This is a genomic window from Cellulomonas dongxiuzhuiae (genome assembly GCF_018623035.1).
In the GTDB taxonomy this organism is placed as follows: domain Bacteria; phylum Actinomycetota; class Actinomycetes; order Actinomycetales; family Cellulomonadaceae; genus Cellulomonas; species Cellulomonas dongxiuzhuiae.
On record NZ_CP076023.1, the window covers coordinates 336,890 to 566,238 of the forward strand.

Genomic DNA, 229,349 nt, shown 5'->3' on the forward strand with positions numbered 1-229,349 from the left:
GACGATCATCGACAGCTCGGCGTCCTCCTTGGGGCTCTCGCGCAGCTCGGTGCGCAGCGCCGCGTCCTGCGCCGGCGTCGCGCCGCGCGGTCGCGTGCCCTTGATCGGGCGCGTCTCCACCTCGCCGTCGCGCAGCCGGAGGAAGCGCTCCGGGGAGGTCGAGACGATCTGGTGGTCCCCGGCGTTGACGTAGGAGAAGAACGGCGCCGGGTTGGCGGCGAACATGGCGGCGAAGCAGTCGAAGGGGTCGCCGGTGACGGGCGCCGTGAAGCGCTGCGACATGTTCACCTGGTAGACGTCGCCCTCGACGATGTACGCGCGGATCGCCTCGACGGACGCGAGGTACTGCTCGCGCGAGAGCGTCGACGTGAGCGGGCCCGTCGCCGCCACCGTCCCGGCGGGGGGCGCCGGGGCACGCAGCGCCGCGGTGAAGCGCGCCACGCGGCCGTCGACCGCGTCCGCGTCGTCGTCCTCCAGGTGCATCACGACCAGCGTCGTGGTGCCGGCGACGCGGTCCCGGACCAGCAGCACGCTCGGCGCGACGAGGTGCAGGAGCGGCAGCCCGAGGTCGTCGACGCTCGTGCGCGGCAGGACCTCGAGGCAGTCCTTCAGGTCGTACGCGAGGTAGCCGAGCAGGCCGCCGGCCAGCGGCAGCCCTGCCTGCGCGGGGACGTGCACGCGGTCGAGCACCCCGCGCAGCGCCGTGAACGGGTCCTGGTCGAGCTCGGTCCGTCGCGAGCCGTCGACGAGCGTGGTCCGCTCGCGGTGCCCGGTGAGCGTGAGCCACGGGTCGACGCCGAGGACGTCGTACCGCGCGCTGTCCTGCTCGCCCCCGCTGAGCAGGGCCACCGTCCCGGGCAGGTGCGCGAAGCGCCGCACCACGTCCACGAAAGGCTCGTCGAGGTCCACGGGCTCGCGGTGGAGGCCCGTCACCGTGCGGAGCGGGGACGGCGGGCGGTCGGTCACGGCAGTCATGATGGCTCCTCGGTGCTACAGCGTGGTGAAGCCGCCGTCGACAGGCAGGTACGTGCCGGTCATGAACCGGGACAGGTCGCTCGCCAGGAACACGACGGCACCGGCCATGTCCTCCGGCAGGCCGTTGCGGCGCATCGGGGAACGCTCCGCGACGGACTCCTTGACGTGGGGCGCCATGGGCATCGCGGCGTCCGTCAGCGTCAGCCCCGGCGCGACCGTGTTGGCACGCACACCGTGCGGACCGAGCTCGGTGGCGAGCGAGCGCATGAACGCGTCGACCGCCGCCTTCGCGGTGCTCTGCGCGAGGAACCCCTCGTTGCTGCGCTTGGACAGCGTGCTCGACACCGCGATGATGCTGCCGCTCCCGCGCCGGACCATCTCCGGTGCGACCGCCTGGCACGGGTGGAACACGGCCTTGAGCTCGTCGGCGACCTTGCGCTCCAGGTCCGCCCAGTCGTACCCGAGGAACGGCGCGTGCCGGAAGTGCATGTGCGCGTTGGTCACCAGCACGTCGATGCGCTCGAACCGCTCGTGCACCGCGGCGACCATCGCGGCGACGGAGTCGGGGTGCGTGACGTCCGCCCCGAAGATCTCCGCCGTCCCGCCGTCCGTCTCGATGAGGTCCTTGACGTGCCGGGCCTGCGCCTCGCTGTCCCGGTAGTTGACGGCCACCGTGGCGCCCTGCTCCGCCAGCAGCAGCGCCGTGGCGAGCCCGATGCCGCGGCTGCCGCCGGTGACCAGCACGACCTTGTCGTGGAGCAGCCCGCTGCCGGACGTGCGCGAACGCGGCACGCGCGCGGCCCGGCGGGACGACGCGCCGCGCACGCCCGCGGGCAGGCGGGCGATCTCGCGGTCGACCACCGCGGCGAGCGCGTCGAGGCGCGGTGCGTCGAACACCTCGGAGAGGCCGAGCGCGACCCCGAACGCGTCCTTGATGCGGGCCAGGACCCGCATCGCCGCCAGCGAGTGCCCGCCGATCTCGAAGAAGTGCGTCCGGCGCCCGATGCGTGCGGCGGGCACGTTGACGACCAGGCCCCAGATGCCCGCGAGCGTGCGCTCGGTCGCGGTGGCCGGCGCCTCGTAGGCGCCGCTCTGCTGCAGCTCGCCCTGCGTCTCGCGCAGCGCGCGCCGGTCGAGCTTGCCGTTCGGCAGCTGCGGCATCGCGTCGAGCAGGACGAACGCGTCGGGCACCATGAAGTCGGGCAGTCGCGCCTGCAGGAAGGAGCGCAGCGCCGCGACGTCCACGGCCCGTCCGGGCAGGCACGTGAAGAACGCCACCAGCCGGTCGCCGCGCCCCACGACGGCCCGGGCCCGGATGCCCTCGAAGCCGCTCATCACCTCCTCGACGTGACGCACGTCGAGGCGCGAGCCGCGGACCTTGACCTGGAAGTCCCAGCGGCCGATGAAGTCCAGCGTCCCGTCGGGCAGGTACCGCACGACGTCGCCGGTGTTGTAGAGCCGGTCGCTCGGCTCGGTGCCGAACGGGTTCGGCACGAAGCGCTCGGCGGTCAGGGCGTCGAGGCCGTGGTAGCCGTCGGGCACGCCGACGGAGGCCACGTGCAGCTCGCCGGGGACGCCGTCGGGGACCAGGCGGCCGTGGCGGTCGAGCACGTAGAGGCGGGTGTTGGCGATGGGGGTGCCGATGGGGACGAACTCGCTGCGACCGTCGTCGCCCGACGTGTCGTGGTAGGTCACGTCGTTGAGCTCGGTGCACCCGTAGTTGTTGACCAGTCGCGCACCGGGCACGAGGTCCCGGAAGGCGAGCACCTGCGCCCGGGTCAGCGGCTCGCCCGCCGTGACGACGACCCGCATCGCGGGCAGCCGCGCGCCGCTCGACGCGAGGTGCTCCAGGAGGCCCGCGAGGTGCGACGGGACGATGTTGAGACGGCTGACGTGGTGCTCGGCCAGCGCGTCGGCGAAGGCCGCCGTGTCGCGCACGGTCGCGTCGTCGAGGACCACCTGGGGGCACCCGTTGAGCAGGCCCGCGAACAGCTCCTTGACCCCGACCGCGAACGCGGCCGTCGTCTTCTGCGCCACGACCTCACCGGGTGCGAACGGCAGGCTGCGCTCCAGCGAGGTCAGCCAGTTGACGAGCTGGCGGTGCGGCACGCGGACGCCCTTGGGCGTCCCCGTGGACCCGGAGGTGTACATGACGTAGGCGAGCGCGTCCGGGTGGATGCGCTCCCACGGCGCCGTGGCGGCCGGGTCCGCGTCGCCGACCTCGTCGATCAGCACGCACCGTGTGTCGTCGACGCCGAGCAGGCCGCGGTGCGGCGCGTCCGAGACGACGGCACCGGGGCGCGCGTCGGCGAGGATCTGCTGCAGGTAGGACGCCGGGTAAGCCGGGTCGAGCGGTACGTACGCGGCGCCCGCCTTCCAGACGCCCAGCAGGGTGGCGAGCAGGTCGCCGCCGCGCGGCAGGCAGACGGCGACGAGCTCGCCCGGTGCGGTGCCTCGCGCCGTGAGCGCGTGCGCGACCCCCTGCGCCCGCCGTGCGACGTCCCGGTAGGACCACGTCCCGTGCCGGTCCCGGCACGCCACGGCGTCCGGCGTCCGCTCCACCTGCGCGTCGAACCGCTCGACGAACGTCCACGCGGGCGCCTCGGTGACCGCTGCGCCGTCGGAGCGCCCCACGAGCTCGGCCACGTCGGCGTCGCGCAGCAGCGGCAGGTCCACGACGCGCGCGTCGGCGTCGGCGACCATGCCCTCGAGGACGCGCTGGTGGTGGGCCAGGAGCCGCTCGACGGCCTCCCGGTCGTACAGGTCCGACGCGTGGACCACCTCGACCTCGAGCCCGTCGCCGTCGCCCGCGTACGACATCTCGATCTCGCACCGGGCGGGGACGTGCTCCTGGGCGAGCAGCGTCAGCAGGTCCTCGTCGGCCTCGTCGGGCTCGGGGAAGCCGCGGAACGTCACGCCACCGGGCAGGGGCGTCTCGAGCGACGTGCGGGGGAAGTTCTGGTGCCGCATGACGACGGGCACCAGCGGGTTGGCGCTGCCGCGTCGCGCGACGTCGGTGGCCTGCAGGATCCGCTCGAAGGGCACGGGCCGCTCGAACGCCCCCAGCACCTGGGCGCGCACGGCCTCGAGCAGGGCCGCGACGGTGGCCTGCTCGTCGATGCGCACACGCAGCGGCAGGATGTTGACGAAGAACCCGATGAGCGGCTCCAGCGCGACGTCCGGACGGTCGGACGTCGTGGTGCCGATGCACAGGTCGTCCCTGCCGGTGTAGCGGCTGAGCGTGACGCCCAGCCCCGCGAGCAGGGTCATGAACAGCGTGCATCCGTGCCGGCGGGACAGGCGCTCGAGCGCCCGGGACAGCTCGACGGGGTAGCGGTGCACGACCGTGCCGCTCGTCGTGCCCGACCGCGGCTGCCGCGCGCGCACGGTGGGCAGCTCGAGGCTGTCCTCGTAGCCGTCGAGGGTCGCGCGCCAGTACTCCAGCTCGTCCGTCACGTCGGCCGTGCGCTGCGTGCGGGCGAAGTCCCGGTACTGGACCGTCAGCGGCGGCAGGTCCGGCTCCTCGCCGCGGCACAGGGCCCCGTAGGCGCGGTGGAGCTCGCCCAGCAGGACGGCCTTGAGGGACCAGGCGTCGGCGGCGATGTGGTGCACGTTGAGCAGCAGCAGGTGGCGGTCGCTCGCGAGCCGCAGCAGCCGGGCGACCACGACCGGCCCCCGGTGCAGGTCGAAGCGGTGCTCGAGGAACCGGTCGAGCTCCTCGAGCAGGGTCACGCGGTCGACGTCGACGACCGGCAGCGGCACGTGCCCGGGCAGTGCGACGAACTGCCGGGCCTCGCCCCCGTCCGTCTCGCCGTAGGTGGTCCGCAGGACCTCGTGACGGGCGACGACGAGGTCCACGCTCCGCTCGAGCGCGGAGACGTCCAGGTCGCCCCGGACGGTGAGCAGCAGGGGCAGGTTGTAGCTCGTCGTCCCGGGGTTGCGACGGTGGTGGACCCACAGCCGCTCCTGGAACCACGACAGCGGGGAGCCGCCACCGGTCGACGCGGGGAGCGCCTCGAGGCCGGTGGCGACGTGCAGACTCTGGTCAACGGCCATGCGTGTCTCCTGTACCGGGGGAGCCCGCACGGGCGGGCCATGTCCGAATCATCCCGTTCCGGGACCCTAATCGCGAAACGCGCAGGTCGGGGCGCGCACGCGGGCTCGAGGTGCCCCGCCGCGCGTCCGGGCGCACGATGGAGACGACGGGGGATCCCCCGGTCACCACCACGACAGATCGGTGCGGAACCTGCGGCAGGCGGCCGGGACGTGCGCCGCCGACGGACGTGGCACCGAGGGGCAGGGGCGCCACATGTGCACAGGCATCAGGTTCTCGGACGGTAGCGGTCACCTCTACCTCGCACGGAACCTCGACTGGACCAGCGGCTACGGGGAGCGGGTGGTGGCGACGCCCACCGGGTACTCACCCAGGTCACCCTTCGGTGCGGTGCCGGCCATCCGGCACGCGGTCATCGGCATGGGCATCGTCGAGGAGGACACCCCGCTGTACTTCGACTGCGGGAACGACGCCGGGCTCGCGGTGGCCGGCCTGAACTTCCCCGGCTACGCGCAGTACGCGACCGGGCCCGTCGACGGCGCGACCAACGTCGCCGCCTTCGAGTTCCCGCTGTGGGTGGCCTCGCAGTTCGGAAGCGTCGACGAGGTCGAGGCCGCGCTGCAGACGGTCGCGATCGTGGACAAGCCGATCAACGAGAAGTTCCCGAGCTCGCTGCTGCACTGGATCATCGGCGACGCGAACCGGGCGATCATCGTCGAGTACACGGCGGACGGCATGCACGTCTTCGACGACGACGTCGACGTGCTCGCCAACCAGCCGGGATTCGGCTGGCACCACGAGAACCTGCGCAACTACCTCAACACCTCGCCGCACTTCCCGGAGGAGACCGTGATCGGCCGGGCGAGCCTCACGCCGTTCGGCTCCGGGTCGCACATGCGCGGCATCCCGGGCGACTACTACTCGCCCTCCCGGTTCGTCCGTGCGGCGTACGTCCACGCCCACTACCCGACCAAGAGCACCGAGGAGGACAACGTCAGCCGCGCGTTCCACACGCTGCAGCAGGTCGCCATGGTCGACGGCAGCGCCGCCATGGGCTCGGGCGAGTTCGAGAAGACCATCTACACCGGGCTCTTCTCGTCCCGGGCGACGACGTACTACTGGAACACCTACGACGACCCGGCGATCCAGAGCGTCGCGCTCGCGGACCTCAAGCCCGACGGGTCGGAGCTGGTGGTCGCCTAGGGGCGGTGGCCGACCGCGCCAGGTCGGTCGTCATCCGCGCCGTCGCCGCGCGCTCGGAACGGCTCGGGCGCACGGCGAGCAGGGCCCACAGGATCGTCGTGAGGTCCACGGCCTCCTGCAGCCAGGCGCCGGCGAGAGCGGGCAGCGCGCCCGCGGCGGCGACGAGCATGAGGCCCACCGACAGCACGACGCCGATGCCGATGGCCTGCCACGCGACCCGCAGCGTGCGGTCGCCGATCTGCACCGCGCGCGCCACGCGGGACAGGTCGTCGACGGTGACGACGACGTCCGCGGACTCGCTCGCGGCGCTCGCCCCGCGCGCGCCCATCGCGATCCCGACGTCCGCCGCCGCGAGCACCGGGGCGTCGTTGACGCCGTCGCCGACCATCATCACGGGACGACGGGGGGCGGTGCGGATCGCGTCGACCTTGTCCTGCGGCAGCAGCTCGGCGCGGACGTCGTCGATGCCGGCCTCGGCCGCGACACGGCGCGCGACCTGGGCGCCGTCACCGGTCAGCATCATGACGGTCCCGACGCCCGCACGGTGCAGGGCCGCCATGGTCGCGCGGGTCTCGGGGCGCAGCTCGTCCGCGAGCGTCAGGTGGCCCGCGGGGCGTCCGTCGACGGCCACGTGGACGCCCGTGGCGCCGTCGGCCTGCGGCGGCGCGACGCCCGTCTCGCGCGCGACGTAGCGGGCGCTGCCGACCACGACGACCCGGCCGCCGACCGTGCCGCGCATCCCGTGCGCGGGCACCTCGACGACGTCCTCGGCTGCCGGGACGACGAGGCCGTCCTGGCGCGCGCGGTCGACGACGGCGTCGGCGAGGGGGTGGCTCGAGTACTGCTCCACGGCGGCGGCGAGCACCAGCAGCTCCGCGGGCGTCATGCCCTCGGCGTGGACCTCGGTCACGCGTGGCTCTCCGTGCGTGAGCGTGCCCGTCTTGTCGAACGCGACCGTGCGCGCGCGGGCCAGCTGCTCCAGCGTGCCGCTGCTCTTGACGATGATCCCGGCCCGCGCGGAGCGTGACATGCCGGCCATGAACGCCACGGGGGCGGCGATGATCAGGGGGCACGGCGTGGCCACGACGAGGACCTCGGCGATGCGCGACGGGTCGCCCGACACCAGCCACGCACCGACGGCCAGCGCCAGGGCGCCGATCGTGAACGGCACCGCCACCCGGTCGGCCAGCCGCACGAAGGGCGCCTTCGAGTCCTGCGCCTCACGGACGAGCGCGACGATGCGCTGGTACTGGGAGTCGGCCGCCGCCGCGGTGGCCCGCAGCTCGATGGCCTCGCCACCGTTCACCGAGCCCGACAGCAGGGCGTCGCCCCGGGCGTGGTCGACCGGGAGCGACTCCCCGGTCAGCGACGACTCGTCCAGGGTCGCGTCGGGGGACTCCAGCAGGCCGTCGACGGGCACCGCCTCGAACGGGCGCACCAGCAGCCGGTCCCCGACGACGACGTCCTCGACCGGGACGTCCGTGGGCTGCCCGTCGGGCCCGAGGCGGTGCGCCGTGCGGGGCGCGTTCTGCAGCAGCCCGGTCAGCTCGCGCTTCGCCCGGCCCGCGGCGTAGTCCTCGAGGGCCTCGCCGCCGGTCAGCATGAGGCACACGACCAGTGCCGCCCAGTACTCGCCGACGGCCACGGTCGAGACGATGGCGGTGACCGCGAGCAGGTCGATGCCGTGGTTGCCCGCACGCAGGTCGTCGACCATCCCGCGGGCCTGCACGAGCGCGACGACGACGGCGAAGGCGGAGACGACCCAGCGGGCCGCACCGGCGGGACCGGTCGCCTCGAGCAGCCCGCCGACCGCCGCGACCGCGAGGGTGGCGAGCACGAGAGGGTGGGCGAGGACGCGCCCGACGAACGTGCGCATACCTCAGTGGTACGCCGCCGCGCAGCCGTCGACAAGCAAGGAGAGGCAGTCCTGACCTGCGTCGGAGCTCCGTGACGACGGCCGCCGGCCAGCCCTGCATCGAAGGATGGAACCCGCGGGGCCCCGTCGCAGGAGGCTCGATGGGGACCCCTGCTGATTCCTAGGTTCGAGAGCGACACCACAGCCCTCGACCACAGGAGCACACCATGAGCACCCTGACCACGGCCGAGGCGACGCGCACCGCCGTCCGCCTCGTCGACATCCACAAGACCTACCCGGCCCGCGAGCCCGTCCACGCGCTGCGCGGCGTGTCGCTGGAGCTGCTCGCCGGCTCCGTGACCGCGATCGTCGGGCAGTCGGGCTCGGGCAAGTCCACCCTCCTCAACTGCGCCGCGGGGCTCGACACCCCCAGCCGGGGCTCGGTCGTCGTCGGCGGCCACGACCTCACGACGCTGCGACCCGACGACCTCACCCGGTTCCGTCGCGAGCACGTGGGCTTCGTCTTCCAGGCGTACAACCTCATCGGCCACCTGACGGCCCGCGAGAACGTCCGCCTGCCGCTCGTGCTCGCGGGCCGCAAGGTCGACGAGGAGTGGGAGTCCCGGCTGCTGGAGTTCCTCGGCGTGCCGCACCTCATGGACCGGCTGCCGGGAGAGCTGTCCGGCGGGCAGGCCCAGCGGGTCGCGATCGCCCGTGCGCTCGTCACGCGGCCGGCCGTCGTCTTCGCCGACGAGCCGACGGGCGCGCTCGACTCCCGCACCGGGGTCGCCGTGCTGCAGGCGCTGCGCGACACGGCCCGCGAGCTCGGGCAGACCGTCGTCATCGTGACCCACGACGCGGGGGTCGCCGCCGCCGCGGAGCGTGTCGTCGTCCTCGCGGACGGGCTGGTCGTCGACCAGCTCGAGCGCCCCACCGCCGAGCAGGTCACCGCTCGCCTCCTCACGAAGGGTCGGTGAGCACCATGTGGCAGCTCGCGTCCTCGGGCGTCCGCGCCCACCGCGGTGCCTTCGTCGGCACCGCCGTCGTCCTCGCCGTCGCCGCGGCGGTCCTCGCCGTCACCGGTGTCCTGTTCGAGTCGGGCATGCACCTGCAGTCCGCCGGGGACGCCGCCTCCGGGGGGCTGCTCGTGTCCCTCGCCTCGTCGTACGCCGGCACGCTCATCGTCGTCGTCGTGATGGTCGTCGCGGCGACCGTCAGCCTCGCCCTGCGCAGCCGCCGCCGCGAGTTCGCGCTGCTGCGTGCCGTCGGCGCGACCCCGTCGCAGGTGCGGCGCGCCGTCACCCTCGAGGTCGGGGTCGTCTCGCTGGTCGCCGCGCCGCTGGGGGCCGTCGCCGGCCTGTTCGGTGCACGCCTGCTCGACCCCGTGCTCGTGCGCAGCGGCATGGTCGGGCCGGACTTCACGTCCTCGCTCTCGCCGCTGCCCGTGCTGGTCGCCGTCGCGCTCATCGCGGTCACCGCGGTGCCCGTGGGCCGGCTCGGCGCCCGCGAGGCCGCACGCACCGCCCCCACCGCGGCGCTGCAGCAGAGCGCCGTCGAGGACCGTCAGGTCGGGCTGGGACGCCGGCTGACCGCGCTCGCCATGACCCTCGGCGGCCTGGGCATGGCGTTCTCGACCCTGTGGATCCCGGGTGTGACCGGCAGCGCGATGGCCTCGCTGTCGGCGTTCCTGCTCGTCGGTGCGGCCGCACTCGCCGGTCCGGTGCTCGTCGGCTGGATCTTCGACCGGGTCGCACGCATGCACCCGGCCGGTGGTCGCCCCGCCACGATGCTCGCCGTGCGCAACGTCCGCGGCTTCTCGCGGCGCCTGACCACCGTCGTGGTGCCGCTCGCCCTGGTCGTCTCCGCCGCGACGATCCAGACGAGCGTGAACCGGGCCCTGACGACCGCGACCGAGCAGGAGTTCGTCGCCTCGGTCGCCGCAGACCTCGTCGTCACGCCCACGCAGGACGCGGCGCCGGACCTGACCGCACAGGTCGCCGAGGTGCCCGGCGTCGCCGCCGCCGTGCCGCTCGCCATGATCCCGGCGGAGGTGCGCACCGACAGCGAGGGCGGCGCGCTGGCCTGGGAGGCCACCACGCTGCGGGTCGTCCCCGCCGGCACCACGGCGCTCGACCCGGACGTCGTCACGGGCTCGCTCGCCGACATCGACGCCCCGGACACCGTGGCCGTCAGCAGCGACACGGCGTTCACGTCGGGTGCCGGGCTGGGGGAGACGCTCACGCTCCGCCTCGGGGGTGACGAGGTCGACGCGACCGTCGTCGCGGTGTTCTCGCGCGGCATGGGCGTCGCGGGGGTCATCACGGGTCCGGCGACGGCCGAGGCCCACGGGCTGCCGGTCGTGGCCGACACCCTCCTGGTCGACCTCGCCGACGGCGCGGACGCGTCCGGCACGACCGCGGCGATCACCGCGCTGGGCGCGACGGCGACGGACCCGCAGACCCACATCAGCACCGCCACGGGCGCGGCCGGCAACGAGAACGAGGTCGGGACGGCGCTGCTCCTGCTGCTGCTCGCGGTCGTCGCGGTCGGGGCGGCCAGCACGCTGGCCATGACCACGGTCGCGCGGCGCGACGAGCTCGCGCTGCTGCACCGCACGGGCACCACCCGTCGCCAGCTCATGGCGATGACAGGCGTCGAGGCGGCGATCACGGGCGTGACGGCCTGGGTCGTCGGGACCGTGGCGGTCGTCCCGGCACTGATCGGCGTGAGCGCGGGGGTGCTCGACGGGCCTCCCGTGGTGGACGTGCCGGCGTACGGCGTCGTCAGCGCGGCCGTCGTGGTGTTCGCGCTCGTCGCGACCGCACTGGCGGCCCGCCGCACGACGCAGGTGGCGACGGCCGTGGCATAGCCACGCGGCACGGGACGTGCGCTGGGTGCGGGCCGAGGCCTCCGCTCAGCGCACGTCCGTGCCCACGGGCGCCGTCGGGTCCGGGACGGGCGGCACGCGGGTGGTCAGGACGAGCGCGTCGGGCTGGACGGGCGTGAGGCCCCAGTGCCGGTAGGCCACCGCGTGCCGCGCGTCCGCCGCGTGCGTGCCGATGGTCTGCCCCGGGGCGACGCGCTCACGCACCAGCTCGGCCACGGCGAGGAGCGCGTGCTCGCCGGGTTCGGCGGCCAGGCCGGCGACGAACCAGGTGACGGGCGGCATGCGCACGATGAGCGCCTTGTGCGCAGCGAGCACGAACCACGGCACCAGGATGACGGCCAGGGGCGCGGGCAGCACGACCCAGAACCACAGCCAGACGGCGAGCTCGGCACCGAAGCCGGCGTCCGAGGCCATGGGGAACACTCCGGCGAGGGTGAGGGCGACGCCGGAGAGCCAGGCGCCGCCGATGCTGGCGGCGCCGGCGACGACGCCGGCGGTGCATGCGCGCACACCCATCTGAAGCTGCCCTCGGGCGTCGACCCGGGCGAGCTGGACGACCACGCGCCGGTCGCGGTGGAACCACCCGGGCAGCACGACGACCATCACGGCGATCGAGGCGACCAGGACGCGCCGTGCGAACGGCCCGCTGCGACGCGGGGAGTGCGCGAGCACAGCGGTCGCCATCAGCCGGCTCAGAGCGGGGACGTCCCGGAGAGCGGGCGGTCGCATGCGGTGGTCGGGTCGCATGGGTGCATGTTCGCAGGCGGCGCGGGCGTGCCGGGGTCGAATCGACCACGATCCCGGGGTGCGACCCCCGTACGCGCGACTACGCGCGACGGTGCGCCGGCGTCGGGGTCACGCCGTGGCGGGTGACGTCACTCTCGCGCCCTGGGCGATCGTCGGCGGTGCCGAGTTGAGCTGCTCGATCGCGAAGCCCGCGGCCGCCTTGTACCCGGCCATGAACGCGGTGCGCTCGGGCTCCGGGACGACGTCCTCGATGTCGTCGAAGTCCCCGCCGCACCGCTCGTCGACGAGGTCGAGGAGCCCGAACGGCCCGGCCCCGCGGTTGCGCAGGACCAGCTGGGAGATCGGGCCGCACAGCTGCGCGTCGAACGCGCCGAGCGCGTCGGCGCCCACGCCGTGCCGCACCATCGCGGCCCCCAGGTGGCGCGCGTCCATGATCGCCTGGCTCGCGCCGTTGGAGCCCGTCGGGTACATCGCGTGCGCGGCGTCCCCGACGAGCAGGACCGGGCCGTCCCGCCAGGTGGGGACGGGGTCGCGGTCGATCATCGGGTTCTCGTAGACGACCTCGGCGCGCGCCAGCAGGTCCGGCACGTCGAGCCAGTCGTACGTCCAGCCGTCGAAGTGGTGCGCGAACTCCTCGACGCCGACCTGCCGGAACCAGCCGCTGCGCTGCCAGGCGGTGTCGTCGACCGTGAGCTCGGCGATCCAGTTGACCGTCGCCAGGCCCGTGACGGGGTCGGCGGGGGAGATGGGGTAGACCACGACGCGGTGCCGGGCGGAGCCGAGGCCCACGAACGACGAGCCGGTGCGCACGGGCACGGCCTGCGTGGTGCCGCGCCACATCATCGTGCCGCCCCAGTGGATGGGCGGCTGGTCGGGGTGCATCTGCGCGCGGACGGCCGAGTGGATGCCGTCGGCGCCGATCAGCAGCGTCCCGTCCTCGCGCCACGGCGCCCCGTCGGGGTGCTGCCCAGTCGCGGTGACCGAGCCGTCGGCGTTCTTCTCGTACCCGGTCACCCGGTGACCCAGCCGGATCGCGTCGACGCCGGCGCGGTCCTGCAGCGTCTGCGCGAGCAGCAGCTGCAGCCGGCCGCGGTGCAGCGCGTACTGCGGCCAGCGGTACCCGGCGTCGAGCCCGCGCGGCTCGCTGTAGATGTCGTGGCCGTTGCGCCCGACCAGCGCCCACTCGCGCGCGGGGACGCCGATCGTGTCGAGTACGTCGGGGCCGATCCCGAGGTCGTCGAGCTCGCGCACGGCGTTGGGCTGCAGGTTGATGCCCACCCCGAGCGGCGCCAGCTCGCGCGCGCCCTCCAGGACCGTGAACGGCACGCCGATCTGGTGCAGCGTCAGTGCGACGGCCAGCCCGCCGATCCCGCCGCCGGCGACGAGCACCCGTGGTTCCGTCATGTCCGAGGTCCTCATCCCACGCTGTAGAGGTCGATCTGCACGGTGCTCGCGTCGCGCGCGCCCGTGCCGACGAACACCATCCGGTTGAGCCACCGGTAGTCCGGGTGGCCGCTCTCGAGCCGTGCCGTCGAGCGCATGTAGTACGACTCCGGCGGCGTGGGAGCGCCGGACGCGAGCTGTCGCATCACCTCGGCCGGCCCGTGGCGGTAGCCGGTGTTGACGATCTCGACGATCGCGCCGTCGGGCGTCTCGAAGGCGTAGCGCGCGTGCAGCTCGGCCACGTCGTCGTGCGTGACCGACTGCCAGTCGGCGCCGAGGTTCAGGATCGTCCCGCTGACCCTGCCGGTGACCCGCCCGCCGACGATGGGGATGATGCGCCGCTGGGCGAACCGGCCGAGGCCGAGGTCCATGATCGGCGCGAGCTCGACCTCGAGCGTGCAGAACGGCTCCACGTCGGGTGGCGGCAGTGCCAGCACGGTGTCCTCCGGGGCGTCGGGTGCACGGAACCCTACCGGCGGGCCGCCGGGTCCGAAGAAGGAGATCCGCGAGCTCCGGTCGAGCGGGAGCGGCCCCAGTGGCAACGTTGGTGCCGACCGCGATGAAGAAGTCCATCGCCCACTCGGTGTTCACCGTCATGGCAACGGCGACAGGGCGGTCTTTGAACCAGTCCGGGTCGAACGTCGTGCCCGTGCTCGCCTCCCCGTCCTGACTCACCCGGTCCCCGGCGATGTCGGACCCGCGCGACAGGCTGACCGCCATGAGCACTCTCCGCGTCGCTGTCACCCAGCCGACCGCCAGCCCCGACCCGCGCCGCAACGGCGCGGTGACCCGCCAGCTGATGCGCACCGCGGCCGCCCAGGGAGCGCGCCTGGTGCTCTTCCCCGAAGGACACCTCTCCGGCTACGCCAAGGAGCAGGTCAGCGACCTCGCCGACGTGGACTGGTCGGTGGTTCACGAGGAGACAGAGGCCGTGGCCGAGCTCGCAGGCGAGCTCGGCCTGTGGGTGGTCCTCGGCTCTAGCCACCCGCTGACGCCACCGCACCGACCCCACAACAGCATGTACGTCATCTCCGACACCGGTCGGGTGATCGACCGCTACGACAAGCGCTTCTGCTCCGCCGCTGAAACCTTGCACCACTACACCCCCGGCACCGATCCAACGACGTTCGAGGTGGACGGGTACCGCTTCGGCATCGCGGTGTGCGTGGAGATCAACTTCCTGAACGTGTTCACCGAGTACGCCGCGCTCGGGGTGGACTGCCTGCTCCTCCCCGCCTACCCGATCGATGCGATCTTCCGGACCAAGGCGCAGGCAATGGCCGCCATCAACACCTACTGGGTCGCCGTCTCCTCCGTCGCACAGAGGCGCCAGCTCGTCCCCGCGGAGGTGTTCGGCCCCGACGGCACGTCCCTGACTGCGGCTGCCGGCGACGAGGCGATCGTCCACGCCGACCTGAACCGCGACGACCCGCAGTTCCACATCGCCTTGGACCTGGCTCGCCCCTGGCGAGGCAGTGCTCACGACGGCAGCTTCTACCGGGGGTACCTGGTGGACGACCCTCGCAGCAGCGTCAAGACCGCACTCTGACGCGGCGCTCTCGCCACCAGCAACCCAGGCTCCCCGGTCCCTGCCCCCCCACGCTGGCTCTGAGCCCGGCGCCCGCGGATGTGGGCACTTCTTCGCGCCGCGATCACGAGAAGTGGGCACATGCGTGACCTCTTTCGCGCCTCGGCGATCGCTTCGGGGGTGCGTCGGCTGCCACCATGGCCCGGTGACCGAGCCGATCGACCTCGCCCACCACACGGGCTACCTCGTGCGCCGGGCGCAGCAGGCGCACCTCGCCGCGTGGGCGCAGGAGGTGGGGTCCCGCCTGACGAACGTGCAGTTCGGCGTGCTCAACGTCCTGCACACCCGGGGGGAGGCCAGCCAGCGTGACCTCTGCGACGACCTCGACCTCGACCGGTCGACGGTCGCCGGGCTCGGCGCACGGCTGGAGGCCCGCGGGCTGATCGAGCGCGTGCGGGCGGAGGCGGACCGACGACGCAACGTCGTGCGGCTCACGGACGAGGGTCTCGCTGCGCTCGCCGAGCTCGTCCCGGCGGCCACCCGCGTGGACGACGTCCTGACGTCCGCGCTGACGCGACAGGAGCGCGAGACGCTCCAACGGCTGCTCACCAAGATCCTGGTGCAGGAGCGTGCGGCCGCACCGGCCGTCTCCTGACGGCAGGCGAGCGTCGGACCGCCCACCTCTGCCGAGCCGACGACGGGATCGACGCGTGTCCGTCGGCGGCAGGGCACCGCCTGGCAGGATCGGCGGATGGTCATCTACGACGAGATCGGCCGGACGTACACCTCCACCCGCGCGGCTGACCCCCGCATCGCTGCGCAGATCCACAGAGCTCTCGGGGACGTGTCGACCGTCGTGAACGTCGGCGCCGGCACCGGGTCCTACGAGCCGCCGACCACCGTCGTCGCCATCGAGCCGAGCAGGACGATGATCGACCAGCGGCCCGCCGGGTCCGCGCCGGCCCTGTGCGCGGTGGCCGAGTCGATCCCCCTCGTGGACGACGCGGTGGACGCGGCCCTGGCGGTCCTCACGGTGCACCACTGGACCGACCTGGAGCGCGGGATCGCCGAGCTGAGACGGGTCGCACGCCGTCGCGTCGTGGTCCTGACCTTCGACGAGACCGTGACCCGTGACTTCTGGCTGCTGCGCGACTACCTCCCCGCGGCCCGCGAGTACGACAGGGCGCACGCCGTCCCGATGGAGCGTCTCGTCGCGGCACTCGGCCCGTGCGAGGTGGAGCCCGTCCCCGTGCCCCACGACTGCGTCGACGGGTTCGCCGCCGCCTACTGGAGGCGGCCGGCCGCCTACCTGGACCCGTCGGTCCGGGCGGGGATGTCGGTGCTGAGCCGAATCGGCGACGCGGAGGTCCGCCAAGGACTGGATCGGCTCGAGAACGACATCGCGACGGGCGTGTGGGCCAGGACGTACGCCGACCTGCTGGACCTCGACGAGCTCGACGCCGGCTACCGTCTCGTGACGTCGGACCTGTAGGCGGCCCGCGCGCGGAAGCCGTCACGGAGCCGTCCGCGAGGAGCCCGGGTAGCGTGGCGGGATGCCAGCCGGAGATCCGCCGCGCCGTCTGCTCGCGTGGTACGCCGACCAGCCACTGCTCCGGGCGGTCCTGCCCGGCGTGCTGCTCGTGGGGGTGGGCCTGCTCGTCTTCTGGGGCATGTTCGACGCGGTCCAGGAGCGCGACGACTTCTCCCTGTGGGACCGGCCGGTCCTGGAGCTGCTGGTGGGTGCCCGCAGCGACGTCGTCACCGCGGTCCTCGCCGCGCTGACGTTCGTCACCGGTCCGACGGTGCTGCCGGTCATCATCCTGGTCGCGTGCGTGGCCTGGGGCCTGCGCCGGCGCGAGTGGTGGCGGCCGCTCCTGCTCGCCGGCGCCATGATCGGCTCCACGGTGCTCTCGCTCCTCGTCAAGGGCCTCGTCGCCCGGCCTCGCCCGCCGGAGGAGACCATGTACATCCCCGGCTCGGAGACGACCGGGTCGTTCCCGTCCGGCCACACCATCGGGACGGCGACCTTCCTGCTGGTCGCCGGGTACCTCGTGGCGAGCCGGCACCGCACACGCCGGGTCGTCGTCGGCTGGTTGGTCGTCGGTGTCGTCGGCGTCGCGGCGGTCGCGCTCAGCCGCCTGTACCTCGGCTACCACTTCCTGACGGACGTCGTCGCGGCGGCCGGTCTGGCCGTCGTCGTGCTCGGCGTCGTCACCGTCGTGGACCGGATCCACGTGATGCGCGGCCTGCCACCGAGCGAGCCGGAGCCCGGTTGGAGCCCGCAGCCGCCAGCGGGGCTCACGCAGGCGTCGCCCGGTACCTAGGTGGTGCGGCTCATGACGTCGCGGTGACGCCCTCCCGACGGTCGGGGACGACGAGAGCATCAGCACGCGCTCGCCCAGGTACACCGACTCGTCGATGTCGTGCGTGACGAACAGGACGGTCACCCCCAGGTCCTGCCACACCCGCCGGACCAGGTCCTCCAGGTCGGCACGGGTCTGGGCGTCGACGGCCGCGAACGGCTCGTCCAGCACGAGGATCTCGGGCTCGTCGGCCGCGGCGCGTGCGATCGCGACGCGCTGCTGCATGCCGCCGGGCGGAGACGGTCTACCGGTACTGACGAGCCACGAGGACGGCGGCCCCAGCGGCGCGCCCCCTCAGCTGCCCTGGCCCATGCTCCACATCGCCCAGAACTGCGTCCGCATCTCGCGCGGCTGCTGCAGCGTCGTGACGATCGCGTGGGCGACCATCTCCGGGCGCAGGTAGTCCGCGAGCGAGGGGTCGCCCTCGGTGCGGCCCCTGCCGATCGCGAACTCCGTCTCGACCCCGGCCGGGTTGATCGTCGTCACCCGGATGCCCTTCTTGCGCAGCTCCCGGTCGATGGACCCGGCGAAGCCCTGCTGGGCGTGCTTCGTCCCGGCGTACACGGCCTCGTCGGGGCCACCACGGAAGCCCGCGACGGACCCGACGATGACGATGTCGCCCCCGCCTGCCGCGAGCATCGGCGGCAGCGCGGCGCGGACCGTGAAGACCGTGCCGGTGAAGTTGGTGTCGACCATGGTGCGGATGTCGTCGTCGCTGCCGTCGAGGACCGAGCCGTAGGAGCCGATGCCGGTACAGGCGACCACCGAGTCCAGCCGGCCCCAGGTGTCCAGGGCTGCCTGGACGAGGCGGGCGTTGTCGGCGGGCTCACGGACGTCCATCTGCACGGGCACGACGCGGTCGCTGCCCAGCTGCTCGGCGAGCTCGGTGAGGCGCTCGAGCCGGCGGGCGCCGACGACCACGTCGGCGCCCGCCGCGACCAGGGCCTCGGTGGTGGCACGTCCGATGCCGGCGGAGGCGCCGGTGACGGCGACGACGGTCCCGGTCAGGTCTCGGGGCTGCATGAGGGTCATGCACGCGACGGTAGTCACCCGGGGGGAGTGGCGCGCGGCGGCGCCCGGACCGGGGTCGAGCTGCCCTCGCGCGTCGGTGGGGGCGGGCGGGCGGGTCAGGGTGACGTGATCCGCTGCAGGGCCGCGACGTGCTCGTCGAACGCACGTCGACCCGCGCCCGTCAGGCGCACCCAGACGATCTGCCGGCGGTCGTCGCGCTCGTCGGACGAGGAGCGGGTCGTCGTCGTGTAGCCGGCGTCGGTCAGCACCCGCAGGTGCTTCGAGAGCGTCGGCCTGCTCAGCCCGAGGGTCTCGCCGAGAGTCGAGAACGTCAGTGCGTCGACGGGTCGCAGCAGGCCGCAGATCCGCAGGCGGACGAGGTTGTGGACGATCTCGTCCGGCTGCGGCTCACCGGCCACGGTGCAGGGCCCGGCGCCCCGCGTCGTCCACGGCGCGCACGCCGGCGACGGTCGCACCGAACATCAGCACCGTCGGGACCGCCACCCACCACCCGAGGCCGAGCGAGACCAGCGCGAGCGCCGTGCTGTAGAGCAGCAGGCCGACCACGACGAGACCCAGGTAGGCGGCCCAGCCGCGTGCGCCGACCGTGCGGAGCCTGACGCCCGTGGACCGGGTGGCCGTGAGGACGAGGAGCATCGCGACGACGAACAGGAAGAACGAGGGGCTCGTGCCGTCGGGGCGCGGGGTGAGGCTCGTGGTGACCCACGTGGCGGTCACGGCGCCGAGCGCCGGCGCCAGCCAGGCGGGTCGGCGTGCGCGCCGGGCGAGCGCGGCCCGGTCGGCGTCGAGCGCCGTCAGGGGCGCGTCCGGCGTGGAGGTGGCCAGGAGGTCGTCGCTCATGGCGGTGACGCTACGTTGTGTGTTGCCGTACAGGCAACTCACTTCGTCGTGCGTCCGTCGCCAGGGTGACGGCGCGTCGCCGCGACGCGCGGCGGTGCACGCCGGTCGTGCCCGGAGGAGGACGTGCCGCTCAGCGGGCCCGGAGGAAGGTCTCCAGGTCCGTCGGCGGGACCCCCGTGAGTCGTTCCACCGCGTCGGAGGGCTCCGCCATGACTCCGCTCGCGATGGCGGTGTAGGTGCTCACCCACGCCGCGACCTGCCACGGCGGCGCCTCGTAGGGCGCCCGGGAGGCGTACGCCTCCTCGACCGTCTCGTCGTGGAACGTGACGTCACGGCCGTCGACGTCGCTGATGACGCGGGCCACGTCGGACAGCGAGAGCCCCTGCGGCCCGGTCAGGTCGTACGTCGCGCCCGCGTGCGCGTCGGGCGCCATGAGCACGGCGGCCGCGACGCGCGCGACGTCCGCCCGCGCCACGAACGCGCAACGCCCGTCACGGGCAGGCCCGCGGATGACGCCGTCCGGCCCGACGAGCTCTGCCATGAGGTCGAGGTAGAAGGTGTCCCGCAGGAACGTCCACGCCATGCCCGAGGCCTTCAGGTGCTCCTCGGTGGCGTAGTGGTCGCGCGCGAGCGTGAACGTCGCGTCCGGTGCGGCCGCGGCGAACGACGTGTAGACGACGTGCTTGACCCCCGCGTCGGCCGCGGCGTCGATGAACGTCGCGTGGTCCGCCGCACGGGTGGCGCTCTCGTGCCCGGACACCATGAGCAGGACGGAGACGCCCCGCAGCGCGACGACCGAAAGGTCGTGCTCGGCGTAGTCGACGCGCCGGACGCCCGTGACCGACGCCGGGTCCCGCAGCCGCGGGCTGCCGGGCGAGCGCACGAGCAGCCGCTGCGGGCGGCCGGCAGCGTCGAGGTGCCGCGCGACGAGCCCGCCGATGTGGCCGGTCGCGCCGGTGACACCGATGGGTGGCGCGGTCATGGGGAGTCTCCGTCAGGTCGGTTCTCCTCATGGTGCGCGGATCGGGGTGAGCGTGCGACCCGTGCGCGAGCGCGGTCGGGCCAGGCGGTCAGGCGTCGGCTGCCGGGCGCCGTGAGCGGGTCGGGGGAGCGCCGCGTGCGGCCCTCGTCGGGCCGTTCACGGTGAACTCACCGGCTGCGGCGCCGGTTCTCCTTCTTGATCGCCTCGACCAGCGCGTCCTTGTCCATCGTGGAGCGGCCGGAGATGCCGAGCCGCTTGGCGATGCCGTACAGGTGGCTCTTGGAGGCGTTGGCGTCGACCCCCTCGGCCGTCTCGCGCGACGTGCCGCGGCCGCCCTCCGCCTGCGGGTCGGACGGTCCGTTCTCGTCCTTCGGCTCCCAGTGGTCGCCGACCTTCTCGTGCGTGTGCTTGAGCGCCGCGTAGGCCACCCGGTGGGCGCGCTCGGCGTCGCCGTACTCGTCGGCCGCCGCGTCGTGCGCCTTCGCGAACGTGCGCTGCGCCTTCCTGCCCGACCGCTGCAGCGTGCTGGGCAGCTCCTCCTGCTTCGGCGTCCCGCTCCTCGTCGTCTTGGGCATGGTCGCTCCCGTCCCGTCGGCGGCCGCTCTGTTCCCGGCCATCCTGCGACGGTGCGCCGCACCCCGCACGCGGGGCTCCGCGGCTGGAGCGGCGCAGCACCCGTGTCGACGAGCGTCTCGGCGGACCGGCACGAGGTGCTCGTCGAAGACGTGGGTGCGGGCGAGTCGGCGAGGGCATCCTGGTCGCGTGACATCACCCGTCCCCGAGGGGCCCCGCCGTGTGGGGTCCGACCGCGTGGCGCCCGGGAGCGTCCGTGCGTGCGGATGCTGTGTCCGCCTGCCCGACTACCAGGCCGTGCGGTGCGACGAGCACGCTGCGGCGTGGCAGGCCCGCCGGGACGCCGAACGCGAGGTCCGGCGCCGGCGGGCGCTCGCCGCCGAGGCGCGGCGTCCCTGGCAGGGAGCCGGCGCGCGCCTGTTCGGGTGGGCCCTTCTCACCACCGCGCTGGTGGTCGTCTGCGCGGCCAGGTGGACGGCGGCGGCCGACGTGCAGGGTGCCCTCGGCGACGGTTTCGGGACCACGACGGCGACCGTCGTCGACCGCGTCCCCGGGGGCCGTGGCAGCGAGGGCTCCTACGTCGTCACCTTCACGGTCGGCGGGGAGCGGCACGAGGCGGACCTGACGCAGTACGACGGGTCGGGCCCGGACGTCGGGGACACGATCAGGATCGACTACGCGACCTCCCGACCAGGGGTCGTCCGCCAAGCCGGCTACGACAGTGCCGGCCTCACGCAGACCTACGCGGTGTCAGCCCTCGCCGCCGCCGCCGCGACGGCCGCCCTGGCGGCGCGGTGGGCCGTCGTGCGGCGACGCGCGGCGGGTCCCGAGGCCACGTCGACGAGATGACCGGGGGCCGGTCGTCAGGTGCTGCACCCTCGGCGGGTGGGGTTCGGGACGCCAGGCGACCCGGACCCCGCCCGCGAGCGGGCGTCACGGGGAGGCGGGTCAGCGGGGGGTCGTGCGGTAGTGGTCCGGGGCGACGACCAGCTCGACCGGGACCTCCGGCAGGAGGTCCGCCAGCCAGCGGGCGTACTCGGCCATGCCCTCCTGCTCCGACGGCGTGTGGCCCACGACGACGAGGCCTGCGCACACGCCCGCCGTCACGGCGTCGGCCGCGTACTCGCCGGTCTCCCACTCATGCCCCTCGCCGATGACGACCACGTCGACGTCGGGCCGGGCGAGCAGGTGCCGGTTGAGCTCGAACCCCTGGAACCCCGGCTGCAGGCCGACGGTCGACACGGCGGTGTCGGGGTCGCCGACGTAGCGCAGCGCGCGGGCGTCCAGGGAGCGTGCGACGTGCGCGGCCAGCTCGCCGAGCGTCGTCGGGGGGAGGTCGTAGACGCCCGGGTCGCCCGTCCGCTCGGCGTCGAGCCAGCCCAGGGCCCGCGCGACGCCCGTGAGGACGCCGTCCGGCTCGCGGTCGTGCCAGGCGTCGTGCTGGTGCAGGACGACGAGCCCGTGCTCGGCGACGAACGCCGCCTTCGCCGCGTACACGGGGTCGCCCTCGGCGGCGAGGACCGCGTCCGACCTGCCGTGGTGGTCGAAGTAGAGCGGCTCGTGCGTGATGACGAGGTTCAGGCCCTGCTCGGCCGCGCGCCGCAGCACGTCGAACGTCGCCATGATCGTGACGGCGACCCCCCGGACCGGGGTGTCCGGGTCGCCGGCGAGGAACCCGTCGACCGTCGTCGCGCGCGGCGGCACCCCCACGTGCGCGTCGATCCGTTCCGCCACCTGCCGTGCTGTCGTCGTCACGCCCGACACCCTAGCGACGGCGGGCGTCGCCACGGGGGTGCCCGGACCGGCGACCGTCGAAGCGTTTCGTCGGTTGCCGCGCCCGGCGCCCGCGCCGATGGTCCTCGTACGTCTCGTACGTCCTCCCGGAGGTGGACATGTCCCGCTTCTCCCTCGGTCGCCGCGTCGTCGCGGTGACCGGCGCGCTCGCGCTCGGCGCCGCCATGGTGGCAGGCTCCGTCGCCCTCGCCGCGCCCGCATCGGCCCACGGCGCCGTGTCCGACCCCCCGTCCCGCATCTACGGGTGCTACGACCGCTGGTCGGGCGCCCACACCGACCCCGCCATGGCGACGCAGGACCCGATGTGCTGGGCCGCGTGGCGTGCCAACCCCAACGCCATGTGGAACTGGAACGGCATGTTCAAGGAGAACGTCGGCGGGCAGCACGAGCAGGCGCTCCCCGACGGCAAGCTCTGCTCCGCCGACAACCCGATCTACGACGCGGCGAACACGCCGGGCGCCTGGCGCACGACCGCCAAGCCGTACGACTTCCGGCTCACCGTCCACGACCCGTCCAACCACGGCGCGGACTACCTGAAGATCTACGTCACCAAGCAGGGCTACGACGCCAGGACCGAGGCGCTCGCGTGGTCCGACCTCGAGCTGATCAAGACGACGGGCCGTTACGCCCCGTCGAGCCCGTACGTCACCGACGTGAGCGTCCCGCGCGACCGCACCGGCCACCACGTGGTGTTCACGATCTGGCAGGCGAGCCACCTCGACCAGCCGTACTACCAGTGCAGCGACGTCGTGTTCGGTGGCGGCGGCGACCCCGGCCCGAACCCGACGACGCCCGCCCCGACGACGCCAGCCCCGACGACGCCGGCGCCCACGACTCCCGCGCCGACCACCCCCGCCCCGACCACCCCCGCGCCGACGACGCCCGCCCCGGACCCGGGCACCGGCGCCTGCACCGCGACGGTGTCGGTGCAGAGCTCCTGGCAGGGCGGCTACCAGGCGAACGTGACGGTGAAGGCGGGCTCCGCCGCGATCACCGGCTGGAAGGTGACGGTCGCCGGGGCGACCATCACGCAGGCGTGGAACGGCACCGCGTCCGGCAGCACGATCACGTCGGCGGCGTGGAACGGCTCGCTCGCAGCAGGGGCGACGGCCAGCGCCGGCTTCCTCGGCAGCGGCAGCTCGAGCAACCTCAGCGCGACCTGCAGCGCCGCCTGACCGCACGCGCCGCAGACGTCGTCTGCACCACGAGGGCCGCACGTCCGGACGGACGTGCGGCCCTCGGTCGTCATGTCGGCGACAATGGGGGAGCACCATCTGCTGTCGACGAGGAGTACACCGTGCCCCAGGCAACTGTCCGTTGGTTCGACGCCGAACGCGGTTTCGGCTTCCTCAACCTCGGGGACGACGCCGACGACCTGTTCGTCCACGCGTCCGAGATCGTCGGTGACGACAGCCGCAAGGTCCTCCGCGAGGGCCAGGAGGTCGAGTTCGAGGTCGGTGAGGGCGACCGCGGGCCGCAGGCGCGCAACGTCCGTGTCACGGGCGAGTACGCCGCCGACGCGACCCTGGGCCAGCTCGGCACCGTCTCCTGGTACGAGCCGGGCAAGGGCTACGGCTTCATCACCCCGGACAGCGGCGACGCCGAGATCTTCGTGCACAGCTCCGCCGTCGTGGGCGGCGGCGTGCTCCGTGAGGGGCAGCGGGTCGCGTTCCTGGTCGTGCCGGGCGAGAAGGGGCCCCAGGCGGACCACCTGCTGCCGCTCGTCGCCCAGGCCGCCCCGCCCGTGGTGTCCGACGGCGCGGACGGCACCATCACGTTCTACGACGCGGACAAGGGCTTCGGCTTCGCGACGCCCGACGCCGGCGGCGAGGACGTCTTCGTCCACGCCAAGACGCTGGCGGGCGTGACCGGCCTGTCCGAGGGTGACCGCATCAGCTTCACCGTCGCCGAGAGCGACCGGGGGCCGCAGGCCCAGAACGTGCGGCTCGTCGGTGGTCAGGCGCGCCGGGGCGCGCCCGCGGGGCCGTCCCGCGGCCGGTCGGAGCGGCCCCGGGGCTCGGGTGCCCCCGCGCGCGGCGGCACGGGCACGGTCGCGCGCTACGACGCCGAGCGCGGCTTCGGCTTCATCACCCCGGACGCGGGCGGCGACGACCTGTTCGTGCACGTGTCGGTCGTGCGCGGGTCCGACGGCCTGTACGAGGGTGACCGGGTCCGGTACGAGGTGCGTCAGAGCGACCGGGGACCGCAGGCGGACCGCGTCGAACGGGTCTGAGGGGGCCGCCTCGGCGGTCTGGCGCTCACGCCTCGTCGTCAGCCGCGGTCGGTGAGCCGCCCGACGTCCCCAGCGTGGGGTCTGCGACGGTGAGGTCGCCTTCCAGACGGTCTTCCACTTCCACCTGCACGTCATCCCGCGCTACGCGGGCGACGGCTGGACCCTCGTCCCCGACACGGTCGAGCGGGAGCGGTCGGTCCTCGACGACCACGCGCGGGCCGTCCGGGACGCCCTCGCGTCGCCCGCCTGACGTGGGCGCAGCCCGCGCGGGTCGCGTCGAGCGGGTCTAGATTCGGCGAGCATGGACATGCTGTCGGGCAGCGAGATCACGCAGGCCGGACTGGCCGACTGGCGCAAGCTGGCGCAGGGGCTGCACGCGCGGTACCTCGTCGACGACTTCGGCACCGGGGCGCGGTTCGTCGCCGCGGTCGGCGAGGCGGGCGACGCGCTCGGGCACCACCCGAGCGCGGCCCTCGGCACGGGGCACGTCGACCTCAAGCTGGTGAGCGCCGACGCCGTCTACCGCGACGACCAGGGCAACGAGCAGGTCGTCGAGTGGGTGACCCGCAAGGACGTCGACCTCGCCCGGCGGATCAGCGAGATCGCCGTCGAGCACGGGCTCGCCGCCGCCCCGGCGTCCGTCAGCGTGGTCGAGCTGGGCCTCGACACGGCGGGTTCCGCGACCGTCGCCCCGGTGTGGGCGGCGCTGCTCACGGGGGACGCGGCGTCGCAGGGGCACGGGTCGCCGAGCGACGAGATCCGGGACGCCACCGGACGGGTGCCGAACCTGTGGTTCGGGGACGTCGAGGACGACACCGCGCGCCAGCGGTTCCACGTCGAGGTCTACGTCGCGCCCGAGGTGGCCGAGCAGCGGCTCGCCGCCGCGGTCGCCGCGGGCGGCACCGTCGTGGACGACAGCGACGCGCCGTGGGTCACGGTCGTCGCCGACCAGGACGGCAACACCGGCGCGCTCTGCGTCGCCCAGGCCCCCGCGACGCAGGACTGAGCCGCGGACCGACGGAGAGGCACTGCGATGCGCGCTGTCGTCATGTACGGCCCGGGCGACGTCCGGGTGGACCAGACCGAACGGCCGACGATCGCCGAACCGACGGACGCGGTCATCCGGCTCGCCGCGTCCTGCATCTGCGGGTCCGACCTGTGGCCGTACCGCGGTGCGGACGACGTCGACCACCAGCCGATGGGTCACGAGTACGTCGGTGTCGTCGAGGAGGTCGGGGACGACGTCGCGCAGGTGAGGGTCGGCGACTTCGTCGTCGGCTCGTTCTTCTCCTCGGACAACACGTGCGCGATCTGCCGCGCCGGCTACCAGAGCCACTGCGTGCACCGCGGCCCGGGTGCTGTGCCCGGTGCGCAGGCGGAGTACGCGCGCATCCCGCACGCCGACGGCACCCTCGTCGCCACCCCCGGCCCGCCGGCCGACGACCTGGTCCCGTCGCTGCTGGCCGCCTCCGACGTGCTCGGCACCGGCTGGTTCGCCGCCGTGGCCGCCGAGGCCGGGCCGGGCAAGACGGTCGCGGTGGTGGGTGACGGGGCCGTCGGGCTGCTCGGCGTGCTGGCCGCGAGGCAGCTCGGCGCCGAGCGCGTCATCGCGATGTCCCGGCACGCCGACCGGCAGGCGCTCGCGCGTGACTTCGGCGCCACCGACGTCGTCGAGGAGCGCGGGGACGCCGGCGTGGCGCGCATCAAGCAGCTGACCGACGGGCTCGGCGCGCACTCCACGATCGAGGCCGTCGGCACGCAGGAGTCGATGATGCAGGCGATCCGCTCCACCCGCCCCGGCGGGCACGTGGGGTACGTCGGCGTCTCGCACGACGTCGTCCTGCCCGGCCGGCAGCTGTTCTACTCCGGTGTGCACCTGCACGGCGGGCCCGCACCCGTGCGCCGGTTCCTGCCCGACCTGATCGACCGGATCTGGCGCCGCCACATCGACCCGGGCAAGGTCTTCGACCTCACCCTGCCGCTCGACGAGGCCGCCGAGGGCTACCGCGCGATGGACGAGCGGCGGGCGATCAAGGTGCTGCTGACGGTCTGACGCGGCGCTCGCGGGACCATCGCCCCTCGCCCCGCGGGGTGGCCCCGCGATGGGATGGAGACGTGGACGCGGTGGCCCGGGTGAGGTGGTCGGCCGTCGGCGCGGGCGGTCACGTCGCGCGGCGGACGAGTGCCTGGTGGGAGCGTCTCGTCGCCGCCCGTGAAGGACGAGCGCCGCAGCCGCTCGTGCACGCGGTGCTGGAGGTGGAGGTCGCCGGGGTCGTCAGGAGCGTCGACATGGGTCCCACGTGGGGCAGGACGCGTGGGACGCGGCGCGTCGTGCTGACCGGGCCGGTGGGTGCGCGGTGGCTGGGGCGGTGCCCGCTGTTCCGCTACGAGGTGCGCGTGGTCGACGGCAGCGGCCGGTTGCCCGGCGTCCTGGCGGTGAGCGACGACGTCGCGCTGCCGGGCGACGTCCTCGACCTCCTCGCCGACGTGCCGGCGTACACGTGGGGTCGTGACGAGGCGGGCGCGGGTGAGATGTGGACGTCGGACTCCGTGGTCGCGTGGCTGCTGGAGCGGTCGGGCGTGTCGAGCGTCGAGCCGCCTCCCGGCTCCCGCGCCCCGGGCTGGGCCGCGGGGGCACGGGTCGCGCGCCGCTGACCGCCGACAGGAGCCCGGCCGGGGGTCACGCCAGCGACAGGAACAGCTTCTCCAGCTTCGCGACGTCGAGGGTCGGCTCCTCGTCGCCCTCGGGCTGCGTGAGGCACTGCTTCATGCCGGACGCGATGATCGCGAACCCGGCCCGGTCGATCGCCTTCGACACCGCGGACAGCTGCGTGACGACGTCCTCGCAGCTCGTGCCCTCGTCGATCATGCGGATGACGCCGGCGAGCTGCCCCTGGGCGCGCTTGAGGCGGTTGCTGACCTTCGTCATCTCGGCCGGGTCCAGGTCCACGTGGTTCTCCTCGGGTCGTGTCACCGGTGTCCCGGCTCGGGGGTCTCGGGTGCGTGCCGGCTCAGCGGCAGGTGCACTGCTGGTCCTGCGGCACGTCGGCCATGACGTCGTCGACGTGCCTGCCGCAGCCGGTCCAGGTGACCTTGCCACAGCGGCGGCAACGGGCGGGACTGCACATGGTGGTGCTCCTGGGGATCGTTCGGTGAGGGTGGGGTCAGCGCCGGACGGCGCCGCCGGTGGCCAGCCCGAGCAGGCGGGCGATCGTGTCGCGCAGGCTCATGAGGTGGCTCCTTCGAGGGGCAGGTCGGGTCGGGTGGCGGTGAGGCTGATCCAGCCGCCGGAGAGGTTGCGGGCGTCGAGACCGGCCTGGAGCAGCACGCGGGTCGCGATGTGGGAGCGGACGCCGCTGGCGCAGTGCACGGCGACCGGACGTCCGTCGGCGGCGGCGCGGACCTCGTCGAGGCGGCCGCGCAGCTCGGTGTGCGGGACGTGGAGCGCGCCGACGAGGTGGCCGCGGTCGAACTCGGTCCGCGACCGCACGTCGAGGACGAGGCGCGTGGCCAGGACGTCGTCCAGCTCCGCGGCGTGCCACTGCGGCATGGTGCCGTCCAGGACGTTCTGCGCGACGAAGCCGAGCATGTTGACCGGGTCCTTCGCGGCGCCGTAGGGCGGGGCGTACGCGAGCTCGAGCTCCGCGAGGTCGTCGGCGGTCATGCCGGCACGCAGGGCAGTGGCCAGCACGTCGATGCGCTTGTCGACGCCCTCGCGTCCGACGGCCTGCGCGCCGAGCAGGCGCCCGTCCGGGGCGAAGCTCGCGACGACGTGGACCTGCTGCGCGCCGGGGAAGTACCCGGCGTGGTGGGCGGCGTGGATCCGGACGACCTCGTGCTCGATCCCGGCGCGCGCGAGCGCGGCCTGGCTCGCGCCGGTCACGGCGGCCGTGAGCCCGAGGACCCGGACGATCGCGGTGCCGAGCACGGGCGCCTGCGGCGTCGTGCGGCGTCCCAGCATGGCGTCGGCGGCGCGACGGCCCTGGCGGTTCGCCGGACCCGCCAGCGGTACCGGCCCGGTGTCGCCCGTGACGGCCAGGGTGACCTCGACCGCGTCGCCGACCGCCCAGACGTGCGGGTCGGACGTGCGCTGGTCGGCGTCGACGCGGATGGCGCCGCGGGCCCCGAGCTCCAGGCCCGCGTCCCTCGCGAGGTCGCTCGCGGGCCGCACGCCCACGTTGACGACGACGACCTCGGCCGGCAGGCGCGTGCCGTCGGAGAGCGTGACGACCGCGCCGCCGTCGTCGGACGCGGCGACCTCGCGCGCCGAGACGCCGAGGTGCAGGCCGACGCCGTGCGCGCGCAGCTCGTCCGCGAGGAACGGGGCGAGCTCGGCGTCCAGCGGCGGCAGGACGTGGTTCGCGAGCTCGACGAGCTCGACGTCGAGCCCGCGTGCGACCAGGGCCTCGACGGCCTCCAGGCCGATGAACCCGGCGCCGACGACGACCGCGCGGCGCGGGCCGTCGGCGGGCAGGTCCGCGACCCGGGCGGCGAGGGCGTCGAGATCGGGGACCGTGCGCAGGGAGTGCACGGCCGGGTGGTCGAGGCCGTCGATCGGCGGTCGCACGGCGACGGCGCCGGGGGCGAGCAGCAGGGCGTCGTACGCGAGCTCGTCCTCGCCGTCGGCGGTCGCCACCGTGACGGTGCGGGCCTCGCGGTCGATCGCGGTGACGCGGTTGCCGGTGCGGACGTCGAGCGCGAGCGCGGCACGCAGGGACTCGGGCGTGTGCAGCAGGAGGGCGTCGCGCTGCTCGATCTCACCGGACAGGTGGTACGGCAGCCCGCAGTTGGCGAACGACACGTGGGCGGACTGCTCGAGCACCACGATCGAGGCGGACTCGTCCAGGCGGCGGGCGCGTGCGGCTGCGCTCATGCCGCCCGCCACGCCGCCGACGACGACGATGCGCCGAGGTGAGGTGGAGCGGGACATGGAGGTCGGGCTCATAGGACCAACATACCCCGGGGGGTATCCGGATCGGCCGTCGTGAAGGGTGGGCCGCGTCACGCGGGCGGCACGGACGACCTATGGTTCTCCGTCGGCCCCTCAGGTCCCCGCACCCCTCACCGAAAGGACCCCCATGTTCATCGCGCTCGCCGTCCTCACCGTCCTGCTCGCCCTCGTCTCGGTCAACTCCGCCGTCATGAAGCTGCGCAGGAACGAGCGGGTCGTCACGTCCATCACCGGCACGGTCGGCTTCCCCGAGCGCTACCTCGGGCTCCTCGCGGCGCTCGAGATCGCCGGCGCGGTCGGCATCGTCGTGGGCCTGTGGGTCGCGCCCCTGGGCATCGCCGCCGCGGTCGGCCTCACCCTGTACTTCCTCGGCGCGATCATCGGCCACCTGCGGGTCCGCGACACCCAGGGCGTCACGATGCCGCTCGTGCCGCTGATCCTGTCCGTCGCGGTCCTCGTGCTGCGGGTCGTCACGGCCTGAGGGACGTGGGGACCCGGTAGCGGCGCTTCGCCCCGCCGCCGCCCGGCACGTCCACCACGTCCTGCAGCACACCCCCGCACCGCTCGATCGTCCGCTCCGACCCGACGTTCGCGTCGTCGCAGGTCACCAGCGCGTCGCGGACGCCCACCGAGCGGGCGACCGCCAGCGCCCCGCGCAGCATCGCGGTGGCGTACCCGCGGCGGCGGTGCGCGGGTAGCACCCCGTACCCGATGTGGCCGCCGACGACCGACAGCGCCTCGTTCAGCGCGTGCCGCACGGACACCCGCCCGACGAGCACGCCGCCGACGTCCCCGACGAGGAACGTCGCCGGCACCCTGCCGTCCGGCAGGCCGACGCCCGCGCGCTCGTCCTCCAGGCGGCGCAGGTACGCGTCCCAGCGCTCACCGCTGCGCACCCCGAGCAGGAAGTCGAACCCCTCACGCGCCAGCTCGTCGTGCGCCGCCCGGGCGGCGTCCTCGTCCTGGGGCGTCAGTGCTCGTAGGTGCAGCGTCGCGCGGGGCTCGGGCCGGGTCATCCGGGCATGCTGCCAGGGGCGGCTCCGGGTGTCGTGGCGTTTCCCGGCCTCCTCGCGGACGCCTACGTCCGCTGACGGACCCCCGCCTGCAGCGTCACCGCGCCGCCGGGGGCGTTCACCTGCCGGTAGACGCCGGCGGCGCGAAGTCCCCGGGACTCCAGCGCCGCGTCGAGCGCGGTCCAGGCGTCCGCCACGTCGGCAGGACGCTCGTCGAACGTCACCGAGACGCCCTCGGCAACCGCGGCCACCTCCACGACCGGGAGCCCGCACGGCTCCGCACCGGCCGGCGTCCCGGCCGTCACCACGATCGCGTCGTCCGAGGTGCCGTCGAAGAGCAGGACGACATCGCCGTCACCACCCGGGCCGCGATCCCGCGGCAGCAGGGCGAGCAGCCGGCGAGCGGCCTCGGGGATCTCGGTCTCGTCCCGGACGGTGTCCTGGACGGCGCACAGCCGCAGCGCGGGCAGGGGGACCAGCTCGAGCGTGCTCATCACGGTGCGTGCTCCCTTCTCGAATGACGCGAGGCGCGCGCGCACCTCGGCCAGCCGGGCCGACGCCTCGGTGATGTCCGCGACGAGGGCCTGCTCGCGCTCGCGCAGCAGCTCCACCAGCCGCTGCTCGGTCAGCGTGGCGTCGAGCAGGTCGGCCACCGTGTCGAGCCCGAACCCCAGCGCCCGCAGGGACGCCACCGCCCGCACCCGCCCGACCTGGCTCGGCGCGTAGCGGCGGTAACCGGTCGCGCCGTCGGTCGACGCCGGCTCGAGCAGCCCGACCTGCTCCCAGTGGCGCAGCATGCGCCGGGACACGCCCGTGCTGTGCGCGATCTCTCCGATGCTCCACATGTCGCCCATCCGACCCCCTCACACGGTGGCAGGGTCAACCCCCGCCGCGTCGTCGCGCGGATCCGTGCGCCCACGACGCTCTCTACCATCGACGTATGGAGCGCGAAGGAAGCGCGACGCGGCGCACGACGGGCAATGCGACGGCATGCGCCCGGGTGGTGCCGGCATGAGCACCACCGGGGAGCTCGGCGCCGTCGAGGTCGAGCGGCTGACGCGCCGCGGCCTGCGTCTGGCGCAGCTCACCATCGCCTACAACGTGGTCGAGGGTGCCGTGGCGATCACCGCCGGCGTGCTCGCGGGCTTGGTGTCCGTGGTGGGCTTCGGCGTCGACTCCGGGATCGAGTCCGTCGCCGCCGTCCTCGTCGCCCTGCGGCTGTCGGCGCGGCTGCGGCACGGTGAGGCCGACGAGCGCAAGGAGCGGCTGGCGCTCAAGGCCGTCGCGGTCACGTTCTTCGTCCTGGCCGCGTACGTCACCGTCGAGGGCGTCCGCAGCCTCGTCGACGGCGAGGCCCCGGACCGCTCACCGGTCGCGATCGGGCTGCTCATCGCCTCGATCGTCGTCATGCCCGTCCTGGCGGCAGCGAAACGCAGGGTCGGCCTGCGGCTCCAGGACAACCTCATCCTGGCCGACGCCGCCGAGACGCGGATCTGCGTCCTGCTGAGCATCTCGACCCTGGCCGGCCTCCTCCTGCATGCCCTGACGGGCGCGGTCTGGCTGGACCCGGTCGCGGCATTCGTCATCGCGGCGTTCGCGGTGCACGAGGGCAGGGAGGCCTGGGAGGGCGAGCTGGTCGAGGACGACGACGACTGACGGACGGCGGTCAGCGGTACGTGCGCCACTCGTCCCGGGACGAGAACCCCGCGGCCGGGTTGTCGAGCCCGATCGGTATCCAGCACGCGGCTGCGCGGTCTTCCCAGCGAGCCCCGGGAGGCCCGCATGCCCGCCGACGACCGTCTCGTCCTCGACCGCCCCGACGACGTCGCCCACGCGGTGAGGTCCCTCGCCGACGGCGTGCCCGTCGCGCACGGGTTCGGGAACATCTACGCGCTGACGGGGCGCGCCGACGCGGTGGTGCGGATCAACGCCCTCAAGGGCCGCCCCCACGACCAGACGGGCAGCCTGACCGCGCCGGCGGGGCGGGTGCTGAGCGCGCTCGACCTGTCGGCGTTGCCCGCGTGCGTGTCACCGGGCCTGCTGGCGGACGTCGTCGACGCCTTCCGCGCGCTCGGCCCGTTCGGGTTCCGTGGACCCGCCGCCGCGCACGTGCCGCCGGGGCTGACCGCGCTGGACGGGTCGGTGACAACCGCCCAGGTGATCGTGCCGGGCGACGCGTGCCCGTCACAGCGGTTCCTGGCGGCGTCGTCGGACGCCGTCGGTCTGCTCGCCATCTCGTCGGCGAACCGCTCCCGGCACGTCACCGGCCAGGTCGACGCGCCGGTGCACTGGCGCGCCGACGCGCTGCGGGCCGAGCTCGCCGGCGGTGACCTCGTGCTGCTGGAGCATGGGGATGAGGCGGCGGCCCGTGCCCGGTTCCCCCGTCACACGACCGTCTCGACGACGATCCTGGCCTTCCACCGGGCGGAGCGGGTCCGTGGTCGCGTCCACCTGACGCTCGAGCGGCACGGCTCGCTCGCCGCGCAGGAGGTCGCGCAGGTGCTGGCCGCGCTGGGCCTGGGCGTCACGGCGGGCCCGCGCGCGGCCGTCCGGCTCGCCCCGCGCTCGTACGACGACGGTCCGGGGCCGACGGCGGATCGACGTGCCTCCCCGGGTCAGGCGGGCAGCGGTCCGCTGGTCGGCCACCGCGGGTCCCACGAGGTCGTCGACGCACGCAGGGGATGTGTCCAACCTCCCGCCCCGACGTGACGTCCGATCGGACTTGAACGCGATCGTTCACCAACCTGAAGGAGCGAGACGGTGGGCAGCAACTAGCACGCGTCGCTGCCCTTCGGACGAACCTCATGGCTACTCACTAGTTTTGTTGGCTGAGGTACTTTCCGTGCAGCCATCAGCCCAGTAGTGTTGTTGGATGACTCAGCCGGTCGAGACTCTCTATCACTATACAACTGGCAGCGCCCTGATGAGCATCCTCGGCGAGCAGAGCATCTGGGCAACGGATGCCAGATACCTCAACGATGCGGCGGAGTTTACCCTCGGGCGTGCCGAGTTGAACGACGCTCTTCTCGATGCTGCCGAAATAATCGCGGCCCGTGACCCTCGGGACGAGCTTGATGAGTCACCTACCCTGATTGCGGAGTTTGTGCGTGGACAGGTAAGTGACGAATCGCTCCGTGAGCCAGCCCCATTCATAGCATGCTTCTGCACCGATGGGGACCTACTCAGCCAGTGGCGAGCATACGGTGGCGGCGCCTACTGCGTCGGATTCGATAGGGACTCCCTCGAGAAGATCCGCCAGCCCGAGAGAGTCCTCTATCTCGGCGGCCGACCAGATGCTGCGCCTGGGATTAGTGACTCGTCGCCGAGGCTCGTGCCCGTCAGGTACGGTCAAGACGGAGTGCGTCAAATGGTTGCGGAGGTGGTGGCGGAGTATTTAGCGTTAACTGCGCCGCCGCGTTACTCAAATTGGTACTCGAGCAGGCTTCCGGCGTATGTTGGCCGCTCGTCAGTAAAGCATGAAGCGTTCTCTTCAGAACTCGAATGGCGCCTTGTGATCGCCCCGGACTTTGTTGATGAGCGGTACAGGCCGGACAATCGGGGGGCGCTTCTACCATATGTTCCTCTCAGGTTTGATAGGGCGGCTGTGAAGTCCATTCGGATTGGTCCAACAATGCATCCTGAAGCGCATGACTCGGTTCGGCGATTTCTTGCCCAACGCGGGTACACGGATGTCGATGTGACGCATTCGGGTGCGCCGGTCCGATAATGAGCGATTAGCAACGCCACCCGCACCGCCAACGTGCCGCGATGCAGTCCGTCGATCCCGGTGTGATCGTGGTCGATGATCTCTAGTTGGCGCCAAGGTCGGTACCGGCAAGCCCGGCCGGAACGGGCAGCCAGCATCGCGGCGTGAAGGCTCTGGAAGGAGGGTTTGGCGCACGCGCGCCGTACTCTCTCAGGGGTCGACATTGTCCAGAGATCGGTCGCCCTCGAGCGGACCAGCGACGACGCCGTTGACCCGGCGGTGAGGGCACCGAGCACGTCGTCGAGTGGGTGAGCCAGAAAGACGTCGACCTGGCCCGCCGCATCGCCGACATCGCCACCGCGCGTCGGCTCACCGCCACCTCGGCGGCGGTCAGCGTCGTCGAACTCAGCCGCGACACGCGGGATTCCGCCACCGTCGCGCCGCTGGGGCCGCCCTGCTGACCGGAGCCCGGTCCCCGAGCCCGGGTCACCGAGCGACGAGGCCGGGGACGCCACCGGCCGCGCGCGGAACCTGTGGTTCTAGAGAACCCGACGAGCACGACGCGAGTCAGCGGCTCCACATGGAGGCGTATGTGGCGCGCGATGCGGTAGAGCAGCGTCGCCGCCGCGGTCGCCACCGGTGGGACCGTCGCCGACGACAGCGGCCGCCGTCTGCGTCGGGGAGGCCCCCTGGGGCTTGACGAGAAGAACTGCCGACAGCCCGCGCAGCTCCAGGTCGTCCGGTCAGGCGGGCAGCGGCGTGCGGACGTCCACGGGCGGGCCGAAGTCCGTGCGGACCCCGCGCGAGAACAGCACCGAGTCCGGAGGGCGGAGCGCCGTGCCCGGGATCCCGCACGTGGCGACGAGGCGGTCGTCCAGCGTGACCAGCTCGGCGGCCTGCAGCGGCCAGGTCTCGTGACGGTTGGGTACGTACAGCGTGCGGCCGAAGGCCCGCGTGTGCAGCCCCCAGCGCGCGGTGAGGAACTCGGCCTCGGCGTCACCGGGCGCGAGCGCCTCGCCCGGCCGCACGACGACGTGCGTCGTGGCGTCCCGCGGCCCGGGCCAGCGGCGTCGCGACGTGTACGTCAGGACGCCGTCGGCCTCGCTCACACGCATCCGGGCCCACGTGTACGGGAGCGCGAACACGGCGCGCGTGCCGAGGACGAACGCCAGCCGGGACGCCTCGAGCGTCAGGAAGACGACGCCGCGACGCCCCTGCTCGTCGACCGAGTAGAGCCGGACGTTGGTCTCGGGGAACGAGCCGAGCCACGGGACGCCGGGCCCGAAGCCGGCGCCCACGCCGACCATGCGGAACGGCACGAGCCCGACCCAGCTCGCACCGTCGTGGACGTCCGGGCGGGTGCCGGGCGGCAGGAGTGGCGCGACGACGTCGGGTGCGACGCGCCAGTGGACGAACGTGAGGTCGCGCCACGACTGCCGCGTGATCGCCCGACCGGGTAGCTCGGGCGCCGTCGCGGTCACGGGCTGGGGCGGGCGCGGCATGGCGCCACTATGCCCCCCTCGTGACCGGTACGGCGTCCAGGGCGCCGCGGGCGCGGTCAGCTCGTCCAGCGGATCTCGCCGTCGACCACCGTGCCCGTCGGTCGCAGGCCCACCGCACGAGCCACGCCGGCCGACGCGTGATGGTCGGGGTGGACGTGGGCGACGAGGGTGTCGACGCCGTCCTTGCGCAGCCACGCTGCGACGGCGACCGCGGCCTCGCGCGCGTAGCCGCGGCCCTGCTCGTCGCCGGCCACCACCCAGGCCAGCTCCGCCTCCCGCCCGCCGTCCGGTCGGCGCGTCAGCGTGGCCTGCACGGTGCCGACCGCACGTCCGGTGTCGTGACGGCGCAGCACCCAGTTCAGCCACCCCTGCGTCCCGTCGGGGGAGCTCCCGACGACCTGTCGGGCGAAGAGGTCGCCCAGCTCCGCCCTCGAGGCGGGACGGCCGCCGGTGTAGGTGTGGAGGCGGGGGTCGTCGAGGACGTCGAACATCTCGTCGGCGTGGTCGGTCCGCAGCGGCTCGAGCACGAGGCGGGCAGCGTGGAGTGGCGCCGCCGCCGTCCATGAGGTGGGGGAGGACATCGGCGCAGTATGCCCACCCGTCCGTCGGCGTGCTGGTCGACGACGTCCTCCTCGGCGGCGGTGCGTGGTCTGTCGGGACGCGCGCGACGGGAGGCGTCCCTACGCTGCGAAGGGGCGACGGTCGCGTGGGGGCCTGCGCCGGCGGGGGACGCTCGGGCGGACGCGCCCAGGACGGAGCACGGCGTGACCAGTCGCACGGTGCCGACCGGGCCCGACGCGCCGCCGGGTCCGACGGTTCACGCCCGCGCTCGCGGCGACCGAGGCGCGACACCGGCACCCCGGGACGTCCTGGTCGCCGGCCGCTGGGCCGACACGGTCGCGAAGGTCGCGGCCCGGGTGGCTCAGGGGTTCGCGGCGTGGCAGGTCGTGGCACTGCTCCTCCTGCCGTTCGCGCCCGGTGCGGTGCGCGCGGTCGGGCGGGTGCTCTCGGTGCTGAACCTCCCGTCCCAGCCCGCGTTCTTCTCGCTGGCGCTCCTCGCGATGGTCGCGTCGGGCCTGCTGCGTCGCCTGCGGGTGGCGCTCTTGTTCCTCGTCCTGGCATGGCAGGGCCCCGTGGTGGTCGCTGGCCTGGTCACGGCGCTCGTGTGGGCGTTCGACCCCGCGGGGCGGGCCGAGCTCGGCGTGACGCCGCGGGACGTCGTCGCGTGGGCCGTCGCGGTCGTCGCGGTGTCCGTGCTGGTCAGCGCACGCGCGGCGTTCCCGGCGCGAGTGCGGCCGGGCGCGTGGTGGCGGTCCCTGCTGGTCGCCGCCGCGTTCGTCGTCGCCGGGGCGCTGCTGTCGTTCGGGCTGCTGCGGCTCGTCGGGCACGGGCTGCCCCCGACGGGCGACCAGCTGCGCTGGGCGCTCGCGCAGGCGTTCGGTGCGTACGGCTCGGTGCTCGACCCGGGGACGGTCGGGCGCGTGCCCGCGTGGGTCGGCGTCGCCGGCGGGTTCGTGGCCGCGGTCGGTCTGGTGCTGGCGCTCATCCTGTTCGGGCGTTCCCGGGAACCGGTGGGCACCGACGCCGCCGACGACCGGCTGCAGGTCCGGCGGTTGCTGCTCGAGTTCCCGTCCGCCGACTCCCTCGGGTACTTCGCGACGCGGGACGACCGGTCGACCGTGTTCTCGGCCGACCGGCGGGCCGCCGTGTCGTTCCGCGTCGTGTCCAGCGTCTGCCTCGCGGCCGGGGACCCGCTCGGCGACCCGAACGCGTGGCCGGACGCCGTCGCCCGGTGGCTCGCGACGGCGCGACGGTACGGCTGGGTGCCCGCGGTGACGTCGACGACCGAGGCGGGTGCGCGGGCCTACCGGGCGGTCGGGCTGCACCCGATCGCGATGGGCGACGAGGCCGTGATCGTCACCCGGTCCTTCGACCTGGCGAGCCCCGCCATGCGTGGTGTGCGCCGCGCGGTGGAGCGGGGACGCCACGCCGGCTACGAGGTCCGGGTCCGGCGGCAGGCGGACGTACCGCCGGACGAGCTGGCCGCCGTCGTGGCGGAGGCGGACCGGTGGCGCAGCGGCCAGGAGCGCGGGTACTCGATGGCGCTCGACCGGTTCGGCTCACCGGTCGACCCGCGTGAGGTCGTCGTCACCGCGCACGACGCTCAGGGGCGCCTGCGCGGGGTGCTGTCCTTCGTCCCGTGGGGACGGCGCGGCCTGTCGCTGGACGTCATGCGGCGCTCGCCCGACGCGGTCACGGGCGTCACCGAGCTCATGGTGTCCGGGCTGGTGGACGCGTCGCGTGACATCGGTGTGGAGCGGATCTCCATGAACTTCGCGATGTTCCGCGAGACGTTCCAGCTCGGTGAGCGCGTCGGCGCGACCCCGGTGCAGCGCCTGAACCGGCGGGTGCTGCTGCTCGCGTCGCGCTTCTGGCAGCTCGAGCAGCTGTACCGCTCGAACGAGAAGTACCTGCCCGAGTGGCAGCCGCGCGTGCTGTGCTACGAGGCCGCGGGGCACCTGACCCGGGTGGTGCTCGCGCTCGGGCAGGCCGAGGGCTTCGTGCCCCCGCTGCGTCGGCTGAGCGGCGCCGAGCGGGCGCCGGTGCGCGCGGCCGACGACCCCGCGTTCGTCGCCGCGGCGCTCGCGCAGGAGCGGGACCTGCTCGCGGTCAAGGTCGCTCCGCGTCGGCTCACCCAGCAGCAGCGCGTCCGCCACGCGAAGCTCGACGTCCTGCGCGGGGCCGGGACGGACCCGTACCCCGTCGTCGTGCCGCGCACCCACACCGTCGGAGCGGTGCGCGGCGTCGCGCTCGACGGGCCGCAGGTGTCGGTCGTCGGGCGGGTCGTGCGGCTGCGTGACCTCGGCGGCGTCGTGTTCGCGGTGCTCCGGGAGGGGACCGACGAGGTGCAGGCGCTGCTCACGAGGTCCGACACCGCCGGGCTCGACCTGTGGCGTCGCGTGGTCGATCTGGGGGACCACGTCGGCGTGACCGGCCCCGTCACGCACAGCCGCAGCGGTCAGCTCAGCGTCGCCGGGTCCTCGTGGCGGATGGCGGCCAAGGCCCTGACGCCGCCGCCGGACAAGCGGCACGGCCTGGCCGACGCCGAGGCGCGTGTGCGGCTGCGGCACATGGACCTCGCGCTGCACGACGCCGCGGCGGCCGCGCTGCGCGCCCGGTCGACGGCGGTGTGGTCCCTCCGCAGCTCGCTGGTCGACCGCGGCTTCCTCGAGGTCGAGACGCCGGTCCTGCAGCGCGTCCACGGCGGCGCCAACGCGCGTCCCTTCACCACCCACATCAACGCGTACGACCTCGACCTGTACCTGCGGATCGCGCCCGAGCTGTTCCTCAAGCGGCTCATGGTCGGCGGCGTCGGCAAGGTGTTCGAGCTCGGCCGCAACTTCCGCAACGAGGGCGTCGACGCGACGCACAACCCGGAGTTCACGTCGATGGAGGCGTACGAGGCGTTCGGCGACTACACGACGATGCGCGACCTCACGCGTGAGCTCGTCGTCGCCGCGGCCGTCGCGGTGCACGGCGAGCCCGTGGCGCACCGGCCGGGCGGCGGCGTCGTGCGGCTCGACGGGCCGTGGCCCGTCGTCACCGTGCACGAGGCCGTGTCGCGGGCCGTCGACCGCGAGGTGACCCCCGACCTGCCGCTGGGCGAGCTGCAGGGCCTGTGCGCCAGCCTGGGCCTGGCGTGGGAGCCGACGGAGACGCACGGCGCGCTGGTGTCCGAGCTGTACGACCGGTTCGTCGAGGGGCAGACCGTCGCACCGACCTTCTACACCGACTTCCCTGTGGAGACGTCGCCGCTCACGCGCGCGCACCGCAGCGACCCGCGCCTCGCCGAGCGCTGGGACCTCGTGGCGTTCGGCGCCGAGCTGGGCACGGCGTACTCCGAGCTGGTCGACCCGGTCGAGCAGCGCAAGCGACTCACCGCGCAGTCGGTCCTCGCCGCGGCCGGCGACCCCGCGGCGATGGAGGTCGACGAGGACTTCCTCGACGCGCTGGAGTTCGCCATGCCGCCCACGGGGGGAGTTGGCATCGGGGTCGACCGCGTCGTCATGACGCTCGTCGGCGGCACCATCCGGGACACGCTCGCCTTCCCGTTCCTGCGGCCGCAGGGGCGCACGTGACGCTCGCGCTCCTGGCCGCCGTCGCCGCCGCGGTCGGGTACGGCGTGAGCACGGTGCTGGAGGCGGTCGGCACCCGACGCTCCCCGGGGGCGGGCGCGCTGCGGCAGCCGCTCGTGCTCGGCGCGCTGGTCCTGGACGGCGCCGCGTGGCTGGCGTCCCTGCTCGCCCTCGACCGGTTGCCGCTGTTCGCTGTGCAGGCGATCCAGGCGTCGTCGGTCGTGGTCGTCGTGGTCCTGGCGCGGTTCGTCCTCGGTGCGCGCACGCGCCGCCGGGACGTCCTGGCTGTCGCGGTGGTCGTCGCCGCACTCGTCGTCGTCGCGCTGGGGGCCGGTGAGCAGCCGGCCGTGGCACCACCAGTGGGGTTCACCACGGCGATGCTCGTCGCCGCCGGGGTGCTGGTCGCTGCGCTCGTGGCCGCGTACGCGCGGGGCGGTGCGCCCCTGCTCACGGTGCTCGCCGGGCTGGGCTACTCGGGAGCCGCGATCGGCGCCCGCGGCGCGCACGCGTCCGGGGACCTGCTCGCCACCGTGCGGCAGCCGTTGGCGGTCGTGATCGTGGTGTGCGGGGGCGTGGGGGTGCTGGCGTACCTGCGTGCCCTCGAGCGGGGGTCGGCGGGCGGCGTGGCCGCGTTGTCGTCGGTCGTGGAGGTGCTCGTGCCCGGCGTGGTGGGCGTCGCCGTCCTCGGTGACACCGTCCGTGCGGGGTGGGCCGTCCCGGTGGCGCTCGCGGTCGTCACGGCGGTGGCCGGGTGCGTCGTCCTGGCCAGGAGCCCCGCGAGCGTCGCGGCGGAGGGTGCGGGAGGTGTCGCGGAGCGCGACGCGTCCGTCCGGCGCGTCCAAGGCACCTGACCGCGGCGACGACGCCCGGCGGCGCCGACGCGGACGGTCCGTCGGACGGCGTCCCGTCAGGTCGTCCAGCGGACCTCCGCGGCCCGGCTGCGCTCCCGTCACCTCACCTACGCTCGTGACGTGACCACCGACGTCGTCGTCCTCAACGGCGGGTCCAGCTCGGGCACCACGACGGTCGCGCGGGCGCTGCAGGGCATGCTCGACGACGCGTGGCTGCTGCTCGGCGTGGACGACCTCGTCGACGCGCTGCCCCGCCACGGCCCGGGAGCCGCCGCGACCATCACGTTCCCGCCCGACGGGTCCGTGCTGGTCGGTCCCGTGTTCCTGCGCGTCCAGGAGGCGTGGCTGGCGGGCATCGCCGCCATCGCGCGGGCCGGGGTCGGCGTCCTGCTCGACGACGTCCTGCTCGCCGGCGGCGCGTCGCAGGACCGCCTCGCCGCGGCGCTGTCCGGGCTCGACCTGCTGTGGGTCGGGGTGCGGTGCGACGCCGACGTGGCCGCCGCACGCGAGGCCGGTCGCGCGGACCGGGTGACCGGCATGGCGGTGGCCCAGGCCGAGGCCGTCCACCGTGGCGTGCGGTACGACGTCGAGGTCGACACGTCGCGGGCCTCGCCGGAGGACTGCGCGCGGGTGGTCCTGGCGGCGCTCGCGGCCTGACGCCGACCTGCCGGGACGCGCCGAGCGCGCGGTCGGGACCCTCCTCAGGGCGTCGAGGCCGGTGGACGCCGTCCCCACACCGGCACCCGCTCGGGCCGCGGGCCGACGCCGACGAGGCGGGCCGTGAGCGCGCTGAGGGCGGGCACCCGCCGCAGGAGCCGGAGCACGCGGACGGGCGGCCCGCCGTCCGCCCCAGCGACGACGGGCCCGATGGCCCGTGCGTGCATCGCGCGCTGCACCCCCTGGATGACCGCGGTGGGCAGGCGGCGTCGCGCCTGCACGCGCGCGACGACGTGCGCGGGGAACGCGTCGCGGAACGCCCCGGACCGCAGCGGCGCCACCAGGACGCGCGCCGCCGCGATCGCGTCCTGCACCGCGAGGTTGACCCCGACCCCGCCGACGGGGGACATCGCGTGAGCGGCGTCGCCGAGGCACAGCACGCCGGGCGCGGACCAGCGGCGCAACCGCTCGAGGCGCACGTCGAGGTGCTTGACGTCGTCCATCGAGGCGAGGCGGTGGACGTCCTCGGCGACCTCGGGGACGAGCTCGGCCACCTCGGTCCGGAACACCTCGATGCCGCGCGCCCGCAGCGCCGCGTCGGTGCCCTTGGGGCCCAGGTACGCCATCTGCAGGTAGCCCTCGCGGGGGATCGTCACGAGCGCGCGCCCCGGGGTGAGGCGCGGCATGAGCGCACCGCCGACGGGTCGGCTCGTCGGGACCTTGAACCACCAGACGTCGAACGGGACGGGGAACTGCCGGGCGGGCAGCCCGACGGCGCGTCGGACGACCGACCAGCGGCCGTCGCACGCCACGACGAGGTCGGCGCGCAGGGTTCCCTCGCCCTGCGGCGTCCGGTACCTGACGCCCGTGACGCGGTCGCCGGCGCGCACGACGTCGGTCACCTCGTGCTCGCGCAGCAGCGTGAACCCCGGCTCCGCGCCGGCCGCGTCGGCGAGCAGGTCGAGCAGGTCCCACTGCGGGACCATCGCGATGTACGGGTACGGCACGCGCAGGCGTGAGAAGTCGACGACGGGTACGGGCGCGCCGCCCGAGGGGTCGGGCAGCCTGATGGCCTCGACGCGCGAGTGCGGCAGCGCGAGGAAGCGCTCGATGAGCCCGAGGTCGTCCAGGGCCTGGAGCGTCGACGGGTGCACGGTGTCGCCGCGGAAGTCCCGCAGGAAGTCGGCGTGCTTCTCCAGGACCGTGACGTCGACGCCGGCGCGTGCCAGGAGCAGGCCGAGCATGAGGCCGGCGGGTCCGCCGCCGACGACCGCGCACGTCGTCCGAGCCTGAGTGGTGCCGTCGGACGTCATCGGGACCCCCTGTCCTCGGGGGACATCCTGCCCGATCTGCGCGGTGTGTCCAGGTTCCGTCTGTCGTGACGCGACCGCCAGCGTCAGGTAGTGCCGCGTACCGCGTAGTGCACGTAGACCCCACCGTTGGCGAACCGACGGGTGTCCAGCAGCTCCAGGTCGAGCCGCACGCCCCGGGGCAACGCCGGCTTGCCGCCGCCCACGACCACCGGGCACAGCAGCAGCACGCACTCGTCGACGAGCCCGTGCCGGAACGCCTCGGCCCCGAGGATCGCGCCGCCGACGCTCAGGTCCGCGCTGGACTCCTCCTTGAGCCGTCGCACCGCCTCGGGGTCGAACTGCCGCTCGATCCGCGTGCGCGCCGTGGACACCGCGTCGAGCGTCGTGGAGTAGACGACCTTGTCGGCATCGCGCCAGATCCCCGCGTACTCGCGGACGACGGCCGGCTCGTCCGTCAACCAGTCGTCGTCCTCCCAGACGCGCATCGTCTCGTACATGCGCCGGCCGTAGAGCGACGTGCCGATGCCGCGCTCGTGCTCGTTCCAGAAGGCGTGCACGGCCTCGTCGGGGACTGACCAGTCGAAGGCGCCGGTCTCGTCCTCCAGGTAGCCGTCGAGCGAGGTGTTCGCCGCGTAGATCAGCTTGCCCATGGGTGCCTCCGGTGGGCCGGGGAGTTCAGGTTGGCAGCGGCCCCGGGCACCGGCAAGAGGGTGCCGGGACGTTCGTGGCGTCGTCCGGTCCTGCCCGGACGCACGACCGGCCGGGGCGTCCTCGCCCCGGCCGGTCGTCGCAGCGTCTGTCAGCTCGCAGCGTCTGTCAGCTCGCGGTGCAGGTGGCGCTCAGGTTGCTGCCGCTGCCGCTGGCAATGAAGCCCGCCGTCGTCGAGGCGCCAGCGCCGAGCTTCCCGTTCCACTCAGCGTTGGCGAGCGTGTCGGACCCGCTGAGCGTGGAGCTCCACGCCTGCGTTATCGTCGCGCCGTTCACGGTGACCTTCCAGCCGTTGATCGCGGCGCTGCCCGCCTTCACGGTGACCTCACCCTGGAAGCCGCTGCCCCAGGAGTTGGCGGCACGCACGGTGGCGGTGCAGGCGCCGTTGCCCGGCTGGGGCGCCGGGGTCGTCGCCGTCGGCTGCGGTGCCGGCGTCGTCGCGGTGGGCTGCGGTGCCGGCGTGGTGGCCGTGGGCTGCGGTGCCGGGTTGCCGCCGGGCGTGATGTAGGCGTCGATGCACTGGTAGAACGCGTTCACCGTGTCGGCGATGTTCCACCGGACGAAGATCTTGTGGTTGCCCGTCGGCAGGTTGTTGATCTGGTGGGTGAACCTCTTGGGCGGCATCGCCCCGTTGTCGTTGATCGTGGTGTGCAGCTGGCCGTCCACGAAGTACTCCCACGTCGACGTGGAGTGGTTGGCGACGATGTCCCAGGTGAACGTCTCGTTGGTGCTGACCGCCTGGCGCGGCCAGGCCCGGGACTCGTTGTCGAGCTCGGTGAAGCGGCCGCCGCCGGAGCAGAGCATCGAGCCCTTCTTGGCCTCCACGCTCCACGGCTCGTACTGGACGGGACCGCAGTCCTTCACGGCGCCCGTGTAACAGAGGTCCTGCCGGCTCGGCGGGTCGGAGATCCACCCGTGCGCCTGGGCCGAGGGCGGGGGTGCGAGCGTGAGCATCGCGAAGGCCAGTGCGAGCACCGCCAGGACGGACAGGAGCAGCCGACCTGCGGCGGGTCGTGAGGCAAGGGAAGGAGCGGACGATCTCATGGTGGGTCACCTCGAACGGTGGGGTCTGGCATGGACGGTCGCGACCGAACGTACGTGTGTACGAGCCGGGCAGACAGGGCAAGAACCGTTTCACCGACGGTCGCGGCCGGCCCGGCTCACGGTCGTCGAGCTGTCCGGCAGGAGGCGGATCCGCGTGCGTCAGGCGGGCGCCGGCAGCACGTCCACCTCGACGACGTAGCCGTTGAAGCGTGCGTCCGTCTCCCCGCCCTCGTTCCCGTCCGCCCGGCGCACCGCGCGCAGCAGGCCCGAGCCGGACACGGCGTGAAGCGTGCGGTCATCGGCGTCGAGCCGCGTGTACCGGGCGAAGGCGGCGTGGATCGCCACCACGGTCCCCCGTAGCACCGCACGGTCGACCAGCGCCTCGTCGTGATGCTCCTCGGCGTACGAGATGCGATGTGCGACGTCGCGCGGGAGCACGGACTCGAGCCACCGGAGGTCAGGGTCGGCGCAGCGCCACGTGACCTCCTCACCCACGCCGAAGGGCCGGCCGCAGCACTGCAGCTGCCAGCCGTCGACCCAGACCGAGACGCTCATGCCTCAGTGTCCGGGCCGCGGCCGGCACGGAGGCGTGCGACGTGCCGGGACGCTCTCAGGCGCGACCGGTGCGGTCGCGCCAGCGGGCCTGCTTCGCGCGGTTGCCGCAGATGCTCATCGAGCACCACTGGCCGGTGCGGGAGCGGGACGTGTCGTAGAAGCCCCAGCGGCAGTCGTCTGCGGCGCAGACCTTGAGGCGTGACCAGGTCCCGTCGGCGAGGGATGCCGCGACCGCCGACACGATCCGTCCGTAGACGGCGTCGGCGCCTGTCCCGACGGGTCGGAGGGTCGGTCCGTCGGACGTGAAACGCACCGCCAGCCGGGAGCGGGTCGCGGCGGCGTCGAGGGCCTCGATCGTCGCGGGCGGCAGCGGCGCGCGGTCGTGGTTGGCGAGCAGGGCCGCGCGCAGCGCCTCACGGAGCCCTCGGCCGAAGTGGAGGTCGGCGGCAGTCGCCTGGGAGGCGAGCCCGTGCTCGCCCGCCCACGAGGCCCACGCGTCCGGATCGCGCATCAGGTCCACTCCCGACTCGATGTCGAGGGTGTTGACGAACGCGCGCACGATCTCGAGCTCACCCGGAGCAGGTGTGACGGGAGAGGACGTGGCCATACCGGAACCCTAACCGCCATTGCAGCGACGACGGTTGCTCCCTAACCTTGATACGCATGACGACGGTTACCAACGCGTGGCGGGTCCCGGCGTTCCGGCGCGTCTGGGGCGCGGGGGCGGCCTCGGCCCTCGGGGCGGAGATCGGCGAGCTGGCGGTCCCGGTCCTCGCGGTGGTGACGTTGGGAGCCTCCGCCTCCGAGCTCTCGTTCGTCCGGGCCGCGCTGCTGACGCCGTACCTCGTCCTCACGCTCGCCCTGGGTGTGCTCGTCGACCGCGTGCGGCGACGGCCCCTGATGATCGGCGCCGACCTCGCCCGCGGCCTGCTCCTTGTCGCGGTGTGCGTCCTGGCGGTGAGCGGCCAGCTCACGGTGCCGATGCTCGTCGTCGCGGCCGCGCTGATCGGGTCGCTCACCGTGCTCTACACCTTGGCGGACTTCTCCTTCCTGCCGCTCGTGGTCGAGGACCGCGCGCTGATCGACGCGAACGCCCGCATCACCGCCACCCAGTCCGTCATCGGCGTCGCCGGTTCGGGGGCGGGTGGCCTGCTGGTGCAGGCCCTGACCGCCCCGGTCGCGATCGCCCTGAACGCCCTCGGATACCTGCTCTCGGGCGCGCTGCTGGGACGGGTCCGGGTGCCCGAGTCCCGGCGTCCGAGGGCTCCGCGCGGTACCGCGCTCGCCGAGCTGAAGGTCGGCCTGGCCGCGCTGTCGCAGCACCGGATCCTGCGCGCGCTGGTCGCCGAAGCGGGCCTGTGGAACTTCGGCAACGAGATCCTTCTGCTCGCCGTGACGGTCCTGGTGCTGCAGACGTTCGGGTGGGGGCCCGTCGTCCTCGGCACCGTGATCATGGCGGTGGGTGTCGGCGCGGCCGTCGGCAGCGCCCTCAGCCAGCGACTGACCCTCCGGTTCGGGTACGGGCGCTCCCTCGTCGTGGCGATGCTGGTCGGGAACACCGCTCCCCTCGCGGGGGTCGTCGGCGTCCGGGAGCCGAGCTGGCCGGCGCTCGCCGGCCTCACCGTGGCCTTCGTGGTGTCCGGCGTCGGGATCGGCGTCGCCAACTCCCAGGCCGTCAGCCTGCGCCAGCTCGCCGTGGTGCCGGAGCTCCGCGGTCGCGTCAATGCCACCTACCGCCTCGCGTCGTGGGGCAGCCTGTCCATCGGGGCGCTCGTCGGCGGCGTCCTGGTGACCAGCCTCGGCCCGTGGCTCGCCGCCGTGATCGGCGCCGTCCCGATGGCCCTCGCGAGCCTGCCCGTCGTCGCCTCCCCGGTCAGGCGGATGCGCCGGATCGAGGAGGTCGTCCCCGGGGAGGTTCAGGCGGCAGGGGCCCTTGCCGAGAGCGACACGGTATGACGCCTGTGCTCGGACGACGGACCCGGTGAGCCGGCCCGCGTCACGCGACCCGCTGGAGGTCGGCAACCTCCTGCTCGGCGATGAACCCGGCCGCGGTGTAGGTGGACACGGCGCCGACGTTGGAGCTCTCGGCGCACACGATCGCGCTGGACGCCCCCATCGTCCGCAGCGCGCTTGCTGCCGCACAGGTGATGGCCGTCCCGTAGCCGCGGCCCCGGTGGTCCCGGTGCACTCCCATGGGTTCGACCAGGCCGGGCCGGCCCGGGCCGGCCGACCACACCGCGGCCGCAGCTACGGCGTTGCCGAGCGGGTCGAAGGCGGCGAGGAATCGCGACCCGGCGGAGAAGGGGCCCGCCGCCATGTCGAGCCACCTGTCGACCAGGCGCCGGCGATCGGTCTCGGTGAAGGGCGCGCCGCGGAACGCCGACCAGTGGACCTCCAACCAGACGCCCGCACGGTCGGGACCGATGGTCTCCACGCGCGCCCCGAGGTCCCCGACGGGCGAGGAGAGGTCCCGGTGCATCGGCGTCCACAGCTCGTCCGGCTGCCACCCGTGCCGGGCGAGCAGCCGTGAGAAGCACGGAGCGCCTCGAGCCTCGATGGTCGCGCTGCCCGCAGCCAGGACACCGCGCGCCGGGTCGCCGGCGTCCGTGACGACCCGGCGGGCCACCTCCTCGTCGTCCTCGAGGTCGGGAGCGAAGGCCATCCGCAACAGCTGTGGGCCGTCCAGGAGGCCGACCGCGACACCCCTTCCGTCGCGCGACCAGAGCCGCAAGGCGGCGGCCGTGGCCGCAGCACCCTTCATCGAGTGCCAGCCCAGGTCGCCGGGGTGGAGGTGGAGCGGCCCCCCGTCGTGCTGCCATCCCTGGAGGACCTGAGCGACCTCGCGAAGCTCATGGATCCCCGGGGTCGTCATCACGATGCTCATGCGTGGATCCAACCGGCTCGACGCCGACCGGCGCACGCCGTATCGCGGTGCACCACCCAGTTCACGACCAAGGCGTGCGGCAGGGTGCCGACCGCCCCTCTTCCCCGTCCCGGACGCGTGGGGCCACGCTGTTCCGTATCCTGCGGGCCATGGCACTGCGCGCGTTGTTCATCGGCGGGACCGGCATCATCAGCACGGAGGCGGCCCGGCGGGCGGTCGCCGAGGGCGTCGAGGTCACTCTGCTCAACCGGGGGCGGTCGTCGACGCGGGCGGTGCCCGACGGTGCTCGCGTGCTGCACGCCGACGTCCGGGACCCGGAGTCCGTGCGCGCCGCGCTGGGTGACCTGGAGTTCGACGCCGTCGTGGAGTTCACGGCGTTCACCCCCGAGCACGTCCAGGCCGACCTCGACCTGTTCACCGGCCGCACCGGGCAGTACGTGTTCATCAGCTCCGCGTCGGCCTACCAGACGCCTCCGACGCACCTGCCCGTCGTCGAGTCGACGCCGCTGCGCAACCCGTTCTGGCAGTACTCCCGGAACAAGATCGCGTGCGAGGACCTGCTCGTCCGCGCGTACCGCGACACCGGCCTGCCGATGACGATCGTGCGCCCGTCGCACACCTACGACGCCACGCTCGTCCCGATGGACGGGGGCTGGACGGTCGTCGACCGGATGCGCCGCGGCCTGGAGGTCGTCGTGCCCGGGGACGGGACGTCGCGGTGGACGATCACGCACAGCGCCGACGTCGCGGTGGGGCTGGTCGGGCTGCTGGGGCGCGAGGAGGCGATCGGCGAGGCGTTCCACATCACCGGCGACGAGGCGCCGTCGTGGGACCAGATCTTCCGCGCGATGGCCCGGGCTGCCGGCGTCGACGAGCCGCGGCTCGTGCACGTCGCGTCCGACGCGATCGCTGCCGCCGACCCCGAGCTCGGCGCCGGGATCCTCGGCGACAAGGCGCACACGATGATCTTCGACAACTCGAAGATCCGGCGGCTGGTCCCGCAGTTCTCGCCCCGCATCCCGTTCGCGCAGGGCGCCCGCGAGATCGTCGCCTGGCACGACGCCGACCCCGCGCGCCGGGTGGTCGACCCGCAGTTCGAGGCCCTCACGGAGCGCCTGCTGGAGGCCTACCGACCCCGCCCCCTGTGACGGCCTGCGCGGGCGTACCGGCGGGCGCCGAGGGCTGACCTGTCGAATCCGGCGGGTCCCGCCCGTCACAGTGGTGGCAGGCCACACGGGGCGACCACGCAGGAGGAGCGTCATGACGCAGTACGCCATCTACTTCCACCAGCAGTGGGTGGGCGACCACCCGGCCGAGTGGTTCCGGAGCCGCGTGGAGCCCAGCACGGCGGTCGTCCGTGACATGGAGGCCGCCGGCGTCCTGGTCTTCGCCGGTGGGCTCGAGGAGGACCTGGCCGACGCGTTCAGCGCCGACGCGACGAGCGGGACCCTGTCGATCACCGACGGTCCCTACGCCGAGACCGTCGAGCAGCTGGGCGGGATCACGATCATCGACGTGCCCGACCTGGAGACGGCCAAGCTGTGGGCGGGCAGGGTCGCCGAGGGGTGCGGCTGGCCCCAGGAGGTCCGCGTCATCCGGTAGGTCCGCGAACCTCCGGGCGGCGTCATCGGGCTGACCTGTGGGTGACAGGGGTGGCGGACGGTCCGACGACGCGCTGTGCGGCGGGCAACCGCGGTCGGGACCCGACGGCCCGGCGGTGACAATGCCGCATGCGTCTCTTGCTGCTGCGGCACGGCCAGACCCAGTCGAACGTGCGAGGACTCGTCGACACCGCCATCCCGGGCCCGGGGCTCACCGCGCTGGGCGAGCGCCAGGCCGCTGCGGTACCGGCGGCGCTGGAGGGCCGCCGCATCGACGCGATCGCGATCTCGACCCTGCTGCGCACGGCGCTCACCGCGGCCCCGCTCGCGGATCGGCTGAACCTCGCGCCGACGACCTACGACGGGCTGCGGGAGGTGGACGCCGGCGACCTGGAGATGTCCAGCGGTCACGAGGCGCACCAGGCCTACATCTCGACGGTGTTCGCCTGGGCGCGCGGCGACACGCACCGGCGCATGCCGGGCGGGCCCGACGGTGCGACGTTCCTGGCGCGGTTCGACGACGCCGTCGCGCAGGTCGTCTCCGCGGGCGGGAGCACCGCGGTCGTGGTCTCGCACGGAGCCGCGATCCGGTGCTGGGCGGCCGCCCGTGTCGCGGGTCTCGACGTCGACGACGTCGAGCGGACCTCGCTGGACAACACCGGTGCGATCGAGATCGACGGCGACCCGGCCGGCGGATGGCGGCTCGTCGCGTGGTCGACCGACCCTCTGGGCGGCCCGACGCTGCGCGACGACGCGGGCGACGATCCGACCGGCGAGCCACTCGACGCGTGACGGCGCGCACGCCGTTGCCTGCCGGCCACTCCTCGCTGTCGCCCGCTGGGTGGCTGAGCTCGACCATCCGGGCATCGCGATCCGCTTCGCCTAGACATCCCATCAGAAGGTTCGCTCACCCGGTCGCCATCGCCGCAGCGTCAGTCAGCGCGCGGGATCCGATCGCTCGTCTGCGGGCGTCCGGGGTTCCTGATAGAGGCCCACGACGCTCCCACCGGGGTCGCGGAATCGAGCGGTCAGCTCACCCGGATCCCCTCCGACCGGCTGGACGATCTCGCACCCCTCGGCCCTGACGCGCAGGACGGCCGCGGCAAGGTCATCGACCCAGATGTACACGAGCATCCCGGGCGGGGTCGGCTCGCGGTGGGGGACCCAGTGGCCGCTGACCTCGTCGGTCGAGTCCTCGAAGAAGTAGGTGCCGTGCTCGGCGCGCACCTTCCAGCCGAAGACGCGGGCGTAGAACTCTGCGGCCTTCTGCGGGTCGTCCGCCGGCAGCTCGACGTGGCAGATCTTGCCGTGGCCCAGGGTGGCCATGAGCATCACCTCCGCTCGATGGTCGCGCGCGCCTGGGCACACGGTCCAGAGGGAGGTCGCCGACGTCGCGGCGCGACCACGGTTCTTGCGGAACCGCTTCGCAGGTGTTCTTCCTGGGAGGATCGGCTGCATGGCCAACCGGATCATGCTGCGCACGGCGTCGGTTCGACCGCGCTGCACCTGGGACGGCTAGGCAGATGGGTGTTCGCGTAGGGCTGTGTGGTTGGACCGTCTCCCAGGCGTCGTACGTACGTCGCTTCCCCGTCGTCGAGGTGCAGCACACGTTCTACGAACCGCCGTCCGACGCCGTGCTGATGCGCTGGCGAGCCCAGGTGCCGGCCGGTTTCGAGTTCACGATCAAGGCGTGGCAGATCGTCACCCACGAGTCCAACAGCCCCACCTACCGGCGGATGAAGCAGCCTCTACCGGACAGCGCACGTGGCCAGGTCGGAGCATTCCGCACCACGCCGCCGGTCCTCGCGGGATGGCAGCGGACCCTCGAGTGCGCCCGGATCCTGCAGGCCACCGCCGTCCTGCTGCAGTGTCCGAAGAGCTTTCGCCCGACGGCTGACAACGTCGGACGGCTGCGCAGCTTCATGGCGCAGGTGGAGCGGCCGACGGCGCGGCTGCTGTGGGAACCTCGAGGTGAGTGGCCCACGCAACTGCTCGCGGAGCTGTGCGCCGAGCTGGATCTCGTGCACGTCGTCGACCCGATGCAGACCGAGACCGTGACGCCCGAGCAGACCTACTACCGTCTGCACGGTACGACGGGCTCGCGGCACGTCCACTCCGATGACGAGCTGCGCCGGCTGCGGGACATGGTCGACGGACGACCGGCGCCCTACGTCATGTTCAACAACCTCCCCCGCGTCGGCGATGCGGAGCGGTTCCTCGCACTGCTCTGATCACGCAAGGTGCTGGCCGACGCCGAGGCGGGCGCGCTTCCGTCCCCGTCGGCGACCGACTCCCGCCTCACGCCTGCGCGCAGGCATCACCGGCGTCATGCGTCAGAAGACCTAGGGGCTCGGGGGCGGCGGGTCCTTGTCCTCGTCGACGTCGTCCGCCTCGCTCTCCGGGAACGTCGACAGCGCGACGAGCCACTGGAACGTGGCGGTGGCGTCGAGAACCAGGCTCCAGACGTCGGGGCGGCGGAACGTCGGCTCCAACCCCGGCCACGTCCGGTCGACCATCGACGTGTAGCCCTTCTGCTTGAGCAGGTCGTTGGAGGCGTTGCTGTCGTTGTCGGCCGCCAGCAGCAGGGTCATCGTCCGCTCGAGCTGCCAGCCCGACGGGTGGGTGAGCCGGACGCTCGCGTCGATGTCGGCGCTGGACCCCTCAGCCGTGTTCTCGAACAGGCCGCGCAGCGTGTACACGCCGTCGATGCGGCACTCGAGCGCGCACTCCCGCCACGTCACGTCGTGCCCGACCGGCTCGCTCGTCACGGGCCACGTCTTCGGCTGCGGCAGCAGGAACGTCCTCCTCCCGGGCCGGACCCGGTGGTCCGGCCCGTCCTCCGAGCGTTGGTTGCACAGGTGCTGGACGGCGAACAGGACCTCACCCTCGACCAGCGGCGCGTCGACCCGGACCCGGTCGTTCTCGGGATCGACCAGGCCCCAGCCGATCTCCTCGCCGGTCACCCTGCGGAACACCCGCACGAGAGCGCCCGGCAGGGCCACGACCGTGACGGAGCGCTGGGTCGCGAACGCGAAGGCGATCTCGACCGGCAGCAGGTCGGGGAGCGCCTGGACCACCTCGGGCCGGTCGGACGTGACAGGTCCACCACCGCAGACCGTCTGCTCCGCGGACACCTCGTCGTCCTCGACGAGCGACGGGCTGACCTCGATCGCGACGCTGGTGGAGCCCGTCCACACCCACGGGCTGATCGGCGACGACCCGGCGACCCCGCGCGCGTGGACCCTCACCAGGGCACCCGGCGTCACCCCCGTCACGCGCACCACGCGGGCGCACCGCAGCAGCGGCCCGGCGACCGTCGGCGGCTGTGACACCATCCCGGGACCGACCGTCGTCACACCCGGTTGGCTCGCCAGGCCGCACGCCTGCTGCGTGACCGAGACGGTCACCCCCTCGGCCATCGGCGCGACCTCGAAGACCGTCGCGGTCGTGGCGGGGGGCACGACCGTGCGGAACACCGTCCCGCCGACGTCGATCGTCAGGGCGGCGCCGCCCTTGAGGTTCTCCACGTACAGGAACGGGGACCCGCCGCAGGGAGGTCGCGGCGTCGGCGTGGGCGGCTGCGTCGCGGGACCCCACTCCACCGTCACCGGTGGCGAGGGCCGCACCTCGCACCGGGCGGACACCGCCTGTGCGACGGTGAGCCGGCCGCCGCGCGGATCCAGCGGAGTGCCGAGCCGCAGGCTCAGGCTGTCGAGATCGAACAGCGCGACCTCGACGATGCCCTCGTCGGCCCGGTCCACCGTCACCTCGGCGCCGTCGACGACGCCCGCGACCACGATCGACGTGTCGCACCCCTCGGGGCGAGGCGGTCCCACGACGACCGCAGGCAGTTCCGCCCCGCTCGGCACCGGAAGTGCGCGGACCGGCGTCGTGGTGCTCACGGGTGCACCGACGATCCCCGGGGCCCCGGGGGGCGCCGACAGCGTCGCGCGGGCGACGAGCCCCGCGGGGAACCCGGTGCCGAGCCTCGCTCGCGCACGGCCCTCGTCGGCGACGGCCTGTCCGAGCGGGAGGGCACCGACCGAGATGCTGACCTGGGCCCCGGGCACGCATCCCTCGACCCAGACCGCGCGGCCGCAGGCGAACACCTGGCTGCGGAACCACGGCGGCGGCACCTTCGCCCAGTCCACGGGCGGCGGGCCGACCACCTCCGCGAGGTGCGGGGACGTCCACGGGCTGGTGTCGAACGCGTCGATCTGGGCGACGAAGAGGGCCCGGCCCGGCGAGAGCTGCACACCGGGCAGCAGCGGCACGCGGTCGCGTCCCCCGCCCACCGACGACTTGACGAGGTCCGGGCCGGTCGGGCTGCCGTCCCGCACCACCACGGTGGCGCCCGCCACCGCGCCCTCGATCAGCAGCGAGCTGGTCCAGCCCGAGACCGGTCCGACGATCCTCGGCACGCACAGCGCCATCTCGACCTCCGAGGGACTCGGCACCGGCACCGCTCGCGGACGGGCGGATGTGCTCCACGCTAGCCGTAACGGCGGGCGGGAGGGCGAGCCGGGCGGTGCGCCAAGGGGCAGAGACGGAGTAGCGGTGGGCGTCGTCGGGGTAGCCCGGGTGAGCGGCTGCCGGCCGTCGGGACGCCCGAGGGCCCCGACGCCGGTCAGTCCGTCGGGGCGAGCGTCTGCCGGCCGATGGTGCTCACGACCATCGCCGTCCTGGCACCGCGGGGGCGGCGAGCTCGGCGTACCAGGCGACCACCTCGGCGGCGCCCGTCGATCTCACGCGCCGGTCGCGCCCGTCGACCTGCACCAGCCCGTTGTGCCCGAACCGCCAGGACATCGGCGCTGACGGCGCCCGCCCGGTCGGGGCCGGGCGGGCGCCGGGGCGTCACAGGTCGAGCGGACGCAGGACGAACGAGATCCCGTGCGCGATCTGCGCGTTGCCGACGTTGATGTCGAGCTGGCTGCGCACCAGCAGCGGGTTCACGTCGTTGCGGTCGGCGTCGCGCAGCACGACGAGCGGGATCCGCTTCGACAGGACGTCGACCGTGAAGGTGCCGCCCTGGGCGGTGGTCAGCGCGGCCCCGTCGGAGGCCAGCGCGGTGGCGGAGTCGATCGTGGCGCCGGGCACGACGTGGTAGAGCAGCACCTGCTCGATCGCGTCGATGCCCACCGCCTGCGCGAGGGCCCCGAACACCTTCTCCTCCGAGCCGTACCAGCGGTGCGTCAGGTCCTGCGTGAGCACCTGGAACGCGCGGTCGTTCGGCAGGAACGCGGTGAGCGGGACCGTGCCGTCCGCGAGCACGGCGACCGGGCTGCCGGGCTTGGCGGCGAGCACGGCAGTCACTGCGTTGTCGACGATGTCGTAGTCGTACCAGTTGCGGTCGAACCCCGCGCCGTCGGCGGCGAGCACCGAGGCGAGGCTGGTGGTGCCGGCGGCGGACGCGGCGGGTGCGAGCCCGACGACTGCGCCGCCGGCGAGGGCGGTGACGGCCAGGGATGCTGCGAGACGACGGATCCTCATGGAACGACTCCTTGCGGGAGATCGGGCGGCACGCGGTGCGCACCGCAGGGCCTCGTCGTCGACGCCCTGCTCCTTCTTCCCCTCGAGGAGCGTTCTTGGATGCACCCGACGCCGTCCGATCTTCGACGGTGCGATGCGCCACGGCCGTGCCTCAGAAGGTGGAAGCAGTCCGTTCGAGGTAGCGGGCGACGACCCCGAGCTCGTCCTCGCTGAACTCGGCGTCCGTCCGTTCGAGGCTCTGCGTGTACTGGTCGTAGCGGCCGATGATCGGCTCGATCATCTCGGCGACGAGCTCGATGTTGATGCGGCGCCGGTCCTGGGGGTCGCGCACACGGCGGACGTAGCCCGCGGACTCCAGGCGGTCGAGCACGCGTGTCACGGTGCTCGTCGGCAGTCCCGTGGTCCGGCTGAGCTGCTTGGGCGTGCGGACGTCCTCACGCAGCACGAGCAGGTGCAGCGTCTGGAGGTCGGTGACGAGCAGGTCGAGCTCGCGCGCGATGCGCTCGTTCCCGAGGACCGCGTTCACCAGCGCGCCCTGGAACGCCCTGCGGATCCGGTCGCCGTTCGGGCTCGACATCTTCCACCTCCGCCGCTAATCTCTCCATTACGGGACTATCCCGGTGAGGTTCCGTCCCGAGTCGGGATGATCCCGGGTCGAACCTTACCGGGAAAGCCCAGTTCCCCCGGCGACGTGCCGGGAACAGGACCGTGGCGGTCGACGTCACCCCGGCCACCACGCGCTCGTCATCGCCGACGCTGCACGCGGTCTCGCCCGCGAGCCCGCCCCGGAAGGGAGCCACCCCATGTCCGACACCGGCACCTTGCCCAGATGGTTGAAGCCCGCCAACCGCCTCGTGAAGCTCCTGCACCGGGTCGGCGTGCCCCTCGGGACCATCCACATCATCACGATCCCCGGCCGCACCACCGGCGAACCGCGGTCGACGCCCGTCTCACCGCTCATCGTCGACGGTCGCCGCTACGTCATCGCCGGGCTCGCCGACTCGAGCTGGGCCAGGAACGCCCGCGCCGCCGGTCACGGTCGCCTCACGCGAGGACGCGCGCACGAGGACGTCGACCTGGTCGAGGTCACCGACCCCGCCGTTCGCAGGCGCGTCATGGCCGCCTTCCCGACCGAGGTGCCCCACGGCGTCCAGTTCTTCATCCGCCTCGGAATCGTCGAGGGCGCCGAACCTGCCCAGTTCGCCGCAGCCGCCGACGAGGTCGCCGTCTTCGAGACGCGTCCCGCCGTACACCGGCCCGCCGCGGCGCATCCCTGATCGGCGGCCGTCATCCCGTCCGGGGTCAGCGCGGGTCGAACAGCTGCCCCGAAGCGAACTTGGCGCGTTCGACCAGGAGGCGGTGCGATGTGCCGCGGCGTGGTGACCTCACGTGCGGGCAGGCAAGACCGTGCGCTACCGCGGCGACCCCGACGGCGTGGCCGGCGTACTCGCGGACCTGCGCCCTCACCTCGAGACTGCTGCCGAGAGCCCCTCGTCCCCGTGAGTTCTTGACGAAAACGACTGTGCCTCGTCCGGTGGCCCTGGCACACTGACGCGCCATGTGGCCTTCCCTGCAGTCGGTGTACCTGGCGCGGCACGGCCAGACGGAGTGGAACGTCCAGCATCGCTGGCAGGGCCAGCTCGACTCACCGCTGACGGACCTCGGGCGCGTGCAGGCGCAGACGGTGGCCTCGCTGGTCGCGGACGAGCCTGTCGACGCCGTCTTCTGCAGCCCGCAGGGACGGGCGGCGGCAACGGCGCAGGTGTGCGGTGACCGGCTCGGGCTGCCCGTGACCCCGCTGGACGAGCTCGCGGAACTGCACCACGGGTCGATGGCCGGGATGACGCTGCCGGAGATGGAGCACGCGTTCCCCGGCGAGCTCGCCCGGCGCGGCGAGGACAAGTACCGCTGGCAGTTCCCCGGCGGCGAGAGCTACGAGGACGCCGTCCCGCGCGCGGCGCAGGCCCTGGCCCGCGTCGCGTCGTCCGGCGCGCAGCATCCGCTGCTGGTCTCCCACGAGATGATCGGCAGGTTGCTCCTGCACCACCTGCGACGGGTCGACATCGCGACCGCTCTGGCGGGCAGCCACCCGCAGGGCGTGGTGTACCGGGTGCAGGTCGCGACCGGGACCCTGACCACGCTCGGCGAGCCCGCCAGCCTGCCCCCGCGCTGAGGCTCAGGGCAGGCGTTCGCTCAGCACCCGGTCGAGCGCCGCGCGTCCCGCCGGCCCCCACGTCGGCTTCCCACCGGGCAGGCCGCGGTCCCCGTTCTGGCCCATCAGCATCAGGAAGAGGCTCTTCAGAGCGGCCAGTCCGCGGGCACGTCGGATGGTCGCCTCGTCGGCCTGCGCGTAGGCGGCGAAGAGCCGTGCGGTCACGCCCGCCGGCAGCAGCAGCCAGGCTGCCGCCAGGTCCCACGCCGGGTCGCCGGCGAACAGGTCGCCGAAGTCCACGACGCCGGCCAGCGTGCCGTCCGCGACGACGACGTTCGCCGGGTGCAGATCACCGTGCACCCACACCGACGGGCCCTCCCATGAGGGGGCCGCGACGGCGTCGTCCCAGACGGGCGCAGGCGGACACGCCCCGTGGCTACACCGCTGTCAGGGGCGCCACTCGGTCGGCTACACCGACACCCTGCGGTGGATCTTCCGCCGACGCCCGGCTCAGCCCTCACTGTGGGCACCGGTCAGGCGTGGTGGCGCACAACACGAGGACGGCGACGGGCACCAGTAGCAGGAGCAAGCGCTTCCCGGCCCTGTTGTCGCCCGTGCTCATATCAGCGTTCGCCCTGCGGATCCGGTGGAGCTCCTCAGTTGCTCAGGACACGTCCTCGTAGGAGACGAACAACTGGTCGTTGGCGTCGACCAGGGCAGAGAAGGTGATCGGGTAGTCGTTGAGGTCCGACGCCGACGCCGTTCCCGTGCACGTCAGCACGGAGACCTGGTGCTGCCCAGCGGGAATGGGGAGGTTGCGGTCCGTGTATGCCTGCATGTTGTCCACCGCGACGACGGGGTCGTAGATCGCGATGATCTGCGGTACCAACCCGCTCTTCTCCGAGGCGGACAGCGCGATGACCTCGGGGATGAGGGCATCACAGGTCATTCCCGCTGCCGACTGCGCGGGAAGTGCCTCTGCCTCAGCGGCCGGCTCCTCCTCCGGAGACGGGCGAGGAGCATCAGCCTCGGCTGAGGGGGTAGCTCCTACGTCGTTGGTGTCCGACGAGCCGCCCAGGGCCGCGCCAAACGCGATCATGAGGACAAAGAGTGCTACCACGGAGCCGAGAACGATGGCGATGACCCGTCCGACGCGGCGCTTGGGCGGCTGCCCGCCCGCGAGAGGGGCCGCAGGGGCAACCGCGTCGGCCTGCGGCGCCGGAGCTCCCGCCCACGGCGCTGCGGGCGGAGCCGCCTGCACCTGCTCTGTCCAGCTCGTCCCGTCGAAGTACCGCATCTGCCCGGGGGCTGCGCCGGGGGTGGGATCCGGGTAGAAGCCGGCTGCTGGCGTGCTCATGGTGCAAGTCCTCCTGCGTCCGCGCGGGCGGGCGTTGATTGTGCCGTGCCACCCCCAAGCGGAAGGAGGACCGTATGGTCCTTCATCGGCCTGGAACGCCACGACTTGAGCCGGTCCAAGGTGGTGAGTTCGCTGGGCACACCGCTGCGCGACCGGTCTCTGCGCCTCGCGGCGCGGGTCCTTCGGACCTGGCGTCCTCGTCGGACGCCATCCCGCACGCGGTGGTCGTCAGGAGTGTGGAACTCGCTGCCGCAGTGAGGTGGCACAGATGCTCCACACCACGGCGTGAAGGATGTAGATCGCAAGGACTCCGGCGGCGATCGGGCCGCTCGTCGTGCCCGAGAGAGCCAGCAGCGAGCCCGCACCGGTCAGCAGGCTGACGACGATGGTCCGTCGATAGCCGATCTGCGCGCGCACCGGGGCGGTCGCGAACGATCCGAGCACCGCCCGAACGCGGAGACGGTCGGCCGCTGGTTGCTCAGCGCCATCCTCTAGACGGGCAGTACCACGACCACCTGGTCGCCCTCGAGGTGGACCGCGTAGGACGCCACGTCGCTCTGCCCGGAGCCGCATGCACCGCTGCCCAGGTCGAAGACGTGCGCATGCAGCGGGCAGACGACGACGTCGGCGTCGATCTGCCCGTCGGCCAGCGGACCGCCCCGGTGCGGGCACACCGCGTCGAGCGCGCGCAGGGCGCCGCTGCGCAGTCGGAAGACCGCCACCTGCCGACCGCCGACCGCGTAGGCGCGTCCCTCGCCGAGCGGGATCTCGGACAGCGGTCCCACCACATGTGGCCCGCCGCCGCCGGCGGTCGTGACGCGCGGTGCGGGTGGTCCGCTCACGGTGTCGAGCGGACCCGCACCGGGCTCGCCGCCGACGGCCCGTGCGTCCCTCCCTGCACTCATCGGACCGGGACCTGCGGCAGGACGGTCAGCGGCAGCGCGGTGCGGAACTGGCCGGGTTCAGCGGGGTCGTCGCGCTCCTTCCACGGATCGCTGTAGGCGTCCACGGAGGCCTGCACGGCGGCGTCGAGCTCCGCTGCGATCCCCTCGCTGTCGTCCACCACGACCGCACGCACGTGCTCGATCCCGAGCCGGGGCACCCACGCGTAGGTCCGCTCGAGCCAGTTCGCCGTCTCGCGGTAGTACTGGATGAAACGACCGGTGAGCGTCATGACCTCCTGCGGGGTGTCGACCGTCGTGAGCAGGTCACCCTTGCGGATGTGCGCACCGGCGGCGCCGCCCACCCAGATCTCCCAGCGACCACCGTCGACGGCCACGACCCCGACGTCCTTGACGTAGGACTCCGCGCAGTTGCGCGGACAGCCCGACACGGCGAGCTTGATCTTGGCCGGGCTATCCAGTCCCTGGTACCGGGTCTCGATCGCGATGCCGAGCGCGGTCGAGTCGCCGAGCCCGAACCGGCAGAAGTCGCTGCCGACGCACGTCTTGACCGTCCGGAAGGACTTCCCGTACGCGTACCCGGACGGCATGTCGAGGTCCGCCCAGACCTTCGGCAGATCCTGCTTGGGCACGCCGAGCAGGTCGATCCGCTGGCCACCGGTGAGCTTGATCAGCGGGATCCTGTGCTTGTCCGCGACGTCGGCGATGCGGCGCAGCTGGTCGGCCGACGTGACCCCGCCCTTCATCTGCGGGACCACCGAGAACGTGCCGTCACGCTGGATGTTGGCGTGCACCCGGTCGTTGATGAAGCGCCCGTCGCGCTCGTCGACGACCGCCGCGCCCCAGAGGGTGCGCAGCAACGAGCTCAGTCCCATCTTCGACTTCGCGTCCTCGACGCCGCCGGGCGCGAGCGCCGCGAACACGGCCGACACCGAGCGCAGCTCCTGCTCGCGGATGAGCGCCACGAGCTCGGCCTTGGCGTAGGGGACGCCGGGTACGTACCAGGAGGCGGACTCGTCGACCTCGAGCGTGCCGCCCGCCGCCCACTCCACGACCTGCCCCACGAGCGTCTTGCAGGACCCGCAGCCCTTGCCTGCGCGGGTCGCGTCCATGACGCCCGTGACGGAAGCGACTCCGCCGCGGACGCACGCCGCGATCGTCCCCTTGCTCACGCCGTTGCAGTTGCACACGGTGGTCTCGTCGGGAAGCTCGGCCACGCCCACCGCGGCGGGCGCCGTGCCCAGGTCGAACAGCAGCGCGATCCGGTCCTCGGGCAACGGCGAACCGCGGTCGAACGCCTGGATGAGGGGAGCGACCTTCTCGAGGTCGCCGACGAGCGTCGCACCGACCAGGCGGTCGTCGCGGACCACCACGCTCTTGTACAGCCCGCGTCGCGGCTCGGAGATGACGATGTGGTCGTCGTCGGGACGCTCGGGCGCCGTGATGCCCATCGACGCGACGTCGATGCCCGCGACCTTCAGCTTCGTGGCGGTGCGGGAGCCGTGGTACTGCGCCGACGGGTCGGTGCCCGTGAGCACGTCCGCGAGGACCCGCGCCTGCTCCCACAGCGGCGCGACGAGACCGTAGACCTGGTCCCGGTGCTGCACGCACTCACCGACGGCGAACACGGTCGGGTCGGGCGTGCCCTGGTCGTCGAGCGCGTGCATCTGGTCGTCGACGACGATGCCACGCTCCACCAGGAACCCGCTGGCGGCCGCGATCGACGAGTTGGCCCGGATGCCGGCCGCCACCACGACCATGTCGCACGGCAGGACGCGTCCGTCGCCCAGCTGCACACCCGTGATCTCCGTCTCCCCGAGCACCTTGACCGTCCGGGCCGACGTCACCACCGAGATCCCGAGAGCCTCGACGCCGCGCCGCAGGACGTACCCGCCCGCGGGGTCGAGCTGCTGGTTCATCAGGTGACCGGGGCCGTGCACGACCGTGACGTCGACACCGTGGGTCTGCAGCCCGCGGGCCGCCTCGAGACCGAGCAGGCCGCCGCCGATGACGACCGCCTGCTTGTGGGTGCGCGCGTACCGGATCATCGCGCGGGTGTCGTCCAGTGTGCGGAACCGGAACACGCCCTGGTGGAAGCCGCGCCCGGCCGTGCGCATGCCAGGGATGTCGGGGACGAACGCGCTGCTGCCGGTCGCCATGACGAGCGCGTCGTACGGTGTGCGGCTGCCGTCGTCGGCGCGGACGGTGCGGGCGTGCCGGTCGATGCGCGCCACCCGCACGCCGGCGTGCAGCGTGATCTCGTTCTCGTCGTACCAGGCCATCGAGTTGAGGAAGATCGCGTCCTCGCTCTCGAGGCCGGCCAGGACGTTCGAGAGCATGATGCGGTTGTAGTTGCCGTACGGCTCCTCGCCGAACATCGTGATCCGGAACTGCGAGGCGCCGCCGCGCTCGAGGATCTCCTCCACGGCGCGCGCACCCGCCATGCCGTTGCCCACGACGACGAGGTCGCGCCGACCGTCGTCCCCGCGCCGGCGCCGGGTCACCTCACACCTCCACGAGGCCGAGGTCGATGACGACGACCCCGGAGACCCCCGCCGCGCCGGCCGCATGCACCTCGAGGGTGGTGCCGGGCTCGAGGTCCTCCACCACGCGCAGCGGCACGTGCACGTCGCCCTTGGCGCCGATGGGGAAGTACCGCATCGGCACGCCGTCGCGGACCAGCACGACGACGACGAGCTCGTTGGCACTGTTGCCACCCCGGAAGTACACCGTCTGGGCCACCGCGCCGTCCGGCACGGTGTACGACAGGCTCGGGTCGATCAAGGTCGGTGCGGCGAGTCCTTTCCCGGTCAGCGCGTAGACGCCCTGCAGGAAGGTCGGGTGACTGTCCAAGGCGAGCCCCTTCGGTCGGGCCGGCGGCCACGGCGCACGGACGTGCTCCGCAGGCGAACCGGTCGGTGGTGTGGCGGGTGCGGCGAGGGAGGTGACGGCCACGGCGCACGCCTTGAACGCCGGCATGCGGGAGATCGGGTCGAGGGCGTCGTCGGTCAGCGTGTTGGCGCGGGACGGGCCACCCCAGTGGAAGGGCACGAACACCGTGTCGGTACGGATGCCCGTCGTGAGCCGCGCCCGGAACACCGCGGTGCCCCGGCGGGTCCGCAGCTGGACCGCTTCGCCGTCGCCGACGCCGCACAGGCGCGCCAGGTCGGGGTGCAGCTCGGCGTGCGGGACCACGGACCCGTCGGGACCCACCTCGTCACCGGTGAGCGCCGAGACCCGGCGGGTCTGCGTGCCGCTCTGGTACTGCCGCATCAGGCGCCCGGTGGTCAGCACATACGGGAACTCGGCGTCGGTGCGCTCGGCCGCGTCGCGGTACTCGCCGCGGTAGAACCGGGCCAGCCCGTCGGGATGTGCGAACCGCGTCCCGAACAGCCGGGGTGTGCCCGGGTGCTCGGCATCGGTGCACGGCCAGAACACGCCCTGCTCGTCCTCGATGCGGTCGTAGGTGATGCCGCCGTAGTCCGCCACGCCGCCGGAGCTGGCGCGGCCCAGCTCGTCGAAGGCGGCGGCCGCATCGGTCGTCATGAGGCCCCCGTGCCCGAGCCGCTCGGCGACGCCCATGAGGACGTCCAGGTCGGTCCGCACGCCGGGCGGCGGGTCGACCGCCCGGCGACGTCGCAGCACCCGTCCTTCCAGGTTGGTCACCGTGCCGTCCTCCTCGGCCCACATCGCGACGGGCAGCACCACGTCCGCCCGGGCCGCCGACTCGGAGAGGAACAGGTCCGCGACGACCAGGAAGTCGAGGGCGTCGAGCCGGTCGGTGACCCGGCCGGCGTCGGGCGCGGAGACGCTGACGTTCGACGCGAGCAGCAGCAGCGTCCGCACCCCGCCGGGGGTCCCGAGGGCACGCAGCATCTCCGTGGCGGACACCCCCGGGCCCGGCAGGCGCGTCGGGTCGACGCCCCACACGCCCGCGACGTGGGCGCGGTCGGCGAGGTCGGTGATCTTGCGGTACCCGGGCAGCTGGTCCGCCTTCTGCCCGTGCTCGCGTCCGCCCTGCCCGTTGCCCTGACCCGTGAGGGTCCCGTAGCCCGAACCCGGACGGCCGGGCAGTCCGAGCGCGAGGGCGAGGTTGATGAACGCCTGTGCCGTGGCCGTCCCCGACGCGTGCTGCTCGGCGCCGCGTGCCGTGAGCACCATCGCCGTCGCTGCCGTCCCCAGCATCTCCCCGACGGCCTCCAGGTCACGGGCGGGGATGCCGGTGATCCGCTCGACGCGGTCCGGCCAGTAGCCGGTCACCGCCTCGCGGACCGTCTCGAACCCCGCCGTCCTCGTCGCGACGTACTCCTCGTCCACCCAGCCCCTGCGCGCCACCACGTGCAGCAGACCGTTGGCCAGGGCGGCATCGGTCCCCGGGCGCGGCTGAAGGTGCAGGTGCGCCGTGCGCGCTGTCGCCGTGGTGCGCGGGTCGACGACCACGTGCCGGGCACCGCGCTCGCGGCCTGCCTCGAGGTGCTGCATGAGCGGCGGCATCGTCTCCGCCGGGTTGGCGCCCACGAGGAGCAGCACGTCGGCCAGGGCCAGGTCCGCGACGGGGAACGGCAGCCCGCGGTCGATCCCGAACGTGCGGGTGGCGGCAGCCGCGGCCGACGACATGCACCAGCGGCCGTTGTAGTCGATCGAGCGCGTCCGCAGCACCGTCCGGGCGAACTTGCCCAGCAGGTAGGCCTTCTCGTTGGTCAGCCCGCCCCCGCCGAAGCACCCGACCGCGTCCCGGCCGTACCGTCGCTGCGTCGCTCGGACGGCCGCGGCCACGGCGTCGAGCGCCTCGTCCCACGTCGCCGGCCGCAGCGCCGAGGAGCGGTCGCCGGCGCGCGTGCGTACCAGCGGGGTCGTGAGCCGCTCGGGATGCGCGAGCAGGTCGGCCGCCGACCAGCCCTTGGCGCACAGGCCGCCCCGGTTCGTCGGGAAGTCCGACGGCGTGAGCCGCACGTCGGGCCGCTCGTGCCCCGAGCGGTGCGTGACGTGCAGCTGCATGCCGCACTGCAGTGCGCAGTAGGGGCAGTGCGTCGCGACGGTCCGGGCCGTGTCGGAGCCCGGCACGACCGTCGGCGACGCGAGCTCTGGCCCCATCACTCGATGGTGTGATGCCCCGGTTACGCACGGCCTGCCGCCGGGTAACTGCCTCGTTTCGACGAGCGCACAGGTCTGACGACACGTGCGTGACACGGGATCGCGGGCACGGGGGCGTGCGCACCGCACGCAGCACGTGGTGATTCGACCAACTGGCGGACCTGGTCCCGCGACTCTTTGGCATGCGCACCCAGCGGAGCGCGAAGCGACGCGGTCTCACCTTCGTGTCAGGATCCCCAGGGAAGCGTCAGAGCGCGAGTGGCTCTTCACGGGACGGCAGGAGTTCTCCGACCGGCGCTGCCGACACCGAGCTCGTAGATGATCTCGCGCCCGTCCTCGTCGTCCCACTGCTCGCCGACCGGCACGAAGCCGTACACGGATGCGAGCCGCTCGGAGGCGGTGTTGCCCGGACTGATCGTCAGGCGCACGGTACGGACCTCGCGTTCAATCGCCGCGCGCTCGAGCACTCCGTCCGCAAGCCTGCGTCGTGCCGCGCCGCCGCCCTGCTCGGCTGTCGCTCCGAGGGCGTAGGACGTGCCACGCGCTCCACGCCGACGGACATCACGACATGCACCTGCACGTACACCTGCGCACCGACGTCTGACCCGTCACCCACGGTCAGCCCCCAACGTGCAAGCCGCGGTCGCGCTCGGCATGAGCGGACACCTTTACCGCACTCCGCAGGACCTCAGCGCATTCCTCGACGGCCTCCCCTCGACGTCTGCTCGCTGACCCCATGGCTGCGACCCTCGAAGCGGCCTCGTCTCGCTGAGCTGCGGAGGCGTGCGAGCGGTCGTTGCTCGCCGAGGGCGGTTCAGCGTCGCGCTCTGCTGGAACGCGTCCAGAAGTGGGCCGGGTCGCGTCCGGGGTTGAACCCCGTCGCTTCGGCGAGGTGTGTCGCGTCGCGGAAGCCGCGGGCGATCCAGTCGGGGTCGTGCGCGTCGCTGCCGAACGTGATGGCGTGGCCACCCTCGTCGTGCCACCACTGCAGTACGTGAGGATGGAGCGGCACGCGGGTGCTGACCTCGAGCGCTCGCCCTGCCTGGGCTGTGGCTCGCAGTGCGTGACGGAACTCCTCCTCGAAGTCGAGGGGGTCGAAGGGCGCTGCCGAGCTGGGCCAGGTGCGGACCGGGTAGTCGATGTGGGCCAGCACCTCGAAGCGCTGCGGGCCGGACACCATGACCGCGACCTCGGCGAGGTAGGCGCGCATCACGTCCGCCGGGGCACGGTGCCGGTACAGGCCGGGCGGTTCAGCCAGGCCGTCCCCGTCGGGCAGGCAGTGCAGGGAGCCGAGCGTCCGGTCGAAGTCGCCCACGGCCAGGACGTCGGCGACGGCGTCGGCGTGCCGGTGCGGTTCACCGATCTCCAGGCCGCTGAGGATGCACAGCCCTGGGTAGCGGTGGCGGCATCGCTCGATCTCCTCGAGGTAGCCGGCAGCGTCGAAGGTGGGGGGTGTGACGACGCCTTCTTCTGCGAGCTGGACCAGCACGTGTCCTGGTTCCAGACCTTCCATGGCAACGGTGAAGGCCGTGTGGTCGAGGTGCTCGGTGAAGGCGATGGCCTGCATGCCGAGCTCGAGCGCCCGTTCGCAGGTGGCGTGCATCGACCCGTCCGGCGCGTCCCACGACCGCTGGGTGTGGACATGGCTGTCGGCAGGGAGGGCCATGCGCGTCACCCTAGGAGGGGGCGTGGGGACGCGCGCCCCTGGGGGTGGAGGAACTCGCTGGTCCTGTCACCGCGACAGCACCGAGCTGCGGAGGGACGACTAGGGCGGGCGCGATCGATATCACTTGCCCCGTTCCCGGCGCCGTCAGGGCATCAGAGCTTGCGCAGCATCGTGTCGGAGCCCCCGTTGCGGCCGACCACCACGAACCCGTGCCGGGCGTAGAGGGCGCGAGCGGCGACGTTCCCGTCCTCGACGCTCAGACTCAACGCCCTCCGCCCGAGGCCGCGGGCCTGCTCGAGGCATCCGGCAAGCAGCGCGGAGCCGACGCCCCGGCCGTGGTGAGGGCGGGCGACGGCCATGCCGAGCTCCGGGACGTCGTCCGCCACGTAGCCGTAGCCCGGCGTGGCGGCGGGCAGGGCGCGCGCCCAGACGGCCCCGAGCGGGGATCCGTCGTCGTCGGTGGCGACGAGCCCGAAGTCGTCCGGGCGCTTCCATCCTCCGAGGTAGCGCTCGGTGTGGGCGTCCGCCATGACCCCAGCTCGGGTGAACCGCTGCGTCCCGTCCCAGTTGAACGCCTCGAGGAGCAGGTCATGGAGCAGGTCGACGTCGTCGCCGGTCGCATCGCGGAGCATCACGCACGCGATCCTGGCACGGTGCCTGCTGGTTCCCACAGGCCTGGTGGGGGTCGGCTAGCCTGCGCCGGTGAGCTGGGGGACGTGGGCGCGTCGGGTCCGCGACCCGAGCCTGCCTCTGAGGCATCGATCGAGTGCGCTGAGGTCGCTGCTCAACCGCCACGCCCCTCTCGGGTTCGACGGCACCGAGCGGTACCTGCGTCAGCTGGTAGGTCTCACCGATCAACGCGGCGGGCGGCTGGGAGCGCGTCGAGCGGACGACTGGACCGGGGCCACGCTGCTGGCGGCGCTCGAGGCGCTGGAGGCGTCACGGGAGAGTCACAAGCGCTACACGGCGGTCTTCGCCGAGCGGCGCCGGCGCGAGAAGGCACAGCATCGGCGCCAGCCAACTCGGGGCGACTCCGAGGCGCTGCGCCGCGCGGAGTGGTTCAAGGACGTCGACGAAGCCGCGCGGCGTCAGCCGAGCCGTCGGGAGATCCGCCGAGCACGGGGTTGACGGGCGCGCCCGTCACAGGTCGGAGCGGAAGCAGAGGAGGTGCCATGACGCCTCGGCAAGAGCGTCGATGTCGTCGCCACGAAGCACCCCGTCATCGACGCGCGCGCCCGGGAAGGGCACGGAGAGCACCGCGAGGATCAGGGCTCGCACATCACCGACGGAGCCGGCGTCGGCGAGCCGGCCCGCGAGCATGAGCGCTTCCTCGTCCCAGGAGGAGTCGTCGTGGTGGCTCTCGGTCCACCACGGCTCCAGCGGGTCGTGCCTGACGAACAGCTTGGCCAGCTGTTCAGCCAGGCCGTCCGACGCGCCAGGTGTGCTCATCGCGTGAGCCTGTCGCCTGCGGCGAGGACGAGGCTATGAGACGTGCGACACCCCTCGGATCCTCAGCCGCAGGCCGCCCGAGGCGATCCCGCTGTGACGTGCCGGGCTCAGCCGACCTTGACCAGCTGCCACTGCTGGTTGGAGCCGTTCCAGTCGGAGTACTGGACGATGTTCCCGCCGTCGCTGGTGGAGGCACCCTGCACCTCGACGGCCTTGCCGCTGTTCCGGTTGATCAGCTGGATGTACCCGTCGATCGTCTGGATGCTGAACTGCTGGTTGGTGCCGTTGTTGTCGCTCCACTGCTGGATCGCCGCCCCGTCGGCGGTCGACCTCGCCGCCACGTCGAGGACCTTGCCCGACAGCCGCGACTTCAGCTCGTAGTAGCCGTTGCCGGTGCTGACGAACTGCCACTGCTGCTGGTTGCCGCCGTTGCGGGACCACTGGGTGATGCGGGCGCCGTCGGCGGTGGACAGGTTGTACACGTCGATGGCCTTGCCGCTGTTGCGGTTGACGAGCGAGTACCAGGCCGAGGTGTCCACCGGGCCGGTGCCGGGGTTGGAGGTCGGGCTGGGCGTCGGGGTAGGGGTCGGCGTGGGAGTGGGGGTCGTGCCCCCCGCCGGGTTGCCGATGCTCCCCGGCACGGCACGCAGCGCGTCGTACCAGGCGGCCGCCATCTTGTCGTAGCCGTTCGCGTTGGGGTGCACGCCGTCGGGGAGGTCGGAGAGGCTGACCGCCCGGTACATGTCGACGAGGTGCACGCGCTTGCCTGCGTTGGCCCTGCTCGACACGATGCCGGGGATGGCGGAGTTGTAGGCACGGACCTGCGAGTCCGCGTACGAGACCGGGATGAGGGTCGCGACGAAGACGTCGGTCTGCGGGGACGTGCTGGTGATCTTGTCGATGACCCCCGCGAGCCGGTTCGGCGCGTTCGCCAGGTCGCGGTTCTGGCTGATGTCGTTCGTGCCGATGTGCAGCAGCACGGTGCGCGGCTGGTACGTCCGCACCCAGTTGACGACGTTGGCGTCGATCTGGTCGATCCTCCAGCCGGAGTGCCCCTCGTGGTCGTGGTCCCACAGGCTCGACGGCCCGTTGAAGCCCGACCCGACGAAGTCCGTGGTGTAGCCGCCTTGCGCCAGGCGCTGCCACAGCCCGACGCGGTACCCGCCGCCTCCGGACATGCCGACGCCCTCCGTGATCGAGTCGCCCAGGGGCATCACGCGGGTGCCGCCGTTGCTCTCGGCGGAGGCGGGCGCGGACGGTGCCACGACCCCTCCGGCCAGTGCGAGGCTGAGTGTGACGGCGAGCAGCAGCCGTCGGGCCGTTCGGTGCATGTCGTCTGCCTCCTGGAGCTGGCCGCGCGGCGCGACTCCACGTCGTTGTGAACGTTCACGCAGCGCGTTCGGCCAACTCTGGCACGGAGTCGTGGGGCGTGCGATCGATACAAACGATTAGGCGCGGGGTGTTGGCAGCCTTGGGGAGCGCACGGGCTCCGTCACATGTCGGAGCGGAAGCAGGAGGTGCCATGACGCCTCGGCAAGAGCGTCGATGTCGTCGTCACGAAGCAGCCCGCCATCGACGCGCGAGCCCGGGAAGGGCACGGAGAGCACCGCGAGGATCAGGGCTCGCACATCACCGACGGAGCCGGCGTCGGCGAGCCGGCCCGCGAGCATGAGCGCTTCCTCGTCCCAGGAGGAGTCGTCGTAGTGGCTCTCGGTCCACCACGGCTCCAGCGGGTCGTACTGACGAACAGCTTGGCCTGCTGTTCAGTCAGCCGTCCGACCCGTCGGGTGTGCTCATCGGGTCAGCCTGTCGCCTGCGACGCGAACAAGGCTGTGAGACGTGCGACACCCCTCGGGTCCTGACGGTCCACGCGTCGTTGACCCGGGCCAACGGGATGTGACGAGTGGACATGTCGACGGCTCCTAGTTTGCAGCCTGAGGCGATGAAGCCCAGATAGCCCTTGTCGGCGCGGTGCGTTCGTCGCAACACGTCCTGGATCCGGGGGTCCGGGGCTGATGCACGAGTAGGTGTTGCGCCGCGCCTGTGAGTCGAGGTCAGGAGGGCCCGTCGTGACCATGTGTCCCGAGATCTTGAACGGCGCGAGGTGAAAGGCATGGAGGTCATCCGGCGGTCGCCATCTCGCCTATCCGTCGAGGTCCCCTGCCGGTGCCGTCGGCAGCGGACGGATCGCGATGGCCTCGACCTCGACCAGTTGGTCGTCGTAGCCGAGCACGGTCACGCCGAGCAACGTGCTGGGCACCTCGTGCTCGCCGAACGCCGCATGGACGACGTTCCAGGCGGTCCCCAGGTCCGACTGCCGAGATGAGGCGACGTAGACGGTCGTCTTGACGACGTCGGTCAGCTGCGCTCCGGCGGCATGTAGTGCCGTTTCGAGATTGGTCATCGCTTGGCGCGCCTGTCCGGCGACGTCACCGACGGCAACCGTCCTGCCGTCAGCGTCGAGCGGGCAGGCGCCGGCGGTGAAGACGAACTCACCGGCCACCGCGGCGTAGGCGTAGGGAGCCTTCGCCGTCAGCTGCTTGGGTCGGATGAGGGTGATGGCGGGCTCGGGAGGCATGCGCCCATGATCCATGCCCGCACCGGGAGCGGGACTCGACTTCGTAGCGCGACGAGCCTCCTGGGCAACTACGTGAGATTGGGACGGTGCAGATGAGATCCCACAGGAGGTGAAAGGAACTCGTCGCAGCTGTCCGATCCGACGTCAGTGAAGGTACGACGCCCGGATCCGATCAATCGGCTCTTCATCTCGACACCCGTCGTAGGACGATGCGCATCATGAGCGAAAGGTTCTACTCGGACGCGAAGCTGTACGACCGGTTGTTCCCGGGTGGCGGGCCGGCGGTCGACTTCTACCGGGCTGAGGCCGACCGACAAGGCGGGTCAGTCCTGGAGCTCGGGTGTGGCACCGGCCGCAAGCTGATCCCGATCGCGTCCGACGGGCATCCGTGCGTGGGCCTGGAGCTCTCGCCGGGCATGCTCGCCGAGGCTCAGCGCAAGGCGGCCGAGCGTGGCGTGGAGCTGGAGTGGGTGCAGGGCGACATGCGCGCGTTCGACCTGGGCCGGACGTTCGACCTCGTGATCATCGCCGCCAACTCGTTGCTCCATCTGCACGAGGCGTCGGACCTGGTCGACTGCTTCCGGTCGGTGCGACGGCACCTGGCGCCCGGAGGTCGGCTCGTCTTCGACGTGTTCAACCCGAGCGTGCAGATGCTCGCCCAGGCCGACGGCGTCCGACGGAGACGCGAGGCGCTGTCGTTCGTGGACCCCGATCGTGGCCGCGTGCACGTCGACGTCGCGGAGACCTACGACGCGGCTGCGCAGGTCACCCGCGGGACCTGGTACTTCTCGACGGAGTCCGAGACCGACGTCGTCGTCGCGCCGCTGGAGATCAGGAGCATCTTCCCCCAGGAGCTGCCGCTCCTGCTCTCACTGGGTGGGCTCCGGCTCGTCGAGCGATTCGGCGACTGGTCCGGTGGACCGTTCACCGGGGATGCCGCGGTCCAGCTCTGCGTCTGCGAGCCGGACTGAAGGAACGTCCGGTCGACGTGCGCCGCACGCCCGTTCCCTGACGCCCGACGCCGGAGTGGCGCAGAGGTCACCCGAGCCGGAACGTCTCGCGGTACACGGTCGGGGGGACACCCACCGCATGGTGGAGGCGCCGACGCAGGGTGGCTGCGGTGCCCATTCCGGATGCAGCGGCGACGTGCTCGATGGATGCGTCGGTGCTCTCGAGGGCGCCGTGGCCTTCGTCGTCATCGCCCGCCAGAGCTGAGCACGTCGCCCGGCTCGTCCGTGCGGCGGCCCGAGGCTGACGGGACGACCGTCGATGACGACCGAGAAGCCCGCGAGCCAGAGCCGCGACAGCTCGAGGGAGCTCTCGTCGACGACGCGCGCACGCGTCGAGCATCCCGCTTGGCCGACTCGGTGAGATTCGGACACGCCGTGGCCAGCTCCGTGAGATCGGCCAACTCGGATGAGATCGATCCCACGACGCGGGCGCCGCGGTGCTGTGACCTGCGATGGGACTCGCGCGATGCGCCAGCAGGTCGGCGGCCACTGGACGAGTGGGCGAGACGGGGTCCGTCCCACCTACGTCTCCGGATCCTCGGCGACGTGCGGGAACAGGGGCGTCGGCGGCAACGCGCTCGTTCAGCGTCGACGTGCCTCGAACACCACGAGCGGTGAGTCGTTCGTGCAGGGTCCCGCGCTGCGCTGGTCCGGTCCGCGTGTCGTCCTACGGGCGATGACGGGCGGCGGGATCGAGGCCGAGGTCGCACGGGACCGTCGAGGTCGCCGGCACCAGAGGAAGCGACGTGTCGTGCTGTGCACTCCGCGCGGCCCGGCGGTCCTTCCTCTTGTCCAGGGCGTCGGGCACAAACACGGGGAGCCACCGAGGTGCTGCTGATCCCCTGAATGGTCACCTCGGCGGCAGACCGTCGGAGCGGCGTGTCGGACCCTAGGCTCCGCCCATGACGACGACCGCGCGCGCGTACCTGACGGGCTTCGGTCGCTACCTGCCCGGCCCTCCGGTGGACAACGACGGCATGGCGGCTCGGCTCGGCGGAGACGATGCCGTCACCGCACGCATCCGCCGCAGCATCCTCACGTCCAACGGCATCAAGCAGCGGCACTACGCGCTCGACGAGCAGGGCGAACCCACCGAGCTCAACGAGGAGCTCGCGGTCAAGGCGCTCAACGCGGCGCTCGATGATCGCGGCATCCAACCATCGGACCTGAGGATGCTGGCGACCGCGACGACCATGGGCGACGTGCTCGTGCCCGGCTTCGCCAACATGGTGCACGGTCGGCTCGGTGGCGGGCCGATGCAGCTGCTGTCCGCGTCGGGAGTCTGCGCCTCGAGCATGGCAGCGCTGGATGCCGTGGTCAGCAAGGTCCGTCTCGGCGATCACCCGCGCGGGGCGGTCGTGGCCTCCGAGCTGCCGAGCCGTAGCCTGCGGCAGCGTCGGTACGAGGGGTTCCGCGCCGGCATGGACGCGCACTTCCTGCGGTGGATGCTCTCCGACGGGGCGGGGGCCGTGGTCGTCGAGTTCCAGCCGCATCCGACGAGGCTCTCGTTGCGGGTCGACTGGATACGGCAGGTGTCCCTCGCTCATGAGCACGCCGTGTGCATGCGCGCGGGGATGAGCGGCGACGAGCCCCACGTCGGAGGCACCTGGCAGGACGTCGGCATCGCGGACGCGGGGGCCGCCGGCATGTTCGTCCTGCGGCAGGACGTCGGCATGCTCGACGAGCTCGCCGAGACCGGGATCGCGCAGTTCGAGGAGCTCGTGGACATCGGGCTGATCGACGTCAGCCACCTCGACCACGTCATCTGCCACTACAGCACCAACGTCTTCCGGGATGTCGCGTTCGATGCCTTGCGCCGTCGTGTCCCCTCCCTCGACACCGATCGGTGGTTCTCCAACCTCGAGACCCGCGGCAACACCGGGTCGGCCAGCATCTTCATCGCCCTCGAGGAGGCGGTGCGGACGGGCCGGTTCGCGCCGGGGGAGACCATCCTGCTCGCGGTGCCGGAGTCCGGCCGCTTCTCCTTCGCCTTTGCACAGCTCACCGTGGTCGCCCCACCCAACCCGCAAGGAGCATCGTCGTGACAACCACCACTCCGGCCGATCCGTCGACGGCCGCCGGGACGGCCACCGACAGCGACTCGCTCTTCGAGCGTCTCGGCGATGTCTGGGCCGAGCTCGAGGAGCACCTGGCCAAGGTCCCCGTGCTGCAGCGCCTCGACGACGGCACCGTCACGCTCGAGGACTACATGCGGCTGCTGTTCAACCTGCGGCAGCAGGTGATCGACGGCTCGCCGTGGATCGCACGGGCGGCCTCCAACTTCGACATCGACCACTTCGAGCTGCGAGCGGCCGCGATCAAGCACGCCGAGGAGGAGCACCGGGACCACTTCCTGCTCGAGGCCGACTATGTCGCGCTCGGCGGTTCGCGGGAGGAGCTGCGTGCCGGTCGCAAGAACGTCGGCTCGGAGGCCCTCTCGGGCTACCTGTTCCACTACGCCGGCAAGCCGAACCCTGCGGGTCTGCTCGGCGCGATGTTCATCATCGAGGGCCTGGGCGCTCGCCGCGCGGCCGAGTGGGCGGCGCGGTTCCAGGAGGTGCTCGGCCTCGCCGACAACCAGGTACACTTCATGACGTACCACCAGGAGGCGGACGGCGCGCACACCGGTGACATGGAGGCGATCCTGACGTCCGGCCTGATCGACGACGCCACCGCCGACGAGATCGTGCGGTGCGCGCAGGTCGTCGCCCGGCTCTACGCGCTGCAGCTCGAAGAGCTGGATCGCTGAGGTGGCAGAGTTCGTCCGCTCTGACCCGAGCATGTGGGAGGCGATCTTCGCCGACCCCTCGGTTCCGCTCGACCGGGCGGTGGTACGGCAGATCATCGACGACCAGCGACGTCAGTCCCGGCGCTGGCTCTACCCGATCGCGATGGTGCTCTCGCGGGTGCTCGTCACGATCATCCGCCTCCTGAAGCGCTTGCTTCCATTCCGGTGGATGCCGCTGGGGACGATGGACTTCCTCTGCGTGTGGTTCCTGCGGCGGTGCGTGTCACCCGACGCCGTGGACCTGCTGCTGCGCCACTTCGTCATCGAGACGAACCTGGTGAACTTCATCATCCGCAACACCCCGGTGGGCATCGAGCCCGTCACGCTGCGTCCCGAGTCGTTGTCCGAGCTGGGTGACCAGGCCGTCGTCGAGCACGACGTCAACGTGTACGACGTGCTCATCGCGCTCGACGTCGTGCCTCTCGTCGCCCGTGACCCGCTCGACTTCCGTCAGCTGGACATCCCGCCGCTCGACGCCGAGCGGCACCGCCGGCGACTGGTCCGCCTCGACATCCAGACGGCGCTGTGCTTCATGAACATCCCGTTCTCGGTGGCGCTCAGCTCGGAGGAGTACCGCCGAGCGGTGCACTCGATGCGATTCGACGACTCCTTCCTCGAGATCCTCGCCGTCATCACCGGCGACGACACCTTCCGGCACTGGAAGCTCGCCGGCATGAGCCTGTGGATGGACTCGAACGTCGACGTGCCGCGCATGGTGTACCGCCATGCGCTCGTCTGCGAGTACGCGCACGCGCAGCTGGTGAAGCTCGCCGGCGGCCAGTACCCGCGGGACACGGCGGTGGACTTCGACTGATCCAGCGCGAACTGCAGCGCGCGCTCGTCTCTGAGACCACCGGCGTCTGCCAGAGAGCGCTCGACCTCTCCGATCGACCCGCCAGCGACATGGCGGAGATGGACCGCGGCCTCGACGCTGACGTCAGGAACCAGACGAGCGCGGCGCGCAGAAGCCACGAGGCGCACATTCCGAAGGAGCGTCTCGGGTACCCCGGATCACCGTGTACTCGATGCCTGCGTCCGAGAGCGAGCGCCAAAAGCGCGTCGCCTCGATAGCCTGAGATGCGTGAGCGACAGGGCGTCGTGGGTGACGACCACACACGCGTGGTCGAGCGATCTCGACCTCGCGCACCTTGCCGAGATCCGATCGCGCCCGACGCTCTACGGGTCGGGTGGTCGACGCCACCTCATCCTCGAGGTGCTCGCGTACGCGAACGAAGAGGCGGAGTCGCGTGGGCGTATGGGTCACGCCGTCGTGACGATGCGAGCCGACGGTACGGTGACCGTCGCGGACGACGGGCGCGGCACGGACACTCGGGTCGACGAACACGGCGACGTGATCCGCAAGCCCGTGATGTCGACCAGGGACGTCCGCTTCTTCGATGCGGAGGACTGTGCGCGACTCCCCGATGGCCTGCCACGACGCGGGATGTCGGTCGTGTCGGCGATGTGCCCGGTACTCGTCCATGAGAACCACCGCGCGAACGGCGCGTGGTCGCAGACCTATCGGCACGGCGTGCCGGACGACGAGCTCTGCGCCATCACCGCGTCGACGGCCACCGGCACCTCAGTGACCTTCCGCGTCGGTGCCGAGGTTCACGGGCCGGAGTCCCTCGTCGACAGCGACCTCGCCGGGTTCCCCGCGTTGCAGGTCGATCTCCGATGACCGACACCCTCATGACTCGGCTCCGCACCAACATCGGCTGAACCTGCCCGATCCCGACCTGCGCCCCGCGCGTCTCGACGACGCGACGGTGAGAGTCGGTTGCCCGCGGCGGGCGGCGGGGCACGGGAGGCCAACAACAGCGGCGGCTCAGTGCCTCGGCAGCCCGCGCGTCGCCATCGGGCGCGTCAGGACGCGCAGGAGCACTGATCCCCGTGAGCGACTCGCTAGGTTCGAGATCGTGGTCGTCACCTCCCTGCGCCGCTACCCGGTCAAGTCGATGGGTGGAGAGGCGCTGGCCTCAGCCGAGCTGGACCATCGCGGGCTCCACGGGGACCGCTGGTACGCCGTCGTGGACGGCGACGGCCGGTTCGCGTCGGTCAAGGACACCCGCCGGTTCCGCCGGCGGGACGCCGTCGTGCGCTACACGGCGTCGACGACGGCGGACGGCCAGGTCGAGGTTCGCTCGGACGACACGAGCTGGCTCGTGGGCGACCCGCTGCTCGACCGGCACCTCACCTCCGCCATGGGGAGCGAGCAGCGCATCCTGCCCGAGGCTGCCGTCCCGCACCAGGACGCCGGTGCCGTCTCCCTCGTCGGCACCGCGACGATCGCATGGTGCGCGGCCCGGTGGGGCGGCAGCGACGACCCTCGGCGGCTGCGCGTCAACATCGTCGTGGAGACGCAGACGCCGTTCATCGAGGAGACGTGGGTCGGCCACCAGATCGCCCTCGGGTCCGCCGCGCTGACGGTCGTGGAGCGGATCCCACGGTGCCGGATGATCGATGTCCAGCAGGACGGGACCAGCCCGCGTGCCCCCTGGCTCCGGTCGCTCGGCTCCGAGCGAGATCTGTACCTCGCGGTCTACGCCGACGTCAGCCGACCGGGTGTGATCACCCTCGGCGACGAGATCTCGGTGCTCTGAGCCGAGGATGGGCCGCACCATCTGAGACAGCTCGCGTCTCACCATGTTGCCCGAATCCTCGGATCCCCGAGATCTGCGGTCGGGCATGCTAGGTGGGCCCCGGGACTCGTCCAGGTCATCGGGTGATGACCGTCCGCTCCCTTCGCCAGGCCTACCGCAGGGCGCGCAGGTCGTCGAGGTCGCCGTCGAAGACGTTCATGTCGATGAACGACTCCTCGCCGTCGTACCCGTCGAGGCGGTCCCGGTTCGAGTACTGCCAGAAGGTCCACGCCCGGTCGTCCGACATGGTGGGCGGCACGATCACCGACCGGATCCAGATCGGCGTGCCCGGGAAGTGGCCGGCGACGTACCGGTCGTACGCGCTGCGGGTCGCGTAGACGACCGGCTCGGTGCCGTGGTCACGCAGGGTCTCGATGATCGCGGTCAGCTCCGGGCGGACCTGCGACGCGTCCGGGGGGTCGGCGTGGAACGTCCCGTAGTACTCGACGTCGATCGCGACGGGCAGCAGGTCCTCGTCGTCCGGCACCGTCGCGAGCACGTGCTCCGCCTGCGCCCTGCCGCTGCTCTCGAAGCTGAAGAAGTGGTACGCACCGACCAGCAGCCCGGCCTCACGCGCACCGCGCAGGTTCGCCTCGAACTCCCGGTCGACGAACGACGAGCCCTCGGTGGCCTTCACGTACGCGAAGTCGACGTCCTGCCGGGCGATCGACGGCCAGTCGACGGTTCCCTGCCACGCCGAGACGTCGACCCCCCGCACGTCGTAGCGCGCTGCGAACAGACGGTTCGGCCACACCAGGCCGCGTTCGACGAGCGCGGCCCCGAGCGCGAGGACAACGATCGTCCCCGTCAGGACGATCAGCAGGACACGGACGCGACGGCGGCTCGGCACCGCGCCAGTCTGGCGTCGTCGCGCGTCCGGCGCGCGCAGCGTCCACCCGACCGGTCGTCGTCGCCTGTCTCGACGGACCGCGCTGACGGTGGGCGGCCCGGCAATGCCCTGGTCGGCGTGGGCGCTGCCCTGACCTGTGTACGGGCCGGGACGGGGCGAGGACGCCCCGACTGGGTCGCGGAGGTACCGTGAACGTTCGTAGCGGTGGGCGTGCGATGCGGGCGGCTGCGGTGCACGCCGTGCGAGCGTGCACGCATGCACGGAGCCAAGCCCCTCACCGTCGGGGCCGCCGCGCTCGTCGCGGCGCCCGGTCTGCTCGTCGCGTGCCACGGCGACGACGGCTCGCACCCGGCGTCGCCCGAGGTGCGCCTTGCGGCTCCCGGACCCGCGCTGCCGGCGCCGCCCGTCTCGGACGGCGCCGCGCCGCCGTGTGGACCGGCGGACCTCGACATCGCCGTCGAGGCCTTCGACCGCGCCACGGGCAACGGCTGGGCAAGCCTGCGCGCGGTGAACCGCACCACCCGAGCCTGCACGCTCTCGGGCGCGCCGCCGCTGACCCTCGACCAGGACGGTCCGCTCCTCCTCGTCATCGACCACGGGTCCGGCCTCCTGCCGGCAGTGGACGCGCCGGCAGAGCTGCGCCTCGAGCCGCGCGCGTCGGCGGCGGCGCAGCTCGCCTGGCGTGGCTACGGGGCAGCCGCGGACACCACGACCCCGCAGACCGTCGGCGTCGGCATGGCGGACGGCTCGGTCGTCATCGCCATCCCCGGACTGCCGGGCTTCGAGGCGCCGTTCGACGTGATCGACGGCGCGGCCATGACCGTCGGGCCGTGGCAGCCGCTCGGGTACGGCCCGCCGCGCAGGGACGAGCCGCCGCTGGAGCCGGGCGCCTGGGGCGCCTGCCTCGCGGAGGACCTCGTCGCGTCCGTGGACGGGCCGCAGTCGCTGGGGAGCGGCGCACAGGAGTCGCAGGAGCCCACCGGTCGGGTGTGGCTGACGCACATCGGCCTGAGGCCATGCGTCGTGCCGCACGAGTTCAGCCTCGCGCGCGCGAGCGGCGGCTCGGTCGCGGCGCGCCTCGACGACGTCGTGCCTGGGCGGGACGCCGCGCTGCGGCCCGGCGACGCGGTGAGCGCGCGGCTGCCGTGGTCGGACATCGAGCCGGTGCTCGCCGAGCCCACGCAGTGGTCGGCGCAGGTCGGTCACACGGGTGGTGGATCCCCGTTCGTCGTGGACGGCGGCCCCGGCGCGTGAGTTGCGCCCTGCCCGATCCGCCAACCTCGTGCGACATCCGTCAAGTTCGGTGAGGACCGACTCCCATGCGTCGTAGGTAGTCGCTCGTGCATCCCGATCCCGCCGCCCCGGGAACAAGCGGCCGCCCTCAAAGGTTGAGCCTCACAGACTCAACTTCCGCCGTCTCCAGTTGCCCCGGGACCCCGTCCCGACGCAGACTTGAGCCCGGCGGACTCAAGACGTCCCGAACGACCGCAGTCGGAGCCCCTGGCTCCAGGAAGAAGGCACACACATGGCACGAGCAGTCGGCATCGACCTCGGCACCACCAACTCCGTGGTCGCCACCCTTGAGGGCGGCGAGCCCACCGTCATCGCGAACGCGGAGGGGTCGCGCACGACTCCGTCCGTGGTCGCGTTCTCGAAGACCGGCGAGGTGCTCGTCGGCGAGGTCGCCAAGCGTCAGGCCGTCACCAACGTCGAGCGCACCATCACGTCCGTCAAGCGCCACATGGGCACGGACTGGTCCGTGACGATCGACGACAAGAAGTACACGCCGCAGGAGATCAGCGCGCGCATCCTGGGCAAGCTCAAGCGGGACGCCGAGGCGTACCTCGGCGAGCCGGTCACGGACGCCGTCATCACGGTCCCGGCGTACTTCAACGACGCCGAGCGCCAGGCGACGAAGGACGCGGGCACCATCGCGGGCCTCAACGTCCTGCGCATCATCAACGAGCCGACGGCTGCGGCACTCGCCTACGGGCTCGAGCGCGGCAAGGAGGACGAGAACATCCTCGTCTTCGACCTGGGTGGTGGCACGTTCGACGTGTCCCTGCTGGAGGTCGGCAAGGACGACGACGGGTTCTCGACGATCGAGGTCCGCGCGACGGCCGGTGACAACCGCCTCGGCGGTGACGACTGGGACGCCGCGATCGTGGCGCACCTGGTCACCGAGGTGAAGAACACCACGGGCGTCGACCTGTCGAAGGACAAGATCGCCCTGCAGCGTCTGCGCGAGGCGGCGGAGCAGGCCAAGAAGGAGCTGTCGTCCGCGACGAGCACCAACATCTCGCTGCAGTACCTCTCCATGAGCGAGAACGGCCCGATCCACCTGGACACCAAGCTGACGCGCGCGCAGTTCCAGCAGATGACGCAGTCGCTGCTCGACCGCGTGAAGGCGCCGTTCCAGCAGGTCATCCGTGACGCGGGCATCTCCGTCAAGGACATCGACCACGTCGTGCTCGTCGGCGGCTCGACCCGCATGCCCGCGGTGTTCGACGTCGTCACCGAGCTCACGGGCGGCAAGGAGCCCAACAAGGGCGTCAACCCGGACGAGGTCGTGGCCGTCGGTGCCGCGCTGCAGGCCGGCGTCATGAAGGGCGACCGCAAGGACGTCCTGCTCATCGACGTGACCCCGTTGTCGCTCGGCATCGAGACCAAGGGCGGGGTGATGACCAAGCTCATCGAGCGCAACACGGCCATCCCGACCAAGCGCTCGGAGATCTTCTCCACGGCCGAGGACAACCAGCCGTCCGTCCTCATCCAGGTGTTCCAGGGTGAGCGCGAGTTCGCGCGCGACAACAAGCCGCTCGGCACGTTCGAGCTGACGGGTATCGCGCCGGCCCCGCGCGGCATGCCGCAGATCGAGGTCACGTTCGACATCGACGCGAACGGCATCGTGCACGTGTCCGCCAAGGACCGCGGCACGGGCAAGGAGCAGTCGATGACGATCACCGGTGGCTCGGCCCTCCCCAAGGAGGACATCGACCGCATGGTGAAGGACGCCGAGGAGCACGCGGCCGAGGACAAGCGTCGCCGCGAGGAGGCCGAGACCCGCAACACCGCGGAGCAGCTCGTCTACCAGACGGAGAAGCTGCTGGCCGACAACGGCGACAAGCTCTCGGACGACATCAAGGGTGAGGTCGGTGGCGCCGTCACGGAGCTGAAGACCGCGCTCGAGGGCACGGACGTCGAGGCCGTCAAGGCCAAGCACGCCGCCCTGCTCACGGCGAGCCAGAAGATCGGCGAGGCGCTCTACGCCAACCAGGGCGCCACCCCGGCCGCCGACGGCGCCCCCGCCGGCGACGCGGGCTCGACGACCTCCGACGAGGACGTCGTCGACGCCGAGATCGTGGACGACGAGGACGACAAGAAGTGACTGACGAGCGACCCCAGGCGGGGACCCCCGAGCCCGAGGAGACGCCGCGCTTCACCGACAAGCGCCGCGTCGACCCGGAGACGGGCGACGTGCGCGAGCCGACGCCCGAGGAGGCCGTGCTGGCCGAGGCCGAGCAGGTCACGACCGAGGCCGAGGAGGCAGTCGTCCTCGAGGGCCTGGTCGAGGCCGAGAAGCTCGCGGCGGAGCGGCTCGAGGAGCTGCAGCGCGCCCAGGCGGCGCACTACAACCTCGAGCAGCAGTACAACGCGTACGTGAAGCGGTCCAAGGCCGAGGCCCTGGCCGCTCACGACCGCGGTGTCGCCACGGTCGGCGAGGCGCTCATCCCGGTCCTCGACGACATCGAGCTGGCACGCCGGCACGGTGACCTCACGGGTCCGTTCGCGTCGATCGCCGAGAAGCTGGAGTCCACGCTCCAGCGGCTCGGGATCGAGCGGTACGGCGAGGCCGGGGAGACGTTCGACCCGGCCGTGCACGAGGCGCTCATGCACGGGCACTCGTCCGACGTCACCGAGCCCACGGTGCGTGAGGTGCTGCAGGCCGGCTACCGCACGCCCGCGCGGATCCTGCGCGCCGCGCGCGTCGCGGTCGTGGACCCGGAGGCCTGAGGACCAGCATCATCAGCACCACGCACGCCCGCAGGCGGCGGCCGGGCACCGGCCGCCGCCTCTGCGGCACCTGGATCGTTGGGAGCACGACCACGGACACGCACAGCACGACGAACCGGAGGGAGGCGCCGTGACCGGACAGGACTGGCTGGAGAAGGACTTCTACGCCGTGCTCGGCGTCACCAAGGACGCCGACGCGGCCACGATCAAGAAGGCGTACCGCAAGCTCGCGCGTCAGCTGCACCCGGACCAGAACCCGGGCGACGCGGGGGCCGAGGCGCGGTTCAAGGACATCGGTGAGGCGTACGCGGTCCTCTCGGACCCCGAGCAGCGTCAGCAGTACGACCAGCTGCGTGCCATGGCCGGTGGCGCCCGCTTCACCGCGGGCGGGCGGGGTGGCGGCACGGCCGGGTTCGAGGACGTCTTCGGCGGCATGTTCGGCGGCGGTGCCAACGGCCCCGGCGGGCGCGTCCGCTACTCCACGTCCGGCGCCGGTGGCGCGGGCTTCGAGGACATCCTCGGCGGCCTGTTCGGCGGCGGCCCCGGGTTCGGGGCGGCGCGCGGGCCGCAGCCCGGCGCCGACCTGACGGCGACGACGACGCTGCCGTTCCGCACCGCGGTCGAGGGCTCGACGATCTCGCTGTCCGTCGAGGGGCGCACCGTCAACGCGCGCATCCCCGCGGGGGTGCGCGACGGGCAGAAGATCCGGCTGCGCGGCAAGGGCCGCCCCGGCGACCAGGGCGCGCCGGCCGGCGACCTCGTCATCACGGTCCACGTCGAGCCGCACCCCGTGTTCACGCTCGACGGCACCAACCTGCGCGTGACCGTGCCGATCGCGTTCGACGAGGCCGCGCTCGGCGCGACCATCGAGGTGCCCGCGCTCGACGGCTCCACCGTGCGGGTCAAGGTGCCCGCGGGCACGCCGTCCGGGCGCACGCTGCGCGTCAAGGGCAAGGGCGTCGCCACGCCGAAGGGCACGGGCGACCTGCTCGTGAGCGTGCAGGTGGTCGTCCCGCAGAAGCTGTCGCACGCGGCCAAGGAGGCCGTGCAGGCCTTCGGCATCGCGACGTCCGGCGAGGACGTGCGCGCCGACCTCATGGCGCAGGCGCGGCGCTGACGGACGGCCGGGCCGGCACGCAGCCGGCGGGCGGCACGCAGAGCAGGACAACAGGGGGGCGAGCAGGAAGGGAGGACCGATGGACGAGGACGCGAAGGTCTACGTGATCTCCGTCGCCGCGCAGCTCGCGGGCATGCACCCGCAGACGCTGCGCCAGTACGACCGCCTCGGCCTGGTCCGGCCCGCCCGCACGCGCGGCCGCGGCCGCCGGTACTCCATGCGTGACATCCAGGTGCTGCGCGAGGTGCAGCGGCTCTCGCAGGACGAGGGCGTCAACCTCGCGGGGATCAAGCGGATCCTCGAGCTCGAGGAGGAGGTCCGCGCGATGCGCCGGCAGGTCGAGTTCCTGCGGACCCTCGTCGACCCGCGCGGCCGCGTGTTCCGGGCGGACCCGACCGGCAACGTCGTGGCCGACCGCCTGCACCCGCTGGCGGAGCCGGCTCCGGAGCGCCGCCCGCGCTGGACGCCGCGCCAGCTCACCTCGGGCAGCGGCCCGCGCGACTGACGCTCAGGGCCGGCCGGTGCGCGGTCAGATCCAGCGCCAGCGCATCCGCGCGGGACCGCCACCGTTCAGCTCCCGCACGCGGCGCGTCGCGTGCGGCAGCCAGCGGTACCGCTCGAAGGTCCCGCGCCCGGTGTCCACGACCCACGGCAGCAGCCCGGCGAACCGCGCGAGGACGAGCGCGAGGGCGACCAGGGCGACGATCCACAGCTCGAGCAGCACGACCACGAGCGACACGAGGAACACCAGCACGACCAGCGCGGCGATGATCGCGACGACGGTCGAGACCACCACCCCCAGCAGGTCGGCGCCGCCGCCGAGGGACACGAGGTCCACGCCGAGGTCCTTGACCCGCCGCTTCGGCCGCCAGGGCAGCACCCGCACGTCGACGACCGCCGCGTCCTGCCCCTTCGCGCCCTGCCCCCTCGCGCCCTGCCCCCTCGCGCCCTGCCCCCTCGCGTCCTGCCCCGTCACGCCGCCCTGCCCGGTGGTGCCGTCGGTCATCCCTGAGCCCGTCCTCTCGTCGCGTGTCGGTGGCACGCTACCCACCGAGGACGCGCGTACCGGTCACGGCGACCTCGTCGGCTCCGACATCTGGGCCGGACGGGTGACAGTCGGTCGCAGCGGTTGTCCGAATCAGACAATCCGGACGACGATGGCGCGACCACCGCGGATGCGGCGACCGGGCCCCCGCCGGTCGCCGCCTGACGAAGGGTCCGCCCGTGACCGACGCCCCCGTACGCTCCCCGCTCGGCTCGCACGACATCGCCGTGGACCGTGAGCGGGTGCGTCGCCGGCGCGTGATCCGGCTGTGCCTCGTCGTGCTGGTCCTCGAGGCGTACGTGGTGTGGTCGGCGCTGACCGGGCGCCCGCTCGTCGTGCTGCCGGACGTGGACCCCCTGGTCATCGCGCCCGTGCTGTTCTTCGTGGCGCTCATCGCGCTGCTCGTGGGGACGCAGGTGGGCGCCGGGCGCTCGCCGCACGTCACCTACCGGCCCGAGCAGGTCGACGTCACGCTCGACGACGTCGTGGGCATCGACCCGATCGTCGACGACGTGCGCCGGTCCATCGACCTGTTCCAGACGCACCGCCGGTTCGCCGACCAGATGGGCGGCACGCCGCGGCGCGGCATCCTCTTCGAGGGGCCGCCCGGGACGGGCAAGACGCTCACGGCCAAGGCGATGGCCGCCGAGGCGGGCGTGCCGTTCCTGTTCGTCTCGGCGACGAGCTTCCAGTCGATGTACTACGGCGCGACGGCGCGCAAGATCCGCACCTACTTCAAGGCGCTGCGCACCGCGGCCCGCAAGGAGGGCGGCGCGATCGGGTTCATCGAGGAGATCGACGCGATCGCGCTGCGTCGTGGCGGCGTGCTGGGGGCGGACCCGACCGCGGCGTTCGTGGCCCTGCCGTCGCCGTCGGCGATGCTGGCCGGCCAGGGCACGGGGGTCGTGCGCAACGCGATGATCTCCGAGGGCACGGGGGTCGTGCGCAACGCGATGATCTCCGAGGGCACGGGCGGCGTGGTCAACGAGCTGCTGGTGCAGATGCAGTCGTTCGACGAGCCCGTCGGCTCCGACAAGATCTACAACCGGCTCGTCGCGGCGGTGAACCTGCTGCTGCCGTCGCACCGTCAGCTCATGCAGCGCCGGCCCACGCGCGCGCCGATCCTGCTCATCGCGGCGACCAACCGCGCCGACCACCTCGACCCGGCGCTGCTGCGCCCGGGTCGCTTCGACCGGCGGCTCACGTTCAACCCGCCGGACGCGCACGGGCGGCGGGCGCTCGTCGACCACTTCCTCGCCCGGCGGTCCCACCACCCCGAGCTCGACGAGCCCGCTGTGCGTGACCGCGTCGCCGCCGCGACCAGCGGCTGGACGCCCGTGATGGTCGAGCACCTGCTCGACGAGGCGCTGGTCAACGCGCTGCGCCGCGGCGACGACGCGATGTCGTTCGTCGACGTGGAGCAGGCGCGCATCACCGAGCTCGTCGGTCTCGGGCATCCCGTGACGTACACGCAGACGGAGCGCACGCTGATCGCGACGCACGAGGCGGGGCACGCGGTGACGGCGTGGCTCGTCGCGCCGAACCGCAACCTCGAGGTCCTGACGATCGTCAAGCGCGGCTCGGCCCTCGGCCTGCTCGCCCACGGCGACTGCGAGGAGGTCTACACCCACACGCACTACGACCTGCGGGCGCTCGTGCAGATCGCGATGGGCGGCTGGGTGGCCGAGGAGCTGTTCTTCGGCCAGACGACGACGGGGCCGGCGTCCGACCTCGCGGCGGCGACGCGCACGGCGGCGCAGATGGTCGGGGCGGCCGGCATGACCGGCTCGCTGGTGTCGTTCGCGGCGACCGACCGGGACCTGGTGTCCGCGGTCATCGCCGACCGCTCGGCGCGGGCGCAGCTCGAGGAGGTCCTCGACGGTGCGCGCGGCACGGTGCGCCGGTTGCTCGCGAGCAACCGGGACCTCGTCGAGGCGCTGCGCGACGCGCTCCTGGAGCGGCACGAGCTGGTCGGCGAGGAGATCACGTCGGTGCTGGAGAAGGCGGTCACGGCACGGCCCGATGGCGTGCGTCCGGTGTCGCCCGGTGAGCACCTGCGGATCGCCTGACCGGCGGTCGCGGGGACGGGTGCGCGGGCGGGCCGACCAGGGCCGTTGGTCCTTGGCGAGCGTCCATATCGTGAGACGATGAGGGGGCCGGCGACCCCGGCCCCTCGTATCCATCGCACTCACAAGGAGCGTTACCGCCGTGTCCGCCGTCACCTGGCATCGTCGTCCGACGACCGCCGCCCTTCCCCTGCGCACCCGTCTGCGCCACCTCAACGAGACCATCCGCTGGGCGCCCGCCCCGTACTTCGAGGGATCCGCCCGGCAGCGCCTGCGCTACGTCGGCTACCTGCTGGGCTCCGTGCTCGCCTGGACCGTCGGTGGCCTGGTCGTCGTCGCGGCCCTGGGCCGCGCGCTCACGTCGGTCTGACCGACGTCCCGTGCCGGGCGTGCAGCGACGCGCACCCGGCACGGCCCGGCGGGCCACGGCCCGCCCGCACCCCTTCGGGTGATGTGAGGGTGGCGCCACACCTCTCGTCCGGGGGTGTCGTGCCGAGGCGCGCGTGCGCCCGAGGCCGACCATCCGGACATCCCGTGCGAAGCGCCTGTGGACGGACATGGGGACGACGCGCCATCCCCTGTGCACACGCGTGTGGGCGGCCCCGGCGTGTCGTGCGGCGGGGCGGCGTCGTCGCACGTCAGAGGGTGCTGCCGGTGTCCACAGGGGGTGGGTGACTGAGCCCACAGGGTGAAGAACGACACGGCTGTAACACAACACTTAGTAGTGACTTGCGATGTCAGACCCCAGGTGTAGTGTCTACATCGACGGCTCGCCCCGAACCACACGGGTGTCACGCGGGCCTCGTCAGCAGGTCGGAAGGCTCCCTCCGGGGGGCGTCCGGAGGGCCGACGAGGACGACGCGCGCACCCCACCCCCGGGTGACGCGGCCGGCATGACGACCACTCACAGACCACGAGCTCGGGGGAGCAGACATGACCATCACGGTGTACAGCAAGCCGGCCTGCGTGCAGTGCACGGCGACGTACCGCGCCCTCGACAAGCTCGGCCACGACTACACGGTCGTCGACATCTCGCAGGACGCCGACGCGCGTGACTACGTGATGTCGCTCGGCCACCTCCAGGCGCCCGTCGTCGTCGTCGGCGCGGAGAACTGGTCGGGCTACCGTCCCGACCGCATCAAGGCTCTCGCGGAGAAGCTGGCGACGCAGGTCGCCTGACGTCGGCGGGCCTCCCGGCCCGTCGCCCCGCACGCCCCGGGCCGACGCATGGCTCACGCCGCGTCGGCCCGGCGGGCATTCGAGAACAGGCCGACCGGCACCCTGCGGTGCCGGTCGGCCTGCACCCGGCAGTCGATCGGGGCTTCGGCGTGCCGGAGGCCCGGTCGTCCACCACAGGTCGCGGACAAGGAGGCGGACGTGGCACAGCTCGTCTACTTCTCGTCCGCGTCGGATAACACCCACCGCTTCGTGCAGAAGCTCGGGCTGTCGGCGCAGCGCATCCCGCTGCGGCCGACCGACGGGTTCCTGCACGTGAGCGAGCCGTACGTGCTCGTCGTCCCCACCTACGGCGGGGGCAACGAGGGCGGCGCCGTGCCACGCCAGGTCGTCAAGTTCCTCAACGACGAGGACAACCGTGCGCTGATCCGCGGCGTCATCGCGGCCGGCAACACGAACTTCGGAGAGGCGTACTGCATCGCGGGCGACATCGTGGCCACCAAGTGCCACGTGCCGTACCTGTACGCCTTCGAGCTCATGGGAACCACTGAGGACGTCAACCGCGTCCGTGAGGGATTGGGAAGATTTTGGCAGCGACAGTCGCGGATACCCGCGTAGACCTGACGGGGCTGGACTACCACGCCCTCAACGCGATGCTCAACCTCTACGACGCGGACGGGAAGATCCAGTTCGACGCCGACCGGCAGGCCGCGCGCGAGTTCTTCCTGCAGCACGTCAACCAGAACACGGTCTTCTTCCACGACCTCGAGGAGAAGCTCGACTACCTGGTCGAGAACAAGTACTACGACCCGGCCGTGCTCGCGCAGTACGACCGCGCGTTCGTCAAGTCGCTCTTCCAGCACGCGTACTCGAAGAAGTTCCGCTTCCAGACCTTCCTCGGCGCGTTCAAGTACTACACCTCGTACACGCTCAAGACGTTCGACGGCAAGCGGTACCTCGAGCGCTTCGAGGACCGCGTGACGATGGTCGCGCTGTCCCTGGCGGAGGGTGACGAGACGTTCGCGTCCCACCTGGTCGACGAGATCGTCTCCGGTCGCTTCCAGCCGGCGACGCCGACGTTCCTCAACCTCGGCAAGGCGCAGCGCGGCGAGCCCGTCTCCTGCTTCCTGCTGCGCATCGAGGACAACATGGAGTCCATCGCGCGCGGCATCAACTCCGCGCTGCAGCTCTCCAAGCGCGGCGGCGGCGTGGCGCTGCTGCTGTCGAACATCCGCGAGCACGGTGCGCCCATCAAGCACATCGAGAACCAGTCGTCCGGCGTCATCCCCGTGATGAAGCTGCTCGAGGACTCGTTCAGCTACGCCAACCAGCTCGGTGCCCGCCAGGGCGCCGGCGCCGTGTACCTGCACGCGCACCACCCGGACATCTACCGCTTCCTCGACACCAAGCGCGAGAACGCGGACGAGAAGATCCGCATCAAGACCCTGTCGCTCGGCGTCGTCATCCCGGACATCACGTTCGACCTGGCGAAGAAGAACGAGCCCATGTACCTCTTCTCGCCGTACGACGTCGAGCGCGTCTACGGCGTGCCGTTCGCCGACGTGAACGTCACCGAGAAGTACTACGAGATGGTCGACGACGCGCGCATCCGCAAGACCAAGATCAACGCGCGCGAGTTCTTCCAGACCCTCGCGGAGATCCAGTTCGAGTCCGGCTACCCGTACGTCATGTTCGAGGACACGGTGAACCGGGCCAACCCGATCGAGGGCAAGATCACGCACTCGAACCTGTGCTCGGAGATCCTGCAGGTCTCCACCCCGTCGACGTACAACGAGGACCTGTCGTACGCCGAGGTCGGTCGCGACATCTCGTGCAACCTCGGGTCGATGAACATCGCGCTGTCGATGGACTCCCCGGACCTGGGCAAGACCGTCGAGACCGCGATCCGCGCGCTGACCGCGGTGTCCGACCAGACGAGCATCGAGTCGGTGCCGTCCATCAAGAAGGCCAACGCGGGCGGCCACGCCATCGGCCTGGGGCAGATGAACCTGCACGGGTACCTGGCGCGCGAGCGGATCCACTACGGGTCCGACGAGGGCCTCGACTTCACGAACATCTACTTCTACACCGTCGCGTACCACGCGATCCGCGCGTCGAACCTCCTCGCCCAGGAGCGCGGCGAGAGGTTCTACGGGTTCGAGCGCTCGACGTACGCGACCGGCGAGTACTTCACCAAGTACGTCGAGCGGGAGTGGAAGCCGCGCACCGCGCGCGTCCAGGCGCTGTTCGACGAGGCCGGCGTCCGGATCCCCACGCAGGACGACTGGCGGCTGCTCGCCGCGCTCGTCGCCGAGCACGGCCTGTACAACCAGAACCTGCAGGCCGTCCCGCCGACCGGGTCGATCTCCTACATCAACCACTCGACGAGCTCGATCCACCCGATCGCCTCGAAGATCGAGATCCGCAAGGAGGGCAAGATCGGGCGCGTCTACTACCCGGCGCCCTTCATGACGAACGACAACCTCGAGTACTACGCCGACGCGTACGAGATCGGGTTCGAGAAGGTCATCGACACCTACGCCGAGGCGACGCAGCACGTCGACCAGGGCCTGTCGCTCACGCTCTTCTTCAAGGACACCGCCACCACGCGCGACCTCAACCGGGCGCAGATCTACGCGTGGAAGAAGGGCATCAAGACCATCTACTACATCCGCCTGCGGCAGATGGCGCTCGAGGGCACCGAGGTCGAGGGCTGCGTCAGCTGCATGCTGTGACGCTCTGACCTGCGACAACGCCTTCGACGAGACTGAGGAACGAACGACATGATGAGCCCCACAGGCAAGATCAAGCTGGTCGACCGCGTGTCGGCGATCAACTGGAACCGGTTGATCGACGAGAAGGACGCGGAGGTCTGGGACCGCCTCGTCGGCAACTTCTGGCTGCCCGAGAAGGTGCCGGTCTCCAACGACATCCAGTCCTGGGCGACCCTCACCGAGGCCGAGAAGACGATGACGAGCCGCGTCTTCACGGGCCTGACGCTGCTGGACACCATCCAGGGCACGGTCGGCGCGGTCAGCCTCATCCCCGACGCGCTGACCCCGCACGAGGAGGCCGTCTACACGAACATCGCGTTCATGGAGTCGGTGCACGCCAAGTCGTACTCCTCGATCTTCTCGACGCTCATGTCGACCAAGGACATCGACGAGGCGTTCCGCTGGTCGGAGGAGAACCCGAACCTGCAGCGCAAGGCCGAGATCGTCCTCGAGTACTACCGCGGCGACGACCCGCTCAAGCGCAAGGTCGCCTCGACGATGCTCGAGTCGTTCCTCTTCTACTCGGGCTTCTACGCGCCCATGTACTGGGCGTCGCGCGCCAAGCTGACGAACACGGCCGACCTGATCCGCCTCATCATCCGCGACGAGGCCGTGCACGGGTACTACATCGGCTACAAGTTCCAGAAGGGCCTGGAGCTGGTGTCGCCGGCCGAGCGCGCCGAGCTCAAGGACTACACGTTCAACCTGCTCTTCGAGCTGTACGACAACGAGGTGGAGTACACGCAGGACCTCTACGACGACCTGGGCCTGACCGAGGACGTCAAGAAGTTCCTGCGCTACAACGCCAACAAGGCCCTGATGAACCTGGGCTACGAGGCGCTGTTCCCGCGTGACGAGACGGACGTCAACCCGGCGATCCTCTCGGCGCTGAGCCCCAACGCCGACGAGAACCACGACTTCTTCTCCGGGTCGGGCTCGTCGTACGTCATCGGCAAGGCCGTCAACACCGAGGACGACGACTGGGACTTCTGAGTCCGGCGTGAGGCCGCCGTGGCCCCCATGACCTGCTGGTCACGGTCACGGCGGCCACGGTGCTGTGGTGCCTGCGGGAGGCGTGCTCGATCGCGACCCGGGCCGGTTCGTGCGGGCGGTGACCGCCGTCTGCCGGCGCTAGAACGTGCGACGCCAGTCCCGGATCGAGGCCGCGACCTCCTCGAGGTGCGTCTCGAGCAGGAAGTGCCCCGCGTCGAGCAGCTCGACCCGCGCGCCGGGCGCGTCCCGCGCGAACGCCTCGGCGCCGGCCGCCGCGAAGATCTCGTCGTTGCGGCCCCAGATGGCGAGCACCGGGACGCCGGACGTGCGGAGCCAGTCGTGCAGCGCGGGGTAGAGGTCGCGGTTGCTCGCGTAGTCGCGGAAGAGGTCCAGCTGGACGAGGTCCTGGCCGGGTCGCTGCAGCAGCGTGATGTCGTGCTCCCACGCGTCGGGGTCGACCAGTGTCGGGTCGGGTACGCCGTGCGTGTACTGCCACTCGACCGCCGCCCGTCCCAGCGCGGGGCGCAGCGCGTCCCGCGTACTCGTCGTCCGGTGGGCCGCGTCGGCCCAGATCGGCTCCCAGAAGGCCGGGACGAAACCTTCCTCGTACGCGTTGCCGTTCTGCGAGATGACGCCCTCGACGGCGGTGGGGTCGGCCAGTGCGAGGCGCCAGGCGATCGGCGCGCCGTAGTCCTGGACGTACACCGTGTACCGCTCGACGCCGAGTGCCTGGACGAACGCCGCGGTCACGTCGGCGAGGGCGTCGAAGGTGTAGTCGAAGTCCTCGGCGGACGGTGCCGACGAGCGGCCGAACCCGATGTGGTCCGGGGCGATGACGCGGTACGTGTCCGACAGGGCCGGGATGAGGTGGCGGAACATGTGGGAGCTCGTCGGGTACCCGTGCAGGAGCAGGATCACCGGGGCGTCCTGCGGCCCCGCCTCGCGGTAGAACACCTCGAGACCGCCGACGGTGACGGTGCGGTGGTGCGTCCGGGACATGACTAACCCCTATCAGTTGATTAAGTGGTTAGCGGACCGTAGCATCAGGTCGTGACGTCGGCAACGGTCGACGTGGAGCCGGTGGCGTCGGAGGTGCGGGGATGGTGGAGGACGAGGACCTGCTGCTGGCGGTGCTCAACAGCAGCCCAGTGGTCGACGGCGCAGTCACCGAAGAGCTCGAGGGCGCGGCAGGGCGCGAGCTCGTCGCCCGCTTCGGGGGAGCGGGGACGGCGTCCGAGCTGGCGAGCGTTCGGCGGGCCCGCGCTGCCCTGCACGCGGTGATCCGGGGGCAGGACGACGCGCAGGAGCAGGTGGCCGCGATGCTCCGCAACGCCTCGCTCGTGCCGGAGGTGACGGCGACGGGCGTCCGGTGGGAGCTCAGCGCCCCCGCGGACGAGCGGCTCGCGGCGCGCGCCGTCATGGCGTGGTCGCGGGTCCAGCAGGAGCTGCCCGGGCGCCTGCGCCCGTGCGCGAACGACGAGTGCAACCTCTTCCTGGTGGACCACAGCCGTCCCGGCACCGCGAAGTGGTGCTCCATGGCGGTGTGCGGCAACCGGATGAAGGTCCGCAGCCACGCGGAGCGCGCCCGCCGCGGGGCGTGAGCAGTCAGTCTCTTCCCGCGGGGCCATCCTCGCGGCGCAACCCACTACCCCTGGCTCGGGGGGCCCGGCGTGGTCCGTGGGTGCGGTCAGCTCCTACCTCGACGACCGGGACGGGCCCTCCCCGAAGGGGGATGAGCCGGATCGACTCGGTGCGCCGCGACGAGGGGCGGGCGCCGGTGGCAGCCCGCCCCTCGTCGGGTGGCCGGCTCGCCTACCGCGCGGTCCGGCGCCGTGCGATGGTGACGCCGGCGAGGCCGAGGGCCGCCAGCAGCCCTGCCGCCAGTGCGAGCAGTCCCGGGTCTCCGCCGGTGACGGCCAGGGCGGATGCCTGCGTCCCACCTGGGGTGCGGCCTGCGGCCGGCTGCGAGACGTCAGCCGGGGTGCCTGCCGGCGGCACCGCGCCACCCTCAGCCGGGAGGGGCGGGGCGGGTGCGGCGGCCACAGTGAGCACGCTGGCCTCGGTGGCGGTCGTGCCGCCGGTTGTGGTGAACAGCGCCCGGTACAGGTTGCCGTCCAGGTCCGGCGTCGCGACGAACGTCAGGTCGCCGTCGGTCTCGCCTTCCAGGTCGCTGAACGTGAGCCCGCCGTCGGTGCTGACCTGCCACTGGATGGTGGCGGTCGGGTCGTCGGGTCGGACGGAGAACGTGACCGTCCCCCCGGCCGTCGCGGACTGGGGTGTCGGTTCGGTGACCACGACCGGCAGCGGCAGCACGCTCAGCGTGGCCGGGTCGGAGATGTCGTCACCGGCGCGGTTGGTGTGGACCGCGCGGTACTGGTGGCCCGTGACGTCGAGGTCGGCCACGACGTCCAGGGTGGCGCCGGTGGCACCGTCGATGTCGGTGAACGTCGTCCCGTCGTCGGTGCTGACCTGCCACTGCACGCTGGGGGCGGGGTGCCCGGTGGCGTGCGAGGTGAACGTGGTCGTCGTGCCTTCCGGCGCGCTGCGGTCGGCCGGTGACGACGTCACGACGGGTGCGGCGCTGACCGTCAGGGTCACGGGCATCGTGCCGACGGACCCCGCGACGTTGATGAACATGGCGTAGTACTGGGTGTCGTCGTCGTGCGCGCCGGCGGTGAACGTGTACGTCGCGGACGTCGCACCGGGGATCGGCTCCTGGCCGCTGCCGGTGATCACGTGCCACTGGACCGAGGGCGTCGGGTCCCCGGCGGCGCCCGCGGTGAAGGTCACCTCGGTGCCTGCCAGGACGTCCTGATCGGTCGGCTCGACGGTGAGGGACGGCCGGGTGCCGGGCACGCGGAGCCGTGCCCAGCCGGTCGTGGTGCTGTCGACCTCGTTGGTGAACACGGCCTGGTACCGGGCGCTGTCGGCGTACCGCAGACCGTGAAGCTCCAGCGTGGGCGAGGTGGCACCGGGGATGTCGGTGAACGGTGCTGCGTCGTCGGTGCTGACCTGCCACTGGACCGTGGGGGTCGGGTTGCCTGAGGCCGCGGCGGTGAACTTCGCGTCACCCTCCCTGGTCGCCAGGGCAGGCTCCGGGTGCTCGAGGATCACCGGGGCGTACTGGACGTGAAGGGTGGCCGAAGCGCTGAACTCGCCACCGTGGTCGTTGCTGACGTAGGCCCGGTAGACGTTCCCGTCGTCGTCGGCGCTCGCCGAGGTGAGGGAGTAGGTCGGCGACGTCGCCCCGGGGATCGGGTCGAACGTCGAGCTGCCCTGCGTGGCGACGGACCACTGGACGCTCACGATCCCGTCGCCGGTGGCCTCGGCGGTGAAGGACGCGGGGCTGCCTGCCCGGACGGTCATGTCGACCGGGTCGGTGACGACCGACGCAGCCGCGGGCTCGACCTGCAGAAGCGCAGGATCCGTCCAGGAGTCTCCGAGGGGGTTCGTGTACACCGCGACGTAGCTCGTCCCGTGATCTGCGAACGTCACCTCCTCCAAGGTGAGGGTCTTGCTGGTCGCTCCCGGGACGTCCACCGGCGCCCCGGTGGCAGCATCCAGCCGCTTCCACTGAACCGTCGCCTCGGGGTAGGAGGTGGCGTCGGACACGAACCTGACCTGTTGCCCGGACTGCACCTGGGCGGCGGTGGGGTGGACCGTGATCTGCGGGAGCGTCGCGATGATGATGACCGCGTTGCGGGTCATCGCGGAGCCCCAGCGGTTTGCGTACGTGGCGAAGTAGGCGCGCCCGTGGTCCTCGGACGTCGGGGTGAAGGTGTAGTCGGGACTCGTCGCGCCGGGGATGACGTCGCCCCCGTCCGGCGTCACGACCCACCACTGCACCTGAGGGGCCGGGTAGCCGCTGCCCGAGGAGGTCAGCGTCACCGGGGTGCCGACGGTGGCCTGGACCTCAGCGGCGGGGTGCGCCGTGATCGTCGGGGCGGGAGGGTACGGCTCAGTCGTCAGGCTCAGCGTGAGCCCGTCGTAGCTGTCCACCGAGCCGTCGAAGCGCGGCATCCCGTCCAACAGGTACAACCGCCACGTTCCGGCAGGGTCCGACACCTGCAGGATGTCCTGCTGGCACAGCGAGAACCCACCCTCGCTGTCGCGGCACCCGGGCCCCAGCACGGGTCCGGTAGGTGTCTCGACCCAGATCGCGAGCGTCTCGGCCCGGCCCTCCGGACCACCGTGCATGCGGATCGACGCCCCCGTGAGAATGCCGGTGCCCTCGGGCACCTCGAGCACGATGGTGTCGGGGTCGGAGTACCCATTGTCCGCAACGGTGAACGCCGGTGCGGTGTACTCGTGCCGCCCCCCGGGTTCGGCGGCTGCCGGAGCGGCCGGGGCCGCGACGGCGACCGTGAGGATGCCCGTGCCCAGGCAGGCGGCCAGCAGCACCGCGAGCGCGCGCCGCAACGGCAATGTCCGGGCGCGTGCGCGCGTGGGGCCGGGCTTCCGGTCGACTGCCGTCATGGGCCGTCCTCTCGACTTGCGCCCCTGGTCGGTCCAGGTGGCAGGTCCACGCCGCCCGCAGCTGCCCGGCACGCGTGGCCACCTACCGGCCCGTTCCGGACCGCACCGCTCCGGGGCGTGCTTGCCCGCAGCCTGCGACGTCGCGTCGGCGGGCGGCACACGGCATCTGACCCGGCAGCACGTACGACACCAGGTCCAGGGCGACAAGCGGCGCTCCCTTGGGGTCTCGGCGCCGCCGCGCCCGGACTTGAGCGCTCACGGAGAGGTTCCTCCGGGTGCGCGGTACCAGGAGCTGACGGTGGGCAGCGCGAGTCAGCAGAGCGCGAGCACCCCGGCGCGCCGGTGCAGGCATCGACCGGTCGTACCTGTCGGCCGGTTCCCGGGCCGCGTAGCGTCGAGGACGACCGTCGGCACCGAACCGTCCGCCAGCGAGGAGATCGCCCATGGCCCCCGCACTTCCCGCCCTCGTCAGTCCCGACGCCCTGCGCGCCGCGCAGGCGGCGAGCACCGTGACCCTGGTCGTCCTCGACGCCTCGACAGCCCTCGCGACGCACGGCGAGGCCGAGCCGTACACGGCCGAGCCGCTGCGCGAGCAGTACCTCGAGGCGCACGTGCCGGGTGCGGCGTTCGTCGACGTGACGCACGAGCTGTCCGACACCAGCGCGCCGCAGCTGTTCACCGTGCCGTCCCCGCAGGCGCTGGCGGCCGCGTTCGGTGCCCTCGGCATCGGCGACGACACGCACGTCGTCGTGTACGACGACGTCGGCTCGGCGTGGGCGACGCGGGTGTGGTGGCTGCTGCGCTGGCTCGGCCACGACCGGGTCTCCGTGCTGGACGGCGGGCTGGCCGCGTGGCAGGCGGCCGGGTTCGCCGCCGCGTCGGGCGCCGAGGACGACGCGGCCGCACGTGCGACGCCCGCGACGCTGACACCCCGCGAGCGCCCCGAGCTGCTGGCCACGCTGCCGCAGGTCGAACGGATCTCCTCAGGTTCCGCGCCCGGGCTGCTGGTGAACGCGCTCGACCCCGCGACGTTCCGCGGCGAGCAGGACGTCAGCCCGTACCCGCGCCGCGGCCGGATCCCCGGCAGCGTGAACGTGCCGCTGTTCACGCTGCTCGACCCGGGCACCGGCCGGTTCCTGCCCGCCGACGAGCTCCGCGAGCGCCTGCGGTCCGGCGGCCTGCTCGACGGCGACGGCGCCGTGACCTACTGCGGCGGCGGCATCGCCGCGACCGTGCCGGCCTTCGCGGCCTACGTGGCCACCGGCGCCGAGGTCGCGGTCTACGACGGGTCGCTGTCCGAGTGGACGTCCGACTACAGCCGACCGGTCGACGTCGGCTGACGAGCGGGGCCGGGTCCCCGACGGAACCAGGCGGCGGGCCGACCCCCGGGAGCCCTCACCGTCCAGGGACGAGGTCCCACAGGACCGCACGCCCGTAGCCGTCGCCCGTGCCGGGCTCGTTGAGGCCCAGCTGGCCGACGACCTGACCGTGGTCGTTGACGTCGTCGGCGGTGCTCGACGTGGGCGAGGGGTGGCCGGGGAGCCGCTCCCCGAGCCGGACCGGTACCCCGAGCACCCACACCACCGCACGCCACGTCCGCGCCCCCTCCGGCGCGGTGACCCCCACGACGAGCCCGGGACGCCCCAAGCCGAACGCGCGACTTTCGGTCCCGGGGCTCGGCAGCGCCCGCAGCCCCGTGCGCCGGTCCCACACCATCGGCGTCGTGCCCGACGCCCCGCCCTGCCCGGCGACCTGCCCGTCCTCGTGCATCGTCACCGGTGTGAACCCCGACCGTCCGTCCGGGTCGAGCAGGTGCATGCGCCCGTCCTCCCAGACCACGGGTCCGTCGGGTCCCGCGGGGTCGTCGACCCGGCCGAGCAGGGCGCGCAGGCCGTCCCCCGACCACAGGGGCGCGCGCTCGTCGGGCGCGCTCGGCGCCGCCGCTCCCGGGGCCGCGATGAGCGCGAGCGTCACCGCACCGACCAGCACCGCCACGGTCGTCCGGCCGCCTGCGACCACCCGCCGACCTGTCGTCGTCCTCATGGGGGCCCCCTCGCCGGCGACGCCGGACCGGTCGAGATCGGCCGTGCTGCGTCGCGCCCCGTGACGAGGCTTCCACCGCGCGCGACGGGCGGCAAGGCTCCCGCGAGACGAGGGCGGAGCGCGGTGCTCGCCGACGCGTGAACCGGTACCGGGACGCACACCCTGCCCGTAGCCGCCTTGCCCGTGCGCGCACCCCGGGTTCGACTGGGGTGATGAGCACGGACCGTGGGACCGCGCGTCGGCTCCTGCGACACCCGCGCGTGGAGCTGGCGCTGAAGGCGGCGTTGGCGGCGACCGTCGCGTGGGTGCTCGCGCGGCAGGTGCCGGGCGCGCAGGAGTACGCGTTCTACGCGCCCTTCGGCGCGGTGGCCACGACGTACTCGGCGGTCGTCCGGTCCGTGGCGGAGGCCGTGCGGACGGTCGCCGCCATCCTGCTGGGCGGGGCCGTCGGGGTGCTGGCGGCTGCGGTGCTCGGCCACGGGGTCGCCGCCATCGCGCTGGTCGTGGGCCTCGGGATGCTGCTCGCCGGGGTGCCGTGGTTCGGTGACGCGCGCTCGTACGTGCCGGTCGCGGGGATGTTCGTGCTGCTCGTCGGGCAGGGGGAGGAGCTCGGTTACATCGCGGCGTACGCGGGGCTGTTCCTGCTGGGCGCGGCGTGCACGGTGGTCGTCAGCACGGTGCGTCCCGCGCTGCCGCTGGAGCGGACCGACCGTGCGCTCGACGCGCTGCGTGAGGCGTGCGTCGAGCACCTGCGGTCGCTCGCGGCGGCCATCGACCCGCGTGGGGACGACGACATCGCCCTCCCGGACCGCGACGAGCTGAGCGGACCGCTGAACCGGGCGCGGACGGAGGTCGACGAGCTGCGGCAGGCGGCACGCGTGAACCGCAGGGCGCGGCGCCGGGCGGACGACGTCGCGCGTCGGACCGACGACTTCCGCGCCCTCCAGCAGGCTGTGCTGCTCGTCGACGACCTGCAGGCGATGGTCGAGGACGAGCCGTGGGGCCTGCGCGTGGCGCACCTGCCGGAGGAACTGCGCACACCCACCGCGGACGCCCTGCGCGAGCTGGCCGCCACGACGGCGGAGGCTGCGACCCACGACGTGGAGCCCGGGCGCCGCCGGTCGGCCGACCGCGCGACGGCCACGCTGGTCTCCGCGCTGCACCGGTACGGCGAGCGCGGCGGGTCGGACGCCGTGACGCTCGTCGTCTCGGCGGTCGTCACCAGTCTGCGGCGGTCCCTGTCGGCGCTGACGCCGGCGGACGTCCGGCTGTCGACGAGCCCCGCCGAGGGCCTGGAGCTTGAGGACGACCAGACGGACCGCTGAGACGTCGGTGCGCACCGGGCGCGGCGGTGCGTCTCAGCGCGACGGGTCCTCGTCGGCGTCCTCCTGGATCATCACGGGTGATGCGTGGATGCAGACCATCCGCAGGTCGCCGTCGCCGGTGTTGGTGAAGCGGTGCCAGGTGTCGGGTGGCACGACGGCGGTGTCACCGGTGCGCGCCACGACGTCGTGCTCGCCGATCCGGATGGTCGCTTCACCGTCGAGGACGGACCACGTCTCGGAGTACGGGTGGCGGTGCAGGCTCGGCCCCTGCCCGGGCGCGTTGGTGACGAGGAAGAAGCTGACGCCGGACCCGTGCTGCGCCCCCTCGAACCGCAGGGTCCGCCCGCCGGCCAGGCGCAGCCGGTCGGCGGGGATGACGCTGGGGATGGTGGGCTCGTCCTGTCCGGCCACGGTGACCGCCTCCTCGCGTCGTACCGCTCGCTGCCACCGTACGGCCGCGCACCGACACTCCTCCAGCACACACGTCGGCGGCCCCCGAAACCTCCGGGAGCCGCCGACCTCGTCGTGCCGTGGGGCCGTGGTCAGGCCGCGCGGCTCCACTGGAACATGGCCGCCGACGTGCACGTGCGCTGCTCGAGCGCCGCGCCGTCGGCCGTCGAGCCGCCGACCACGCCCACGCACTTCCCGCTGTTCCGCGTCACCAGCTGCTCGTACCCGTCGCCCGTCGACCGCCAGGAGAACTGCTGGTTGGTGCCGCCGTGGCAGGTGTACTGGATGAGGCGGGCGCCGTCCGCGCCCGACGCACCGCTGACGTCGAGGCACTTGCCGCTGTTGACGGAGCGCACGGTGACGTAACCGCCGCCCGCGTCGACCACCTGCCAGCGCTGCCACGGCTGGCCGTTGCTCGTCCACTGGCCGACCACCGCGAGGTCGTCGCGGTTGGGGGCCTGCACGTCCATGACCTTGCCGCTCGCGCGGTTGATGATCCGGACGTCCCCGGACGGCGGGGTGGGCGTCGGGGTCGGTGTGGGCGTCGGCGTCGGGTCGCCGCCCCCGCCGCGGGTGAACTGCCAGCTCGTGACGTTGAACAGGCTGCCGCTGCCACCGGTGAACCGCAGGACCAGGTCCCGGGTGCCGGTCGCACCCGTCACCGGGCAGCTGACCGTCGTCCACGTCTGCCACACGCCGGTGCCGGGCACGGTGCACGTGCCGACCACCGCGCCGGACGCGCTGTCGAGACGCACCTCGATCCGCCCGCCGCTGCCCGCCGACGCGACGCGTGCGGTGAACGTGGCTGCGCCGGTGCCGAACGCGACGCCCTCGACGCGCAGCCAGTCGCCGTTCTCGATCCACCCGACGTTCATGCCGCCCTCGGTGGACCGCTCGGTCTCCAGGCCGCTGGCCCAGGCCATCGTCTCCGCCTGCTGCGTGACGTACGGGTCGAGGGGCTCGATCTGCGGCGGCCCGGCGGCGGTCATCGTCAGCGTCGGGATGGACCCGTCGCCGCCGTACGTGAACTGCTCGACCGCCACCGAGCGCGTGAAACCGCCACCGCCCGGCAGCGCGCCGTTGTGGTAGAAGAAGTACGACCTGCCGCGGTAGTCGATGACGCCCGGGTGGTTGGTGAAGCTGGCGCCCTGACGTGGCATGACCGTGCCGCGGTACGTCCACGGGCCGGTCGGCGACGGCGACGTGGAGTAGCCGATGAACTCGCTGCAGCACTCGGCGGCGAACACGTTGTAGTACGTGCCGTTGCGCTGGTAGACCCACGGGCCCTCCTCGTAGAGGGTGGGCCGCTGCGCGACGTTGCCCGGGCGGGTGCCGAAGCCCGCCGTTGTCAACGGGATCCGGGCGGGGCTGCCGGCCAGCGACACCATGTCGCGGTTCAGCCGCACGACCCAGAGGTTCGGGTTGCCGTAGTAGAGGTACGCCTGGCCGTCGTCGTCGATCATCACGCTCGGGTCGATCTCCGCGTTGTCGACCAGGGGCCGGCCGATCGCGTCGCGGAACGGCCCGGTGGGGCTGTCCGAGACCCCGACGCCGATGGCGTTGCCGCCGCCGCGCTTGACGACCGGCACGTAGAAGTAGAACCGTCCGTCCCGCTCGACCACCTGCCCCGCCCAGGCGTCGGACTGCGCCCACGAGAACGTCGCCAGGCTCATGGGGGAGCCGTGGTCGGTCCAGTTCGCCATGTCGGTCGTCGAGTAGACGCGCCAGTCCTTCATGGTGAACCACGTCGAGCCGTCCTCGTCGTGGGTCGTGTAGACGTAGAGCCGCCCGTCGTGCACGAGCGGCGCAGGGTCGGCCGTGTAGATCGTCTGGACGATCGGGTTGTCCGCCTGCGCCGGGACGGCGAGCGCGACAGGCGTGAGCAGGGCCGCGACCGCCAGCGCGGCCACGCGCCACCGGCGGGTCATCGCCGGCTCCACGTCTGGTTGGCCGAGCCGGAGCAGTGCCACAGCAGCACGCCCGTGCCGTTGGCCGTGAGGTTGCGGTCGACGTCGAGGCACAGGCCGGACGCGACACCGCGGATCGTGCCGTCGGACTGGAACGTCCACTGCTGGTTGGTGCCGCCGTGGCAGTCCCACAGCTGCACGGCCGTGCCGGCGGCGGCGCCGTTCGGCGCGTCCAGGCAGCGGCCCAGCACGCGCAGCTGCGCGCCCGTGGCCTCCCAGCGCTGGTTGGTCCCGCCGTGGCAGTCCCAGATCACGGGCTTGGTGCCGTTGGTCGTCGCACCGTTCGGGGCGTCCAGGCAGCGGCCGGACGACGCGCTGACGAGCGTCGTGGTGGTGCCGGGCTGCTGCGTGGGCGTCGGCGTGGGCGAGGCCGTCGGGTCGGGGCCCGTCCCGCCGGGGGTGACGCGGTACAGCGCGACGCCGTGCGCCGGAACGCTCGCGGTGATGCGGTCACCGGTCTGGCCCGACGCGCCGGTCCACAGCTCGCGGTACGTCGCGGTGCCCGTCGCCAGGCCCGCCTCGGCGAGGCTCGCGGAGATCGTCCGGGTGCTGCCGCCGCGGTTGAGCAGCGCCACGGCGGCGGACCCGTCGGCCAGGGGCTTGGCCCAGACCTCGGCGTCGCCGTCGTCCCGCACCCGGTCGGCCTGGCGCACCAGCGGGTCCTGGTCGATGGCCAGGACGTCGCGGTTGGTCAGCACGGCGCGGACGTCGGCGCTCATGTTCCGGATGTCGTTGCCCGCGATGAGCGGCGCCGAGAGCATCGCCCACATGCTCATGTGGGCGCGGTTCTCGGTGGGGGTCAGGGTGTTGCGCACGCCGACCATGAGCATGTCGGGGTCGTTGTACTGCCCCGGCCTCGTCCACTCCCGCATGGGCTCGACGATGTCGAGGGCCTCGGTGATGCCGACGAAGCACCAGTGGTCGGACGGCGGGCAGCCCGTGGACCAGGCGTCCTTGAGGTCCTCCGACGTGCGCCACATGTCCGCGAACGCGCCCCAGCCGGAGTACGTCGGGGCCGTGTTGTCGTGCGCGCTGTTCGGGTTGATCGAGTAGACGATCGGGCGGCCCGTGGCCTTGAGCGCGTCGCCGAACCGCTTGAACAGCGTCGCCTGCTCCTGCACGCTGCCGCGCGGGTCGCACCAGTCGTGCTTGACGTAGTCGACGCCCCACGACGCGAACAGCTGGGCGTCGCGCGTCTCGTACCCGTTGGACGACGTGCCGGGACGGTTGCCGAAGTACTGGTCGCAGGTCTTCTCGCGCGGGGCGTGGTAGAGCCCGAACTTCAGGCCCTTGCTGTGGATGTAGTCGCCGAGGGCCTTCATGCCGGACGGGAACCGGGAGGTGTTCGCCCGCAGGTTGCCGGAGCCGTCGCGGGTGTCCTGCATCCAGCAGTCGTCGACGACGACGTACTGGTAGCCGGCCGCGGCCATGCCGGAGCTCGCCATGGCGTCGGCCGCCTGGCGGATCATCTGCTCGTTGATGTTGCAGTAGAAGGTGTTCCAGGAGTTCCACCCCAGCGGTGGCAGGGGTGCGGGTTCGTCGACGGTCGGGGTGGGGGCCGCGGCGGCCGGCGCGGTGAGGCCGGCGGCGGGCGGCACCAGCAGGAGGAGCGCGAGCGCGAGCGCGTGCAGCCTGGGACGTGGACGGGTGCGGGACACGGAGGTCTCCTCGGCGGACGTGGCCCGCGGGCGGGCCGGACCGACCCGGCGGACGTCGGTGTCCGTCGGGGCCGTGAACGTTCACAACGCGTCGTCGAGGCTACGCGCGGGCGCGCGCCGGTCCAGCGGTGAAACGGTTCGACAGCGGTCGTGCGGGACGCGTCGCGGGGCGGGCGTCACCACCGGTGCTGTTACGGTACGGAACGTGTCGTATCCCAATACCCCCGAGGGCGCCCGCGCCCGCCCCGGACGTCCCCGCGACGACCGCCGCGAGCGCGAGATCCTCGCGACGGTCACCGCGCTGCTCGCCGAGGCCGGCTACGACGGCGTCACCTTCGAGGAGGTCGCGCGCCGCGCCGGCGCCTCCAAGGCGACGCTCTACCGCCGCTGGAGCACCCGCCGCGACATGGTCATGGCCGCGCTCCGCGCCGGCCCCGCCGCCCGCTCCGGGCCCGACGCGATCGACACCGGCAGCCTGCGCGGCGACCTGCTCGCGCTGTGCCGCCGCCTGGACACGACCATGCGCTCGTCCGACGGGCGGACCGCGATGCTCCTGCTGCAGGCCGGTCTCGAGGACCCCGAGCTGTGCGACGAGATCGAGCGGTCGACGGGCCCGACGGGGGCCCGGCTGCCGGCGGACGTCGTCGAGGCGGCCGTGCGCCGCGGCGAGCTGCCCGCGGGCGTCGACCCGTTCCCGTACGAGGAGGTCGCCGGCTCGGTGCTGCTGCTGCGCCGGCTCAACGGGCTCCCCGCGGACGACCACTACCTCGCGTCGCTCGTCGACACCGTCCTGGTCCCCGCGCTGCGCAGCACCGGCGGCCCCGACCGGACCCTGCCGCGCGGCATCTTCTCCGGCCATCCCACGCCGGACCCCGCCACCCCGGCGACCCCCGCCACCCCCACCGAGGAGACCCCATGACATCGCCCACCATCGACGGCTTCACCTACCACCGGCTGCCCGGCGCCGACGGCGTCGAGCTGAACGTGGCCGTCGCCGGTGACGGCCCGGCCGTCGTGCTGCTGCACGGCTTCCCCCAGACGCACTACATGTGGCGGCACGTCGCCCGCGCGCTGACCGACGAGCACACCGTGATCGTGCCCGACCTGCGCGGCTACGGGGACAGCGCCAAGCCCGCCGCGGCGACCCCCGAGACCTACGGCAAGCGCACGATGGCCCGCGACGTCGTCGAGGTGGCCCGGGCGCTCGGGCACGAGCAGCTCGGGCTCGTCGGGCACGACCGCGGCGCGCTCGTCGGCGTCCGTGCCGGCCTCGACCACCCCGACACCGTGCGGTACCTCGGTGTCCTGGACGTCCTGCCGACGCTCGACACGTGGGCCGTGCTGCAGGGCGTGCACGCCAAGGTCGCCTGGCACCTGTACCTCATGGCGCAGCCCCCGGGCCTGCCGGAGAAGATGATCGCCGCCGTCGCGCCCGAGTTCTTCGCGTCGTTCCTCGACGCGTGGGACACCGACGGTTCGGCGTTCGACGTCGCGACGCGCCGGCACTACGTCGACAGCGCCGTGGCGTCGGTCGACGCGATCGTCGCGGACTACCGGGCGACCGCCGGCGTGGACCTCGAGCTGGACCAGGCCGACCGCGACGCCGGCCGGGGGCTGACCATGCCCGTCGGCGTGATCTCCCAGGACTGGGGCTCGCAGCTGGGCTTCGACGCGCGGGCGCTGTGGTCCGCGTGGTCGGACGACCTCACCTACGAGCCCATCGACGCGGGCCACTTCATGGCCGAGGAGAAGCCGGCCGAGATCGTCCGGTTCATCCGTGGGCTCGCTGGCCGCGCCTGAGGGGAGCGCGGGCGGCTACGGCCGGAGGCGGCGGGACCCGCCGGGTCGACGGCACCGACGTCGACTCGTGCCACCGGGTCTGGTTCGAGCTCCACGAGGACCTCGTGGCGACCCTGGGGATCGACCGCCGCGCGGCGGCCTGAGCGCCACCGTCAGGCGCGGTCCTCGACCGGCTCGTCCACCGGCGCCGTCGACCCGTCCCGCATCACCGACGTCTCCGGCTCGGGATGCCGTCGGCGCTGGACCACGATGATCGTCAGCCCCGTGAGGACAGCGACCAGCGCACCCCACACGTTGGCGGGCAGGCCGAGCGGCGTCACGCTCGACGGGTCGATGCGCAGCAGCTCGAGCCACACCCGCGCCGTCCCGTACCAGATCAGGTAGACGCCGAACGCGGTGCCCCAGCGCAGCGCGACGCGCCGCTCGAGCAGCAGGATCACCGCGATGCCCAGCAGGTTCCACAGCATCTCGTAGAGGAACAGCGGGTGGAACAGCGTGTCCGCGGGCAGGCCGGGCGGGAACGCGCCGTTGCTCGCGGGGATCTCCAGGCCCCACGGCAGGGTCGTCGGGCTGCCGAACAGCTCGTGGTTGAACCAGTTGCCGAGCCGGCCGATCGCCTGCGCGAGGAGCATCGCGGGCGCGAGCGCGTCGGCGAACGACCACAGGCGCACCCCGGCGCGGCGGCAGCCGATGGCGGCGCCGACCGCCCCGCCGATGAGCGACCCGAGGATCGCGATGCCGCCCTCCCAGACGTAGAGCACCTCGAGGAGGTTCTTGCCGGGCCCGACGTAGTCCCCCCAGTGCGTGAGCACGTGGTAGATCCGGGCGCCGACGATGCCGCACGGCACGGCCCAGATGGCGATGTCCAGCACGACCCCCGGCGGGCCGCCGCGCGCGGTCAGGCGCCGCGACGTGAGCCACACCGCGGCGGCCATGCCGGCGAGCAGGCACAGCGCGTAGGTGTGCAGCGTCAGGGGGCCGAGATCGAGGCCGGACCACGCGAGGTCGGGGCTGGGGATGGCGAGGTGCACGCCTCAGCATCCCCTGTGGACCGGGATCGCCGGAATCCGTCCGCAGGACGACCCGGGGTCGCCAGCGCATGCAGACCGGCGCGACCGGTGACAACGTGGAGCCATGAGCGAAGAGACGACGGGCTACGACCCGGACCAGGACCCCGACTCCGACCCGGCCAGCCTCAACCCGCGCACGGGTGCCGCGGCCTCCGGCGACCCGGAGAGCGACGACGACACGGACGCGGAGGCGGCGAACCTCAACCCCCGCGACGACGCGTGAGCGAGAACCTGCCCGGCCGCTTCGACGAGAAGCGGCCGGGCGGCACGGGCGCTCCCTGACGTGCAGCGGGTGGGGCCGCGGGACGTCGTGCCGCTGGGCGCGGCGGACACCGCGCGTGCCCTGGGCGTGCTCGCCGGCCTGGTGGCGCAGGGCGCCATCCGGCGGCGCCCGCGGGTGACGCCGCTGGCGGACCGGATGCACTGGGACGACCGGGGCGTCGAGACGCTGCGGACCCTCGCGGACCGGTACGACCGGCGCCCCGTGCTCCTGCGCCTCGGCGTGCGCGACATGCTGGTGCCGCTGCACGTCGACGACGCGCGGGCCGTGCTCGCGGCGTCGCCCGAGCCGTTCTCGCCCGCGTCGGCCGAGAAGCGCGGCGCGCTGCACCACTTCCAGCCCGACGGCGTCCTCATCAGCCCGACGCGTCGCCGCCCGCCCCGGCGGGCGTGGAACGAGGCGGCCCTGGACACGGGCCGCCCGGTGCACGCCGCGGCGCCCAGGTTCGACGCCACCGTGACGGCCGACGCCGCGTGGATCGCCCAGCGCGCGCTGCGTCACGACGACATCGGGTTCGACGACGTCGACGACCTGCTGTGGGCGACGGTCCGTGAGGTCGCGCTCGGCCCGGGCGCACGCCACGACGTGCGTCTGACGGACGAGCTGCTGGCGCTGCGCGGGCGCGCCAACTGGTCGGGCGTCGTGCCCGTGGCGACGCGGCGCCGCGCGGCCTTCCTGCAGCGGCTCCACGAGCACGTCGTCGCGGCCCCTCCGAACTCGCTCGCGGGCCACGGACGTGCCGCCGCCGGTGACTCGTCGGCCGTGACCTCGCAGGTCGCGCACTGGCTGTTCGCGTTCGACGCCGCGCGCATCACGCTGTGGCGGGCGCTCGCGGTGCTGGCGGCGCGGCCCGCGCTGCAGGACGACGTGCGCCGCGAGCAGCCGGACGCGGACGTGCTGCCGCTGGCGCGCGCCGTGGTCGACGAGACGCTGCGGGTGTGGCCGACGACCCTCGTGCTGCTGCGCGAGACGACCGCGCCGACCGGGTGGGGCGGCACGACGCTCGACCCGGGCACCGGCGTGGTGCTCGTCAGCTCCTACTGGCACCGCGACCCGGCGCTCGGCCCGGACGCCGACGCGTTCCGGCCGGGCACCGACCGGTCCGCCGGGCTCGTCGTGCCGTTCAGCGCCGGCCCGGTGGTCTGCCCCGCGCGCGACGTCGTCCTGCACGTCACGTCGCACCTGCTCGCGGCGCTCGTGCGGGCGGTGCGTTGGGAGCCCGTGACCCACCCGGGGCTGGGCCACGACCCGCTGCCGGGCTCCCTGGCGCACACCACCGTCCGGGTCGCCGCACGTCCCTGACCTGCCGGTGCACCAGGCTCGCGTGCGCTGCAGCCCCGCCCGCGCCCCCCGGTGGCGGGTCCGGGGGTGCCGGGTGACCATGAGCGGGCGCCGAGCAGGGCGCGACCCGCGCAGGAGGAACGCATGACCATCCAGATGTCGTCCCCGGCACCGCTCGCCACCCGGCCCCAGTCGCCGATGCCGCTCCCGACGCCGCGCGGTCCCCTGAGCGACGCGCTGCTGCGCGTCCTGACGGGTGCCGCCGAGCCGGCCGTCCTGCACGGGGAGGTCGCGGACGTGCTCGCCGCCCCCACAGGGTCGTGGCTCGAGCACGACGACGTGCAGCTCGCGCTGACCTGCATGTACGAGCTGCACTACCGCGGGCTCGACGGTGTCGACGACGACTGGGAGTGGCAGCCGGACGTGCTGGCGGCCCGTGCGGCGCTCGAGCGGGCGGTCGAGGCGGAGCTGCGCGAGCGCGTCACCGTCCAGGCCCCGACGGACACGTCCGCGGCCGCGGTCGCCCGCACGCTCTTCACGCTCACGTCGTCCGACGACGGCCCCAGCATGTCCCGCTGGATCGCCCGCCGTGCGCAGCGCGAGCAGCTCGAGGAGTTCGTCGTGCACCGCTCGGTGTACCAGCTCAAGGAGGCCGACCCGCACACGTGGTCCGTGCCGCGGCTGGGCGGGGCGCCGAAGGTCGCGCTCATGGAGATCCAGTCGGACGAGTACGGCGCGGGCGACCCCGAGCGGGCGCACGCGGCCCTCTTCGCGCAGGCCATGCGCGGACTGGACCTGGACGACACGTACGGGCGGTACGTCGACCACGTGCCCGCGATCACGCTGGCGCACCCCAACGTCATGTCGATGTTCGGCCTGCACCGCCGGCTGCGCGGCGCGATCGTCGGGCACCTGGCGGCGTTCGAGATGACGTCGTCCGTCCCCAACCGCCTGTACGGCAACGGCATGCGGCGCCTGGGCCTGGGCCTGGACGTCACGGAGTACTTCGACGAGCACGTCGAGGCCGACGCGGTGCACGAGCAGATCGCCGGGCGGGACATGGCCGGCCTGCTCGTGGAGCAGGAGCCGACGCTCGGGGGCGACGTCGTCTGGGGTGCGGCGGTCTGCCTCACGCTCGACGGCATGTGGGCGCAGCACGTGCTGGACCGCTGGGAGGCCGGTGCGCGGTCGCTCCGGCAGCCGGTGCGATGAGCGTCCGTCACCCCGACGCGGTGTACGTGCTGCCCCTGCGCAGCGGCACGCCGCTCGCCGCCGAGGCGCTGGCCTACCTGCGAGCGCTGACGCGCGAGCTCGCCGTGGTCGTCGTCGACGGCTCGCCGGACCCGGTGCGGGCCGCCAACGCGCGCGCCCTGCCCGACGAGGTCCGCCACGTCGACGCTCCCGCGCCGCGGCGCGGCCGCAACGGCAAGGTCCTGGGGGTGCGGCGCGGCCTGGCGGTGTCCGACGCCCCGCGCGTCGTCGTCGCCGACGACGACGTCCGCTGGGAGGCCGCCGCGCTGGGCCGCGCGCTGGCGATGCTCGACGACGTCGACCTGGTGCGGCCGCAGAACGTCTTCGACCCGCAGCCCTGGCACGCGCGCTGGGACACCGGCCGCTCGCTGCTCAACCGTGCGGTCGCCGGTGACTGGCCGGGCACGCTCGTCGTGCGCCGCGCCGCGCTGCCGCCCCACGGGTACGCGGCCGACGTGCTGTTCGAGAACCTCGAGCTGGTGCGGACCGTCCGGGCGCGGGGTGGACGCGAGCGCGTCGCGCGGGACCTGCTGGTGCGGCGCCTGCCCCCGACCGCGCGGCACTTCTGGCAGCAGCGCGTGCGGCAGGCGTACGACAGCCACGCGCAGCCCGGGCGGCTGCTGGTCGAGCTCGCGGTGCTGCCGTCGCTGCTCGTGGCGGTGCAGCGGCACCGGGTGCGGCGGGCGGTGGCCGGGGTCGCGGTGGCCACGGTCGGGCTGGCGGAGGTGGGCCGTCGGCGCGACGGTGGCGCCCGCGTGTACCCCGCGTCCGCGGCGCTGTGGGCTCCGGTGTGGCTGGGCGAGCGGGCCGTGTGCGCATGGGTCGCGCTGGCCCACCGGGTCAGGGGCGGTGTGCCCTACGCGGGCACGCGCCTGCGAGCGGCCGCCACGACGAACCGTCGGCTGCGCCACCCCGTGGGGCTCGCGGCATGACCGCCGACGACGACGCCCGCGGCCGCCGGCCCGTGCGCATCACCCCCTGCGCGGACGGCCCGCTGCTCGTGCGCGGCCCGGTCGAGCTGGTCGGGGCCGACGGCGAGACGGTCGTGCCACGCCGCCGGACGGTCGCGCTGTGCCGCTGCGGCGGGACGGCCACGCCGCCGTGGTGCGACGGGACCCACAAGGTCAACGGGTTCCGCACGTCCGACTGACGGCCGCACCCTCGCGCCCGCCGCGCGCCGCCGTCCGGGTCATCGCGACATACCGGTCACCCGGTCACCGCATCCGCGGGCCGCGGTGTCGGTAGGGTCGGCCCATGACCTTGAGCGGGCGGCGCGCGGGTGTCGTCACGCTCAAGGACGTGGCCGCGGCTGCGGGCGTGTCGGTCGCGACCGCCTCGCAGGCGCTCGCGGGCCGCGGGCGGATGACGGACGCCACGCGTGAGCGGGTGCGCCGCGCCGCCGAGAGCCTGGGCTACCTGCCGAACGCGATGGCCCGCGGTCTGCGCACGGGGCGCTCGCACGCGCTGGGGGTGCACAACCAGAGCGCCGCGGAGAGCCTGGGGACGGCGTACTTCCGTGACTTCCTCGCCGGTGCCATCGAGGCCGCGCACCGGCACGACCACGACCTGGTGGTGCTGTCGTCGGACACGCACCGGCCGCGCACGACCGCGCCGCGCGTCGACGGGGTCGTCGTGGTCGACCCGATCGCGAACGACCTGCGAGCACGCGAGCTCATGGAGATGCCCGTGCCCGTCGTGGCGGGCGAGCACGTGCCGGCGCACATGCCGCCGTGCGCGGTGGTCGCCGTGGACCACGCGACGGCTCTGCGCACCGTGCTCGACGCGGCGGCGACGGCGGGCGCGAGCCGGCCGCTGCTCGCCGCGCCCGACGAGAACAGCGGGTGGGGCGAGCTGCTGCGCGAGATCGTCGGCGCCTGGTGCGCCGAGCGCGGGACGACCCCGGTGCTGGTCAGCACCCAGTTCGGGATCCGCTCGGTCGAGCACGACCGCTCGCTGCTGACACCGGTGCTGGCGGCGCACCCCAAGGTCGACCTGGTCATCGGCGCCTCGCCGTTCGCGGCGCGGGGCGCCCTGGAGGTCCTGCGGGCGCTCGGGCGCACCCCGGGCGGCGACGTGCTGGTGGCCGCGTGCGCCGACGAGCCCGCCCTGGCAGAACATGATCCGGCCGTCACGGCGGTGGAGCTCCCCGCTCACGCGCTGGGGGTCGCGTGCGTCGAGCGCCTGATCGAGATCCTCGACTCGGACGGCGGTGCGCAGGACGCGCTCGGGACCGTCCGGACCATCCCCGCGCCGGTGCACCTGCGCGCGTCCACGTCGGGGACCGTCGCCGCGATGCGCTGAGAAATCGTTTCACCAAGGTTACGCGGACGGGCGCCCGACGTCACGAGATGCCTCTGGGCGACGTCGCAGGTTAAACCCATGTTTCGTGATCTGCAGATCCTGGAAAATCGATTAGGCACGTGTCTACGTTCCTGTCATGAGCAGCGAGCACGCGGATCCCGCGACGGCGGCAGGCGAGGGTCACGACCACGACACCCACGACCACGCCCCCGAGGGGCACGAGGGCCACGGCCACACGCACGACCTGTGGCCGGAGGGCTTCTGGGAGCAGCCCCGCCGTCTCGGCGAGGGGCTCGAGGGGCACGGTGCCGTCGACGACCACAACAGCGGTCGTCGCCCGGGTCTCTTCCACGTCAACCGCCGGCACGGCGGCAGCCACTCGGGCATCCGCACGTTCGCCAAGCTCCCGATGGCCCTGACCCCGGAGGACCTGCGCGCCGCCGGCGTCGACGTGGCCGTGCTCGGCGTGCCGTGGGACTCCACGGCCGGCGGCCGCTCCGGCACGAACCACGGTCCCCTCGCGCTGCGGTCCGTCCCGCACTTCGGCAGCTACGGCTTCCCCAGCCAGCACCTCGACGTGCGGGTCAACCCGTTCGAGGTCCTCACGATGTGCGACTACGGCGACGCGCCGATCCACGTCGGCAACACCGCCGCCACGTTCGAGTCGGTCCGCAAGTTCGTCGGCACCGTCGTCGACGCCGGCGCGATCCCGATCATCATGGGCGGCGACCACGCGATCACGTGGCCCGCGGCGACGGCCGTCGCCGACCACTACGGCCACGGCAAGGTCGGCATCGTCCACTTCGACGCCCACGCGGACGTCGGTGAGGACATGAACGGGGCACTCGCCTCGCACGGCACGCCGATGCGCAAGCTCATCGACTCCGGCGCCGTGCCCGGCCGCAACTTCGTCCAGGTGGGCCTGCGGGGGTACTGGCCCGACCGCGAGACGCTCGACTGGATGGACGAGCACGAGATGCGGACCCACTTCATGGCGGAGATCGACCGCGACGGGTTCGACAAGGTGCTCGAGCGGGCGGTCGACGAGGCGCTCGACCAGGCGGACCACCTGTACCTGTCGCTCGACATCGACGTGTGCGACCCGGCGTTCGCGCCCGGGACCGGGACACCCGTGGCCGGGGGCATCACGTCGATCGACATCCTGCGGGCCGTGCGCCGCCTGTCCGCCGAGGTCGGGATCGTCGGCATGGACGTCGTCGAGGTGGCGCCTCCGTACGACAACAACGGCGAGATCACGGTGCTGCTCGCGAACCGGGCGATCGGTGAGGCGATGACCGGGACAGCCATGCGCCGCATGGGTCTGACGGGATCCGACTACCTGCACCCCCACGCGCTCAACCTCGACGCCGACGGCGCCCGGCGCACGCAGGTGTTCCGCACCGACGGGCCCTGACCGTCCGCCCGCACCCGCGTCCCACCCCCTGACCCCGGCCCCCGACGCCGCCCGACCCCGGAGGACCCCCATGTCGCACGACCACGACCACCACCACGACCGCGCCCCCGAGGGGTTCTGGCAGCAGCCGCGCCGCCTCGGCGAGGGCCTCGAGGGCCACGGCGCCACCGACGACTACAACGAGGGCCGCCCGCCGGGCCTGCTGTTCCCCAACCGCAAGAACGAGGGCGGCTTCTCCGGCATCCAGACGTTCGCGAAGCTCCCCGTCGCGCTGACGCCGGAGGACCTGCGCGCCGCGAAGGTCGACGTCGCGGTGCTCGGCGTGCCGTGGGACTCGACCGCGACCGGGCGCAGCGGCACCAACCACGGACCGCTCGCGATCCGCGCGTGCGACTACAAGGGCGGCTACGGGCGCCCGCACTTCTCGCTCGACACGCACGTGGACGCGTTCGAGGAGCTCGTGATGGCGGACTACGGCGACGCCCCGATCTCCGTCGGCAACACCGCGCGCACGTTCGAGGACGTCCGCAAGTTCGTCGGGACGGTCGTCGACGCGGGCGCCATCCCGATCATCCTGGGCGGCGACCACTCCATCACCTGGCCGTGCGCCACCGCGGTGGCCGACCACTACGGCTACGGCAAGGTCGGCATCGTCCACTTCGACGCGCACGCCGACACGGGCGCGGACATGCCGGGCTCGCTCGCGTCGCACGGCACGCCGATGCGCCACCTCATCGACTCCGGCGCCGTCCCGGGCAAGAACTTCGTCCAGGTGGGCCTGCGGGGCTACTGGCCCGAGCAGGAGACGCTCGACTGGATGGACGACCAGAAGATGCGCACGCACTTCATGGCCGAGATCATCCGCGACGGCTTCGACAAGGTGCTCGAGCGGGCGGTCGACGAGGCGCTCGACCAGGCCGACCACCTGTACATCTCCCTGGACATCGACGTGTGCGACCCGGCCTACGCGCCGGGCACCGGCACCCCCGAGCCGGGCGGCATCACGTCGAACGACATCCTGCGGGCCGTCCGCCGGCTCGCGGCCGAGGTCGGCATCGTCGCGATGGACGTCGTCGAGGTGTCCCCGCCCTACGACGACCGCGGCCAGATCACGGCGCTGCTCGCGAACCGCGCGATCCGTGAGGCCATGACGGGGATCGCGATGCACCGCACGAGCGTCACCGAGCCGGACTTCCTGCACCCGTACGCGCTCGGCCTCGACGCCGACGGCAACCGCCGCAACAAGGTGTTCCGCCGGGCCTGACCCCGCGACCGCACCGACCGGCACCGACCCGCACCGACCGGCCCGACCCGCGTTCCCCGACGAGAGAGGGATCCCCCCATGACCCGACGTACGACGCGCGTGCCCACCCCGGCGCGGCTACCGCTCGCCCTGCTGACCGTGAGCTCCCTGCTGCTGGCCGGCTGCTCCGGCGGCGCCTCCGCCAGCGGCGCCGACGCTGCGGCACCGACGGACGGCGTGCTGCGCCTGGGGGTGCTCAACGACATCGGCCAGCCGCCGGACCCGGACGTGTACTACTCGGGCAACGGCCTGGCGATCACCACCAACGCCTACGAGGGTCTGGTGCGCTACGAGGCGGGCAACCACGACGAGGCGACGATCGTCCCGTCGCTGGCCGAGTCGTGGGAGGTGAGCGACGACTTCACGCAGTACACGTTCGTGCTGCGCCAGGGCGTGACGTTCCACGACGGCACCGCGTTCGACGCGAGCGCGGTCGAGGCGTCGTTCGACCGCCGCCTCGCGGTCGACGCGGGCCCGGCGTACATGGTCCAGGGCGTCGCCGACGTCGAGGAGCTCGACGACCACACCGTGCGCGTCGTGCTCAGCGAGCCGAACTCCGCGTTCCTCGACTACCTCGCCTCCCCGTACGGGCCGCGCATGATCAGCCCGGCGGCGCTCACCGAGCACGCGGGCGACGACGTCGCCCAGACGTACCTGTCCACCACGTCGGCCGGCACGGGTCCGTACGTGCTGTCGAAGGCGGTCGTCGGCGAGGGGTACGAGCTGACGTACTTCGAGGACCACTGGGGCGACCTCGACCCGCAGTTCACCAAGGTGGAGCTGCCGGTCTACACCGAGATCTCCGCGATGCAGCTCGAGCTCGAGCGCGGGGACCTGCACGCGCTGCTGTCGGCGGTCCCGACGGCGTCGCGGCAGAAGTACCTCGACTCGCAGGACCTGGAGGCGCACGCGCTGCCGTCGTTCCAGGTCGGCGTCCTGTACATGAACCCGAACCGGCCCCTGCTGGCGGACGCCACGGCGCGCCGCACCCTCTTCGAGGGGATCGACTGGAAGAGCCTGGTCGAGCAGGTCACGAGCGTGGGCGCCGTGCCCGCCGAGGGCTACTACCCCAAGGGCGCGCTGCCGGCCGACGTCGACCAGCGCGAGCTGGTGCACGACCCGGACGCCCTCGAGTCGTGGGTGTCCGGTCTGCCCGCCGGCTCGGCGATCCAGCTCGGGCACAGCGCGGGCAGCTCGGACGCCGAGCAGATGGCGAACATCATCGCCGCGCAGCTGCAGGCGCTCGGGATGCAGGCGACCGTCACCAGCCACCAGGCGTCCGAGGTCTTCGGCGACTTCCCGTCGAACCCGCAGGACGCGCCCGACGTGCTGGTCTCGCCGGGGACGTGGCCCGACTCCAACAACGCCTACATGCACGGGCACGTGTTCTGGGACCCGGACGGCGGCCTCAACCACCTGCAGTGCTCGGACGAGACGACGACCGGCCTGCTGCGCGAGGCCCTCGTCACCGGGTCGGACGCCACCTACCTGGCGGCCGGTGAGGCGGCGTACGCGAGCGGGTGCGCCCCGACCTTCGCCTGGAGCACCGACTTCATCGTCGCCCAGAACTGGCTCGGCGGCGTCGAGGAGTCCCACTCCATCGCCGCCCCGGCCACCCTCGACTTCGCGACGCTGCGCGTCGACGAGGCCGCGACGACCGACTGACCCGGCCGCCTCACCGCGCGGACCCCGCGCGGTGAGGCGCCGGTCGCCGGCTCCACCCCATCCCGCCATGACCGTCCGGACGACCGGGCGGCCCGCGGTGACCCCTGCGAACGAAGGAACCGGCGATGACCTCGGCCGAGACGCCCGTGCACACCCGACTGCGGGACCTGCCCGCCACCTTCTGGTGGCTGTGGACGGCCCAGCTGGTCGTGTGGATCGGCCGCTTCGTGGTCCCCTACATGACACTGTTCCTCACCTCGTCGATCGGCATGTCGGCGGCGGGTGCCGGCCTGGTCGTCGCGGCCTACGGCGCCGGCGTCGTGGTGTCGTCCCTGGCCGGCGGGGTCCTGGCGGACCGGTTCGGCCGGCGCCGTGTGCTGATCGGCAGCGAGCTGCTCAGCGTCGTCGTCCTCGTCGCCATCCCGCTGGTCGACGGGACCCTGCTGATCGCCGCCCTGCTGACCGTGTACGGGCTGTTCAACGGCGCCGCGGGGCCGGTCATCCACACGATGGTCGGGGACCTGGTGGAGCCCCGGCACCGGCGGGCCGCCTTCAACTACAACTACTGGGCCGTCAACCTGGGGTACGCGATCGGCCCGCTCGCCGCCGGGTTCATGGCCGAGCACTCGTTCGCGCTGCTGTTCTGGTGCCAGGCCGCGCTCGTGCTCGTCTCGACGTGCCTGGTCGCCGCGAAGGTCCCCGAGACGCAGCTGCCCGCACCGGCACCCGTCGCCGGTGAGGTGGTCCGGGCCGGCCGCGGCGACGGGCTGATGTCGGTGCTGCGCGACCGGGTCTTCATGACCTTCGCCGCCGTGATGTTCGTCTACTCGGTGGTCTACGTGCAGTCCATGACGACCCTGCCGCTGGTGATGACGGAGCAGGGCCACCCGTCGAGCCACTTCGGGATGCTCCTGACGCTCAACGGCGTGCTGCTGTGCGTCCTGCAGCTGCCGACCGCGCGGTACTTCCAGCGGTGGTCGCGCGACCTGGTGATCGTCGTGGCGATCGCCGTCACCGCCGTCGGCGTCGGGCTGCAGGCCGCCGCGTCGTCGCTGGCGATGTACATGGTGACGGTCGCGGTCTGGACGCTCGGGGAGATGGGCTCGCACCCCCAGGCGACGTCGCTCACCGCGGACCTCGCGGACACCGCGCGCCGCGGCCGCTACCAGGGCGTGTACGGCGTGACGCACTCGCTCGCGATGGCGGTCGGGCCGGTCGCCGGCGGCCTCGTCCTCGATTCCTACGGCTCGCGCGCGCTGTGGCTCGGGGCGGCGGGGCTCGCGCTGGTGGTCTCCGTGCTGCTGGCCGTGACGGCGCGCTCGCGCCAGCGGCGGGTGGCCGCGGTGATGGAGGCCGACGCCGCCGCGCGGGCGGCCGTCGAGCCACCCGTCCCGGAGCTGGCGCGCTCGTGAGGACATCCGCCGGACATCTGCCGGAGACCAATCCGAGACACCGCTGGGTGACCCTGAGCCACGGTCGCCGACCCCGCCCCCACCAGCACCGAAGGAGCCGGTCACCATGGACGTAGCCGCACCCCTCCTCACCGAGGCGCCGACCCCTGGTGACGCGTCCCGGGCGGACGCACCCCGCTCCACGGGTCCCGTAGCCCGGCTGCAGGGGCTCGACGTGAGCCTGGAGCGCAACGGGGTCCGCTCGCAGATCCTGCACGGCATCGACCTCGAGATCGGCCGGGGGGAGATCGTCGGCGTCGTCGGCGAGTCCGGCTCCGGCAAGAGCGTCATGAGCATGGCGCTGCTGGGGCTGCTCCCCGAGTCCTCCCGGCCCCGGATCGACGGCACGCTCGAGGTGGCCGGTCTGGACCTGCGCACCGCGTCGCCGCAGGAGGTGCGCGCTGCGCGCCGCACCCGGCTGGGCGTCGTGTTCCAGGACCCGATGACGTCGCTGAACCCCACGATGCACGTCGGCACGCAGGTCGCGGAGAAGGCCGGGTCCCGCGACGAGGCGATCCGCCTCATGCGTGCGGTGGGCATCCCGCAGCCCGAGCGCCGCTACCGCTGCTACCCGCACGAGCTGTCCGGCGGGCTGCGGCAGCGCGTCATGATCGCGATGGCCGTGGCGGGGGACCCCGAGCTGATCGTGGCCGACGAGCCGACGACCGCGCTGGACGTGACGGTCCAGGCACAGGTGCTCGCGCTGCTCTCCGGCATGCGTGACCAGCTGGGCTGCTCGCTCGTCTTCATCACGCACGACCTGGGCGTCGCGGCGCAGGTCGCCGACCGGATCGTCGTCATGTACAAGGGCCGCATCGTCGAGTCGGGGACGACGCGCGAGGTCCTGGAGTCGCCGCGCCACCCCTACACGCTGGGCCTGCTGGGGTCGCGGCTGTCGCTCGACTGCGACCGCACGCGCCCGCTGTGGGCCCTGCCGGCGGAGGCGGCGGGCGCCGCGCCGGCAGCCGGCGGGTGCGCGTTCGCGTCGCGGTGCCGCTTCGCGGTCGACGCGTGCGCGACGACCGCGCCCGCGCTCGTCCCGCTCACCGTGGCCCCCGGCGACCCCCAGAGCGCCCACGCGGCCGCGTGCCTGCGGGTCGCCGAGCTCGCGGGGGAGGCGTCGGCGCCCGTCCCGCTGCCGCCGCTGCCGCCGCTGCCGGTGCCGGATCGCGCCGCACCGGTGGTGCAGGCCGCCGACCTGGAGTGCACGTTCGCCGTCCGTGACGAGCGCGGCCGCCGGGCACGGCTGGCCGCGCTGCGTGGCGTGACGTTCGACCTCCAGCCCGGGGAGTCCGTCGCGATCGTCGGGGAGTCCGGCTCGGGCAAGTCGACCCTGCTGCGCGTCGCCGGCGGCCTCGAGCGGCGCTTCACCGGGTCGCTGCGCGGGCCGCACGGCACCGACGTGCAGATGGTGTTCCAGGACGCCGGCTCGTCGCTCACCCCGTGGCTCACGGTCCGCGAGGTGCTGCACGAGCGCCTGCCGGGCGGCACGCCGCGCGAGGTCAGGGAGGAGAAGGCGCTCGCGATCCTCGACCGGGTGGGCCTGCCCGCCGCGGTGCTCGACGCCCTGCCGGGCGAGCTGTCGGGCGGGCAGCGTCAGCGCGTGGCGCTGGCGCGCGCGACGATCGTGCCGCCCCAGGTCCTGCTGTGCGACGAGCCGACCAGCGCGCTCGACGTCTCGGTGGCGGCGACCGTGCTCAACCTGGTCAACCAGCTGCGCCGGGACCTGGGCATCGCGGTCATGTTCGTCACCCACGACCTCGCGGTCGCGCGGATCGTCGGCGACCGCATCGCGGTGATGTACCTCGGCCGCATCGTCGAGGTCGGCCGGGCCGAGGACGTCATCGCGCACCCCCGCCACCCGTACACGCGCAACCTCGTCGCGGCCGTGCCGCAGCCCGGCCGGACGGCCGAGCCGCTGGCCGGTGAACCCGCGAGCGCGCTCGACCCACCCACCGGGTGCGCGTTCCACCCCCGCTGCCCGGTCGCGCTGCCCGAGTGCGCGAGCACCGTGGTGGGCGTCCAGCTCGCCGCGGTGGGGGACCGTCCGACGTCCGACGTGACGCTGCGCCACGAGGTGGCGTGCGTGCGCAGGGGGGAGTTCTGATGACCGACGTCCTCGTCCCCGCCGACGGCCGCGTGCACCCTGGTGCGGCGTCGCCCGCGGGCCCCGCGCCCCGCTGGCGCGGCGCGGCTCGCCGCCGGGCCGCCGGCACCGACTCGCCGGCGCGCCGCGCGCTCGACCGGACGCTCATCGGCCTGCTGCTCCTGGTGACGGTCGTGGCGGTGCTGGCACCGGTCCTCGCGCCGTACGACCCGGTGCAGCCCGTCGGCGTCCCGAAGCTCCCGCCGTTCGCCGACGGTCACGTGCTGGGCACCGACCAGATCGGGCGCGACACGCTCTCCCGGGTGCTCGTGGGGCTGCGGACGTCGTGGCTCCTCGCGCTCGCCGTGACGACCGTGGGCCTGCTCGTCGGCGCGGTGGTCGGGCTCGTCGCCGGGATGTTCGGCGGCTGGGTCGACGCGGTGCTCATGCGCACGACCGAGGTGTTCCTCGCCCTGCCGTCGATGCTCGTCGCGGTGGCCGTGGCCGCCGCGCTCGGGCCGGGCCTGGCCAACACGTTCCTCGCCGTGACGGTCGTGTGGTGGCCCTACTACGCGCGGATCATCCGCGGCGAAGTGCGCGGCATCATGGCGCGGCCGCACGTCGAGGCGGCGCGCATGGCGGGCGTCGGTCCGCTGCGCCTCATGCGGCGACACGTGCTGCCGGGAGTCGTGCCGACGGCCGTCATCACGGCCAGCCTCGACGTCGGCAACGTCGTCATGGTCCTGGCCTCGCTGTCCTTCCTCGGCCTCGGTCAGCCGGCACCGGCCCCCGAGCTCGGCTCGGACACCTCGCGCGGCCTGGTCGAGATCCTCGACGCCTGGTGGATCCCGCTGGTCCCCGGCCTCGTCGTGATGCTGCTCAGCCTCCTGTCCAACCTCGCCGGCGACGCAGTGCGCAACCGTCTCGCCCACCGGAGGTGACCGCCGTGCCCCACCTGCGCTTCCTCGCCGTCCGGCTGGCCTCGCTGCTCGGCCTGCTGCTGGTCCTGTCGTTCGTGCTGTTCCTCCTCCAGGAGGTCTCCGGTGCGGACCCCGTCGCCGCCACGATCGGCGGCAACGCCTCACCGGAGGCGGTCGCCGCCGCGCGTGAGCGCCTCGGCCTCGACGACCCGGCACCCGAGCGGTACCTCGCGTTCGTCGGCGGCCTCGTCACGGGCGACCTCGGGACGTCGTTCCGCACGCGCCGCCCGGTGATGGAGGACATCTCCGCGTACCTGCCGGCGACGCTCGAGCTCGTGCTCGTCTCCTTCGTGGCCGCGCTGGTGCTCGGGACGCTGTTCGCGGTGTCGAGCATGCTGCGCTGGCGGTTGTCGGGGCTGTTCCGCGGCCTGCTGTTCCTCGGGTCGACGGCCCCGACGTTCATGCTCGGGATCGTCGGGCTGATCGTCTTCTACAAGCTGCTGGGCTGGTTGCCGGCGTCCGGGCGGGGAGGTGTGACCGGCGGCCCGACCGGCATGACGATCCTCGACAGCCTGCTCGCCGGGGACCTGGCTGCGGTCGGTGACGCGCTGGCGCACGTCGCGCTCCCGGCGGCGGCGCTCGCGGTGGGGCCCGCCCTCGCGATCGGACGCGTGCTGCGCTCGAGCCTGACCGAGACGCTGCGGTCCGACCACGTGCGCACCGCCACGGCCAAGGGCCTCAGCGAGTCCCAGGTGCTGCGCCGTCACGTGCTGCGCAACTCGCTCAACGCGGCGCTGTCGATGAGCGCCCTGCAGCTCGGGTTCATGTTCGGCGGCGTCCTGCTCATCGAGGGCGTCTTCACGTGGGGTGGACTCGGGTCCTACCTGTCCGCGAGCCTGCCGGTCGCCGACTTCCCCGCGATCGCCGGCGTGACGTTCGTCCTCGGCGGCCTCTACGTGGTCGTCAACACGGTCGCGGACCTCCTGCAGTCCGTCGCCGACCCGCGCATCTCCGTCTCCTGAGGGGCTCACCCGTGCACCTGCGTCCCACCCGCCCCACCGCCCCCGCCCGCCTGCTCGGCGCCGTCGGTCTGGTCGCGCTCGTCGCGTCCGGCTGCTCGGCCGCCGCGACGGGCGCCGCGCCGGACCCGGCCACGCTGCGCCTGGCGGAGACCGGTGAGTACTCCTCGCTGCACCCGCTGGAGTACCCGCTGGGCATCACGTCCAAGCTGTACGACGGCCTGGTCGCGGTGGGTGCGGACGGTGTGCTCGAGCCGGGGCTGGCCGCGGCGATGCCCGTGCCCGACGCGACCCTCACGTCGTGGACGGTCGAGCTGCGCACGGGCGTGACGTTCAGCGACGGCTCGCCGTTCGACGCCGACGACGTCGTGGCGGTGCTCGACGCCGTGCGCGACCCCGCCGTGGGCTCCTGGATGGCGGCGGACTACGCGATGATCGAGCAGGTCACGGCCCTGGACGCCACGACCGTCCGGATCGACCTCGCGTACCCGTACGCCGGCCTGCCGGCGCGCCTGACGCTGGGCATCCCGGCGTCCGAGGCCCTCGGCGGTGACGTCGTCGGCTCGTCGCTGGCCACCGAGCCCGTCGGCACCGGGCCGTACGTGCTGGCGGAGTGGCGCCGCGGCGAGTCCATGACGCTGAGCGCCCGGGAGGACTGGTGGGGCGGCACCCCGCAGGTCACGACGATCCACCTCGCGTTCGTGCCGGACGAGAACGCCCGCGCGCAGCGGGTCCGCGCCGGGGAGGTCGACGGTGCGCAGCTCTCGCCGCGCACGGCCACCCAGGTCGCCGGTGAGGACGGGATCGAGCTCGTCACGAACCCGTCGGGCGACTTCCGCGCGATCTCGCTGCCCGTGACGCTCCCGTTCTTCGCCGACCCCACCGTGCGCGTCGCGCTCAACCTCGGCACCGACCGCCAGGCCATGATCGACGGCATCCTCGCCGGCCACGGCGTCGCACTGGCCACGCCGTTCACGCCGGCGCAGGGCGACGCGTACGAGCCGACCGCGACGTTCGCCCACGACCCCGCAGCGGCCGCCGCCCTGCTCGACGAGGCCGGCTGGGTGCTCGGCCCCGAGGGGACGCGCGCGAAGGACGGCGTGCCGTTCGCGTTCACGCTCATGTACTTCGCGGAGGACACGCTGCGGCGCGACGTCGCGCAGGCCTTCGCGTCCGACATGGCGGCGCTCGGGGTCGACGTCGCGCTCGAGGGCGTCGACCGGCCGTACGCCGTGACGGCGATGGACGAGAAGGCGTTCGTGCTCGGCGGCGGCGACATGCCGTACGACCCCGACGCCCAGGCGTACCGGCAGCTGCACTCCGACTTCGCGGTGTTCGCGCAGGACGACGCCTACTCCAACCCGTCGGGCTACGCCGACCCCGAGGTCGACGCGCTCCTCGAGGCGGCGCGCCGCGAGGGCGACCCCGCCGCGAGGTCCGCCCTCTACCGCGAGCTGCAGGGCCGGCTCGTGGCGAACCCGCCGCTGGTGACGGTGTTCGCGCTCGAGCACACCTACGTCGCGCGCGGGCTGGACGCCTGGGACGGGATCGACCACGTCCTGGAGCCGCACGAGCACGGCGTGGCGTGGGGCCCGTGGTTCGACGTGCAGCGCTGGACGCGGCGGTGAGCGGCGACCTGGCGGTCCTGGACGCGCCCGTCGGTCACCGCACCGCCGCCGCGCCCGGGCGGGCGACGGCCGTGCTGGGACTGGTGCGCCGCCGCCTGCTGTGGACCGTGCCGCTCGTGGCCGTCGTCAGCATGGCGGTCTTCGCGCTGGCCGCGGCCTCGCCGACGGACGCCGCGGCGGCGTTCCTCGGCGCGCGCGACGAGTTCACCGGTGGTGCGGCGCGGGAGGGTGTCGAGCAGCTCGTCGCCGGCACCCGCTGGTTCGACGCCTGGTGGGCCTGGGTGTCCGGCGTGCCGACGGGCGACCTGGGGGTGTCCACCACGGCGCGCGCACCCGTCGTGGACGTCGTCGCGGCGCGGCTGCCCTGGACGCTGCTGCTCATGGTGCTCGGCCTCGCCGTGGGCGCCGCCGTGGCCGTGCCGCTGGCGCTGCTCGCCGCGCGCTCGCCCCGCGGCGTCGTGGCGCGCGTCCTGACGTCGGGCCTGTGGGCGCTGTCGGCGGTGCCCGCGTTCGTCGTGGCGATGGGCCTGGTCGCGGTGCTCGCGCTCGGCCTCGGGTGGCTGCCCACCGGCGGGCTCACCGACCCGGGGGCGCCCGTCGGCCCCGGTCAGGTCGGCCGCCACCTCGTCCTGCCCGTGCTGTCCGTCGCGCTGGCGCAGGTGCCGTGGATCACGCTGCACCTGTTCCGCGCCATGACCGTCCAGCTGCACAGCCCCGCCACGCAGGCCGCGCGCCTGCGCGGCGTCCCCGAGCGGCGCGTCCTGACGCGGCACGTCCTGCCGCCGGCGGCCGTGCCGACCCTCGCGATCGCCGGTGCGCGCCTGCCCGAGGTCGTGGCCGGCTCCGTGCTGGTCGAGGAGATCTTCTCCTGGCCCGGCCTGGGCCAGTCGCTCGTCGCCGCGGCGCTCGCGCAGGACTTCGCGCTGCTCGCGACGGCCACCGTGCTGCTGACCGTGGTCGCGGTGCTCGGCGGGCTGCTCGCCGACCTGTGCCTCGTGCGGATCGACCCGAGGACGGACCCCGATGGCCTCTGACACCCTGCTCGCCGGCAGCCGCCGGCCCCCGACCACCTCGCGCCGCGCACCCTGGGCGGCCGGCCACGGCACGGCCCCGCGCCGGCCCCTCGGGCGCGCGCCCGCGGCCGGCGGGCTCGTCCTGCTGGTCGCCTACGCCGTGCTGGTCCCGGTGCTGCTGCCCGTGGACCTCGACCTCGTCGACTACGGCACGGGTGCGACCGGACCCTCGCCGGCCCACCCGTTCGGCACCGACCTCGCGGGTCGCGACCTGTTCGTGCGCAGCGCGCACGGGCTGCGGGTCTCGCTCGTCGCCGCGCTCGCGGGGGCGCTGGGTGCCGTGGTCGTCGGTGCCGTGGTCGGGGCGGCCTGCGCGTTGCTCGGCGGTCGGGCGGACCGGTGGGGCATGCGGCTGGTCGACGGCGTCAACGCCGTGCCGCACCTGCTGCTGGGCATCGTGGTGGCGGCCGCGCTGCGCGGGTCGCTCGTGACGATCGTGCTCGTCGTGGCGGCCACGCACTGGACCCAGACCGCCCGGCTCGTGCGCGCCGAGCTCCTGGCGCTCGGCGCGCAGGACTTCTACCGCGCCGCGGTCGCGCTGGGCTTCACCCGGCGCCAGCTGCTGCGCCACCACGCCGCACCGCGCCTGGCGACGCAGCTCGCGGTCGCGTTCGGGCTGCTCGTGCCCCACGCCGTGTGGCACGAGTCGACGCTCACGTTCCTCGGGCTCGGGCTGCCGCCGCACCAGCCGTCGCTCGGTGCGCTGCTCGACCTGGGGCAGCAGGCGCTGCTGTCCCACGCCTGGTGGACGCTGGCCGCACCGGCCGGTCTGCTCGTCGCCGTCACCGTCTGCCTGGCCGGCTGCCTGTCCGGCCGCGAGGGGGAGCACCATGCCTGAACCGACACCCGAGCACGCGTCGGCGTCCGTGGCGGTGCGCGGCCTGACCGTCGCGCACGCCGGGACCGTGGTCCTCGACGGCCTCGACCTCGACGTCGTGCCGGGCCGGGTGCACGTCCTGCTGGGGGAGTCCGGCGCGGGGAAGTCGACGGTCGTCGCCGCGCTGACCGGGTCCCTGCCCCGCGGCGCGCACGTCACGGGCAGCGCGACGCTCGTCACCGACGGTCGCACGACCGCCCTGGTGCCCGCCGCGCGGCACGTGCACCGGCTGCGCGGCCGCGTCGTCGGCACCGCACCCCAGGGCGCGGGTGCCGCGTTCACCCCGACGGCCACGGTCGCGCAGCAGCTGCGCGAGGTGCAGCGCGCCGGGGGACGCGGCCCGCGCCTCGGCGCCGCGCACCCGCACCGCGCGTCCGACGACGCCGAGCAGCTCGCCGAGCTGGCCGCCGCCGCCGGTGTCGACCCGGCGTGGCTCGACCGGTACCCGCACCAGCTGTCCGGCGGGCAGCTCGCGCGGCTCAACCTCGTCGCCGCGATGGTCAACCACCCGCCGGTGCTGCTGGCCGACGAGCCGACGTCGGGGCTCGACGCGGACGCGACCCGGACCGTCGGCGCGCTGCTCACGTCCTACGCGCGGGCGGGGCACGCCGTCCTCGTCATCACGCACGACGTCGCGCTCGCCCGGCAGGTCGCGGACACCATCACGCGGCTCGCAGCGGGACGCGTCGTCGCCCAGGGCAGCCCCGACGCGGTGCTGCACGACCTCGCGCCGGCCGTGCGCACCCGGCCCGCCGTACCCGCGGACGCCCCGGCCCTGGCCGCGCACGGCGTCGTCGTGACCCGCGGCGGGCGGGCCGTGGTCGCACCGACCGACCTCGTGGTGCACGCGGGGGAGGTCGTCGGCCTGACCGGGCCGTCCGGTGCGGGCAAGTCGAGCCTGTGCGCGGTCCTCGCGCAGCTCGAGGTGCCGGCCGCGGGTCACGTCACCCTGGCCGGGCGGCGCGTGCCGGGCGCGGGCCTGGCGCTGCCGCCCGCGCAGCGCCGCCGCGTGGCGTGGGTCTCGCAGCACCCTCGCACCGCGGTCGACGCCCGGCTGACGCTGCGGCGCGCGATCGAGCTGCCCGCACGGCTCGCGGGCCTCGACGTGGACGCCGCCGTGCCGGCCGCGGCCGTCGGCCTGGACCCGGCGCTGCTCGACCGTCGTCCGCACGAGGTGTCGGGCGGGGAGCTCCAGCGCGCGTGCGTCGCGCGGGCGCTGGCCCTGGGCCCGGAGTTCCTCGTCCTGGACGAGGTCACGTCGATGCTCGACGACCGCACCGCCGCCGACGTGCTCGACACCGTGCACCGCGTCGCGGCAGCCGGCACGGGGGTGCTCCTGGTGAGTCACGACGTGACCGCGCTGGCCGGCGTCTGCGATCGTGTCCTGGCGCTGCGGCCCACCCCGGACGGGGCGGTCGTGGCACCGTGGCAGGCCGGCCCCGCGGAGGCCGCCCGACCACCCGTGGCGGCGACGTCCGCGGCCGGCGCCCCGCGCGGGGCCGTGACCGCATGAGCCCGAGCCCCACGCCCACCGCAGCACCTCGTCAAGGAGAAGGCATGACCACCACCGTCGCAGGCTTCGTCGGCGTCACCGGCAACGCCGGTGTCAAGGACGGCGTCCCCGACGTCAGCCTCGTCCACGCCACCGGCGCCACCACGTCGTCGGCCGTGTTCACGCAGTCGCTGTTCGCCGGGCCGAGCGTCGAGCTCAGCCGCACCGGCGACCTGGCCGCTCTGCAGGCCGTCGTGGTCGTCTCCGGCAACGCGAACGTCGCGACGGGGGAGGTGGGTCTCGCCGACGCCCGCGCGCTGCGGGACTGGGCGGCGGACCGCGCCGGGTGCGCGCCCGAGCAGGTGCTGGTGGCGTCCACGGGCGTCATCGGCGTGCCGTACCCGCGCCAGCGGATGACCGAGCGGCTCGCGGGCCTCCCGGCGGCCGAGCCGGTCGACCTCGACGCGGTCGCGCGGGCGATCATGACGACCGACACGACCCCCAAGGTCGCGACGCGCGACGTCGGCGGGGCGCGCGCCGTCGGCATCGCCAAGGGCGTCGGCATGATCGAGCCCGACATGGCCACCATGCTGTCGTTCGTCTACACGGACGCCGAGGTGCCCGCCGCGGACCTCGACCGCATCTTCCGCTCGGTCGTCGCCCGCACCTACAACGCGGTCAGCGTCGACACCGACACCTCCACCTCCGACACCGCCGCCATCCTCGCGTCGGGCGCCGCCGGGCCCGTCGACCTCGTCGAGCTCGAGGCCGCGCTGCTCGAGGTCTGCACGGCGCTCGTGCGCATGATCGCGTCCGACGGCGAGGGCGCCTCGACGCTCATCGAGGTCCGCGTGACGGGCGCCCGCGACGACGCGCAGGCCAAGCTCGTCGGCAAGGCGATCGTCAACTCCCCGCTGGTCAAGACGGCCGTGCACGGCGCCGACCCGAACTGGGGGCGCGTCGCGATGGCGATCGGCAAGTGCACGACCGAGACGGACATCCGCCAGGAGGCCGTCCGCATCGCGTTCGGCGGCCTCGAGACGTACCCGACGCTGCCGACGCCCGAGACCCGTGCGCGGTTGGAGGAGTACCTGCGGCGCGACGAGGTCGTCATCGAGGTCGACCTGGGCGTCGCCGAGGGCGCGTTCACGGTCTACGGCTGCGACCTCACCGACGGCTACATCCGGATCAACGCGGACTACACGACCTGACGGGCGGGGGCGTCCTGACGGGCGAGGGCGGCCTGACGGGCGGCGGCGCCGACGCCGCCGCCCGTTGTCACGTCACCCGTCCGTCGTCAGCACCACCAGCTGCTGCGTCGTGCGCGTCATCGCGACGTACCGGTCGACCGCACCCTCGATGCCGGCGCCGAACCCGTCCGGGTCCACGAGCACGACGAGGTCGAACTCCAGCCCCTTGGCGGTCTGCGGCGTCAGTGCCCGCACGCGCGGACCGGCGGGGAACGTCGGGTCGCCGATGACGGCCGCGACGCCCTCGTGCGTCGCGAGCCAGTCCTCGACGACGGACGCCAGGTCGGCGCGCGACCCGTACTGCACCGGCACGCCGGTCGAGCGCACCGAGGTCGGCACGTTCGCGTCCGGCACGGCCGCGCGGATCACGGGCTCGGCCTCGGTCATGACCTCGACGGGCGTGCGGTAGTTGATGCTCAGCGACGTCAGTGCGACGCCGCGCAGCCCGACGCGCTCGAGCCGCTGCGTCCACGACTCGGGGAAGCCGTGCCGGGCCTGGGCCCGGTCCCCGACGATCGTCACGCTGCGCGACGGGCAGCGGGTCAGCAGCATCTGCCACTGCGCGTCGGTGAGCTCCTGCGCCTCGTCGACGACGACGTGCGCGAACGGCCCGGCGAGCAGGTCCGGGTCGGCGGTCGGCAGCCCCGCCTCGTCGACGAGCGCGCTGCGCATGTCCTCGCCGCCGAGCATGTGCATGACACCCAGCGTGGAGTCGTCACCCGCGGCGAGGTTGTCGACGACGTGCGACATGAACTCCCGCTCGGAGGCGACCTGCGCCGCGCGCCGGCGACGACGCCGGGACACCTCGGGGTCGCCCACGCGGCGACGGGCCGCGTCGAGCAGCGGCAGGTCGGCCTCGGTCCACGCGCGCGGGTCGTCGCGCTGCAGCAGACCGACCTCCTCGGGCGTCAGCCAGGGCGCGCACAGCCGCAGGTAGGCGGGCACCGACCACATGTCCGCGACGACGTCGGCCGCCTCCAGCACGGGCCACGCCCGGTTGAAGATCCCGGTCAGCTCGCGGTCGCGCGTCAGGGCGCGGCGCAGCTGGTCGGTGGGGACGTCGTCGGCGAGGCCGTCGGCGATGATCTCGACGAGCGCCTCCCACGCCTGGTCGCGGCCCTCGTTGTGCGGGATGCCGGGGTCGGGCGCGTCGAACGCGTCGGCCCAGTCGTCGGCGCTCAGCGTCACCTCGCCCCACGGCGTCATCAGGCGCATGCCCTGGGTCGGGGGACGCTCGGAGAACCGCACCGCCGGCTCGACCGCCCGGACCATCGCGGCCGACGCCTTGAGGCGCGCGACCCGCGCGTCCTCCTCCGGCAGCGCGGTCGCACCCTCGGGGACGAGATCCCGCAGCGTGCACGTCAGCACGCCCTCCTCACCGAGCCCGGGCAGCGCGTCGGCCACGTAGGACAGGTACTGCCGGTGCGGGCCGACGAGCAGCACGCGCCCGTGCCGGTCCCGCAGCCGCGGGTCGGAGTGCAGCAGGTACGCGGCACGGTGCACCGCGACCACCGTCTTGCCCGTGCCGGGGCCGCCGTCGACGACGAGCGGCGTGCGCGCGGGGGCACGGATGATCGCGTCCTGGTCGGCCTGCAGCGTCCCCAGCACGTCGCGCATGTGGGCCGAGCGGCTCGCGCCGAGGCTCGCGATGAACGCCGACTGGTCGTCGAGCGCCGCCGCCTGGTCGTACCCCTCGGGCGTGAACACCTCGTCCCAGTAGTCCGTGACGCGGCCCTCGGTCCAGCGGTAGCGACGACGGCTCACCAGGCCCATCGGGTGCGCGAGCGTTGCCGCGAAGTACGGCTCGGCCGCGGGGGAGCGCCAGTCGACGAGCAGCCGCTCACCCGTGCTCGTCGTCAGCCCCAGCCGTCCGACGTAGACGGGCTCGGCGCTGTCCTCGAGGACCATGCGCCCGAGGCACAGGTCGATGCCGAACCGCTCGAGCAGCCGCAGCCGCCCGCTGAGCCGGTGGATGTCCTGGTCCCGGTCCAGCGCCGCCTGGCCGTGACCGCCGGGCGCGCGCCGCAGCCGAACGATCCGCTCCCGCAGCTCGGCCGTCTGCTCCGCGAGCGTCGCGGCGAGCGCGGCGAACTGCCGCTCGTCACGGGCGACGAGCGCGGGGTCCGCCTTGGCGGCACGGCTCGGGGGCAGGGCGAAGCCCGACGCGGGTGCGGCGGGGGTGGTCAGGGGCACGGTGAAGCTCCTCGGCAGAGGGTGGGACGCCGCGGGGACGCGCGCGGCACGGGCTCGATCATGCGCCCTCGACGGGCCCTTGCCGCAAGACACCCCCTGCGCTATACGTTGGGAAGGGATACCTCTCGAAGCTGTGCTCTCGCCCGGTCTGAGATCTGTCCTCTCACGTGGCCCGAGAACGTACGTCGGCGCCCCGGGTGAGCTGCGCCGCGAGTGCCCTGGCCGCAGGTAGTGTCGATTCATGGCAACGGTTATCCATGTCTCCGTCCACGGGTCCGACGATGCGGTCGGCACGCAGGACGCACCCCTGCTCACCATCGACCGCGCGGCCCAGCTCGCCCGCCCCGGTGACACCGTCACCGTGCACGCCGGCACGTACCGCGAGTGGGTCCGCCCGCGCCGCGGCGGCCGCAGCGAGGACCGCCGCATCACCTACCAGGCCGCCCCGGGCGAGCACGTGCGCATCACGGGCTCCGAGCAGGTCACCGGCTGGGAGCCGGTCGGCGGCGGCGTGTGGCGCGTCGAGGTCCCGAACGCGCTGTTCGGCGAGGTCAACCCGTTCGCCGTCGAGGTCGACGGCGACTGGATCGTCCGTCCCGGCCGCGACGACCCGAAGAAGCACCTCGGCGCCGTGTACCTCGACGGCCGCCGCCTCGGCGAGGTCGCGAGCGTCGACGCCGTCGCGGACGCCCCGCGCCGCACCGAGGTCGTCGACGACTGGACCGGCACGACCGTGCCCGTCGCCGACCCCGACTGGACGCCGCGCGTGTGGCACGCCGAGGTCGGCGCCGACGTCACGACGATCCACGCGAGCTTCGGCGACGCCGACCCCAACGCCGCGCTGACCGAGATCAACGTGCGCCCCACGGTCTTCTGGCCGACCGACCACCACGTCGACTTCATCACCGTGCGCGGCTTCGAGCTCGCGCAGGCCGCGACGCAGTGGGCGCCCCCGACGGCGAACCAGCCGGGCCTCATCGGCCCCAACTGGGCGCGCGGCTGGGTCATCGAGGACAACGACATCCACGACGCGACGTGCTCGGCCGTCTCGCTGGGCAAGGAGGCGTCCACGGGCGACAACTACGCCAGCGACCGCGGCGACAAGCCCGGCTACCAGTACCAGCTCGAGTCGGTGTTCTCGGCGCGGCAGATCGGCTGGGACCGCGAGCACATCGGCTCGCACGTCGTGCGCCGCAACCACATCCACCACTGCGGCCAGAACGCGGTCGTGGGCCACCTGGGCTGCGTGTTCTCGCGCATCGAGGACAACCACATCCACGACATCGCCAACGACCGCGACTTCTACGGCCACGAGATCGCGGGCATCAAGCTGCACGCGCCGATCGACGTCGTCATCGCGAACAACCGCATCCACGACTGCTCGCTGGGCATCTGGCTGGACTGGCAGACGCAGGGCACGCGCATCACGCGCAACGTCCTGTGGGACAACAGCCGCGACCTGTTCATCGAGGTCAGCCACGGCCCCTACGTCGTCGACCACAACGTCCTGACGTCGCCCGTGTCGGTCGAGAACCACAGCCAGGGCGGCGCGTACGTGCGCAACCTGCTGTGCGGGACCGTCGGCCTCAAGCAGATGCTCGACCGGGCGACGCCGTACCACCGGCCGCACTCGACGCAGGTCGCCGGGTACGCGCTCATCCTGACGGGCGACGACCGGTGGATCGGCAACGTGTTCGCCGGCGGCGACCTCGACGTCGCGTACGCGCCCACGTCGTGGGGCCGCATCGGCTCGCAGACGGGCACCGGCGCGTACGACGGCTACCCGACGTCGCTCGAGCAGTACCTGACGGAGATGGGCGACCGCTGGGACGGCGACCACAACCGCTTCGGCAGCCGCGTGCAGCCGTACTGGTCGCGCGGCAACGTGTTCGTCGGCGGCGCACGCCCCGCGGACGTGGAGTCCGACCCGCTGGTGCTCGAGGGCCCGGCGCGCGTCGAGGTCGTCACGCAGGGCGACGAGGTGTGGCTCGAGGTCGACGTCCCGGGCGCCGACGCGGCCGTGCTCGACGTGATCACCGACCTGCCGCCCACGCGCCTGGTCGGCGCGGAGTTCGACGACGTCGACGGCAGCGCCGTGCGGTTCGACACCGACCTGCTGGGCGAGCCGCTCGACGGCTCGCGTCCCGCGGGCCCGCTGGCCGGCGGTCTGACGGGCGCCCGGCTGCGCCTGCTCTAGCCCACCGCCTCGCGAGACCGAGGAATCAGGGACTCCGTGTCCCCGATTCCTCGGTCTCGCGAGTCCTTGCACGTCCCACGCCGGGGACGAAGCGGCCGACACGAGCGGTGTAGTCGACGTACGCCGCGCCGTGGGTGTGTCGCAGGTACGGCTCCTCGACGACGCGGACCTGCAGCTGCACCGCCACGACGAGGCTGACGAGCGCCGCCAGGGTGACCGCGGTGGGGGCGAGCAGCGCCACGCCGACGAGGGCCGTCGCCATCGCCGTGAAGATCGGGTTGCGGACGACCGCGAAGACGCCGCCCGTGACGAGGGTCGTGCGCTCCGCCGGGTCGACCCCGATGCGCCACGACGCGCCCATGCCCGCCTGCGCGGCGAGCGTGCCCACGAACCCGAGGCCGCCGGCGACGAGTCCGACCCACGCCACCGCAGACGGCAGGGGGACGCGGGCCGGCCCGACACCTGCGACGGCGAGCGCGGGCCCCGCGGCGCCGAGCAGCATCGCCGCCGCGAACATCGTGCCGCCCCACCACTCGGCGGACCCCGGCCTGCCGGACAGGCCGCGCCACCCGGTGCTGCCGGTGCGCCGCCGATGCATCCAGGTGCGGATGCCGAACGCGGCCACGACCCCCGCGAGGTAGAGCAGCAGGCCGGTGACGGTCGCCGCCTCGGGCGTCATCGGCCGGTCCTCGCGCTGCCCGTCGTCGGGCACAGCGTGACTGCGTCGCCCGTCAGCGCGAGCAGGCGTTCGGCCGCGGCGAGCAGGTCCGTGAGCGCCTCGGGGTGGGTCAGCCGGAACATCGACGACCGGCCCTCGGGACGCGAGGTCACCAGGCCGCAGTCGCGCAGGCACGCGAGGTGCTTGGACACGGTCGACTGCGCGAGGCCGAGGTGCTCGGTGAGGTCGACGACGCGGTGCTCGCCGAGAGCGAGGTGCTGCAGGATCAACAGGCGCGAGGCGTCACCGAAGCCGCGGAAGAGGCACGCGGCGGCTTCCAGCCCGCCCGGCGCGTCCCCATCGCTCTCTGCCGTTATCATCGCCATCCGACGATGATAGATGCCGGAGGAGGCACGGGGGAACCCCACATGATCGGTTAGCGTGACGGGCGCTGCGGCCACCGCCCCTCCGGTCGCTCGCCGCCTCCCTCCCCCCGAACGGAACACCCGCGTGCCCGACGACCAGCGACCCTCCCTGCCCGACCCCGCCACCGCCACCGCCCCCGTCGCCGGCCCGCCCGAGGCCGACGAGTCCCACTCGGTCCTGGCGGCCCTGCGCTCGCCGCGCCGGCTGCGCACCGAGACGCTCGCCGGGCTCGTCGTCGCCCTCGCCCTGATCCCCGAGGCGATCGCGTTCTCCGTGATCGCGGGGGTCGACCCCCGGGTCGGGCTGTTCGCGTCGTTCACGATGGCCGTGTCGATCGCGTTCCTCGGCGGCCGGCCGGCGATGATCTCCGCCGCCACGGGCGCGGTCGCGCTCGTCGTCGCCCCCGTCGCGCCGCGGTACGGCGTCGACTACCTGATGGCGACCATCGTCCTCGCCGGCGTCATCCAGGTCGTGCTGGGCCTCCTGGGTGTCGCGCGGCTCATGCGCTTCGTCCCGCGCTCGGTCATGGTCGGCTTCGTCAACGCGCTGGCCATCCTGGTGCTGATGTCCCAGGTGCCGCACCTCACGGGCGTGCCGTTCCTGGTCTACCCGCTGGTCGCGGTCGGCGTGATCGTCATCGTGCTGCTGCCGCGCTGGACCACGGCGGTCCCGGCGCCGCTGGTCGCGGTCGTCCTGCTCACCGCCGCCACCGTGCTCGGAGCCATCAAGGTCCCGACGGTCGGGGACGAGGGGGAGCTGCCCGAGTCCCTGCCGAGCCTGCTGATCCCGCACGTCCCGCTGACCCTGGAGACGCTGCGCGTCATCGCGCCGTACGCGCTCGCCGTCGCGGTCGTCGGCCTCCTGGAGTCGCTGCTGACCGCCAAGCTCGTCGACGACATCACCGACACCCACTCGAACAAGACCCGCGAGGCGTGGGGCCAGGGCGGCGCCAACATCATCACCGGCTTCTTCGGCGGCATGGGCGGCTGCGCGGTGATCGGCCAGACGATGATGAACGTCAAGATCTCCGGTGCCCGCACCCGCATCTCCACGTTCCTCGCGGGCGTGTTCCTGCTGGTCCTCGTCGTGGGGCTCGGCGACGTCGTCGCGGTCGTCCCGATGGCGGCGCTGGTCGCCGTGATGATCATGGTCTCGGTCGGCGCGTTCGACTGGCACTCGGTGCACCCGCGCACGCTGCGCCGCATGCCCCGCTCCGAGACGGCCGTCATGCTCACGACCGTCGTCGTCACGGTGACGACGCACAACCTCGCCTTCGGGGTCGGCGCCGGCGTCCTCGTCGCCACGCTGCTGTTCGCGCGCCGCGTCGCGCACTTCACCACCGTCACGCGCCTCGACGCGGGGGACGACGACGGGCAGCGCGTCTACGCCGTCGAGGGCGAGCTGTTCTTCGCGTCGTCCAACGACCTCGTCTACCGGTTCGACTACGCGGGCGACCCGCAGGACGTCGTCATCGACATGTCGAAGGCGCACGTGTGGGACGCGTCGACGGTCGCCACGCTCGACGCGATCCGGCACAAGTACGCGAGCAAGGGCAAGACCGTGACGATCGTCGGCATGGACCCGGCCAGCGCGCAGCGGCACGACCGGCTCGCGGGGAACCTCGGCGCGGGGGGCTGAGCGTCCACCGCCCGGCCGCAAGCGCGGCGGGGCGCCCGGCTCACGCGTCGAGCGCGCCCCGCACCACCGACACCCCGGAGTGCGCCGGCTCGCCGTCGAGCGGCTCGTCGCTGACGTCCACGACCGGGAACTCCGCGAGGTCCAGTCCGGGCGGCAGCGCGAACTCACCGCTCGTCCCGTCGAGCGTGCCCAGGCTGACGAGCCCCGACACGTCGGGCTTGAGCAGCCAGACCTCGAGGAAGCCCTCGCCCGCGGGCGCCTCGTCGAGGTCGACGACGAGCGAGCGCGACCCGTCGGCCGCGGTGCGCACCTGCGCCGTACCGGTCTCCGTCCAGCCGGGCAGGGGCTCGAGCACCGCGCTCGCGACGACCGTCGAGCGGTCGGGCCGCAGCTGCCACCACGCGGACGCGCCCACGCCGCCGACGACCAGGCCGGCCGCCGCCGCGACCGCGAGCCAGGCCCGGCGCGTGCGGCTGCGCGGCGCGAGCGGCGTGACGGTGGCGAGGGAGGGGTCGGTGCCGGAGCCGCCCGTCGGCTGGCCCTCCGTCGGCTCGACCTGCGCCGCCCCGACCGTCAGCTCGCCGCGTGCCGCCGCGTGCGCGCGCTCGCCCAAGCCGAGCTCGGCCGCGACGCGGTCCCACACCTCGGGTGCGGGGGCCACGAGATGCGGTTCCGGGCCGGACTCACGCGCCAGGTCCGCGACGCCGCGCAGCGACGCGATCTCGGCCGTGCAGCGGGGGCAGGCGGCGACGTGGTCGTGCTCCTCCGGGGTGCCGACGGGCTCGTCGAGGGCGAGGAGGGCGAGCGTCTCGTCGTCCACGTGCAGGTCATCGGACAGCACCATCCACCTCCCATCGGGTCCGCAGGCGCGCCAGGCTACGTCGCACGTGACTCTTGACCGTCCCGAGCGGCAGGCCCATTCTCGCGGCGATCTGGTCGTGCGTGAGGTCGTCGTAGAACGCGAGCCGCAGGATCGTGCGCTGCGGGTCGCCCAGGTCGTCCAGGGCGTCCGCCACGACCACGCGGTCGACGACCCGCTGGTCGAGCGTCGCCACCGGCACGCGGTCCGGGTCAGAGGCCACCTGCGGCTCCTCGCGCAGCCGGCGGTCCCGGGTCCGCCGCTCGTGCGCGTCGGCCACCGCGTGCTTCGTGATCCCCAGCAGCCACGCGGGCAGCCGGGCACGGTCCGGGTCGAACCGTGCCCGGCCACGCCAGGCCTCGACGAACACCTGCTGCGTGACGTCCTCGGCCTCCGACGCGTTGCCGAGCGAGCGCACGGCGACCGTGTGGACCAGGCTCGACCACCGGCGGTACGCCTCGCCGATGGCCGCCTCGTCCCCCGACGCGAAGGCTCGTCCGAGCTCCTCCACGTCGTCGGGCGCGGTGGCCGACGTGCTCACCGGCGCTCCCTCCGTCAGCGTCACCGAGCCGCGCACCCCCTGTGCGCCTCACGCCGCTCACCCACCTGGGGCGTCCGCGACGGGATCGGCGGTGACGGCGACGTTGTCGGCATAGTGCCCGACTTCACGGTCGAACGCCCCTCCACACGTGACCAGCACGATCCTGGGTGCGCCCGTCCGGTCGAACCACTGCGCGACCGGGGCCTCGCTCTTGGGCACCTGGGTGACGCCCCGGACGGCGTACACGTGCACCACGCCGTCCGAGGCCGTCACCTCCACCCGTGCCCCCGGGGACACCTCCCGCAACCGCGAGAAGGGTCCGATCCCGGTGGTCCAGGAGTCCACGTGCGCGGCAACGAGTGTCGCCCCCTCCGGCGTCGCCGGTGCCGGCCCGTAGCGGTACCAACCGGCTCTGCCGGCGTCCTGCGGGATCTCCATCGAGCCGTCGCCCGCGACGCCCACGGCGTCGATCGGCATGTCGAGGCCCAGGTCCGGCACGACGAGCCGCACGGGTGCGGGCGCCGGCGCGGGGAGCGAGCCGAGGCCCGCGTCGACGACGGGCACGTCGGGGACCGCAGGCCCCGGCGGCGGCGTCGTGGGTGCGGCCGTCGCCGTGGGCGACGACGTGGACGGCGGGGCGTCGGCCGGGGCCGACCCGCACGCCGTCAGGGCGAGCAGCGCCACGAGCGTCGTCGCAGCCGCCGGCGCCGCCGCGCGCAGGGGGCGCGCGCGGCGGCGGGCGGCGGGCGCGCCCGGCGGCCGACCCGCAGGTGCGGGTCGGTCGCCGGGCACGTCACGCCTCATGGTGCGTCTCGTCGGCAGGGGATCAGCGACGCGCCGTGGCCCGCTGGGCCACCTGGCGTCCTGCCACGGCCAGACCGGTGAGCCCGGCGGCGACGAGCATGGTCAGCGCGACCGGCAGGACCGGCGAGCTGTCGGCCACGAGACCGACCTGACCTGCCTGCACGCCCGCGGGGTCGGAGTGCAGACCCGTCACGGACTGCGTCGCGATCGCGAGGTTGCCCGCCTCGAGGGAGCCCCACGCGTAGACGACCGTCAGGGCGCCCTCGGTCACCGGGACGTCCGCCGGGCCGAGCAGCGCCGGCTCGGTGGTGCCCGTCGCGACGACCGTCGCCGAGACGGTGCCCGCCGGCAGGTCCAGCGTCTGCTCGTTCGGGTTCGTCAGGTTCGTCACGACGGCGTCGCCACCGGCGAGGACGTCGACGCCCGGTGCGGCGGCCACGTGGCGGACCGTGAGACGGCCCTGGCCGGCGGCGGTCGCCTCGGTGTCGTTGGTGAACAGCGTGGCCGTCGGCTCGCCCGCGGCGTCGAGGTGCGCGACGGCCGTGTAGTTGCCGCCGCCCGCGAGCGTGAGGTCGACCGGGCCGATGGCCGGGGACGACGCGTCGGCCGCGTCAGCCGCCGTGATCGCCACGGAGTACGTGCCCGCGGGCAGGTCGAGCGGGCCGGCCAGCGTGCCGGGCGTGAAGTCGTCGAGCGTGCGCTCACCGTTCACCCACACGTCGACGGTGAGGTCGGGGACGCCGTGCAGCACCGAGAGCTTCGCAGAGCCGCCCGTGGCAGCGGAGGCGGGGAGCGCCGCGAACGAGGCGACGAGGCCGAGGGCCAGAGCACCGGCAGCGGTGCCGGTGAGGAGTCGTGCGCGCATCGGAGGGTCCTTCCGTGGGGCCCGCGCGACGGCGGGCGAGGACGTGCTGACACCCCTACTTCCCCTGCGCAGCCCGATCCGGATGCACCTGCGGCGAACTTTCTCTTCGCGGACGTCCCGGTGGTGCCGCGGTCCCGCGGTGACGGGCCGCCGGGTGACCTGCGGCGACGGGGGTTGCGCAACAGTGGCGTTGCGTAAAAAGCGCCCCTGACCTGCGGGTAAGCAAGCCCTTCCTTGCTGGCGGGATCGGTGGGACGGGTCTAGCGTCGAGACGTTCCCGCCCCACGCCCCACGCCCCACTCCCCGGAGGTCCCCATGAGCACCCTCGCAGAGCTCCCCGCCGTGGCCGAGTGCTCGGTCGCCGGCTGCTCGTACAACGACCACTCGTCCTGCCACGCCGCGGCCGTGACCATCGGCGGCACGGGGGACGCGCAGTGCGCCACGTTCATCCCGCTGAGCGTCAAGGGCGGGCTGGACCGCGTCGTCTCGCACGTCGGCGCGTGCCAGCGGCAGGACTGCTCGCACAACTCGCACCTCGAGTGCGGTGCGCCGTCCGTGCGCATCGGCGCCGGCCACGACATCGCCGACTGCCTGACCTACACGGCGCGCTGACGCGACCACCCGGCGGCGGTGCCGCTCGCGTGAGGGGTGCTCGGTTCAGGGGTGCTCGGTGAGCTCCACCATCGTGCGGACCAGCTCGGCCCCGTGCGGGACCAGCTCGCGCTCGCCGGGCAGCAGCCCGGGAGCGACCGAGCGCAGCGCTGCGGCGTCGTCGAGCGCGGCGAGCGGCGAGACGTCGCTCGCGTGCAGGAACGCCGCGAGGAGCGCGCGCGCCGCCTGCGAGTAGTCGCCACCCGCGTCGACCGCGACCTCGGCGATGAGGACCGCCGTCACCGCGACGTCGAGCTCGGGCGTCCCGGTCCGGGCGTTGGCCCAGTCGACGACCATCGGGCCGTTCTCGGTGAGGACCACGTTGCCCGGGTGCAGGTCCAGGTGCACGACGGACGGCCCGCCGTCGAGGTGCGGCCGGTCACGGTCCGTCGGCAGGCGCCACGACGGGGGCGCGGGCACCGCGTGGAGCATGCCGTGCAGGTCGGCCAGCACCTGAGCGGCGTCGGCCAGCGTGATCTCCCCGGCGGTCATCGCCTGCAGCAGCGTGGGGCCGTACACGCGCGTCATGACGATGTCGGACCCCTCGGCCCGCAGCACGTCGGGCGTGGGGTAGTCGAACGTGCGCACGTGGCGCAGCAGCTCGACCTCGGGCGTGGCGTCGCGGCCCTCGCGGTACCGCCGCAGGACGCGCTCGTCGTCGAGCACGTAGACGTCGGTCGAGAACCCCGAGGTGAGCAGGTGCCCCGGGACGTCGCCGGGCGGCGCCGACCCGAGAGGAACCACGTCACCGGGGTGCATGCCCATGACGGTAACCCCGTTCGCCCGATCTGTCGCGGGGTGCGCAGGGTCGCCGAGCGGCACGCGGCGGCGTCAGGAGGTCGGCGGCGGTCCGTCGCGCAGGTCGTCGGGGGATCGGTCGTCGTCGAGGTGGCGACCGTGCCCCCGCTGCTCGGGCGTCGTCGTGCCGTAGGGCCACAGCCCGGCGCCGAGGACGCCGGGCGGGAGGGCCGGGCCGAGGAGTCCCGGTGTGCTCGGGCCGGTGCCGCCGGACGACCGCGGCACGGACGTGCCCGCGGGGCCCGCGGGCCGGGGGATGCCCTCCCACGGCTCGGGACGCGCCAGGTGCGCCACACGCTGCAGCGCCTCGGCGTGCGTCTCGGGCAGGGGCTCGACCCACACCCGGACGGGCTGCCGGACAGAGGCGCGCACGTCGACGTCCCCGCAGCGGTGCGTGATGTCGGCGCGCAGGTCGGCCACGCGGGCCGCCACGTCGTCCGCCGTGCGCGTCAGCACGACGAACACGCCACCGCCCAGCGTCGCCATCGGGTGCCCGGACCCGAACGCCTCGCGCAGCGCCGCGCCCACCGCGGCGGAGCGCGCGGCGCGCAGGAGGCCGGTGACGTGGCCGGCCGCGACGTCGACCACCGCCAACCCGTGCAGCAGCGCGGGGTCGACGTCATGCTGCTCGGCGTCGAGGTACGCCTCGGCGAGCCGCACCGACAGGTACTGCTGCGTCGGCAGCCCCGTCTCGGCGTCGACGCACGCGCCGGTGGTCACGAGCACCGCCTGCGCGTCCGCCCAGCCCTCGTTGAGCGCGCGGACGGCGTCCAGCGGGGGCATCGAGCGGCCCGTCGAGCGGTACAGGCACACCAGGTCGTCGAGCGCCTCGCCGATGCCCACACCGTGCTCGCCGCGCGCGCGACCCAGCTCGAACGCGGCCGCGGCGGCGTCGGTGCCCTCGAGCACGGCGACGGCCAGGGTGTCGACCGCGGGGTGGTACCAGTCGGACGGGCGCCGCCAGACCGACGCGACGCTCTCCTCGCGCCAGCGCTCCCGCAGCCCCTCGGGGAGGGCATGCCCGTCCTTCTCGATGTTGGTGGTCACACGGGTAGGGAGTGCGTGACGCGCGGATCATGACGCGAGTAGGAGGGGTTTCACCCGATCGGACCCGAGTTCACCCGGTCGCCGCCGCCGCGAGGTGCCGCGGCGCCCCGGGCCCCGGGGCCGGTCGCACCCCCCCGTGGCCTCGGGTGACGGCGCCGGCACGGCCGTCCTGCGGGTCCGCGACCTGCGCAAGCGCATCACCCGCCTGGGTCACCCGCCGCCGGAGTCCTGTTCATCCGATCGGTCGGGTATGGCAGGCTGTCGCAGCGAGGTCGCCCGTGGGTCGGCGACCCGACGGCGACCTGACGGGGACGGCGGCGTGGCCACAGACGGGAGCGGGAGCGGGGTCATCGAGGATGACGCCGCGCTCCTGCGCGCCACCCGGGAGGGTGAGACCGCCGCCTTCGGCCGCCTCTACGAGCGGCACGCCGGCGCGGCGCTCGTGGTGGCTCGGCAGTACACCCACTCGGCCGCCGACGCCGAGGACGTCGTCTCCGACGCGTTCGCCAACGTGCACCGCGCGCTGCGGGGCGGTGGCGGACCCGAGAGCGCGTTCCGTGCCTACCTCTTCACCGTCGTGCGCCGGGTCGCCGCGGTGCACCGCACCGCCGGACGCCGCACCGAGCCGACCGACGACGTCGCCGTGCTCGAGACCGCCTCGACGCCGGTCGAGACGGCGGAGGCACCCACCCTCGCCGGGTTCGAGCGCAGCGTCGTCGCCCGGGCGTTCCGCTCCCTGCCGGAGCGCTGGCGCGAGGTCCTGTGGCACAGCGAGGTCGAGGGGCTGACGCCCGCCCAGATCGCGCCGATCGTGGGTCTCACCGCCAACAGCACGGCGGCCCTCGCCTACCGCGCGCGCGAGGGCCTGCGTCAGGCCTACCTGCAGCAGCACCTGCAGGACCCGCTGGACGACGGCTGCCGCGCCGTTGCCGGCAAGCTGGGCGCGCACGTGCGCGGCGGGCTCGGCGCCCGGGACACGCGGCAGGTCGAGCAGCACCTCGACGACTGCGGGGAGTGCCGGGCCCTGGTCCTGGAGCTGGGCGACGTCAACCACGGCATGCGGGCCGTCGTGGCGCCCCTGGTCCTGGGGCTGCTGGGCCTCGGGGCGCTGGCCCATGAGCTGCCGGTCGGCGGCGGCCTCGCCGCGGGCGCCGCCGCGCTCACGCACCAGGGCGGCGTCGCGGCGTCGGGCGGGGTGGGTGGTGCGTCAGGTGGGGCGGGCGCCGCGGGTGGCGCGGCCGCCGGTACGGGCACGGCGGCGAGCGGTGCGGTAGCGAGCGGTGCGGCTGCGAGCAGTGCGGCGGCCAGCGGTGCGGCTGCGAGCAGCGCGGTGGCGGGCGGTGCGGCTGCGAGCAGCGCGGCGGCGGGCGGTGCGGCGGGGGTCGCGACCGGTGCCGCCGGGGTGCTCGCCGGTCTCTCCGCTGGTGCGGTCGCGGTCGCCGTCGCGGCGGTCGTGGTCGCCGTCGCGGTGGTGGTCGGCGCCGTGCAGCTGCTGTCGGGACCCGACGGCGTGGTCGCCGAGCCCCGGCCCGACGTGTCCGGCGCCTCGGAGACCGCCGCGGCGGCGCCGTCGGCGTCCCCGACCGCGGCGAGCGCGCCGTCGACGTCCCCGACGACCGCCCCGGAGCAGGACGAGGCGGCCGCCGACGACGACGCCGCCGCGACCGCCGACGAGGCCGTGCCGGGCCAGGTGCGCCCCACGGCCGCCGCCACGCGTGCACCGGCGGTGGCCGGCGCACCGAGCGCGGCACCGGCCGGACCGCCCGCACCGGGCGGAACGCCGGCACCGGACGCGCCGGGTGCGCCGGGCACCGACCCGACGACCGCGCCGACGCCGGCGCCGACCACCCCACCCCCGCCGGGACCGGCCGACGTCGTCGTCACCGCGCCCGGGGGTGGCATCGCCCTCACCGCCGGGGTCGCCGGACAGGCGATCACCCTCACGGTCGGCAACGCCGGCGGGCTGCCGGCCGCCGCCCTGGTCGCCGACGTCGCCCTGCCGTCCGGCGTCACGCTCGTCGCCGGCGAGCTGGCGGCCGGGGGCTTCGGCTTCTCGCCCGCGGACGCCGCCGCGTGGTCGTGCGTCACGGGCGGCGCCGGCGGCGACGCCACGTGCACGCTGCAGGAGCTGGCGCCCGGGCAGGAGGCGGTGCTCGCGCTGCAGGTCGCGGTCGACGAGTCGTACCTCGCGTCCGGTGACGAGGCCGTGCGGGTGCGGATCTCCGGCGACGGCGCCGTCTGGGAGCCGGCACCCATCCGGATCGCCGTCGCGCCGTCGCCCCCACGCCTGGCCTTCGGGGAGCGGCCGCCGACCGACGTGCAGCTCGTCACCGGGCGCAGCCACCTCGTCGAGGTGCCCGTGCGCAACGCGGGCGGCACCGCCGTGAGCGCCGGTGCACCCGCCGTCGTCGAGGTGGGGCTGCCGCCCGGCGTGTCCGCCACGGGGGCCGCGCCGTGGTCGTGCACCAGCGCCGAGGGGTCGATCGCGTGCCGGCACGGCACGCTGGCTCCCTTCGAGCGCGCGACGCTCGGCCTCACGCTGAGCAGCTCGAGCACCGCCGCGACCGGCGCGGGCTCGGTGCAGGTCCGGCTCACGCCGTCCGCGCACCGGCCCGTCGAGACGTACGACGTCGCCTACCGCCTGGTGCGCCCCGCCATCCTGACGACGACTGTCCCCGCGACGCTCGACGTCGCGCCCGGCACCCCGGCCGAGCTGGCGGTCACGGTCGGCAACGAGGGCGACCTGACCGCGAGCGGCACGACGCTGACCCTGACGGCGCCGCGCGGCGCCGCGGTCGCTGCCGGTGGCGGTGACGGCTGGGCCTGCGGGGGTGACGACGCCACCCGGACCTGCACGGCCGACCTCGCCGCGGGTGCGCGCAGCGCGCTGACGGCCGCGGTGACGGTGCCGGTCGGGACCGTCGGGACCGTCGGTGCCGTCACGGTCACCGTCGCGGGCCCGGGCGCCGACGTGCCCGTCGCGTCCCGTCCCGTCGCCGTGACGTCCGTCGAGCCGGTGCTCACCGTCACGGAGGCCGCCGCGGTCGTCGACGGCTACCGCGGCGGCACGCTCGCGTTCGCCGTGGGGGTCGCGGGGAAGCGGGACGACGGCCGGCCCGCCGCGGCCGCCACCGGCGTCCTGGCCACCGTCACGCTGCCGCCGGGCGTCACGGTCGACCGGACCGGCGCGGGGCCGCGGACAGCCGGGTGCACCGACAGCGGCAGGTTCGTGGCCTGCGCCCTCGGTGAGCTGCCCGCCGGCGGGTTCGTCCCGGTGGAGGTGCCGATCCGCGCCGCGGGGGCCGTGCTGGGCACCGTCGACGTCCGCGTGACGGCCACCGGCGCGCAGGCGGCGTCGACCTCGACCAAGGTCGTCGTGCCGTCCGCGAACCTCACGCCCGTGTGGACGGGCGCCGGGGACCTCGACGTCGTCGAGGTCGGGGCGCCCCTCCTGCTGTGCGCCGACGCACGCGGCGGTGTGTGCCCCTCCGTGCACCGCGAGAGCGACAACAACGGCCTCGACATGCGTCCCCTCGACCAGGCGCCGCCTCCCGGTGCGCGGGCCCGCGTGCCGGTGTCCTCGCAGACGCTCCTCGACCTGCCCGCCGACCGGCCCGTCGTGTGGGCCGGCCTGTACTGGTCCGGCGTGCGGGGGACCTACGACCCCTGGAGCGGTCCGCTCGACACCGCGCGGCTCCGCACGCCCGACGGGACGTGGACCCCCGTCACCGCCGACGCCGTCACGCAGGTGTCGGACACCAACGGGCGGCGGTACTACCAGGCGGCCGTGGAGGTCACGGACCTCGTGGCGCGCGGCGGCGGCGGCGCCTGGGCGCTGGCCGACGCTGCCGTCAGCGAAGGGCGCAGCGACCGCGACCCGAGCTACTACGCCGGGTGGTCGCTGGTGGTGGTGCACGGGACGCCCGCCCCGGCGGGCACCCCCGGCGCGTCGTCGGTGACCGTGCACCAGGGCGGCGCCTGGATCGGCACGTCCGCTGCGGCACCCGCGTTCGTCTTCGTCGGCGAGGCGGGCGCCCGCACGCGCATCGGCGTCGTCGCGTGGGACGGGGACCGCGCCAACACGGGCGACCGGCTGACCCTCTCGGGCGTCGGCCCGCTGACGCCGCTGCGCTGGAACGGGTCGGCCGTCGTGGGCGGCGGGTCGGCCGACAACGCGTTCGACTCCACCGCGACCGGCTGGACCTACCCCAACGCGCTCGGCGTCGACGCCAAGGGCTTCGCGGAGGTCACGCTGCCGTCAGGGGTCGGGACGCTGACGCCCACCACGGCCGGCGACCAGTACCTCATCGGTGTCGTGACCGTGCGCACGGCGCAGGCGCCGCTCTCCGTCCCGGTGGGCTGAGCCGACCTTCACGCCGCCGCACGTGGCGCTGCTGCCGTGCGGTCGGGTCGGACGAAGGTGCGCTGCCGAGCCGGACGGGGTCCCCCGATCCCGTGCACCGGCTCGGCAGCGCGTGTCCTCAGCGGGCGTCCCCCGAGCCGCTGAGGACGTCTGGGTCGCTCGCCGAGGAGTCGTCCTCCACCGGGTCGAGCAGCCGGAGGTGGGGGAGGCGGTCCCGGAAGCGGCGCACCTCACCGGTCGTGCCGGGCACGAGCGACAGCGCGGCGAACGTCTCGGCGCCCGGCAGCGCGTCCTGCGCGAGCTCGCGCAGGAGGTCGGCGGTCTCGGCGAGGTCGCGTGCTGAGGGACGGGGGCGCGTGCCCTCGTCGTCGGGCTCGTCGTCGACGTCGTCGGGCAGGCTGACGTACAGCACGAAGCCCGCGCGGGACCCGCTGGGCGGGACCGGCGCGACGGGGACGGGGCGAGGGGCGGCGCGACGGCCGCGCAGACGAGCAGGTGAGGTCATGGGAGTCTCCGGGCTGGGTGACCGGCGGCGGTGCCTGCAGCGGTCGGTGGACGGACGGGCCGGGGTCGGGTCAGGCCCGACAGCAGCACGGATGCCACCCGCAGACGCGCACGCGGCCGCGACCGGCGCGCAGAGGGGACGTCTCGGGACTCACCGGACGATCGTGGCACGGTGGGCGCTGTCACCCCAAGGAGTTACCCGAGGCGTCTCAGGCCTTGGTACCGCGCCCACGAGCGTCGGCACGCGGGAGCGGCCCGCGTCAGACGATGCCGTACAGGCGGTCGCCCGCGTCTCCCAGGCCCGGCACGATGTACGCCTTCTCGTTGAGCCGCTCGTCGACGGCCGCCACGACGACCTGCACGTCCGCGCGGTCCCCGACGAACTGCTCGACCACGCGGATGCCCTCGGGCGCCGCGATGAGGCAGACCGCGGTGACGTCCCGCGCCCCGCGCTGCAGCAGGTAGTCGATCGACGCGACGAGCGTGTTGCCCGTCGCCAGCATCGGGTCGAGCAGGAAGCACTGGCGACCGGTGAGGTCGTCCGGCAGGCGGTTGGCGTACGTGATCGCCTCGAGCGTCTCCTCGTCGCGCTGCAGGCCGAGGAAGCCGACCTCGGCCGTCGGGAGCAGGCGCGTCATGCCCTCGAGCATCCCGAGCCCCGCCCGCAGGATCGGCACGACGATGGGGCTGGGGTTCGCGAGCTTCACACCGCTCGTCGTCGCGACGGGCGTCACCACCTGGACGTCGCGCGTGCGCACGTGCCGCGTCGCCTCGTAGGCGAGCAGGGTCACCAGCTCGTCGACGAGCTGGCGGAACGTGGGGCTGGCCGTGTCCGCGTCACGCAGGACCGCGAGCTTGTGGGCGACGAGCGGGTGGTCGGCGACGTGCAGGCGCATGAACGTCAGGGTAGTGCGAGGATGCCCTCTGCTGCCCGGGACGGTGCGGAGCGCACGCGACGACGTGCGCGACCTCGAGCGGTGCGGGACGGCGGACGCGTGTGCGGGTCCGGTGCGCGGCGGTGGCCGAGGGGTGCGGGACGGCGTGGGGCGGAGGCGGGGCGTGGGGAAGCGGACGGACATCGACCCGCCGTCGTCGACCCCCGTGGTCGGTGGCGCCGAGGTGCCCGGCGTGGCCGAGACCCCGCGCGTCGTCGTCGGGGCGCCGTCGCCGTCGGCGACGACTGCGGACGAGGCGGCGATGGGCCTTGCCCTCGCCGAGGCCCGCGCCGCGCTGACCAGCGGGGACGTGCCGGTGGGCGCCGTCGTGCTGGGTCCCGACGGCGCGGTCGTCGGCCGCGGACGCAACGTGCGCGAGGCCGACGCCGACCCCACGGGGCACGCCGAGGTCGTGGCGCTGCGCGCGGCGGCCGCCGCCCTGGGTTCCTGGCGCCTGGACGGCTGCACGCTGGTCGTGACCCTCGAGCCGTGCCTCATGTGCGCCGGCGCGCTGCTGCAGGCACGCGTCCCGCGCCTCGTGCTCGGTGCGTGGGACGAGAAGGCCGGCGCGTGCGGCTCGCAGTGGGACGTCGTGCGCGACCGCCGGTCCCTGCACCGCGTGGAGGTCGTCGCGGGCGTCCGCGCCGAGGAGTCGGCGACCCTCCTGCGCGACTTCTTCCACCCCCACCGCTGAGGCCCACCCAGGCCACCTACCGCGCTCGGCGTCAGGCGGGCGTCAGTGGGGGAGTGGGGGCAGGAGGTCGGCGAGCTGCGTGAGGGTCTCGCTCGTGCCCGCGTCCAGGGTCAGCGTCGCGTAGACGTCGCCGCGCGTGGCGCCGCGGTTGACGACGACGACGGGCCGTCCGGACCGCGCGGCGTGGCGGACGAACCGCCGGCCCGAGTGCACCGTCAGGGACGAGCCCGCGACGAGCAGCGCGTCGGCGGCGTCGACCATCGCGTACGCCCGCTCGACGCGCTCGCGCGGCACGTTCTCGCCGAAGTAGACGATGTCGGGCTTGAGGATGCCGCCGCACCCGCGGGACGGGTCGTCGGGGTCGGGCTGCCAGCACGCCTGCACGCGGAAGTCCGCGGTCTGCTCGACGACCGCGTCGGCATCGGGCGCGATCTCGACGTCCGCAATCTGTCCCATCCGCTCGACGAAGCCCGGGTTGAGCGCCTCCAGGCGCTCCGCCAACGCGGTGCGCGGCACGACGCGGTGGCACCGCAGGCACACGACGCGGTCGTACCGGCCGTGCAGGTCGATGACGTGGCGCGACCCCGCGGCCTCGTGCAGCAGGTCCACGTTCTGCGTGATGAGCCCGAGCACGACGCCCCGCTGCTCCATCGCCGCCAGCGCGCGGTGGCCCGCGTTCGGCACCGTCCGGTGCACGTGCCGCCACCCCACGTGGTTGCGCGCCCAGTAGTGCCGGCGGAACGCCTCGTCGCCGACGAACTGCTGGAACGTCATCGGCGTGCGCGGCGGCGAGTCGGGCCCGCGGTAGTCGGGGATGCCGGAGTCCGTCGAGACGCCCGCGCCCGTCAGGACCGTCAGCCGGAGCCCGCTCAGGAGCGCGACGACGTCCGCGAGGGAGCCCCGCGTGACGGGGACGGTCGGGGACGTGCTCACCTGTCCACGGTACGACGAGCGCGCGCAGTACCACCGCCGCAACGGATTGGGTCCGACGGCGCCGAGCGGGTACTGTGACCCCCCGAGGTAGCGTGTCCGAGCGGCCTAAGGAGCACGCCTCGAAAGCGTGTGTGGGTGAAAGTCCACCGTGGGTTCAAATCCCACCGCTACCGCCAGGGGGTACTGACGGAACTCAGTGCCTTGAAGTGACAGAACCCCTCGCGGGGGCCCGGAAGGGCTCCGAGCGGGGGGTTTCGTCGTCTCGGGGGCGGTTTGAGGGGTCACGAGGGTGACGCGTCGGGCCGTAGGCCCACGGTCGGTGCTCTGGCGAACGACGACGGATGCGCCGATGGCCCGCTGGCCTGAGGCCGCGGGCGATCGGTGGATGTGAAGTTCGGGGTGGCCTGAGGGGTCAGGCTGCGATCGGCGGTTCGACCGCCGCCTCGTGCTCGAGGAGCTCGACGGGTTCGTATCCGAGTACGTCGGGCGCTTGGGTCAGGACGATGTCGTCACCCGTGTAGCCGGTGGTGCGTGCCCACTTGCGCAGCATGCGCAGGCTGTAGTGGACGATCGCGAAGGTGGCCATGAGCCCGGCGGCAGCGAGGCCGACGACGCGGATGGAGCCGCGCTGGACGCCTTCGCGGTCGAGGGTCTTGAGGTTGCCGTAGCCGCTCTCGACGCCGTTGCGACGGTTCCACTCGGTGGTCCATGCCGGTGAGCCCCAGCGCAGGCGCTGCCGCAGATGCTGCATGACTGTCCCCGGAATCGTGATCGTCGCCTGCTGGAAGACCTTCTTCTTGCGCTGGCCGCGGTCGCCGTGTCGCGGCCGTGCGTCGGAGCGAAGAAGTGCCGGGTGCCGTTCGTCTTGCGTCGGCCGTTCGGGACGAGCGCGTACTGCTCGAGCTCGGCCTGGGCTGCCTGGAACACGCGAAGAGCCGCGAGGTTCGTCTCGTACTCGGCTGTGTGCTTCGGGTTCGCGTTCGGGCCGGGCTTCTTGAGCGCGAAGCGCGGCGGGCGAGCGATCTTGTGCAGGTGCCGCGGTGTCCACGGTGCGCAGGGCCATCCGTCGATCATCATGACGCCGGTCTGGTGATCCAGGACCGGGCCTCGCTGGACTTCGGCGAGGTCGAAGACCTGGTCCAGGCCGCGCTGCAGCACCGGATCAGCCCAGTGGTCGTGGGTCGCCATGGAGAAGCCGCGATCGACGATGACCTCGCTCACGGGCTGGCGCGCCATCAGGCTGTCGATCATCCGCAGGGCCGGGCCGGCGACTGATGCGTTGCCAGGGACCAGCTTCATCGCGGTGATGAGCTTGAGTGGCTGCTCCGGGGAGCCCTTGGCGAACGAGGTGCTGACCGTGAGCATCTGGTACCCGAAGAAGCGCTTCGCGTCGTACTTGTTGTGAGTGGCGGTCTGGTAGCCCCAGCGTGCGTCCGGGTCCCACGCCTGGGTGGGATTCAGGACGAAGGTGCTGTCGTCCAAGCGGTAGTCCTCGCCCTTGGTGGCCCGGACCTGCCGGGCGCCGCGAGACCAGGACGGCAGGGAGGAGGCGTCGATCGCGATGACGTCGGCCGTGGTGCTCGCCGCGGACCCGCGACGGGCTTCCCCAGTCCGTACCCGGCTCGCGTACATCTCGACGAACGGCCCGGACAGCAGTTCCAGTGCGGTCGGTGCGGCGGCTGGTTCAGGCCGATTCGGCAGCGACCACACCCACTGCAGGAACGCGACGACGATCGTCGCGGCATTGCGTGCCGAGACCACCGACGGCGGCTCGAATCCGGCGACCATCTGCACCGTCAAGGGCCGCAGCGCCGCCCGCGCCCGGTCGTCGAGGGTCTGCGGCCGGTAGGTCTCGATCGCCGACCGGACCGCCGGCTCGAGCGGCGCCATGTCGGGGTGGGCTGCCGCTCGGGGCCCCTGGGTCGCGCGCCGGTAAGCGGCACGGTCCGCTCGCGCCTGTGCGAGCTGCTGGCGCTGCGAAGTCTTCTTCGTGTTCGTGGGTGTTGTGGCTCGAACCACCTCCGTCATCAGTTGCACATCGTCGGCGTCCAGGTACGCGCCCAGGACGTCTCGGTCGACCGGCACGGTGCCGGCCGGGATCCCCGTGACAATGGAGGGGCGCGCAGTTGCGATGAGTCCTTCCAGCCTGAAGTAACTCAGCCGGTGCCCGCTGAGCCTCTCCGCCAGCGCTGCGACCGTGGGCAGCGACGAGCGGGAGCACACGGTCCGCAGAGCAGCCGGAGCAGGTGCTGCACGCCGTCGAAGGGCCCTGTGTATGGCAGGTTCCCGCGGGACTTCCGCCACGGCGCGCTGCAGCGTCAGTAGGCGCCGGATGTGGTTCTGGCGCGTGCCCTGCGGGCCGGTGAAGCCGGCGGCGAACCGCTCGATCGCCGCGTCCGAAAGCAGGGCTCTCAGGTCCGGAACCTCGCCGGGATGCCACCCGCAGGGGCTGGCGAGGAAGGCGCACAGGCTCGACCCGAGAACCTTCGCGTCCTCCGGGTTCTTGGGTGCGGCCGCCGTCAGTGCGGCACGGACCGGCGCAGCGGCGTGCGTCCAGGCGTCGGCAGAGAGCAGTCGGGGGCGGTAGGTGGCGATGCGATGCGTGATCGCGTTGTTGTTGTCCATGCCAGGACTCGTGCGCTGCTCGCGGTCTCCGGCAATCGGCGCACGGACGCGGTCGCGATCGGAGCGGAGGGGGCGCGTCTACGCATCTGGCGACCGGGGTTGTGCCCGGTGAGTGCGCGCACACAGGTGTCGTCGAGCGAACGCAGCTCAGCATCACCAGCGACAACCCAGTCGCCAGGGGTGTCCAACCCATGGAGGACAACATGTCCGCACCGACGCACAACACGACCCGCCGTCGCACCCTCAAGCAGGGGCGCCTCACGGAACTGCTGGCCCGGCGCGAGCAAGTCGGAACCGCCTGGGCGGAGAGGGCCTCTCACGGCCCCCCCGGCCTCGGCGACCTCACCCGGGAGCTGACCATCATCGAGTTCGCCCTGACCGAGCAGTGGCCTCACCTCGCGCAGTCATGGCTGCCTGCGTGGGTCATCTCGGACGCGCGCAAACTCCACGACCCGTCGACCAAGACCGACGGGACCTGCGGGATCTGCAGGTCGTCCACACGCCAGGCCGCTGCCTGATGCACTCTTCCGGTAGGGCGAGGCCATGTGCCTCGCCCTACCGGCCTGAACGCCCCTACCGAAACGGGTCAACCGACGTCGGGGCAGTCCCAAGGCTCCCGATGAGATACTGAGGCCAGTTCACCGTCACCGGGGGAGTTGCCGCGTCCTTGGTCGGTGCACTGGCCATTGTCAGAACGACTCGCTAACCTTCCCGCCCTCATCCCTGGCGACGTCGCCCTAGTCATGCTGACGGCTGTCACGCAAGAGCGTCTCGATTGCGGGTGGTGCGATCCGGCGCTGCACATGCTCGACAACGATGTCTGGGTGCTGGGTGATGAAGACGAGTTTTTCCGCGGAAGAGTCGAGCACCATGAGATGGCCCGCGAAGTGCGACAGTGCAGTCACCCTACTGACGAAACCCGCCAGATCCATCGTCAACTTCCACTCGTCCCGGGACTGCCAGAGGGTGCGGATCGAAATCTGGTCACCCGAGGCTCGTCCCGACTGCTGCTCCCAAATTTCCTCAAGCACCGCTCGGAAGTCGAAGTCCTCGAGCGGCTGTTCCAACTCGGCGACGCGTTGGAGCTTCTCCTCAGGCGACTCGAGCACGAAAAGGAGGTCCATCAGCGTGTCGAGCGGATACGCATACTGCATGAGTGCCTCGTGGAGACGCACCAGAACATCGACGGTGACGAGCGATACCCCACCTGTAGCTCGGCACTCCTCGAGCACGGCCGGGGCGTTCTTGCGCTCGAAGCCGGTGAACTCCCGCGCGATGATCACAGCGTGCGTTGCGCCTTCCGTCGCGTCGCGATGGCTCGCCGCCGAAGCCACCGCCGCCGTGACGTTGGCCACCGCGCTCGCACTTCCCTTGGCCTCCGCGATGAAGGTCCGATGCCCCGGGCCGACGGGCGCCACCACGAGGACGTCCTTCTTGCCAGACGCCCCGTCACGGGTCGCCGAAAAGCCCATGAGCCGAAGGACGGCGGCCACTGCGTTCTCGAACCTGGTGTCGCCGTCATATGAGGCGTTGCGCAGTTCGATGATCGCGTCCTCGTGGTTGCGGTCATAGGTCTCGGCAAGCGCTCGGAAGAGCTTGTCGCGCCACTCTAGAATCTCCCGGACCCGTAGTTCGTCGATCCCCATGCTGTAGAGGTGCCCCTCCGTAAGCCGCTCGGCCACGGCAAAGAGATCAAAGGCGCGCATGACCGAGGCGCCCTTCTTCCCGCCGCCGGCTCGTGCCTCCATCGTGCGGTAGAAGGGGTGATTGGTGTTCACCTGGAGGTGGCCGTTGGTGGCCTGAAGGGTCGCCAGCGGCTCGGCCTCACCAAGGGGGGAGCGGTCGATGACTGGCTCGTTGAGGTCAATGCTCGTTGGCTTCTCGACAGCGCGTCCGAACAACGCGGCCATGGGGTCCCGGAACAGTTCGCGGGACCGAGTTGGGAGCCAGCTCTCTGTCTTCGCGCCGCGGACCGTTACCTCGTCCTGTGAGTCGATCGCTATCCGGGCTGCGCGGTACAGAGCACTTTGGAGCGTCTTGAACTCACGGGCCATGGCAGTGTCGCGTCGCAAGCTCTCGCGATCGGCCAGAAGCTCGGCGTCGACGCCGTCGGCGCGAATGACGAACTGGGACCGGTAGAACGTCGCGAAGGACGGGTCGTTGAGGAAGAGCTTGTCGTCGTCAGGATTGACGAGGCGCCCTCGCACCATCAGGAAGAACCCATGGCTGCGCCCCTCGTCCGGCTGCGCGCGAAGAGGGTCGGCGAACAACCTGACCGTGGCAGTCACGCGCCCGATCGTGGGGAAGATCAAGGCCGGCTCAGCCGCGTACGGCTCATCGGCCTCGTAACTGCCATCGGCGCGTGGCTCAGGCGCGTAGTCGATGTCGCCTTCAATCTCGCCGGCTTGAAGCGCGGACTGCCACGTGGATTTGAGCGAGGCGACGATCGGTTCCGCAGTGAGCTGCCAGGTGACCGCAGCGTCGCTGGCGAGCCGGGGCTCGACCTCGTGGTCGTCTACCCAGACCTGGAAGTCGGGTCGAAGAGGCATGCCGTTACCCAGGACCCAGGCGAGACGGCCAGGGTAAAGTGGCTTGGTCAGCCGGAGGTCGTCGATCACGGCAAGCGTCCAGTGGTGCTCAGCCAGCATGAAGTCGACCGCCTCGCCCTTGGGGAGAATCGACCTGACCACCGCCAACGCTTGCTCTTCCGTGAGTGCCCGCACGCTCGTCATGTTGGGCGCTTGCTCAGTCGGTCGTTCGTCACCCTCGGCCCGACCGACCTCGGGCTCGGGCCGTTCCTGAGACCCGATAGGTCCTGGCGCGTGAGCCGAGACCGGGAGCGGCTCCTCTCCCAGCGTTTGGACGCCGTCGTCCGCCTGGCTCGGCGCCTCCTCGGCACCAGTGAACCTGCGGTAGTCGACCGAGACGGCGAGGTACTGTCCGTCGCCGTTCTTGCAAATGTGGCTCATTCGGTGCCCGACGGCATAGCTCGCCAGCTTCCCGATGCCGAACTTCCCGATCACAGCGCGCGTACGGCCCTCGGCAGAAGCGACGCGGCCATCGCCAAGTTGCTCTTTGGGGCTTCGGGCGATCTGCCACATCTCCTCGATGCCCTGTACGGTCATCGACTGCCCGTTGTCCCACACGATCACCTGTCCGCTCGCGTACTCGCCCGGCAGGTACACGTAGCAGCGGGTCGCGAGCGCGTCGAAGCCGTTCGCCACGAGCTCTTCGATCGCCTTGTTCGGGGATGAGTACAGGTGCTCTGAGAAGTGCTTGATGATCGCGTGGTCGACGCCGATCGATACCGACTTGACCGGATCGCCGACCTCGAAGTACGCCGTCGCTCCCACGGCATCGTCGGTAGCCGTCATGGTTTCACTGCTCGAGCTATCCGTCACGGCGAACGCCCTCCCTAGCCAGTACGTTGGCCCGAGCGTAGGGGACCCGGGTTGTCCTCGTGGTGAGCCCGGCGTCTGCTTGTGGGTCGCAGGCTCTAGACTCCAGTGCCATGAAGGCCGTCGACCTCTTCGCGGGCGCGGGCGGCGCCACCCAGGGCCTCCGCGACGCCGGCTTCGATGTCGTCGCTGCTGTCGAACTGGACCCGGATGCCGCCGCGACTTGGTCGCTCAACCATCCAGGCAAGATGCTTGTCAAAGATGTTCGCGAGGTCACTGGCCCGATGCTCATGGCCGCCGGTGGCTTCAAGCGCGGCGAACTGGACCTGCTCAAGGCGTGCCCTCCATGCCAAGGCTTCTCGTCACTACGCGGCGCGAGCACCCCCGACGAGTCGCGGAACGATCTCGTGCTCGACACGCTCCGCCTCGTCCGCTCGCTCCGGCCTCGCGCTGTCCTGATTGAGAATGTCCCCGGCCTCAGGAAGGACGGCCGCTTCGTACAACTTGCGGCCGGCATCCGCCAGCTCGGGTACAACTTGCAGGACTACCTTGTCAACGCCCACGAACTAGGTGTTCCTCAGCGGCGAAAGCGTCTCGTAGTCATTGCGGTTCGGGGAGTCGAGGTGCCCAGTGGCCTCGACGAGTTGATCCCCGGTGTCGAGCGTCGCGCCGCGATGACTGCGGGAGAGGCTCTGGCTGCTCTGCCGCAGGTCGAAGGCGAGCCAGGCCTCCTAGATGCGCCGCGGCGACGCAATGCAACGGTGATGCTGCGAATCGCAGCAGTCCCGGTCGGTGGAAATCGGTTCGCGTTGCCCTTAAGCCTTCAGCTCGAGTGTCACAAGCGGTTGACCGGTAAGGACGGCAAGGCCGCTCGGATCGCAACGAGCAGTTACGGCCGAGTGGTCAACGAGAACCCCGCGCCGACGATGACGACTCGGTGTACGACTCCGGCGTGTGGGTCCTTCATTCACCCGACCGAGAACCGCGGTATCACGCTCCGCGAGGCGGCCGCGTTTCAGACCTTCCCCGCCAGTTATCAGTGGTCTGGAACATACGGCTCAGTCGAACGTCAGATCGGGAACGCCGTCCCGGTGTGGATGGCCGAGTCGCTCGGAAGGGCGGTAGGTCGCCTTCTCGGCTATCAGGCCCAGGTGATGCTCCGGACCAGGGCGGAGCACCGGCGCGAACACGCGGCCGAACGATGAGTGGGTCGGCACGTGTTTGGCTACGCGTTGCGGGCCCTGCGATCCCGAGCACCCCGATTTCGATCGGCCCTTTCACGCTGCAAACGCTGGATCCAGGGACTGAGCCGGCGATACCACCGGCGACCCCCGACCTGTCCGGATCCGGCTCCGCGGTTGTTGCTCAGTTCGGGCAGGAAGTCGTAGGCTCAGGCTACGCGTCCATCGAGGTCGAGGGGGACCTGAATGACGCGATACTCCGGGTTATTGAGCACGACGTGCCGCTCCTGGCTACCGCGCTCTCGTTGCAGCACGACGAGCCGTACCGGCTCGTCCCTCGGTTTGCGGTCCAGGGAGAGGACCTGGTCACAGCGATTCAGACGAGGTTCATCTTCTGGGATAGGCAGGACATCGACGCGGACGCAGCAGCGCCGATTCATGCGATGTACGAGCGCCTTGTGGCCGACCCGAGGGCGTACTCTGCCGCGCATCTGTTCTCGCACGCCGTGTCCTTGCACGATCAGGCACCTGCGCCCGAAAACTCGGCGGCGGCCGTGCTCAACTACTTCAAAGTGATCGAAATAATCGTTGGATGCATCGAGCCCGCAGAAGAGTCGGACGCCGACGCTCGACGGGCTGCCGTCGTCGACGAACTCACGAGTAAGCTCAACCGCGGCGGGTCGCCGGCGGTCTCAGCCAAGGCGATCAAAGGCGCCAGGGATGAGTTGCTGCGCATCGACCAAAAATTCCTGGATCTCAGGATTAAGGCCGCGGGCGCGGCATATGGACTAGAGCGACGAGCGATCGAACAGACTTCGGCACTGAATCGCTTCCGGAACCAACGACTTGGGCACGGTGGCGACCCCCCGCGGCTCTCGGAGCTTGAGAAGTGGCTCGACCGCAAGAGCCCGTACAGCGCGCCATCGCTCGCCCGCCTGTTTCTGCTCAAGTATGTCAACAGTCTTGGATGAAGCGCGCTCTTGCGGCGTTCCCGACGGGCAGCGGCAAACATGCGCCGGGCAGGCAAGAGGCAAACATCTTCAGACGCAGGCGAGCGCCGGCATCGCGCTCGACTCGGCCGACGGCTTTGGAGATTATGTCGGCCAGCTCCTCGCCTCCATAAGCGCAGGGGCGGCGATCCGGTTCCATTCAGCCTGGTCCCAGCCAAGGTAGCCGCAGATCCCGGTGACTGTACGGTGAATGGCGGACACGGCAGTCGTGTGCAGCATTGTCACCCAGCCAGGGTCCAGGCCGATGAAGACCAGCTCGCCGCCGTTCGGCCCAGCCTCGTCGGTCTGGTGCATGAAGAACCTCATACCGTGGGGCTGGGCGTGCGCAACGGCGGAAAACAGACGAAAAAGCGTCGCGCCTACACCGAGCGAGCTGCCCGGCGACTCTACGAGGCCGGCGATGAGCGCCTGGTCGCTGGGAGCTGGGCTGTCGAGCTGACCGACGGACGCCCCGAACCGAGAGGTTCTCTGCTCCCATCTGAACCCTGCGCGCTCGCCACTTTCACGGATGGCGTCCACGGTCCCGGCGAGCTGGCCGAGCGACTCCGCCCCACCGCTTAGGCCGGGAACTGCCACGAGGTTTTGCTCCTCGGCGAGCGACTTGAGCCGTAGGGCGTAGAACCGGCGGATGCGCTCCCTGGTGTCGACGGTGAGTTCGTACTGCCAGTAGACCGAGCCGAGGCTGACAAGCATGGTCCGCAGAATGGTCGCGCCCGAGAACGTTGCGTGTTCATCAGCCGCGATCGCCGCGTAGGCGTGCAAGTGGTCGGCGACGTGCGCGAGCCGTGGGATCGCATCCATGACGAGCTCAACCGTCGGGTCGCCCCAGGTGTCATCCCATTGCCGATTCGCCATATCCACCGCGGCAGGGCAATCGGGCCTCGCGTCGAAGTCCTGATCGCTCAGCCAGTCACCGATCGTCGCGGCGAGTAGGCGGAAGTGCGGGACCATCGCACTCGACATCGTCTCGGGCGGGTCGCCGGTCGTCATGGGCGAACGCTATCGTTTCCACAGGTCAGGGGCCCGCCGTGTGAGCGAATCGGCCGCTCCGGTGTGAGAGGGAGGTCAACTGCCCCCCATCGCTGCAGGTCGGGTAGTTGTGTCACTACCCCGCCAGGGGGTACTGACGGAACTCAGTGCCTTGAAGTGACAGAACCCCTCGCGGGGGCCCGGAAGGGCTCCTCGCGGGGGGTTCAGTCGTTCCCAGGGCGCTCGGTCGGGCCGCAGGCGGCGTGCCGACGGGCGCTTCGCGGGGCCAGACGCCGTACGTGGCGGCGCACCCGGGCACGACGATGAGCCCACCGGCCTGGGGCCGTGGGCTTGTGGAGGGGTGCTGGGGTTGTCGTCGGGGTCAGGCTGCGGCGGGTGGGCTCAGCGCCGTGGGCGGCTGGTCGTCGTCGAGCTGACGACGCCGTCCTTCCTGACGCTCGGCGAGGACCACGTCGCCGCGGAGGCCTGGGACGCGAGGGTCGAGGAGTAGGAGGACGACCTGCAGGACGCCCCGGGCTGGCTCCCGTGGGCTGGCCCGTGGCAGAAGTACCTCGACGAGTCGCACCCGTACACGAACCGCAAGGGCGGCTACTACGCCGTGGACCTGAAGCGGATCGTCGCCGACGCCGCGCCGGTGGCCGCGACCCCCGTCGAGTCAGCCCAGCACTGCGCGGCTCCGAGAGCAGACCGGTCGCTTCCCCACCACATGCCGACGTGCGAGCCCGAAGATGTGCACGACACGGCGCACCCGGCCCGGGACTTCAGTCCTACGACCCTCCGTCCGATGGACCCCCGGGCACAGGTGTGCTCACCCACCCCGGCCGAGCCCTGGAGCATCCCTGTGCGTCCCTCGCTACGTCACGCCTCACCCTCGCGCGTCGCCGCGCTCACCACCCAGATGCCACGCGCGCTGGCCGTGCTCCTCGCCGCGACGCTCCTCATCTTCGGGCTGGCGCCGACGCGCGCCGCTGCGGCGGGTGACGGCAGCTCGTTCGACAGCCCGGCGCCGCTTCCGCTGACGGTCCTGGACGGCACGTTCGAGACCACGACGGAGGGCCGCACGATCCCCCAGGCCGTGAGCGGCCCGCCGATGTGGTACTACGCGACCTGGTACGAGTTCACGCCGAGCATCAGCGGACAGATCACGATCGAGGCGAGCTCGGCTTTCCACAACGGGCTCGAGGTCTGGAACGCCGCCCGCCAGCCCCTGGGCAACACCAACTACACCCCGACCACGAACTCGCGGCTGACCATGTGGTTCAACGCAGGCATGACCTACCGGCTCGGGTTCGGGAGCTATGGCCCGGCCAGCGGGACAGGTCCCGCCACGCTCACGTTCCGCCCGACCCAGGTGCCCACCGCACCCACCGCGGTGACGGCGACCGCCGGCGACCAGTCCGCGCTGGTCACGTGGTCGCCCGCCACCGGCATCGTGCGGGACTACTCGCTGGTCTGCACGACGCCCGGCCGCATCCGTTTCAGCTGCGGCACCGCGGCGGGCAACCAGTTCTCCGCGACGGTCACGGGCCTGACCAACGGTCAGCCCACCACGATCGAGGTCCGCGCCCACAACTCCGCCGCCTTCGGTGCCGGTCCGCTGTCGGCCGCTGTGGAGGTGACGCCCCGCGGGACGTCCTCCGTCGTCCTGACGACCGACCCCGCGGTCGTGGTCAGCGGTGAGCCGTTCGCGGTGGACGCCACGGTCACGCGGTCGGACGGCTGGATGGCCACGGGCAGCGCGACGCTCGTCATCGCCGGTGAGTCACGCACGGTCGAGCTGTCCGGCGGCGGAGCCCGCGTGACGGGCCTGACCTCGCCGGTCGGGACCGTCCCGGTCACGGTCACCTACGAGGGCTCCACCGCCGTCACCGGATCGAGCGGCACGCTCGACATCAGCGTCGGCCGCGCCTCGCAGCGCGTGACGATCGACGAGATCGACTCGTTGACCTACGGCCACGCTCCGGTCACGGTGTCCGGCTCGTCGACCTCCGGCGGTCCGGTCACGTTCGCGGCGACCGGCGCCTGCACCGTGTCCGGCGATCAGCTGCACGCCACCGGCGCTGGCGAGTGCACGCTCACGGCCTCCCAGGCCGGGACAGCCCAGATCCTGCCTGCCACGGCCTCGACGACCTTCATGATCGCCCAGCTCGCCCAGACGCTGACCCTCGAGGTCCCCGAGCTGGTCTACGACCAGAGCGCCGACGTCGAGACGTCCTCCTCGGCCGACCTGCCGGTGACCCTCACCGCCGACGGCGCCTGCACCCTGACCGACGGTCGCCTCACCGCGACCGACGTCGGGACCTGCACCGTGACCGCCACCCAGGACGGCACCGCCGACGTGTCGGCCGCCGCACCCGTGGTCGTCGACGTCCAGGTCGAGCGCCGCACCCAGGACGTCACGATCGCCCCGATCGGCGACCAGCTGTTCGCCGTCGAGCCGGTCCAGGTCACCGCGACCTCCTCGGTCGGGCTGCCCGTGACCCTCACCGCCGCCGGTGCGTGCGTGATCGTCGAGGACCTGCTCTTCGCGATCACGTCCGGCGAGTGCACCGTGACGGCCACCCAGGACGGGGACGAGCACACCCTGCCCGCCCGCGCCTCGAGCAGCGGGCGCGTCACCGGGACCGCCGCGCCCGCGACGGTGGTCATCGACGCCGAGCAGGGCGACGACGCGGACGGTGCCCCGTTCGTGGTGCTGGCCACCGGCGCCCGGCCCGGCACCGAGCTGGTCGTGACCGAGTCCACCACGGCCCGCCCGCTCGCCCGCGTCACCGTCGGTGCCGACGGCACCGCCGTCGCGACCGGCGTCCTGCCCCCCGGCCTGGCGGCCGGCGAGCACCGCCTGGTGGTCTCCACGGTCGGCCCGGACGGCGCGCCCGTACAGACCGAGCTGCGCTTCACGGTCGGCGCGGACGGCACGCTGGCCTGGATCGGCTCCAGCGCACTCGTGGCCGTCCCCGCGCCCGTCGCCCCCCCGGCACCGGCACCGGCACCGGCACCGGCACCCCAGCCGGTCACCCTGGCCACCACAGGCACCGACGGCACCCTGCCCGTCGCGCTGACCGCCGGTGTCTGGCTGCTCCTCGGCGCAGCCCTCCTCACGGTGCGACGCCGCCGCAGCACCACCGCCTGACAGTCCCCGCGGGGCATCGACGGGCTCCAGCCCGTCGATGCCCCGCTGGCACACCCGCCCAGCCCGCACGACCCGATCGCTGCCCGGCGACAGCAGCACGGCGCCGACCACTGCGCCGACCTCCCCTCTCCTGAAAGGCGTTCACATGGCGCAGCGTCGTGAGGGCGGAGTGCCGCCCGTCACGGGCTCCCGGCCGGTGACGGTGCCGGCGTCGGGACCAGCAGTCGCACCCCCGGCAGCCGCAGGAGCACGCCCCCCGCGCGCAGCCGGTCCATCGTGGTGTCGTCGAAGCCGTTGCCCTTGCCGCGCACGATGACGGCCGCGGATCCCGAGGTGAGGTAGGCGACGGCGTCGTGCTGCCAGCGCGCGTTGTGGCGGCGCGAGACCGGCCGGCCCTGGTCGTCGCGCGTGCCGACGAGGTACGTCTGGCCGGAGACGTCGATGCGCGTGGCGCACCCCTGCTCCTCGTCGCGGGACAGGACGTCCAGGACCGCGAGCGCGCCGGGGGAGTCGGCGCGGACGCAGCCCGTGGCCGGGATGAGCTCGCGGGCCTCGGCCAGCGGACGCAGCTCCGGCGGCGGGGCGCGCAGCGCGCCCGTGGCCAGCCCGAGGGTGCAGGTGGTCAGCGCCGCGACCCACACCCGCTGCCCGGTGGGGACGAGCGAGACGCCCGCGGCCAGGACGAGCGCCACGGCCGCCGCGCTGTAGGCGGCGTAGTTCGCGTAGTACGACGGTGCCGCCAGGACCACCGCGACCTGTGCCACGAGGAGCGCCACCCACAGCCGCGCCCGTCGACGCCGCCACGCAGCGAGTGCGGCCCCGGCGAGGAGCACGCAGACGGCGCCCGTGGCGGCGGCCCGCGCCGGTGGGGCGGCGTCGTGCAGGGCCGTGCCGGTCCCGGTGATCCCCTCGACCCGCTCGAGGACCGTGGCCGCGGTCCGTGGCCGGCCCAGCTGGGCCAGCAGCACCATGCGGACCGTCGCGGTGGGCGCGGCGACGAGGAAGGGCAGGACGACCAGCAGGGCGGACGCGGCGGCACCGGCGGTCACCCGGAGCGCCGGTCGACGGCCCGCGGTCCACGCCGCCCAGGCGATCACCACGGCGACCGGCACCGCGTTCCAGATCTTGACCGTCGGCCCGAGCCCGAGCACGAGCCCCCCCGCGTACCACCACCGGCGGGAGGCGGCCGGGGCGCGCGCCCGCTGCAGCAGCGACACGGCGACCAGCAGCGTCAGCGTGCCGAGCGGCTCGAGCAGCGTCAGGTGCTCGGCCTGCGCGGCGGCCGCCGAGAGGGCGTACAGCCCGCCGGCGGCGACGGCGGCGGCCGTGCCCCAGCGCCGGGCCAGCAGCACCACGAGCACGGTGTTCAGCACCCCGACGACGACGAACCCGACCCGCGCCGCGGCGAGCGCGCCCGGGTCGCTCACCCAGCGGGTGAGGGCGGCGAACGGGGCCAGCGCGAGGGCGACCCCCGGCGGGTGCAGCAGCAGGAAGTCCCGGTACGGCAGCCGTCCGTGCACGAGCGCGACGGCGGCGGAGAAGTACACGCCGTCGTCGTAGCCGTGGTACGCGCGCAGCCCGGCGGCACCCCCGAGCAGGCGCCAGCGCACGACGAGCGCCAGGACGCCGGCCGCGCAGGCGACCGCCCACGCCGTGGCGCGCCCGTCCTGCGTGCGCGCCGCCCCCCTGCGGCCTGCACGAGCCATGCCGCCAGCGTCGCAGCGCGTCGCGCGTGCTGCCACAGGCCGGTCGCCCGTGGCCGACGACGGCGGAGGGTTCAGACGGGCGCGACCACGTCGTCGCCCGACGGCTGCTGCTCCGGCGCGCGGCCCTCGGTGGCGTCGTGGCGCACGACGGCAGCGGCGAGCAGGCCCTGCCCGACGGTGTACGTCAGCATCACCCAGAACCCCTGACCCGCGAGGTCCCACGACGGCACGAACGCCTCGAGCGCGATGAGCGCGTCGCTCACCAGGAACACCGCACCGCCCACCGCCGCGACCCGTCCCAGACCCGTGGCCAGCACCGCCATCGCGGTGAGCATCACGCCGTAGACGCACACGGGCACCAGGAGGCTCCCCGCGTGCGGTGCGCACAGCACCACCAGCGTCACGAGCACCGCGGCGTACGGCAGGACGAGGAGCCGGCGCCGGTGCAGCACGGACCTGCGCACCGCGGGCGCGAACGCCACGACGTAGGCCACCTGGGCGAGCAGGAAGAACCCGACCATGACCAGGAACGACAGGTCGTCCGCGACGAGCGACGGCACCAGGTCACCGAGCCACGAGAACCCGAGAGCGACGAGCACCCAGCGCACCAGCCGGCCGCGCGGGGTCCGCGTCGCGCTGACGACGACGGCGGCGAGCGCCGGCATCAGGGTCCACTGGCTCACGGTCGACAGGTCCTGCGCACCCGTCGCCTCGGCGGTGAGGTGCACGAGCACGAGCACGACGGCGACCGCGGCCCAGATGCGCGCGGCTGTGGACAGCGAGCGTCCCACGACGACCTCCTCGCCGCCGGACTGTGCGCGGCGGCCGATGGTGCGGGACCTCGTCGTCCCGGCGCGCCGATGCTAGACCGCGCGCGGCGTGCTCAGGTGCACATCAGAGCCGGATGGAGGACGCCGAGGAGTGCGCGACCGCGTGCAGTCGGAGCAGGTCGACGGACGGCGACATGACGTCGCCGTACGTCGACGTCGTTCATCCTGTCGGAACGTGTCCACGTCGTGGACGTCATCAACGAGCCGGCGGTGGTCCTCGTCGGCAGGGTCGTCGACGACCGGGACGGGTCGGCGGCGACGGTCCGTGAACGGCTGACCGCGGCCCCTGGAGGTGGACCTGCCGACCCTGCGTGCGAACCTCACCGGCTCGCTGGCCTGAGGTCGACGGGCTTCCCAGCGGCACGACGAAGGGCTCCCCGGGCGCGTCCTGCCTGCCCGCACGCCAGGATGTCCCGCGTGACCCTCTATGCGCAGACCCCGTGGCGCCGCAGCCGTCAGATCTTCGGCGACCTGTTCGTCGTCGCATGGGTGGTCCTGTGGGTCCGCCTGGGCCTGTGGGTGCACGAGGTGGTGGGCCGGCTCGGCGCCCCCGGACGCACGCTCGAGGACGCCGGGTCCTCGCTCTCGGAGAGCCTGGCTTCCGCCGGTGACGCCGTCGGGCGCGTCCCGCTCGTCGGTGACGACGCGCGCGGCCCGTTCACAGCGGCGGGTGGCGCGGCCGACTCGATCGCCCGCGCGGGGGTCGAGGTCCAGCAGGGGGCCTCACAGCTCGCGCTGCTGCTCGGACTGCTCATCGCGGCCGTCCCGGTCGTGCTCGTCGTGGGACTCTGGCTGCTGCTCCGCGTCCGGTTCGTCCGCCGCGCGCGTGCGGCCGCCCACATCCTCGACTCGGCAGCCGACCTCGACCTGTTCGCCCTGCGCGCGCTGGCGACGCAGCCGGTCCGGGCCCTGGCCCGCGTGAGTGACGACCCGGCCCAGGCGTGGCGCCGGGGCGACCCGGAGACCGTGCGCGCGCTCGCGGCGCTCGAGCTCGGCTCGCTCGGGCTGCGGGCTCCGGTCGGGCCGCCGTCGCCCTGAGCCGGCCGGCACCGACCTCGCGCGCTCCCCACCGGCAGCGCGCGCGCCGACGCCGGGTGTGCTCGACTGCCCACAACGGCTGACGCGTCACGCGAGAGGATCCGGCGATGGCGAGCTCGATGACCAGGCTGGCGCAGGCGGCGATGAAGTGGGCGCCGCGCCTCATGGCGGCGCTCGAGGGGCTCGAGCGGCTGAACAAGCGGTTCCCCGACGCGCCCGGCAAGGCCGCCGCGTACGCGCGCCAGCTGGGGAGCACGTTCTCGCAGGCACGGGCCCGGCGCTCGGCGGGCGGACGGGTGCGGCACACGCTGACGGTCGTGCGGGAGGCGACGGAGGCGATGGAGCTGGACCGTCCGGGGGATGCGGCGTTCGCCGCGCGCGCGGGTGCCTGGCGACGCAGGGCCAACGACCTCGAGGCGGCGCTGACGCTCGCCGACTCGGTCGGAGGCAGGCCCGGGCGCAGGCTCGCCGGGGAGCTGCGTGCCCGGACCGACCTCCTGGCGCGTGAGGTCATCGACGCGCTGGCCGAGTCGGTGCGCTCGGCCGGCGAGGGGCCCGCGCACCCCTGACCGGCACCGGGCTCACGACGCGCCCGTGGCGGGCCCCGCGCTTCCGGCTTACCGTCGAGGAGCTGGCGCGGCACGACGTCCGAGGAGGCCCCCGTGACGAGCCCTGCTGACACAGCGGCGCCCGAGCGGCCCAAGGGCAGCCCGCTGCTGATCGTGCTGATGATCCTCGTGGTCGTGCCCTCGGTGCTGGTCGCCGACGCCTGGGGGGCCGGCCCGGCGGGGATTATCGGGGGCCTGACCGGCCTGTTCTCGCTCGTGGTGCTCATCGGCGGCCCGCTGCGACCCGACCTGCGCGTCGCCGCGGTGATGGGACCGCTGCTGGTCGTCGCCGCAGCGGTCCCGCGCCTGGTGGCCGAGACGTCGAGGCCCGCGGCGATGGCGCTCGTCGTGCTGCTCGTCTTCGTGGCCGCCCTGCTCCCGCTGATCGGGCCACGGTTCGCCAACGCCGGCCTGGGGCTGGGCATGACGACGATGTTCGGGTACGGCTACGCGCCGCAGGGCGGGGCCGACCACCGTCAGGTCGTCGCGGCCGCCGTCGCCGGTGTGGTCGTGGCGCTCCTGCTGCGGGTCCTCCTGGGGATCTCGGACCCGTCGAAGCCGACGCGCGAGCAGGTCGCGGCGGTGCTCGTCGCCGACGACCCGGGCGCGGCCACGGCGACCGCGTTCGGCACGTGGCTCACCGACGGCAGGCCGCGCTGGCTCGCGGACGTGCTGGAGCAGGGCTCGCGGTACCGCGTCGCCCTGCGCGGTGCCGAGCTCGCGGGCGCCGCCCCCGACGCCATGGCGGCGCTGCGGACCCGGGCCGGTGAGCTCGCTGCGCGGCTGAAGGCGAAGCCGAGCCGCACGGCGCGCGACCCGGCACCTGCCTCGGCGACGGGCGGCGAGGCAGAGGTGGCCGACGCCGCCCGCGCGATGGACGCCGTCGAGCAGGCGATGGCGGGTCACGACACCACACCGGTCCGGCTCGACCGCGACCGGCGGCACCAGCTCCAGGACGCCGTGCTGCACCCGTCGGCCCGGCTGCGGTCGGTGCAGGTCCGGCACGCGGTGCGCACCGCGCTCGCGGTGCTGGTGATGCTGCTCGTCACGTCCCGGCTGCAACGGGGCGACCCGCTGGTCTCCACCGTGCTGCTGACGACGTTCGGCATCCTGCAGGCCAGCTGGAGCGGCACGGTCACCAAGGCGAGGAACAAGATCATCGGCCTGGTCGCGGGCTCGTTGACCGTCGCGGTGGTCCTGCTGGTCGTCCCGTCGCGCTACCTGGTGACGGTCGCCCTCGTCGCCCTGTGCCTGGGGCTCTGGTACATCGTCACGCGCCCGGCGCTGGGCGGTGCGTTCATGGTCGTCGTCAGCGTCGGGTTCAACTCCGTGACCCGCGACCTGAACGCCGTCGACCTGCTCCGGCAGTACGTGGTGCTCACGGTGATCGCGGTGGTGGTGGGCGTCGTCCTCGGGTTCGCCGTGGTCCCGGGGTTCCGGCCGCCGCCCCTGCGGCGACGTGTCGAGGCCGCGGCCGCGGCGACGGCGGCGGCACTGCGCGCGTCGAGCACCACCGGCCCGCAGGGACCCGAGACGCTCGCCCTGTTCCGGGACGCCGTGCGTGAGCAGGACGAGCTGGTGCCGGACGGCGACGAGCTCGACGACCGGCAGCTCGCCGCGCTCGACGCGCTGCGCACCGGCCTGCGCGACCTGAGCGTCCTGGCCGGAGGGGCAGGGCTGACCGCCGGTGAGCTGGACCAGCTGCTGCGCACGCTGAGCGTGGACGGCCGGGCGGACCAGGACGAGCCCGACGGCGGGGCGCCTGCGCCCTCCGGCCCGGCGTCGTCGATCCTGCAGGGGCTGGCCGAGCAGGCCGGGTCGGCCGAGCGGTACCTCCTGCAGACGCTGCCGGTCGCAGCCTGAGCGTCGGGCGGGGGAGCGCCGGACGGGTCAGGCGTCGACGGCCTGCACGCCGAGCTCCCCGAGGAGCGTGACGACGCGGGCGCGGATCTCGTCGCGGATCGGCCGCACCGCCTCGACGCCCCGACCCGCCGGGTCCTCCAGCACCCAGTCCTCGTACCGCTTGCCGGGGTAGAACGGGCACGCGTCCCCGCAGCCCATCGTGACGACGACGTCGGACGCCTGCACCGCGTCGGTCGTCAGGAGCTTCGGCCGCTCGGCGCGGATGTCGATGCCGACCTCGAGCATCGCCTCGACCGCGGCGGGGTTGGTCCGCTCCGCGGGGGCGGACCCGGCCGAGCGCACCTCGACCGCGCCGCCCGACAGGGCGGTGAGGAACCCGGCGGCCATCTGGGAGCGGCCGGCGTTGTGGACGCAGACGAACAGCACGCTGGGCCGGTCGGTCCCCGTGGCGATCTCGGTGCTGGTCTCGGTCCCGGCGGTGGTCTCGGTCATCGGTGCTCCTCGGTCTCAGGGGGCGGTGGTGGGCAGCAGCTCGGTGAGCAGGGCGCGCACGCGGGCGTCGATGTCGTCGCGGATGGCCGCGACCCCCTCCGGCGAGGCGAGGGCCGGGTCGCCGACGACCCAGTCCTCGTAGCGCTTGCCGGGCAGGACCGGGCACGTGTCCCCGCAGCCCATGGTGATGACGACGTCGGCGGCGCGCACCGCGTCGTCGGTGAGCGGCTTGGGGAACACCGCCTCGGCGTCGGCCCCGAGCTCGTCGAGCAGCGGGCGGACCGCGGCGTGCACGGCACCGGCGGGTGCGGACCCGGCGGAGCGGGCGACCACGGCGTCGCCGGCGTGGTGGTGCAGCAGGGCGGCGGCGAGCTGGGAGCGGCCCGCGTTGGCGACGCACACGAACAGCACCTGCGGCACGCGCGCCGCGGCCGGCGTCGTGACGCGGGCGATGTCGGCCAGCCGCTGGGCGGCGAACCGCTGCGCGGTCGGGACGAGGTGCGCGCTGACCCCGGCGCCGCGCGCCACGGCCGCGTACGACTCGCGCACCGTGCGCAGCACGAGGTCCGGCGCGAGGTCGGGGAACCGGGCGGCGAGGTCGTCGGCGACGCGTGTCAGGGTCGCGTCGACGTCCTCGAGCCCGGTCAGGGCACTCGTGCGGCGAGGCGTGGTGTCGACGGCGGCCGGTGCGAACGCCTCCAGCAGCGCGGACACCGCCCCCGTCACCCCGGGGGCGACGCGGTACCAGACCCACGTGCCGCGCCGTTCGGAGGTCAGGACCCCTGCGTCCTTGAGCACCTTGAGGTGGTGGGACACCGTCGGCTGGGAGACGTCGGCCAAGCCGCCGAGGTCGCACACGCAGGCCTCACCGGTCGGGCTCGTGGTGATGAACGACAGCATGCGCAGACGCAGCGGGTCCGCCAGCGCCTTGAGCACGGTCGCGACCTCGGTCGCCGCCTCGGTACCCATGGCGCGCGCGTCGGTGCGGGGGGTGCAGCCGGTATCGGCGACGGGGGTGGACGGCGTCGTCACGAGCGGACCTCCGCAAGGGCGGGGACGGCGTACGGATCGGTGGCGAACCAGCGGCGTGCCGCCCACAGGGACACGTAGACGAGCCCGACGAGGACCGGGACCTCGATGAGCGGCCCGACGACCCCGGCCAGGGCCTGCCCCGACGTCGCGCCGAAGGTGCCGATCGCGACGGCGATCGCGAGCTCGAAGTTGTTGCCGGCGGCCGTGAAGGCGAGCGTCGTCGAGCGGGCGTACCCGAGGCGCAGGCCCTTGCCGGCTGCGAGGCCGACGCCCCACATGACCGCGAAGTAGACGAGCAGCGGCAGGGCGATCCGCGCGACGTCGAGCGGGTGGCGCGTCACCGCGTCGCCCTGCAGAGCGAAGAGCAGCACGATCGTGAACAGCAGCCCGTACAGCGCCCACGGCCCGATCCGCGGGACGAACACCGACTCGTACCAGTCGCGCCCCCGCGTGCGCTCCCCGATCCAGCGGGACGCGAACCCGGCGGCCAGCGGCACGCCGAGGAAGACCAGGACGTTGACCGCGATCTGGCCGACGGAGACGTCGAGCCCCTGCGTGTCCAGGCCCAGCCACGCGGGCAGGACGGTCAGGTAGAACCAGCCGAGGAGCGAGAACGCGACGACCTGGAAGACCGAGTTGATCGCGACCAGCACCGCGGCGGCCTCGCGGTCGCCGCACGCGAGGTCGTTCCAGATGACGACCATCGCGATGCACCGCGCCAGGCCGACGATGATCAGGCCGGTGCGGTACTCGGGAAGGTCGGGCAGGAACAGCCACGCGAGCGCGAACATCAGCGCGGGCCCGACGAGCCAGTTGAGGACGAGCGAGCTGACGAGCAGGCGGCGGTCGCCCGTGACGGCGGCGACCCGGTCGTAGCGGACCTTCGCCAGCACCGGGTACATCATCACGAGCAGCCCGAGCCCGATGGGCAGGGAGATCCCGCCGACCTCGAGGCGCGTCAGCCCGTCCGCGAGGGCGGGCACGAACCGGCCGAGCCCCAGGCCGGCGAGCATGGCCAGGCCGATCCAGGCGGGCAGCCAGCGGTCGAGGGTCGACAGGCGTCGGGTGGCGACCTGCTGGTGGTTCGACATGCGTCTATATTGACAGACGTCAAGGCAGCGCGGACCCCGCCGCGAGGAACCGGTCCAGGTAGGCCGCCACCCACACCAGCGGCGCGTTCCAGCGGATGCACACGTCGTTGGTGACCTCCGACGTGGGCTCGTCGAGGTAGCAGCACTGCGGCGGCTGGCCCACCAGGCGCCGGTCGTACGGGAAGTCGGGTGCGGGGATCGAGTTCGCACCACCCGCGAGCGCGCCGGGAGGCGGCGGCGGCATCGCCGGGTCGAGGTCGTGACCGAACTGCCGGGTGCGTTGGTGGTGGCTGTGGTCGGTCCCGTGGCCGGTGACGTAGCTCTGCCCGAGCGCGTTGCGGCCCAGCAGGTGGTCGGTCCCCTCCGCGACGGCGTCGCGGTAGGCGGCGTCCCCGGTGACCAGGTGCGCCACGGCGAGCACGACGAGGTTGTTCAGCAGGCGCCCGTTGGACCCCCAGGACCAGCCGGCGGCCGGCGCGTACGGCTGCCCCCAGGGCTGCCGGCGCTGCACTGCGAGAAGGCGGTCGGCGCCGGCCCGCACGCTCTCCACCACGCGGTCGTGGTCCGCGAGGCCGCTGCCGTGCAGCGCCAGGTCGAGACGGGCCGGCGCGCCGACGGCGTCGAAGTCGAACCCTGCGTCGTCGAAGGGGTCGGCCGCGTGCTCGGGGGAGCGCAGGACGTCCTGCTCGTACGCGGGATCGCCGGTGGCCAGCCACAGCTCGGCGGCCGCCCAGTAGAGGTCGTCGCCCACGTCCGCGTCGTCGTACGGGCCGCCGCCGTGGCGGGCGTGGTCGTCCGGTGGGAGCAGGGCGGGGTGCTGCCGGGCCGCGTCGTACGCCGACCGCGCGGCCGTCTCCAGGCGGTGGGCGTACGCAGGATCGACGGTGCGCAGGTGACGCGCACCGGCCGCTGCCGCCGCGGCCAGGTGCAGGGTCGCGGTGGTCGACGGCCGGTGCAGGACGCGCTCGGTGGGGTCGAGGTGCGGCCAGCCCGGCAGGGGCGACCACGTGGTGCCGTGGACGCGGTGGAACGCCAGGCCGGCCAGCGGCCGCCCGGGCGGCACCTGCATCCGCAGCAGCCAGTCCAGCTGCCACCGGCACTCGTCCGCGACCCGGCGGTCACCCGGGACCAGGTCGAGGGTGCCCAGCAGCTGCCACGCGGCGATGGCGCCGCTGGTCACGTACTTGCCGTAGTCACCCGCGTCGTACCAGCCGCCCGACACGTCGTACGTGCCGTCGTCGTGCCAGCCGGGGTAGAGGTGCGCGGCGGCCGGTCCGGTCCACGCGGGGACGGCGGTGTCGGGGTGCCCGGCGGGGCGTGCGTAGCCGGGGACGGTGATCGCGGTGCCCGACCGCATGAGCGTGAAGAAGCGCAGGGCGTCGTCGCGCAGCGCCGCGTGGATCCCGTCGTCGACCCGGAAGGGGTGGCTGCGCGCCGACCCGGCCTCGACCCGGTACGTCCCCGCGTCGAGGTCGCCGAGCTCGAGGACGTGCACGGGCAGCCCGGACGTCGGCTCGGGGCGCACGGGCCAGGGCACCGACGTGCCCTCGTGCACGACGCGGCCGTCCTCACGCACCACGCGGAAGGCGACGGGCGCGACGTCGGGCGCGACGAGCGTCGCCCGCGCCGGCGTCCCCGGCACGTGGCCGAGCTGGTTGACCCGCACGGCCGGCCGCCGCGCGAGGACCTCCTGCACGGACCAGGTCGGCCGGCTCACGCGCGGCAGCCTACGACCGGGTCCGGGAGCCGCGCGCGGCGAGGCGAGCGTGCGTGACGAGGGCCGTGCCGGTCCCGTCCTCGGACGCCGCGGCCGGCGGTCGGCGTCTCGCGGCACAATGGACGCGGCACGTCGGCCGTCGAGGGGGACTCACGTGACATCTGCACCTGGGACGACCGTCGGGGCGCCGGACCGCGCGCCGCTCGTGCCGGAGGGCCCGCCGCTCGCCCCCGCGCGTCTCGCCCGCCACGCCCGGCACCTCAACCTGCCGGGCATCGGCGTCAGCGGGCAGCGGCGCCTGGCCGCGGCGCGCGTCCTCGTGGTCGGCGCCGGCGGGCTCGGCAGCCCCGCGCTGCTCTACCTCGCGGCTGCGGGCGTCGGCACGCTCGGCATCGTCGACGACGACGTGGTCGACGAGTCGAACCTGCAGCGCCAGGTGCTGCACCGGACCGCCGACGTGGGCCGTCGCAAGGTCGACTCCGCGCGCGAGGCGGTGCTCGCCGCCGACCCCGAGGTGACCGTCGAGGTGCACCCCGTGCGGCTGACCGCGGCCAACGCGCTCGACATCGTCTCGCGCTACGACCTCGTGCTCGACGGCTCGGACAACTTCGCCACCCGGTACGTCGTGAGCGACGCGACGTCGATCGCCGGCGTGCCGCACGTGTGGGGGGCGCTCGAGCGGTTCCGCGGCCAGGTCAGCGTGTTCTGGTCCAGCCCGCCGCAGGGCCACGCGCCCGTGACGTACCGCGACGTGTTCCCCGAGGCGCCCGCGCCGGGCACGGTGCCGACGTGCGCGGAGGGCGGGGTGCTCGGGGCGCTGTGCGCGACGATCGGCTCGGTCATGGTGACCGAGGCGGTCAAGCTCGTCACGGGTGCGGGGCGCTCGCTGCTGGGCCGGCTCGCGATCTACGACGCCGCGGACGTGACGTGGCGCGAGCTGCGCGTGGTCGCCGACCCGACACGCCCGCCGGTCACCCACGTCGCGGAGCCCGAGGTCGAGGCCTGCGCCGTGCCGTCGCCCGCACGGGTCTCGGCGGATGCGGCGATCTCGGTGCTCCAGCTGCGTGACCTGCTCGACTCGGCGGCGCCGCCGTACGTGCTCGACGTGCGCGAGGAGTTCGAGCGCGACATCGTCACGATCCCCGGGTCGGTCCTGGTGCCGGCCGGGCAGCTGCTCGGCCCGCGCGGCGCCGACGCGCTCGCGGACCTGCCGACCGACCGGCTCGTGGCCGTGTACTGCAAGGCCGGGTCCCGGTCCCAGCGCGTCGTCGACGCCGCGCACGCCGCTGGACGCGACAACGTCGTGCAGGTCGCCGGTGGCGTGCTCGCCTGGGTCGACGACGTCGACCCGACGCTCAGCCGGTACTGAGCGCGGCCGCCCTCACAGGGCCAGGTCGAGGTTGCCGGGCGGGCGTCCCACCAGCCCGTCCGTCGGCGAGGACGCGAGCGCGTGCTCGCGGCGCGGGATGCGCCCGGCCAGCCGCGCCGCGCGCCCGGCCCGGACCGCGAGCGCCATCGCGCGGGCCATCCGCGGCGGGTCCGCGGCCCGCGTGACGGCCGACGCGACGAGCACGCCGTCGCACCCGAGCTCCATCGCGAGCGCGGCGTCCGACGCGGTCCCGACGCCCGCGTCGAGGATCACCGGGACCTGCGCGCGCTCCGCGATGGCCGCGATGCTGCGCGGGTCGAGGATGCCGAGCCCCGACCCGATCGGGGAGCCCAGCGGCATCACGGCCGCGCACCCGACGTCCTCCAGGCGCCGCGCGACCACGGGGTCGTCGCCCGTGTACGGCAGGACCGTGAAGCCCTCGCGGACCAGGCGGTCCGCGGCCTCGACGAGCCCGAACGGCTCGGGCAGCAGCGTGACGTCGTCCGCGAGCACCTCGAGCTTGACCCAGGACGTCCCGCACGCCTCACGGCCGAGCTCGGCGGTCAGCACAGCCTCGCGCGCCGTGAAGCAGCCCGCGGTGTTGGGCAGCGCGCGGATGCCGAGGCGCGTCAGCAGCGCCCACACCGACTGCTCGCCGCCCGGGCGGACGCGCCGCAGCGCGACGGTGGTCAGGCGCGTGCCCGACGCGACGAGCGCGTCCTCGAGCCGGTCGAGGTTCGGTGCGCCACCGGTGCCGAGCACGAGGCGCGGCCCGACGACCGTCCCGGCGACGACGAGCGGGTCGTCCCCGTCCCACGGCGCGAGGACGGGCGCCGCGGCGGGGGCGTCGGGGGCGGTCGGCGTGGTCATCCGCCCTGCACCGCCGTGACGATCTCGAGCCGCGCGCCGGCGGGCACCGGGGTGTGCGTCCACAGGCCGCGCGGCACGATCGCGTCGTCGAGCGCCGCGGCCACACCCGTGGGCGTGGTCCCGGTGGCGCACCCCGCGGGAGCGGTCGTGGCGTCGGAGAGCAGGCCCTGGACGACGGTCGCCACCGTCAGGCCGGGGTCCCACGGCTGCGGGAGGCCGTTGACCGTCACGACCTGGGCGGGTGCCGCGGCCACGACCGGCAGCTCTTCGGTGTCGGCCGTGCGGGGGTCGGTGGTGCGCGTCTGGGTCATGCGGGGCCTCCGGAGGTGGTCGGTGCGGTGCGGGTGAGCATCCGCTGCGGGTCGCACGGCCGTGCGGCGTCGGGCGGGTCGGTGCCCGCGAGCAGGGCGTCGAGGGTCGCGGCCGTCAGGGGCGTCTGCAGGACGCCGTTGCGGTGGTGCCCCGTCGCGAGGAGCAGGCCCGGTACGCCGCTGTGCCCGACCAGCGGCAGGTGGTCGGGCGTCGCCGGGCGGGCCCGCGTCGTGACGTCGACCAGCGGCAGCTCGTCGATGCCGGGGACGAGCGCGCGGGCGTCGCGCAGCAGCGCGAAGACGTCACCGGAGCGGGTGCCGTCCTGCGCTGCGCCCTCGTCGCTCGTCGCCCCGACGACGACCTCACCGCTCGCGCGCGGCACGAGGTAGACGGGCCGGTGCTGCACGGTGCCGCGCAGCACGGGCAGACCGGCGAACCAGGGTGCCGCGCGCGCGTCGAGCCGCAGCGTCGTGCCGACCACGGGACGCACGGGCACCGCCACCTCCGGCACGTCGCGCACGACGTCCGCCGACCGCGCCCCCGCGGCGAGCACGACGAGGTCGGCACGCAGGGTCCCGCCGTCCGCGGTGCGGACGCCGACGACGTCGCCCCGGCCGTCACGCACCAGCCCGGCGGCGGCGGCCGGCACGACGCGGGCGCGCGCGTCCCGGCCGAGCACCGCGCGCAGCGCACGCACCACGGCACGCGGGTCGACGTGCTGCTCACCGGCCGCCCACGTCGCGGCACCCAGGTGGGGCCCGAGCAGCGGGACGCGCTCGCGGGCCTCCGCCGACGTCACCTCGTGCACGTCCAGGCCCCAGGACCGCTGGAGCGCGAGCAGGTCGCGGCACCGCTGCGCGTCGGCCGCGTCGTACGCGACGGTCAGCGTGCCGGACGCCGCCAGGCCGACGTCCACGCCGGACGCGGCGGTCAGCTCGCGGGCGAACCCGCTCCACAGGGCGGCCGAGGCGACGTTGACGCGCGCGAGCCCGTGCTCGCCGTGCTCGGCCTCCGAGACGGGCGCGAGCATGCCGGCGGCTGCGTGCGTGGCCCCGCCGCCCGGGTCCGGGTCGACGACGGTGACGCGCGACCCGGCGCGGAGCGCGCGCCAGGCGGCGGTCAGGCCGATGATCCCGCCGCCGACGACCAGGACGTCGACGCTCGCCGAGGACGTGCGGGGGGTGGGGCGGGCAGGGCTCGCCACGGGGTGCTCCCTTCGCTGGCATGACCCAGATCAGGTTCGACGGTCGGCTCTGACGCCCTCTCAGCCCCGCTCCGTGCGGGGCTCCCGTGCGCCGACCACACTACGCTGCCCGACATGTCCGACGCCTCCGACGTCCGCGCGCAACGCCGCGTCCGCCTCGCCGACGCGCACCTGTACCTGTGCACCGACGCCCGGCGCGCGACCGGCGACCTCGACCGGTTCCTGCACGCGGTGCTGGCGGGCGGCGTCGACGTGGTCCAGCTGCGTGACCGCACGCTCGACGTCGTCGACGAGCTCACGATCGGGGCCCGCGTCCGCGACCTCGCGCACGAGCACGGGGCCCTGTTCGCGGTCAACGACCGGGCCGACCTCGCGGTGGCTCTGCGCGCCGACGTGCTGCACACCGGCCAGCGGGACCTGCCGGTCGCGCAGGCGCGGGCGCTCGTCGGGCCGGGCGTGCTGCTCGGGCGCTCGTCGGGCGGCGGCGATGCCGCAGCCGCGGCGGACGACGACCCCGACGTCGACTACTTCTGCGTGGGACCCGTGCGGGCGACCCCCACCAAGCCGGGCCGCGAGCCCGTCGGGCTCGACGCCGTCCGTGCGGTGGCCGCCGCCGCGCCGACGACGCCGTGGTTCGCGATCGGCGGGATCGACGAGGCGCTGCTCCCCGACGTCGTCGCCGCGGGCGCGCGCCGCGTGGTCGTCGTGCGCGCGCTCACGCAGGCGTCCGACCCGCAGCGTGCCGCGGCCCGGCTGCGTGCGCTCGTGGCCCCGGTCCCCGGGTGAGGCCGCGGGGACGTGGCCCGGACGTCAGAACGGGAGCGGCGCCCGCAGCACCCCCTGGCCGATGAACGTGGCGATCGCGTCGAGCCGTCGCTCCGAGTCCGCACAAGCCTGCGGGGTCGCGCCCTGCCGCCACACGCGTGTCGCCTCGATCCACGCGAGGTCCCGCGTGAACGTGACGACGAGGTCGGAGAGCCAGTTCGCACTGACGTCCCACGGTGCGCCGTCGGGTCCGCCGGACAGCAGCGACCCGAGCTCCTCGCGCAGCCCGTCCATCTCGAGCGCGAACACGTCGTTGACCAGGTCGTAGTCGTGGTGCTGCGCGCTGTCGGCGCCGTCGCCGTCGGGCGGGACGGTGCGCCAGGTGGCGACGAGCGCAGGGGCGAGGTCGTAGTTGATGTGGGCGTTCACGCCCAGCACCGCGAAGTTCACGGGCGCCACGTGCGGGTCGCTGCGGTTGTCGAACAGCACGCGCCACACCCCGGGCGCCGTCCGGGCGTCGTCGGCGTGGTCGCGCAACGCCCGGAAGAACCGCTCGGCGAACTCCAGGTCGAGCCGCACCAGGAACGGTGACGACCGGAACTCCCCGCTCGCGACCATCTCGCCGATCCGGCGGGTGATGGTGAGGTAGAGCCGGGTGAACGACGCGATGCCGTCGTCCGGCCCCCGGGGTGAGGACCTCGCGGCCTCGTCGAGGATGGCCTCCAGCCGCTCGACGACCTCGGGGATCGACGTCGGTGGGGTGTCCCCGGCGAGCCCCGCGAGGCGCCGCAGGTCGCGGGCGTCGGGCGGTGCGCCGGGGCGGCCGGTCTCGGCTGCGTCCATCCGTCGGCTCCTCTCCGCTCCCGACCGGGCGCGTGGCGTGCGTCGATCGTGGCGGTCCTGTGACGTCCACGATGGCCGATCGCAGCGCGCGGGGCACGCCCGGTTTCCGTTTTTCGCCTCCCCGTGGCAAGGGTGGGTCGCACTCCCGCGGCCCGTCGTCCGAAGGAGGAGCCATGATCAGCCCGACCGACGCCCTCGACGCCGTCGCCGCCGCAGCGGCGGTGCTCAACCACGCGGTGAGCGAACCGGGGAACCGGACCATCAGCACGCTCGCGCCCCAGCTCGACCGATTGTCGCGGGCGGTGGCCCGGGCACAGGTCATCGTGACGCTGGACCCGGACGCGGAGCTGGACCGACCCGTCCCGCGGTGCTTCGCGCCGGAGGACGCGAGCGAGCACGCGGACGACCTCGCGGTGCTGGAGGCGATCGCGGCCATGCCGGTCCAACCGGCGACCGTGGTCTTCCGGGCCCGTCGGCTGGACGACGACTCAGCCGAGGACGCGCTGCGCGCCTGGATCGACGGGAGGCGCATCACGGCTACTCCGGCGGGCCGGGGCTACGACATCGACGCGAACCGCCTGGTCAGCAACATCGCCGACCAGTTCCTCGAGCCGTAGCGGGGTCACGTCTCATCGCCGCCGCCGCAGCACCACCGTCCCGTACGGCTCGAGGTCCACGGCCTCGACCGGCGACCCGTCGAGCTGCTCCAGCCGGCCGTCGGCCACCTCGGGGGTGACGCTCACGGCCTGCGCGTGCTCGCTGACCAGCACGACGACCTCGCGCCCGTCGCCCTGCACGAGCCGGTCGACCAGCACCCGGGGGTCGTCGGGCACGCGCACCGGGCGCTCGACCCCGGCGACCGTGGCGAGCGCGTCGTACAGGCGCCACGTGTCCTCGGGGTTGACCCGCCCCTGCGCGCTCGCCAGGTACTCCAGCGGGTAGGTGCACAGCACCGCGCGCCCGGGGCCGTGGTCCTTGACGACGACCGCGGGCCGCCCGTGCGCGTCGCGCGCGACGACCGTCGCGAGGAGCACCGTCACGGGCAGGTACGCGCGGCCCTCGGCGTTGCCCGCGACGCGGAACCGCAGGACGTCACCGGTGTGCAGCGACCCGAGGTCCGCCTCGAAGGTCAGCACGACCTCGTCGTCGTCGATCGGGTCGACGAGCCCGTACGCGAGCTCGCGCCGCACGCCGAACAGCTCCTCGGTGCGGATCCACCACGGGCCGCGCTGCACGGGCGACTCCCCGGCGCAGTACGACGCGTAGACGGTCGCACCGGCCGCCGCCAGCTCGACCAGCTGCACCCACGACGGCCCGCAGAGCTGCTTGACCGACGGCAGCAGGTACAGGTCGTACCCGCCGGGCAGGCCGCCGTCGGTCTGCTCGCGCACCACCCCCACGGGCAGGTCGGCCTCGCGTGCCGCGACGTACGCCTGCTCGCCGGTGCGCACGATGAGCGCGCGCTCCTCCTCGGTCGTGAACGGGTAGTCGGCCGCGAGGTGCGACGGCACGACGAGCGCGGCCTGCGCCGGGGCGCGCGAGCACCGCGGCAGGTCGATCTCCCGCAGCGTCGCGGCGAACCGCTCGAGCTCGAGCAGCGGCGGCTTGGGCTCACCGTCGGACGTCGTGATGCCGAAGTGCAGCTCGAACGGGTGGTGGGCGTACGGCCGCTGCCCCAGGACGGTGTCGTAGTCGGTGTTGTTCCACGCGATCCAGCCCGTCGCGCCGGCCAGGAGCGTGGTGTGCAGGAGCTGGCGGTAGTACGCGGCGGCGCCGGTGGGGGAGACGAAGTCGCTCGAGAGGCCGAACTCCTCCATCACCACGGGCCGCCCGCGGACGGCCGCGAGCTCGCACACCCACGCGGCCTTGAGGTGCTGGCGCACCTGGTCGGACTCCATGCGGTAGACGTGCGGGCCGGTGAAGTCGACGAAGCGACCCAGGTCCACCGTCGAGTAGCCGTTGTCGTGCCCGGTCTGCTCGATGCCCCAGGCGCCGTCCCCGATCGACACGGGCTGGTCCCCACCACCGGCCCGCACCGCGTGGACCATGAGCCGGGCCCACGCCTCGACGTCGTCGCGCCGGCCCTCGCCGCCGTAGATCGGCATCTCGTTGGAGATCAGCCACCCGGCGACCGCGGGGTGGGCCGCGTAGCGGGCCGTGAGCGTGGCGACGTACCAGGCCTGCCGGCCCACCATCCACACGTCGGTGTACAGGTCCCGCCCGGCGCGCCAGACGGGGTCCCAGTTCTCGCCCGACATGTGCCCGACGAGGAACGTCGGGATCGTCGTCATGCCGGCCTCGACGTGCGCGTCGAGGAAGTCCGCGTAGTGCGCGCACTGCTCCTCGTCGAGGGTCGTCGGGGTGGGCATCATGTCCGGCCAGTAGAAGAACGACCGTGTCATGGTCAGCCCGTGGCGGGCCAGGACGGCCAGCTCCTCGCGCACGAGCGCGGTGTCGTAGCTCCGCCACATCAGCGGGCCGCCGGCGCGGGACCAGAAGTTCGCCCCGAGCCACGTCACGGGCCCGTCCGGGCCGACCACCGACGGCGACGGGCGCGGCACGCCCCGGCTCACGTGACCGCCCTGCGTCACGTGACCGCCCTGCGTCACTTGACCGCCCCGGCCGTCAGCCCGGCGACGAAGTGCCGCTGCAGCAGCAGGAACCCGATGACGACCGGGATGCTCACGACGAGCGAGGCCGCCATGATCTCGTTCCAGTACACGTTGGTCTGGGTCGAGTACTGCCGGATGCCGACGGCCAGCGTGCGGTTCGCCTCGGTCGTCATCACCGACGCGAACAGCACCTCGCCCCAGGCCGTCATGAACGCGTAGATCGCCACGGCGATCACGCCCGGCCGCGCCGCGGGCAGCACCACGCGCAGCAGCGCGCCGATGGGGGAGCAGCCGTCGACCCGCGCGGCCTCGTCGAGCTCCTGCGGGATGTTGTCGAGGTACCCCGACAGCATCCAGATGGAGAACGGCAGCGAGAACGTCAGGTACGTGATGACCAGTCCGATGCGGGTGCCGACGAACTGGAAGCCCGTGCCCTGCTCGATGTTGACGAAGATGATGAACAGCGGCAGCAGGAACAGCACGCCGGGGAACATCTGCGTCGACAGGACCGTCGTCGTGAACACCGACCGGCCGCGGAACCGGTAGCGGGACACGGCGTACGACGCGAAGATCGCGATCACGAGGCTCGCGATCGTGGCCGCGCTCGACACGACGAGGCTGTTCACGAAGTAGCGCGCCAGCGGCACGGTGGTCCACATGTCGATGAACGGCTGGAACGTGACGGTGCTGGGCCACCACGAGAACGCCCCGCGGACGTCCTGCAGCGGCTTCAGCGACGACGTGACCATGATGTAGAGCGGCAGGGCGGTGACCGTCGCGAGCACGACGATCACCGCCGCGCGGAACGTCTTGAAGGCCCGGGTGTCATGCACGGCGCGACCTCCGGTTCATCGTGATCAGGTAGATGCCCGTCACGAGCAGCAGGAACAGCAGCAGCAGCACCGACATCGCCGCCCCGGCGCCGAAGTTCCAGGTGAGGAACGACGCGTTGTAGATGTGGAACGAGATGAGGTCGCCCGCCGCGGGCTGCGCGGTGCCGAACAGCACGTACGGGGTGTTGAAGTCGTTGAACACCCACAGGAACATCACCAGGACGAGCACGAGGTTGACCGGCCGCAGCATCGGCAGCGTGATCGACCACCAGGAGCGGAACGCGTGTGCGCCGTCCATCGCCGCGGCCTCGTAGACGTCGTCCGGCACGGACTGCAGGCCGGCCGTCAGCATGAGGAACGCGAACGGCCACATCCGCCAGATCGCGACGATGACGATCGACGCGAACGCCCGTCCGCCGATGAGCCAGAACGGCTTGTCCTGCATCAGCCCCAGGTCCTCGACGAGCAGGTGGTTGATGACCCCGTTGTCGCGCTGGAGCATGAAGTTCCACGTGACGATGCCGGCGTACACCGGCAGCGCGTACGGCACGAGGAACAGCGTGCGGAACAGCGCGCGGCTGCGGAACGGCCGCTGCAGCGCGACCGCCGCCGCCATGCCCAGCGACCACGAGATCCCCACCACGAGCACCGTGTACGCGCACGTGATCCCGAAGGAGCTGAGCAGGGCGCGCCCGACGGCACCGTCGACGTCGAGCGCGACCTGGTAGTTGCGCAGGCCCACGAACGGGGCTGACGTCCAGTCCCGGATGAAGAAGCGTGTGAGCTGCGTGAAGCTCATCCAGATGCCGGTGAGCATCGGCACCAGGTGGATGAACACCTCGAGCAGCACCGCCGGTGCCAGCAGCGCGTACGGCAGCCACCACCCGCTCTTGCGGGTGCGACGGCGGGATGCGGTGCTCGCGGCGGGCACCGGCGGGGCGGTGGAGGTGGTCGTGGCCACGGCGTCTCCTCGGTGAGCGCGGACCGGTGCGTCAGCCGACCGACGCCTGGACCTGGTCCTGGGCCGTCTGCATGGCCTCGCGGACGTCGTCGGCGGTGACCGTGCCGCCCGTGGCGATGGTCGCGAACATCGTGTTCATGGCCTGCCCGACCGTCGTCTCGAACTGGTCCTCGGCCGGCACCAGCGGCAGCGGCGCGGAGCGCTCGTTGTAGATCTGCGTGAACGTCTCGGCCAGCTCGGCGTCGTCGGTGAAGACGGCCTCGGCGTCCTTGAGCACGGGCAGCGACGAGAACGGCTTGCCGAGCGTCGTCTGCACGTCCTCGCTGGTCATGTACTCGACGAGCTGCAGCGCCTCGTCCGGGTGCTCGGTGTTGCCGAAGATCGAGATGTTGATGCCCGCGACGTGGCTGGCCACGTCGCTCTCGGCGTCGGAGGGCGCGGGGAACGGCACGACCCCGTACGCGTCGGGGGCCATGCCGTTGGCCTCGATCGTCGCGTTGGCGTTGTTCTGGTTGAGGATCATCGCGGCCTTGCCGGTGGCGAAGTCCGCGACCGCGAGCGACGCGTTGTCGTACTGCGCGTTGCCGGGGTTGACGACGTCCTCGGCCTGCATGAGGTCGAGGTAGCGCACGATGCCGTCGACCACGCCGTCCTCGGTGAAGGTCGGGTTGCCCTCGTCGTCGAAGAGCTCGGCGCCGTTCTGCGTGGCGTTGATGAACGCGAAGTGGTTGTTCTCGGTGTAGCTGCCCGCGGCCAGCGCCATGCCGTACACGCCCGCGGCGGGGTCGGTGAGCGCCTGGGCGGCCGCGACCATGTCCTCCCAGGTCGTCGGCGGCTCGAGGCCCGCCGCCTCGAACATCGCCTTGTTGTAGTAGAGCCCGTAGGCCAGCCCGTACAGCGGCACGGACGTCGGGTCGCTGCCCTCCTCGCCGCCGGTGGCCAGCGCGGTCTCGACGAACTTGTCGGCCCCGCCGATGGCGTCCATCGCGGCGTCGTCCAGGGGCATGAACGCGCCCGTGGCCTGCAGGGAGACGGCCCACGTGTTGCCGATGTTGACGACGTCGGGCGCCTGGCCGGACGTGACGGCGGTCTGGATGCGCGTCTGCAGGTCGCTCCAGCCGATGACCTCGAGGTCGACGCCGATGCCCGTGTCCTGCGTGAACTGCTCGAGGACCGGCGTGAGCACCTCCTTGTCGTTGTCCAGGCTGGTGCCCTGGTTGCTGGCCCAGTAGGTGAGGGTGACGTCCCCGTCACCGCCGCCGGACGCCGACCCGCCACCACCTCCCCCGCCCGAGCAGGCCGCGAGGAGCAGGACGGGGACGGACGCTGCAGCGAGGTGGCGAAGCTTCACGAGGACTCCCTTGTCGTGTGCCGGGTACTACCTAACCGGTTCAGTTCGCAGGAGCACGTTACCCACCACTAGGCCGAACGGGAACCCTCCGTGATGAATTCGTGACAGGAGTCAGGGGCCGCGCCAACTGCGCGCCGTCGTCGCTGCCCGGGTCAGGGCGCGGCAGGCCCCGTGCTGGACCGCACGCGCAGCTCGCTCGCGCGCGCACCGGTGCCGTCGTCCGGGGTCCCCGCGATCTCGGCCAGCAGCGCCCGCGCGCACCGGCGGCCGAAGTCGCGGGGATGGCGGTCCAGCGCCGTGATCGGCGGCGCGCCGATCTCGCACAGCAGCGAGTCGTCCCAGCTGACGACGGACAGCCGGCCGGGCACGTCGACGCCCTCGCGGGCCGCCGCGCGCACGGCCCCCAGCGCCATGACGTCGTTCGACGCGACCCACGCCGTCGGACCGGGCCCGTGCCGCAGCCGCTCGCCGATCAGCCGCTCGGCCGTCCCCATCGTGTAGTCACCCTCGATCGACTCGACGGCCATGCCGGCGCGGGCCGCCGCGGCACGCACCAGCAGCTCGCGGCGCTCCTCGTGCAGCAGGCCGGACGGGCCCGTCAGGTGCCCGATCCACCGGTGGCCCAGGCCGTGCAGCAGCTCGACGACCTGCCGCGCGTCGCCGTGCTCGTCGGGCACGACCGTCGGCAGGACCGACCCCGGCTCGGCCGCGCCGTTGAGCACCGCGGGCAGCCCGAGGTGGCGCAGGAGCGGGATGCGCGGGTCGTCGCGGCGCTGGTCGAAGAGCATGACGCCGTCGACGCGCCGCTCACCGGCCCACCGCTCGTAGACCGGCAGGTCGCGCCCTGGCTCCGAGCCGACCATGCGCAGCAGCAGGCCGTACTCGGCGTCGATGAGCTCGGCCTCGATGCCCGACAGGACGAGCATGTAGTAGGGCTCGGTGCCCAGCAGGTCGGGGTCCCGGGACAGCACCAGCCCCACGATGCCCGTGCGCGCTCCGGACAGCGTGCGCGCCGACGAGCTCGGGTACCACTGCAGCTCACGCGCGAGCGCGAGCACCCGCGCCCGCGTCTGCTCGCTGACGCCCGGCTGGCCGTTGAGCGCGTACGACACCGACGCCTTCGACAGGCCGAGACGCTGCGCGAGGTCGCCGATGGTCACGCGCTCGGCCATGGGGCGATGGTAGCGGGGCGTCGGCCGCCGTCGAGGCCCGGCCTTCGGTGGCGGCTGCTGCGACCGGCCCGGCGCGTCGTCGGATATGCCCGCTACCTCCTGACCTGCCCGAATGCGTTCGAGCGGCGTTGATTGACGGGCGCGAGGGCGGCGTGCGAGGGTGCTACTTAGTTTCATCCAGAAGGGAACAAAGTGGCTCTCCAGCATGGCTCCATGGGCGAGGTGAACGAATACCTCGTGCTCGAGTACGTCCGCGACCACCGGCGGACCACCCGGCCCGACATCGCCCGCGATCTCAACCTGTCGCAGGCATCGGTCAGCCGGATGGTCTCCCGGCTCATCGCGCGCGGCGTCCTCGTCGAGTCGGGTGACACGTCCGGCTCCGGCGGTCGGCCGCGGGTCGTGCTCACCCTCAACGTGGAGAGCGCCTGCGTGGTGGGCATCGACCTGGGCGGCACCAAGTGCCACGGCGCCCTGAGCGGCCTCGACGGCAAGATCCTCGCCGAGGAGTACGTCACCGTCGCCGACGCCGGGGGCGCCTTCGACGCCCTCGAGTGGGTCTGGAACGCGATGCGCGCCGCCGCAGCCGGCCGCGGCGTCGAGATCAGTGCGCTCGCCGTCGGTGTGCCGGCCGTGATCGACGCGGACACGGACCTCGCCGTCCGTGGCCCCAACGTCGGCTGGGCAGGGTTCGACCTGGTCGACAGGGTGCGGGCGTTCGGTGTGCCGTTCGTGGTGGACAACGACGTCAACCTGGCCGCGATCGCCGAGGGAGAGGTCGGGCAGGCCGTCGGGGCACGCGACTACGCCGTCCTGTCGATCGGCACCGGGCTCGGCGGCGCGGTCGTCAGCAACGGCCGGCTCGTGCGCGGGCGTCATCACGCCGCCGGTGAGATCGGTGTGCTCGTCCCCGAGGTCGGCATGCTCGCCGACACGCGTGCGGGCAGCGTCGGCGGCCTCGAGTCCGTCCTGAGCGGCGCGGCCATCGCCGGGCGCGCTCGGGCGCTCGCCGCCGCCGACCCGACCGCGCGCGCCGAGCTCGGCGACGAGCCCACCGCGCGCGAGGTCATCGCCGCGGGCCTCGCCGGCCGCCCGCACAGCAAGGCCCTGCTCGACGACGTGGTGCGGGCGCTCGCGCAGGCCGTCATCACGTTCGCGGCCGTGACCGACCCCGAGACGGTCGTGATCGACGGCAGCGTCGGCCGCGCGCTGGCGCCGCTGCTCGACGACGTGACCCGCCTCGTCGCCCGTCACGTCGAGACCCCGCCCCGGCTGGCCGTCTCCGACCTGGGCCCCAACTCGACCGTCCGCGGCGCCCTCTCCGGGGCACTTCACCATCTGCGGCTGACCGACGCACCCTCCGTGCTCGGTGAGCTCACCCACGAAGGAGGGACCCCCTCATGACCGTCGGGCTCCGCTGGGCCTCACGTCACGCCCTGTTCCTGGTCTTCGTCGTCGTGGTCGGCGCCCTGTCGATCATGTCGCCGACGTTCCGTTCGGTGCCGAACCTCGTCAACATCGTCGAGCAGCAGTCGATCATCGGCGTGGTCGCCTGTGGCATGCTGCTGATGATCCTGCTGGGCGGCTTCGACCTGTCCGTGGGGGCCGTGGGCGCGGCGACGTCCGTGATCGCGGCGTGGACCATGTCGACGAGCGGGATCGTGCCGGGGGTGCTGGCCTCGCTCGCGCTCGGTGCGGTGATCGGCCTGTGCAACGGGCTGCTCATCGCCAAGGTCGGCATCAACCCGTTCGTCGCCACCCTGGGCATGCAGTCGCTCATCACCGGCGTGCTCTTCGTGTTCACCGACGCCACCCCGGTGTACGGGGTCCCCGAGGCGTTCACGGTCATCGGGCTCGGTCGGATCGGTGCCGTCCCCGTGGCGGCCCTGATCTACGCGGCGGTCGTCCTCGCCACGTGGGCGATGCTGCGCTTCACGACGCTCGGCCACCACATCTACGCCGTGGGCGGCTCACCGGAGGCGAGCCGGCTGGCCGGCATCCGCGTCCACCGCGTCACCATCACCGCCTACGTCCTCGGTGCGCTGGCGGCTGCGATCGGTGGCCTGATCCTGCTCGGCCAGACGTCCATCGGGCAGCCGAGCGCCGCGCAGGGCTGGCCGCTCTCGGCCATCGCGGCCGTGGCCATCGCCGGGGTGGCGCTCACCGGCGGCTCGGGCGGCGTCGGCAACGTCGTGATCGGCACCCTGCTGCTCGGTGTGGTGTCGAACGCCCTCAACCTGTTCGGCATCTCCCCGTACTGGCAGCCGGCGTTCACCGGCGCCGTGATCATCGGCGCCGTGGGCATCGACATGGTGCAGCGCCGACGCCGGACCTCGTGACGCCGCACCGCGGCGCGTCCCCTCGGTCCTCTGGCCCCCGCTCCACATCCCCCGAAGAAGTAAGGAACACCGTCATGCGCACCACCCCCCGGTTCCGTCGCAGTGCGGCCGTCATGGTCGCGGCCGTCACCGCGCTCGGCCTTGCCGCCTGCTCGTCCACGGACACCCCCGCCACCGCCGACGAGGCGACCGCGGGCTCGGACGACACGCTCGTCATCGGCTCGATGCTGTGGAACGCGTCCGTGCCGTTCTACTCGAACTTCATCAAGGGCCAGGAGGAGGCCGCCGACGAGCTCGGTGTGACCCTCAAGATGGTCGACGGCAAGGGTGACCTCGGTGCCCAGGTCGCCGGCGTGCAGCAGCTCGTCACCCAGGGGGTCGACGCGATCCTGGTGACGGCGTCCGACGCCAAGGGCATCTCGCCGGCGGTCAAGCAGGCCGTCGCAGCGGGCATCCCGGTGTTCGCGGTGAACAACCGGGTCGACGACGCCGCCGGCGCGGTCACCTTCATCGGGGCGGACGACGTCGAGTTCGGGCGTCAGCAGGCGCACCTCCTGGTCGAGCAGGTCGGTGAGGACGCCGACGTGGCCTACATGGCCGGTGCCCTCGGCACGAGCGCCCAGCTGCTGCGCCAGCAGGGCTTCGACGAGGTCCTCGCCGACTACCCCGGGATCCGCGTCGTCGACACGCAGACCAACAACTGGGACGCTGCCGAGGCGCTCACCGTGGTGCAGGACTGGCTGAACAAGTACCCGGAGGGTTCGCTCGACGCCGTCGTCGCGCAGGGGCCCGAGACGGCCAACGCCGCCAAGTACGCGAGCGACCGCGGACGGACCGACATCCGCTTCATCCTCGGGGACTTCCCCGTCGAGGTGCGTGAGGGCATCCTCGCCGGCTACGTCGCCGGCAGCGTGAACCAGGACCCGTACCCGCAGGGGACGCGCTCGGTCGAGGCTGCCGTGCAGTGGCTGACCGGCGAGAAGGACAAGGTCACGCAGCCCAACGAGTACCTGCCGCTGCCGATCGTCACCAAGGCCAACGTGGAGGACCACGCAGCCGCCTGGGGCGAGTGATCACGACCGACCGGAACGACGACCGACAGGAACGGCGAGGGTGATGACGGAGACGACGCCCGTGCTCGTGATGCGAGGCATCCGCAAGAGCTTCGCGGGCAACGAGGTGCTCCACGGCGTGGACCTGGAGGTCAGGCCAGGGGAGATCCACGCCCTGGTCGGCCACAACGGGGCCGGCAAGAGCACGCTCATCAAGGTCCTCGGCGGTGTCTACGCGGACTACAGCGGGGACATCGTCCTGGGCGGTGCGCCCACGCGGTTCGCGCAGCCGCAGGACTCGTTGGCCGCGGGCGTCGCCGTCATCCACCAGGAGTTCTCGCTCGTGCCGGAGTTCGACGCGGCCCAGAACCTGGCGCTGGGGCACGAGCCCCGGCGCCGGGTCGGGCTCGTCGACCACCGCGCCACGCAGGCGCAGGGCAAGGCCCTGCTCGAGCGGCTGGGGCTCACCGTGCCCCTGGGTGTGCCGTCGCGCGACCTGAGCGTGGCGCACCAGCAGCTCACCGAGATCGCCAAGTCCCTGAGCCGTGACGCGCGGATCCTCGTGATGGACGAGCCGACGTCCCGGCTGGCCCGTGCCGAGCGCGAGGCGCTGTTCGCGATCATGCGGAGTGTCAGCGCCCGCGGCGTCGGCATCATCTACATCAGCCACTTCCTCGACGAGGTGCTCGCTGTCGCGGACCGTGTGACGGTGCTGCGGGACGGCACCGCGGTCACCACGTGCCCGGCGGGCGAGCTGACGGTCGACAGCCTCGCCGAGCACATCGTGGGGCAGTCGATCGCGGACCGGGCGCCGAACGCGGCCGGCGACGACGCGGCGCCCGTGGTGCTGGAGCTCGAGCAGTTCGGGCAGCGGGGACGCCGCGGCGCCACGCTGCAGGTGCGTGCCGGGCAGGTCCTCGGGCTCGCCGGGCTCGTCGGGTCGGGGCGTTCGTCGTTCCTCGAGTCCCTGTGCGCGGCTCGCCCCGCGCAGGGGTCGATGCGCCTGGGCGGTGCCCCCGTCAGGTTCGGCTCCCCGGCCGATGCCGCGGCACGCGGCGTGGTCCTCGTCCCCGAGGACCGCAAGCACAAGGGCGTCATCATGCAGCGCGGCGTCGACGAGAACATCGTGCTGACGGCGCTGTCGCGCAAGTACGCCCGCAAGGGCGTCGTGCGTGGAGGGCTGCGGCGACGTGCGGTGCGTGCGTCGATCCAGCGCTTCGGGATCCGCACGCCGTCACCCGAGAGCCCGATCGCGGCGCTCTCGGGCGGCAACCAGCAGAAGACCCTCATCGCTCGCGCGAGCGAGGCCGACCCGGTGGTGCTGCTGCTCGACCAGCCGACCGCGGGGGTGGACATCGGTGCCAAGGGCGAGATCTACGCCCAGGTGCGGGCGCTCGCCGCGCAGGGCGTCGCCTGCGTCGTCGCCAGCGACGAGCTCGAGGAGCTCCTCGTGCTGTGCGACGACATCGCGGTCGTGCGGTCGGGCCAGATCGGCCCCGCCCAGCGTGTCGCCGACCTCGACGAGCCCACGCTCCTCGCCCAGATCAGCTCGAAGGGAGATCACGCATGAGCCGGATCCTCGGTGTCAAGGCCTACGGCTGGGAGTGGTCGACCGAGCACGGGCTCGACATGGCCGGCGCCGCGCGGCGGATGCGTGAGCAGCGCCTGGACTGGGTGCTCGCGCAGAACCTGATCGACCCGCTGCCCGGCAGCGCGGTCGACCAGAGCCCGCCGGCGGGTGCCTACGACGACCGTGAGTGGACCGCGCGCCTGCAGGACGAGGGGCTGCGCGTCTACCAGTCGACGTCCTGCTTCTTCCAGCCCGAGGAGTTCGCGGCGCACCCGCACCTGCGCCCGGTCGACCAGCACGGTGAGGTCTTCGAGCCGTTCAGCTGGTACGTCGGCATCTGCCCGACCGACCCGCTCTACCTGGAGCGCAAGCGCGAGCGCCTCGCACAGGCCGTCGCCACGACGCGCCCCGACGGAGTGTTCCTGTCGTTCCTGCGGTTCCCGGGCTTCTGGGAGATGTGGCTGCCGGACGCGGACGGCTTCACCGGCACCCGGCGCGAGGACGTCCGCGAGTACTGCTTCTGCGAGCGCTGCCTCGCGCTGTTCGGCGCGTGGGCGGGCGTGGACCTCGGGTCGGGCTCCGTACCCGAGCGCGCCGCCCTGGTGCTGGGGGAGCTGCGTGACGAGTGGACGGCATGGAAGTGCACGGTCGTCGCGGACGTCGCGACCACCCTGCGGGCCGCGGTGCGCGACGTCGTGCCGACGGCGGACGTGATCCTCAACGGCTTCGGCCTGGGGCGCGACGACTTCGGCAACGCCGTCGAGGAGGTCCTGGGGCAGCGGTTCTCGGCGCTCGACGCCGCGGTGGACCACTACGAGCTGATGTTCTACTTCCAGATCCAGAAGCGTGACCCGGCGACGTGGATCCCGCAGCGGGTCGCCGAGGTGCGGGCGCAGACGGACAGGACCGTGCTGGCCGACCTGCAGGGCGGGGCCGAGTACCTCGAGGACATCTACGCACCCGGGCGCCGCCGCCGGGAGATCACGGCCCAGGAGTGGCGCGACGCGCTGCGCGGGGTGGCCCGCTCGGGAGCCGACGGCGTCCTCGTCTACTCGTGGCGGGACCTGCTCGCCGACACGGCCGCGGGCGGCGAGCGTGTGCGCCGCCTCATCGACTACAAGGACGGCGAACTTGACTGACCAGACCATTCCGGGCGCGCTCATGCGCGCCGAGATCGCCGAGCAGCCCGAGCGCTGGCTCGAGCTCGGCGCGGCGGGCGTCGGGGACGCCGCACGTCTGGTGCGCGAGCGCGGGGTGGACGCCGTGACGTTCGCCGCCCGCGGGACGAGCGACCACGCGGCGGTCTACGGCCAGTACCTGGTCCAGACGCAGCTGGGGATCCCCGCGCACATGGCGACCCCGAGCATGGCTACGGTGTACCAGCGGGACGTGACCAGCCCGTCGACCCTCGTGGTGGCGCTCTCGCAGTCGGGCCGGTCGCCCGACCTCGTCGAGACGGTCCGCAGCGCGCGGCGCAGCGCCTGCCCCACCCTCGCGATCACGAACGACCCGTCGTCGCCGCTGGCGACGGGTGCCGACGTGCACGTCCCGATCCGTGCGGGCGCGGAGCTCTCGGTCGCCGCGACCAAGAGCTACACCGGTGAGCTGCTGGCCCTGTACCTGTGGGTGCAGGAGCTGCTGGGGACACCGCCCGAGGTCGTCACGGCACGGGTCGCGGACGTCGCACGTGCCGGACGCGCGCTGCACGAGCGCGCGCGGGGGTGGGCCCGGCGCGTCGCGCTCGAGCTCGGGGACGCCGACCGCGCACTGGTCCTGGGTCGCGGCTACGGCCTGGCGACGGCCCGCGAGGCCGCGCTCAAGCTCACCGAGACGTGCGCGGTCGCGGCGTCGGGGTGGAGCGCCGCCGACGCCAAGCACGGCCCGCTCGCTCAGGTCGTGGCCGGTACCCCGGTCTTCTGCCTGCGTGGCGCCACCGTCGGACGCGAGTCCGTGGAGGCGCTGATGCCGGACCTGCGTGCACGCGGCGCCCGGCTCTGGTCCACGTGGGCGGCGCCCGAGGCGGGCGGCGACGCCGGTCCGGACGACCTCGTGCTCCCCTCCGGGGTGGCCGACGAGCTCGTGCCGCTGCTCGAGATCATCCCGTTCCAGCTGCTCGCGCTCGAGCTCTCGCTCGTTCGCGGGATGGACCCCGACCGCCCTCGCGGGCTGACGAAGGTGACGCTCACGTCCTGACGCGGACCCGGCGCCCTCACCTCGCGGTGCGGGCGCCGGTCTCGTGGCGGCAGGGCGCCGGGCAGACGCCGTGTCAGCGCCGGGCCGCAGCCGACCCGCCGGTCCGGAGCGTCCGTCGGGGCCCGGGCTACAGGAGGGTGACGAGGCCCAGCACACCGACCGCGATGCCGAGCGCGAGCGAGACGGCCACGAGCACGAGGTGGACGGTGAAGAACCGGGTCACGTTGCCGTCGGCGTCCCGCGCGCGCGGGTCGGCGCTGACGCGCTGCCAGAACTGCGGCCACACGACGAGGTTCCAGATGCCGGCGACGACGAGGACCAGGGACCAGACGAGGGGGAGCTCCACGGACCGATCGTGGCACACCCCGTCGCGGGCTCGCGGCTACCCTCGGCCGCGTGACGGACCTCCCGACGCCCGCGACGGCTCGCGTCGTGGGGGTCCTGCGGCTCGTCGTGGCGGTCGCGGTGCTCGTGGTGCTGGCGGTGTCGTACGCCGAGCAGCGTGCTGCGGGACGCGGGGCGCTCGTCGACTTCCTCGGGTACTTCACCAACCTGACGAGCCTGCTCGCGAGCGTCGTCCTCCTCGTGACGGGCACGCTCCTCGTCGCCGGCCGGCCGGTTGGAGCCGGGCTGACCGTCGCCCGCGGCGTGGCGGCGGCGTGCCTGGTCGTCGTCGCGGTCGTCTACAACTTCCTGGTGCCCGGCGAGGGCGGGGCCACGGCGTGGGTGAGCGCGGTGCTGCACCTGGGGTTCCCATGCGTCGCCGCGCTCGACTGGCTGCTCGTCGCCGATCGTCCGCCGCTGCCGTGGCGCCGCCTGTGGGTCGTGCTGCCGTACCCGCTGGCGTGGCTCGGGGTCGTCCTGGTGCGCGGCGCCGCCGACGGCTGGGTGCCCTACGGGTTCCTGCTGCCGGAGCGGGGCGCCGGCTCGGTGACGCTGCACGTGCTCGGGCTGGTCGTGGTCCTGGTGGCTGCGGGCGCGCTCGTGTGGGCGGCCAGCCGGGTGCGCAGGCTGCCGCGTCGTCGCGCCGCGCCCGCGGACGCCTGACGAGCGCCGGCGACCGGTACGTTCGCCCGATGGGACTTCGACAGGTCGCGTGGCGTGCGTGCTACGAGCTGCTCGGCGCGCGCGTCCGGCAGCCCGCGTGGACGTTCATGAACTACGGCTACGCGCCGCTCGACGCCACCGCGTCGCCGCTCGTCCTCGACCCCGCCGACGAGCCGGACCGGTACGGCATCGGGCTCTACGCGCACGTCCTGGACGGTCTCGACCTCGCCGGCACGGACGTCCTCGAGGTCGGGTCCGGGCGGGGCGGGGGAGCGTCGTGGGTCGCGCGCTCGCGCGGGCCGCGCACGACCACGGGCGTGGACCTGGCGGCCTCGGCGGTCGCCCTCAGCCGTCGGGACCGCCGCGGCCCCGGGCTGCGGTTCGTCCGGGGCGACGCGCTCGCGCTGCCGTTCGACGACGCGTCGTTCGACGTCGTGCTCAACGTCGAGTCGTCGCACTGCTACCCGTCGGTGGACAGGTTCGTCGCCGAGGTGCACCGCGTGCTGCGCCCGGGCGGCACGTTCGCGTGGGCGGACTTCCGCGGCGCGGACGACGTCGCGGCCACGCGCGCGCAGCTGCGGTCCAGCGGGCTCGCGCCGGTGCGCGAGGACGACATCACGGCCGAGGTGCTGCACGCGCTGCGCCTCGACGACGCGCGGCGTGCCGCGCTGGTGCGGGACTGGATCCCGCGCCTGGTGCAGCCGGCGTTCCGGCCGTTCGCCGGCCTCGACGGCACGCGCACGCACGACCGGTTCACCACGGGCGCGACGCGGTACCTGTCGGCGCAGCTCGTCCGGGAGCGGTGACGTCCCCACGGCCCGGATGTGGTCACATCTACGTGCGCGGTGCCCGGATGTGGTCGCCGGAGTGACCACATCCCGGCGGGTCAGCGCTCGCGGGGGCGCAGGCGGACGTGCGGGAGCTCCGGGGCAGGGAGCGGCGGGCCGGCGTAGCCGTGGACCTCGCCGAACCGGCCCAGCCCGGTGGTGTCGCCCGCGATCGCGGCCTGCCACTGCGCGCGCGCCTCGACGACCTCGTCGTGCGTGCGCCCGACGAAGTTCCACCACATGAGGACGGGCTCGTCGAACGGTGCGCCGCCCATCAGCACCGCCCGCACGGGCGCGTCACCGGCTTCGAGGACCAGCACGCCGCGGCCGGGCGGCGCGTACGCGAGCCACGACCGGGCGACGTCGTGACCCTCGAAGCGCAGAACGCCGGTGTCGACCAGGACGCCGTGCTCGAAGGTCGGGTCCACGGGCAGGACCACGCGCGCACCCGCGGGCACGTCGACCTGCGCCGCGACGAGCGGCGAGTACGTGCGCGCCGGCGACGCCACCGGGCCCAGCGCCCCCATGAAGACGCGGACCAGCGCGCCGTCGACCGTGAACGTCGGCACGTCGGCGACGTGGTCGAACGCGCGCTCACCGTGCCGGGCGGACTCCGGCAGCACCGTCCACAGCTGCACGCCGTGCAGCACCCGCTGCTCGGGGAACAGCGCCGGCGTGGCCTCCTCGCTGTGGCAGATGCCGCGGCCCGCGGTCATGAGGTTGAGCTGCCCGGGGACCACGACCTGCTCCGAGCCGAGCGCGTCGCGGTGCAGCACCGACCCCTCGAACAGCCACGTGACCGTCTGCAGCCCGGTGTGCGGGTGCGGGGGCACGTCCATGCCGCCGGTGGCCGCGACGTCGTCCGGGCCGTAGTGGTCCGCGAAGCAGAACGGGCCGACCAGCGAGCGGGCCCGCGACGGCAGCGTCCGACGCACCGTCATCGCCCGCAGCCCGCCCAGCGGCACGTCGCGCGGCTCGACGAGCTCGACGTCGGCCGCCGGGCCCGCGACGCACACCTGCTCGTCGGGGTGCGGGTCGAGGTTGGTCACGCGGTCAGGCTACGGGCGGCGCGCCGGTGGGGGGTGACCGGCGCGGGTCGGTACCGTCGCGCGCATGTCCGGGTCCGAGGCGCTGCGCCGCGCCGGTGCGCGCTGGGACGACGGCCCGGGCGCCGGGGAGTGGATCGCGCCGCTGCTGGGCGAGCTCGGCCCGAGCGTGGGGCACGCGGTACCGCTCGGGTACGACGCGTACGCGGTGGTGCCGCTGTTCCCCGACGGCGCGGATGACGGTGCGGACCTCGGTGACGAGCCCGTCGACGGGTACGTGGCGCTCGCACGGCTCCTCGACGCGCTCACGCCGGCCACGGGCGACCAGCCCGTGCACTGCGGCCTCTGGGAGGGCTTCGGGTTCCTGTTCGACCACGGTACCGACCCCCGCTACGCGCCCGGCATGGGCGTCGGCGTGGGGTGGGACCCGGCCGGTCCCGTACCGGACGCCGCCGAGATCGCCCGTGCCCGGGCCGAGGCCGAGGACGCCCTGGCGGCACGCCGACTCGAGCGCCCGGCCGCCGACCCGCTGCACCTGCCCCACCGCGCGTACCACCTGTGGACGGGGCCGCTGCCCGCCGCGCTCGCGCTGCGGGACCTCCCGGGCGACGCGCCGTCGCTGGTCTGGCCCGAGGACCGGTCGTGGTTCGTCGGTGTGCCGATCTACACGCGCGAGGTCGCGGTGGGCGCGTCGGCGGCGGTCGTCGACGCGCTGCTGGCGGACCCGGGGCTCGCGGCGCGTCGCGTCGAACCCGGCGACGTGCTCGACATCGACGACTGACCGGGCGCACGGAGCCGCGCACCGGCGACCCGATGAGTCCCGGCCACGGCGGCGGTCAGCACCGGCGACCACCACCTGACCGGAGGTACCCATGGCGACCGTCGTCTCCACCCTGTTCATCTCGCTCGACGGCGTGGCCGAGATCGACCCGGAATGGCACTTCCCGTACTTCGACGACGAGATGGGCGCGGCCGTCGGCGAGGACTACGAGGACGTCGACGTGCTCGTCCTGGGCCGCGTCACGTACGACTCGTTCGCCGGCGCGTGGCCCGACCGCGAGGCCGCGGGCGGGGAGGACGCGGGGTTCGCGAAGGAGCTCGGTGACGTGCGCAAGCTCGTCGCGACCCGGGGCGACCAGGACCTGGGTTGGCGCAACGTCGAGCGAACGCCCGACGTCGTCGCCGCGGTCCGGGCCCTGCGGGAGGACGCGACGGTGGGCAAGGTCCTCGTCGCCGGGTCGATCTCGGTGGTCCGCCAGCTCCTCGACGCCGACCTCCTCGACGAGCTGCGGCTGTTCGTCCACCCCGTCGCCGCGCGCAAGGGGGAGCGGCTGTTCGCCGAGGCCGACACGTTCCGGCCGTTCGCGCTGCTGCGCTCGCAGGCGCTGCCCCGCGGGGTGCTCCGCGTGGTCTACGCGCCCGCCGCGCTGCCGGGGGAGGCGACGTACGACGACGCCAAGGAGCACCTGCCGGACGCGTGACGCCCGGGGCGTGCGACGTCAGACCCGCAGCAGCGTCGCGGCCAGGTGGCCCGCGTACCCGCCGGGCGTGCGGCCGACGGGCCGCCCGGACGTGCGCACGTCGACCACGTCGGACGCCACGACGTGCGCACCCGTCGCACGCAGGCGCGCCACGAGGTCGACGTCCTCGTGCTCGCGGGCCGGCAGGAACCCGCCCGCGCGCGCGTACGCGGAGGCCCGCACGCCGAGGTTCGCACCGTGCACGTGCCCGTTGGGGCGGCCCGTGACGTGCGTCGTGCGCCACGTCTCCCACTGCGCGACGCTGAGGTCCGCGGGGTCGGGGTGCACGGTCCCGACGACCACGTCGGCGCCCGCGTCGGCGAGGCGCACGTGCTCGACGAGCCAGTCCGGGCGGACCTGCGAGTCGGCGTCGGTGCAGGCCAGCCACGTGCGGGGGAGGTCGGCGGCCGCGAGCGCGGCGTCGACCCCCGTGCGGCGGGCCGTACCCACGTCACCGGCCTCGAGGTGCAGCGCCCGCACGCCCGCGTCGCGTCCGCCCCGGGCGCGCACGTACCCCGCGACGACCTCCGCGCTCGCGTCCCGGCACGCGTCGAGCACCACGACGAGGTCGACCGTGCAGCCGCCGCGCGCGAGCAGCGCGTCCCGCGCGGCGCCGAGCGCGAGCAGGCAGCGGCCGAGCAGCGCCTCCTCGTCGCGCACGGGCACGACGACCGCGACGTGCGTGACGCCGTGCGCGCTCACCGCAGCCCCGTGCGCTCGGCCACCGACCGCGGGTCGCGGCTCCACACGTCGAGCAGCAGGTCGGCCTCGCGGTGCTCGACGAGGTGCGCCAGACCGGCGTCCTGCGCGGCGCGCGCGAGCGCCCGGTGCACGGCGTCCCCGGGCAGCGGGTAGTCCTCGACCGCGTGCCGCCAGTGGCACGCGAGCACCGTCCCGCCGCGCGCGAGGCGCGTCAGCAGGTCGGGCAGAGCGGCCGTGAGGTCGGCCCACGACAGGTAGTAGCCGACCTCCGAGAGCACGACGAGGTCGAACGGGCCGCCGGGCAGGGCGTCGTCACCGGTGCCGCCCAGGGCGCCCCGCACGACCTGGACGTGGGGCGCGTCCGCGAGGCGCTCGCGTGCGCGCTCCAGGGCCGCGTCCGCGACGTCCGTGCCCGTCAGCTCGTCGCACCGGGCGGCGAGCTCGGCCGTCAGGACGCCGATGGCGCACCCGACCTCCAGGGCGCGGGCGTAGCGGGCGTCGGGCAGCGCCGCGAGGGTCAGCGCACGCTTGCGCGCCTCGTACGGGCGGTCGGTGAAGCCCCACGGGTCGGCGTGCCGGGCGTACGTCGCGTCGAAGTACGCGGCGGGCAGCGTCGCGCGCGCGGGAGCACCCGGCCCGGGCCGCGCGGGCTCGTGCACGACGAACGGCTCGACGTCCCGGTCGAACCCGCGCAGGAACCGCGGGTGCAGCACGGGCGCGTCCGCGGGGTGGTCCGACAGCGGCTGCACCTGCGACGTGTGCGCCGCGACCGCACGCTGCTTGAGCACGACGGCGTGGTCGGACAGCGGCAGCGCGCGCAGGTCGTCCCACGGCACCGCGGGGTGCTCGGGCGTCGCCCAGTGCCACAGCCACAGGGGTGCCTCGGCGAGCGTGCACCCCAGCTCGTCGGCGAGCTCGGCGCACACCTCCGCCAGCACCCGGTGGTCGCGGTGGCCGTCGCCGCGCCACGTCGTGACGAGCGTCGCGACGGGCGCCCCGGCGGTCAGGACCGCGCGCAGGTCGGCCGCGACCCGGTCGCGGACCTCCCGCAGCCCGCCGTCCGGGTGGCCCAGGAGCGTCACGTCCGACGCGGGCGACAGGATCTCGACGGCGTGCCGGACCTCGTCGACGCGGCGACGCGCGAGGGCCGTCGGGTCGAGCGTCGGCGAGCCCGGGTGCGACGCGGCGCCGTCGGACACCACGACCACGTCCGCCGGACGGCCCGCGGCGGCGAGCTCGGCCAGCAGGCCACCGGCGGTCAGCGTCTCGTCGTCCGGGTGCGCGGCGACGACGACCGTGCGGCCCGCACGCGGCAGCGGCCACGTCGGCAGGGCCGCGAGCCGTGCGTCCCACACGTCCGGCGGCGTGCCGGCGGCCCGGCCGTCGAAGCTCACCACGGCGCCACGTCACGACCCGCGAGCGCCGCCCCCAGCGAGGCCTCGTCGCGTTCGGCGTGGTGCTGGCGCACGTAGACCTGCAGGTCCGCGACGCGCTTGGCGTGCTCGGCGTCGAGCGCGAGCGGTGCCGGGCCCAGCGCGTGGCCGACGCGCGCGAGCACGTCCTCGCACGCCCGGGCGACGCTCGCGCGCACGCGCCGGGCGACCACGGACCCGCTCACGCCCGCGTCCAGGTCGCCGTCCACGACGCGCGCGGCCTCCTCGAGCGCGCGGCGCGCGTCCTGGAGGGACGCGTCGACCGCACCGAGGTGCATCGCGACGAGCCGGTCGTCGGTGATCGTCGCGCGCTGCCAGAGCGTGCGCGCCAGGCCCGTCGCGCCGCCGTACCAGCACGCGGCCACGCCGATGCCGCCCCACCAGAACCCCGGCCGCGCCAGGTACCAGCCGGGCCCGCCGACGGGTGCGGCGGGGACGTCGTCGAACGCGACGGGCGTCGAGGGGATCTCCGTGAGCCCGCGCGACGCCCACGGCTGGTCGACGGGCGCGACCCCCGGGTCCGTCAGGTCGACCGCGAACAGCGCGCGCTCACCGTCGGGCAGGTGGGCGGTCACGAGCGCGGCGTCCAGACGGTTCGCGAGCGAGCACCACGGCTTGGTGCCGGTGAGGCGCCAGGCGTCACCGTGCGGCACCGCGTCGAGCCGGACGCCCGGACCCTCGGCTGCGAACACGCCCCACGTGCGCTCACCGCCGGCCGGCAGCCCGGCCTGCTCACGGATCGCGAGGGCGTCGAGGTGCGGCTCGACGGCACGCGCGACGCCCAGGTCGTGCGCGCCGAGCGTCGCGAGCAGCGACCACAGGCGCAGGGTCGAGCCGGCACCGGGACGCAGGTCGGCAGGCCAGCCGCGGACGGCGGTGAGCGCGTCGTCGGGGTCGGCCGGCAGGACGTCCGGCAGCCACGGTGCGTGCGTACCGAGCCGGACGGGGGAGCTGGTGCGTGGCACGGACGTCCTCGGGTGGGCGGCGGGTCCAGCAGATCATCACCGCGGACGTCCGCGGCGGCGACCGGAACGAGCCGACGGGCGTGCGGGACGCGCGCCGGCCCGCGGGCGCGACGCCGGGGCGACGCCGGGTGCCGGCCGGTGGGTCTGGTGCCGGGGGTCGGTCCGTCACAGGATGGGGGCATGGGCGAGCCGGGGGCAGGCCAGGAGCACGTCGTCGTGATCGGTGCCGGCATCGCCGGCCTGCTGACCGCGGCAGCGCTCGCCCGCGACGGCCGCACCGTCACCGTGCTCGACCGCGACGACCTGCCCGACGCGCCCGTGCCCCGGCCCGGCGTGCCGCAGGGGCGGCAGCCGCACCTGCTGCTGCACCGCGGGCTGCTCGCGATCGAGGAGCTGCTGCCCGGGTTCGGGGCCGAGCTGCTGGCGGCCGGTGCCGTGCCGGTCGACACCGGTGAGCTCGCGTGGCTGGGCACGGGCGGGTGGGCGCCGCCGTCGCACCAGCCGCACGTGCTGCTGGCGACGCGTCCGCTCATCGAGCACGTCGCGCGCCGGCGCGTGCAGGCGCTGCCGGGCGTGCGGGCCGTCGGCGGGCAGCGCGTCACCGGCCTCCGGCGGGACGGCGCGTCGCGCTGGCTGGTCGACGCGGTCACGGCGGGCTGGTCCGACGCGCCGCCACCACCGCCACCACCGTCCCCGGGCCGGTCGGATGCCGTGCCACCGTCGTCCACGGGCGGCGCGGCGTCACCGCCGTGGCCCGCCGACCTCGTCGTCGACGCGTCCGGCCGCGCGTCCCGCCTGCCGACGTGGCTCGCGGCCCTCGGTCGCGCCGAGGCGCCGGTCGAGGAGGTCGACGCGCACCTCGGGTACGCGACCGTGCGGGTGCGGCTGCCCGCCGAGCACGTCGTCGCGCCCGGGGTCGTCGTGCTGCCGCAACGGGGACGCGGCGGCGGCATCGCGGTGCCCGCGGAGGGTGGCCGGTGGACCGTGTCCGGCACCGGGGCGGGCGAGCAGCGTCCACCGCGCGACCTGCCCGGGCTCCGGGACTTCCTCGCCGCACTGCGCGACGACTCGCTCGTGCGGCTCCTCGCGGCCGGCGAGGTCGAGGGGGACGTCGCGACGCACCGCCAGACCGCGAACCGCCGCCACCGGTACGACCGCGTCACCGGCTGGCCCGACGGGCTGCTGGTCGTCGGGGACGCGCTGTGCGCGTTCGACCCCGTGTACGGGCAGGGCATGACGGTCGCGGCGCTCGAGGCGCTCGCGCTGCGCCGGGCCGACGGCGCGGGCCGGCTCGGCCGTCCCGGGGTGGCAGCGCGAGCGGTGCGCACGTGCGTGCGCCTCGGGGAGCTGCCGTGGCAGATGGCGACGAGCGCGGACCGGGTCCTCGCGGGGCTGCCGACGTCGCGCGCTCCCGTGTCCGTGCTGGCCGGCCGCTGGATCGCGGAGGTCGACCGGATGAGCACGCACGGCGACGTCGAGGCGCAGCTCGCGCTGTCACGGCTCTACCAGCTCGCCGCGACGCCCACGAGCCTGCTGCGGCCCCGGCTCGTCGCCCGCTGGCTGCGCGCCCGCGTCCGGGGCCTCGGCCCCCCGGTCCGCCGGCCCCCGGTGCTGCGCGACGAGCTGCCCGTGGTCGCGCGCGGACCCGTCGGGGGTGCGCGGTAGCGTCGTCACCCGTGGAGACCCGCATCGCTGCGTACGCCGTCGTCGTCGACCAGGGGCGGATGCTGCTGGCGCACTGGTCGGAGGGCGAGTACTCCGGCTGGACGCTGCCCGGCGGCGGCCTGGAGTTCGGCGAGCACCCCGAGGAGGCCGCCGTGCGCGAGGTCCGCGAGGAGACCGGGTACGACGTCGAGGTCGACGGGCTGCTCGGCATCGACTCGGTCGTGCACCCCGGTGCGGCCATCGGCCACCCCGACCGGCCGGACCGGCACGCGCTGCGCGTCATCTACCGCGCGCACGTCGTCGGCGGGACGCTGGCGAACGAGGTCGACGGGAGCACCGACGAGGCCGCCTGGTTCCCGCTCGACGCGGTCGACGACCTGCGCCGCGTGCCCCTGGTGGACGTCGCGCGCCGGTTCGCCGGGCTGCCCGTGCGGGACTGACGTGCCGTCCTACCGCGTGACGGCGTCCGTCGGGCTGCTGCGTCCCGGGACGGCGGCACCCGACGTGCTCCCCGAGGCGGTCGCCGCGGCCCGCGCGCTGACCACGGTCGAGGCGTTCGACGTCGGCGTGGTCCGGGGGCGCGCACGTGTCACCGTGCGGTTCGAGGCGGTGGACGACACGGTCGCGCGGCGCATCGGATGGGCCGTGATCGAGCGTCTCGACGAGCTCGCCGAGACCACCGACGGCCACCTGACCCGCCGCTACGGCAACCGGTGGTACCCGGCGGGCACGCGCCGGCGGGACTGACCGGATTGCTCTCTCGCGCACCCGAGGGGGGTGACCCCTCGAGGCAACCCCCGCCTCCTTTTCTTGCTGCGTGAGAGGGCGGTCCAGTGCATGTCACGCCCTCCGGCAGGGCGTGAGAGAGCGATCCGGTGCATGTCGGGCGGGTCGTGGGCGTCCCGGCGTCGCGCGCGGCAGGCTGGGGCGGTGACCTCCCTGGACGACGTCGTCGACGAGCTCTACGGCGGGACGCTCGACGACTTCGTCGCGCGCCGCGACGCCGCCGTGCGCGCCGCGAAGGCTGCGAAGGACAAGGAGCTCGCCGGGCGGATCGGGTCGCTGCGCAAGCCCACGGTCGCCGCGTGGGCCGTCAACGTGCTGGTGCGCGACGACCCGTCGCTCGCCGACGCGCTGCGCGACCTGGGCGAGGGCATGCGGGACGCCGAGCGGAACCTCGACGGGCCGGCCCTGCGCGAGCTCGGCAAGCAGCGTCGTGCGCTCGTCTCCGGGCTCGTCGCCCGCGCGCGGCGGCTCGCGGCCGACGGCGGCCAGAAGCTGTCGACGGCCGCGGCCCAGGAGGTCGAGCACACGCTGACGGCCGCGCTCGCCGACCCGACTGTCGCCGACGCGGTCGCTGCAGGGACCCTCACGCACGGCACGGAGCACGTCGGCTTCGGTGCGGCACCCGCCGTCCGGGACGACCGTGCAGCGTTGCTGCCGGAATCCGGCAGCAACGCTGCACAGTCCGGGGCGCGCGAAGAGGCGCCGCGTGGACGGGCCGGCGGGGACGGGGCGGTCGCGCGACTGCGCGTGCGGGACGGCGCCGTGGAGGGCTCCCGTCGCGCGGCCCGCACGTCGTCCGGCGAGTCGACCGGCACGTCGACCGGGGCTACGGGCGCTGAGGCGCGTGAGCGCGAGCGCCGCGAGAAGGAGCGCGAGCGGCTGCGCCGCCGCCACGAGCAGGCCGTCGCCGCGCGTGAGGCGGCGCAGGCCGACCTCGACCGTGCGCGCACGCGTCACGAGGACACGGCCACGGCCGAGCAGCAGGCGGTCGCCGCGCTCGAGGACGCGGAGACGACGTCCGCGCAGGCGTATGCGGCCGAGGAGGAGCTCGTCCGGGCGCTCGCCGACGTGCGCCGTCGCCTGGCCGACGCCCGCGCCGCGCTGCCCCGCGTCGACGAGACCCTCGTGACCGCACGTGCGCGTGCCCGCGAGCACGAGAAGGCGGTGCGCGCGGCCGCGCGCGAGCTCGAGCGCGCGACGAAGGCGGCCGAGCGGGCCCGCGACCAGGAGCGGCGCGCGTCCGACGAGCTGCCCTGAGCGTCGCGCGTCGTCCCGCCCGCCCGCGCGAGCGCGCCGACCGGGCTCCGGCGAGGTCCCACCCGCCGCGTACCGGGCGCCGCGGACGCCCGTGGCCCGCGCGTCGCACCGGGCCGGAGGTCCCGCGGCGGGCCGGGGTGTCCGGTCATGATGTCCCCGTGCCGACAGAACCCGACGACGACGAGCTCGAGCTGATCCGCCGCTCGGGGGCGGTGCTGCGCGTCGGGCGGCTCAGCCTCGCGGCCGGGACGGGGTCGTACCGCGTGAAGGCGTCGATGGCGCGCGTGGCGGGGGCCCTCGGCATCGACCGGCACCAGGCGCACGTCACGCTCACGGAGATCACGACGACCTCGCACCGCGGCCGGTCGTTCCGCACCGAGGTCACCGAGGTCCGCACGGTGGGCGTCAACACCGACCGGCTGGCGGAGCTGGAGCTGTTGGCCCAGCGGGTCGAGGCCCGGGCGCCGGTCACGGTCGAGGACCTGACGACGCAGATCGACCGGATCGCGGAGAAGCCGCCGCTGTATCCGGTGGTGCTCAACGCGCTGTGGGCGGCCGTGGCCTGTGCGGCGTTCGCGTTCCTCAACAACGGCGGCGCGGTCGAGGTGGTCGGGGCGTTCGTCGGGGCGGGCCTCGGCCAGGGCCTGCGGCGCGTCATGCTGCACCGCGGCTTCAACCAGTTCGGCGTGACGATGCTCGCGGCGACCCTGGCCAGCCTGTCGTACCTCGGGTTCGTGCAGGCGCTGCACCTGCTGGGGGTCACCGGCGGCGTGCACGAGGCGGGGTACGTGGCCGCCGCCCTGTTCCTGGTGCCCGGCTTCCCGCTCGTCACCGGCGCGCTGGACCTGGCCAAGCTCGACTTCTCGGCCGGGGTCGCCCGGCTGACGTGGGCGCTGATGATCTTCGTCTCGGCCGCGTTCGCGCTGTGGGCGGTGTCGATCGTCGTCGGGCTGAGCCCGGACCCGCCGCGTGAGCTGGTGCTGGACCCGGCGGTGATGACGCTGCTGCGCCTGCTCGCGTCGTTCGTCGGCGTGCTCGGCTTCGCGCTGATGTTCAACAGCCCGTGGCGGATGGCGCTGGTCGCGGCGGGCGTCGCGGCGCTGCCGAACCTGCTGCGCATCGAGGCGGTCGTCCTGCTGGACTGGCCGCCGCAGGCCGCCGCCGCCGCCGCCGCGTTCCTCGTGGGGCTGCTCGCCGCGTGGGTGGCACCGCGCCTCAACATCCCGCGCATCACGGTGTACGTGCCGGCCGTGACGATCATGGTGCCCGGGGTGCCGGCGTACCGGGCCGTGTACTACCTGAGCAACGGGGACGTCGCGCAGGCGCTCACGTACGGCGTCTCGGCCGCGCTGGTGGTCACCGCGCTCGCGGTCGGCCTGGCCGTCGCGCGCATGGTCACCGACCGCGAGTGGGGCTTCGAGCACTGACCCGCCCGGTCTGCCGCGGGCCCGCCACGCCCTCGCTTTGGTCACAGGACGGGCGACCGGTAACGTGTGCTCGGCTTGGAGACGTCGCATAGCCAGGTCTAGTGCGCGGCCCTGCTAAGGCCGTGAAGGGGTCAACCCTTCCGTGGGTTCAAATCCCACCGTCTCCGCACGTGTGATGTCCCCGGACATCAGGACGCCCCGGACCTGCGACGAGCAGGTCCGGGGCGTCTGTCGTCCGGGGTGCACCCGGTGCTGTGACCGGCGCGTCGAGGGTGCGTGCAGGACACGGTCGCGGGTCAGCCGGGACTCAGACCCCGACGACGTAGGTGAGCGCGGCCCACACCGAGACGGTGCCGACGGTGGTCCAGATGACGATGGCGACGGCCTGCCAGAGCAGGACCCAGCGGCGCGGCGTCCCCCCGCCCACGAGGACGGTCGCCGTGATCTGGGTGGGGACGGCGAACGGGCCGAGGATGCTCGCGCCGGGGACGCCGTAGCGGACGAGCCACGCGTTGAGGCGCTGACGCCCCTTCGACACCGGCTTCGCGGTGGGCGTCTCGTGGAGCGCCTCCCCGTCGACGCCCGGTCCGGCGCCCGCGCCGACCGCGACCCGGCTCGGACGTCGGTCGACGACAGCCGTCCTGGCGCGTGACGTGAGCGCGACGGCCAGCAGCACGGACAGGAAGTTGCCCGCGGCTGCCGCGGCGGCCGCGACGACGGGATGGATGCCGGCGACGACGCCGATGATGGCCCCTCCCTCGCCCTCGACCATCGGGATCGCGCCGGCGAGCATGATGATGAACGGCTGGACGGCCTCGGGTACCTGGGCCACGAGCTCCTGGATGTTGACGATGAGCTGCTCGATGGGGTTCATGTCGGGTCTTTCCTCTCGGGTGGGTGGTGCGTGTGTCAGGGGTGAGGTTGTCTAGGCGGCCACGGCCGCCGTGGTGCGGGCGTCGTCCGCCGGGGTCATGGACCGTGCGGCGGACAGGAGCGCCTCGCGGAACGACCGGGCGCTGGGGAACCGGGTGCCCGGGTCCTTGGCGAGTGCCCGTCGGAGCACCGCGTCGAGCGCCGGAGCGACCTCGCGGCGATGGGCGCTGACCGGCACGGGGTTCTCGTGCACGTGCTGGTAGGCCACCGCGAGCGCGTCGTCCCCGACGAAGGGGGGCCGTCCGGTCAGCAGCTCGTAGAGCAGACAGCCCGCGGAGTACAGGTCGCTCCGGGCGTCGGCGGTCCCACCGCGCACCTGTTCGGGGGAGAGGTACGCAGCGGTGCCGAGGAGCACGCCGGTCCGGTCCGCGGTGCTGCCGGGATCGCCTCCGACCCGCGCGATCCCGAAGTCCACGACCTTGATCCGGCCCTCGGGTGTGACCATGACGTTGGCCGGCTTGATGTCGCGGTGGATGACGCCCGCACGGTGGCTGATCTCCAACGCCGACAGGACCCCCACCTGATGCGCGACGGCCTCGTCCAGCGCGAGTGCGCCGTCGCGGAGCCGTGCGCGCAGCGACTGGCCGGCGACGTGCTCCATGACGATGAACGGAATGACCGCCCCGCCGTCGTCGACGTGTTCTCCGACGTCATGGACGGAGACGATGCGGGGGTCGTCGAGGACGGCGACCGTTTGCGCCTCCCGCCGGAACCTGGACCGGACGAGCGGGTCACGCGCCAGGTCGGCGTGGAGCACCTTGACCGCGACCTGGCGCCCGAGACGCAGGTCACGGCCGAGGTGGACGACGGCCATGCCGCCGCGGCCGAGGACCTCGCGGAGCTCATAGCGTCCGCCGAGCACGCGAGGCGAATTCATGAGGGGGTCCCTTCCCTTCTGATGGTCGGCCGTGCCGGGAATGGCTGTTCTGGCCACGTCGTCAGACTCGCAGCGGCGGCCGCGCGGTCGCGTCGGTGGGCATCACGGTGGAATGGGCGTCCGGGGCGCCACGGAACCGCCGCGGCGGACCAATCCACGGAGAATGGCGCGCGCCGCGTCAGGGTCCACTACGGTGGCGGCTACCTAGTCGGGGGTAATGGACGGAGAATCACCTGACCCACCTTGTGGGCCGGCACTCGCAGATCGAGGCGGTCGAGAAGCTCCTCTCGCTGGCCCGGGCCGGGCACAGCGGGGCTGTCGTGGTGAGCGGGGAAGCGGGAATCGGGAAGACCGCCGTCCTCCAGCACGCTCAGCAGACGGCGGTCGCCTCGGGATTCCGGGTGGAGACCTCGGTCGGCGTCGAGTCCGAGTCCCAGTTCGCGTTCGCCGGGTTGCACCAGCTGTGCGCCCCCCTGCTGGACCGCGCCGGCACGCTGCCCGAGCCGCAACGGGCTGCTCTCGGCGTCGCGTTCGGACTCCACGGTGGTGTCGCGCCGGACCGGTTCCTGGTGGGGCTCGCCACCCTCCACCTGCTGGCCGAGGCCGCCGAGGAAGCGCCTCTGCTCTGCCTGGTCGACGACGCGCAGTGGCTCGACGAGGCGTCGGTGCAGGTGCTGGCCTTCGTGGCCCGGCGGGTCGGGGCCGAGAGGTTGGCCCTGGTGTTCGGGTTGCGTGACTCCGGCGAGGGCTCGGGCGACCGTCCTCCGGTCGCGGGGCTGCCGGAGCTGCGGCTGGAGCGGCTCGACGAGGCGGACGCACGTGCGCTGCTCGGTGCCGCCCTGCACGGTCCGCTGGACGAAGGTGTACGCGAACGGTTCCTCGCCGAGGCGCGTGGCAACCCCTTGGCGCTGCTGGAGCTGCCCCGCAGCATTCCCACCGGGGACTTCGCGGGCGGGTTCGAGCTGCCCGACGTGCTCGACGTCCCGCACCGCGTCGAGGAGAGCTTCCGGCGCCGCTCGGACAGCCTGCCGCCGGAGACGCAGCGGCTGCTGCTGCTCGTCGCCTCCGAGCCGACGGGCGACGCGGCGCTGCTGTGGCGTGCGGTCGGGCTGCTGGGCCTCGCCCGCGAGGTGGCGATGCCCGCCGAGCAGGCAGGGCTGCTGGAGGTCGGCGCGCGGCTCCGGTTCCGTCACCCGCTGATGCGGTCGGCGGTGTACCGGGCGGCCACGCCGCCGGACCGTCGGCGTGCCCACGCCGCGCTCGCCGAGGCGACCGACCCGCAGGTCGACCCGGATCGCTGTGCCTGGCACCGCGCGCAGGCGGTGCTCGGAGCCGACGAGGAGGCTGCGGAAGGGTTGGAGCTCTCGGCCGGGCGGGCACGCGCCCGCGGGGGTGTGGCCGCCGCGGCCGCGTTCCTGCAGCGCGCCGCGGAGCTGTCCCCCGATCCCGCCGCTCGCGCGCGGCGGGCGCTGGAGGGCGCCGAGGCCAAGCACGAGGCGGGTGCCTCCGAAGCGGCGCAGGAGCTGCTGACGATCGCCGCGGCCGGCCCGTTGGACGCCCTGCAGCACGCTCGCGTCGCACTGCTGCGGGCGCAGGTCGCGTTCCACCTGACACGGGACGGGAACGCCCCTCGCATGCTGCTCGACGCGGCCCGGATGCTTGCCCCGCTCGCCCCGGCACTCTCCCGCGAGACCTTCCTGCACGCGCTGGATGCCGCGGTCCACAACGGCAGCGACGACGTGACCCACATCGCCGAGGCGGCCCTCGCCGCTCCTGCGGCCGACGTCCCCGCGCGGCCCGTGGACCTGCTCCTCGACGGCCTCGCGACGACCCTGACGCGGGGGTACGCGGCGGGCGCACGCGGGTTGTGGAGCGCCGTCGACGCGGTTCGCGCAAGCGCGTCCGCGGGTCCTGGGCGGGACCCTCGCAGCGACGGCTGGCTGTGGCTGGCAGGGCGCACCGCGGTCGGGCTGTTCGACGACGATCTGCTCCACGACGTGGCCACCCGCAACGTCCAGCTGGTCCGTGAGTGCGGTGCGCTGGCCAGGCTCCCGGCCGCGCTGAACCTCCTGTCGATCACCTCCGTCCTGATGGGCGATCTGGCACGGGCGGACGAGCTCGCTGCCGAGGCGGCATCGATCATGGAGGCCACCGGTGGGGTCGAGCTGCGGCACGCCCGCGTCATCCTGGGCGGCTGGGCCGGCGACCACGCCACGACCACCGCGCTCAGCGCGAGCACCGCCCAGGACGACGCCCATCCGGACAGGGGTACGGACGCCACCCAGGCCCAGTACGCGCTGGCGGTGCTGCACAACGGGATGGGCAGCTATGCGAGGGCGCGGGAGGCGGCGACCCGGGCGTGCACGTCACCCGAGGTCGCGATCAGATGCTCGAGCCTCACCGAGCTCATCGAGGCGTGCGTCCGCTCGGGGCAGCCGGAGGACGCGACCCAGGCGATGGAGGAGTTCAGCGCCCGGGCGCGCGTCAGGCCGACCCCCTGGTCGCTGGGGCTGGAGGCGTACGCCCGGGCGCTCATGAGCACCGGCCAGGCGGCCGAGGACCAGTACCGCGCGGCGATCGAGCACCTCGGGAGGAGCCGGATGCGCGGCTACCTCGCCCGCGCCCACCTCGTCCACGGCGAGTGGCTGCGTCGTGAGGGGCGCCGCCGGGATGCCCGGGACCAGCTCCGCACGGCCCACGAGCTGCTCAGCGACATGGGTGCGGACGCGTTCGCCGCCCGGGCCGCCCGCGAGCTCCGCGCGACGGGGGAGCACCCACGCGCGCGTGCCGCCCAGCCGACCGACGAGCTCACCACGCAGGAGCTGCACGTGGCCCGGCTGGTGGCCACCGGGGCCACCTCCCGTGAGGTCGGCGCACGCCTGTTCCTCAGCCCACGGACCGTCGAGGCCCACCTGCGCAACATCTTCCGCAAGCTCGGCATCACCTCGCGCCGCGAGCTCCGCGAGCTCCAGCTCACCTGATCCGACGGGCGCGGCCCGCCGACCATCGGTGGCTCCTACCGATGCGAAGGGTGGGTCGCGCGGACCAGCCTGGCACCATGCACCGGTACCCGCAGCACGATCCCGTCCGGCAGGACCGCTACCGACACCCCGGGCCGGCTGACCCGACGGTGGGATCAGGCGCGGCCCGATGAAGGTCTTCATCATCGGCGTCAGCGGGGCCGTCGGTCGGCTCCTGGCGGGGGACCTGGTCGAGCGGGGCGACGACGTCGCCGGACTGGTCCGTCGGGACGAGCAGCGAGCAGAGCTCGCGGCGCGGGGGGTCGCGGCCCACGTGGGCGAGCTGGCGGACCTGACCGTCGACTCGCTGGCGGAGCTCCTCGCCGGCTCGGACGTCGTCGTCTTCACTGCGGGGTCGAACGGTGGGGCGCGGCAGATCACGGCGGCCATCGACGGCGAGGGGGCGGTCAAGACGCTGGACGCGGCACGCCTCGCCGGCGTGGGCCGCTTCGCGCTGCTGTCCGTGCTTCCCGAGGCCGGGCGCGGGCAGGACCTCGGCGAGGACGTGGAGTTCTACTTCGCGGTCAAGAAGCTGGTCGACGTCACGGTGAGCATGAGCGACCTGGACTGGCTGATCCTGCGGCCGTCCCTGCTCGTCGACCGCGACGGGATCGGGACCATCTCGTTGGGCCCGGCGCAGCCGCACGACGAGATCCCCCGCCAGGACGTGGCCGCCACGCTGGCCGCGCTGCTCCACGAGCCGCGGATCCGTCGGCAGATCCTCGAGGTCACCCAGGGCTCGACCCCGATCGCCTGGGCGGTGCTCGCGAACCTGAGGCCGCGTCGGTGGCCCGAGGGCTGACCGCGCCCAGGGCGTCCGGACGTGCGGAACCTCCGTGACGACCGGGCCGACGGTCGTGGCGTCGCCACCGGCCCTCGGCGCCACGGTGCCCGCCGGGTTCACGGACGCGCTGGTCGCGGACGTCGACAACCCGACGGCGATCGCGTTCACCGCGGACGGGCGCATGCTCGTGGCGCAGCAGGCCGGGCGGCTGCGCGTCCGCACCGCTGCCGGCTCGCTGCTCTCGACCCGCGCTGGACCTGACGGGGCGGTTGTGCACGAACGCGGAGCGCGGTCTGCTGGGCGTCGCGGTCGACCCCGATCCCGCGACGCGCGCGATCTACGTGTTCTCCACGGCGCGCGGTACGAGCACGTCCCGACCGCAGGGGGGCCCGCCGTGCCGCGTGCCGTCAGAGCCGCAGCAGCCCCGCCGCCGTCCTCCCGAACCCGCACGCGCGGTAGAACCCCTCGAGGTGCGGCTCGAAGTCCACGTGCAACCACGCGCACCCCGCGGCGCGCACCTCGACCACGAGCCGTTCCACGAGCCGGCGTCCGGTCCCGCGGCCCTGGTGCGCGGGGTCGACGACGGCGTCCAGCAGGAACGCGTGCGTGCCGCCGTCCCAGCAGGCGTGGACGAAGCCGACGAGCTCGTCGTCCGTGAAGGCCCCCACCCACGTCACGGCGTACCGGTCGAGGCGCGCGGCCCACGGCGTGACCTCCTCCGGCGCCGCGGAGCCGAACGCGCGGGCGTGCAGGGCGGTCAGGGCGTCGTCGTCGACGCGGAACCGGACGCGGAGGTCGGGGGAGGGCACGGTCCACAGCGTCGCAGGGTCGGGGCCGCACCGCGGGCGGCCGCGCCGACGGGTTGTCCGCTTCGCCCCGTTGCGTCCGGACCGCCGTGGCGACATGCTCGTCGCACGTCGACGAGGACAGGGGGTCGCGATGCGTGCCGTGCGTCGGGTCGTGCAGGTCGTGGTGGGTGCGCTGGTGGTCGCGGGTCTGACGGTCGTGGCGTCGCCACCGGCCCTCGGCGCCACGGTGCCCACCGGGTTCACGGACGCGCTGGTCGCGGACGTCGACAACCCGACGGCGATCGCGTTCACCGCCGACGGGCGCATGCTCGTGGCGCAGCAGGCCGGGCGGCTGCGCGTCCGCACCGCGGCGGGCTCGTTGCTCTCGACCCCCGCGCTGGACCTGACGGGGCGGTTGTGCACGAACGCGGAGCGCGGTCTGCTCGGGGTCGCGGTCGACCCCGATCCCGCGACGCGCGCGATCTACGTGTTCTACACGGCGCGCGGCACGAGCGCGTCGTGCCCGACGAGCCAGCGCGCCAACCCTGCGGGCGCCCCGACCAACCGCGTCTCACGCTTCGTCCTCGGTGACGACAACACGGTCGACCTGGCGAGCGAGACGATCCTGCTCGACGGCATCTACTCCTCCGAGGGCAACCACAACGCCGGTGACCTGCACGTCGGCAAGGACGGCTACCTGTACGTCACGACGGGCGACGGCGGCTGCGACTACGCCGGCGACAGCGGGTGCGCGGGCAACAACGACGCGTCGCGCGACCGCAACGTGCTCAACGGCAAGGTGCTGCGCGTCGACCGGACCACGGGCGCCCCGGCGCCCGGCAACCCGTTCACGGGCACCGGCACCGCGAGCTGCCGGCTGGCCCCCGCCCCTGCGGGGACGATCTGCCAGGAGACGTTCGCGTGGGGCCTGCGCAACCCGTTCCGCTTCGCGTTCGACCCCGACGCCGCGGGCACCGTGTTCCACGTCAACGACGTCGGCCAGAACGCGTGGGAGGAGATCGACCTCGGCACCGCCGGCGCGGACTACGGGTGGCCGGTGCGCGAGGGGCACTGCGCCCAGACGGGGTCCGCATCGAGCTGCGGCGCACCGCTGCCCGCGGGCATGACCGACCCGATCCACGACTACACGCGCTCGACCGGCTGCGGATCGATCACGGGAGGGGCGTTCGTGCCGGACGGGGTGTGGCCTGCGCAGTACGACGACGCGTACCTGTTCGCCGACTACGTGTGCGGCCGGATCATGATGCTGTCGGGCGGCACGCGCACGAACCTCGCGACGGGCCTCGGCGGCGCCGTGCACCTCGAGTTCGGCCCGCACGCCGGGAGCCAGGCGCTGTACTACACGACCTACGCGAACGGCGGCGAGGTGCGGCGGATCGCCTACACGGGCACCGCGAACCGGCCGCCGACAGCCGTGGTGACCGCGAGCCCTGCGACCGGCGCGGCGCCGCTCGCGACGACGCTCGACGGCTCCGGCAGCAGCGACCCGGACGGGGGCACGCTGACGTACGTGTGGAGCTTCGGGGACGGCACGGCCGACGCGACCACGACGACCCCGACCGTCCGGCACACCTACGCCGCCGGGTCGTGGACCGCGACCCTGCGGGTCCGCGACGCGGCGGGCGCCACGTCGTCCCCCGTCACCGTGGCGATCAGCTCGGGCAACACCGCGCCCGTCGTGACACTCACCTCACCGGCATCGGGGGCCACGTTCACGGTCGGCGACACGATCCGCCTGACGGGTTCGGCGACCGACGCGCAGGACGGCACGCTGCCCGGCTCGAGCCTGAGCTGGACCGTCCTGCGCGTCCACGACGTGCACACTCACCCGTTCCTCGGGCCGGTCACCGGGTCGGGCACGACCTTCACGGCGCCCGGCCCGGAGGACCTCGCCGCGGCCGCCAACAGCTACCTGCGGGTCAGCCTCACCGCGACCGACACGCAGGGTGTCGAGACGACCGTCACGCGCGACCTCCAGCCGCGCAAGGTGGCCGTCACCTTCGCTACCTCACCCGCCGGCCGCACGCTGACCGTCAACGGCGAGACGGTCACCGGGCCGACGACCGTGACCTCGTGGGCGGGTCTCGACCTGCAGCTCGCCGTGCCCACGCAGGCCGATGCGCAGGGCGTCCCCTACGTGTTCGACCGCTGGTCCGACGGCTCGACGACGGCGACCCGCACGTGGCGGACCCCGGCGAGCGCGACGACCCTCACGGCGTCGCTGTCGCAGCGCGGGCTGCTCGGCCGGTACTTCGACACCGCGGACCTCACGGGCACGAGCGTCACGCGCGTCGACCCGACCGTCTCCTTCGACTGGGCGGCCGGGTCGCCGTTGGCGGGCATCGCTGCCGACACGTTCTCCGTGCGGTGGACGGGTTCCGTGGTGCCGCGCTACTCCGAGACGTACACGTTCTCCACACGGAGCGACGACGGCGTGCGCCTGTGGGTCGACGGGACGCTCGTCATCGACCAGTGGACCCGTCACGCGGCCAGGGTCGACAGCGGGACGGTCGCGCTGCGGGCCGGGCAGGCGGTGCCGATCCGCCTCGAGTACTTCGAGGGGCAGGGGCAGGCGAGCGTGCAGCTGCGCTGGTCGAGCACGTCGCAGGCCGCCGAGGTGGTGCCGGCCGCGCGGCTGCGCCCCGGGACCTAGGTGACCTCGGTGCGCGGCGTGTGCGGCTCGTGCGTCAGGTGGGACAGGTCGACGTCCCACGTCCCGTCGCGCGCGACGCGCCACGTGCCGGTGTCGAGCATGTCGTGCCAGCGGGCGATGCGCTGGGGGAGCGTGGAGTGCGCGACGAGCAGCGGGTCGGCCTGCGGGTCGTGACGGAACGTGTCCGGGCCGGGACGTGACCCGTCCAGGACGAGCGGCGTCGCGTGGCCGTGCACGGCGACGACCCAGTGCGGCTGCCACGCGGTGACCGGGGCCGTCCCGGCGCGCTGCTCGGCCCGCGACGTCTCGAGGTACTCGCGCGAGCGGCGCAGGCTCTCGTCGAGCGACGCGAACTCCTGCCCGGGCGCGAGGTGGGCCGGCGCACGGCCTGGTCGCGCTCCCACGCCGTCGCGCCACGTCCACAGGGCGGCGACCTCCTCGGTGAGGTCGTAGCCGTGACGCTGCGCGACCTCGTCGGTCTCGGCCCACGTGAGCCCCGTCCGCAGCCGCGTGACGACGACGGCACCGAGCGGCACGAGCCGCGCCGCCCATCCGTGCAGGGCGTCGTGCACCTCGCGGGCGCTCACGTCACCGGCCCGTCAGCTGTCACAGCCCGCGTCCCCGCGGGCGCGCGCGTCCCCGCGGCGGTTGCGTCGCTGCGGTCACGACCACCGACCACCGTGCTCTCCTTCACGCTCGTGACGTGCGGGGACGTCCGGGAACCCGCAGCGGGCCGTCACCGTGACACAGATGCGCACTCGTCCGCCGGAGCGTCGTGACATGCCACCCGGTCAGCCGAGCGTCAGCGGGTGAAGCGCCGCCCGATCGGCCGCGTACCGGCCGGACGGCGGAGGCGGAGATGCGACGTCCCACCGGATGTGGGCCACGCCGCACGGTTCGCGTTTTGGGTCCGGGCCCTGTGCCTGTATCGTTCTGGACGGCCCGCAAGGGTCGTGCGCCCGTAGCTCAATGGATAGAGCATCTGACTACGGATCAGAAGGTTGGGGGTTCGAGTCCCTTCGGGCGCGCAGCAGTGAGGAAGGCCCAGCACCGCGACGGTGCTGGGCCTTCGTCGTCCCGCCACCAGGTGCGTCGTCCCAGGTGCGACGGGGGATCGGCGCCCGGTGCGCGCTGTCCCGAGAGTGCCGGCGCCCCCGGCGACGGCGGGCGACCGGCCGCCCCGTCCCCGCGCCGCGACCACGCCCCGACACAGCCGGCGCGTTCACTGATGCCACTCGGGCGTGTACGTCGTCATCTGGCCGGACCTGCAGCATCGGGCGGAGACGTCTGAGGACGAGCGACGGTGGCACGGCTCGAACGCCACAAGGTTGCGCGGGAGCCCGCCGAGCAGGCTGAAGAACTCGCGAACCGCGGCACCCAGGTGCACGTCATCCATCTGGGCATCGACTACGGCCGAGCCCGCCACTCTGCTTGATGCGCGCGCGGCGTCGACCGCCAAGCGATCGCGCCGGTCGCAGCACTACGGAACCTGGTCGTCCTTGACGGCTGCCACCTGCACGATGAACGGCGCGGCGCCCCGTCGCACGTACCGGCCACGCCCGGGCGGGAACCGCTCGGCGTGCACGCGACCCACCAGCGGCCCCTCGGTGCGCTCGCCGGACATGACGAGCGTCGACCCGCCGGTGTCCCTGATGGTCATGAGGGACTGCTGGTAGAGCGCGCGTCCGGCGCCGGCGACGGGCCGGGTGACGACGAGGTGGAGCTTGAGGTCACGCGCGGCGGGCAGGTGCGCGAACAGCGGCTCGAGCGGGTCGTTGCCGCCGGCGGCGACGACGTCGTGGTCGTCCACGAGCAGCACGATCCGGGGTTCGCGGGCGCGGGTCGCCGCGTCACGGCCGGGCCGCTTGGCCAGTTCCGCGGCGATCGACGTGGCCAGCGCGCGGGCGTTGGCGGTGGTGCGGGCGTGGGCGGCGAGGTAGTCCTCGCCGATGACCTCCGGCACCTGGCCACGCACGTCGACGACCGCGATGGTCACCTCGTCGGCGGTGTACCGGTCCTGCAGCCCGGCGGCGATGGTGCGCAGCAGCGTCGTCTTGCCGCACCGGGCGTCGCCGAGGACGAGCAGGTGCTGGTCCTCGCCGAGCAGGTCCCACAGCGCGGCGTCCATGGTGTCCTGCCGCAGGCCGATGGGGACCGTGTCGGGCTCGTCGAACCGGTCGGGCAGGTCGGCGGCGTCCACGTGCGTGGGCAGCAGGCGGATCGGGGCTGCGGCGGGACCGGACCAGGCCGCGGCGGCACGCCCCGCCAGCTGCTCGAGCTCGGCGCCGACCTCGTCGTCCGGAACCACGTCGAGCACGGGCAGCGAGACCTGCGCGAAGCGCCGGTCGTCGAGCAGGGCACGGCCGGGGGTGTCGGTCGAGATCGTCGCGGACAGCTTGCGGTCGATGCTGGACTCGGCGGGGTCGTTGAGCCGCAGCTCGACGCGGGTCCCGATGAGCGACTGGTGGGCCATCCGCAGGTCGCTCCACCGCGTCAGGCCGAGCACGAGGTGCAGGCCGAAGGACGCCGCGCGGGTCATGGCGGCGGTGAAGGCGTCCTCGAGCTCGGGGAAGTCGGTGCGCAGCTGGCCGTATCCGTCGACGAGCACGACGACGTCGGCGGCCGCCAGCTCGGGTACCCCGCCGCGGGCGTGCAGCGCCCGCAGGTGGGCCACGGAGTCGATGCCGCGGTCCCGGAAGACGGCCTCGCGGACGGCGATCATCGCGCTGAGCTCCTCGACGAGCCGCACGAGCCGCTCCCGGTGGGCGCGGGTCGCGACGCCACCCACGTGCGGGAAGGCCTCGATGCGCGCGAGGCCGCCGCCGGTGAGGTCCATGCCGTAGACGGCGACCTGCCGGGGGTTCGAGGTGAGCGCGAGCGAGACGGCCAGGGTCCGCAGCACCGTGGTCCGGCCGGACTGTGGTGCGCCGATGACGGCCACGTGCCCGCCGGAGCGGGTCAGGTCGAGCTGCCATGGCTCCTGGGTCTGCTGGGCGGGGTCGTCGACCAGGCCCATGACGGCCGACAGCCCACCCCCGGGCTGCTCGCCGCGGCGCACGAGTGAGCCGAGCGCGAGGCGGTCCGGCAGCGGGGGCAGCCACACCGGGCGGACGGCGCGTTCGGGTGTGCGCAGTCGGCGCACGACCTCACCGACGAGGGTGGGGCCGCGGTCGTCGCCGCGGGTGGCGGTGCGCGGGCGCCGGTCGGCGCGCAGCCCGTTGTACGTCGGCAGCGCCAGCACGGAGCGCTGGTCGTCGACGGGCGCCTCCTCGGCCCGCCCGGCGGGTCCCGAGACGTACCCGGACCGGAACCGGGTGTAGACGGTCGTGTCGACCTTGAGGTACCCGTAGCCGGGCAGCGCGGGCAGCCGGTACGCGTCCGGGGTGGACAGGACGACCTGGGACTCGGCCTCGCTGAACGTGCGCAGCCCCAGCCGGTAGGACAGGTACGTGTCCAGGCCGCGCAGCTTGCCGGCCTCGACGCGCTGGCTGGACAGCAGCAGGTGCACCCCGATGGAGCGGCCGATGCGCCCGATCTGCAGGAACAGGTCGACGAACTCCGGTTCGGCGGTCAGCAGCTCGCCGAACTCGTCGATGACGACGAACAGGTGCGGCATCGCCGGCAGGTCGGGGCGCTCGGTGGCGCGCAGCCGCCGGTACGCCGTGATCGAGGGCAGGGAGCCGGCGTCCTTGAGCATCCGCTGCCGGCGCACGACCTCGCCGGCGATCGAGGCGCGCGCCCGGGTCGTCAGCTGCGGGTCGTCGGCGAGGTTGTCGATGAGGCCGGCCAGGTGCGGCAGCGGGGCGAGGGGGGCGAACGCCGCACCGCCCTTGTAGTCGACGAGGATCATCGCGAGGTCCTCGGGCGGGTGCGTGAGCGCCAGCGCGAGCAGCAGCGTGCGCAGCATCTCGGACTTGCCGGACCCGGTGGCCCCGACGCAGATGCCGTGCGGGCCCATGCCGAGCTGGGCCGACTCCTTGAGGTCGAGGTGGACAGGTGTACCGCTGTCGTCCCACGCGAAGGGCACGCGCAGGAAGTCCGCGTCCGCACGCGAGGACCACGACGCGGCCGGGTCGAGGGTCGCCGGCCCGTCGATGCCGAGCAGGTCGTGCACCGACGGCGTGCGGTCGTCCTCCTCGTCGGGGGCGGTCACCTGCCCGGTCCGCAGGGCCGCCAGACCGCGCGCGAGCGCGGCGAACACCGGTGCGGTCAGCCCGTCGGCGTCGAACCGCTGCTCCCGGGCGGCCGGGGTGCCAGGCGCGGTCTGAAGCACGGCACCCTCCTCGTCGAGGACGATCCGCACGTCGACGTCGTCCGGCTCCTGCAGCCGGTCGTCGAGCAGGTGGACGACCACGACGCCCAGCGCGCGGTGGTCGGCGCTCGGAACGGCCAGGCGCTGCGCCCGTCGGCCGTGGTCGTCGGACACGACGACGAGCCGGCCGGACGGCACGACCTGCCCGCCGGTGCGGCTCGCGGCGCGGGCGTGCGTGAGGCGCTGGCCGAGCGCCCCCGACAGGAGGCGTGACAGGTCCGCGAGGTCGGGTGCCACGCGGCGGGCGGGCACGGGACCGTCGAACAGGTCGGGGTCCGCAACGTGGGGCAGCAGGTCCAGGCCCCGCCAGTCGGGTGCGTGCTGCTCGGGGTACGCAGCGGCGAGTTGCACGTCCTCGGGGGAGTGCGCAGCCGCCAGATGCAGCAGCAGTGCGCGGACCAGCGGCACGGTGCGCTCGCGGTCGCCGACGACGGCGACGACGCCGGCGGCGCGCAGGTCCGCGGTCACCGGCATCTGCGGCACGTGCGCGTACTGCTCGACGAGCAGCTCCACCTCGGTCGCCATGTGCGGGTCGTGCGGGCTGACGGGGGACTCCGGCGGGGGCACGACGAGGTCGAACCACGGCACCGCACCGGTCCCGACGCGCACGGTCAGGAAGTCGGCGTCCCGGCGTCGGCGCTCCCACACGCGCGCGGGGTCGCGCACCAGGTCGCCGAGGGCCGCCGGGTCGGGGTGGACGGTGAGCGCCTGGACGCGGGCGTGCGCGGCGTCGGCGGTGAGGTCCCCGCGCACTCGCTCGAGGTAGTCGAGGTAGGCCTCGCGACGAGCGCGCGCGGTGCGGGCGGCCCGGCCCCGGGCGGTGAGGGCGAACCCGATGCCGCCGATGATCGCGACGACGAACACGAGGGCGGCCACGACGAGGAACAGCGGCTGCCCGTTGCGCAGCACGACCATCATGACGACCGATGACATCGCCCCGATGACGGGCAGCAGGAACTGCAGGGGCGTGCGCGAGCCCTGGTCGTCCTCGGACGCCGGTGGCGCCGCCAGCGTCCTGGGCTCGGGGCGGGTGGCCGGCGTCGTGGAGCGTGTGGGGCGGTGGACGACGGTGACGGTCATGACGCCACCCGCCGTCCGGTGCGCGCGGCGCCGTCCGTGGCAGCGGCACCCGGGACGGTGCGCCCGCCCTGCGAGGCGGCGAGGACGGCAGCGGCCAGCCGCAGCGCCGCGCGCGTGGTCGCCGGCCGCAGGCTCCGGGCCGGGACCGGCTGCGGCGCGTCGTGCGCCCGGTCGTGCGGCACCACGACGACCGGGAGCGGGGAGATCCGCACGGCGGTCGCGCACCAGGCCGGTGCGCGCCTGGCCGTCGCGTCGACGGCCAGCACGACCGGCAAGCCTGCGGCCGCGAACCCGGAGGCCAGGTCCACCCCCTGCTGCCACCCGCGGCGGTCCGCCTCGGCCACCACGCAGACCACCGAGGCCGTCGCGGCGACCGGCCCGGCGGCCCGGGCCGTGCGTGCACCGTGGTCGGTCACCACGACGTCGAAGAACCGGCTCACCGGCCCGACGGCGGCCTGCCAGGTGCGGTCGGGTGCGGTGCCGTCCTCCGTGAGGTCCAGGCAGTGCACGCCGCCCGGGGTGCGCACCAGCCCGGCGACGGCGTCCGCCCCGCTCTGGGCGGCGCGCCGAGCGGCGTGCTGCGCGGGCGTGCTGCGTGCGGGTTCGGTGCAGCCCGCGTGCCACAGCACGGACCGGCCCCCCGCCGACGCGTCGACGGCCAGCACGCGCCCGGGGCGGCGGGCTGCCAGCGTCGCGGCCAGCAGCCCCGCGACGACCGAACACCCGACTCCGCTGCCGGTGCCGACGACGCCGACGCGGGTCGACAGCGGCAGCGGCGCGCGGACCGCCGCGTCGAGCGCGAGGAGCTCGTCGACCCGGTCCGGCACGGCCCCGGCGACGAGGTGCGCGAGCGCCCCCATCAGAACGTGTCCAGCAGGTCGGAGAACACACCGAGCTGGGCCAGCAGCAGCGGGACCGTCGCGACGGCGGCGAGCAGCTCGACGACGGACGCGGCCCGGCGCAGCCGGGCCGCCGTCGGCCCGGTGACATGGACGGTCACGGCGGCTGCCGCGGCCAGCGCGGTCGCGGACGCGACCATCGCGACCGTCCCGGGGGCCCGCTCGGCCCAGGTCAGCGCCCAGCCGACCGCGACGACCGCCGCGGCGGCCCACAGCGCGACGCGCTGGGGCACCAGCGGCATGACGCGGACCCGCAGCACCACCAGCAGCGCGACCGCGCCGGCCAACGCCGCCGACCACGGATCACCCTGTGCGACCAGCACCCACCCGACGACTCCCGTGACCGCGCACGTGGCGACGGTCGACCAGGTCAGCGCGGCGTACGTGTCCTCGACCGCGCGCCGCACCCGCGCACGGCTGGGGCGCTCACCGGCGACGGCGCGGTCGTCGAGCCCGTTGAGACCGCTGACGCTCATCGCGACGCCCGGCAGCAGGCCGAGCATCAGCGCGCCCAGCACGGCGGTGGCCCCGGCGGCGCCCGTGGCTCCGACGACCGGCACGAGCAGGAGGGGGCACGCGGCCAGCAGCACACCCACGCCGGCACCCGCGGCCGCCGCTGCCCGTCGCGTGCCGGCACCGGCGACCAGTGCGAGCACCGCACCGACCCCGACGAGGGCGAGCAGCACGGTGGACCCCGGCACGTCCGGCGCCCACGCGCCCGCCACGGCGGGCGCCGCCGAGACGACGCCGCCTGCCGCGGCGGCGCCGACCACCACGCCGGCGGCCTGGCGCCACCGGGCGAGGCCCGCGGCGACGACGCCCGCAGCCAGAGCGCCCGCGCCGACCCCGACCGGGTCGATCGCGGTCCCGAGCGCAGTGGTGCCCGCGGCCCAGCCGGCCACGCCCGCCAGCGCCGCCGCCACCGCCTGCGCCCAGGCCGGGCGCCACCGGTCGGGCCGGGTCCCCAGCGTGGCGGCGACGACGTCCGTGACGTCGGCGACCTCGGGCGGCGGGGGCGCCTGGTCGACGCGCACGACGCGCAGCAGCGCGCCCTGGGCGACGGCCTGCTCGCCGAGGGACAGGGACGGGTCGATCTGCTCGCCGAGCAGCGTGACGAGCGTGGCGGGGTGCGCGCGGGCGGTGCGGTCCTCGGCGAGCAGGTCCAGCAGGTCGGGCAGCAGCCCGGCGACCGGCTCGTCGTCGGGCACGACGACCTGCGCCCTGCGGGCCGCTCCCTGCACCGTCAGACGGGTCCAGCCGCTCACCGGTCCTCCTCCACCACGCGCATCGTCGACGGGTCGACCGTCACCCCGCTGGCGGGGTCGGTCAGGTGCCCACTGCCGGGGTCGATGAACCACCCGGTGCGCGGGTCGAGCAGCCGTCCGTCAGGGCTGCGCACGTACCCCGTGGCCTCGTCCACCTCGAACCCGGTGCGCGGGTCGACCAGGTGCCCGGTGCGGGCGTCACGCAGGAAGCCGGTCCCGGGCTCGGCCACGAGGTCCTCGCTCTCGGGCAGGGGGTTGGCGGCCATGGCCGCGGTCAGGGACTCCACGGCCTGGTTCTGACGCCGCTGGTCGAGAAGGTCCACGACGAACGAGAACCCCAGGCAGCCCACGCACACCACGGCCGCGAGCACGACCGACCCGACGAAGCGGCCGGCGTTCGTGGGGGCCTTGCGGCGGGCATCGAGCGTGCCGAACAGCACCGCGGAGGCGACCCGGTCGCGGTGCGTGCGTGTGGACTCCAGGAGCACCTGGTCGCGGTCGATCACGGCGCACCCGCCGCGTCGGTGACGACGAGCACACGGTCCCCGACCGCCAGCCGGGAGCCGACCGGTACGACGACCGCGACGCGGGGCGTCAGCACCTGCTGACCTGTTCCCGGCAGCGCGACGGCGGTGCCGTTCGCCGACCCGAGGTCCGTGACCTCGAGACCGTCGGGGTGCGGTGCGACCGCGACGTGGTTGCGGGAGAGCGTGCGGCTGAGGTCGGTGAGGGCCACCGGTGTCCATGCCCCGCTGGGGTCGGCCGGGCGCCGCCCGAGGACGACCGGCGCGGAGACGTCGATGCGCTGCCCGTCGTCGGTCACCAGCAGCGTCGTGCGCGCCCGAGAGCCACCCGGCGCCCAGGCCGAGCCGGGATCGAAGGGCACTGGCGCGACGTGCGGGCCTGCGACGATCGCCAAGGGGTCACGCCCGGCGCGCAGGTCCGCGGTGAGCGCCCGGCCCGTCAGCAGGCGACCGAGCGTCGGAGGCACGCCTGTCGCCGGGTCCACCGTGCGCAGGCCCAGCAGCCGATGGGCCGGGCTGCTGCCCGCTCGCAGCAGCGTGGTACCCACGCCGATCACGCCCGCTGCGGCCACCGCCACGCCCCACACCGCAGCCCCGGTCGCCGGCAGCGCGGCGATCGCGGCGACGAGCACCACGTCGAGCATCGGCCAGGCGCGTCGGGTGCCCTGCACGGGTGCCACGTGCCGCGGGTCGGCAGCCTGCCCGGCCGAACGGTGGCTCCCCGTCGGCGGTGCGGCCACGGGTGCCGCGGCGCTCATGCCCGGCGCGGGCCGGGCGGACCGACCAGCTGCATGATCACCGCGAGGTGCTCCCACAGCCCGCCGCGGTCCAGGTGAGCGGGGTCGGGGCTGCCACCGAGGCCCAGCAGCGGCACATACCCGAAGCACTCATCGATCCCCGGCATGCCGAGGCGGTCGACCGCCTGCGTGTACGGAGGGCGCTCGAGGATCTCGTCGAGGAACTCCTCGCGCTGGACGTCACCCAGGAGCATTCCGGCGTCGAAGTGCAGGACGTCGATGACGCCCCAGCGGAACCGGGCGATGTGGAACATCGGCTCGATCCACAGCACGAGATCCGCCAGCGCCGTGGCCATCACCGGCACGGTCCCGTCGGGTATGCCCAGGACGCCGTCGAGCATCTGCGTCGCGTGGTCGGGGTCCAGCAGGCGGACGTAGCCGTCACCCGCGAGGCCGGCGCCGTGCTCACGCCAGGCCGTCAGCACGGGGTCCGGTACGCGTCCGGCGTACCTGTCGACCGCCTCGTCGGCGATCGGTGTGACGGTCGTGAACTGCGTGAACGTCGCCATCTGCTCCTCCGTCGCTCCTGCCCCGCCCGACCGTACCCCGCAGGCGGGATGCCTGGAATGCTCGTTAGGCCGAATGATCCACAACCCTGGCGGCTGTGGGCGGCTCGCTCTACTCTCGGGGACGAAACGGACGTTCTGGGGCCCGTACGCGGCCGGGAGGGCAGGGGGCGCATGAAGTTCGCCATGGAGGCCGACGCACTGCAGGTGCTGGGCCGTAAGACCTCGAGCGAGTCGGACGACCTCGCGCAGCTCGTGCGCAACCTCATGGAGGCGGCCGAGCCGCTGGAGGGCACGTTCAACGGCACCGCCAAGGCGGCGTTCAACTCCTTCAAGGGCCGCACGGACGAGATCGCCTCGATCCTGTCGAACGCGCTGGTCGGGATCACCGAGTCGATCGCCGGGCAGAACCTCGCGTTCGTCACGGCGGCCGACGAGGGGGCCGACACGCACCACTCGGCCGAGGGCGCGGCGAACTTCGCCGGCGCCGACACCACCAAGTTCGCCCCGCGCGGCTGAGGAAGGGGACCTCCATGTCGAGCAACCAGCTGGACCGCAACGACTACGACATCGCCTCCTCGCAGGGCGCCCAGGCCAACTTCGAGCGCGCCGCGGCCGCTCTGGAGGCGGCGCTGGCCCGTCGCGACCAGGACGTCAAGGCCGCGATGGCCGTGTACCAGGCGGACGGCGTGTCCGACCAGTACGCGGCGGTCGAGGCGCAGTGGAACGCGGCCGGCACCGAGGTGCGCGGCATCATCACCGCGATCCGCAACTCCCTGGCCGACAACGACGAGGTCGCGCGCCGCAGCCTGCAGCGCGCCGCCTCCTACATCCCGGGCTGAGCGTGCACGTCGTCCACCCGGTGGCCGACGAGTGGACGGACCGGTACGTCCTGTGGGCGGCACGCACGCGACGGGTGCTGCTCACGGCGCCGTTGGCCACGTTCCTCGACGTCGCTGCCACCGACGGCTTGCGCCCGGTCCTGGTGACCAACGGCGACGCGGCGCTGAGTCCGCTCGTCTCGCTCGCGCTGCGGCGCGTCGGCGGCCACTGGGCCGTGCGCACCGAGCGCGGGGTCTTCGACGGGCTGTCCGGGTACCGCATCGCCGAGTTCGAGGACCTGTGGCAGCGCTCGGGAACCGACCGGGAGCGGCTGCCCGGGTACGACCGCCCGACACCCGACGGGGTGGGCGTGCTGATGTTCGACGTCTACGCGCACGCCCGGGCGGTCGAGACGACGGTCGTCGGGGAGCTGGCGCAGGCACTGGTCGACGGGCTCGGGGGTGCCCCGCTGGGTGCGTGGGGGCCGCACGAGCCGCTGCTCGAGCCGTGGGACCTGCCGACCGTCACCGCTGCCGCGCGCGCCGGGATGCCCGCCACCGCGGCGCTGCACGGCCTCGGCGAGGGCACGTTCGTCGACGTCACGGCCGCCCGCACCCGGCACGGTGTGCTCGAGCAGGCCAAGGGAGGCGTCGTGCTGGGCGCGTACCCGCGCGAGATCGCGACACCCGTGGAGCGTGCGTCCGACGCGCTCACCGCCGTGGCCGAGCGGTTCCGCCCCACGATCGGGTTCGTGTCCCTCGCGCACTTCGACGTCGCCGCCGGCGCCGAGCCGGTGCAACGGCCCACGGCCAAGGCGCTGGAGGTGCCGCTGGCGGTGGTCATCGGCCCGCGCGGCGTTCACGACCTGCAGCTGGACCTCGAGGCCCTGGTCGAGCGGCACGACGTGTCGATCCTCGGACCGAGCCGCACCCCGTCGGTCGTCGTGCGGTTCTCCGACCCCGACGTGGGACTGTGGGCGCAGCTGCTGGCGTTCGCGTACGACGTGGGACCGCAGCGGATCGCCTCGGCCGTCGGCATGGACGAGGAGGTCTGATGCCCACCGAGCTGGTGCTGCTCTCGGACGTCGCGCCATCGCCGGAGGTGGTCCTGCGAGCGGCTGCGGTCACCCACCCCGACGGCTCGTTCCTCGAGTACCACGACGGCCTCGTGCGCCAGCTCCTGGACGCCGACGGGCGCGCGCTCCTCGCGCTCTACCCGTCCCGGCCGGTGCTCGACCCCACCCACGCGGCCGGGGCCGTGCAGGACCCGCCGGCGACGTTCGCGCTGTGGACCGACCTGACCATCCCCTTCGGCGACCCCACCGACGGACGCGCGCTGGCCGAGGCCGTCGCCGCCGCCGTGGGCGGGGTCGTCAAGGACCGCATCTGACCAGGGGGCACCTGTGAGCAGCTGGAGCATCCAACCGGCCGACGTGCAGTCGGTCCTCAACGACGTGCAGACGACCGCCGCGGAGCTGGGTGAACAGCTCACCGAGGCGAAGTTCCAGGCGGTCCTCGACGGGCTGACCTGGGCCGCGCCTCTGACGGGCGACGTGCCGGCCGCCGTGAACGCGATGCTGGGCGACCAGATGCGGCACCTGACGAACATCTCCAACCGCATCCAGGCCGGCACGGTCGGTGTGGCGAACGCGGTGATCGCGTACAACAACGGCCAGGAGGACATGGCGGGCAGCTACCAGGCCCAGCTGCTGCGCTCGGCCGAGAGCGGCGACTTCACGTACTTCGTGCAGCACGGGCACAAGGGCTGAGGCGGCGATGACGGAGCAGTGCGTCGCGAGCGACGGCCTGATCAACCCCGCGCTGTTCCCCGCGAAGTCGGCGGACCTGGACCCCGCGGCGATCACCCGGTCCGCCTCGTCGATGCGGACGATGGGGCAGGCGGTGGAGGACCGCACGACGACGGTGAGCACCACCTGGGGACGGTTGCCGGCGTGCTACCGCGCGCCGGAGCAGGAGGCGGTCTACACGGTCATGTCGCCTGCCGTGACGTCGGCGACCAGCCTGCGCACGCGCTTCGCCGACGCGGCACGGCACCTGGACACGTACGCCGGGGCGCTGGAGGCGATCAAGCCGCGGCTGGCGGACCTGGAACGGCGGGCCGCGGCGTTCCGCAAGCGCGTCGTCGGCGGGGTCTGGGTCGACGCGTCGGCGGCTGCGAACGCCAGCTTCTGGGACCACCTGGGAGGGATCGGGGACTACATCCCCGGCGTCACCGAGCGGCGCGTCAAGGTCTCCTGGAAGGAGGACCAGGACTCGGTCGACGAGAACACGCGGCTGCTCGGGGAGTACGCGCAGATCCTGTCGGACGTGTCCGCGGCCGTCGCGGCGTGCGCGAACGGCATCAACGGGTTGAACACGAACGTGTGCACGGTGCCGGTCGAGACGATCCCGGCGGCGGCGTTCACGGCCGGTGAGACCCCGATGCCGTGGGGTTCGCCGGTCGTCGAGGACCGCAACTGCCGGGAGTCGGTGGGCAACGGTGCGTACACGTTCGGCAGGGACCTGGTGCAGGGTGCCGGTCAGCTGATCGTGGGCTACAACCCGGCGAACGGGGACTGGTTCTCCGGGGACGCGTACGGGCAGGCGTGGGGTGGGTTGGGTGACCTGGTCGGGTCGATCGTGGTGCTGGCCTCCCCGGTCGGGTGGGTCGCGGCGGGGATGGCGGCGACGGGCAACAACGACAACGGCTTCTCCGAGTGGATGTACGACCGTGCGGTGACGGTGCGCAACGCGGGTGGTGCGTTGGTCGGGTGGGACCCGAACGCGAAGGACGGGTGGCACGCCTGGAAGGAGGACGGTCTGGCGGCAGGGACCTCGGCGGTGCTGTCGGTGGGGACGTTCTTCATCCCCGGTGCCGGTCAGGTCGGTGCGGGTCTGAAGGCCGGGTCGGTGGGTGCGCGGGTCGCGCGGGTCTCCGGTGCGGTCTCGGAGTTCGCGGTGCAGGGCGGCTCGTGGGTGGTCAAGGGTGGGGTCAAGGTCGTCACCGGGCTGCGGACCGCGTTCAAGTTCGACCTGGACGGGTTCGGTGGCGGGTTCGGGCCGCAGGTTGCCGTGGCCGGGGCGGGTGCCGGGGTGCGGGTCAACCCGTTCGCGGGGTTGCTCAACGCGATGACCGAGGGCCCGAGCACCTCGGCCGGCACCGCGGGGCGCACCCCGGTGCGCGACGCGTTCTTCGGCCCGCGTGAGGCACCGGTGGACGGTCCGCGGGTCGAGGCGCCGCGGGCGGACGTGCCGGGTGGGTCGCGTGGGCAGGTGCTGGATACCCCGCGGGTCGACGGGTCGGGCGGTGGTGCGCGTCCTGAGGCGCCGGACGGGCCGCGAGCCGAGGTTCCAGCGGTCCGTGACCCGCTGGACGGTGGTGCCGACAGGACCCCGGTGCGTGATCCGCAGGGACCAGAGCCGCTGGGTGGGCAACCTGAGGTCGGGCCTGGTGCGGGCGATGACCTGCCCGCCGAGCTGCAGGGTGTCGACCTGTCGGACGCCGCGAGCGTCGAGCGGGTTCTGGACGAGATGGTCGACCAGGCGGCCGATGTCAGCGACTCGGCCGCGTTCGACAAGCTGGCTGCCGAGAAGATCGCGATGTTCGAGCGGTTGGCGGCCCGCCAGGACGAGGGGTCGTTCCTGCGGCAGCTGTTCAACGGTTCGAAGTTCAACTGGGAGAACTATCACCGCTACGAGTACCGCGAGGTCCTGGTCGAGGTCGCCGACCCCGGTCCGCCGCCGACCGCTCAGCGGTTCCGGGTGGACTCCTACAGCCCGGGTGATGAGATCGTCTCGCGCAAGCTCACCCAGCTCGCGCAGGTCCAGGAGCGGACCGCGCTCAGCTATATCGACGAACTGGTACGCAAGTACAACCCCGACAACGCCGACCTGAAGGTGCTGGGAACCGATCGCAACGTCGCGCAGTTCGGTGCGCGTGCAGGTGAGATCGTCGACGGTCCGCTGGACGGCCTTATGGTCCTTGAGATCCCGGTCCAGCACGGAGAGATCCCAACTGCTGTACTTAAGCATGCCGCTCTCAACGACGTGGTAATCCGCGACGTCACCGGCAGGGTCTACCGTCATGCTGGAGTCGACGCAGGGAAGGTGGAATGACCGGTGGAACAGGTCGGCGACGAGAAGGTGCTGTACGTCGGGCGGTGGAACGTGACGCTGCGGCAGCCGATCCCTGGTTTCGGGTGGTTGAGACCCGAGGAGGCGGCTCTGCGGTACGCCTACAAGCAGGGCGACCTGACGTTGGCCGACCGCGCGAAGGGTGACCTCGCGGTGGTTGACGGCACCCGGGACGCCGAGGGGCAGCTGCGTCCGCGGTGGGTGATTGGGGTGGGTCACACGGGGGTCCGGGTGCGGTTCTTCACACCCGGTGGTGGGTCGATCTGGCGGTCGACGGACTACGACGCGCGTGAGGGTCGGTTGTGGCGGTGGATCACCACGGAGTACGTCTACCCCGACGACGACACCTTCCACCGGCAGAGCGAGTCGACGCACAAGTACACGGCGAAGTTCGAGCCGGACGGTACTGGCTTCGTGGAGTTCACAGATCGGTCCAAGCCGACGGTGGATGTGGCGCGGATGACCGAGGCGCCGGTGTCGGGGTTCTGGATGGACTGGCCGCAGTTCGGTCAGTGGGACCTGTTGGCGGACCCGGACTACGGGCTGCCGCCGGGTGGTATGCCGGGGCGCTGAGCAGCAGGGGTCAAGGCGCCGGTGTCGGCGGGCGGGTCGCCCGGATCTCCGGGGCGGTCTCGGAGTTCGCGGTGCAGGGCGGGTCGTGGGTGGTCAAGGGTGGGGTCAAGGTCGTCACCGGGCTGCGGACCGCGTTCAAGTTCGACCTGGACGGGTTCGGTGGCGGGTTCGGGCCGCAGGTCGCGGTGGCCGGTGCTGGGGCCGGGGTGCGGGCCAACCCGTTCGCGGGGCTGCTCAACGCGATGACCGAGGGTTCGGCCACGTCGGCCGGGACGGCGGGGCGTACTCCGGTGCGCGACGCGTTCTTCGGCCCGCGGGAGACCGCGGTCCTCGACTCCCCGCGCGCCGACACCCCGCGCGCCGAGGCACCGCGCGCCGAGGCGCCGCCCGCACCGCGCGCCGACGCGCCGCCCCCACCGGGTGTCGCCGCACCGGATGCGCCGGGTGCGGAGGCGCCCGCCGGGCCGCGGGCCGACGCGCCTGATGGCGTTCAGCCCGAGGCGCCGGGCAGTGGTCCCGACGCGGCGCCTGGTCCCGCGGCCGGGTCTCCGCAGCAGCCGGGCCGGTTGTGGTCCCCGCACGACGAGCCGGCGTCCACGGTCCCGCAGGCCGAAGCTCCGAACCCCGACTACACCCCCGACGACGTGCGTGACGCCCTGGACCGGGCCCCGCGCAACGCCGACGGGCAGCCCGTGGACCACCGCACCGGCGAGCCTCTGCTCGCCACCCGCGCCGACGGCACGCGTGGCTGGCACATGGTCTGGGACCCCGAGAACAACCTCTGGGTCGCTGAACGCCCCGGCACCGGTCACCCCGCGCCCGGCAGCATGCCCGAGACCGGCACCCCGAACTCCTTCGGGTACGACGAGCACGGCCAGCTCATGACGTACGCCAACAGCCGGCCCTCGTACGCCCCGGGACAGGTCGAGGCCGTCTGGGAGGCCGCCCCGAAGCGGACCGACGAAGGGTGTTCAGCGATGTCCCCAGATGAGCACGACCCGCAGAGCCCGCTCCTGGAGCAGGCGCGTCCTCGCCGAGACGTACGCGGTCGGGACGCCGTACGCGGGCCCGGTCGCCGACCATCTCGTCGTCGTGGGCGATGACGTCGTCGAGGGCGACCCGCTGTTCGTCATCGACTCCGCGGGACTCACGTACGACCTGGCGCACGACCTGGTCTCCGAACCGCCGGAGCTCACGCAGGTCGACGCGGAGGGGCGGCTCGTCGTCCTCGCGAGCGGTGACGGACGCGTCACAGACGTCGCCGCGACGCGCGGCACGTTCGTGCCGTCCTCGTCGACCCTGGCGACCGTGCAGCGCTCGGGCACGCTGTACGTGCAGGGCGAGTACACGCTCACCGCCAAGGAGTACGCGCGGGTGCCCGACGGGGCGGACGTGACGATCACGCTGCCCGACGAGTCGACCCTCACGGGTCGCGTCGAGCAGGTGGACGTCACGACCGTCGACGGGCAGGCCCAGGCGGTCGTCCGCGTCGCGAGCGCCGAGCTGGTCGACGGCGCCGACAACGGCCTCATCTCCGCCGGTACACCGGTGATCGCGCAGATCACGTTCACGAACGACGGTCCCGTGACGTCTGTCGCCACCAAGGTCCGCAGCTACGTCGACGGGGTCGGGTCCTACGTCGACGGGATGTTCACGACGTACGTCGCCGGGCTGCGCGACTGACGGCCGGCACCCCGGCTCGGTCCCGCCCGCGCCGCGGGCGTCGCGCCCCCGTGCGGGGTGGCGTCGTCGCTCCGACGGCCGTCGTGCGACCCGTGGCCCGTCCCCGGGCGGGCGGCCGAGCGCCCGCGGCTGCGATCGTGGGGCCCCGGCGCGGGGCGGCGGCGGAGGCCCGCCACGCACGGGGGCACGATCCGGGCAGGGGTGTGCGTGGCACGTCCCGAGTCGAGCCCCCGGCATCCCGCTCGTACGGTCGAAGGCAACCACGAGAGACGACAGCACCACTCCACCCGGACCTTCCGGGCGTCGAAATCTCGTGCAGCAGGCGTCAACGAGGCCGTCGTACACGCGACAGCGGCCTCGACCTGGGGTCGCCGTCACACCGACGCCTGGGAGCGACTGTGGCCACACCCTTCGACCAACTCATCCTCGACCCGAGACATACCGACGACAGCCGGGTCCGGCCGCAGAGCACGCGGCCGGCCGAGAGCGAGGCTTCGCAGAGCCCGTCGCTGATGCTGCTGGTGCTGCTGGCCGCCGCGGGGACCGTGGTGTACGCGGCGTTCCTGCTCAACCCCGGCAACCGCGGTGACTGGCTGCCGTATGTGCTGGTCATCGTCGCGGAGACGGTTCTGGTGGCGCACGCGCTGCTCGCCATGTGGACGATCCTGTCCGCCGGGTCGAACCCGCGGGGCTTCACGTTCCACCACGCCCAGGAGCGGTTGTACGACCTGGCCGAGATCCTCGCCGACGGCGCCGAGGACGAGCCGTGGCTCTGGCAGATCTACGTCGAGGACCGGCCGGTCGACGTCGACGTGTTCATCACGACGTACGGCGAGGACCTCGCGACGATCCGCCGCACCGTGACCGCTGCCCTGCGGATCCAGGGCAAGCACCAGACCTGGGTGCTGGACGACGGCCGCTCGGACGAGGTCCGGGACCTGGCCGCCGAGCTGGGTGCCCGTTACGTGCGGCGCCTGTCCTCCGGTGGTGCCAAGGCCGGCAACATCAACCACGCGCTGTCCCTGGCCCGCGGTGAGTACTTCATGGTGCTCGACGCCGACTTCGTGCCGCTGCCGGCGTTCCTGCACGAGACGGTCCCGTTCTTCGCCGCCCCCGACGTCGCGTTCGTCCAGACCCCGCAGACGTACGGCAACTACGACAACGTCATCAGCCGCGGCGCGGGGTACATGCAGGCCATGTTCTACCGGTACGTGCAGCCGGGCCGGAACCGGTTCAACGCCGCGTTCTGCGTCGGCACCAACGTCATCTACCGCCGCGCGGCCGTCGACGCCGTCGGGGGCATCTACACCGACTCGAAGTCCGAGGACGTGTGGACCTCGCTCATGCTGCACGAGGCCGGCTGGCGCACGATCTACATCCCCACGACGCTGGCGATCGGTGACACCCCCGAGACGGTCGAGGCCTACACCAAGCAGCAGCTGCGCTGGGCGACCGGTGGGTTCGAGATCATGCTCACCCACAACCCGCTGTCGCGGAAGCGCTCTCTCACCATGGACCAGCGCATCGCGTACCTCGTGACGGCGACGCACTACCTCACCGGGATCGCACCGCTCCTGCTGCTGCTGGTGCCGCCGCTGGAGATCTACCTCGACCTGTCGCCGATGAACCTGACGATCACCCCGGCGACCTGGTTGCTGTACTACGCCGGGTTCTACGTCATGCAGATCCTGCTGGCCTTCTACACCCTCGGGTCGTTCCGGTGGGAGGTGCTGCTGCTCGCAGCGGTGTCGTTCCCCATCTACGTCCGGGCGCTGGTCAACGCGGTGATGCGCCGCGAGCAGGCCTGGCACGTGACCGGTCGGAAGGGTGCCTACCGCTCACCGTTCGCGTTCATGCTGCCGCAGGTCCTGGCGTTCCAGTTCCTCCTGGTGACGACGGTCGTCGCGCTGTGGAAGGCGTACGCCTCGGGCGACTTCACGCTCGCGCTCGCCTGGAACGCCACCAACACGCTCATCCTCGGCGGGTTCATCGTCACCGCCTGGCGTGAGGGCCGTCGCGCGCGGGCCGCGGCACGCGTCCGGCAGCGCACCGAGGCGCGTGGTCG

Annotated in this window: 207 protein-coding genes, 3 tRNA genes, 4 pseudogenes and 1 riboswitch (2 of these 215 running past the window's edge); of the genes and pseudogenes, 118 read left to right on the forward strand and 96 right to left on the reverse strand. The window is 73.5% G+C overall.

Annotated elements, in window-relative coordinates; all coding sequences use genetic code 11:
- Both pabB and KKR89_RS01620 read right to left on the reverse strand, forming a co-directional pair.
- Nucleotides 1-975, reverse strand: the 5' portion of a protein-coding gene (gene pabB / locus KKR89_RS01615; RefSeq protein ID WP_208196963.1) for an aminodeoxychorismate synthase component I. 1,269 nt of this gene lie to the left of the window's left edge; 975 of the gene's 2,244 nt are visible here — the first part of the coding sequence; the start codon lies at nt 973-975; its stop codon lies beyond the left edge, outside the window.
- Between the two features lie 15 nt (nt 976-990).
- A complete protein-coding gene (locus tag KKR89_RS01620; RefSeq protein WP_208196964.1) occupies nt 991-5,031 on the reverse strand; it encodes a hybrid non-ribosomal peptide synthetase/SDR family oxidoreductase in 4,041 nt (1,346 codons plus the stop codon).
- 253 nt (nt 5,032-5,284) lie between these two features.
- Between KKR89_RS01620 and bsh the strand changes: the two genes are divergently transcribed.
- Nucleotides 5,285-6,232 carry a choloylglycine hydrolase gene (gene bsh / locus KKR89_RS01625; protein WP_208196965.1) on the forward strand — a complete coding sequence of 316 codons (948 nt, stop codon included), beginning with the start codon at nt 5,285-5,287 and terminating at the stop codon, nt 6,230-6,232.
- Here the strand turns inward: bsh and KKR89_RS01630 are convergent.
- Complete coding sequence (locus KKR89_RS01630; RefSeq protein WP_208196966.1) at nt 6,198-8,108, reverse strand: heavy metal translocating P-type ATPase; 1,911 nt, start codon at nt 8,106-8,108, stop codon at nt 6,198-6,200. The genes bsh and KKR89_RS01630 overlap by 35 nt on opposite strands.
- Before the next feature lie 206 nt (nt 8,109-8,314).
- Between KKR89_RS01630 and KKR89_RS01635 the strand changes: the two genes are divergently transcribed.
- The gene (locus KKR89_RS01635; RefSeq protein ID WP_208196967.1) at nt 8,315-9,064 is read left to right on the forward strand and encodes an ABC transporter ATP-binding protein; all 750 of its coding nucleotides are present in this window, start codon (nt 8,315-8,317) and stop codon (nt 9,062-9,064) included.
- Nucleotides 9,065-9,069: 5 nt separating this feature from the next.
- Nucleotides 9,070-10,956 (forward strand): FtsX-like permease family protein, encoded by a 1,887-nt coding sequence (locus KKR89_RS01640; RefSeq protein WP_243883143.1) that lies wholly within the window; start codon nt 9,070-9,072, stop codon nt 10,954-10,956.
- A 45-nt stretch (nt 10,957-11,001) separates the two neighbouring features.
- On the opposite strand, the gene KKR89_RS01645 is transcribed toward KKR89_RS01640, so the two are convergent.
- From KKR89_RS01645 to KKR89_RS01655, 3 genes are all read right to left on the reverse strand, one after another.
- The gene (locus KKR89_RS01645; RefSeq protein ID WP_208196969.1) at nt 11,002-11,721 is read right to left on the reverse strand and encodes a hypothetical protein; all 720 of its coding nucleotides are present in this window, start codon (nt 11,719-11,721) and stop codon (nt 11,002-11,004) included.
- A 108-nt stretch (nt 11,722-11,829) separates the two neighbouring features.
- The gene (locus KKR89_RS01650; RefSeq protein ID WP_208196970.1) at nt 11,830-13,125 is read right to left on the reverse strand and encodes a flavin-dependent oxidoreductase; all 1,296 of its coding nucleotides are present in this window, start codon (nt 13,123-13,125) and stop codon (nt 11,830-11,832) included.
- Between the two features lie 11 nt (nt 13,126-13,136).
- Entirely contained in the window at nt 13,137-13,601 is a 465-nt protein-coding gene (locus tag KKR89_RS01655; protein ID WP_208196971.1) for a DUF3237 domain-containing protein, read from the reverse strand.
- Nucleotides 13,602-13,852: 251 nt separating this feature from the next.
- Here KKR89_RS01655 and KKR89_RS01660 point away from each other — a divergent pair, with 251 nt between their 5' ends.
- From KKR89_RS01660 to KKR89_RS01675, 4 genes are all read left to right on the forward strand, one after another.
- On the forward strand, nt 13,853-14,713 hold the full coding sequence (locus KKR89_RS01660; RefSeq protein ID WP_214765655.1) for a carbon-nitrogen hydrolase family protein: 861 nt from the start codon (nt 13,853-13,855) through the stop codon (nt 14,711-14,713).
- A 184-nt stretch (nt 14,714-14,897) separates the two neighbouring features.
- Nucleotides 14,898-15,347 carry a MarR family winged helix-turn-helix transcriptional regulator gene (locus KKR89_RS01665; protein WP_208196973.1) on the forward strand — a complete coding sequence of 150 codons (450 nt, stop codon included), beginning with the start codon at nt 14,898-14,900 and terminating at the stop codon, nt 15,345-15,347.
- A gap of 96 nt (nt 15,348-15,443) precedes the next feature.
- Nucleotides 15,444-16,184 carry a class I SAM-dependent methyltransferase gene (locus tag KKR89_RS01670; RefSeq protein ID WP_208196974.1) on the forward strand — a complete coding sequence of 247 codons (741 nt, stop codon included), beginning with the start codon at nt 15,444-15,446 and terminating at the stop codon, nt 16,182-16,184.
- Between the two features lie 61 nt (nt 16,185-16,245).
- Nucleotides 16,246-17,016 (forward strand): phosphatase PAP2 family protein, encoded by a 771-nt coding sequence (locus tag KKR89_RS01675; protein ID WP_208196975.1) that lies wholly within the window; start codon nt 16,246-16,248, stop codon nt 17,014-17,016.
- Between the two features lie 36 nt (nt 17,017-17,052).
- On the opposite strand, the pseudogene KKR89_RS01680 reads toward KKR89_RS01675, so the two are convergent.
- The 6 genes and pseudogenes from KKR89_RS01680 to KKR89_RS01705 form a co-directional block, all read right to left on the reverse strand.
- A pseudogene (locus tag KKR89_RS01680) lies at nt 17,053-17,286 on the reverse strand (ATP-binding cassette domain-containing protein); the annotation flags it as partial.
- Between the two features lie 63 nt (nt 17,287-17,349).
- Nucleotides 17,350-18,087: an SDR family oxidoreductase gene (locus KKR89_RS01685; RefSeq protein ID WP_251140968.1), complete on the reverse strand. Its 738-nt coding sequence runs from the start codon at nt 18,085-18,087 to the stop codon at nt 17,350-17,352.
- A 95-nt stretch (nt 18,088-18,182) separates the two neighbouring features.
- On the reverse strand, nt 18,183-18,485 hold the full coding sequence (locus KKR89_RS01690) for a transcriptional regulator (RefSeq protein ID WP_208196977.1): 303 nt from the start codon (nt 18,483-18,485) through the stop codon (nt 18,183-18,185).
- Nucleotides 18,475-18,927: a hypothetical protein gene (locus KKR89_RS01695; protein WP_208196978.1), complete on the reverse strand. Its 453-nt coding sequence runs from the start codon at nt 18,925-18,927 to the stop codon at nt 18,475-18,477. The genes KKR89_RS01690 and KKR89_RS01695 overlap by 11 nt, the downstream gene beginning before the upstream one ends.
- A gap of 130 nt (nt 18,928-19,057) precedes the next feature.
- Nucleotides 19,058-19,909, reverse strand: coding sequence for an SDR family oxidoreductase (locus tag KKR89_RS01700; RefSeq protein WP_208196979.1), 852 nt, complete (start codon nt 19,907-19,909; stop codon nt 19,058-19,060).
- Nucleotides 19,910-20,076: 167 nt separating this feature from the next.
- Nucleotides 20,077-20,484, reverse strand: coding sequence for a ChaB family protein (locus KKR89_RS01705; protein ID WP_208196980.1), 408 nt, complete (start codon nt 20,482-20,484; stop codon nt 20,077-20,079).
- Between the two features lie 295 nt (nt 20,485-20,779).
- On the opposite strand from KKR89_RS01705, the gene KKR89_RS01710 reads away from it, so the two are divergent.
- The gene (locus KKR89_RS01710; protein ID WP_214765657.1) at nt 20,780-21,331 is read left to right on the forward strand and encodes a hypothetical protein; all 552 of its coding nucleotides are present in this window, start codon (nt 20,780-20,782) and stop codon (nt 21,329-21,331) included.
- Between the two features lie 99 nt (nt 21,332-21,430).
- Here the strand turns inward: KKR89_RS01710 and KKR89_RS01715 are convergent, their stop codons facing one another.
- Entirely contained in the window at nt 21,431-22,237 is an 807-nt protein-coding gene (locus KKR89_RS01715) for a Nif3-like dinuclear metal center hexameric protein (RefSeq protein ID WP_208196982.1), read from the reverse strand.
- A 137-nt stretch (nt 22,238-22,374) separates the two neighbouring features.
- Here KKR89_RS01715 and KKR89_RS01720 point away from each other — a divergent pair, with 137 nt between their 5' ends.
- The 6 genes and pseudogenes from KKR89_RS01720 (at nt 22,375) to KKR89_RS01740 (ending at nt 27,164) form a co-directional block, all read left to right on the forward strand.
- Nucleotides 22,375-23,451: a lytic polysaccharide monooxygenase auxiliary activity family 9 protein gene (locus KKR89_RS01720; protein ID WP_208196983.1), complete on the forward strand. Its 1,077-nt coding sequence runs from the start codon at nt 22,375-22,377 to the stop codon at nt 23,449-23,451.
- Nucleotides 23,452-23,573: 122 nt separating this feature from the next.
- Nucleotides 23,574-24,509 (forward strand): cold-shock protein, encoded by a 936-nt coding sequence (locus tag KKR89_RS18540; protein WP_208196984.1) that lies wholly within the window; start codon nt 23,574-23,576, stop codon nt 24,507-24,509.
- 88 nt (nt 24,510-24,597) lie between these two features.
- Nucleotides 24,598-24,759, forward strand: a pseudogene (locus tag KKR89_RS18115) (HIT family protein); the annotation flags it as partial.
- Between the two features lie 51 nt (nt 24,760-24,810).
- Nucleotides 24,811-25,515 (forward strand): 4a-hydroxytetrahydrobiopterin dehydratase, encoded by a 705-nt coding sequence (locus tag KKR89_RS01730; RefSeq protein WP_208196985.1) that lies wholly within the window; start codon nt 24,811-24,813, stop codon nt 25,513-25,515.
- Between the two features lie 27 nt (nt 25,516-25,542).
- Nucleotides 25,543-26,562 (forward strand): zinc-dependent alcohol dehydrogenase family protein, encoded by a 1,020-nt coding sequence (locus KKR89_RS01735; protein WP_208196986.1) that lies wholly within the window; start codon nt 25,543-25,545, stop codon nt 26,560-26,562.
- 80 nt (nt 26,563-26,642) lie between these two features.
- Nucleotides 26,643-27,164, forward strand: a complete 522-nt coding sequence (locus KKR89_RS01740; protein ID WP_208196987.1) for a hypothetical protein — start codon at nt 26,643-26,645, stop codon at nt 27,162-27,164.
- Between the two features lie 25 nt (nt 27,165-27,189).
- Here the strand turns inward: KKR89_RS01740 and KKR89_RS01745 are convergent, their stop codons facing one another.
- Together KKR89_RS01745 and KKR89_RS01750 are read right to left on the reverse strand one after the other, a co-directional pair.
- Nucleotides 27,190-27,459, reverse strand: coding sequence for a metal-sensitive transcriptional regulator (locus KKR89_RS01745; protein WP_208196988.1), 270 nt, complete (start codon nt 27,457-27,459; stop codon nt 27,190-27,192).
- A gap of 276 nt (nt 27,460-27,735) precedes the next feature.
- On the reverse strand, nt 27,736-29,454 hold the full coding sequence (locus KKR89_RS01750) for an FAD-dependent oxidoreductase (protein ID WP_208196989.1): 1,719 nt from the start codon (nt 29,452-29,454) through the stop codon (nt 27,736-27,738).
- A 133-nt stretch (nt 29,455-29,587) separates the two neighbouring features.
- Here KKR89_RS01750 and KKR89_RS01755 point away from each other — a divergent pair, with 133 nt between their 5' ends.
- Nucleotides 29,588-29,941 carry a DoxX family protein gene (locus KKR89_RS01755; protein ID WP_208196990.1) on the forward strand — a complete coding sequence of 118 codons (354 nt, stop codon included), beginning with the start codon at nt 29,588-29,590 and terminating at the stop codon, nt 29,939-29,941.
- On the opposite strand, the gene KKR89_RS01760 is transcribed toward KKR89_RS01755, so the two are convergent.
- Both KKR89_RS01760 and KKR89_RS01765 read right to left on the reverse strand, forming a co-directional pair.
- On the reverse strand, nt 29,931-30,476 hold the full coding sequence (locus KKR89_RS01760) for a GNAT family N-acetyltransferase (protein WP_208196991.1): 546 nt from the start codon (nt 30,474-30,476) through the stop codon (nt 29,931-29,933). The genes KKR89_RS01755 and KKR89_RS01760 overlap by 11 nt on opposite strands.
- 62 nt (nt 30,477-30,538) lie before the next feature.
- Nucleotides 30,539-31,318 carry a MerR family transcriptional regulator gene (locus KKR89_RS01765; RefSeq protein ID WP_208196992.1) on the reverse strand — a complete coding sequence of 260 codons (780 nt, stop codon included), beginning with the start codon at nt 31,316-31,318 and terminating at the stop codon, nt 30,539-30,541.
- Nucleotides 31,319-31,484: 166 nt separating this feature from the next.
- On the opposite strand from KKR89_RS01765, the gene KKR89_RS01770 reads away from it, so the two are divergent.
- From KKR89_RS01770 to KKR89_RS01785, 4 genes are all read left to right on the forward strand, one after another.
- The gene (locus KKR89_RS01770; protein ID WP_208196993.1) at nt 31,485-32,129 is read left to right on the forward strand and encodes a cation diffusion facilitator family transporter; all 645 of its coding nucleotides are present in this window, start codon (nt 31,485-31,487) and stop codon (nt 32,127-32,129) included.
- Between the two features lie 126 nt (nt 32,130-32,255).
- Nucleotides 32,256-33,182 carry a hypothetical protein gene (locus KKR89_RS01775; RefSeq protein ID WP_208196994.1) on the forward strand — a complete coding sequence of 309 codons (927 nt, stop codon included), beginning with the start codon at nt 32,256-32,258 and terminating at the stop codon, nt 33,180-33,182.
- Nucleotides 33,183-33,345: 163 nt separating this feature from the next.
- Nucleotides 33,346-34,200, forward strand: coding sequence for a DUF2971 domain-containing protein (locus KKR89_RS01780; RefSeq protein ID WP_208196995.1), 855 nt, complete (start codon nt 33,346-33,348; stop codon nt 34,198-34,200).
- Nucleotides 34,201-34,487: 287 nt separating this feature from the next.
- Nucleotides 34,488-34,640, forward strand: coding sequence for a hypothetical protein (locus KKR89_RS01785; RefSeq protein ID WP_208196996.1), 153 nt, complete (start codon nt 34,488-34,490; stop codon nt 34,638-34,640).
- A gap of 282 nt (nt 34,641-34,922) precedes the next feature.
- Here the strand turns inward: KKR89_RS01785 and KKR89_RS01790 are convergent, their stop codons facing one another.
- On the reverse strand, nt 34,923-35,681 hold the full coding sequence (locus tag KKR89_RS01790; protein WP_208196997.1) for a YqjF family protein: 759 nt from the start codon (nt 35,679-35,681) through the stop codon (nt 34,923-34,925).
- Nucleotides 35,682-35,737: 56 nt separating this feature from the next.
- Nucleotides 35,738-36,262 carry a GNAT family N-acetyltransferase gene (locus tag KKR89_RS01795; RefSeq protein ID WP_208196998.1) on the reverse strand — a complete coding sequence of 175 codons (525 nt, stop codon included), beginning with the start codon at nt 36,260-36,262 and terminating at the stop codon, nt 35,738-35,740.
- Between the two features lie 183 nt (nt 36,263-36,445).
- On the opposite strand from KKR89_RS01795, the gene lysX reads away from it, so the two are divergent.
- The 3 genes from lysX (at nt 36,446) to KKR89_RS01810 (ending at nt 41,325) form a co-directional block, all read left to right on the forward strand.
- The gene (gene lysX, locus KKR89_RS01800) at nt 36,446-39,820 is read left to right on the forward strand and encodes a bifunctional lysylphosphatidylglycerol synthetase/lysine--tRNA ligase LysX (RefSeq protein WP_251140969.1); all 3,375 of its coding nucleotides are present in this window, start codon (nt 36,446-36,448) and stop codon (nt 39,818-39,820) included.
- Nucleotides 39,817-40,668, forward strand: coding sequence for a hypothetical protein (locus tag KKR89_RS01805; RefSeq protein ID WP_208197000.1), 852 nt, complete (start codon nt 39,817-39,819; stop codon nt 40,666-40,668). The genes lysX and KKR89_RS01805 overlap by 4 nt, the downstream gene beginning before the upstream one ends.
- Nucleotides 40,669-40,788: 120 nt before the next feature.
- Complete coding sequence (locus tag KKR89_RS01810; RefSeq protein WP_208197001.1) at nt 40,789-41,325, forward strand: chloramphenicol phosphotransferase CPT family protein; 537 nt, start codon at nt 40,789-40,791, stop codon at nt 41,323-41,325.
- A gap of 44 nt (nt 41,326-41,369) precedes the next feature.
- Here the strand turns inward: KKR89_RS01810 and KKR89_RS01815 are convergent, their stop codons facing one another.
- The 5 genes from KKR89_RS01815 to KKR89_RS01835 all read right to left on the reverse strand — a co-directional run bounded on the left by KKR89_RS01815 (nt 41,370) and on the right by KKR89_RS01835 (nt 45,552).
- Nucleotides 41,370-42,638, reverse strand: a complete 1,269-nt coding sequence (locus KKR89_RS01815; protein WP_208197002.1) for an FAD-dependent oxidoreductase — start codon at nt 42,636-42,638, stop codon at nt 41,370-41,372.
- 83 nt (nt 42,639-42,721) lie between these two features.
- A complete protein-coding gene (locus KKR89_RS01820) occupies nt 42,722-43,288 on the reverse strand; it encodes a dihydrofolate reductase family protein (protein WP_208197003.1) in 567 nt (188 codons plus the stop codon).
- 166 nt (nt 43,289-43,454) lie between these two features.
- Nucleotides 43,455-44,390: a lytic polysaccharide monooxygenase gene (locus KKR89_RS18120; RefSeq protein ID WP_243882982.1), complete on the reverse strand. Its 936-nt coding sequence runs from the start codon at nt 44,388-44,390 to the stop codon at nt 43,455-43,457.
- A 159-nt stretch (nt 44,391-44,549) separates the two neighbouring features.
- Nucleotides 44,550-44,945, reverse strand: coding sequence for a DUF6578 domain-containing protein (locus KKR89_RS01830; RefSeq protein WP_208197004.1), 396 nt, complete (start codon nt 44,943-44,945; stop codon nt 44,550-44,552).
- 55 nt (nt 44,946-45,000) lie between these two features.
- Entirely contained in the window at nt 45,001-45,552 is a 552-nt protein-coding gene (locus KKR89_RS01835; protein ID WP_208197005.1) for a CGNR zinc finger domain-containing protein, read from the reverse strand.
- Between the two features lie 56 nt (nt 45,553-45,608).
- Here KKR89_RS01835 and KKR89_RS01840 point away from each other — a divergent pair, with 56 nt between their 5' ends.
- Nucleotides 45,609-46,901 carry an MFS transporter gene (locus KKR89_RS01840; protein ID WP_208197006.1) on the forward strand — a complete coding sequence of 431 codons (1,293 nt, stop codon included), beginning with the start codon at nt 45,609-45,611 and terminating at the stop codon, nt 46,899-46,901.
- 40 nt (nt 46,902-46,941) lie between these two features.
- On the opposite strand, the gene KKR89_RS01845 is transcribed toward KKR89_RS01840, so the two are convergent.
- On the reverse strand, nt 46,942-47,607 hold the full coding sequence (locus tag KKR89_RS01845; protein WP_251140970.1) for a GNAT family N-acetyltransferase: 666 nt from the start codon (nt 47,605-47,607) through the stop codon (nt 46,942-46,944).
- A gap of 371 nt (nt 47,608-47,978) precedes the next feature.
- Between KKR89_RS01845 and KKR89_RS01850 the strand changes: the two genes are divergently transcribed.
- From KKR89_RS01850 to KKR89_RS01860, 3 genes are all read left to right on the forward strand, one after another.
- The gene (locus tag KKR89_RS01850) at nt 47,979-48,977 is read left to right on the forward strand and encodes an NAD-dependent epimerase/dehydratase family protein (RefSeq protein ID WP_208197008.1); all 999 of its coding nucleotides are present in this window, start codon (nt 47,979-47,981) and stop codon (nt 48,975-48,977) included.
- A gap of 112 nt (nt 48,978-49,089) precedes the next feature.
- Nucleotides 49,090-49,431, forward strand: coding sequence for a YciI family protein (locus KKR89_RS01855; protein WP_208197009.1), 342 nt, complete (start codon nt 49,090-49,092; stop codon nt 49,429-49,431).
- Between the two features lie 128 nt (nt 49,432-49,559).
- Nucleotides 49,560-50,222, forward strand: a complete 663-nt coding sequence (locus tag KKR89_RS01860) for a histidine phosphatase family protein (protein WP_208197010.1) — start codon at nt 49,560-49,562, stop codon at nt 50,220-50,222.
- A gap of 144 nt (nt 50,223-50,366) precedes the next feature.
- Here KKR89_RS01860 and KKR89_RS01865 read toward each other — a convergent pair whose 3' ends face one another.
- Nucleotides 50,367-50,756 carry a VOC family protein gene (locus KKR89_RS01865; protein ID WP_208197011.1) on the reverse strand — a complete coding sequence of 130 codons (390 nt, stop codon included), beginning with the start codon at nt 50,754-50,756 and terminating at the stop codon, nt 50,367-50,369.
- Nucleotides 50,757-50,953: 197 nt separating this feature from the next.
- Between KKR89_RS01865 and KKR89_RS01870 the strand changes: the two genes are divergently transcribed.
- Entirely contained in the window at nt 50,954-51,661 is a 708-nt protein-coding gene (locus tag KKR89_RS01870; RefSeq protein ID WP_208197012.1) for a DUF72 domain-containing protein, read from the forward strand.
- A gap of 111 nt (nt 51,662-51,772) precedes the next feature.
- Here the strand turns inward: KKR89_RS01870 and KKR89_RS01875 are convergent, their stop codons facing one another.
- The 4 genes from KKR89_RS01875 to KKR89_RS01890 all read right to left on the reverse strand — a co-directional run bounded on the left by KKR89_RS01875 (nt 51,773) and on the right by KKR89_RS01890 (nt 55,497).
- Nucleotides 51,773-53,887 carry a hypothetical protein gene (locus KKR89_RS01875; RefSeq protein ID WP_208197013.1) on the reverse strand — a complete coding sequence of 705 codons (2,115 nt, stop codon included), beginning with the start codon at nt 53,885-53,887 and terminating at the stop codon, nt 51,773-51,775.
- Nucleotides 53,888-54,095: 208 nt separating this feature from the next.
- Nucleotides 54,096-54,236 (reverse strand): hypothetical protein, encoded by a 141-nt coding sequence (locus KKR89_RS01880; RefSeq protein ID WP_208197014.1) that lies wholly within the window; start codon nt 54,234-54,236, stop codon nt 54,096-54,098.
- Between the two features lie 48 nt (nt 54,237-54,284).
- The gene (locus KKR89_RS01885) at nt 54,285-54,920 is read right to left on the reverse strand and encodes a fasciclin domain-containing protein (RefSeq protein ID WP_208197015.1); all 636 of its coding nucleotides are present in this window, start codon (nt 54,918-54,920) and stop codon (nt 54,285-54,287) included.
- A 151-nt stretch (nt 54,921-55,071) separates the two neighbouring features.
- On the reverse strand, nt 55,072-55,497 hold the full coding sequence (locus KKR89_RS01890) for a MarR family winged helix-turn-helix transcriptional regulator (RefSeq protein WP_208197016.1): 426 nt from the start codon (nt 55,495-55,497) through the stop codon (nt 55,072-55,074).
- 226 nt (nt 55,498-55,723) lie between these two features.
- Between KKR89_RS01890 and KKR89_RS01895 the strand changes: the two genes are divergently transcribed.
- On the forward strand, nt 55,724-56,197 hold the full coding sequence (locus KKR89_RS01895; protein WP_208197017.1) for a nitroreductase/quinone reductase family protein: 474 nt from the start codon (nt 55,724-55,726) through the stop codon (nt 56,195-56,197).
- A 281-nt stretch (nt 56,198-56,478) separates the two neighbouring features.
- Complete coding sequence (locus tag KKR89_RS01900) at nt 56,479-57,093, forward strand: histidine phosphatase family protein (protein WP_208197018.1); 615 nt, start codon at nt 56,479-56,481, stop codon at nt 57,091-57,093.
- Nucleotides 57,094-57,096: 3 nt separating this feature from the next.
- Here KKR89_RS01900 and KKR89_RS01905 read toward each other — a convergent pair.
- The 9 genes and pseudogenes from KKR89_RS01905 to KKR89_RS01945 all read right to left on the reverse strand — a co-directional run.
- Nucleotides 57,097-57,450, reverse strand: a pseudogene (locus tag KKR89_RS01905) (phosphotransferase); the annotation flags it as partial.
- A 286-nt stretch (nt 57,451-57,736) separates the two neighbouring features.
- Entirely contained in the window at nt 57,737-58,429 is a 693-nt protein-coding gene (locus KKR89_RS01910; RefSeq protein ID WP_208197019.1) for a DUF2510 domain-containing protein, read from the reverse strand.
- Between the two features lie 228 nt (nt 58,430-58,657).
- Nucleotides 58,658-58,873: a hypothetical protein gene (locus KKR89_RS01915; RefSeq protein WP_208197020.1), complete on the reverse strand. Its 216-nt coding sequence runs from the start codon at nt 58,871-58,873 to the stop codon at nt 58,658-58,660.
- A gap of 47 nt (nt 58,874-58,920) precedes the next feature.
- Nucleotides 58,921-59,271 carry a Rieske (2Fe-2S) protein gene (locus KKR89_RS01920; RefSeq protein WP_208197021.1) on the reverse strand — a complete coding sequence of 117 codons (351 nt, stop codon included), beginning with the start codon at nt 59,269-59,271 and terminating at the stop codon, nt 58,921-58,923.
- Between the two features lie 59 nt (nt 59,272-59,330).
- A complete protein-coding gene (nirB, locus tag KKR89_RS01925; RefSeq protein WP_208197022.1) occupies nt 59,331-61,835 on the reverse strand; it encodes a nitrite reductase large subunit NirB in 2,505 nt (834 codons plus the stop codon).
- A 1-nt stretch (nt 61,836) separates the two neighbouring features.
- A complete protein-coding gene (locus tag KKR89_RS01930) occupies nt 61,837-64,425 on the reverse strand; it encodes a molybdopterin oxidoreductase family protein (RefSeq protein WP_208197023.1) in 2,589 nt (862 codons plus the stop codon).
- 266 nt (nt 64,426-64,691) lie between these two features.
- Complete coding sequence (locus tag KKR89_RS01935) at nt 64,692-64,892, reverse strand: GNAT family N-acetyltransferase (RefSeq protein ID WP_214765660.1); 201 nt, start codon at nt 64,890-64,892, stop codon at nt 64,692-64,694.
- Nucleotides 64,893-65,239: 347 nt separating this feature from the next.
- Nucleotides 65,240-66,091 carry a PHP domain-containing protein gene (locus KKR89_RS01940; protein WP_208197025.1) on the reverse strand — a complete coding sequence of 284 codons (852 nt, stop codon included), beginning with the start codon at nt 66,089-66,091 and terminating at the stop codon, nt 65,240-65,242.
- Between the two features lie 152 nt (nt 66,092-66,243).
- Entirely contained in the window at nt 66,244-66,723 is a 480-nt protein-coding gene (locus KKR89_RS01945; protein ID WP_243883155.1) for a GNAT family N-acetyltransferase, read from the reverse strand.
- A gap of 70 nt (nt 66,724-66,793) precedes the next feature.
- On the opposite strand from KKR89_RS01945, the gene KKR89_RS01950 reads away from it, so the two are divergent.
- Nucleotides 66,794-67,219, forward strand: a complete 426-nt coding sequence (locus KKR89_RS01950) for a hypothetical protein (RefSeq protein WP_208197027.1) — start codon at nt 66,794-66,796, stop codon at nt 67,217-67,219.
- 12 nt (nt 67,220-67,231) lie between these two features.
- Here the strand turns inward: KKR89_RS01950 and KKR89_RS01955 are convergent, their stop codons facing one another.
- From KKR89_RS01955 to KKR89_RS01965, 3 genes are all read right to left on the reverse strand, one after another.
- A complete protein-coding gene (locus tag KKR89_RS01955; RefSeq protein WP_208197028.1) occupies nt 67,232-67,540 on the reverse strand; it encodes a hypothetical protein in 309 nt (102 codons plus the stop codon).
- Nucleotides 67,541-67,647: 107 nt separating this feature from the next.
- Complete coding sequence (locus KKR89_RS01960) at nt 67,648-68,871, reverse strand: RICIN domain-containing protein (RefSeq protein WP_208197029.1); 1,224 nt, start codon at nt 68,869-68,871, stop codon at nt 67,648-67,650.
- Between the two features lie 812 nt (nt 68,872-69,683).
- Entirely contained in the window at nt 69,684-70,118 is a 435-nt protein-coding gene (locus KKR89_RS01965; protein ID WP_208197030.1) for a RidA family protein, read from the reverse strand.
- Nucleotides 70,119-70,336: 218 nt separating this feature from the next.
- Here KKR89_RS01965 and KKR89_RS01970 point away from each other — a divergent pair, with 218 nt between their 5' ends.
- The 6 genes from KKR89_RS01970 (at nt 70,337) to KKR89_RS01995 (ending at nt 76,519) form a co-directional block, all read left to right on the forward strand.
- Complete coding sequence (locus tag KKR89_RS01970; RefSeq protein WP_208197031.1) at nt 70,337-71,089, forward strand: class I SAM-dependent methyltransferase; 753 nt, start codon at nt 70,337-70,339, stop codon at nt 71,087-71,089.
- A 941-nt stretch (nt 71,090-72,030) separates the two neighbouring features.
- Complete coding sequence (locus KKR89_RS01975; protein ID WP_208197032.1) at nt 72,031-73,173, forward strand: 3-oxoacyl-[acyl-carrier-protein] synthase III C-terminal domain-containing protein; 1,143 nt, start codon at nt 72,031-72,033, stop codon at nt 73,171-73,173.
- Entirely contained in the window at nt 73,170-73,877 is a 708-nt protein-coding gene (locus KKR89_RS01980; RefSeq protein WP_208197033.1) for an iron-containing redox enzyme family protein, read from the forward strand. The genes KKR89_RS01975 and KKR89_RS01980 overlap by 4 nt, the downstream gene beginning before the upstream one ends.
- Before the next feature lies 1 nt (nt 73,878).
- Nucleotides 73,879-74,730 carry a DUF6999 family protein gene (locus tag KKR89_RS01985; RefSeq protein WP_208197034.1) on the forward strand — a complete coding sequence of 284 codons (852 nt, stop codon included), beginning with the start codon at nt 73,879-73,881 and terminating at the stop codon, nt 74,728-74,730.
- A gap of 267 nt (nt 74,731-74,997) precedes the next feature.
- Complete coding sequence (locus KKR89_RS01990) at nt 74,998-75,597, forward strand: DNA topoisomerase subunit B (protein ID WP_208197035.1); 600 nt, start codon at nt 74,998-75,000, stop codon at nt 75,595-75,597.
- Between the two features lie 238 nt (nt 75,598-75,835).
- Entirely contained in the window at nt 75,836-76,519 is a 684-nt protein-coding gene (locus KKR89_RS01995) for an MOSC domain-containing protein (protein ID WP_208197036.1), read from the forward strand.
- A gap of 151 nt (nt 76,520-76,670) precedes the next feature.
- On the opposite strand, the gene KKR89_RS02000 is transcribed toward KKR89_RS01995, so the two are convergent.
- Complete coding sequence (locus KKR89_RS02000) at nt 76,671-77,408, reverse strand: GH25 family lysozyme (RefSeq protein WP_251140971.1); 738 nt, start codon at nt 77,406-77,408, stop codon at nt 76,671-76,673.
- Nucleotides 77,409-77,663: 255 nt separating this feature from the next.
- On the opposite strand from KKR89_RS02000, the gene KKR89_RS02005 reads away from it, so the two are divergent.
- The 5 genes from KKR89_RS02005 to KKR89_RS02025 all read left to right on the forward strand — a co-directional run bounded on the left by KKR89_RS02005 (nt 77,664) and on the right by KKR89_RS02025 (nt 83,044).
- Nucleotides 77,664-78,662, forward strand: coding sequence for a DUF4232 domain-containing protein (locus KKR89_RS02005; protein ID WP_208197037.1), 999 nt, complete (start codon nt 77,664-77,666; stop codon nt 78,660-78,662).
- Nucleotides 78,663-78,933: 271 nt separating this feature from the next.
- Entirely contained in the window at nt 78,934-80,796 is a 1,863-nt protein-coding gene (gene dnaK / locus KKR89_RS02010) for a molecular chaperone DnaK (protein ID WP_208197038.1), read from the forward strand.
- Nucleotides 80,793-81,422 carry a nucleotide exchange factor GrpE gene (gene grpE / locus KKR89_RS02015; RefSeq protein ID WP_208197039.1) on the forward strand — a complete coding sequence of 210 codons (630 nt, stop codon included), beginning with the start codon at nt 80,793-80,795 and terminating at the stop codon, nt 81,420-81,422. Before dnaK ends, grpE begins: the two co-directional genes overlap by 4 nt.
- A 130-nt stretch (nt 81,423-81,552) precedes the next feature.
- A complete protein-coding gene (locus KKR89_RS02020; protein WP_208197040.1) occupies nt 81,553-82,539 on the forward strand; it encodes a DnaJ C-terminal domain-containing protein in 987 nt (328 codons plus the stop codon).
- Between the two features lie 79 nt (nt 82,540-82,618).
- Nucleotides 82,619-83,044 (forward strand): heat shock protein transcriptional repressor HspR, encoded by a 426-nt coding sequence (locus KKR89_RS02025; protein ID WP_208197041.1) that lies wholly within the window; start codon nt 82,619-82,621, stop codon nt 83,042-83,044.
- A 24-nt stretch (nt 83,045-83,068) separates the two neighbouring features.
- On the opposite strand, the gene KKR89_RS02030 is transcribed toward KKR89_RS02025, so the two are convergent.
- Complete coding sequence (locus tag KKR89_RS02030) at nt 83,069-83,545, reverse strand: hypothetical protein (RefSeq protein ID WP_208197042.1); 477 nt, start codon at nt 83,543-83,545, stop codon at nt 83,069-83,071.
- 218 nt (nt 83,546-83,763) lie between these two features.
- On the opposite strand from KKR89_RS02030, the gene KKR89_RS02035 reads away from it, so the two are divergent.
- The 6 genes from KKR89_RS02035 to nrdF all read left to right on the forward strand — a co-directional run bounded on the left by KKR89_RS02035 (nt 83,764) and on the right by nrdF (nt 90,593).
- Nucleotides 83,764-85,653, forward strand: coding sequence for an AAA family ATPase (locus tag KKR89_RS02035; protein ID WP_208197043.1), 1,890 nt, complete (start codon nt 83,764-83,766; stop codon nt 85,651-85,653).
- A 139-nt stretch (nt 85,654-85,792) separates the two neighbouring features.
- Nucleotides 85,793-86,020 carry a chemotaxis protein CheW gene (locus KKR89_RS02040; protein WP_208197044.1) on the forward strand — a complete coding sequence of 76 codons (228 nt, stop codon included), beginning with the start codon at nt 85,793-85,795 and terminating at the stop codon, nt 86,018-86,020.
- Between the two features lie 563 nt (nt 86,021-86,583).
- Nucleotides 86,584-86,829, forward strand: coding sequence for a glutaredoxin-like protein NrdH (gene nrdH, locus KKR89_RS02045; protein WP_208197045.1), 246 nt, complete (start codon nt 86,584-86,586; stop codon nt 86,827-86,829).
- Between the two features lie 198 nt (nt 86,830-87,027).
- The gene (gene nrdI, locus KKR89_RS02050) at nt 87,028-87,444 is read left to right on the forward strand and encodes a class Ib ribonucleoside-diphosphate reductase assembly flavoprotein NrdI (protein WP_208197046.1); all 417 of its coding nucleotides are present in this window, start codon (nt 87,028-87,030) and stop codon (nt 87,442-87,444) included.
- A complete protein-coding gene (gene nrdE, locus KKR89_RS02055; protein WP_208197047.1) occupies nt 87,414-89,561 on the forward strand; it encodes a class 1b ribonucleoside-diphosphate reductase subunit alpha in 2,148 nt (715 codons plus the stop codon). The genes nrdI and nrdE overlap by 31 nt, the downstream gene beginning before the upstream one ends.
- Nucleotides 89,562-89,612: 51 nt before the next feature.
- The gene (gene nrdF, locus KKR89_RS02060; protein ID WP_208197288.1) at nt 89,613-90,593 is read left to right on the forward strand and encodes a class 1b ribonucleoside-diphosphate reductase subunit beta; all 981 of its coding nucleotides are present in this window, start codon (nt 89,613-89,615) and stop codon (nt 90,591-90,593) included.
- 138 nt (nt 90,594-90,731) lie between these two features.
- Here the strand turns inward: nrdF and KKR89_RS02065 are convergent, their stop codons facing one another.
- Nucleotides 90,732-91,592 (reverse strand): alpha/beta fold hydrolase, encoded by an 861-nt coding sequence (locus KKR89_RS02065; protein ID WP_208197048.1) that lies wholly within the window; start codon nt 91,590-91,592, stop codon nt 90,732-90,734.
- Nucleotides 91,593-91,693: 101 nt separating this feature from the next.
- Here KKR89_RS02065 and KKR89_RS02070 point away from each other — a divergent pair, with 101 nt between their 5' ends.
- On the forward strand, nt 91,694-92,194 hold the full coding sequence (locus KKR89_RS02070) for a CGNR zinc finger domain-containing protein (protein WP_208197049.1): 501 nt from the start codon (nt 91,694-91,696) through the stop codon (nt 92,192-92,194).
- 211 nt (nt 92,195-92,405) lie between these two features.
- Here the strand turns inward: KKR89_RS02070 and KKR89_RS02075 are convergent, their stop codons facing one another.
- Nucleotides 92,406-95,069 (reverse strand): immunoglobulin domain-containing protein, encoded by a 2,664-nt coding sequence (locus KKR89_RS02075; RefSeq protein ID WP_208197050.1) that lies wholly within the window; start codon nt 95,067-95,069, stop codon nt 92,406-92,408.
- A 443-nt stretch (nt 95,070-95,512) separates the two neighbouring features.
- Between KKR89_RS02075 and KKR89_RS02080 the strand changes: the two genes are divergently transcribed.
- Entirely contained in the window at nt 95,513-96,409 is an 897-nt protein-coding gene (locus KKR89_RS02080) for a sulfurtransferase (RefSeq protein WP_208197051.1), read from the forward strand.
- A 55-nt stretch (nt 96,410-96,464) separates the two neighbouring features.
- Here the strand turns inward: KKR89_RS02080 and KKR89_RS02085 are convergent, their stop codons facing one another.
- Nucleotides 96,465-97,112: a hypothetical protein gene (locus KKR89_RS02085; protein WP_208197052.1), complete on the reverse strand. Its 648-nt coding sequence runs from the start codon at nt 97,110-97,112 to the stop codon at nt 96,465-96,467.
- A gap of 212 nt (nt 97,113-97,324) precedes the next feature.
- Between KKR89_RS02085 and KKR89_RS02090 the strand changes: the two genes are divergently transcribed.
- Complete coding sequence (locus KKR89_RS02090) at nt 97,325-98,437, forward strand: FUSC family protein (RefSeq protein WP_208197053.1); 1,113 nt, start codon at nt 97,325-97,327, stop codon at nt 98,435-98,437.
- Between the two features lie 33 nt (nt 98,438-98,470).
- On the opposite strand, the gene KKR89_RS02095 is transcribed toward KKR89_RS02090, so the two are convergent.
- The 3 genes from KKR89_RS02095 to KKR89_RS02105 all read right to left on the reverse strand — a co-directional run bounded on the left by KKR89_RS02095 (nt 98,471) and on the right by KKR89_RS02105 (nt 102,512).
- On the reverse strand, nt 98,471-98,848 hold the full coding sequence (locus KKR89_RS02095) for a cupin domain-containing protein (RefSeq protein ID WP_251140972.1): 378 nt from the start codon (nt 98,846-98,848) through the stop codon (nt 98,471-98,473).
- Between the two features lie 131 nt (nt 98,849-98,979).
- Nucleotides 98,980-100,815, reverse strand: coding sequence for a family 43 glycosylhydrolase (locus KKR89_RS02100; RefSeq protein WP_208197054.1), 1,836 nt, complete (start codon nt 100,813-100,815; stop codon nt 98,980-98,982).
- Complete coding sequence (locus KKR89_RS02105) at nt 100,812-102,512, reverse strand: glycoside hydrolase family 27 protein (protein ID WP_208197055.1); 1,701 nt, start codon at nt 102,510-102,512, stop codon at nt 100,812-100,814. The genes KKR89_RS02100 and KKR89_RS02105 overlap by 4 nt, the downstream gene beginning before the upstream one ends.
- Nucleotides 102,513-102,717: 205 nt before the next feature.
- Here KKR89_RS02105 and KKR89_RS02110 point away from each other — a divergent pair, with 205 nt between their 5' ends.
- The 3 genes and pseudogenes from KKR89_RS02110 to KKR89_RS18125 all read left to right on the forward strand — a co-directional run.
- The gene (locus KKR89_RS02110; RefSeq protein WP_208197056.1) at nt 102,718-103,431 is read left to right on the forward strand and encodes a TetR/AcrR family transcriptional regulator; all 714 of its coding nucleotides are present in this window, start codon (nt 102,718-102,720) and stop codon (nt 103,429-103,431) included.
- On the forward strand, nt 103,428-104,312 hold the full coding sequence (locus KKR89_RS02115; RefSeq protein ID WP_208197057.1) for an alpha/beta fold hydrolase: 885 nt from the start codon (nt 103,428-103,430) through the stop codon (nt 104,310-104,312). Before KKR89_RS02110 ends, KKR89_RS02115 begins: the two co-directional genes overlap by 4 nt.
- Nucleotides 104,313-104,362: 50 nt before the next feature.
- Nucleotides 104,363-104,455 (forward strand): annotated as a pseudogene (locus KKR89_RS18125) (transcriptional regulator); the annotation flags it as partial.
- A gap of 9 nt (nt 104,456-104,464) precedes the next feature.
- Here KKR89_RS18125 and lgt read toward each other — a convergent pair.
- Nucleotides 104,465-105,343 (reverse strand): prolipoprotein diacylglyceryl transferase, encoded by an 879-nt coding sequence (gene lgt, locus KKR89_RS02120; RefSeq protein WP_208197058.1) that lies wholly within the window; start codon nt 105,341-105,343, stop codon nt 104,465-104,467.
- A gap of 103 nt (nt 105,344-105,446) precedes the next feature.
- Here lgt and KKR89_RS02125 point away from each other — a divergent pair, with 103 nt between their 5' ends.
- The 18 genes from KKR89_RS02125 (at nt 105,447) to argJ (ending at nt 126,634) form a co-directional block, all read left to right on the forward strand.
- Nucleotides 105,447-105,605 (forward strand): hypothetical protein, encoded by a 159-nt coding sequence (locus KKR89_RS02125; RefSeq protein ID WP_208197059.1) that lies wholly within the window; start codon nt 105,447-105,449, stop codon nt 105,603-105,605.
- Nucleotides 105,606-105,674: 69 nt separating this feature from the next.
- Entirely contained in the window at nt 105,675-106,964 is a 1,290-nt protein-coding gene (locus tag KKR89_RS02130; RefSeq protein WP_208197060.1) for a cytochrome P450, read from the forward strand.
- A 123-nt stretch (nt 106,965-107,087) separates the two neighbouring features.
- The gene (locus KKR89_RS02135; RefSeq protein ID WP_208197061.1) at nt 107,088-108,155 is read left to right on the forward strand and encodes an iron-containing redox enzyme family protein; all 1,068 of its coding nucleotides are present in this window, start codon (nt 107,088-107,090) and stop codon (nt 108,153-108,155) included.
- Nucleotides 108,152-109,126: a glycosyltransferase gene (locus KKR89_RS02140; RefSeq protein WP_208197062.1), complete on the forward strand. Its 975-nt coding sequence runs from the start codon at nt 108,152-108,154 to the stop codon at nt 109,124-109,126. The genes KKR89_RS02135 and KKR89_RS02140 overlap by 4 nt, the downstream gene beginning before the upstream one ends.
- Nucleotides 109,123-109,344: a CDGSH iron-sulfur domain-containing protein gene (locus tag KKR89_RS02145; protein ID WP_208197063.1), complete on the forward strand. Its 222-nt coding sequence runs from the start codon at nt 109,123-109,125 to the stop codon at nt 109,342-109,344. The genes KKR89_RS02140 and KKR89_RS02145 overlap by 4 nt, the downstream gene beginning before the upstream one ends.
- A gap of 104 nt (nt 109,345-109,448) precedes the next feature.
- Nucleotides 109,449-110,495, forward strand: a complete 1,047-nt coding sequence (locus KKR89_RS02150) for a LacI family DNA-binding transcriptional regulator (RefSeq protein WP_208197064.1) — start codon at nt 109,449-109,451, stop codon at nt 110,493-110,495.
- 136 nt (nt 110,496-110,631) lie between these two features.
- Nucleotides 110,632-111,909, forward strand: coding sequence for an agmatinase (gene speB / locus KKR89_RS02155; protein WP_208197065.1), 1,278 nt, complete (start codon nt 110,632-110,634; stop codon nt 111,907-111,909).
- A gap of 70 nt (nt 111,910-111,979) precedes the next feature.
- Nucleotides 111,980-113,173, forward strand: a complete 1,194-nt coding sequence (speB, locus tag KKR89_RS02160; RefSeq protein ID WP_208197066.1) for an agmatinase — start codon at nt 111,980-111,982, stop codon at nt 113,171-113,173.
- A 78-nt stretch (nt 113,174-113,251) separates the two neighbouring features.
- On the forward strand, nt 113,252-114,877 hold the full coding sequence (locus KKR89_RS02165) for an ABC transporter substrate-binding protein (RefSeq protein WP_208197067.1): 1,626 nt from the start codon (nt 113,252-113,254) through the stop codon (nt 114,875-114,877).
- 125 nt (nt 114,878-115,002) lie between these two features.
- A complete protein-coding gene (locus KKR89_RS02170) occupies nt 115,003-116,289 on the forward strand; it encodes an MDR family MFS transporter (RefSeq protein WP_208197068.1) in 1,287 nt (428 codons plus the stop codon).
- 214 nt (nt 116,290-116,503) lie between these two features.
- Complete coding sequence (locus KKR89_RS02175; protein ID WP_251140973.1) at nt 116,504-118,435, forward strand: dipeptide ABC transporter ATP-binding protein; 1,932 nt, start codon at nt 116,504-116,506, stop codon at nt 118,433-118,435.
- Nucleotides 118,435-119,355 carry an ABC transporter permease gene (locus KKR89_RS02180; protein WP_208197070.1) on the forward strand — a complete coding sequence of 307 codons (921 nt, stop codon included), beginning with the start codon at nt 118,435-118,437 and terminating at the stop codon, nt 119,353-119,355. Before KKR89_RS02175 ends, KKR89_RS02180 begins: the two co-directional genes overlap by 1 nt.
- A 5-nt stretch (nt 119,356-119,360) precedes the next feature.
- Nucleotides 119,361-120,356 (forward strand): ABC transporter permease, encoded by a 996-nt coding sequence (locus KKR89_RS02185; protein WP_208197071.1) that lies wholly within the window; start codon nt 119,361-119,363, stop codon nt 120,354-120,356.
- Nucleotides 120,357-120,367: 11 nt separating this feature from the next.
- Nucleotides 120,368-121,981 (forward strand): ABC transporter substrate-binding protein, encoded by a 1,614-nt coding sequence (locus KKR89_RS02190; protein WP_251140974.1) that lies wholly within the window; start codon nt 120,368-120,370, stop codon nt 121,979-121,981.
- Entirely contained in the window at nt 121,948-123,015 is a 1,068-nt protein-coding gene (locus tag KKR89_RS02195; RefSeq protein ID WP_251140975.1) for an ABC transporter permease, read from the forward strand. The genes KKR89_RS02190 and KKR89_RS02195 overlap by 34 nt, the downstream gene beginning before the upstream one ends.
- On the forward strand, nt 123,005-123,892 hold the full coding sequence (locus KKR89_RS02200) for an ABC transporter permease (protein WP_208197072.1): 888 nt from the start codon (nt 123,005-123,007) through the stop codon (nt 123,890-123,892). Before KKR89_RS02195 ends, KKR89_RS02200 begins: the two co-directional genes overlap by 11 nt.
- Nucleotides 123,885-125,444: an ABC transporter ATP-binding protein gene (locus tag KKR89_RS02205; RefSeq protein ID WP_208197073.1), complete on the forward strand. Its 1,560-nt coding sequence runs from the start codon at nt 123,885-123,887 to the stop codon at nt 125,442-125,444. Before KKR89_RS02200 ends, KKR89_RS02205 begins: the two co-directional genes overlap by 8 nt.
- A 44-nt stretch (nt 125,445-125,488) precedes the next feature.
- Complete coding sequence (argJ, locus tag KKR89_RS02210; RefSeq protein ID WP_208197074.1) at nt 125,489-126,634, forward strand: bifunctional glutamate N-acetyltransferase/amino-acid acetyltransferase ArgJ; 1,146 nt, start codon at nt 125,489-125,491, stop codon at nt 126,632-126,634.
- 72 nt (nt 126,635-126,706) lie between these two features.
- Here the strand turns inward: argJ and helR are convergent, their stop codons facing one another.
- The gene (gene helR, locus KKR89_RS02215) at nt 126,707-128,866 is read right to left on the reverse strand and encodes an RNA polymerase recycling motor ATPase HelR (protein ID WP_372438582.1); all 2,160 of its coding nucleotides are present in this window, start codon (nt 128,864-128,866) and stop codon (nt 126,707-126,709) included.
- A gap of 241 nt (nt 128,867-129,107) precedes the next feature.
- Here helR and KKR89_RS02220 point away from each other — a divergent pair, with 241 nt between their 5' ends.
- On the forward strand, nt 129,108-131,063 hold the full coding sequence (locus KKR89_RS02220) for a right-handed parallel beta-helix repeat-containing protein (RefSeq protein ID WP_208197076.1): 1,956 nt from the start codon (nt 129,108-129,110) through the stop codon (nt 131,061-131,063).
- A 25-nt stretch (nt 131,064-131,088) separates the two neighbouring features.
- Here KKR89_RS02220 and KKR89_RS02225 read toward each other — a convergent pair whose 3' ends face one another.
- Together KKR89_RS02225 and KKR89_RS02230 are read right to left on the reverse strand one after the other, a co-directional pair.
- Entirely contained in the window at nt 131,089-131,742 is a 654-nt protein-coding gene (locus KKR89_RS02225) for a methyltransferase family protein (RefSeq protein ID WP_208197077.1), read from the reverse strand.
- Nucleotides 131,739-132,107, reverse strand: a complete 369-nt coding sequence (locus tag KKR89_RS02230; RefSeq protein WP_372438583.1) for an ArsR/SmtB family transcription factor — start codon at nt 132,105-132,107, stop codon at nt 131,739-131,741. Before KKR89_RS02230 ends, KKR89_RS02225 begins: the two co-directional genes overlap by 4 nt.
- A 124-nt stretch (nt 132,108-132,231) precedes the next feature.
- Here KKR89_RS02230 and KKR89_RS02235 point away from each other — a divergent pair, with 124 nt between their 5' ends.
- On the forward strand, nt 132,232-133,785 hold the full coding sequence (locus KKR89_RS02235) for a SulP family inorganic anion transporter (protein WP_251140976.1): 1,554 nt from the start codon (nt 132,232-132,234) through the stop codon (nt 133,783-133,785).
- 40 nt (nt 133,786-133,825) lie between these two features.
- Here the strand turns inward: KKR89_RS02235 and KKR89_RS02240 are convergent, their stop codons facing one another.
- From KKR89_RS02240 to KKR89_RS02255, 4 genes are read right to left on the reverse strand one after another with little or no spacing between them, the layout of a single operon-like run.
- Nucleotides 133,826-134,629 carry an anti-sigma factor gene (locus tag KKR89_RS02240; protein ID WP_243882984.1) on the reverse strand — a complete coding sequence of 268 codons (804 nt, stop codon included), beginning with the start codon at nt 134,627-134,629 and terminating at the stop codon, nt 133,826-133,828.
- Nucleotides 134,613-135,185, reverse strand: a complete 573-nt coding sequence (locus KKR89_RS02245; RefSeq protein ID WP_208197078.1) for an RNA polymerase sigma factor — start codon at nt 135,183-135,185, stop codon at nt 134,613-134,615. Before KKR89_RS02245 ends, KKR89_RS02240 begins: the two co-directional genes overlap by 17 nt.
- A gap of 57 nt (nt 135,186-135,242) precedes the next feature.
- The gene (locus tag KKR89_RS02250) at nt 135,243-135,989 is read right to left on the reverse strand and encodes a class F sortase (protein WP_208197079.1); all 747 of its coding nucleotides are present in this window, start codon (nt 135,987-135,989) and stop codon (nt 135,243-135,245) included.
- Nucleotides 135,990-136,011: 22 nt separating this feature from the next.
- A complete protein-coding gene (locus tag KKR89_RS02255) occupies nt 136,012-136,854 on the reverse strand; it encodes a DUF4397 domain-containing protein (protein ID WP_208197080.1) in 843 nt (280 codons plus the stop codon).
- Nucleotides 136,855-137,169: 315 nt separating this feature from the next.
- On the opposite strand from KKR89_RS02255, the gene KKR89_RS02260 reads away from it, so the two are divergent.
- The gene (locus KKR89_RS02260; protein WP_208197081.1) at nt 137,170-137,466 is read left to right on the forward strand and encodes a DUF1540 domain-containing protein; all 297 of its coding nucleotides are present in this window, start codon (nt 137,170-137,172) and stop codon (nt 137,464-137,466) included.
- Between the two features lie 45 nt (nt 137,467-137,511).
- Here the strand turns inward: KKR89_RS02260 and KKR89_RS02265 are convergent, their stop codons facing one another.
- Both KKR89_RS02265 and KKR89_RS02270 read right to left on the reverse strand, forming a co-directional pair.
- The gene (locus KKR89_RS02265; RefSeq protein ID WP_208197082.1) at nt 137,512-138,264 is read right to left on the reverse strand and encodes an aminoglycoside phosphotransferase family protein; all 753 of its coding nucleotides are present in this window, start codon (nt 138,262-138,264) and stop codon (nt 137,512-137,514) included.
- Between the two features lie 72 nt (nt 138,265-138,336).
- On the reverse strand, nt 138,337-139,350 hold the full coding sequence (locus KKR89_RS02270; protein WP_251140977.1) for a hypothetical protein: 1,014 nt from the start codon (nt 139,348-139,350) through the stop codon (nt 138,337-138,339).
- Nucleotides 139,351-139,669: 319 nt separating this feature from the next.
- Between KKR89_RS02270 and KKR89_RS02275 the strand changes: the two genes are divergently transcribed.
- A complete protein-coding gene (locus tag KKR89_RS02275) occupies nt 139,670-143,713 on the forward strand; it encodes a sigma-70 family RNA polymerase sigma factor (protein ID WP_208197083.1) in 4,044 nt (1,347 codons plus the stop codon).
- Nucleotides 143,714-143,831: 118 nt separating this feature from the next.
- Here KKR89_RS02275 and KKR89_RS02280 read toward each other — a convergent pair whose 3' ends face one another.
- A complete protein-coding gene (locus KKR89_RS02280) occupies nt 143,832-144,218 on the reverse strand; it encodes a hypothetical protein (RefSeq protein ID WP_208197084.1) in 387 nt (128 codons plus the stop codon).
- 259 nt (nt 144,219-144,477) lie between these two features.
- Nucleotides 144,478-145,113, reverse strand: coding sequence for a uracil phosphoribosyltransferase (gene upp / locus KKR89_RS02285; protein WP_208197085.1), 636 nt, complete (start codon nt 145,111-145,113; stop codon nt 144,478-144,480).
- A 232-nt stretch (nt 145,114-145,345) separates the two neighbouring features.
- Here upp and KKR89_RS02290 point away from each other — a divergent pair, with 232 nt between their 5' ends.
- Nucleotides 145,346-145,846, forward strand: a complete 501-nt coding sequence (locus tag KKR89_RS02290) for a nucleoside deaminase (protein WP_256443243.1) — start codon at nt 145,346-145,348, stop codon at nt 145,844-145,846.
- Between the two features lie 42 nt (nt 145,847-145,888).
- Here KKR89_RS02290 and KKR89_RS02295 read toward each other — a convergent pair whose 3' ends face one another.
- Nucleotides 145,889-146,779: a Sir2 family NAD-dependent protein deacetylase gene (locus KKR89_RS02295; protein ID WP_208197086.1), complete on the reverse strand. Its 891-nt coding sequence runs from the start codon at nt 146,777-146,779 to the stop codon at nt 145,889-145,891.
- Nucleotides 146,780-146,865: 86 nt separating this feature from the next.
- On the opposite strand from KKR89_RS02295, the gene KKR89_RS02300 reads away from it, so the two are divergent.
- Nucleotides 146,866-146,955 (forward strand) — tRNA-Ser (locus tag KKR89_RS02300).
- 319 nt (nt 146,956-147,274) lie between these two features.
- Here the strand turns inward: KKR89_RS02300 and KKR89_RS02305 are convergent.
- Entirely contained in the window at nt 147,275-149,404 is a 2,130-nt protein-coding gene (locus KKR89_RS02305) for a hypothetical protein (protein WP_208197087.1), read from the reverse strand.
- A 191-nt stretch (nt 149,405-149,595) separates the two neighbouring features.
- Here KKR89_RS02305 and KKR89_RS02310 point away from each other — a divergent pair, with 191 nt between their 5' ends.
- Complete coding sequence (locus KKR89_RS02310) at nt 149,596-149,922, forward strand: hypothetical protein (protein WP_208197088.1); 327 nt, start codon at nt 149,596-149,598, stop codon at nt 149,920-149,922.
- A 219-nt stretch (nt 149,923-150,141) separates the two neighbouring features.
- On the opposite strand, the gene KKR89_RS02315 is transcribed toward KKR89_RS02310, so the two are convergent.
- Nucleotides 150,142-152,778: an ATP-binding protein gene (locus tag KKR89_RS02315; RefSeq protein ID WP_208197089.1), complete on the reverse strand. Its 2,637-nt coding sequence runs from the start codon at nt 152,776-152,778 to the stop codon at nt 150,142-150,144.
- A gap of 137 nt (nt 152,779-152,915) precedes the next feature.
- Here KKR89_RS02315 and KKR89_RS02320 point away from each other — a divergent pair, with 137 nt between their 5' ends.
- Together KKR89_RS02320 and KKR89_RS02325 are read left to right on the forward strand one after the other, a co-directional pair.
- Nucleotides 152,916-154,007: a DNA cytosine methyltransferase gene (locus KKR89_RS02320; RefSeq protein ID WP_208197090.1), complete on the forward strand. Its 1,092-nt coding sequence runs from the start codon at nt 152,916-152,918 to the stop codon at nt 154,005-154,007.
- Nucleotides 154,004-154,954 carry a hypothetical protein gene (locus KKR89_RS02325; protein WP_208197091.1) on the forward strand — a complete coding sequence of 317 codons (951 nt, stop codon included), beginning with the start codon at nt 154,004-154,006 and terminating at the stop codon, nt 154,952-154,954. The genes KKR89_RS02320 and KKR89_RS02325 overlap by 4 nt, the downstream gene beginning before the upstream one ends.
- Before the next feature lie 123 nt (nt 154,955-155,077).
- Here KKR89_RS02325 and KKR89_RS02330 read toward each other — a convergent pair whose 3' ends face one another.
- Nucleotides 155,078-155,983: a hypothetical protein gene (locus tag KKR89_RS02330; RefSeq protein WP_208197092.1), complete on the reverse strand. Its 906-nt coding sequence runs from the start codon at nt 155,981-155,983 to the stop codon at nt 155,078-155,080.
- 784 nt (nt 155,984-156,767) lie between these two features.
- Between KKR89_RS02330 and KKR89_RS18500 the strand changes: the two genes are divergently transcribed.
- Nucleotides 156,768-159,116 (forward strand): fibronectin type III domain-containing protein, encoded by a 2,349-nt coding sequence (locus KKR89_RS18500; RefSeq protein WP_208197093.1) that lies wholly within the window; start codon nt 156,768-156,770, stop codon nt 159,114-159,116.
- A gap of 179 nt (nt 159,117-159,295) precedes the next feature.
- Here KKR89_RS18500 and KKR89_RS02340 read toward each other — a convergent pair whose 3' ends face one another.
- Nucleotides 159,296-160,822 carry a glycosyltransferase family 39 protein gene (locus tag KKR89_RS02340; RefSeq protein ID WP_208197094.1) on the reverse strand — a complete coding sequence of 509 codons (1,527 nt, stop codon included), beginning with the start codon at nt 160,820-160,822 and terminating at the stop codon, nt 159,296-159,298.
- 71 nt (nt 160,823-160,893) lie between these two features.
- Entirely contained in the window at nt 160,894-161,613 is a 720-nt protein-coding gene (locus KKR89_RS02345) for a lysoplasmalogenase (RefSeq protein ID WP_208197095.1), read from the reverse strand.
- A 456-nt stretch (nt 161,614-162,069) separates the two neighbouring features.
- Between KKR89_RS02345 and KKR89_RS02350 the strand changes: the two genes are divergently transcribed.
- From KKR89_RS02350 to KKR89_RS02360, 3 genes are all read left to right on the forward strand, one after another.
- Nucleotides 162,070-162,690 (forward strand): hypothetical protein, encoded by a 621-nt coding sequence (locus KKR89_RS02350; RefSeq protein WP_208197096.1) that lies wholly within the window; start codon nt 162,070-162,072, stop codon nt 162,688-162,690.
- Between the two features lie 107 nt (nt 162,691-162,797).
- Nucleotides 162,798-163,259 (forward strand): hypothetical protein, encoded by a 462-nt coding sequence (locus KKR89_RS02355; protein WP_208197097.1) that lies wholly within the window; start codon nt 162,798-162,800, stop codon nt 163,257-163,259.
- 93 nt (nt 163,260-163,352) lie between these two features.
- Nucleotides 163,353-165,161 (forward strand): FUSC family protein, encoded by a 1,809-nt coding sequence (locus tag KKR89_RS02360; protein ID WP_208197098.1) that lies wholly within the window; start codon nt 163,353-163,355, stop codon nt 165,159-165,161.
- Between the two features lie 27 nt (nt 165,162-165,188).
- On the opposite strand, the gene KKR89_RS02365 is transcribed toward KKR89_RS02360, so the two are convergent.
- The 4 genes from KKR89_RS02365 to KKR89_RS02380 are packed head-to-tail and all read right to left on the reverse strand — an operon-like array spanning nt 165,189 to nt 169,493.
- Nucleotides 165,189-165,653: an arsenate reductase ArsC gene (locus KKR89_RS02365; protein ID WP_208197099.1), complete on the reverse strand. Its 465-nt coding sequence runs from the start codon at nt 165,651-165,653 to the stop codon at nt 165,189-165,191.
- Between the two features lie 15 nt (nt 165,654-165,668).
- Nucleotides 165,669-166,622, reverse strand: a complete 954-nt coding sequence (locus KKR89_RS02370; protein ID WP_208197296.1) for a metalloregulator ArsR/SmtB family transcription factor — start codon at nt 166,620-166,622, stop codon at nt 165,669-165,671.
- A gap of 59 nt (nt 166,623-166,681) precedes the next feature.
- Nucleotides 166,682-167,776, reverse strand: coding sequence for an ACR3 family arsenite efflux transporter (gene arsB, locus KKR89_RS02375; RefSeq protein WP_208197100.1), 1,095 nt, complete (start codon nt 167,774-167,776; stop codon nt 166,682-166,684).
- Nucleotides 167,777-167,795: 19 nt separating this feature from the next.
- Nucleotides 167,796-169,493, reverse strand: coding sequence for a glycoside hydrolase family 9 protein (locus KKR89_RS02380; RefSeq protein WP_208197101.1), 1,698 nt, complete (start codon nt 169,491-169,493; stop codon nt 167,796-167,798).
- Nucleotides 169,494-169,611: 118 nt separating this feature from the next.
- On the opposite strand from KKR89_RS02380, the gene KKR89_RS02385 reads away from it, so the two are divergent.
- A complete protein-coding gene (locus KKR89_RS02385; RefSeq protein ID WP_208197102.1) occupies nt 169,612-170,862 on the forward strand; it encodes a ThiF family adenylyltransferase in 1,251 nt (416 codons plus the stop codon).
- A 12-nt stretch (nt 170,863-170,874) separates the two neighbouring features.
- On the opposite strand, the gene KKR89_RS02390 is transcribed toward KKR89_RS02385, so the two are convergent.
- From KKR89_RS02390 to thiO, 3 genes are all read right to left on the reverse strand, one after another.
- Nucleotides 170,875-171,732, reverse strand: coding sequence for a thiazole synthase (locus KKR89_RS02390; RefSeq protein ID WP_243882986.1), 858 nt, complete (start codon nt 171,730-171,732; stop codon nt 170,875-170,877).
- Nucleotides 171,729-172,043 carry a sulfur carrier protein ThiS gene (gene thiS, locus KKR89_RS02395; RefSeq protein ID WP_208197103.1) on the reverse strand — a complete coding sequence of 105 codons (315 nt, stop codon included), beginning with the start codon at nt 172,041-172,043 and terminating at the stop codon, nt 171,729-171,731. Before thiS ends, KKR89_RS02390 begins: the two co-directional genes overlap by 4 nt.
- The gene (gene thiO, locus KKR89_RS02400) at nt 172,040-173,248 is read right to left on the reverse strand and encodes a glycine oxidase ThiO (protein WP_208197104.1); all 1,209 of its coding nucleotides are present in this window, start codon (nt 173,246-173,248) and stop codon (nt 172,040-172,042) included. The genes thiS and thiO overlap by 4 nt, the downstream gene beginning before the upstream one ends.
- A riboswitch (TPP riboswitch) is annotated at nt 173,239-173,346 on the reverse strand. Its footprint overlaps the gene before it by 10 nt.
- A gap of 16 nt (nt 173,347-173,362) precedes the next feature.
- Here thiO and thiE point away from each other — a divergent pair.
- Nucleotides 173,363-174,034, forward strand: coding sequence for a thiamine phosphate synthase (gene thiE, locus KKR89_RS02405; RefSeq protein ID WP_208197105.1), 672 nt, complete (start codon nt 173,363-173,365; stop codon nt 174,032-174,034).
- 24 nt (nt 174,035-174,058) lie between these two features.
- On the opposite strand, the gene KKR89_RS02410 is transcribed toward thiE, so the two are convergent.
- Nucleotides 174,059-174,856 (reverse strand): DUF5995 family protein, encoded by a 798-nt coding sequence (locus KKR89_RS02410; protein WP_208197106.1) that lies wholly within the window; start codon nt 174,854-174,856, stop codon nt 174,059-174,061.
- A gap of 173 nt (nt 174,857-175,029) precedes the next feature.
- On the opposite strand from KKR89_RS02410, the gene KKR89_RS02415 reads away from it, so the two are divergent.
- A complete protein-coding gene (locus tag KKR89_RS02415) occupies nt 175,030-175,473 on the forward strand; it encodes a hypothetical protein (RefSeq protein WP_208197107.1) in 444 nt (147 codons plus the stop codon).
- Nucleotides 175,474-175,485: 12 nt separating this feature from the next.
- Here KKR89_RS02415 and KKR89_RS02420 read toward each other — a convergent pair whose 3' ends face one another.
- From KKR89_RS02420 to KKR89_RS02440, 5 genes are all read right to left on the reverse strand, one after another.
- A complete protein-coding gene (locus KKR89_RS02420; RefSeq protein WP_251140979.1) occupies nt 175,486-177,375 on the reverse strand; it encodes a cellulase family glycosylhydrolase in 1,890 nt (629 codons plus the stop codon).
- An 86-nt stretch (nt 177,376-177,461) separates the two neighbouring features.
- Nucleotides 177,462-178,301 (reverse strand): carbohydrate ABC transporter permease, encoded by an 840-nt coding sequence (locus KKR89_RS02425; protein WP_208197108.1) that lies wholly within the window; start codon nt 178,299-178,301, stop codon nt 177,462-177,464.
- A complete protein-coding gene (locus tag KKR89_RS02430; protein WP_208197109.1) occupies nt 178,294-179,262 on the reverse strand; it encodes a carbohydrate ABC transporter permease in 969 nt (322 codons plus the stop codon). The genes KKR89_RS02425 and KKR89_RS02430 overlap by 8 nt, the downstream gene beginning before the upstream one ends.
- 31 nt (nt 179,263-179,293) lie before the next feature.
- Nucleotides 179,294-180,613, reverse strand: coding sequence for an ABC transporter substrate-binding protein (locus KKR89_RS02435; RefSeq protein WP_208197110.1), 1,320 nt, complete (start codon nt 180,611-180,613; stop codon nt 179,294-179,296).
- A 152-nt stretch (nt 180,614-180,765) separates the two neighbouring features.
- On the reverse strand, nt 180,766-181,785 hold the full coding sequence (locus KKR89_RS02440; protein WP_208197111.1) for a LacI family DNA-binding transcriptional regulator: 1,020 nt from the start codon (nt 181,783-181,785) through the stop codon (nt 180,766-180,768).
- Between the two features lie 213 nt (nt 181,786-181,998).
- On the opposite strand from KKR89_RS02440, the gene KKR89_RS02445 reads away from it, so the two are divergent.
- The 6 genes from KKR89_RS02445 (at nt 181,999) to KKR89_RS02470 (ending at nt 188,939) form a co-directional block, all read left to right on the forward strand.
- Nucleotides 181,999-183,189, forward strand: coding sequence for an ROK family transcriptional regulator (locus KKR89_RS02445; RefSeq protein ID WP_208197112.1), 1,191 nt, complete (start codon nt 181,999-182,001; stop codon nt 183,187-183,189).
- Nucleotides 183,186-184,124, forward strand: coding sequence for an ABC transporter permease (locus KKR89_RS02450; protein ID WP_208197113.1), 939 nt, complete (start codon nt 183,186-183,188; stop codon nt 184,122-184,124). Before KKR89_RS02445 ends, KKR89_RS02450 begins: the two co-directional genes overlap by 4 nt.
- Before the next feature lie 74 nt (nt 184,125-184,198).
- Nucleotides 184,199-185,197, forward strand: coding sequence for a sugar ABC transporter substrate-binding protein (locus KKR89_RS02455; RefSeq protein ID WP_208197114.1), 999 nt, complete (start codon nt 184,199-184,201; stop codon nt 185,195-185,197).
- 43 nt (nt 185,198-185,240) lie between these two features.
- Nucleotides 185,241-186,746 (forward strand): sugar ABC transporter ATP-binding protein, encoded by a 1,506-nt coding sequence (locus KKR89_RS02460; RefSeq protein WP_208197115.1) that lies wholly within the window; start codon nt 185,241-185,243, stop codon nt 186,744-186,746.
- Nucleotides 186,743-187,885 carry a hypothetical protein gene (locus tag KKR89_RS02465; protein WP_208197116.1) on the forward strand — a complete coding sequence of 381 codons (1,143 nt, stop codon included), beginning with the start codon at nt 186,743-186,745 and terminating at the stop codon, nt 187,883-187,885. The genes KKR89_RS02460 and KKR89_RS02465 overlap by 4 nt, the downstream gene beginning before the upstream one ends.
- Nucleotides 187,878-188,939 (forward strand): SIS domain-containing protein, encoded by a 1,062-nt coding sequence (locus tag KKR89_RS02470; RefSeq protein ID WP_208197117.1) that lies wholly within the window; start codon nt 187,878-187,880, stop codon nt 188,937-188,939. The genes KKR89_RS02465 and KKR89_RS02470 overlap by 8 nt, the downstream gene beginning before the upstream one ends.
- A gap of 127 nt (nt 188,940-189,066) precedes the next feature.
- Here KKR89_RS02470 and KKR89_RS02475 read toward each other — a convergent pair whose 3' ends face one another.
- Nucleotides 189,067-189,285 carry an SCO4848 family membrane protein gene (locus tag KKR89_RS02475; protein ID WP_208197118.1) on the reverse strand — a complete coding sequence of 73 codons (219 nt, stop codon included), beginning with the start codon at nt 189,283-189,285 and terminating at the stop codon, nt 189,067-189,069.
- A gap of 50 nt (nt 189,286-189,335) precedes the next feature.
- Here KKR89_RS02475 and KKR89_RS02480 point away from each other — a divergent pair, with 50 nt between their 5' ends.
- Nucleotides 189,336-189,986 (forward strand): Pr6Pr family membrane protein, encoded by a 651-nt coding sequence (locus KKR89_RS02480; RefSeq protein ID WP_251140980.1) that lies wholly within the window; start codon nt 189,336-189,338, stop codon nt 189,984-189,986.
- A 29-nt stretch (nt 189,987-190,015) separates the two neighbouring features.
- Entirely contained in the window at nt 190,016-190,792 is a 777-nt protein-coding gene (locus tag KKR89_RS02485; protein WP_208197119.1) for a class I SAM-dependent methyltransferase, read from the forward strand.
- An 80-nt stretch (nt 190,793-190,872) separates the two neighbouring features.
- Here KKR89_RS02485 and KKR89_RS02490 read toward each other — a convergent pair whose 3' ends face one another.
- Nucleotides 190,873-191,862 (reverse strand): pirin family protein, encoded by a 990-nt coding sequence (locus KKR89_RS02490; protein ID WP_208197120.1) that lies wholly within the window; start codon nt 191,860-191,862, stop codon nt 190,873-190,875.
- Between the two features lie 64 nt (nt 191,863-191,926).
- Between KKR89_RS02490 and KKR89_RS02495 the strand changes: the two genes are divergently transcribed.
- Together KKR89_RS02495 and KKR89_RS02500 are read left to right on the forward strand one after the other, a co-directional pair.
- A complete protein-coding gene (locus tag KKR89_RS02495) occupies nt 191,927-192,640 on the forward strand; it encodes a hypothetical protein (protein ID WP_208197121.1) in 714 nt (237 codons plus the stop codon).
- A 91-nt stretch (nt 192,641-192,731) separates the two neighbouring features.
- The gene (locus KKR89_RS02500) at nt 192,732-193,340 is read left to right on the forward strand and encodes a dihydrofolate reductase family protein (RefSeq protein WP_208197122.1); all 609 of its coding nucleotides are present in this window, start codon (nt 192,732-192,734) and stop codon (nt 193,338-193,340) included.
- 18 nt (nt 193,341-193,358) lie between these two features.
- On the opposite strand, the gene KKR89_RS02505 is transcribed toward KKR89_RS02500, so the two are convergent.
- From KKR89_RS02505 to KKR89_RS02515, 3 genes are read right to left on the reverse strand one after another with little or no spacing between them, the layout of a single operon-like run.
- A complete protein-coding gene (locus KKR89_RS02505) occupies nt 193,359-194,081 on the reverse strand; it encodes a glycosyltransferase (RefSeq protein ID WP_208197123.1) in 723 nt (240 codons plus the stop codon).
- The gene (locus tag KKR89_RS02510) at nt 194,078-195,478 is read right to left on the reverse strand and encodes a PIG-L family deacetylase (protein WP_208197124.1); all 1,401 of its coding nucleotides are present in this window, start codon (nt 195,476-195,478) and stop codon (nt 194,078-194,080) included. Before KKR89_RS02510 ends, KKR89_RS02505 begins: the two co-directional genes overlap by 4 nt.
- On the reverse strand, nt 195,472-196,479 hold the full coding sequence (locus KKR89_RS02515) for an acyl-CoA dehydrogenase family protein (RefSeq protein WP_208197125.1): 1,008 nt from the start codon (nt 196,477-196,479) through the stop codon (nt 195,472-195,474). Before KKR89_RS02515 ends, KKR89_RS02510 begins: the two co-directional genes overlap by 7 nt.
- 180 nt (nt 196,480-196,659) lie before the next feature.
- Between KKR89_RS02515 and KKR89_RS02520 the strand changes: the two genes are divergently transcribed.
- From KKR89_RS02520 to KKR89_RS02545, 6 genes are all read left to right on the forward strand, one after another.
- Nucleotides 196,660-198,144, forward strand: a complete 1,485-nt coding sequence (locus KKR89_RS02520) for an FAD-dependent oxidoreductase (protein ID WP_208197126.1) — start codon at nt 196,660-196,662, stop codon at nt 198,142-198,144.
- Nucleotides 198,145-198,155: 11 nt separating this feature from the next.
- Complete coding sequence (locus KKR89_RS02525; protein ID WP_208197127.1) at nt 198,156-198,584, forward strand: NUDIX hydrolase; 429 nt, start codon at nt 198,156-198,158, stop codon at nt 198,582-198,584.
- Between the two features lie 16 nt (nt 198,585-198,600).
- Complete coding sequence (locus KKR89_RS02530) at nt 198,601-198,891, forward strand: hypothetical protein (protein ID WP_307802227.1); 291 nt, start codon at nt 198,601-198,603, stop codon at nt 198,889-198,891.
- A gap of 183 nt (nt 198,892-199,074) precedes the next feature.
- Nucleotides 199,075-200,187: a coiled-coil domain-containing protein gene (locus KKR89_RS02535; protein WP_208197129.1), complete on the forward strand. Its 1,113-nt coding sequence runs from the start codon at nt 199,075-199,077 to the stop codon at nt 200,185-200,187.
- 158 nt (nt 200,188-200,345) lie between these two features.
- Entirely contained in the window at nt 200,346-201,614 is a 1,269-nt protein-coding gene (locus tag KKR89_RS02540; protein ID WP_208197130.1) for a threonine/serine exporter family protein, read from the forward strand.
- Between the two features lie 77 nt (nt 201,615-201,691).
- Nucleotides 201,692-201,781: transfer RNA gene (locus KKR89_RS02545), tRNA-Ser, on the forward strand.
- Between the two features lie 140 nt (nt 201,782-201,921).
- Here the strand turns inward: KKR89_RS02545 and KKR89_RS02550 are convergent.
- Together KKR89_RS02550 and KKR89_RS02555 are read right to left on the reverse strand one after the other, a co-directional pair.
- On the reverse strand, nt 201,922-202,488 hold the full coding sequence (locus tag KKR89_RS02550; protein ID WP_208197131.1) for a LamG domain-containing protein: 567 nt from the start codon (nt 202,486-202,488) through the stop codon (nt 201,922-201,924).
- Nucleotides 202,489-202,539: 51 nt separating this feature from the next.
- Nucleotides 202,540-203,481 (reverse strand): protein kinase domain-containing protein, encoded by a 942-nt coding sequence (locus KKR89_RS02555; RefSeq protein ID WP_251140981.1) that lies wholly within the window; start codon nt 203,479-203,481, stop codon nt 202,540-202,542.
- Nucleotides 203,482-203,669: 188 nt separating this feature from the next.
- On the opposite strand from KKR89_RS02555, the gene KKR89_RS02560 reads away from it, so the two are divergent.
- Both KKR89_RS02560 and KKR89_RS02565 read left to right on the forward strand, forming a co-directional pair.
- On the forward strand, nt 203,670-206,405 hold the full coding sequence (locus KKR89_RS02560) for an ATP-binding protein (protein ID WP_251140982.1): 2,736 nt from the start codon (nt 203,670-203,672) through the stop codon (nt 206,403-206,405).
- A gap of 169 nt (nt 206,406-206,574) precedes the next feature.
- A complete protein-coding gene (locus tag KKR89_RS02565; protein ID WP_208197133.1) occupies nt 206,575-207,246 on the forward strand; it encodes an NAD(P)H-binding protein in 672 nt (223 codons plus the stop codon).
- Nucleotides 207,247-207,635: 389 nt separating this feature from the next.
- Here KKR89_RS02565 and KKR89_RS02570 read toward each other — a convergent pair whose 3' ends face one another.
- Complete coding sequence (locus KKR89_RS02570) at nt 207,636-208,037, reverse strand: GNAT family N-acetyltransferase (RefSeq protein WP_251140983.1); 402 nt, start codon at nt 208,035-208,037, stop codon at nt 207,636-207,638.
- Between the two features lie 130 nt (nt 208,038-208,167).
- Between KKR89_RS02570 and KKR89_RS02575 the strand changes: the two genes are divergently transcribed.
- Entirely contained in the window at nt 208,168-210,690 is a 2,523-nt protein-coding gene (locus KKR89_RS02575; RefSeq protein WP_208197135.1) for a PQQ-dependent sugar dehydrogenase, read from the forward strand.
- On the opposite strand, the gene KKR89_RS02580 is transcribed toward KKR89_RS02575, so the two are convergent.
- Nucleotides 210,687-211,277: a hypothetical protein gene (locus KKR89_RS02580; protein WP_208197136.1), complete on the reverse strand. Its 591-nt coding sequence runs from the start codon at nt 211,275-211,277 to the stop codon at nt 210,687-210,689. The genes KKR89_RS02575 and KKR89_RS02580 overlap by 4 nt on opposite strands.
- 368 nt (nt 211,278-211,645) lie before the next feature.
- On the opposite strand from KKR89_RS02580, the gene KKR89_RS02585 reads away from it, so the two are divergent.
- Together KKR89_RS02585 and KKR89_RS18465 are read left to right on the forward strand one after the other, a co-directional pair.
- Nucleotides 211,646-211,718: transfer RNA gene (locus KKR89_RS02585), tRNA-Arg, on the forward strand.
- 275 nt (nt 211,719-211,993) lie between these two features.
- The gene (locus tag KKR89_RS18465) at nt 211,994-212,125 is read left to right on the forward strand and encodes a hypothetical protein (RefSeq protein ID WP_256443233.1); all 132 of its coding nucleotides are present in this window, start codon (nt 211,994-211,996) and stop codon (nt 212,123-212,125) included.
- Nucleotides 212,126-212,170: 45 nt separating this feature from the next.
- Here KKR89_RS18465 and eccCa read toward each other — a convergent pair whose 3' ends face one another.
- From eccCa to KKR89_RS02615, 6 genes are read right to left on the reverse strand one after another with little or no spacing between them, the layout of a single operon-like run.
- The gene (gene eccCa / locus KKR89_RS02590) at nt 212,171-216,082 is read right to left on the reverse strand and encodes a type VII secretion protein EccCa (protein WP_208197137.1); all 3,912 of its coding nucleotides are present in this window, start codon (nt 216,080-216,082) and stop codon (nt 212,171-212,173) included.
- Nucleotides 216,079-216,942 carry a hypothetical protein gene (locus KKR89_RS02595; protein ID WP_208197138.1) on the reverse strand — a complete coding sequence of 288 codons (864 nt, stop codon included), beginning with the start codon at nt 216,940-216,942 and terminating at the stop codon, nt 216,079-216,081. Before KKR89_RS02595 ends, eccCa begins: the two co-directional genes overlap by 4 nt.
- Nucleotides 216,942-218,246 (reverse strand): EsaB/YukD family protein, encoded by a 1,305-nt coding sequence (locus KKR89_RS02600; RefSeq protein WP_208197139.1) that lies wholly within the window; start codon nt 218,244-218,246, stop codon nt 216,942-216,944. Before KKR89_RS02600 ends, KKR89_RS02595 begins: the two co-directional genes overlap by 1 nt.
- Nucleotides 218,243-218,752, reverse strand: coding sequence for a hypothetical protein (locus tag KKR89_RS02605; RefSeq protein ID WP_208197140.1), 510 nt, complete (start codon nt 218,750-218,752; stop codon nt 218,243-218,245). Before KKR89_RS02605 ends, KKR89_RS02600 begins: the two co-directional genes overlap by 4 nt.
- Nucleotides 218,749-219,528, reverse strand: a complete 780-nt coding sequence (locus KKR89_RS02610) for an FHA domain-containing protein (protein ID WP_208197141.1) — start codon at nt 219,526-219,528, stop codon at nt 218,749-218,751. The genes KKR89_RS02605 and KKR89_RS02610 overlap by 4 nt, the downstream gene beginning before the upstream one ends.
- Nucleotides 219,525-220,076 (reverse strand): T6SS immunity protein Tdi1 domain-containing protein, encoded by a 552-nt coding sequence (locus KKR89_RS02615; protein ID WP_208197142.1) that lies wholly within the window; start codon nt 220,074-220,076, stop codon nt 219,525-219,527. Before KKR89_RS02615 ends, KKR89_RS02610 begins: the two co-directional genes overlap by 4 nt.
- Before the next feature lie 183 nt (nt 220,077-220,259).
- Between KKR89_RS02615 and KKR89_RS02620 the strand changes: the two genes are divergently transcribed.
- The 10 genes from KKR89_RS02620 to KKR89_RS02665 form a co-directional block, all read left to right on the forward strand.
- The gene (locus KKR89_RS02620) at nt 220,260-220,592 is read left to right on the forward strand and encodes a hypothetical protein (RefSeq protein ID WP_208197143.1); all 333 of its coding nucleotides are present in this window, start codon (nt 220,260-220,262) and stop codon (nt 220,590-220,592) included.
- Nucleotides 220,593-220,606: 14 nt separating this feature from the next.
- Nucleotides 220,607-220,915 carry a hypothetical protein gene (locus KKR89_RS02625; RefSeq protein WP_208197144.1) on the forward strand — a complete coding sequence of 103 codons (309 nt, stop codon included), beginning with the start codon at nt 220,607-220,609 and terminating at the stop codon, nt 220,913-220,915.
- A gap of 2 nt (nt 220,916-220,917) precedes the next feature.
- Entirely contained in the window at nt 220,918-221,949 is a 1,032-nt protein-coding gene (locus KKR89_RS02630) for a DUF6177 family protein (RefSeq protein WP_208197145.1), read from the forward strand.
- A complete protein-coding gene (locus KKR89_RS02635) occupies nt 221,949-222,284 on the forward strand; it encodes a hypothetical protein (RefSeq protein ID WP_208197146.1) in 336 nt (111 codons plus the stop codon). Before KKR89_RS02630 ends, KKR89_RS02635 begins: the two co-directional genes overlap by 1 nt.
- A 13-nt stretch (nt 222,285-222,297) precedes the next feature.
- On the forward strand, nt 222,298-222,663 hold the full coding sequence (locus KKR89_RS02640) for a DUF6507 family protein (RefSeq protein ID WP_208197147.1): 366 nt from the start codon (nt 222,298-222,300) through the stop codon (nt 222,661-222,663).
- A gap of 7 nt (nt 222,664-222,670) precedes the next feature.
- Complete coding sequence (locus KKR89_RS02645) at nt 222,671-225,010, forward strand: hypothetical protein (RefSeq protein WP_208197148.1); 2,340 nt, start codon at nt 222,671-222,673, stop codon at nt 225,008-225,010.
- A gap of 3 nt (nt 225,011-225,013) precedes the next feature.
- A complete protein-coding gene (locus KKR89_RS02650) occupies nt 225,014-225,601 on the forward strand; it encodes a hypothetical protein (RefSeq protein ID WP_208197149.1) in 588 nt (195 codons plus the stop codon).
- 71 nt (nt 225,602-225,672) lie between these two features.
- Nucleotides 225,673-226,704 (forward strand): hypothetical protein, encoded by a 1,032-nt coding sequence (locus tag KKR89_RS02655; RefSeq protein ID WP_208197150.1) that lies wholly within the window; start codon nt 225,673-225,675, stop codon nt 226,702-226,704.
- Nucleotides 226,694-227,284, forward strand: a complete 591-nt coding sequence (locus KKR89_RS02660; protein ID WP_251140984.1) for an HlyD family efflux transporter periplasmic adaptor subunit — start codon at nt 226,694-226,696, stop codon at nt 227,282-227,284. Before KKR89_RS02655 ends, KKR89_RS02660 begins: the two co-directional genes overlap by 11 nt.
- A gap of 398 nt (nt 227,285-227,682) precedes the next feature.
- Nucleotides 227,683-229,349 carry the 5' portion of a glycosyltransferase family 2 protein gene (locus KKR89_RS02665; RefSeq protein ID WP_208197152.1) on the forward strand. 184 nt of this gene lie beyond the right edge of the window, so only the first 1,667 of its 1,851 coding nucleotides appear in the window; its start codon is at nt 227,683-227,685; its stop codon lies off the right edge, out of view.

Coding starts and splice junctions, on each gene's coding strand:
- KKR89_RS01620 (WP_208196964.1), bottom strand. CDS start 5,031: ATGGCCGTTGACCAGAGTCTGCACGTCGCCACCGGCCTCGAGGCGCTC.
- bsh (WP_208196965.1), top strand. CDS start 5,285: ATGTGCACAGGCATCAGGTTCTCGGACGGTAGCGGTCACCTCTACCTC.
- KKR89_RS01630 (WP_208196966.1), bottom strand. CDS start 8,108: ATGCGCACGTTCGTCGGGCGCGTCCTCGCCCACCCTCTCGTGCTCGCC.
- KKR89_RS01635 (WP_208196967.1), top strand. CDS start 8,315: ATGAGCACCCTGACCACGGCCGAGGCGACGCGCACCGCCGTCCGCCTC.
- KKR89_RS01640 (WP_243883143.1), top strand. CDS start 9,070: ATGTGGCAGCTCGCGTCCTCGGGCGTCCGCGCCCACCGCGGTGCCTTC.
- KKR89_RS01645 (WP_208196969.1), bottom strand. CDS start 11,721: ATGCGACCCGACCACCGCATGCGACCGCCCGCTCTCCGGGACGTCCCC.
- KKR89_RS01650 (WP_208196970.1), bottom strand. CDS start 13,125: ATGACGGAACCACGGGTGCTCGTCGCCGGCGGCGGGATCGGCGGGCTG.
- KKR89_RS01660 (WP_214765655.1), top strand. CDS start 13,853: ATGTCGGACCCGCGCGACAGGCTGACCGCCATGAGCACTCTCCGCGTC.
- KKR89_RS01670 (WP_208196974.1), top strand. CDS start 15,444: ATGGTCATCTACGACGAGATCGGCCGGACGTACACCTCCACCCGCGCG.
- KKR89_RS01675 (WP_208196975.1), top strand. CDS start 16,246: ATGCCAGCCGGAGATCCGCCGCGCCGTCTGCTCGCGTGGTACGCCGAC.
- KKR89_RS01685 (WP_251140968.1), bottom strand. CDS start 18,087: ATGACCCTCATGCAGCCCCGAGACCTGACCGGGACCGTCGTCGCCGTC.
- KKR89_RS01695 (WP_208196978.1), bottom strand. CDS start 18,927: ATGAGCGACGACCTCCTGGCCACCTCCACGCCGGACGCGCCCCTGACG.
- KKR89_RS01700 (WP_208196979.1), bottom strand. CDS start 19,909: ATGACCGCGCCACCCATCGGTGTCACCGGCGCGACCGGCCACATCGGC.
- KKR89_RS01705 (WP_208196980.1), bottom strand. CDS start 20,484: ATGCCCAAGACGACGAGGAGCGGGACGCCGAAGCAGGAGGAGCTGCCC.
- KKR89_RS01720 (WP_208196983.1), top strand. CDS start 22,375: ATGTCCCGCTTCTCCCTCGGTCGCCGCGTCGTCGCGGTGACCGGCGCG.
- KKR89_RS01730 (WP_208196985.1), top strand. CDS start 24,811: ATGGACATGCTGTCGGGCAGCGAGATCACGCAGGCCGGACTGGCCGAC.
- KKR89_RS01735 (WP_208196986.1), top strand. CDS start 25,543: ATGCGCGCTGTCGTCATGTACGGCCCGGGCGACGTCCGGGTGGACCAG.
- KKR89_RS01750 (WP_208196989.1), bottom strand. CDS start 29,454: ATGAGCCCGACCTCCATGTCCCGCTCCACCTCACCTCGGCGCATCGTC.
- KKR89_RS01755 (WP_208196990.1), top strand. CDS start 29,588: ATGTTCATCGCGCTCGCCGTCCTCACCGTCCTGCTCGCCCTCGTCTCG.
- KKR89_RS01760 (WP_208196991.1), bottom strand. CDS start 30,476: ATGACCCGGCCCGAGCCCCGCGCGACGCTGCACCTACGAGCACTGACG.
- KKR89_RS01765 (WP_208196992.1), bottom strand. CDS start 31,318: ATGTGGAGCATCGGAGAGATCGCGCACAGCACGGGCGTGTCCCGGCGC.
- KKR89_RS01770 (WP_208196993.1), top strand. CDS start 31,485: ATGAGCACCACCGGGGAGCTCGGCGCCGTCGAGGTCGAGCGGCTGACG.
- KKR89_RS01775 (WP_208196994.1), top strand. CDS start 32,256: ATGCCCGCCGACGACCGTCTCGTCCTCGACCGCCCCGACGACGTCGCC.
- KKR89_RS01780 (WP_208196995.1), top strand. CDS start 33,346: ATGACTCAGCCGGTCGAGACTCTCTATCACTATACAACTGGCAGCGCC.
- KKR89_RS01790 (WP_208196997.1), bottom strand. CDS start 35,681: ATGCCGCGCCCGCCCCAGCCCGTGACCGCGACGGCGCCCGAGCTACCC.
- KKR89_RS01795 (WP_208196998.1), bottom strand. CDS start 36,262: ATGTCCTCCCCCACCTCATGGACGGCGGCGGCGCCACTCCACGCTGCC.
- KKR89_RS01815 (WP_208197002.1), bottom strand. CDS start 42,638: ATGACGTCCGACGGCACCACTCAGGCTCGGACGACGTGCGCGGTCGTC.
- KKR89_RS01820 (WP_208197003.1), bottom strand. CDS start 43,288: ATGGGCAAGCTGATCTACGCGGCGAACACCTCGCTCGACGGCTACCTG.
- KKR89_RS18120 (WP_243882982.1), bottom strand. CDS start 44,390: ATGAGATCGTCCGCTCCTTCCCTTGCCTCACGACCCGCCGCAGGTCGG.
- KKR89_RS01830 (WP_208197004.1), bottom strand. CDS start 44,945: ATGAGCGTCTCGGTCTGGGTCGACGGCTGGCAGCTGCAGTGCTGCGGC.
- KKR89_RS01835 (WP_208197005.1), bottom strand. CDS start 45,552: ATGGCCACGTCCTCTCCCGTCACACCTGCTCCGGGTGAGCTCGAGATC.
- KKR89_RS01840 (WP_208197006.1), top strand. CDS start 45,609: ATGACGACGGTTACCAACGCGTGGCGGGTCCCGGCGTTCCGGCGCGTC.
- KKR89_RS01845 (WP_251140970.1), bottom strand. CDS start 47,607: ATGGCCTTCGCTCCCGACCTCGAGGACGACGAGGAGGTGGCCCGCCGG.
- KKR89_RS01850 (WP_208197008.1), top strand. CDS start 47,979: ATGGCACTGCGCGCGTTGTTCATCGGCGGGACCGGCATCATCAGCACG.
- KKR89_RS01855 (WP_208197009.1), top strand. CDS start 49,090: ATGACGCAGTACGCCATCTACTTCCACCAGCAGTGGGTGGGCGACCAC.
- KKR89_RS01860 (WP_208197010.1), top strand. CDS start 49,560: ATGCGTCTCTTGCTGCTGCGGCACGGCCAGACCCAGTCGAACGTGCGA.
- KKR89_RS01865 (WP_208197011.1), bottom strand. CDS start 50,756: ATGGCCACCCTGGGCCACGGCAAGATCTGCCACGTCGAGCTGCCGGCG.
- KKR89_RS01870 (WP_208197012.1), top strand. CDS start 50,954: ATGGGTGTTCGCGTAGGGCTGTGTGGTTGGACCGTCTCCCAGGCGTCG.
- KKR89_RS01880 (WP_208197014.1), bottom strand. CDS start 54,236: ATGTCCTGGCGGTTCGGGCACAACGGGCTGGTGCAGGTCGACGGGCGC.
- KKR89_RS01885 (WP_208197015.1), bottom strand. CDS start 54,920: ATGAGGATCCGTCGTCTCGCAGCATCCCTGGCCGTCACCGCCCTCGCC.
- KKR89_RS01890 (WP_208197016.1), bottom strand. CDS start 55,497: ATGTCGAGCCCGAACGGCGACCGGATCCGCAGGGCGTTCCAGGGCGCG.
- KKR89_RS01895 (WP_208197017.1), top strand. CDS start 55,724: ATGTCCGACACCGGCACCTTGCCCAGATGGTTGAAGCCCGCCAACCGC.
- KKR89_RS01900 (WP_208197018.1), top strand. CDS start 56,479: ATGTGGCCTTCCCTGCAGTCGGTGTACCTGGCGCGGCACGGCCAGACG.
- KKR89_RS01910 (WP_208197019.1), bottom strand. CDS start 58,429: ATGAGCACGCCAGCAGCCGGCTTCTACCCGGATCCCACCCCCGGCGCA.
- KKR89_RS01930 (WP_208197023.1), bottom strand. CDS start 64,425: ATGGGGCCAGAGCTCGCGTCGCCGACGGTCGTGCCGGGCTCCGACACG.
- KKR89_RS01940 (WP_208197025.1), bottom strand. CDS start 66,091: ATGGCCCTCCCTGCCGACAGCCATGTCCACACCCAGCGGTCGTGGGAC.
- KKR89_RS01945 (WP_243883155.1), bottom strand. CDS start 66,723: ATGCTCCGCGATGCGACCGGCGACGACGTCGACCTGCTCCATGACCTG.
- KKR89_RS01955 (WP_208197028.1), bottom strand. CDS start 67,540: ATGAGCACACCTGGCGCGTCGGACGGCCTGGCTGAACAGCTGGCCAAG.
- KKR89_RS01960 (WP_208197029.1), bottom strand. CDS start 68,871: ATGCACCGAACGGCCCGACGGCTGCTGCTCGCCGTCACACTCAGCCTC.
- KKR89_RS01965 (WP_208197030.1), bottom strand. CDS start 70,118: ATGCCTCCCGAGCCCGCCATCACCCTCATCCGACCCAAGCAGCTGACG.
- KKR89_RS01970 (WP_208197031.1), top strand. CDS start 70,337: ATGAGCGAAAGGTTCTACTCGGACGCGAAGCTGTACGACCGGTTGTTC.
- KKR89_RS01975 (WP_208197032.1), top strand. CDS start 72,031: ATGACGACGACCGCGCGCGCGTACCTGACGGGCTTCGGTCGCTACCTG.
- KKR89_RS02005 (WP_208197037.1), top strand. CDS start 77,664: ATGCACGGAGCCAAGCCCCTCACCGTCGGGGCCGCCGCGCTCGTCGCG.
- dnaK (WP_208197038.1), top strand. CDS start 78,934: ATGGCACGAGCAGTCGGCATCGACCTCGGCACCACCAACTCCGTGGTC.
- KKR89_RS02025 (WP_208197041.1), top strand. CDS start 82,619: ATGGACGAGGACGCGAAGGTCTACGTGATCTCCGTCGCCGCGCAGCTC.
- KKR89_RS02030 (WP_208197042.1), bottom strand. CDS start 83,545: ATGACCGACGGCACCACCGGGCAGGGCGGCGTGACGGGGCAGGACGCG.
- nrdH (WP_208197045.1), top strand. CDS start 86,584: ATGACCATCACGGTGTACAGCAAGCCGGCCTGCGTGCAGTGCACGGCG.
- nrdF (WP_208197288.1), top strand. CDS start 89,613: ATGAGCCCCACAGGCAAGATCAAGCTGGTCGACCGCGTGTCGGCGATC.
- KKR89_RS02065 (WP_208197048.1), bottom strand. CDS start 91,592: ATGTCCCGGACGCACCACCGCACCGTCACCGTCGGCGGTCTCGAGGTG.
- KKR89_RS02070 (WP_208197049.1), top strand. CDS start 91,694: ATGGTGGAGGACGAGGACCTGCTGCTGGCGGTGCTCAACAGCAGCCCA.
- KKR89_RS02075 (WP_208197050.1), bottom strand. CDS start 95,069: ATGACGGCAGTCGACCGGAAGCCCGGCCCCACGCGCGCACGCGCCCGG.
- KKR89_RS02080 (WP_208197051.1), top strand. CDS start 95,513: ATGGCCCCCGCACTTCCCGCCCTCGTCAGTCCCGACGCCCTGCGCGCC.
- KKR89_RS02085 (WP_208197052.1), bottom strand. CDS start 97,112: ATGAGGACGACGACAGGTCGGCGGGTGGTCGCAGGCGGCCGGACGACC.
- KKR89_RS02090 (WP_208197053.1), top strand. CDS start 97,325: ATGAGCACGGACCGTGGGACCGCGCGTCGGCTCCTGCGACACCCGCGC.
- KKR89_RS02100 (WP_208197054.1), bottom strand. CDS start 100,815: ATGACCCGCCGGTGGCGCGTGGCCGCGCTGGCGGTCGCGGCCCTGCTC.
- KKR89_RS02115 (WP_208197057.1), top strand. CDS start 103,428: ATGACATCGCCCACCATCGACGGCTTCACCTACCACCGGCTGCCCGGC.
- KKR89_RS02125 (WP_208197059.1), top strand. CDS start 105,447: ATGAGCGAAGAGACGACGGGCTACGACCCGGACCAGGACCCCGACTCC.
- KKR89_RS02135 (WP_208197061.1), top strand. CDS start 107,088: ATGACCATCCAGATGTCGTCCCCGGCACCGCTCGCCACCCGGCCCCAG.
- KKR89_RS02140 (WP_208197062.1), top strand. CDS start 108,152: ATGAGCGTCCGTCACCCCGACGCGGTGTACGTGCTGCCCCTGCGCAGC.
- KKR89_RS02145 (WP_208197063.1), top strand. CDS start 109,123: ATGACCGCCGACGACGACGCCCGCGGCCGCCGGCCCGTGCGCATCACC.
- KKR89_RS02150 (WP_208197064.1), top strand. CDS start 109,449: ATGACCTTGAGCGGGCGGCGCGCGGGTGTCGTCACGCTCAAGGACGTG.
- speB (WP_208197065.1), top strand. CDS start 110,632: ATGAGCAGCGAGCACGCGGATCCCGCGACGGCGGCAGGCGAGGGTCAC.
- speB (WP_208197066.1), top strand. CDS start 111,980: ATGTCGCACGACCACGACCACCACCACGACCGCGCCCCCGAGGGGTTC.
- KKR89_RS02165 (WP_208197067.1), top strand. CDS start 113,252: ATGACCCGACGTACGACGCGCGTGCCCACCCCGGCGCGGCTACCGCTC.
- KKR89_RS02170 (WP_208197068.1), top strand. CDS start 115,003: ATGACCTCGGCCGAGACGCCCGTGCACACCCGACTGCGGGACCTGCCC.
- KKR89_RS02180 (WP_208197070.1), top strand. CDS start 118,435: ATGACCGACGTCCTCGTCCCCGCCGACGGCCGCGTGCACCCTGGTGCG.
- KKR89_RS02200 (WP_208197072.1), top strand. CDS start 123,005: ATGGCCTCTGACACCCTGCTCGCCGGCAGCCGCCGGCCCCCGACCACC.
- KKR89_RS02205 (WP_208197073.1), top strand. CDS start 123,885: ATGCCTGAACCGACACCCGAGCACGCGTCGGCGTCCGTGGCGGTGCGC.
- argJ (WP_208197074.1), top strand. CDS start 125,489: ATGACCACCACCGTCGCAGGCTTCGTCGGCGTCACCGGCAACGCCGGT.
- KKR89_RS02220 (WP_208197076.1), top strand. CDS start 129,108: ATGGCAACGGTTATCCATGTCTCCGTCCACGGGTCCGACGATGCGGTC.
- KKR89_RS02225 (WP_208197077.1), bottom strand. CDS start 131,742: ATGACGCCCGAGGCGGCGACCGTCACCGGCCTGCTGCTCTACCTCGCG.
- KKR89_RS02230 (WP_372438583.1), bottom strand. CDS start 132,107: ATGGCGATGATAACGGCAGAGAGCGATGGGGACGCGCCGGGCGGGCTG.
- KKR89_RS02240 (WP_243882984.1), bottom strand. CDS start 134,629: ATGGTGCTGTCCGATGACCTGCACGTGGACGACGAGACGCTCGCCCTC.
- KKR89_RS02250 (WP_208197079.1), bottom strand. CDS start 135,989: ATGAGGCGTGACGTGCCCGGCGACCGACCCGCACCTGCGGGTCGGCCG.
- KKR89_RS02255 (WP_208197080.1), bottom strand. CDS start 136,854: ATGCGCGCACGACTCCTCACCGGCACCGCTGCCGGTGCTCTGGCCCTC.
- KKR89_RS02260 (WP_208197081.1), top strand. CDS start 137,170: ATGAGCACCCTCGCAGAGCTCCCCGCCGTGGCCGAGTGCTCGGTCGCC.
- KKR89_RS02265 (WP_208197082.1), bottom strand. CDS start 138,264: ATGCACCCCGGTGACGTGGTTCCTCTCGGGTCGGCGCCGCCCGGCGAC.
- KKR89_RS02280 (WP_208197084.1), bottom strand. CDS start 144,218: ATGACCTCACCTGCTCGTCTGCGCGGCCGTCGCGCCGCCCCTCGCCCC.
- upp (WP_208197085.1), bottom strand. CDS start 145,113: ATGCGCCTGCACGTCGCCGACCACCCGCTCGTCGCCCACAAGCTCGCG.
- KKR89_RS02305 (WP_208197087.1), bottom strand. CDS start 149,404: ATGGACAACAACAACGCGATCACGCATCGCATCGCCACCTACCGCCCC.
- KKR89_RS02310 (WP_208197088.1), top strand. CDS start 149,596: ATGGAGGACAACATGTCCGCACCGACGCACAACACGACCCGCCGTCGC.
- KKR89_RS02315 (WP_208197089.1), bottom strand. CDS start 152,778: ATGACGGCTACCGACGATGCCGTGGGAGCGACGGCGTACTTCGAGGTC.
- KKR89_RS02320 (WP_208197090.1), top strand. CDS start 152,916: ATGAAGGCCGTCGACCTCTTCGCGGGCGCGGGCGGCGCCACCCAGGGC.
- KKR89_RS02325 (WP_208197091.1), top strand. CDS start 154,004: ATGAGTGGGTCGGCACGTGTTTGGCTACGCGTTGCGGGCCCTGCGATC.
- KKR89_RS02330 (WP_208197092.1), bottom strand. CDS start 155,983: ATGACGACCGGCGACCCGCCCGAGACGATGTCGAGTGCGATGGTCCCG.
- KKR89_RS18500 (WP_208197093.1), top strand. CDS start 156,768: ATGGACCCCCGGGCACAGGTGTGCTCACCCACCCCGGCCGAGCCCTGG.
- KKR89_RS02340 (WP_208197094.1), bottom strand. CDS start 160,822: ATGGCTCGTGCAGGCCGCAGGGGGGCGGCGCGCACGCAGGACGGGCGC.
- KKR89_RS02355 (WP_208197097.1), top strand. CDS start 162,798: ATGGCGAGCTCGATGACCAGGCTGGCGCAGGCGGCGATGAAGTGGGCG.
- KKR89_RS02365 (WP_208197099.1), bottom strand. CDS start 165,653: ATGACCGAGACCACCGCCGGGACCGAGACCAGCACCGAGATCGCCACG.
- KKR89_RS02370 (WP_208197296.1), bottom strand. CDS start 166,622: ATGGGTACCGAGGCGGCGACCGAGGTCGCGACCGTGCTCAAGGCGCTG.
- arsB (WP_208197100.1), bottom strand. CDS start 167,776: ATGTCGAACCACCAGCAGGTCGCCACCCGACGCCTGTCGACCCTCGAC.
- KKR89_RS02385 (WP_208197102.1), top strand. CDS start 169,612: ATGGACGCGGCACGTCGGCCGTCGAGGGGGACTCACGTGACATCTGCA.
- KKR89_RS02390 (WP_243882986.1), bottom strand. CDS start 171,732: ATGACCACGCCGACCGCCCCCGACGCCCCCGCCGCGGCGCCCGTCCTC.
- thiS (WP_208197103.1), bottom strand. CDS start 172,043: ATGACCCAGACGCGCACCACCGACCCCCGCACGGCCGACACCGAAGAG.
- thiE (WP_208197105.1), top strand. CDS start 173,363: ATGTCCGACGCCTCCGACGTCCGCGCGCAACGCCGCGTCCGCCTCGCC.
- KKR89_RS02410 (WP_208197106.1), bottom strand. CDS start 174,856: ATGGACGCAGCCGAGACCGGCCGCCCCGGCGCACCGCCCGACGCCCGC.
- KKR89_RS02415 (WP_208197107.1), top strand. CDS start 175,030: ATGATCAGCCCGACCGACGCCCTCGACGCCGTCGCCGCCGCAGCGGCG.
- KKR89_RS02440 (WP_208197111.1), bottom strand. CDS start 181,785: ATGGCCGAGCGCGTGACCATCGGCGACCTCGCGCAGCGTCTCGGCCTG.
- KKR89_RS02445 (WP_208197112.1), top strand. CDS start 181,999: ATGGGCGAGGTGAACGAATACCTCGTGCTCGAGTACGTCCGCGACCAC.
- KKR89_RS02450 (WP_208197113.1), top strand. CDS start 183,186: ATGACCGTCGGGCTCCGCTGGGCCTCACGTCACGCCCTGTTCCTGGTC.
- KKR89_RS02455 (WP_208197114.1), top strand. CDS start 184,199: ATGCGCACCACCCCCCGGTTCCGTCGCAGTGCGGCCGTCATGGTCGCG.
- KKR89_RS02460 (WP_208197115.1), top strand. CDS start 185,241: ATGACGGAGACGACGCCCGTGCTCGTGATGCGAGGCATCCGCAAGAGC.
- KKR89_RS02465 (WP_208197116.1), top strand. CDS start 186,743: ATGAGCCGGATCCTCGGTGTCAAGGCCTACGGCTGGGAGTGGTCGACC.
- KKR89_RS02485 (WP_208197119.1), top strand. CDS start 190,016: ATGGGACTTCGACAGGTCGCGTGGCGTGCGTGCTACGAGCTGCTCGGC.
- KKR89_RS02495 (WP_208197121.1), top strand. CDS start 191,927: ATGTCCGGGTCCGAGGCGCTGCGCCGCGCCGGTGCGCGCTGGGACGAC.
- KKR89_RS02500 (WP_208197122.1), top strand. CDS start 192,732: ATGGCGACCGTCGTCTCCACCCTGTTCATCTCGCTCGACGGCGTGGCC.
- KKR89_RS02520 (WP_208197126.1), top strand. CDS start 196,660: ATGGGCGAGCCGGGGGCAGGCCAGGAGCACGTCGTCGTGATCGGTGCC.
- KKR89_RS02550 (WP_208197131.1), bottom strand. CDS start 202,488: ATGAACCCCATCGAGCAGCTCATCGTCAACATCCAGGAGCTCGTGGCC.
- KKR89_RS02565 (WP_208197133.1), top strand. CDS start 206,575: ATGAAGGTCTTCATCATCGGCGTCAGCGGGGCCGTCGGTCGGCTCCTG.
- KKR89_RS02575 (WP_208197135.1), top strand. CDS start 208,168: ATGCGTGCCGTGCGTCGGGTCGTGCAGGTCGTGGTGGGTGCGCTGGTG.
- eccCa (WP_208197137.1), bottom strand. CDS start 216,082: ATGACCGTCACCGTCGTCCACCGCCCCACACGCTCCACGACGCCGGCC.
- KKR89_RS02595 (WP_208197138.1), bottom strand. CDS start 216,942: ATGGGGGCGCTCGCGCACCTCGTCGCCGGGGCCGTGCCGGACCGGGTC.
- KKR89_RS02610 (WP_208197141.1), bottom strand. CDS start 219,528: ATGAGCGCCGCGGCACCCGTGGCCGCACCGCCGACGGGGAGCCACCGT.
- KKR89_RS02615 (WP_208197142.1), bottom strand. CDS start 220,076: ATGGCGACGTTCACGCAGTTCACGACCGTCACACCGATCGCCGACGAG.
- KKR89_RS02620 (WP_208197143.1), top strand. CDS start 220,260: ATGGAGGCCGACGCACTGCAGGTGCTGGGCCGTAAGACCTCGAGCGAG.
- KKR89_RS02625 (WP_208197144.1), top strand. CDS start 220,607: ATGTCGAGCAACCAGCTGGACCGCAACGACTACGACATCGCCTCCTCG.
- KKR89_RS02635 (WP_208197146.1), top strand. CDS start 221,949: ATGCCCACCGAGCTGGTGCTGCTCTCGGACGTCGCGCCATCGCCGGAG.
- KKR89_RS02645 (WP_208197148.1), top strand. CDS start 222,671: ATGACGGAGCAGTGCGTCGCGAGCGACGGCCTGATCAACCCCGCGCTG.